Source organism: Homoserinimonas flava, assembly GCF_054969005.1.
Genome location: NZ_JBUEQS010000003.1, coordinates 112,725 through 341,664 on the forward strand (window position 1 = coordinate 112,725; position 228,940 = coordinate 341,664).

Here is a 228,940-nt window from a genome sequence, read left to right on the forward strand (position 1 = left end):
TCGGCACCCTCGTTGCGGAAGTTGCGGTTGATTTCGAACACCCGGTCGAGCCCGCCGACGACGGCGCGCTTGAGAAAGAGTTCCGGCGCGATGCGAAGGTAGAGCTCGGTGTCGAACGCGTTGGAGTGGGTCACGAAGGGGCGGGCCGAGGCACCGCCGTGCTGCACCTGCAGCATGGGCGTCTCGACTTCGAGGTAGTCGTGCCCGGCGAACGTGGTGCGGAGCGACGCGTTGACGGCGGCGCGGGCTTTGACAACGGTGCGGGCCTGCTCGCGGACGATGAGGTCGAGGTAGCGCTGGCGCACCCGCGTCTCCTCGTTGAGTTCGGCGTGGAGGTTCGGCAGCGGACGCACGGCCTTCGACGCGACCTTCCACGAGTCGACCATGACGCTGAGCTCGCCGCGGCGGCTCGAGATGACCTCGCCTGAGACGAAGAGGTGGTCACCGAGGTCGACAAGCTCTTTCCACAGCGCGAGCGATTCTTCGCCGACGGCAGCGAGCGACACCATGGCCTGCAGCCGCGCACCGTCGCCCGACTGCAGCGAGGCGAAACACAGCTTGCCTGTGTTGCGCAGGTGCACGATGCGGCCGGCGAGCGCGACCACCGTGCCCGTCGCCGTATCGACCTCAAGCTCAGGGAACTGGGCCCGCACCGCGGGGATCGTGGTCGTGATGGGCAGGGTAACCGGGTAGGCCTCCGCGCCCGAGTCGATCAGCCGCTCGCGCTTGGCGAGGCGCACCTGGGTCTGCTCGGATGCTTCGCGCTCGAGTTCCTCATGGGTGGCGGCTGGTGCTGTCGATTCGGTCACGCCACAAGCTTACGGGCTGGCCGCAGGCGGGCTTACGGGGCCAGCCAGCGCCGCTGACGGGCCAGCCAGCGGCGCGTGCAAACCGGCCAGGGGCGGGCGTACAGGCCCGCTACAGCGTGATGGCCCGGTTGTCGATGAGACGTGTCGCACCCAGTCGCGCCGCGACGATGACGAGCGCCTCGCCCTCGAAGCCGTCGCCGACCGGCCGATATGTGGCCGGATCGACGACCTCAAGGTAGTCGAGCTCGACAAGGGTCTCGGCCCCCACAACGGCGCGTCCGGCCGCGCGGGCGGCATCGGCACCCGCGCTCGCGGCATCGGCCGCCGCCGCGAGCGCCGCCGAGAGCGCGAGGGCCGCCGCAGCCTCGACCTCGCTGAGATAGCGGTTGCGGCTCGACAGGGCGAGGCCGTCTGCCCCGCGCACGGTGGGCGCGATCTCGAGCCGCACCGGCACGTCGAGGTCGGCGACCATCTGCTGCACCAAGAATGCCTGCTGCGCGTCTTTTTGACCGAAGACCGCAACATCCGGCTGCACGATGTTGAAGAGCTTTGCCACGACCGTGAGGGTGCCATCGAAATGGCCCGGCCGCGCAGCCCCCTCGAAGAGATCCCCGACCGGCCCAGCCGTGACGCGTGTGGCGCTCGGTCCGTGGGGGTAGATCTCCTCGACGGAGGGGGCGAAGACGACGGTGTCGGGGGCGAGGGTCGCGACATCCGCTTCAAGGGTGCGCGGGTACCGGTCGAGATCTTCTCCCGCCGCGAACTGCAGCGGGTTGACAAAAATCGAGACGATCACGAGGTCGCCGAGGGATGCTGCGCGGTCAACAAGCGACAGGTGCCCGGTGTGGAGCGCGCCCATGGTGGGCACGAGTGCGATCGAGCGACCAGCAGCGCGCGCAGCCGCGACCGTCGCCCTGACCTCGGCGATGGTGTGCAGAATCTCGGTCATCGGGCTCCCCCGCCGTGGTCGCCGTCGACGTCACTGAAGCCGAGATCCACTGGGTCGGCAGCACTCGACGCGACCGAGAGGGCGTTCTCGACCGCTGACCGCACGAGCGGCGCGAGCACTGCGCCGGCGCCGTCGACCCCGATGCCGTCGAGAAGCCCGATCGATTGCCCCACGATTGCGGTCGAAAAGGTCGAGGCCGTCGCGATGGCTTCGGCGTAGGTCGCGCGGTCAGCGTCGGCGATCACGACAGGTTCGGCGCCCATCTCCACGACGAGCGCCTGCCCGATCGGCAGCACGGGTGCCGGCGCGGTCACGGCGCAGAATGCTTCGCGCAGCCGCACCAGGTCGACGCTCGTGCCGGTGAACGCGAGCGCAGGATGCACCGCGAGCGGAATCGCGCCGGCGCGCGCTGCCGGCGCAAGCACCCCGAGCCCCATGCCGGGTGCCGTGTGGAGCACAAGCTGGCCGGGTTGCCACGCGCCGGTCGCCGCAAGCCCGGCGACGAGAGCCTCGAGCTGGGAGTCGGGCACGGCGAGAATGACAAGCTCGCTGCGTTCGATCACCGTCGGCACGTCGAGGATGGGCGCACCTGGCAGCATCGCCTCGGCGCGGTCACAGCTCTCGGGCGACACGGCCGAGATCCCCGTGATGGCGTGCCCGGCCGCGGCCAGTGCCGCCCCGAGGACGGGGCCGACCTTGCCAGCGCCGATGATGCCGACGCCGAGGCGGCCCGCCTTCTGAGCGGCCGTCACGCGCTGCCCTCGGTGGCGACACCAGGCGTCAGCGGCGTGCCAGCACCGCTCACCGCGTCGGCAGTCGCATCCGCGGTCGCAGGCGCCTCCGCGTCCGCATCCGCAGTCGCAGTCGCGCCCCAGCGGTGGGAGTGGTCGCGCGCGGCCGCCTCGATGAGTCGGTGCCCGCCATCGGCAAAGAATCCGGATGCCGCGGCCTGGTCGATCGCGCCGAGCCTCGCCGTGATCGGCCCGGCGACGGTGTGCAACTGCACGGTGGCGAGCCGTGCCGCGCGACCGAGCGGCCCCTGCTCGATGGAGATGCTCTGCACGCGTGGTGCCGGCACGATCACGAGCTCTCGCCACACGGCACCCCGGCGGAGGAGGAACGCGTCGTGCGTCGCGGCAAAACCATTGCGGCGCCACGAGAACCAGCGCAGCCATGCGGCGCGCCGCGGTGAGTTGACGAAGCCGTCGCCGTCGCGGCCACGCGGTGCCATGCCAGCCTCGATGAGCCGCACCGACTCGAGATCGGTGAGGTCCGGCAGCAGCAGCCGCAGCACATTCATGACATCGGCGGTGTCGCCAACCGGCATGACCGTCGTGTTCGCCTGCCCCGCCGCGCCCTCCGCGGAGGATTGGCTTGCCCGGTTGACCTTGATCTCCCACCACCCCGCCGGCCGCCACAGCAGGGGCTGGTCTACGACGACCGAGTGGATGCGACCCGGCGGGAGCGTTTCGTTGCTCGTCGACAGCAGGCCGAACCCGATGCGCACACCGTCAGGCGTTCCCGCAATCGAATAGCGCAGCGACCGCGTGAAACGCTGCACCCAGTAGCTGCCGAAGCCGATCATCGCGGGGATGACACCGAACAGGATGGTGAACTCACCGGTCGTCACCACCACCACGGTTGCCGCGATGATGCCGGCAACGAGGATGATGGTCGACACGCTGAGGAGCACCGAACCGAGCAGCCGCAGCGGGTTGATGCGCACGACCGACTCTGGTGGGGCCTCGTCGGGGTCGAGCTCCGGCGCAAGGAACTCTTGCACCCTCGCCTGCACGACACCGTTGGCCGCGGCATCCGCTTTCGCAGCCCGCTCCTCACGGCTGCCGGAGGCGAGGCGCAGGATTTCACGACGGAGATCGTCGGCGGCGCGGGAGGCGAGGTAGGCGAGCTCGACGTTGGCGTCTTGGCCAGCCTGGTTGATCTCAAGTTTTGCGGTGCCGAACAGCCGGGGGAGAAAGGGGCGCGCGATGTTGATGCCCTGAATGCGGTCAAGCCTGGCCCGCCGGTTTGTGCGGAACATGATGCCGGAGCGCACCTCGACGAGCTCGTCGGTGATGCGGAACGTGTGCATACGCCACGACACGTAGAACCCGAGGATGAAGACCACAAGCAGCAGCGCGAAGGCGAGCAGCGCCCACCCCACCAGGCCGCTGTCGAGCACGTAGTCGACGGGATCGCCGCCCTCCGTGTACTCGGGAAAGAACATCTGTATGAGGCGTTCGCGAAGGTTCGCAATCACGACGCCGAGCACGGCGAGGAGTGCGATGCCGCCCTTGAGCAGCGGCGACGCCGGATGAAGCCGGTGCCATTCGCCGTCAGAAAGCCCCGTGCGATTGATGGTCACAGACCCGCCCGGCGGCTTTCGGCAAGCTCGACCAGACGATCACGCATCGTCTCGGCCTCGAGCGCAGGCAGACCGGGGATGACCACTGCGGATGACGCCGCGGCGGTGACAAACTTCAGCTCGCTCAAGCCGAGCGCGCGCATCAGGGGACCGCGATTGATGTCGACCAGCTGCATGCGCCCGTACGGCACCGACACGATGCGGCGGAACATGATGCCGCGGCGCACGACGAGATCATCGTCGCGCAGCAGGTAGCCGTATGCCCGCACCTGACGCGCCGTGAACGCCGAACCGAGCACGAGCATCGCGATCGAACCCCACACGGCCCAGATGGCCCACCCGATGTCGAGCACAAACACCATGACGAGGGCGACCGCGATGACGGCGACCCAGAAGATGATGCCGCTCACAAGCTCCGCGAGGATCAGCCGCGACGACACACGTCGCCAGTCGATGCCCGGAGGGTCGAGGGGAGTGCTCATATCGTCGTCGATCCGTTCGGTGCGCCGCGAGGGGCGGGGGTTCGTCAGTGCAGGTCGCCGCTCAGGACCTGACCCCGGCGGGTTGTTCATCGTCCTCGTCGGTGGGCGGAGGGATGCGGCACATCCCCTCGGCAACAAGTCCGCCGATGAGGAGCACTGCAGCGCCGACCGCCATCCCGATCGAATACCCGACCGAGCCTAGCGCCGGCACGGTGCGCGTGAGCGAATAGACGATGAATCCAACCCCCACCCCGCCGAGGAGCGAACCGGCAAGGGCGCTCGCCTTCGCGAGCACCAACACGCGCAACGCGTAGAACGGGTCGACGCTGCGACGGTCACCCTTCACCGCGCGACGCACCGGCACCGCGAGCGCGACCACAATGATGCCGATCGCGATGAGCACCAGCGTGAGGCTCACGGGTGGTGTGATGCCCGGCATTCCACTCGAGGCGAGCGCCTGCTGCGAAAACATGCCGATGGCGAGACCGATCGCGATGACAGCGGCGACAATGGCGGGCAGGGTGCGGTTCATGGGGCAGGGACCTCCACCACGAACAGCGGTGCGGCAGCGTAGGGCAGCACCTCGGCGTCTGCCGCGGCGGGCAGGGCTGCGACGGGGCCAAAACCTGGGAGCGTCGCATCCGCGTCGGCATCGAGCCACGGCACGAGCACGAAGCCACGCTCGTGCGCCCGAGGGTGCGGCAGCGTGAGACGGTCACTCTCGAGCGTCACCCCGTCGATGCTGATGATGTCGAGATCGAGCGTGCGGTCACCCCAGCGGATGTCCCGCACCCGGTCGTGCTCGTGCTCGATGCGGCCAAGCGCATCGAGCAGGGCGAGCGGTGCGAGTGACGACTCTGCGATGATGACGGCGTTGAGATATGCGGGTGCCGTGTGGTCGACGCCATCGAGGCGCAGCGCGGGCGTCTCGACGATGCCGGATGCCGCGACGAGGCGCACCCCGTCGACCTCCGTCAGCGCGCGAACGGCCGAACGCAGGGTCTCCTCACGGTCGCCAAGGTTGCTCCCCAGCGCGATGACGGCTCTCCCGAGCGCTGACGGTGTGGGGCGCTGCTCGCTCACTGGCGAGTCCGAGTGATCGTGACCGACACATCGTCGAACGGCACGGCGATGGGGGCCGAAGGCTTGTGGAGGGTCACCCGCACGGCGCGGGCAGCCTCGTGCCCGAGCACTGTGTCGGCGATGCGCTGCGCGACCGTTTCGATGAGATCAACGGGGTCGCGTTCGACGGCGGCAACAACCTCGTCGGCGAGTTCGCCGTAGTGGATCGTGCGGCCGAGATCGTCGTCGGCGGCAGACACGCTGAGGTCGAGCCACACCGTGACATCGATCACGAAGACCTGCCCGTCGCGGCGCTCATGCTCGAACACGCCGTGGTGCGCGGTGGCTCGCAACCCGGTCAGCGTGATGTGGTCGCCGTCTGGCGTGGAATGCCCGGCAGTCATCGTGGCTCCCGATACGAGCTGCGCGAGCGGCTCGGTGTCGGCGGACGCTCGCTGTTGATCGACGCCCACGTCTCCAACATGAGCCTGGTCGAGGTGACGTCGTGCACGCGCACCGCCCAGGCGCCGGCCTCCGCCGCAAGGGCGCTCGTCACCGCGGTGGCACGATCACGCTGCCGCGGGCCGGCATCCGACTCGAGCAGCGACGAGAGAAAACGTTTGCGAGACGTGCCGACGAGGACGCGGCTGCCGAGCGTCTCAAACTCGCGCAACTGCACGAGCACCTGCCACGTGTGTTCCGCACGTTTGGCAAAGCCGAGACCAGGGTCCACGATGATCCGCTCAGGCGAAATGCCCGCCACGATCAGCTCGGCGAGACGCTGCTTGAGCTCACCGCGGACCTCAGCGACGACATCCGTGTAGTGTGCCTGCCCGTCCATGCCGGAGCTCGGGCCGCGCCAGTGCATCGCAACGAAGTCGACATCGAGGTCGGCGACCGTGCGCGCCATGAGCGGGTCGGCGAGACCGCCGGAGACATCGTTGACGATTTCGACGCCGAGCGCTGCGGTCGCGGCCGCCGTCGATGCGTTCATGGTGTCGACCGAAACCCGGATGCCGCGACCAACGAGTTCGCGAATGACGGGCATGATGCGCCGCTGTTCTTCTTCGACGGGCACGCGGCCGGCGCCCGGCTTGGTCGTCTCGCCGCCGACGTCGATAATCTCGGCACCCTCGGCAACCATCGCGATGGCGTGCGCGACCGCGCGCTCGCTGCGGGCGAAGTCGCCGCCGTCGCTGAACGAATCGGGGGTGACATTGAGCACCCCCATGATGAGCGGGGTCTCAGCCATTGCCATCTCCCACACCACGGCGGAGGCCGGCTCCGATGAGGGCGAGCACTCCGGCGTGTTGACTGCGGTCGGCGAGCTCACCCCGACTCGCCAGGGTGACCGTCGTGCTCTGCGCCTGGCGCGGGCCGCGGGTCGAGACACAGTCCTGTCGCGCATCGAGCACAACGAGCACACCACGAGCCTCAAGTCCGTCGGCGAGGGCGTCGGCGATCTGCTCCGTGAGGCGCTCCTGCAGCTGCGGCCGCGATGCGAGCGTGTCGACCACCTTGGGCAGGGCACCGAGACCGATGACGCGACGGCCGGGAAGGTACGCCACATGCGCCATCCCGACGAACGGCAGCAGGTGGTGCTCGCACATCGAACGGAACGCGATATCACGCATGACGACAAGCTCGCCGACCTGACCCGTTTCGAGGTCGATTGGGTCGGTGAGGTGCACGGCAGGGTCGGTTCCCATGCCGGAGAAGAACTCGGCATACGACTCCGCGACACGGCGCGGGGTCTCGGCGAGACCGGGGCGCGCGACATCCTCACCGATTGCCGCGAGCAGCTCGACAACGGCCGCCTGAATGCGGTCGACGTCGATTGGCGCTCCGGTGTTGTGGGTGTCGTTCACGGCACGCCCCTATGCGGTGGCGATGCCCGGCGACGTGCGGGGACCGCGCTTCTTGGGTTCCGGCGTCGAGTCGACGCCACCGTCGACCACACCGGCGTCGATTGGCGCCTTCTCTGGCAGCGGCACTGGTGGGCGGTCTGAGACGGGGCGCGCGTCACTCGAAAGCCATTGCGGCCGCGGCTCGAGCTTGACGATGTCCTTGAAGATCTCGGCAATCTGGCCCTGGTCGAGTGTCTCCTTCTCGAGCAGTTCGGTCGCGAGTCGGTCGAGGATGTCGCGATTGAGGGAGAGCACCTCGTAGGCCTCGTCGTGCGCCGCCTCGATGAGGGCCCGCACTTCGCGGTCGACCTGCTGCGACAGCTGCTCGGAGAAGTCACGGGTCGACCCCATGTCGCGACCGTAGAACTCGCCGCCGCTCGAGCTGAGCTTGACCGAACCGATCGCGGCACTCATGCCGTAGTCGGTCACCATCTTGCGGGCGGTCGAGGTCGCCTTCTCAATATCGTTCGAGGCACCGGTCGTCGGGTCGTGGAACACAATCTCTTCTGCGACACGGCCACCCATCGCGTAGGCGAGCTGGTCGAGCAGCTCGTTGCGGCTCACCGAGTAGCGATCCTCAAGCGGCATGACCATGGTGTACCCGAGGGCACGGCCGCGCGGCAGTATGGTGATCTTCGTGACGGGGTCGGTGTTGTTGAGGCCGGCCGCGACGAGCGCGTGACCGCCCTCGTGATACGCCGTGATGAGCTTCTCCTGGTCGCGCATGACGCGGGTGCGGCGCTGCGGGCCAGCCATGACACGGTCGACGGCCTCATCGAGCGCGCGGTTGTCGATCAGCTGCGCGTTCGAGCGGGCCGTCAGCAGCGCGGCCTCGTTGAGCACGTTCGCAAGGTCGGCACCCGTGAACCCTGGCGTGCGGCGCGCGAGCACCTCGAGGTCAACACCCTCAGCGAGCGGCTTGCCCTTCGAGTGCACCTCGAGAATCTTCTTGCGGCCGTTCATATCGGGGGCATCGACGCCGATCTGCCGGTCGAAGCGACCGGGGCGCAACAGGGCGGGGTCGAGGATGTCGGGGCGGTTGGTTGCGGCGATGAGGATGACGTTCGTCTTGACGTCGAAGCCGTCCATCTCCACGAGCAACTGGTTGAGGGTCTGCTCGCGTTCGTCGTGCCCGCCGCCCATGCCGGAGCCACGATGGCGCCCGACCGCGTCGATCTCGTCAACGAAGATGATGGCCGGGGAGTTCTCCTTGGCCTCTTTGAAGAGGTCGCGCACGCGGCTCGCGCCGACACCCACAAACATTTCGACGAAGTCGGAACCGGAGATCGAGTAGAAGGGCACATTCGCCTCACCGGCGACCGCGCGGGCGAGGAGCGTCTTGCCGGTGCCGGGAGGGCCGTAGAGCAGCACGCCCTTGGGGATGCGCGCACCGACCGCCTGGAACCTCGCGGGGTCGGTAAGGAACTCCTTGATTTCGTGCAGCTCCTCGATGGCTTCGTCAGCGCCAGCGACATCGTCGAACGAGACCTTCGGAGTCTCCTTCGTCATGAGCTTGGCCTTGTTTTTGCCGAACTGCATGACCTTTCCGCCGCCACCCTGCATGCGTGAGAGCAGGAACCAGAAGATGAGACCGATGATGAGGAAGGGAATGAGGAACCCGAGCGTCGATGACCAGAAGCTGCCGAGATCGACCTCGTCATCAAAGGACTCAACGTCTGATGCGGAGACGGCAGCGATGACCTCTTCACCACGCGGCCCCGCATAGTAGAACTGCACCTGCGTGCCACCGAGCTCGTCATCGGCCTCAGTGAGCACGAGGTCGACGCGCTGCTGTTGGTCGACGATCGTCGCGGTTTCGACCTTGTCGTCGGCGAGGAGTTCAAGCCCCTGCTGCGTGCTGATTTCGCGGAATCCCGGCCCGCCGAGCAGGCTAAACCCGACGCTGAGGATGATGAGGGCCGCCGCGATATAGATAAGCGGACCGCGCAGGAACTTCTTCAGATTCATAGTGCTGCAAGGCTACCGTGCAGCCCCTGATCGACAGCCCGGTGTTTGCTGGGGGCTTAACTAGCTGTAGACGTGCGGCGCGAGCACGGCAATGTCGCGCAAGTTGCGGTACTTCTCCGCGTAGTCGAGACCATAGCCGACGACGAATTCGTTCGGGATCTCAAAGCCGACGTAGCGCACGTCCACGTCGACCTTCGCGGCCTCCGGCTTGCGGAGGAGTGTGCAGATCTCAACAGACTCGGCACCACGGCTCTCAAGGTTTGCGCGCAGCCACGACAGGGTGAGACCCGAGTCGATGATGTCTTCGACGATGAGCACCTTGCGGCCGGAGAGGTCGGAGTCGAGGTCCTTGAGAATGCGGACCACCCCGGACGACTTGGTGCCGGAGCCATACGACGACACGGCCATCCAGTCCATCTCGATCGGCAGGGTGAGCTCGCGGGCAAGGTCGGCCATCACCATGACGGCACCCTTGAGCACGCCGACGATGAGCAGACGCTCGCCCGCATAGTCGACCTCGATGCGGCGACAGAGTTCTGCGATCTTGTCGTGAATCTCCTGCTGCGTGATCAGCACCGTGCTGAGGTCGCTGGCGATCGCGCTCGACTCCATGGGAACTCCTTAGGCGGATGCTGCGGTGAAGACGATGAGGGCACCGCTGCGTTCAACCCTAACGCCAGGAAGGTGCACCGGCCCCTGCCCCCGCCAGTCGTCGACGAGGCGCGCCACCTCGAGTGTGTGAGCACGGCTGAGCGCGACGCCGAACTCTGCCGAGACGGCGAGCCGGATGAGCCGGTGTCGCAGTGCGGGCGGGTTCGCCGCGAGTGCCGCGACCGGCAGCGAGAGCCCCGCCTCGGCCGGCTCGGCGAGCTCTTCGATCTGCTCTTCGGCGAAGCGGTCGAGGGCATCCGCGTCTTCGCGCAGTTGCGCGGCCGTGCGGGCGAGCGCCTCCGCGACGCCAGGGCCGAGCTCAGCCTCGAGCACAGGCAGCACAGCGCTGCGCACCCGCACGCGCGTGAACGCTGGGTCGTCGTTGTGCGGGTCGGCCCACGGCGTGAGGCCAGCGTCGGCGCACGCCTGCACGGTCGCCGCCCGCGAAATGCTCAGCAGGGGCCGCAGCAGCACGAGCTGCCCGTGAGCCGCGGCAAATGGCCCAGCAGCAGCAGCATCCGGAGGGGCCATTCGGCGCAACTCAGTGCGCGCCGCCATGCCCGCGAGACTGCGGGCGCCACTGCCGCGGGCGAGCCCCAGCAACACCGTCTCCGCCTGGTCGTCGAGCGTGTGGCCGAGCAGCACTGCGGATGCCCCGAGCTCCCCCGCCACGGCAGCAAATGCCTCATATCGTGCCGTGCGCGCCGCGCCCTCGGGTCCGCCGCCGGTGCCCACCGTGACACGGCGCACCACGACGGGGGCGAGCCCGAGCTCCTCAGCCTGCCGTGCCGCTTCGGCCGCGACATCCGCTGAACCTGCCTGGAGCGCGTGATCGATAATGACCGCACCGGCGCGGATGCCAGCCCGCGGCGCCTCAAAGGCGGTCGCCGCCGCGAGGGCGAGCGAATCAGGGCCGCCGCTCAACGCCACAAGCACCAGCGAGTCGGGCGCTGATCCAGCGAGCGTCTCGCGCACCGCCCGCCGCACGTCGGCGACCTCAGGCGTGAGTCGAGGACGGCGAGGTTGCATCCAGTAACGTTATTGCAGCATTCGCCGAACCGAGGAGCAGAAGCCGCATGGCCGACTACGACGTGACCATCGAGGTGCCGAAGGGCAGCCGCAACAAGTACGAGATCGACCACGAGACGGGCCGCATCGTGCTCGACCGTGTGCTCTACACACCAATGGCCTACCCGACCGACTATGGCTTCTTTGAGCACACGCTCGGTCTCGACGGCGACCCCGTCGATGTGCTCGTGCTCGGCGAGTACCCGCTCTTTCCGGGCATCGGCATGCGCGTGCGCCCCGTCGGCGTCTTCAACATGACGGATGACGGCGGCAGCGATGCCAAGGTCATCGCCGTCGCCGCGAAAGACCCGCGCTGGGACCACATCCAGGATGTCGACGACATCCCCGTCTACAAGCGCAAAGAGATCGAGCACTTCTTCGAGCACTACAAAGACCTCGAACCAGGCAAGTGGGTCAAGACTGAGGGCTGGGGTGACCGCGCCGAAGCCGAGCGCGTCGTGCAGGACGGGCTCGCGGCCTACGTGCCGTCGACCGGGCACTAGCCGGCCGCACAAGAATCGAGGGCGGGTCACGCGATGCGTGACCCGCCCTCTGTGTCTGCGCTACCTCCGGGCCCGAATTCCCGGGGACCGCGCAGTCGAAGCAGCCGCCTCTACGTCCGACCCTTCCCAGGGGTGTCGGCCGGCGGGCCTGCCTCACCGGGATTACCGGGAGTGTGTGAGGAACCGTTGCCGGGGTTGTCGTTGCCGGGGTTCTCCGGCTTGCCCTGGTTCTTGTTGCCTTGGTTCTTGTTGCCCTGGTTGCCATTGCCAGGGTTCTGGTTGCCGGGGTTCTCCGGCTTGCCGACACCGGGAGACGCTCCGTTCGCGCGCTGCTCCTGCGCGCTGTCGCGCTGCGATTCGTGCACGGATTCGAACTCCTGACGCACGGCGGCGCGTTCCTCCGCCCGCTCAGCAGCGCGATCCTGGGCCGCTCTGGCCTGCTCTGCGCCGTTGACTCGAGCCGCGGAAGAGACGACTCCCGGCTCGATCTCCCCGGCGGTCGCGAGGGACGAAACCCAGCTTCCAAATCCCTGCCCCGGAATCGCATCGCTCGACGCGCCGGAGCCCGACGACTCGGTGCCCGACGACTCCGCATCCGACGTACCCTCGTCATCACCCGCGACGACACCCTCAGCGAGACTCGCCATCGTCGACGGCACGACCACCGAGGCGACCTCGTCGAAGACATCCTGCACGGGTGGCGGCAGCACCGCCGCAGCACCGGCCCCGATGACCGCCGCCGCGGCGACACCACTGCCGATCGCGATCTTCGCGGCGATACCCAGCCCGACGATCCACCCCTGGATCGCCCAGCGCCTGCGGTGCGTCGATGCGGCCCCCCGCGTCGAGGTGCGCGCGATCACGCGCGAGACGGAGGCCGTGGGGACGCCCGATACGTCTGGGGCCTCGAACCACGCCGAGAGGGCGGCCGACGGAGTGATAACACTCGCCGATGCATCCGATTTCGCGGTTGCCATGACGCCGGCGAGGGACTCAAGGTCCGGTCGCGAGGGCGGCACGACGCCCCGGAGAAGCGCGTCGGCGTCTCTTGGCGAAATCGGCTGGTTCTTCATCTCACTCACTGTCATCGTGCAAGGCGCCAAGAAGGGTACGGTCCACGCCTAGTGTTTTTCGAAGTGATTCGAGTCCGCGTCGCTGCAGCGCCTTCACGGCACCGGCGCGGCGTCCGACGACCTCGGCGATCTGCTCGATCGTGAGGTCGCCGACGATGCGGAGCATGAGCACGTCCCGCTGTGCAGGCGGGAGCGACCCGATGAGCGCAAGAGCCTCGCCGTTGCCGAGAGCGCGGATGGCGTCATCCTCTGCACTCGCGACCACACGGTCGTCTCGGTCCGCACTCCACTCGATCGTGCCTGCCCGAACCGTGCGCCGGCGGAGCTCGTCGACGAGACGGCGGTGCGCGAGGGTGAAGAGGTAGGCGCGGAAGTCGTGCTCGCCCCCATCGAATGCGGCGAGCGACGAGAACACGGTGAGAAAGACCTCGCTCGTGAGGTCGTCAGGCTCGAGCGACCCTTTTGCCCTGGCGTAGCCAGCGACATGGCGCGAGTACCGGGACCAGAGTTCGCGCGCAGCCCACGCGTGGGGCACCTGCGCGGCGGCGAGCACAATGCCGAACTCGAGGGAGTGCGGGTTCGCGGGGCGCTCAGCCATCGCGGCGTCCGCGGCATCTGCTGCGTCCCCCGCATCCGCGGCGAATGGATCCCATGTTCACCCCCGCGACCATCATGGCCGACGGTGCCGTCAGAGCCTAGATCGCGACGCCGCGAGCGCGAAGGTATCCCACGGGGTCTACCGTGGAGCCGCCGACGCGGATTTCGAAATGCAGGTGGCACCCGGTCGAGATTCCGGTCGTGCCGACGTAGGCGATCACCTGGCCTGCGTTGACCCACTGGCCGACGCCGACGATGATGCCGCCCGACCGGATGTGCGCATACGCCGACTGTGAGCCGTCGCCATGGTTGATCTTGACGTAGTTGCCGTAGCCGCCCGTCATCGCGGCAAAGACGACGGTGCCTGATGAGGCGGCATAGATCGGTGCCCCACAGCCCGGTGCGAAATCCACCCCGGCGTGGAGGGAGCTTGCGCCGCTCGTCGGGGGCACGCGCCAGCCATACGCGCTAGAGATGTAGCCGCCACTCGGACGTGCCCACCCTGACTGGGCAGGTTGCCCGCCGGCGCCGGATTGCCCACCACCCGCGGCTGCCGCGGCAGCCGCCGCCGCTGCAGCCGCAGCGGCCGCTGCTGCTGCCTCCGCAGCGCGGACACGCTCCGCCTCTGCGAGACGAATCTGCTCACCCGTGTTGTAGTCGGCTTCGGTTGCCTCGCGGTTCTCGCGAAGCACACTGAGCTGGGCCTCGAGGCGCTCCTGGTTGCCGGCTTGCTCGTCGAGGGCAGCGTTCGCGGCATCCGCAGCGTCTTGGGCCGCGACCATCGCCGTCTCCGCCTCAGTCGCGAGCACGGCAAGTGCCTCTTCGGCGACGGCGGCCTGATCACTGAGCGACTGTGCCGCGTTTTCGTCTTGCTTCGCCTTGCTGAAGATGCCGCTCGACTGCTCGCTCACCTTTGAGGCGCGGCCAAGCTGGCCAAGGAGGTCTTCGGAATCGGTGAAGAGGAGCTGCGCGGTGAGGTCGTTCGATCCGACGCGCTGCAGGCGTGCCGCAAGCTGCCCGGCCTTGTTCATCGACTCTTCCGCGGTCGCACGGGCTTCGGCGACCTGCTCTTCGAGCGTCTGCAGCCGATAGGCGGCCTCGTCGTACTCCTGCTGCGCCTCGACGTAGGCGTCACCCTTCGCCATGGCTTCAGCTTCGGTCGATGCAACATTCGCTTCGAGTTGGGCGAGGAGGTTTTCGAGGCGTGTGATCTCGGCCTGTTTGCCCGCTTCGGTTGAGCGAGCATCGAGCACGTCTTGCCAGCTCGGGTAGTCGGCGGCGTAGGCTGGCTCAGCAGGCTGGGCGGCGATACCGCCCGTCAGGAGCACGCCGAGGATGGCAACAACGGCAATCAGGCGACGGGGGCGACGAATGACGCCCGAGCGGTGTGGCTGCATAGTTCCCCGTGTCCCTTTGGTCGCACAGTGGAGTTCCCCGTCACACTGTTAACACGAGTAACAATAGCAACTTCCGGCCCAATGGCAAGGATTTTGTGGGATGCGAGCGCACCGAGCATCCGCCTGGATCACTGTCGGCCACCGTGCGCACCCCGTTAGCGCATGACCGACCGGCGCTAGATGTTGACGCCCTGGCCGCGGAGGAAGGCGGCCGGATCGGTGGTGGCGCCGCCGATCCGGAGCTCAAAATGCAGGTGGCACCCGGTCGAGGTGCCGGTGGTGCCGACACGCGCGATGTTCTGCCCGGGCCCGACGGTTTGGCCGGCGCTCACAAGAATGCCGCCCGACATGATGTGGCCATAGGCACTCGACGTGCCGTCGCCATGGTTCACAAGAATGTAGTAGCCGTAGCCGCCGTTCCAGCCCGCATACTCGACGGTGCCGGCATGCGCGGCGAAGATCGGCGAACCGCACCCCGGCGCCAGATCGACGCCGCCGTGCAGACTGCTCGCACCACTGCGCGGCGGCACACGCCACCCGTAATTGCTCGAGATATGCCCGCCTGACGGCCGCGCCCAGCCGGTCGCCGACACTTCGCCCGCGGCACCATCGCCCCACTGCGCCTTGATGCCCGCCGTGTACTCAGCCTCCGTCGCGATGCGCCCCTCCACGAGCGTCGCGAGCTGCGCCTGGAGCCGCGCCTTGTGCTCCTGCTCCTCCTCAAGCGCGGCGGTCGCAGCATCCGCCGCCGCCTGCGCCTGCGCCATCTTCTCCTGGGCGACTGCAGCAAGCTCCTCGAGTGCGAGCTTCGCAAGGTTCGCCTGGTCGGTGAGCGACTGTGCGGTGTTTTGATCCTGCTTCGCCTTGGCGAACACACCGCTCGACTGCTCGCTCACCTTCGACGCCATACCAAGCTGCGAGAGGAGGTCTTCGGTGCCAGCGTCACCGAAAAACAGCGTGGCGGTGATATCCGCGCCCCCGGCACGCTGTGCGCGCGCGGCGAGCTGGCCGGCCTGCAGCATCGAGGCGTCGGCGGTCACCTGAGCAGCGTCGGCCTGTGACTGCAGCTGCTCCGCCTTGTAGGCGGCCTCGTCGTAGGCCTGCTGCGCGACGAAGTAGTCGTCGCCCTTCTCTTTCGCGACCGCCTCTTTGGCCTTCACGTCGGCCTCAAGCTGGGCGAGGATGCCCTCGAGACGAGTCACCTCAGCGGCCTTCGCCGCCTCGTTGTTCCGTGAGGCGAGCACGTCTTGCCAGCTTGGATAGTCGGCGGCGAAGGCCGGGGCGGGGCGGAGCTCGGCAACGATCGTGCCGGTAACGAGCACGACGAGGGCTGCCATCATCGCGATGATCATGCGGATGCGCGACGCCCGTGCGACGGTGCTCCTGGCCATGATTCCTCGACTTCTCCTGCACACCCCGAAGGGCCCCTGGCGTCGAACCTAACGTGGGCCACCGACCCTGCGCGGGAGCGGCACGCGGTGGGGTCGAAACCTCCCCTTCGCGCCGCATCACAGCACCGTCACAAGCAGCGCAAAGGCGAGGCCTCTCTCGGTTTGGTAATTCGCCGCGCCATCCGTATGCTTATCTGTCGGTAGCTAAGAAGAGAAGTTCGCTTCGAGGCCCCATCGTTTAGTGGCCTAGGACACCGCCCTTTCACGGCGGCAGCACGGGTTCGAATCCCGTTGGGGTCACCAGACACAGTGTGTTTGCAGCAACAGAATTTCATAGCTAGGCCCTGTAGCGCAGTTGGTTAGCGCGCCGCCCTGTCACGGCGGAGGTCGCCGGTTCAAGTCCGGTCAGGGTCGCAAGGCACGGTTCACTCTCGCCAGTGTTCCGTGCCTTCTTTGCACGGTTCGCCATGCACGGCTCTGTAGCTCAGTTGGTAGAGCGTTCGACTGAAAATCGAAAGGTCACCGGATCGACGCCGGTCGGAGCCACTGCCCTATCTCGAGGCTTCTACTCGGGGTGGGGCTTTTTTGTGCCCGGAGGCCAGCCCCAACGTAGCGTCGGAGATTCGGCGCCACGCCGCGCTGTGTCCGACGATTCGACGGAGTGTCGCCGCTCCTCCGACGTTGCGTGGTGCGCCGCGTAGGCTCGACGGATGCATGAGACACCGGATGCCGCATCCCCCGGCCTCACATGGGGCGTCAAGCAGAGCTTCGTGAACTACGTCGTGGCGATGAGCGGCGGCACCGCCACGGTCGCCGACGGCGCCGGGACGAGCGATTCTGGCACGTTCTTTCCGCTCGTTGACCAGTCCGGTTTCGATCTCGCGTCGGCTCGCGGCACGATCCGCTTCGGCGGCAGCGTGCACTTCGCCGGTCACTTCGGCGCGCTCGACCTCACGCTCCAGGAGCCGTGGCTCGAGTCGGACGAGCAGGGCGCCGTCGTGAGCTTCGAGACGGGCGCCGGCCGTATCCCGCTCGCCGCCCTCGGCCCTGCCGAGACCGGCATGGACGGCGACCTCATCGTGTGGCGCGGCATCGAAACCCGGATGCTCGGCGAAGCGGCGGCCGCCTTCAACGGCGTCTACGGCGCGGGTGAACCGTTCGACCCGATGACGATCCACATCCTCGACGCCTGAGAAGGCGCAGACGCCGGCTGAGTCGGCGGGCCCTGGCGGGCCTACTCAACCAGCGGCGACAGCACGCACCATCGGCACGTGCGGGATCCCGTCTTCGAGATACTCGGGCCCGTCGGTGACGAACCCGAACCGGGCGTACCAGCCCTCGAGATACCGCTGGGCGTCGAGACGGATGCTCACCCCCTCGCACTGCGCGATGGCATCCGTCATCAGCCTCGCTGAGAGCCCGCGGCCGCGCGCAGACTCGGCGGTCGCGACCCGCCCGATGCGCCGCCCGTCGGGATCGACGAGGATGCGAAGGGTCGAGAGCACGAGCCCGTCTTCTTCGGCCCAGCACTGCACGGTGCCGGGTTCGAGGTCGCGCCCATCGATGTCGTCGTAGGCGGCCTCTTGTTCGACGACGAAGACGGCGCTGCGCAGCCAGAGGATGCGGTACAGCGTCTCGACGGGAACATCGCGGGTCGGTGCAGAAACGAACGAGAGCGGCATCCCGAAATCCTCCCATGTCACACTTCGGCCGCGAGCGGTGTCTCTCCTTGTACACCGTCACCATCAGGAGGAGTCATGGCCCGCATCCCGCTCACACACCGCCGCACGCTCAAGGTCCGCATCTTGGAGGCGTACAGCCGCCACACGTACGGCAAGGTGCCCGAGCCCGGCCTTGTCGCGCTGCACAACCCGCGCGTGCTCACAACGATGCTGAAGACGGAGGCGAGCGCGGCCAAGTGGAACCGCCTCGACCCAACCCTCGGTGCTCTCGCCGTCATGGCGTCGGCCGCGGAGATCGGATGCTCATGGTGTCTCGACTTCGGCTACTGGGTGTCGCACAACGACGGCGTCGACCCCCGCAAGCTCGAGGATGTGCCGGTGCGACACTCGAGCGATGTCTACACCGGGCTGGAGCGCCGCATCATGGAATACTCGGTCGCGATGACCGCGACCCCGCCCACCGTGACTGACGAGCAGGTCGCGACCCTGCGCGCCGAACTCGGCGACGCCGCGCTCGTCGAGCTCACGGCGCTCGTCGCACTGGAGAATCAGCGTTCGCGCACCAACGCCGCCATGGGGCTCACGAGCCAGGGGTTCAAAGACCAGTGCGAGGTGCGCCCGGCGGCGAGGAGCGCGAGCGCGTGACATCCGACGCGGCTGCGATCTTTGCCGAGCATCGACCGGCCCTCGTCGGGGCCGCATACCGGGTGCTCGGCACGATGGCCGACGCCGAGGATGCGGTGCAGGAGACGTGGTTGCGCTGGGCCGAGGTCGATCATGCCTCGGTTGAGGCTCCGCGCGCCTACCTGCTCAGCGCCGTGACCCGACAGGCCCTCAACCTGTTGCGCACGCACGAGCGCCGCCGCGAAGCCTACACCGGCCCGTGGCTGCCAGAACCGGTTGTGGATGCCGACCTCGGTGCCGACGACAGCGCCGAGATTGCCGAGTCGGTGTCGATGGCGATGCTTGTCGTGCTCGAATCGTTGAGCCCTGCCGAGCGCGCCACCTTCGTACTCCACGAGGTGTTCGGGATGCCGCTCACCGAGGTCGCAACGACGCTCGGCAGGTCCCCGGCTGCCGTGCGCCAGCTCGCGCACCGCGCCCGCGAGCACGTGCATGCCCGCACGCCGAGGCAGCCCGTCGACCGCGACATCCACCGCGCCGTCACGGAGCGATTCCTCGCGGCGGCGGTCGGCGGGTCGATCGAGGACCTCATGGCGCTGCTCTCGCCCGACGTCGTGCTCTACAGCGACGGTGGCGGCAAGCGACGGGCGGCACTCCGCCCCATCGTGAGCGCCGAGAAGGTGCTGCGCTTCGGGCTCGGTGTCATGCACAACCCCGACACCCCCGTCGTGATGCACATCGGCGAGCTCAACGGCCGGGCTGCGCTCATCGCGGTCGGCGATGCCGGGGTCGACACTGTCGTGACGTTCGCGATCGACGGCGGCATCATCACCGAGGTGTATGTGATGCGGAACCCGGAGAAGCTCGGACGGGTCGTCGCAGGCTAGTTCGGCGCCATCCAGTCCCGCTCGAGCTCCGCTGCAGGCATCGGACGGGCGAGGAGATACCCCTGCGCCCGGTCGCAGCCGAGCTGCCGCAGCACCTCGTACTGTTCCGCATCTTCGACGCCTTCTGCCACGGTGCGCAGCTCAAGGCCGCGCGCGAGGCCGATGACGCCGGCCACGATAGGGCGCCCCGTCCCGATGACGCGAGCAATGAATGATCGGTCGATCTTGAGTTCGTCGACCGGCATGTTGCTCAGCTGGGTGAGTGACGAGAACCCGGTGCCGAAGTCGTCGACCGAGATCGCGAAGCCGAGATCGCTGAGCCGCTGAAGCTGCAGCTGGGCCACGCTGCGGTCGGAGACGAGTCGGGTTTCGGTGACCTCGATCGTGACCCTCTGCGGCACGAGTCCTGCTGTTTCGACGACGTGCCGTGCCATGTCGGCGAAGCTCGGATCTTCGAGTTGGTGCACTGCGACATTGACGGAGGCCTCGATCGGATGCCCGGCCTCTGCCCACCGCGCAGCATCGGCACACGCGGTCTCGAGCACGAAGCGCCCGATCTCTCGGATGACGCCATTGAACTCGGCGAGGGGAATGAAGCGCGCGGGGCTGACCTGACCGAGCGACGGATGGTTCCATCGCGCGAGCGCTTCGACCCCGACGAGCGCACCGTCGGTGAGTCGCACCTGCGGCTGGTAGTGCACCTCGATCTCGCCGTTGCGCACTGCGCGGCGGAGGTCGGTGTCGAGCCGAGCTTCGTCAGGATCGCTCGGCAGTTCACCTGCGACCCGGCTGCTCCTCCGTGCCTTCAGGTCTGCTGTCGCGAGGGAGACGAGTCGCTGGGCGGCCATTGCCCGGAACGGTTCCTTCCACGCTGCATCCGCGATTGCCGGGTCGGCGCTGCCGGCGCTGCCGAGCGAGATGTCAGCGTGCACCGTGTCATCACCGACGAGGAAGGGATCCTGGAACGCTCGGATCACCTCCGCAGCCGCAGCCTCGGCATCGTCGGGTGCACCCCGCACGACAATGGCGAAGCTGTCGCCCCCGAGCCTGCCGACGAAGCCCCCCGGCCGCACCGCCGCCATAATGCGTTCGGCGATCTCACGGAGCAGCGCGTCCACGACGTCGGTGGCATATGAGTCGCTGATGCGCGTGAAGCGGTCCACCTCACAGGCAAGCACGAACACCTCATCGCCGCCCCGCTTCTCGACGTCGTCAATCGCCTCTGTGATGTACTTTTCGAGCCTTCGCCGGTTCGCGAGCCCCGTCAACGGGTCAAACAGAGAACTCCAGTCGATCGCTTCCTGCAGCCGGGCCTGGTCGAGGGCGATGCCGGCAAGCCCGGCGAGCCCCGTCATGCGGTCGAGCATCGTGCCGTCGAGGACGCGGGGCGGCGGCGTGCGTGCCCAGTAGCCGACCAAGATGCCGAGAAACCGTCCGGAGATTTGAACGGGCGCGACGGCCATCGTGTCGAAGTCGTAGTGTTCGACGATCGAACGGGCCCAGTCCGACGACGCGCCTGTCACCAGCGACGGCAATCCCGAATCCATGATGGCGGTGAGGTCGGGGCTGTTGTCTCGTGTGCCCTCCCACTGGGAGACCTCTTCGGCGAGAGCGCTGCTCCACCCACTCGAGGCGGCGATGACGAACCGCTCGCGGACGTTATCCCACAGCACGAATGATGAGCGCTCAGCAGCCCACACTGCGGGCACGGCGTCCGCGATGATCTGCGTGACGTCGCGGCCCTCCGTTTGTCGGCTCAACTCCCTGGCGACGCTAAGCAGCAACGCCGTCGTCGCGAGTTCGTTTTCGCTCGCGGTGCGCTGTGCGACGAACATGGTGATGTCTCGCTGCATGCTCACGAAGTGGGTCGGAACACCGTCCCGGAGAATCGGAGCGATCGACATCCCATTCCAGTAGAGGGTGCCGTCCTTGCGATAGTTGATGAGCTCTCCCACAAAGAGCCCACCGGTCTGCACCGCGTGTCGAATCTCGGCGAGGAGTTCCGGCTGGGTGGCCGGGCCTTGCACCAGGCGAGAGGTCGATCCGACGAGTTCGTCGCGGGTATAGCCCGTCATGGTGCACACCGCGGTGTTGACGGCGACGATGCGCTGCTCGGTATCCGTCACCATCACGCCGTCTTTGAGTGAGTCCATCGCCTGCAGGAGCAGGTCGAGATCGAGTCCGGGGGCCGTGAACCCGCGGACGTCACTCGGTTCCATTGCCGCCGTCGTGTTCCGCTCGCCTGCGCGCCGCAGGGAAGACATGGTCGACCGTGAGCGGCGCAATGACCGCGTCGCCGGTGTCGCGAGGATCGAACCAGCGCGCCTCGGCAATTTCGGCCGCGGCCGCGACGGGAGCATCGGTCACGAGGGTGAACACCTCGCAGTCGACCGTCCAACCCGGCTCGTTCGCAGCATCCGCCGTGAACCGACCGAGGTGCCCGAGGTCGTCGGGGTCGACCGTGAGCGTGAGCTCTTCGGCGAGCTCCCGAACGATCGCCTCTCGGGCCGACTCACCCGGCTCGATTTTTCCGCCCGGCTGCATGAAGGCGTGGGTGCCGTGTTTGCGCACGAGGAGGGCGCGGCCGTCGCTGTCGAGCACGAGGGCTGCCGCGAGTGTGAACACCTGCCCGCCATCGACGCTCCGCATACCCGCCGCGGGGCGCACACCACTCACAGTGTGGCCATAGCGCTAAGGATCGCGGGGCCGAGCACGACGATGAAGAGCACTGGCATCAGGCACAACATCAGCGGGAAGGTGACTTTAATGGGGATCTTCATCGCCTGCTCCTCAAGCCGCTGCCGCCGCTTGAGCCTCACCTCGTGCGCCTGGGTCCGCAGCACCTTCGAGATCGGAACACCGTAGGAGTCGGCCTGCACGATGGCCCGCACGAACCGGCTGAGATCTGGCACGCCTGCCCGTTCACCCAGCGCACGATAGGCATCCCGCCGACTCTGGCCGAGCTGGATGTCCTGCAGGGTACGCACCAGCTCCTCCGCGAGCGGCCCCTCGCCGTTTCGTGTGATTCGGGTGAGGGCAGCTTCAAACCCGAGGCCGGCCTCTACCGCGATTGTGAGCTGGTCGAGCGTGTCGGCGAGCCCCGCATCGATCGCGCTGCGGCGTTCCTGCGCCCGTCCGTGGAGCACCGCATCCGTCCCGAACCAGCCGATGAGCGTGATGATGACGGCGAGCGCCCAGCCGACGAAACTCGCCATCGCGAAGCCGATGAGCAGACCGAGGATGAGTGCGCCGATCCCGAGGAGGGCTTTTGCGCGCAGCGCCGCATTGAGCCGGCCGGATGCCGCACCTGACGCACCGACGAGACCCGAGATGCGGTGCACGGCGGTCGGCGGCATAACCCGGCGAATGGCGGCGTCGAGTCGGCTGTCCCCGCCGCTGACAGCACCGCCCGCGTTGGCGGTCGATGGGAGCAGCACCGCATCCCGTGACAGGTTTTCGCGGGCGAGTGAGGATGTCCCTCCACCGAGCACCGCCCAGACCCCAAAGAACAGCGCGGCGGTGATCGCCACGACCCCTGCCCCGAGCACGCCGAGCATCACAAGTCCACCGTGATGAGCTTGCGCAACCATACGCCGCCGACGACGAAGAGCAGCACCGAGGCGGCAAGCATGGCCCAGCCGGTGGGCTGGGCGATCAGCGGCGCGAGGTACGTGGGATTGACCACGAGGAGCAGGAGAACGATCGCGACCGGGATGCCCATGAGCACGAGGGCCGAGAGTTTTCCGTCAGCACTGAGTCCTTCGATCTGGCGTCGCAGCTCGTTGCGCTCCCGGATGGTCTCGCCGACCTGATCGAGCACTTCGGCAAGGTTGCCACCGACCTCGCGATGGATGTCGACGGCCTGGCTCACCCAGGCGAAATCGGCACTCCGCATCCGGTGCCCGATATCGGTGAGCACATCGCCGAGGTCACGGCCGATCCGCACCTCGTTGACGGCGCGGGCGAACTCGCGCGCGGTCGGTTGCGGCGACTGCTCCGCGACGGTGTCGATGGCGCGGAGCAGGCTGCTGCCGGCACGGAGCGCGCTGGCGAGTAGCTGGAGGGTGTCGTCGAGCTGCTCGGCGAAGGCGCGCCGCCGGCGATTCGCTCGCGATCCGAGCACCACCCGCGCGATCGTCGGCCCGGCGATGACTGCGAGGATTCCGACGATGGGATGCACGATGGCGGCGACGATCACCCCGAGCACCAGGCTCACCGCCATCGTGTACATTCCGAACCTCGCCGGCGACATGCGCACCCCCGCGAGCTCAATGTCGATGGCCATGACTGTGCGCACCCGGCCGGGGATGGCGCTCTCGACGGCCCGCTCCACACCGGCAAGTGGGTCGCGGTGCCCGGCGATGGCGGGGTCGTCGCTGATGGCGGACCGCCGGATGCGAGGGGCGCCGATGACCGAAAATACGAGCACGAACAGCGCGGTGGCGCACAGCACGACGCCGATGACAAGCTCCATCAGTGCGACCCCGACTCCGTTGGGGGTGGCGTGAAGGCGTCTGCCGGCAGGGGGATGCCGAGCTCGCGACAGCGTTCGGCAAACGCCGGCCGCAACCCGGTCGGGCGTATCTGCCCGAGGAACCGGCCCTCGCCGTCGACCCCCGCCGCGTGGTCGAACTCGAAGATGTGCTGCAGCGCGATGTTGTCACCCTCGATGCCGGTGACCTCGCTCACCGAGGTGACACGTCGGGTGCCGTCGCGCAGGCGGGTGATTTGCACAATGAGGTCGATCGATGAGGCCACCTGGTCGCGGATGGCGCGCAATGGCAGGTCGAGCCCCGCCATGAGCACCATGGTTTCGAGCCGCGAGAGCGCGTCGCGTGCCGAGTTGGCGTGGAGCGTCGAGATCGAGCCGTCATGGCCGGTGTTCATGGCCTGCAACATGTCGAGGCTTTCGCCGCCGCGCACCTCGCCGACGATGATGCGGTCTGGGCGCATCCGAAGCGAGTTGCGCACGAGATCACGGATGCTGATCTCACCCCGGCCCTCGATGTTCTGTGGGCGACCCTCGAGACGCACAACGTGGGGTTGCTGCAGCTGGAGCTCGACCGCGTCTTCGATCGTAACGATGCGTTCGTTCTCGGGGATAAACGATGACAGCACGTTGAGGAGCGTCGTCTTGCCCGTGCCGGTGCCGCCGGAGACAAGGATGTTCAGGCGCGCCTTCACACAGGCGTCGAGCACGGTGGCGAGCTGGGGCGTGAGGGTGCCGAACCGCACGAGGTCGTCGGTGCGGTAAGGATCCGCCGAGAACTTGCGGATGGTGAGGCTCGAGCCGTCAACGGCGAGCGGCGGGATGATGGCGTTCACTCGTGAGCCATCGGCGAGGCGGGCGTCGACGAGTGGCGACGACTCGTCGATGCGGCGCCCGACGCGCAGCACGATCCGCTCGATGATGTTGCGGAGATGGTCTTCCGATGCGAATCGCACGCCGCTGCGTTCGAGCCGCCCTGCTCGTTCGAGGAAGATCTTGTTCGGACCATTGACCATGATCTCGGTCACGTCGGGGTCGTCGAGGAATCGCTGCAGCGGGCCGAACCCGAGCACATCGTCGAGCACCTCCTGGGTGAGCCGCTCGCGCTCGGTCGATGTGAGGGGCAGCTCGTCTGCGGCGACAATGGCGGTGAGCTGCGCACGAACGATGTCGTGGAGTTGCGCCTGGGTGAGGGTGGTGTCGGTCAGGCGACCACCCATGCTCTCGAAGAGCGCCTGGGTGGCTCGGCTCTTGAGCTTGCCGAGCGCCTCCCTCGGAGGTGGCATCGATCCTGTCGGCGCCGCCTGCAGTGGCGTTGCCGCCGCCGGGCGCAGGTCCCTGGCCGCGGCGAGCCGGTCGGCGAGACTCACCGCGATCGCCTCGATCCGCCGCTCGGCTGCGCCGCCGGCACCGCACCCCGCACCACGATGCGATCGATGAGTGCGCTGAACGCCTTCAGGAGGCGTCCCCGTCTCGCCGACTCGACGATCGGCACACCCTCGTTCGTGGCGATCCGCACCGCCCGTGCCGCCGGGATGACGATGTCGACCGGCCTACCAAGCGCCTCGGATACATCCTTGAGTGTGAGCCCGGCCCGCGAGTCCATGTTGTTCACCACGAGGTGCTCGCGCGGCGCTCGCAGTTGCAACTCGTCGAGCAACGCCAGCTCCTTGCGCATGCCCCGGATGCTCGGCACATCCATGCCGCAAACGTAAACAATGTCGGTCGCATGGTCGAGCGCCGCGAGCGTGTGCTCCGCGAGCCCCGGTGGCGTGTCGATGACGACGTAGCGATACTCGTGGGCGAGCTGCTGCACGAGGTGCTCGATGTGATCGGCGGTGATGCCGGCAGCGGCATCCGGGGTCTCTGGGGCACACACCGCGAACAGGCCGGACGGGTGCTCGGTGAGAAACGACTTCAGCACCATGGAGTCGTTGCGCGCCGGCCCGAAGACCACGTCTGGCAGCCAACGATCGGGGGTGAGCTTCAGCGCATTGGCGACATCGCCGAATTCGAGATCGAGGTCCACGATGACAGTGGAGTGCGGGTCGGCGCGCGCGAGGCCGACCGCGAGGTTCGTCGACACGGTCGTCTTGCCGCTGCCGCCCTTCGATGACACGACGACGATCACCCTCGACGCGTCGTCGTCAACGGGTTCATCGACGACCGCTGGCGCCTCTGGTGCGCGTGACTGCGCAGCAGCCCTCGCCCCCGCGATCGCGATGCCCCACTCCTCCGCCGTGTCGGCCGGGTCGAGCACGTCACGGATCCCCGCCCGCATCGCCGACCGCAGGGTGTCGGCCGATGCCGAGGCGATGAGCACGACAACGGATCCCGGCCAGTGCACTGCGATCTGCTCAGCGATCGCGAACCCACCGCCCGCGAGCGTGTCTTCGCCGAGGATGACGGTGTCAGGATGGTGCCCCCGGATCGGGGTCGAGATGATCGCCGCCTCATTGTCGGTCGCCTCAAGCACGGTCCAGGTGTCGAGATGGTCAGCATCAGAACCGAGGGCCTCGACGACGCGCGCCGACACCGATTCGTCGTCTGTGATGAGCAGGAAGGGTTTCATTCCGAGAGCCCTTCGCGTGTGAGCACGCCGGCGATCGTGTCGTCAAGGTCCCCCGGCTGCTTCGACAGGTACAGGCTGCCGAACTCGACCGAGAAGATGAGCTTGCGTGCCTGCTCCGCCGTCACGGCGAGCGTCACAGCCGTGGCATCCGTCGACGCGCCCTCCTCCGGCGGCTGCACGCTGGCGACAAAAATGCCGTCGTAGAGCAACTGGGTCGACGGCCCCGCCTCGAAGCCTTCGGCGAACGACGCCCAGACGCCAATGAGATCGCCCGCAACGAGCGCCCCGCCGAACACTCGGTCGTCCTCGACCCCCAGGGTGAGCAACTGCGTACCGTCTGGCATGCCACCATCCACGTCGTCCTCCGCGACGAAACGGCTCGCGAGCACCTGCTCGCCCGGCACGAGATCGACGGACGCGGTGGTGTCGCCGAGCTCCGCGACATCCGACACCGCGTCGTCGACGACGCTGAGGGCCGGCAGCTCGACGATCGCGACACTCTCACCAAGGTCGACCGCGGCGGTGCCCGCCGGCACGGCCTGCTGCACGACGAGCACCTCGACGGTCTCGACACCCTCGAGCGCGCGTCGGTCGGCATCAGCGACGTAGGCGTACACGAGCGTGCCGCCGGCGACGGCGAGCAGCACCGCGAGCACGGCTGCGAGCGCTCTGTTCTTCAGCATGTGGTCTCGCTATTCGATGAGGGTCACGGTGCCGGGCACGACTGTGCCCGTTCCCCTGACGATATCCGGGTGGTTGTCTGGGAGGGGAGAGAACTTGCCGCTCATCCCCGAGCTGGTGACTCGGTTGGGTGCCGGCTCGAACAGCATGAACGAGCTCACGCGATAGCGATCGCCTCCGAAAAAGGTGTAGCTGTAGTCGTCCCACAGCGCGACGACGATCGGTTGCGTCGGCAGGGTGCAGCCGCCCCAGAAGAGTGGGACGCCCTCGTCGCGGTATTCGGTGCCAGGCGTCACTGTGATCTTGTTGCAGTTGACGCCGACCCGCACGACCTGACGCGCGGGGCTGAGAAAGCCCTCGCACTCAGCGGTGCGCCCCGAGATTCTCAGCGTGACGCGTTTGTCGTCATCCGGCACCGAGCACGCCTCGACGAAGAACGGATACACCGACGCGCTGACGATCCCGCCACCGGAGGAGGTGCTCGGGGTCCACTTCGCTGTCGCCTCGGCCGAGACCGTCGAGGAGTCGATGCCGATGATGGGGGCGAACCAGTGCTCAACCACGGTGCTGGCGTCGACCGTCACCGTGCGGTTCGTGCTGTCGAGTGTCGCGGATGCCGAATCCGCACCGTTCAACGCGGCAAGCGTGATCCCCGGACCATCGGCACGGCACGAACTCGTGCGCCCCGCCGCGCAGTCCTGCGCGATCGCGAGTGCGACCGCATCCGCTGCAACCTGCGCTTTCGCCCGCTCGGACTCTGCGTGCCCGTAGTCGATGGCGAGTGCCGCGAAGCCCATGAGCAGCACCCCGAGCAGGGCGACGAGCACGGCCGCGGCACCCGATTCGTCGTCCCGGATCGAGCGCAGCACCCCGACACGGGCCTCGACCTGGCGACGGATGCCGCGGGGGCGGCGCGCACGGAGCATCCGCTGTCGAGGCATCATCCGCCGCACCGCATGACGGCTCGGCCCTCGAGCGTCACCCCGGTCGGGAATAGCCCGGTGATCGACCGCACGGGGTAGGTGATGGTGACGGTCGCATTCTGTGTCGGTGCGCACGTGGATGGTGAGACGGCGACCTGGGCAGTTGTCAGTGCTGGGCTCAATGCCGGAGCCGCGCCGATCGCGGTGCTTCGAGCTGTCGCGGGAGTTCCGCTGAGCGCCATCTCGCGCGCGCCCTCGCGCGCGGCGCTGGTGATCTGGAGCTGTGCGTTGTAAATGTTGCCGAACTCGACGATGCCGAAGATCAACAGAAATAGCACGGGCACGATGAGGGCGAACTCGACAGCGACTGCTCCGCGTTCAGATTCTTGGCGATCGCGAAAGCGTGACATCAGGCCTCCCCGATTGTGGGTCGCCTCAGAAGGCGGTGATGCGGGCCGGTCTCATCGACCGGCCCGCGATGACCCGACTCAGAGGTTCGGGATCATGTTCTGGAAGAGCTCATTCAGCTGCGGCCCGAAGAGGGCGACGGCGGCGATGACGGCGACGGCGATGAGGGCGACGAGGAGTCCATACTCGACGGCGGAGGCGCCACGCTCATTGTCGCGGAGTCGATCTGTCGCCGACTGCGCGAAGGTGTGAACGGTTGCGAGGAACTTGGTCATGGGTGACTCCATTGTCTGCCACTGTGCATTGAACCCGACGCTCTTGCGCCGTGGTCCTGATGCTACGTGGGGTACAACGGCCCATCAACCAAATTCGGGGTACAAGATGAGGCTTTAACCACCCGACTTCGGGGGCCGGCCGATCACAAGCCCTGCACGACGGGGTACATTCGGGGAGCGCGGGGTGCGGCGATTCTCAGGCCGACGCGTGAGGATGGAACGATGACGATGCTACAGATGGGCTCGATATCGTGACCTCCGGCCGAGACACCCTCCGGCAGACCGTGGTCGCCGCGAGCACCGTTGTTGCACTGCTCGGCGGCTTCTTCGGCTCTGGCGCGGCCGGGGGCATCCAAATTGCGGATGCTGCGGGCGGGGCGCTTCGAGACGACGCAACGCCGATCGCCCCCGGCGGGCCAGCGTTCGGCATTTGGTCGGTGATCTACCTCGGGCTCATCGCCTATGCCGTCTGGCAGCTGCTTCCGGGACAGCGCGCCGATGTGCGCCACCGCAGACTCGGATATCCGATCGCCGCCTCGATGGTGCTCAATGCGGCCTGGATTCTCAGTGCGCAGGCCGGGCTGCTGTGGCTCAGTGTCGGTGTCATCGTGCTCCTGCTCGCGGCCCTCGTCTGGGCGTTTCTCGTCGCGGTCGACTCGGCGCCGAGCGGCCCGGTGGAGGCGATCGTCGCTGATGGCACGGTGGGCCTCTACCTCGGCTGGGTGAGTGTCGCGACGCTCGCCAACACGGCGGCCGCCCTCAGCGCATCCGGGTTCTCCGGCGGCGGGCTGTCGCCGGATGTCTGGGGTGCAATCCTCGCCCTCGCCGCCGGCATCGTCGGTATCGGGCTTGCCGTTCGGGGGCGGGGCAGGCTCAGCCCGACGGCCGCGCTCTGCTGGGGTCTCGCCTGGGTGGTGGTCGCTCGCCTGATGGGCGACCTGCTGAGCATGCCGACCGCCATCGCGGCGGCCGTCTCGATCGTCGCGATTGTCATTGCTACCGCTGTTGCCCGCATCCGCTCTGCCGCCAGGTCGGCCAGAGTTGGGAGCGCGTAGGCTCGATCACCACCGGCAGCGCGCCGCCCTGCGACCTGAGACGAGGATTCCATGGCCACCATCTCCCTCACCGCCGATGATTTCGAGAAGACAGTCACCACGCCGGGCATCACCATGGTCGATTTTTGGGCGGAGTGGTGCGGCCCGTGCCGCCAGTTCGCCCCCGTCTTTGAGGCGGCAAGCGAGCAGCACGCCGACATCAGGTTCGCAAAGGTCGACACTGAGGCAGAGCAGCAGCTGGCCGGAGCGGCGAACATCACGTCGATCCCGACGCTCATGGCGTTCCGAGACGGCGTGCTCGTGTTCTCCCAGCCCGGCGCGCTCCGGCGCCCGCACTCGACGAGGTCATCACCGCGGTGAAGGCCCTCGATATGGAGCAAGTGTGGGCGCAGGTCCGGGCGCAGAGCGATACAGAGCCTGAGCGCTAGAGCACCGAGGCGCTGGCATACCCCGCGCGGCACGCATTCTCCGTCACCGTTCAATAGTGAACGGAGCATGACCGGAGTCTGAATTACCCCCGAATGGGGGGTGTCGAACATGACGCTTCGGCAATATTGTTGGCACACCTAGAACTCCCCTCATTCGGGGGGTCCCAGTTCGGGGCACGGATTCCCCGCTCCGTGTCGACCGAAGCCAGCGTCACCCCGAGATTCGCCCGCATTATCGCCCCCCGGCACCCCGTGTTACCCGCACTTCAGCAGCACCGCACCACCCCCGATTGCATTACCCGCCCCGAACGCACCCGAACCGTTCACGGCGCTCAGCCTCCCCAGCTGATCGATTCGTCAACGCCATGGCCGCGTGCTTTACCCCGTCAGCACTATGCACCCGAGATTCGGGCCGACGAAGCTCCGAATCATGGCGTCTCCCACCCCCGAGATGCTGCCCTTTTTGCACTACCTGTACCCCCGATCTACAGGACCCGTAATGACCCATACCCCGATGGGACTCGAGAGCACCGTTCGGTCACTCTCCCGCCACCCGACACCCGCCCAACGCAGACTCCACCTCGTCGCAGACCCGATCGCTGCACCCGTCGCAAGCTCGGGCCCGGCGTGGGCCCGCACCTACCGCCAGCGGCTCCAACTCACCGATGCCCTCGTTATCGGCGTTACGGTGTGGCTCGCCGTCTTCGGCTGGATCGCGAGCACAGCGCCGTTCGCCGACCCCTTCGCCTATTGGGTCGTCGCCGTCGCCATCATGGTGCTGTGGTTCACGATGCTGAGCGTGTCGCGCACGAGAGAGAGCCGCATCCTCAGCGTGGGTGCCGCCGAATACAAGCGCGTCATCAACGCGAGCAGCATGACGTTCGGGCTTCTCGCGATCGCCCTGCTCGTCGGGCAGTCCGGCCCCGTGAGCCTTGCCTTTGTTGCCGCCTTCCCCGGCGGGCTCGTCATCCTGCTTCTCAGCCGGTGGCTCTGGCGCAATTGGCTCGCCCGTCAGGGACTCGCTGGGCATTCGCTCTCCAGGGTCGTCGTCGTCGGCCAGCGCACCGACGTCGAGTACGTCGTGAACCAGATCAGCCACGCGTCGCGGGCGGCCTACACGGTCGCCGGCGTGGTACTCGATTCGCCCCCCGCCGAGACCGCCGCGCCTACGTTTGCAACGCTCCCCGTGAGCCACGACCTCGACAGCGTCGCCTCAACAGCGGCCTCACTTGGGGCCGATGCCGTGGTGGTCGCCGGCCCGCCGAGCAGTCGCACCGAATACGTCCGCGACCTCGCGTGGCAGCTTGAGGGCACCGCGACCGACCTCATCCTCGCGACAGGCCTCGCGAATGTGGCTGGCCCGCGCATCCATCTCCGCCCCATGGAGGGCCTGCCGCTCATCCACGTCGAGATTCCGCAGTTCGAGGGCGGCAAGCACATCCTCAAGCGCGCATTCGACATCGCGGTGTCTGGCACCGTGCTGCTCGTGTTGGCGCCCCTGATGGGGGCGATCGCGCTCATCGTGCGGCTCGACAGCCCCGGCCCGGCCCTGTTCAAGCAGGAGCGCGTCGGTCGTGACGGCACCTCGTTCACGATGTACAAGTTCCGCTCTATGGTCACGACGGCGACGAGCGACCTCGCGGGCCTCATCGACCGCAATGAGGGTGCGGGCGTGCTGTTCAAGATGAAGAACGATCCCCGCGTCACACGCTTCGGTCGCTTCATGCGCAAGCACTCACTCGACGAGCTGCCGCAGTTGTGGAACATCCTTATCGGCGATATGAGCGTCGTGGGGCCCCGCCCGCCGCTGCCAGCCGAAGTGCGCGACTACGAAGACCATGTGCATCGCCGCCTCTACATTCGCCCGGGCCTCACGGGTATGTGGCAGATCAGCGGTCGCTCCGATCTCAGCTGGGAGGAGAGCGTCAAGCTCGACCTGTACTACGTCGAGAACTGGTCACTCATCGGCGACCTCATGATCATGTGGCGCACCTTCAAGGTGCTCGTCAACCCGACCGGCGCCTACTAATACCGGCACACCACCGGCACACCCAACCACCCGAATCGCATTCACACCGACCCGAAAGGAACGAATGCACATGATCAGACTAGGAGTTGTCGGTCTCGGCAAGATGGGCCTGTCCCATCTTTCGATGATCAACGCCCACCCAGATGTGAGAGTGGAGGCGGTCGTCGACTCGGCGGGGTACATCCTCGGCGTGCTCTCCAAGTACACGGGCGTCGTCACCTTCACCGACTACGACCACATGCTTGAGAGTGTCGAACTCGATGCTGTGCTCATCGCCACCCCGACGAGGTTTCACGCTCCCATGGTGCGGGCAGCCCTCGAGCGCGGTCTTCACGTGTTCTGCGAGAAGCCGCTCACCCTCACCTCGGAGGAGTCTCGTGAGCTCGCCGAACTCGCCGCAGAACGCGGGCTCGTCACCCAGGTCGGCTACCACAACCGCTTCGTCGCTGCCTTCCGCGAAGTCAAGGCGCTTCTCGACGCCGGCGCGATCGGCCGAGTCACACACATGCATGCAGAGGCATACGGCCCAGTGGTGCTGAAGTCCAAGGGCACGACCTGGCGGAGCAAGCGCACCGAAGGTGGCGGTTGTCTCTACGACTATGCCGCGCATCCGGCAGACCTGCTGAGCTGGTTCGCCGGCGCTCCGAGCGGGGTCGGCGGCACCATCCTCGGCAGCATCTTCTCTGAAGACACCGACGACGAGGTGTTCAGCACGCTGTACTACCCGAATGGCACGAGTGCCCAGCTCTCGGTGAACTGGTCGGATGAATCGTTCCGCAAGATGACCACCCAGATCACGATCACGGGCACGGCTGGGCGCATTCACGCCGACCGTCAGGAAGTGCGGGTCTATCTGCGCGACACGGCCCCCGAGATTGACGGGTATGACACGGGCTGGACGGTGAAGAACACGACCGAACTCACCGACACCGTGTGGTTCTACCTCCGCGGCGAGGAGTACAGCGCCCAACTGCACCACTTCGTCGCACGCGTGCACGGCAACGAGCTTCTCGCTGTCAATGATTTTGCAAGCGCCGCGGTGACCGATCGTGTGCTTGAACTGCTCAAGCTCGACGCCGACGCCGGCCCCTCAACCCTCGACAGTGTCGAGGTGGCCGCAGCACAGATACCTGAACCCCGACGCCGGCTCCTGAGGAGGCGCGCATGACCACCCACGCACCCACCACTGAGCTCAGCAGGAGTGGCGCACCGAAACTCGACCGGCTCCTCTTCGGCGACAACCAGTTCTTCGGCGTCAACCACATGTCTGAGGAGAAGGCGCGATCCCAAGCGATGCGCTTTCAAGTGCTCGACGCCATCATGGACGTGCTCGACGCCGCCTACGACGAAGGCGTCACCACCTTCATGTGCACGACGCATGATCGCATCGGTGAAATTGCCGAACGCATCCGTCAAAATCAGTCGCGGTATCCGGCGTTCCAGTTCCACCCGTGCATGCCCTACGCCCACAAATATGCCGACGCGGTGACAGAGCACGGCATGCTCGGTGCGGTGCGCAAGTTCCTCCCAGAGGAGGGGCTCATGAACGCCATGCTTCGCGGCGGTACCTCGATCGCGAAACAGGATGTCGAGGGGCTCATCACACTGCTCGTCGACGCCGAGATGGCCATGTTCCGCGGGCTCTCGACACCGGTCGTGTGGCTTCAGAACGTCGTCGTTGACCTCCTGCTTGGGCTGGGCTTCGATGATGCGTTCGAGATCTTCGCGCGACACATCCGCACGCGGTACAACGCCGAACCAGGGTTCATCACGATGAACCTCCCCATGCTGCTGCCGGTGCTCGAACGGGTTGGCATCGAGAACCCCCTCGTGTGCTCGAACATCAACAAGGTCGGGTTCCGCATGTCGGGCGGCATCGAGGGGTACCTCGACGTGCTTGAACGTCACCGGTTCAGGGCAGTAGCAATGTCAGTCTTCGCGTCGGGAGCGATCCCCCCGCGCGAGGCCCTTGAGTGGATCAATCAACAACCGAATATCGAATCGGTCGTCTTCGGAGCGTCGAGCCGTGCGAACATCCGCAGCACGCGCCAGCTCATGGAAGCGACGGCCCTCTAGAGCCGGCGCGGGCTGCGGCGGCGACGTTCGGGCGTCGCCACAAGCGGGGCCGCTACGCGGTTACGCGATCGAGGCGCCGCAGCTCGCGCCACCACTTCACCAACACGGCAGCAAGCACGAGTGCCTGCGCGGCAAAGAGGAGCGCATAAACCGCAACAAAGAGAGTGTGGAGCCCGATCAGCGCGAACGCAAGGCACAGCACGGCGTAGTCGGTCGGTATCGCGACGAGCGTCTGCAGTCCTCCGCCGCCACCAGACGGCTTCGCGTACGTCTGCCCAGCCGCGGCGGCGGCGGAACGGCGAAGCTGGTCGGTGAGGATCATGCCGAAGAAGAACACGAACGAGACCACCATGAAGCCGAGGGGCAGCAGGAGCACCCATCCTCGCTCGTCGCTGTAGCGATAGAACGAGATGATGACGGCCGAATGCATGACGCCGATCTTGGTGGCATCGACAACATGGTCGAGCCATTCGCCTGCGCGGCTGCCGCCGCCGAGCAGACGCGCGAGCTGACCGTCGGCGGAATCGAGCGCGTATCCGAGCAGCAGCAAGAACGCGACGGCAACGCCGAGCAGCGTGGATGGGGCGACGAGCGCGACAAGGAGGAGCGCCGCGAGGGTCATGCAGGCGCTGAGAAGCGTGACCTGGTTTGGCGTGAGCCGCATCACGTATGCGACCGCAGCGAGCCAGCGGCCGAGTGGACGATTCACCCAGCGCGAGTATGGCGGTGCACCGCGCCCAGGCTTCTGTACACTCTCTAGCTTGCGCACCGCACTGCGGATGCTGCGGGGCTCTGCGTCAGTATTGGCGTCCACGCTGCAACTGTAGCGACGCAATGTTACGAGTCCGTTCTTGATTTTGAACCCTCCCTCACCTTTTCAGGGCGGGTCGCATACTGTTAACGCCACGCTGCTGGATGTATCCTTCAGCGGCTGCGCGAGAAGGGGGAAACCGTGCACGTCTTGTTTGACGGGTTCTGGTGGGTCGACGGCCCGGTCTCGAACGCGCAGGTGATGCGGGAGTTCGTGCTCGCGTGGGAGCGGGAGTTCCCCGACGATGAGATCACGCTTGCCGTGCCTCGGCGAGCACTCGACATTGTGCGGGGGAGCCTCCCGGAGCGCATCAAGCTTGCCGGCACGACGATTGGGCCACACGGCGTGAGCGCCATCGTCGAGCTCCCGTTCGTCGCGCGCCGGGTCGGTGCCGACATCACCCTTGTGCACAACTTCACCCCCCTCTTCGGCAAGGCTGCCGTGTTCGTGCACGACTTCATGTTCGTCACGAATCCTGAATGGTTCACCCCGACCGAGCGCGCCTACTACGCCCTCATGCCGATGACCCTCCGCCGGGCGCACCGGGTGCTCACCTCATCGCAGGCTGAGGCGGAGCGCATCAGTCGCGTCGCACGGGGCAATCCCAAGGTCACACCCGTCGGGCTTGGGCTCTCGCGCGAACTCAGCACGGCGGTGCCCACCAAACCGGTCGGGCTCGACGGCATCAACGACTTCATGCTCTCTGTCGGCCGACTGAATGCCCGCAAAAACCTCAACGTGGCGATCGAGGCGGCCGTCGCATCCGGTCACGCGACGTCGACGACACCCCTGCTCGTTGTCGGTGAGCCGGAGGGGCGCCGTGCGACCTTCTCGCCCGCCGTGACAGCGGCCGTGGCATCCGGCGCCGTGCGCTTTCTCGGCTTCGTCGACACCGACGAGCTCGCCTGGCTCTATGCCAAGGCCCGCGTCTTCTTGTTCCTTTCGCTCGATGAGGGCTTTGGCATGCCAACGCTCGAGGCGGCGCACTTCGGAGCCCCAGTCGTAGCGAGCGACACGCTCGTCTTCCGCGAGATCCTCGGCGACCACGCGCAGTACGCGCCGCCCCACGATCTCGACGCCATCGCCGCTGCCATCAGCGAGACCTGGCGGCGGGGGAGGCGCGAATCGCTCGACGCCGAAACGCTCGGCTACTCCTGGGAGCTCAGCGCGCGACGCATCCGTGACGCGTTGACTTCGGGCTGAGTCGCAGCGGGGAGGTGCTTCTCGAGCAGTCGCTCATACTGGCCCGCCACATGCTCCCACGTGAACTCCTCGGCATGCCGCGCTCGACTGGCTGCACCGAGCCGCTTGCGCAGATCGGCATCAGCAATGAGCGTGCTGATGCGATCGGCCGCCTCGGCAGCCGTGGTGAAGTAGAGCCCGCCGTCGGCGGCTACCCAGCGGTTATAGGGGTTGTCGTGCGCGATAACCGCATTGCCGACCGCCATCGCCTCGACGAGCGAAGGGTTGGTGCCGCCGACCGTGTGGCCGTGGAGGTATCCGGAGGAGTGGAATCGCAGCGCCGCCACCTCATCCGGGTCGTAGATGGCCCCGAGGAAGTCGACCTCATCGCTCGCGGCATCGACGACCGCGCGGTGGTACTCGTCGGTCTCCGGCGTGTAGTTGCCGAGAATCGCAAGACGATGGCCGCGACGCTCCGCCGAGAAGCCTTCCACGAGCTCGAGGATCGAGTTTTCGGGAATCGGGCGGCAGATGAGTGAGAGGTAGCCGCCCGGCTCAAGGCCGCGGGCAATCACCGACGCGGGGTCGGCGGCGGCGAGGGCATGCGCCCCATATGTGATGGTGGTGAGCTTCGACCGGCGCGCACGCGTGGCGAGATACTCCTCGATGACGGGATGATCGGCGATGAGATCGTTGCCTACCCAGCACGCGATGCGCTCGTTCGTCCACAGAATCGCCTGCTTCACTTTGCCCCACCGCGCACGAGACCACTCGATGCCGTCCATATTGATGACGTTGGGAATCCGCTTGACGCGCTGAAACGTGTTGAAGATGGCGGTGTTGTAGCCGAAGGTGAGACAGACGTCGCGGTGGCGTGACGCATGGAGGATCGAGCGAAGATCGAACTCCGAGGTGCCAAGCCAGCCCTCGCGATCGACCGGGATATTCACGCGCTCGAGGCCGTTCCAGGTGTCGTGGCTCGTCGGACCGGTGCCCGGCACCTGGCAGTAGACAATGACGCGCCAGCCCTGATCGCGCAAAAAGAGGCCGACGTTTTCGGCGGCGGTTTCGAAGCCGCCGTATGCCGCGGGCACGCCGTGGGTGCCGAGGATGCGCACGGTCTTCTGGCGCGCCTCACCAAGGTGTGGGAGGTCTGGGCCTGGGAGATCTGGGGCCGGGATGTCGCGGGGCATCGGGTTCCTCCGCGGGTGCTGGGGTTTTCGGGTGTGGGTGGGGAGTCTACTCGAACTCGCAGGTTCGGAGTAGCCCGTTTGGGAGTAGGTTCGAGCGTGCCGGCACACACCCGCACACCGGCCGAATCACCCGAACCACAGCACCCGAACCAGGAGCGCCCATGGCGACCACACCGGCTACCCCACCCGAGGCATCCGACGATTCTGAGGCAGCCATTGCGAGCAGTCGGCGCCGCGGCCAAATCGCGACGATCGCTGCCGCCGTGCTGCTGGTCGCGGCGATTGTGACGTCTGCGGTCATTGGCACGCTGTCTGGTGGGGCGAACATGCCCGACGCCGGTTCCCCGAGCTCGCCGGCGACTCCGTCGGAGCCGGAGGGTTCAGCAACTCCCGAGCCCGCCGAGCCTTCTGCGGCGCCGACCGACCCTGACGCTGCCCCCGTCGACCCGTCGGTGCCGGCCGATCCTGTGGAATTCACGGAGCCCGCCGACATCTCGCCCGGGCTCACCGCCGCCATCACCAACCTCGAGTCGGTCTCGGGCGAGGCGAATCGTCCCGGCGAAGTTGCCGGCCCGGCCCTGCGCGTGACGGTGCAGATCACCAACGGGACGGATGCCGCGGTGCAGCTGCTCACGACCGTCGTCACTGCCTACTACGGTGCTGAGCAGACCCCTGCCTCCGAGCTCGGTGCACCGGGAGCATCCGCAATGCCGACGGAGGTTGCTGCTGGCGAGACTGCGACCGGGGTGTACGTGTTCACTGTGCCAGCCGATCAACGTGACCTTGTGCGGGTCATGGTCGACTATTCCGTCGACGTACAGCCGCTCGTGTTCGAGGGTGCCGTCCCCGAGTAGTCGGTCGAGGCGAGCACCCTGCCAAAAATGAGAGTTTCGCCGATCGGCGGGCTTTGGGGTTTACACGCTGGAGCGTTGGAACTACGCTGACGCCAATTCCGGCGACCCCCACGCCGGACAAACCGATCGAGGCACCCCCGTGACCACGCCACGATTTTTTCGACTTCGCCCTGCCGCGTTCGCCGTCACCATTACGCTGGCCGCGACGCTCGGGCTTGCGAGCGGCAGCGCTCCCGTCGCTGCCGACACTGCCCCACCGAATGCCGCGACACCGCAGACGGTCTCGAGCGATTCGCTTGCGACCGCGCAGATCAACGGTGTGGCATGGGATCAGGAGATCGTCGGCAACACGGTCTTCGTCGGTGGCAACTTCACGACCGCGCGCCCCGCTGGGGCCGCGGCGGGTTCCGCGACCGTCACGCGCACCCATCTGCTGTCGTACAACCTCACGACCGGGGTTCTCACGTCATGGGCACCGACCCTCAATGGGCAGGTCAGGGCGCTTGATGCCTCCCCCGATGGCACTCGCCTCTATGCCGTCGGCGCGTTCACCAGTGTGAATGGCACCACCCGCAATCGCGTCGTCGCCTTCGACACCGCGACCGGGGCCGTCGTCAGCAGTTTCGCCTCCTCCGCCAACGGTGAAGTGTTTGCGGTGACAGCCACGAATTCGACCGTCTACTTCGCTGGCAACTTCAGCCAAGCGGCCGGGGTGTCGCGACCCGGTCGCGCGGCCGCGGCATCCGCTTCGACCGGGGCGACGACGGCCTGGGCTCCCGTGCTCGCCAATGGGCGCGCCTACGGGATCGAGGTCTCGCCCGCAGGGGACAAGGTCGTGATCGCCGGAAGCTTCACAACGCTGAACGGCGGCGGCAATCCCGGCTACGGCATGGGCGCCGTCACCGCGACGACGGGGACATCGCTGCCGTGGGCGGCGAACTCGATCGTACGCAATGCCGGCGACGAGTCTGCCGTGTTCGGGCTCTCCTCCGATGCCGACAGCGTCTACGGTTCTGGCTACATCTACGGCACGGGTGGAAACTCCGAGGGCACCTGGCGAATGAACTGGTCGGATGGCTCCCTCCGTTGGATCGCCGACTGCCGTGGCGACAACTACAGTGCCGCTTCGCAGGGTGGAGTTGTCTATATCGCTGGCCACTCCCACCAGTGCCAGTGGATCGGCGGGTTTCCGGAATACAACCCACGGCGCGAGTTCAGAGCGCTCGCCGTGACCAAAGAGCCGTCGGGAGTGGTGCGAGCCAACGTGCAGTCCGGTCGCCCAGCGACAGAGCAGTTGGCCTTCTTTCCCAACATGAATGCGGGGCAATTCACGGGGCAGTATCAGGGTGCCTGGTCGGTCCGTGCGAACTCGCAGTACGTCGTGTACGCGGGGGAATTCACGCAGATCAACGGCGTCGGGCAGCAGGGTCTCGCACGATTCGCGCTCTCGAGCATCGCGCCCGATCAGCGGGGCCCCCAGCTCAGCGGCAGCGGATGGCCGCTCAGCACGGCGTCGTACTCATCGACGACCGTGCGGGTGAGCTGGCCATCAAACTACGACAGCGACAATGAGCAGCTCACGTATCGGGTCGTGCGCAACGGCAACACTGCGGCACCCGTGCATGTGACGACTGGCCTCTCGCGATTCTGGGATCAACCGTCGCTGAGTTTTGTCGACAGCGGCTTGAGCCCCGGGACGAGTTACACCTACCGTGTGAGCGCGACTGACCCGCACGGCAACGTCGCGTGGACGAGCACCGTGACCCAGCAGACCGCGAGTTCCGGCACGTTCAGCCTCTACGCCCAGGCGGTGGTCAACAACAGTCCGACCTGGTACTTCCGACTCGGCGAGGCGAGTGGTACCGCGGTGAACAACCTCAGCGGACCCGTCGCGAACACGACGCAGACGAGCGGCACATTCAACACGGTCAACGGCACGGCCGGTTCAGGTGTCACGCGTGGGGTCAGCGGCCCGATTTCCGGCGACACGAACACTGCGTCGCGCTTCAACGGGACGAGCAACGGCCGCATTGTGACGTCGCGACAGGTGTATTCCGACGACAGCGTGACCGTTGAGACGTGGTTCAAGACCACCTCATCAAGCGGCGTGATGGTCAACTTCGGCAATAACGGCACCGTGACAGGTTCGTCGTCGACGACCGATCAGGTGCTCTATCTCTCCGGCGGTCGGGTGTCGTGGTCTGTCTATGACTCGGGCATGCGCACGATTCAGAGTGCGACGGGCTACAACAATGGCGCCTGGCATCATGCTGTCGGAACGCTCGGACCCGACGGCATGAAGCTCTATGTCGATGGCACCCTCGTGGCCTCCCGCGCCAGCACAACCTACGCCCGAGGCTTCTACGGCTACTGGAAGATCGGCGGCGACGCGGCCCCCTCTGGCAACTCGAACTTCTCGGGAGACCTCGATGAGGTCGCGATCTACAAGACAACCCTGAGCTCCGCCGATGTCGCCTATCACTACCAGTTGCGCACTGGTACGGGCACGCCGCCTCCCACGCCGACGCCCGACCCAACACCCGACCCGACACCGGACCCGACGCCCGAGCCGAGCACTGCACTCGCGCAAGATTCCTTCGCCCGCACCGTGAGCGGCGGTTGGGGCACGGCAACCGTCGGGGGAGCCTGGAGCCCTTCGAACGCGTCATCGTCAACCGTCGACGGCAGTCGCGGGGTGCTCACCCACACCGCCGGGTCGACGCGACGCGCGCTGCTCGGAGCGGTCTCTTCAACGTCGAACAGTGCGAGCGTCACGATTTCGCTGTCGAAACAGGCGACCGGCAGCAGCACCTATGCCGGCGTGGTTGTGCGCCAGGTCGGTTCGTCATATCTGCAGGCCAGGGCCAGATTCCAACCGGATGGCTCTGTTGCGTTGCAGCTCATGCGGGGTGACCAGGTCGTGCTCGCAAACATGACCGTCTCGGGGATTTCTTACACGGCGGGCGCCACGCTGAATCTTCGAGCGGAGGCGACGGGAGCATCGCCAACCACCGTGCGGGCCAAGCTTTGGCAGGCTGGCACGGCAGAACCGGCTGGCTGGATGCTCACCGCCACCGACTCGACGGCGGGCTTGCAGACCGCCGGCAGTGTCGGCGTCGAGAGCTATGTTTCGTCGTCCGCGACCAACGCTCCCGTCGATGTGCGTTACGACGACTTCGTCGCGACGAGCGTCGGCTGAGTCGACCATCAGCACCCCCCATACGGGGGTAATTCTGCTGTGCCACTTTCGGGGGGCACGATTTCGCATTATGCTCACGGCATCCGGCTACCCCCGTATATTGCCGGTCTACCCGAAGAAGGACATCATGGGTCGCCCCAACCCGATGTCGTCGCGACGCGTTACCCTTTTGGCGTCCAGCACGACACTTGCACTCATTGCCGCACTCCTCATCGCCGCGCCGTCCACAGCTGCCGCGGCTGACGAGGCCGAACCCTTGCCGGTCACAGCGTCGACCGACGCGCTGCCGACGCCGCAGATCAACGGTGTCGTGTGGGATCAGGAGATCGTGGGCAACACCGTCTATGTCGCTGGCGAATTCACGACGGCTCGGCCGGCAGGCGCCGCGGCAGGCACAAACACCGTGACGCGCACCCACCTGCTGTCCTACAACCTCACGACTGGAGAGCTCCTTCCGTGGGCCCCGCAGGTCAACGCCCAGGTGCGACAGCTCGCCGTCTCGCCCGACGGCAGTCGCGTGTACGCGGTCGGCGATTTCACGAGCGTCAACGGCGTCACCAAGAACCGCATCGCCGCCTTCTCCACCGCGACCGGCGCACTCGATGCGAACTTCACTACGGGCGCGAATAACCGCATTCACGCCATCGTGGTCACCGCGAGCACCGTGTACTTCGCCGGACACTTCTCTTCTGTCAGCGGACAAACGCGCACGTTCGCCGCTGCAGTCAACGCCACTACGGGCGCCGTCACGTCATGGGCGCCGACCCTCGCCGGCGGCCGCGCCTATGCCCTTGTCATTTCGCCCGATGAATCGAAGGTCGTCATTGGTGGCGACTTCACCTCGACGAACGGCTCATCAAACCCTGGCTATGGGCTCGGCGCCGTCGATGCCACCACGGGGGCGTCGCTGCCGTGGGCTGCGAACGGACTGATTCGCAACGGGGGCACCGAGGCGGCCATCTTCTCGCTCGACTCCGACGAGGACAGCGTGTACGGCACGGGGTATGTGTTCGGTTCCGGCGGCAACCTCGAGGGCACCTTCCGCGCGTCATGGGACGATGGCTCGCTCGCGTGGGTGCAGGACTGCCACGGCGATACGTACTCGGTCTCTGCTTCAGACGATGTCATCTACACGGCCGGCCACGCCCACTACTGCGGCAACATCGACGGATTCCCACAGACCGACCCCTGGACCTACTACCGCGGGATCGCTTTCTCCAAAGACGCCACCGGTGTTGCGACGCGCGACCCCTACGGCTACTACAACTTCCAAGGCACGGCGACGCCAACCCTGCTCAACTGGTTCCCGAACATGAACCTCGGCAGTTATACGGGCCAGTATCAAGGACCCTGGAGCGTCGATACGAACGACGAGTATGTGGTCTATGGCGGCGAGTTCACCACCGTCAACGGCCAAGCCCAACAGGGCCTCGTGCGCTTCGCAACACGCGACATCGCACCAAACGACGACGGCCCGCGCCTCACCGGCGACAACCTCGTGCCGACCCTCCAGTCCGCCGAAGCCGGCACCATGACGGTGAGCTGGCCCGCGAACCACGACCGTGACGACACGTCCCTGACCTACTACGTCTACCGCGATGGCCGCACGGGCACCCCCGCCTACACGACCGTCGTCGACTCCACCTTCTGGGATAGGCCGACCATCTCGTGGGTCGATACGGGACTCGTGCCCGGCCAGACCTATAGCTATCGAGTGCGCGCCGTTGATCCGTGGGGCAACAGCGCCTGGGGCACCACTGTGTCCGCGACCGTAGCCACAGACGGCACCCTGAGCGACTACGCGGCAGCGGTCATCGCCGACCAGCCTACGAATTATTGGAGGCTCGGCGACACGAGCGGCACCACCGCGAACGACTCGGTCGGTCGATACCAGGCCACCAAAGGCTCGCAAGTGACCCTCGGCGCGAGCGGCGCCATCATCGATGATCCCGACACTGCAGCCTCGTTCAGTGGCACCAACACGTCGAGCCTCGTCGCTTCCACCACCCAGGTGGCGAGCGACAACACCTTCACGATCGAGACCTGGGTCAAGACGACATCGACTGGCGGCGGCAAGATCGTCGGCTTCGGCTCGTCGAACTCAGGCAACTCCAGCAACTACGACCGGCATGTCTACATGAACTCGGCGGGCAATCTGCTCTTCGGCGTGCATCCGGGCACCTCAAAGGTGGTGCAGTCGTCCAAGCGATACAACGACGGCGAGTGGCACCACGTCGTCGCGACGCTGAGCGACGAGGGCATGCAGCTGTTCGTCGATGGCATCAGGGTCGGCTACGACCCCGCCACGACGAGCGGGCAAACATACTGGGGCTACTGGCGTATCGGTGGCGACAACACGTGGTCTGGCAACCGCTACCTCGCCGGCACGATCGACGAGACCGCGATCTACCCCGACGCGCTGACGCACGAGCAGATCCTCGAGCACTACACGCTCTCGGGCCGCACTGCGAACATCCCGGTCGCTCCCGCCGACGAATACGGCGCAGCCGTGTTCGACGAAGATCCGCTCCTCTATTACCGGCTGGGCGAGACGGCGGGCCCGGTGGCGCAAGATTCGGGTCCGCTAGACAACGACGGCACCTATTCGGGCGGCGTGAGCTACGGCACCGAAGGCGCGATTCGCGGCACGAGCAATACGGCGGCGACGTTCACCAACGGCGTCGTCTCGAGCAACACCGCGGTGACCAACCCCACGACGTACTCGACTGAGATCTGGTTCAACACGACCACGAATCGCGGTGGCAAGCTGACAGGCTTCGGCAACCGCGCCACCGGTCTCTCAACCAGCTATGACCGGCACGTCTACATGCAAGACGATGGTCGCCTTGTCTTCGGCACCTACACGGGCGTGACCAACACGATCACGTCAGCGGATGCCTACAACGACGGCGAGTGGCATCAGGTGATCGCGACCCAGTCATCCGCCGGGCTCAGGCTCTACGTTGACGGCGAGTTGGTTGGCACCCATAGTCAGACGTCGGCCCAGAACTACACGGGCTACTGGCGAGCGGGCGGAGACACCACCTGGGGCTCGAGCGACGCGTACTTCAATGGCAAGCTCGACGAGTTTGCCGTGTACCCGGCGGCGCTCAGCCAGGCACAAGTCACCGACCACTACGAGCTCGGTGCTCCAGAGGTAGCGAACCAGGAGCCGACGGCATCGTTCACGATTGACGTCGAAGGGCTCGCGATCGACCTCGATGCGAGTGCGTCGACCGATCCTGACGGCAGCATCGTCAGCTACGAGTGGGACTTCGGTGACGGCACGGCTAGCGAGAGCGCAACCGTGCCGACCGCGAGCCACCTCTACACAGCGGCGGGCACCTACACGGTGACCCTCACGGTGATTGATGACCGCGGGGCGACCCACAGCCGCAGCCACGACATCGAGGTAGTGCGTGTGAACGCGGCACCCGTCGCGAGCTTCGACCACACGGTCGATGATCTGACGGTGGCGCTGGATGCATCCGCATCATCTGACGATGTCGCAATCGCCACCTACGCCTGGGACTTCGGCGACGGCACCACCGGCACAGGTGCGACCGTCGAGCATCTCTACGCGACTGCCGGCAACTACACCGTGACCCTCACCGTGACCGATGGGGAGGGGCTCACCGGCTCCGCCACGACGGTCGTCACGGCGACCGCTCCCCCCGTCGTCAGTGTGCTTGCCGACGACGCCTTCGCGAGGACCACCGCGAGCGGGTGGGGTGCCGCTACGACCGGTGGCACCTGGACGGTCTCGCGAGCGGCCAGCTCCAGCGTCTCCGCCGGAACAGGGCTCTTCTCGCATACCGCGGGGACGACGCGAACCGGAACGCTCGGCGCCACGTCGGCGACGGATGTCGACATGACGGCGGATGTTTCGTTTGACAAGGTCATGACGGGTGGCGGCGCCTACGCCGGCATCATTGTGCGCCAGGTCGGCAGCGACTACTACCAGGCCCGCGTGCGGTTTATGGCCGACGGGACAATGGCGGTGCAGATCCTGCAGGGTGGCTCGACCGTGATTGCAAACGCCACGCTTGCCGGCACCTACACGCCCGGCACGGCCATGACGATCCGCGCTCAGATCTCGGGCACCTCACCGACGACCATCGTGGCGAAGGCGTGGCCGACAGGTACCGCGGAGCCCGCAGACTGGGCCGTGAGCACAACCTCGACTGCGGCGGCGCTGCAGACGGCCGGCTCGCTCGGCGTCGTGAGTTACGCGTCGGGATCGCTGAGCAATGCGCCGCTCGCGGCCGGATTCGACAACGTCCTGGCCTACGCGGGCACGGCTCCGACAGCGCCCGTTGACCCGCCAGTCGACCCGGAAGACCCGCCAGTTGATCCGGAGGACCCGCCAGTCGACCCAGAAGACCCGCCGGTCGATCCAGAAGACCCGCCAGTCGACCCGGAAGACCCGGCAGCGACCTTCGCGACCGATAATTTCGAGCGCACGTCCGCCACCGGCTGGGGCACCGCGACAACGGGCGGTGACTGGAGCTCCACTGTCAACAGCAACTACAGCGTGAGCAGCGGGTCAGGTGCCTTCCTTCATGCCGCCGGCTCGACGAGACGGGCACTCCTCAGCACCGTGAGCGCCCTCGATGTGGAGCAGCAGGTCACCATCACGGTCGACAAAGCGGCGGAATCCGGCCACATCGTGGCCGGGTTGGTATCCCGCCAGGTCGGCACCGACTTCCTCCAGGGTCGCGTGCGCATCCAGCCGGGCGGCACCGTCGCGGTGCAGATTCTGCGCGGCTCCTCGACGACCCTCGCGAACTCGACCGTCACCGGCCTCACGGCCACCCCTGGCTCGTCACTCGTGCTCAAGGTGCGCACCACCGGCGCCTCCCCCACGACGGTGCAGGTCAAGGTGTGGGCCCTCGGTGCCACCGAACCGGCAGAATGGCAACTGAGCGCCACCGATGCGACACCGGCGCTCCAGGGTGCTGGGCAGGTCGGCGTGGAGAGTTACGTCTCCGGATCGGCTCCCAACGCCCCAGTAACCGTCAGATACGACGACTACATCGCCAGGCTTCCGCAGTAGTCAGCGGGAGGGCCGCGCACCTGCGGCCCTCCCTCAGCTGCGGCACACCCGGCTGGTGGTGCCGATGGAGAGCGTGAGGGCCTGAGTGAAGCGCAGTGCGATCGGCGCCATCAGCGCCCAGGGCGCGCAGGCCCTCGCAAGTTTCACCCTCCAGGTGCTCGTCGCGCGCACCCTCGGGCTCGACGGGCTCGGCGTCTTTGCGATCATCTACGGCGTCATGGTGCTCGTCGCGGCCGTTGCCACGGGCTTCGTCGGCGACTCACTCGTTGTGCTGCCACGCCGAGAGTCGCCTGTTCGCTCCGCGCTGCAGCAGTTCTCGCTCGGGTTTGCGGTGCTCGGTGGAGCTATCGCCGGAGTTGCGTGTGCAGCATCCGGCCTTGTCTCCTGGGCCGACGCCTGGGTCGTCGCGCTCGCCGTCGCGCTCTTCTGCCTCGAGGAGCTCATGCGCCGACTGCTGATGGCGAATCTCGCGTTCTGGCGCGTCGCCGTGATCGATCTCATCGCCTTCGCGGGGTCGCTCGTCGTTCTCGGTGCCGTCGCCGCGCTTGGCACCCTCTCGCTCGCGAGCTTTCTCCTCGCCATCTGCGCCGGTCAGATTGCCGCGATCGGGCTCGGCATCGTGCTGCTGCCCCGCAGCGACCGCTTCGCTGTCGGCATGCTGCGGGGCGGTCACCGCGCCGTGTTGGGCTACGGCTCGTGGCGGGCAAGCCAGCAGCTGCTGCGCCCCGCGCTGCTCACTGCCGTGCGGACCCTCGTCACGCTCACGCTCGGGCTCACCGCCACGGGCCTGCTTGAGGCTGCGAGGGTCTTCGTCGCGCCGGCGATGCTCGTCGTCTCCGGGCTCACCTCGTTTCTCTTCGTGCGGTACGCCCAAGACCCCACGGCGAAGGTGAGCATCCAGCTGCCTCGCGCTGATCGCACGGTCGGCGCCCTCCTTCTCGTCACCGTGATTCTGGGCGTGATTCTCGTGGCCGCGCTCCCCCTCTTCGGTGAACTGCTCTTCGGCACAGCGCCGCCGCTCGCCGCGGTCCTCGGCTGGCTCGCCTACACGGCCTCGGTCTCGGCCGTCACGCCATACGGCGCACTCGCTGCCGTGCGAGGGCGGCAGGCACTCGTCTTCGCGATCCGGGCGGGCGACACGCTGCTCTCGGCCGCCGGCGTCGCAGTGCTGCTCCTGCTCGGGGGCGAACTCGAAATGGTTCCGCTCGTGCTCGCAGCAGGGTCAATCGCTGGTGGCATCGCCATCCGCACCATCATCCTCGCGCCCCAGGCGCGCCGCGATCGGCGCGCGGACTAGTCCGCCGCGCCCACCCACACCACGGAAGAATCCCAGCCGAGCAGCTCGAGCACCTCGCTCGGGATCGAACGCGCGGCCGCCGCGACCTGAGCGGATGCCGCAGTGCCCCGCCACGCGGCATCCGAAGCCTCACCGTGCCGCAGCTCGACGCCGGCACCCTCTTCGCTGGTGGCCGAGCGGAAGCTCGCGAGGTCGGAGTAGATGGCGGGATCTCCGGCGCCCTTCGACCAGACGATGAACCACGCGGGTGCGTCGTCGGCCTGCCGCTGGTACACGTTGCCGCTGAGCTTGACGCCCATCTGGCTTGCCGTGTACTCGCCCGAATAGTCTTCGACGCAGATGAGGCACTTGCCTGTCGCCCCCGAGAAGACGTTGTTGCTCACCGTGACATCGTCGATCACCCAGGTCATGACCGGGTCATCGAGGTCACGGTTGGAGTCTCGCCCTCGCTGGCTCGGGTCGGAGGAGCGACGGTCATCCTGTGCGATGAGCATGGCCCGCCCGTTGTTGGTGATGGTGTTGTTCCACACCTCGACGCGGTTCGTGTCATTGAGCTTGATGCCGTCGGTGAGGTTGTCGCTGATGGTGTTGCCGGCGACGATGAAGGTCGATGAGATTTCGAGAAACAGGCCGTGCCCGTCGTTGCGCGAGATCGTGTTCGAGATGACCTCAACGTCGAAGTTCGACTGGTCGAACCACAGCCCTGGGCCGAAGTTGTCGATGAAGCTGCTGTCGCGCACCACGACTTCGCGCGACACGGTGATCTTGGCGCCACCAGAGACGGGCGCATTGTTGAAGCGCTCGGTGTTGTTGCCTTCGGAGAGCATGCCGGTGACGGTGAGGCGGTCAGCTCGGCTCCCGCCGAAGCCCATCATGCCGTTGCGCCGCACGGTGACATTCGTGACGGTGGCATCGGTCGATGCGACGAACAGCCCAGTGCTCGCATTGTCTTCGATCACGACCTGTTCGATCACGACCCCTGGCGCCTCCACCGTGACGGCACCGAAACCAGGGACGGAGGTCGCGTACCCCCGGATTCCGACCCCGCGGAGCACGGTGCCCTCCGACTGGATGCCGAACGCTTTTGTCTTTGTGCTCGCGCGAACTTCGGCCGAAGCCGGGTCGGTGCCGATGATGAGCTGAGCGGTGAGATCGTCGACCGCAAACGTGCCAGGCACAACCTCGGCCGCCGTCGCGACCTGCGTCAGCGCGACACCGCCAACCCACACCTGGTCGGGGTGCGCCGCGAGCGGATACTCCGGATCGACAAACGACCAGTTGTCCTCCGTGTTGTCTGGGGCGCCGCGCGTATAGGTGGGGCTCGTGTCGAAGTTCATGGTCCATCCGTCACGCACCCAGACGGCACCCTCGGCGCGCCATTCCCCGGCAGGCAGCGCAATGCTGCCATCGAACCAGACGGCTTCGCCCGGATAGGGCTGGATCGTCACCGGCTTGTCGCTCGTGATCGTCGTCCGCTGGTTGTAGCTGCCGGCCCGCATCACGATGGTCTGGCCGGGGGTTGCCACCGTGATGGCGTGCTGCACCGACTTGAGGGGGGCGTCTTCTGTGCCCGGCGCAGCATCCGACCCGGTCGTGGCGACAAAGAGCGCACCCTCAGGCACGGGGTAGCTCGCCGAACCGACTTCGGATGCCCCGGCGGTCACGAGCGCAACCTCTGGCGCGTGTGCGACCGCAACAACAACGTCTTCGCCTCTGGGCAGGAGGGCGATTGCGAGGGCGACCACAATCGCGGCGATCGCAATGGCCGCGACGATGAGCACGAGGGGGCGACGTGAGCGGCGCGAACGGCCGAATGCGCGCGCGCCGAGGCCGAGTTCTGCGCCACTGGCATGCGCCACGGGTCACCGCCTATCAGCGCGCTCTATCGGGACGGTCGGGATCGGGTTCGGTGCTCGCCGGGGTCGGGAAGTCCGGTGGGTGTTCGACCGAGAACTGCGCTGGTACTATTCTGCGAATACCGCGGTACCGGGCACAAGCCCCGCCGACCAACCCGATGAGGTCGACGCCGACGGGGCAGCACCACGTCTCGATACCCGAACGAATGTGTGGCATATGGAGCAGCAGGGGTACTTCCAGATTTTCCGAGAGCGGTGGCGCTCGGTGCTCGTCGGCACGCTCGCCGGAGTCGCGGTCGCCGCGGCGGTCGCCTTTCTCATTCCGCCCACCTATACGGCCACCGCAACGCTGCTCCTCAGCGTCGATTCGCGCGAGGGCAGCCTGAGCGATCGTTCGACCTACGCACTCGAGCGGGTCAGCTCCTACCCTGAGCTCGCCTTCAGCCCCGACGTCCTCGGCGAGACGGTCGACGACCTCGACCTGGCGGTCACACCGGAGGAGCTCGGCGAGCAGATTAGCGCGTCGAACCCCACGACGACACTGCTGCTGCGCATCAGCGCAGAGGCAGACACCCCGCAGGGTGCGGCTGACCTCGCCAATGCGGTGGCGAGAAATCTCGCCGACCTCGTCAGCGATATCGAGAACTCGTCCCGCAATACCGCCGTCACCACGAGCCTCGACCTCACCAACCCCGCCGCCGTGCCGAGCGGGGCATCATCCCCCCAGCGCGCGCTCATTCTCGGCCTCGGGCTCCTCGCGGGCCTCGCCGCAGGGCTCATCGGCGCGATCCTCCGCGCCCGCTATGACACAAGCATCCGCACGGTCGAACAGCTGCGCCGCATTACGGGACTCCCGGTGCTCGGCCAGTGGAGCCCGCCCTCCAACGAGCGACGCGGCCTCAGCCTGCGCAAGACACCGGCAGCGGATGCCGCGGCGACGGATGCTGCAGTGACCGAGCCCGGCATCCACCGCACGCCAACCACACCCAATGCCCGGCTCGCCCACCAAATGCGCGAGACGCAGCTTGCCGTGCGTCAGGCAAACGACACCGTTATGCCGAGCATCCTGCTGCTCCTGCCGTCTGACTCGTCGGCGGCCGATGCGCGCGAACTCGTCGACCTCGCCCGCAGCGTGGCCGACACGGGACGGCGCGTGTGCCTCGTCGAGAGCGCTGCACCGTTCGGCCTCGCCACGCTGCTGCCGAAGGGCCGCAAGGGCAAGGGTCTCGTCGGGGTCATGGCGGGGGCTCAGGTGCTGAAAACCGCTGTGGTGCCTGTCGAGGGCGAGCAGTTCAGCCTCCTCCCCGCCGGCGAACCGGATGCTACGCCCAACGAGACCATCGTCGAAGACAAGATCGGCGCGGTTGCCGAGCAACTCACGACCGAATTCGACACCGTCATCATCGAGGCGACCTCGGTCACCCGCCCCGTGAGTCTCGAGATTGCCGCGCCACACGCCGACGGCATCCTCATCCTCACCCACTACGCCACCACGACAGAGGCGGATGTCGCCCACACTCTTGCGCGACTCCGGCTGCTTGGTGCTCGCCCCCTCGGCGTCATCATGACCGGGGTGCCGGCGTCGAAGACGACAGACCTGGTCGCGAGCTGGCTCCCAGGCGACTTCGTGCGGCCAACACCGGTCAGCGCCGAACGCGAGTCCGACGCTCCGACACCAGCGGGAGAATGACCATGGTGGGCGCACCGCTCACCGCACGACGACTCTGGGTCGCGCTCTTCGTTGTCTTCGCGCTGGTCGTGCTCAGTGTCGTGCCGTGGCGACGAGGCAACATCTTCGACGGCGAGGTCGACACGGTCGTCATCGCCAAGGCGATGATCTCCTTTCTCGCGTTCGGGCTCGCACTCATGGTGCGTGCGGCGAGCGCCCATCGCGGCATCGTCGGGGTACGCGGCCTCGCCCTGCTCGCCGGCATCGTCGCCATTTCGTCGCTCGGCGCGATCGGCGCTGGCGACCCAATGTCGTCCCTCGTGCTGACGGCGCGCATCGCCATTGTCGCCGCAACGGTCGTCGTGCTCGTTGCCGCCGCGCCCCCGCGCACCGTGCTCAGCACGCTGCTTGTGGCGATGGGCACCATCGCCGTGGTCTCCGGCATCACGGGGGCCATTCTTGGCGGCTCCGACGCTGGCCGCCTTGCCGGGGGGATCCCCGAGATGGCACCCAACGTGCTCGCCGGGCTCGCGGCGCCGCCGCTCATCGCCGTCGCCCTCGACCTCGCCCGCCGTGGCATCCGGCTGGCCAATGGGGCGGCCTTCGTCGTGCTCATCGCCATTGTGCTCGCCACCGGATCGCGCACAACGCTCGCGGTCGTGCTCGTCGGCATCCTGCTTGTGCTGCTGCATGTGCGCAGGATTCCGGTCTCCGTCATGATCGCGTCGATCGCGTCGGTGCCGGTGGTGTTCGCGCTGTTCGCCTTCAACGACACCGTGGCCGGGTCGCTGTCGCGAGGCCAAAGCGTCGAGGAGCTCGTGACGCTGAGCTCCCGCACCGTCGCGTGGGAGGCTGTGCTTGCCACCCCGTTCGACACCTGGGACAAGTGGATCGGCATCGGGCTCGCCGCAAAGCTTGTCCCGGTGCAAGAGCGATGGCGAGACGAGCAGGTGCTCGACAGCAGCTGGGTGTCGATCATCGCGCAGGCGGGCCTCATCGGCACCGCCCTCCTGCTCGCATGGGTCATCGCGACTCTCGCCGACAGCATCCGACGCCGCGACCTTGCGGCGCTCACGACACCGTTGCTCGCCGTCATCCTCCTTCGCAGTTTCACCGAGAACGGGTTGATCGAGTCGAGCTCGACGTTCGTGCTGTTTCTCGCCATCGCTCTCACGCTTGAGCGCGGATCGCAGAATCCCGCGCCTCCCAGAGCGGCGCCCTACCAGCTCGCAACGCCGCGCGACCACCACTGGCACAAACCTGCCGCGCAGTATCGACACTGACCCACAAATGGGGGTAAAGTTTCGAAAAACCCCGGCAGTTGACCCGCAACTGCAGCGTCGCTACCCCCGACGTGCCCTCCCCTTCTCCACCCGAGAGAATTGCGTATCCGATGACCCGAAGAATTGGTTATGCCGCTGGAGCATTCGATCTGTTCCACATCGGCCACCTCAACATCCTCAAGCACGCCCGCAGCCAGTGCGATCACCTCATCGCCGGCGTCGTCTCCGATGAGATGCTCGAACTCACGAAGGGTGCGCGCCCGGTGATCCCCCTCGCCGAGCGTCTCGAGATCGTGAGCTCCATCTCGTTCGTTGACGAGGCTCGCGCCGAAACCGTCCCCGACAAACTCGAAACGTGGCGGGATGTCGGCTTCACCGTCTTCTTCAAGGGTGACGACTGGCGCGGCACCGACAAGGGGCTCCGGCTTGAGCGTGAGTTCGCCGAGGTCGGGGTTGAGGTCGTGTACTTCCCCTACACGATGCACACCTCGAGCACGCAGCTTCGCCGCGCACTCGACGCCCTCGCCGCCCTCGCCGATCACCGCGCGATCAGCCAGTAGCCGGCCGTCAGTAGTCAGCCGCCATTAGTCAGGCGTCAGAGGCGTTCGGCGCCGAAGATTCTGCGCGCACGCTCTCGCACGCTCTCGGGCGGCGGCTCGTTATACGACCCCGCCTGCTTTTGGCCTGACATCGCCTGAATTGCCGACATGATGGCATCCGTTGCTTCACGCCGTGCACGACCCGAATCGGCGCGGCCGAACACCGAGACATCGATCGGTGCGCCAAACTCGACCGTCACCTTGGCGCGACGGATCATGCCGGAGCCGCCCGGCTGAAGCTGGTCGGTGCCACGAAGGGCAACGGGCACGATCGGCACGCCGGCCGTGAGCGCAAGCCACGCCACGCCAGTGCGGCCGCGGTAGAGACGACCGTCCCGCGAGCGGGTGCCCTCGGGGTAGATCGAGAACGCGTCACCGGATCGCAGCACTTCGAGGCCGGCATCGAGCGCCTCCTGCGCGGCCTTCGAGGAGGCCCTATCGACGGGCACAGCGCCGACCGCAGTGAAGAACGACCGCATCGCCCAGCCCTTGACGCCGGTGCCCGTGAAGTACTCGGACTTCGCCATGAACGCGACCGAACGGCGCGCGACCAGGGTGAGCACGACGCTGTCGATGAAGGCGAGGTGGTTGCTCGCGAGGAGCACCCCGCCCTTCGCCGGCACGTTGCGGCGACCGCGCACCGTCGGCCGAAACAGGAGTCGCGCCAGTGGCGCGAGCAGGAGACGGCTGAAAAAGCGCATCGTTCAAGACTGTCAGGCGTCACATACCGGTCCGGGCATGCACCCAGGCGCTAGGTCACCGCCGGATGCTGCGCCTCAGCCCTGCGCGGCAACTACGGCGAGCAATCCCTCGCCATAGGTGTCGAGCTTCTTCTGGCCGATACCGCTGAGCCCCTCGAGGTCGCGAAGGGTTGACGGCCGCGCCATCGCGACCGCCCGGAGTGTCGCGTCGCCGAACACCACATAGGCGGGCACGCCCTGCTCCTTCGCCTGCGCCGACCGCCACACCCTCAGCGCCTCAAAAAGCTCGAGCTGCACCGGCTCGAGATCGGCGAGGGCCGCGCTCGACTTCGAGGAGCGCCGAACGGGTCGCTCCACCTCGGTGCGGAGCGAGACCGCGCGGGCACCCGAGAGCACTTCGGCCGAAGCATCCGTGATCGCGAGGATGCCGTAATCACCCTGGGTCGCGAGGAGCCCCTGCGCGAGCAGCTGGCGCACAACCCCGCGCCACTGCTGGTCGCTGAGATCAGCCCCGATGCCCCAGGTGGCGAGCTGATCGTGCCCCTGCTGCTGCGCGCGCGGCGTCAACTTGCCCCGCAGAATGTCGACGATGTGACCAGCACCGAAGGTCTGATTGCGTTCACGCTTGAGCCGAACGATCGTCGACAGGAGCTTCTGCGCCGGAATCGTGCCATCCCACGATGCCGGCGGGTTGAGGCAGGTGTCACAGTTGCCGCAGGCCGTGCTCGGCTGGCCGAAATAGGCGAGCAGCTGCACGCGACGACACTCGACCGTCTCGCAGAGCGCCAGCATGGCGTCGAGGTGGGCGCTGAGCCGACGGCGGTGCGCGAGGTCACCCTCCGACTGCTCGATCATGCGCCGCTGCTGCACGACGTCTTGCAGTCCGTAGGCAAGCCAGGCCGTCGACGGCAGGCCATCCCGACCGGCGCGGCCCGTCTCCTGGTAGTAGCCCTCGACCGACTTCGGCAGATCGAGATGGGCGACAAAGCGCACATCCGGCTTGTCAATGCCCATGCCGAAGGCGATCGTCGCAACCATGACGAGGCCGTCTTCGCGGAGAAAGCGCGACTGGTTTGCCGCCCGTACCTCCGCCGGCAGGCCCGCGTGATACGGCAACGCAGGCACGCCGTTGGCGACGAGCAGATCCGCTGTCTTCTCGACCGAGGCGCGCGACAGGCAATAGACGATGCCCGCGGCATCCGGATGCTCCGTGCGGATGAGGTCGAGCAGCTGCTTCTGCGGCTGCTCCTTCGGTGCAATGCGGTACTGGATGTTCGGCCGGTCGAAGCTCGCCACGAAATGACGCGCATCGGCGAGCTGCAGTCGCTCGGCGATCTCGGCGTGCGTCTGGCGGGTCGCCGTGGCGGTGAGCGCAATGCGGGGCACGGCCGGCCACCGCTCGTGCAGCATCGACAACCGCAGGTAGTCGGGGCGGAAGTCGTGACCCCACTGCGCCACACAGTGCGCCTCATCGATCGCGAACAGGGCGATCGGGGCTCGGTCGAACAGTGAAACGGTCGACTCGAGCGCGAGCCGCTCCGGAGCGAGATAGAGCAGATCGATCTCGCCCGCGATGAACGCCGCCTCGACCCTGCGCCGCTCCGCAGCATCCTGTGTCGAGTTGAGGAACTCCGCGCGCACACCATTCGCGGCGAGCGCATCGACCTGGTCTTGCATGAGCGCGATGAGTGGCGAGATCACCACACCGGTGCCGTCGCGCACGAGCGCGGGCACCTGGTAGCACAGGGACTTGCCGCCACCCGTGGGCATGAGCACAAGCGCATCGCCACCACCGACAACGTGCTGGATGATCTCGGCCTGGTCGCCACGGAACGCGTCATACCCGAAGACGCGGCCGAGCACCGCAAGTGCCGCGTCGGGAGTGGTCACCTGGGTCATACGCTCAAGGCTAGCTGCGGCACGCGGTGCGGAAGTCCTGTGCACAGCCGCTCTGCTCAACCAGCAGGTTTCACCGAGTAGACGAGCCGTGCGAACTGGCCCACCTTGTCGGCACTCTCGAGCCGGAGCCGATCGGACTCGATGCGGCGGGGAAACACGGGCGCACCACCGGTGAGGGCGACGGGAGCGACCGACAGTGCAATCTCGTCGAGCACACCGGCATCGAGAAACTGGCCGGCGAGGTCACCGCCGCCAACGACCCAGATGTCACCGCCACCGGCAGCCGCGCGAAGCTCCGGCAAGAGCTCGGCGACCGAGCCCGAACGGAACTGCACGTTCGCACCCTCTGGCACCGGCAGCTCCCGGCTCGTCATCACGAACACAGGCTTCTCGCCGTAGAACTCGCCCCACTTCTCAGGGTGTGCCAGCAGGTCGGATTCGTCGAGCAACCACTGGTACGTCGTCGATCCCTCCACCATGACGGTGGCGCCGCTCGGGAATAGCCCCTCGTCGGGATGGTCGCCGCCATCGACCGCAAAGAGCCAGGCGAGCGAATTCTGCTCGTCGGCGATCAATCCGTTGATCGTCGTTGCCGTGTCGAACAGGATCCTGCCGTACGTCTCGCTCATGCGCGCGAAATTACCGCCAACCCCTGACATTCGTGAACGGCTAGCGGCGCTTCTTGGCCTTCTTGAGGTCTTTCTCGTGCACGGGAGCATCGCCAGATGCCCGCAGCGTTGTGAAGTAGTTGCGTGCCTCCTCCTGGCGCTCGAGCTCGGCACCGGAGGCAATCGCCGCCCGCAGGTGCGCAGGCGTGAAACCGAACGCATCGACGAGATCCTGCGCGTGAGGGCGCAGCCGCTTCAAGAGGCGATCGATGTAGGCCGACACCGCCTGTGCGCGCTGCGGCGAAAGACGACCACGCATGAGATACCACGCGAGGTTCTTCTCGATGAGCCCAAGCCCGAACACATCGTGCAGCCACACGAGCACCTGACGCGTGCCATCGTCTTCAATCGCCTCGACCGCCCTCGTGAAGGCCTCCCACTGGAGCAGCTCGCCGTGGGCACGGGCAGCCTCGATGAGCGCATTCTGGTGCGTATTGAACAGCGCCTGTGCTTCGGCCGCGGGCAGCTTCGAAGCGGGTCGCAGCTTCTGCGCCACCTCAGCAATCATCGATTCGACCCGGTCGGTGAGCAGCTCGCGTTGCACCTCGGTGTCGCGGACCTCGCTCACGGAGCGGGCGGTCGACCCGAAGTCCCGCACCGTCTGGGCGAGACGCCGCAGCCCGCTGTCATGGAACACGCGCCCAGCGGTCTGCCCGATCGCATAGCGAGCGAGAGTGCCAGCATCCGCCCCCTTGAACTGCTTGGCGTAGTCGGCAAGCAGGCGCTTCGCGACAAGCTGCAGGAGCACCGTGTTGTCGCCCTCGAACGTCGCATAGATGTCGAGGTCGCTGCGAAGGCCCGTGATGCGGTTCTCGGCGAGGAAGCCGGCGCCGCCGGTCGCCTCACGCGCCTCCTGGAGTGCGTCAAGCGCGTGCCACGTCGACAGCGGCTTGAGCCCGGCGGCGAGCGTCTCGAGATCTTCACGGGCCTCGGGGGTGTCACCCTTGCCGCTGAAGACGCTGTCGAACTGCAGCAAAAACTCGTCGTGCGCAAAATACTGCGCATACGTGGTCGCGAGCAGCGGCAGCAGGCGACGCTGGTGGCGACCGTAGTCGAGCAGCACCTGCTCCTCACCGTCGCCACCAGCAAACTGGCGACGCTGATTGCCGTAGGTAATCGCGATCGTGAGGCCCATGGCGGCGCCATGCGTCGCGGCACCATCGAGCGAGACACGGCCCTGCACGAGAGTGCCGAGCATCGTGAAGAACCGGCGGCCGGGGCTGTCGATGGGGGAGCTGTAGGTGCCATCGACCGCGACATCGCCGTACTTGTTCAACAGGTTGGTGCGAGGGATGCGCACCTCCGTGAAGTGCAGGCGGCCATTGTCGATGCCGTTGAGACCACCCTTATAGCCGTCGTCCTCGCCGCCGATGCCGGGCAAAAATTCGCCGTCTGCGCTGCGCACCGGAACGTAGAACGCGTGCACGCCGTGATTGACGCCCTTCGTAATGAGCTGGGCAAACACGACCGCCGCGATACCGTGCTTCGCGGCGTTGCCGAGGTAGTCCTTCCACGCACCCCGGAACGGTGTGTTGATCACGAATTCCTCGGCCGCCGCATCGTAGGTCGCCGTCGTGCCGACGGCATCGACATCCGAACCGTGGCCCGTCTCCGTCATGGCGTAGATGCCGGGGGTCTCCATCGAGAGCACGCCGGGCAAGAAGGTCTCGTGGTGGTGCTGCGTGCCGAGGTGCAGGATCGCAGAACCGAAGAGGCCCCACTGCACGCCCGCCTTGATCTGCATCGACGGGTCGCCGAGGATGAGCTCCTCGAATGAGGCGATGCTGCCGCCGTGGTCTTCAGAACCGCCAACAGATTTCGGGAACGCCCGGTGCACCCGCCCGCTGTCGGCGAGCGTCTTCAGCTGGCCGAGCGCACGCTCACGGTGATCCTCCATCGTGAGGTTGTCGACCCGGTGAAACTGCGGGTCTTCCATCGCGTTGCGCGACAGCAGCCGCACGTCAGCCCACGAGCCGAGCAACACGCGACCGAGCGACGCCACATCGACGGATGCCTCCCCCGAAGTCTCTTCGAGGTTCGCGTCGACCTGTGCCTCGAGCGCGCGTGCGGGCTCGTCGGTGGGGGCGGGCGGAACTATAGAAGTGCTGCTAGCGATGTCGACCATGGGGGCCCTCCGAACGGGACTGCGGGACTGCGTGCGTTGCCACCACGCTAGGCATGCGCGCCGGGCGTGCGAAGTTCGCCGTGAGCGGGCTATAAACGCAGGGCCGAGCATCCGGCCCGCCGCTGTCGACTATCTACAAACCGAGCGGCGCTTTACAGTTGCGCATCGACAAGGCGTTCGCGCACGACGCCGTGCCGGCGCTGCAGGGCAAGCACCCACCAACTGAACACACTCACGGTGATGAGCGTCACGGCGACACCGACCGGGCTGCCCTCGGTCGCCGTCGCATCGACCAGCCCGACGGCGCTGAGCACAAAAATCAGCACGTTGTTGATGACATGCGCCACAATCGCCGCCTCGAGCCCGCCGGTGCGCCAGGTGATCCACCCCGCGAACACCGCGAACACCCCGACATCGATGAGCCCCCACATGTCATAGAGATGGCCGGCCATAAACAGCGGCACCGGCAAAAGAATCGCCCACGCCGGATGCTTCAGCCACGAGCCGATCAGCTGCATCAAGTAGCCGCGGAACACGTACTCCTCCGCCGTCGCCTGCACCGGCACCAGCAGCAGCGTCACCGCGATGAGCGCCGCCGAATCCGGCCCCCACGACGGCATCGGCATCGGCTCGCCGAACACCAGCGGAAGCACGAACACGTACACCCCGAACAGCACGAGGAACACGGCGGCCGCGGGCGCGGCGAGGCGAAGCATCCATCCCCATCGCAGGCGGCCAGTGACCGACGAGAGCAAACCGAGCGGGCGCGGACCCATGATGAGCGTTGCCAGCAGCAGCGCTGGCAGCATGAGGGCGACCGACGCAAGCGAGAACGCGAGGATGAACGGCTGCGACATGTCGATGACACCGTCGGCCAGGAGTCGCTCGAACGCGGCCCAGGCGGTGGGCTCGACCGCCGCGACAAGGAACGCGACGATCACCAGCATGACCGTGAACACAATGTAGAAGGCGAGCGCGATGAGGCCGGTGATGAGCGGCTTCCACCACGTCGCCTGCGACCAGGAGCGGTTGAGGCGGTGGAACGGGAAGGCCTGCGCGGGTGCCGGCGCTTTCGCTGGTGCGAGTTCGGGCGCTGGTGCTGGTGCTGGTGCTGGTGCTGGTGCTGGGGGCGTGTCGCCGTCGGGTGGTGGCATGCTCATCATCTTACGAATGCCCGACTGCGAGGTGGGTGGGCGGTTGCCGCGTCAGATCGTGTAGTACCCAGGGCCCTCAAAGAACTGGGCGTCGAACTCGTGCTCGTCTTTGATGGGGCGGGCGACGGCGGGGCTGCCGACGAGGAGGGAACGCTCCGGAGCATCCGCCAAAACGACCGAGTGTGCCCCGACAACGCAGCCAGCACCAAGCGTGACTGGCCCGAGCACGGCCGCGCCGGCACCGATCGTGACATGGTCACCGAGCGTCGGATGCCGCTTCACCCTGTTCGACGAGCGCCCACCCAGCGTCACGCCGTGATAGAGCATGACGTCGTCGCCGAGCTCCGCGGTCTCACCAATGACGACACCCATGCCGTGGTCGATGAAGAATCGACGCCCGATCGTCGCGCCGGGATGGATCTCAACACCCGTGATGAAGCGGGCCAACTGCGAGACGGCGCGCGCGATGAAGCGCCACCGCCACCGCCACAGCCGGTTGGCGATGCGATACCACCAGATCGCGTGCACGCCGGAGTAGAGCCAGAAGACTTCGGCGTTGCTGCGGGCGGCGGGGTCGCGCAACCGCGCGGCGGCAAGGTCTTCGCGGATGCGGGCGACGATGCTCATACCGTCGCCCTGCCGCGGAGGGTTTCGACAAGCTCAACCGGCGAGGCAAGCTCAACCGGCGAAGCGCGCTCAACCGGCGAGGCGAGCTCGCCAGGCGTAAGGGCCACCTAGTCCTGCAGGTGCTCGAACAGAATGGTGGAGAGGTACCGCTCGCCGAAGTCGCAGATCACGGCGACGATGGTCTTGCCGGCGTTCTCTGGGCGCGCGGCCACCTGCAGCGCCGCGCTGACGATCGCGCCAGACGAGATGCCCGTGAGGATGCCCTCCTCGGTGGCGAGGCGGCGCGCGAGGTCGAGGGACTCATCGAGCGTGACGTCGATGATCTCGTCATAGACGTCGCGGTCGAGCACGTCGGGGATGAAGTTTGCGCCGATGCCCTGAATCTTGTGCGGGCCAGGGGTGCCCTGCGTGAGGATCGGCGAGTCGATCGGCTCAACGCCGATGACCTGGATGCCGGGCTTGCGCTCCTTGAGCAGGCCACCAGCACCCGTGATGGTGCCACCGGTGCCGATGCCGGCGACAAAGATGTCGATGTTGCCGTCGGTGTCGGCCCAAATCTCTTCACCCGTCGTGGCACGGTGAATCGCCGGGTTGGCCGGGTTGCCGAACTGGTCAGCCCAGATCGCATTCTCGGTTTCGGCGACAATCTCCTGCGCCTTCGACACGGCACCCTTCATGCCCTCGGAGCCGGGGGTGAGCACAATCTCGGCACCGAAGGCGCGGATGACGCTGCGACGCTCCTTGCTCATCGTCTCCGGCATCGTAATGATGACCTTGTAGCCGCGCGCCGCACCGACCATGGCGAGCGCGATGCCGGTGTTGCCACTGGTGCCCTCAACGATCGTGCCGCCGGGCTTCAATGCTCCGGATGCTTCGGCCGCATCGATGATCGCCGCGCCGATGCGGTCTTTCACACTGTTGGCCGGGCTGTAGAACTCGAGCTTCGCCAGCACGGTGGCGCCGACTCCCTCGGTGACGCGGTTGAGCCGCACAAGCGGGGTGTTGCCGATGAGATCGGTGACGTTGTCGTAGATACGGCCCATGATTCGCTGCTTCCTTCGAAGGGGTGGGTAGGTACTCACCCTAACTTCGTGTGCTGGATGTGACCAAAGAGGTTACGCGCTGTGCGCAAACGACAACTGCTGACGGTGGTGCTCGCACCAGGTGCGGGCGTGGTGTCAGAAACCTGGATCTGCGTGTTCGGCACGGAGGTGATCCGCCGCCCGAAGTGTGCGCGAACGCGCACTTTACAGAATGTGCGTGATCGCGCACAATTATGAATATGCGCGCACGCGCACACGACAGCAGGAGGCATCATGCGCATACACACAGTGCGAGAGCTCGGAGGTCTCGTGCGAGACCGTCGGGAGAGCCGCGGCCTCACCCAGCAGGATGTGGCGAACCGCGCCTCCGTCACGAGAGAGTGGCTTGTGCGGTTCGAGCAGGGCAAATCCACAGTGCCGCTCGGCAGGGTGCTCGACGTGCTCTCGGTCCTCGACCTCGCATTCGACGTCAACGACGACGATGCCTGACAAAGAGCTCCTGGCCTACATGGACGGCACGCTCGCCGGCGTCGTGCGGCAGTCTCCACAGGGCAGCACGACGTTCAGCTACGACGCCGAGTATCGACAGAGTGAGACCGCAACGCCCCTGTCGCTGTCGATGCCGCTCACGCGTGAGCGCCACCCCTCCCGTGCGGTGATGCCGTTTCTCATGGGCCTGCTTCCCGACAACGAGGCACGCCTCGCGCGACTCGCAGCCGAGTACCGCACTTCGACCAATGCGTTCGCGCTTCTCACACATATCGGGCGCGACGCCGCAGGCGCCATCCAGCTCCTGCCAGCCGGGGCGAGCTCCTCCGACGCTGCCGTACGCCGCGGCGACGTCGAGCATCTCAGCGAGACGCGGTTCTCGGCGATGATCCGCGACATCGTTGAGCACTCCGAGACGTGGGGCACCCGCACCGGCATGGAGGCGCTGTGGAGCCTCCCCGGCGCACAGCCGAAAACGGCGCTGTTCAGGTTCGATGACGGGACGTGGGGGTTGCCGCACGATTCGACACCGACCACTCACATCCTCAAACCGGCGATCGCGCCATACGCCGATCATGACGTCAACGAACACGTCACCATGGGGGCCGCCGAACGACTCGGACTCGTCGTCGCCGACCACCATCTGCTGGTGACCGGTGCCGGCGATCACGTCTTCGTCGCTCGTCGCTACGACCGGGACCTCGTCAACGGGCGCTGGGCGAGACTGCACCAGGAGGATGTCTGCCAAGCCCTCTCGGTGCCGCCGACCAAGAAGTACCAGAGTGACGGTGGCCCGGGCGTGGCGCACATCGCCGATCTCTTCAGGGATTCCATTCCTGAGCTCGAGGCCAGACGGTTCGCACGGGAACAGTTTTTCGGTGCACTCGTCTTCGCCGTGACATCCGCCTGCACCGACGCTCATGCGAAGAACTACTCCCTGCTGCTGCACCAGCGACAGGTCACGTTGGCACCCCTATACGACCTCGGGACGCATGCGCCCTATTCGGCGACCTCCCCGCTGAAGAGCGCGATGAAGATCGGTGACGAGTATCGCTTCGAGGCGATCTCGAAGCGCGCGCTCGTGGAGGCGGCCCGCAGGCTGTCGCTCGACAAGGACTGGGCCGAGCATCGGGTCGACGAGATCCGGGATGGTGTCGCCCAGGCGTTCGCGGACGCTGCACGTGAGGTCGATGCGCCGTTCGCTCGGGAGGTTGCAGACTCCGTCGCCGCGTTCTCAGAGCGCCCGCGGTAACGCCCACACGCGCGGCAGCGGCCGGCCTCCTGTGGGGGAAGCCGGCCGCCGCCGGGGTTTCGATGTGTGGTTTGCGCTGTGCCTAGCCGAACAGCCACGCCAGCAGGTCGAGCAACTCGGCGAGCGCATCCTCGATGGCTGCCGCAATCGCACCGAAGAAGCCACGCGGGGTCGACTTCACCTCGCGCTCCCCAGAGGTGGCGACACCATCGGTGAAGCCATCCTTCGAGGCGGTGACCGTGACGCTGAGGTCACTGCCGGCATCCGCCTGCACGATGCGGTAGTTGCGGGAGGTGGCGCCGTCGATGGGCTCGCCGTCGCGGTTCCACTGGTAGGCGAACTCGAGGCCCGACTCGCTCCACTGACCCACATTGACGTTCACCGTCTTGCCGACTCGCACGGCACCCGTGATGCGCGGTGCCTTCGTCGACTCGATGGCCTCGGCCTCGGCCGACCCTTCGACGACGATCGGCACTGTCACCGTCGTGCCCGTCTCAGGCACCGTCACAGTGAGCAGCTGCTCACCGTCGAGCCCTTGAGGAATCACGATGGACACCGTTGCGCGCCCCTGCTCGTCGGTGGTGTCGACGATGGTCGGGTCGATTGCCGCCGAGCCGAGCACCGTGCCATCGAGCGAAACCTCGACCGTGGCATCCGCTGGACCGCCGCGGCTGAACAGCAGCGAGCTCAGCGAAAGGTCGACCTGGTCGCCGGCCGTGTACGGGCCGGGGGCCGAGAAGGTGACGCCAACGGAGCGCTGTTCGTAGTCAACCCCGACCACCGGGGTCTCTTCGAAGTACGCGACCATGGCGGCGAGGTCGATCTGACCCGAGTCTGCCTTGTCGGTGCCCTCCGCGAGGGTGGCGAAGTTGTCGCCACCGCCCGCGAGGAACGAGTTGGCCACCACCCGGTACGTCGCGTTCGGGTCGATCGGCTCGCCCGCCACCGTGATGGAGGTGACGCGGCTGCCGACCGGCGCCGTCGGGTCGTAGGTGTACTCGAGCGTCGCCGAGACACCGAGCTTGAGGAACGGTCGGCTCGCGCCCTCCGGCTGCCACTGCTCCTCGAGCACCTGCCGCACCTGGTCACCCGTGAGATCCATCGTCACGAGCGTGTTCGCGAACGGCTGCACGGCGGCCGCCTCCGCGTAGGTGACATTGCCGTCTGGGTCGCCATCACCGCTCGACTCATAGACCAGGTCGGCGCGCAGGCCGCCCGGGTTCATGAAGGCGATCTCCGCGCCGGAATCACTCGTCGCCCACAGCTGCACGTCGGCGACGAAGTTGCCGAGCGTCGACTCGCCACCACGGTTCTCAGAGCCGCCCGACTGCACCGCGCGATACATCGAGTCCTCGATCTCGCCGACACTCACGGAACCAAGCTCATCGGCGACCTCCTCGGCCGCCGCGACGATCGCCGCGACCTCCGGGTCTGGGGTGTACCCACTCAGCGGCAGCACCTCAGCGCTTTGCGTGATGATCTCGCCCGTCGTCGCGTCGACCGTGAGGTCGACGTGCCCGAAGTTCGCGCCGTACTCGCCAGCGGCAACCACGAGTCGTGGCTGGTCCATGCCATCGATCGGCACCTCGTGGGCGTAGATCATGTGCGTGTGACCAGAGAGGATCACCGACACCTCGGGGCTCACATCGGTGACGATCTGACCGAAGGCCGAATCATCCGTCGATGATGCGATATCGGATGTCGCGGCCCCTTCATGCACGAGCAGCACAAGCACATCGGCCTCGCCATTGCTCTCGTCACCGTCGGTGAGGAGCTCGGCAACCCGGTTCACCTCGTCAACGACGGGACGCACCTCGAGCGTTTCGATGCCGGTGGGGCTCACGAGCTCTGGCAGGTCCTCCGTCATGGCGCCGATGTAGCCGACACTCACGCCGTCGAAGTCCTGCACGAAGAACTCCTCGTACGCGGGCTCACCGGTTGCGGTGTCGTAGATGTTCGCGGCGAGGTACGGCCAGTCGGCTTCAACGAGCACGCGGTCATCGACATCTGCCCGACCCTGATCGAACTCGTGGTTGCCGAGGGCGCTCGCATCGAGACCGATCTCATTCATCACATCGATGGTCGGCTGGTCGTTCTGGATGAACGAGTCGAACGTGGAGGCGCCGATGAGGTCACCCGCGCTCACAAACGCGGTGTTCGCGTTCTCGGCTCGGTACGAGTCGACCATGCCGCCGAGCTGGGCGGCCTGCCCGAGACGACCGTGGAAGTCGTTGATCGTGAGAATGTCGATCTCGACGGGAGCAATCTCGCTGCTGACACCGACGACAAGTGGGTCGTGGTCGCTCGAGCGATACACCGTGCCGGCCTCGGTCGCACCGTAGGCGTAGCCGCGATCCGACCACTCGGAGGAGTTGATCGCCCAGGCACCCGCACCCGTTACATACTCCGCGAGTGACGGTGTTGCGACGATGTGGTCGAGCGAGCCCTGCTCACCGTCGAACGTGTAGGTGTACTGCCCGTCCGTGAGGGAGTCGAGCAGGTCGACATAGCCGGCATCCGCGAAGACCTGCATGGGATCTTCTTGCGAGTACGCGTTGAAGTCACCGATGAGGAAGACATCCTCGGACTTCTCCGGGTCGGCGGCGATCGCATCGACCATGGTTGTCAGGCGCTCCGCCGTTGCGGTGCGCTCCGCGTTGAAGTGCCCCTGACCGTCGGCCGGCTCGTCGCCGTCACCACTCTTTGACTTGAAGTGGTTCGCGATGACCGTGAAGACCTTGCCCGTGTCGAGCGACTCGAAGGTCTGCGCGATCGGCTTGCGGGAGATGTCCCACACGGCGTCAACATCGGTGAAGCTCTCGCCCACCGTCGACACGACGGCCGGCTTGTAGATGATGGCGTTCGAGATGTAATCCCCGAGGGCGGGGTCGGCGAGTTCGCTCGGGGTCGCCACGTAATCCCACGTGCCGGCACCTGCCTCGGCGTTGAGTCCCGCGACGAGGTCGGCAAGCGCCTCATCGAGTTCTTCGCCGAGTTTGACCGAGTTCTCAATCTCCTGCAGGGCGACGACATCGGCACCGAGGCCGTTGATCGCCGTGACGATCTTCGATTTCTGGATGTCGAAGGCCGCCTGGGTGCTCGCACCGCGGGCGTTCGAATTCACCGAGGTGAAGGTCGTGAAGTAGTTGAAGACGTTAAAGCTGCCGACCTGGAAGTCGCCGCCGACGGCCGGAGCCTCGGTGGGGCGAGGGTTCGTGGTCGTGAACGTCGGCTTCGCAGACGCCGGGCTCGCATCGGTGAGCGGCGTCGTGGGCTGCAGGCGCCAGTCATCGAAACCGTAGCTCAGAATGTAGGGGGTTTCGAAGGTCACAGCGTCGCCATTGCGCACCACCTGGTCGGCGGTGAAATACGGCTGGTCACCCTGGTGCGCGGAGTTGCTCACCTGGATGCTGTAGCCGTCGTCGAGCAGGATTCGGTTGGCCCGATTCTCTGCCGCGATCGCGTCGGCCGCAGCCCCGGCATCCGTCGTCTCGGTGCTCTTCACCGCAAGGTCACCCGCATTGAGCCAGAGCGTGCCGTAGTTGTAGAGTTGGTGGCTCGAGCTCAGCACGTAACTACCAGTGGGAGTTACAAGCTGGCTCTCGTATGCCTCCCGAGCGTCTCCAACGACCGTGTCGGGCAGTGGCGTCGCCTCTGGAACACCGACCGCGGCCTCAACGAGTTCGGTCGCGGCGACCGTCGTGGCGCTGATCTGCGTCTGGTTGAAATACTCGCTCGCCGGCCCGGTCACCCGCACGAGGTCACCGATGGCGACGGCGGGGTTGGCGTTGGCGAGGTACACGAAGATTCCGTCAGAGGCACCGGGCGTGGCATCCGTCGCCCCGCCGGAGCCCTGCGTCTGAATGACCATGCCGCGGTAGCCGGACGTGCCGCGATAGTCAGCGGTCACAACACCCTCGACCGTGACCGTCTGGCCCGCGAGCGGGGTCGTCGCGCCCGTGCCCTGCACGTCGGCGATCGTGTGGGTGACCTCAGCGGCGCTCGCACCCGTCGCCCCGAGGCCGGAGAACAGAAGCGTGAGGGCGCTGAGTGAGGCGACTGCTGCGAGCCTGCCCCGTCTCATTCGTCGTGCTGCGGATGCTGGGGCCGAGTCGGCAGGCTGCTGCATTTGCGTCTCCAGGTCGCGCGCGTCACACAATCGGAACGCGCAGGCTCATTCCCCCATTTGGGGGACACGGGAGACGATAGCGGGGGACATCGTTCATGCCAAGTGCTCATTTGTTGCTGTCATCGAGCGTTCATCCCGCCGACACGTGCGCACTACCGTTGACCCATGCTTACCGCCATCGTCGGACTTGCCGGCGCCCTCCTCTACGGCGCCGCCGACTTTCTCGGCGGGATCGCCTCCAGAAGGATGAGCAGCATCAGGGTCACGGCCATCGCGGCCCTCAGCGGGCTCGTCGTGTTGCTGCTCGCGCTCCCCATCATCGGTGGGGTGTGGTCGGCGAACGCAGTGCTCCTCGGCGGGCTCTCCGGCATCACCGGCGCCGGGGCCATCGTGCTGCTCTATGCGTGCCTCGCGATCGGGCCCATGAGCATCCTTTCGCCCCTCACCGCGCTCGTCTCGGCGATCGTGCCGATGACGGTGGGGCTGGCGAGCGGTGAACGGCTCGCGCCGATCGGCTATGTCGCGCTCGGGCTCGCCCTCGTCGCGGTCGTGCTCGTGGGGGTCGTCCCCGAAAAGAATGCCGTGCGGCCAAGCGGCCGGGCCCTCCTCATGGCGGTCGGCTCCGGCGCGCTCATCGGCGTCTTTCTCATCCTCATCGACCTGACCCCGGATGACTCGGGGCTCGTGCCCCTCCTCGCCAACCGTGCCGTCAACGCGACCATCATGTTCACGGTCGTCGCCGTGCTTGCCATCGTTGCCGCGCGGCGCCGCAGTGTGCTCGCCGCGCCAGCACCGGCATCCGCGGCCACACCCGCACCTGCACCCGCGCCCATTACTGAGCCATCGGACGTCATTGCCGAAACCCATTCGATGCATCCGTGGCGCTCTGGGCTCACGTTCGCGCTCGCCTGCGGCGTGCTCGATGCGGCCGCCAATGCGCTGCTGCTGCTCGGACTGCGCCTCGGCGACCTCAGCGTCATGGCGGTGCTCACCGCCATGTATCCGGCCGGCACCATCATCCTTGCCGCCATCGTGCTCGGCGAACGGCTCACCCGCGTGCAGTGGCTCGGTCTCGCACTTGCGGTCGCAGCGGCAGGGATGCTCGCGCTCGCGTAGCTCTGACTCGCGCGCCCCGCGAGAGGTCAAATTGTGCGCCATAGCTCCACTCATGGGGCAGAACGTGACCTCTCGCGGGCGGAGTGACCGGCCTCATCGGCTGGCGCGGCGCGGGTGGATCTGCAGTCGGTGGAACAGCAAAGGTGGGGCCGACCCATCGACCCCACCCTGGTTATGCCAGACGTACATCCGGCCTATCGCTGAAACTACTCACGCATCGCACGAATGCTCTTATACAGCTCGAGCTCTTCACCGGTGTAGTGGTCAAGGAAGAACTCTTCGGCCTTTTCGATGAAGGCTTCCTTGTCCACCTCGTCCTCTTCTACGACGGTGAACTCATCGCTCGCACGGTATTCGTCGAGGATCTCGTTAGTCTCGGCTTCGACGCACTCGCGGTTCTCTGGGCGAATCTCGTGGATGGTCTCAAACAAGAGATCCTTTTGCTCATCATTCATCTTGTCTAGCGTCTTGTTGGACACGACGACGTAGTGAGTTCCGATCTGATGATTGTTGAGGCTGACGTACTTCAGGATCTCGTCATAGCTTTGCGCGTGGGTCGCGGGGATGGGGTTTTCCTGCCCCTGCGCGATTCCCTGCTGCAGTGCCACGTAAACCTCTTCGGATGCCACTGTGACCGGGTTTGCGCCGAGAGCCTCGGCATTCGCAAGGAACTGCGGCGAGTCTGGGAAGCGGATCTGGAGGTTCGCCAGGTCGTCAGGGTGGCTGATCGGGGCCGTCGCCGTGAACGTCCGGGTACCGAAGAGCCACGCATCGACGATGGTCGTGTCGGTCGCTTCGCCGAACTTCTCGAAGAATGCCGGGCCCGCTTCATCGAGCCACTCAAACGCATGGTCTACATCGTCGAAGATGTAGGCGGCATCCATGACTCCGATGGGGGAATAGGAGGTGCTCAACCCTGAGCCGCCCTGGAGGTCGATGTCAATGTCGCCGGCCTGCACCGCGGCGAAGCGTTCAGTATCGGGGCCGAGCTGGCTTGAAGGGAAGAGCTGTACCTCGATACCAACATCGGCGTCCTCGAGTCGCTCTTTGAGGAGTTCGACGCCGCAGAAGTAATTCGGAGTCGTTTCTGGTTGGGAGGTCGCAATCCTTAGGGTCACGGTGGAGTCCTCCCCGCCCCCGGCGTCTGTGGAGCACCCTGCGAGGAGGACGAATGCGGCCGGTAGGGCTATGACTGCAGCGAGGCGGCCTCGCCTGTGGTGTGCGCTGTGCATCTGCTGTCTCATTTCTTCTGGTACTACGAGTCCCGAAGAATGACATGAAGACCTGGCGAGGGCGAGCTTGCCGCCACCGTAGACCTCATTGTCAATCCGGTAGAGCATGCCCTGCGGGTGCCGAGCACACTTGCATACTCCTGACCAGTGAACCGATAATGCAACCATGCGAACCGCTGAGTGGAACACGTCCGTGTCAGTGCTGGGCCGAATCACGGCAATCCTGGAGGCGTTCAAGATCGAAGACAGCTCCCTCACGATTTCCGAGCTCGCTCGCCGGGCCAACCTTCCTAAGTCGACGGCCTCGCGTCTTGTCTCCGATCTCGTCGGCCAGCGCTATCTCGAACGAGAAGGGAATGCCATCCGTCTGGGCCTTCGATTGTTCGAGCTGGGCCAGATGGCAGGAAAGCCAAAGGAGCTGCGCAGTGTCGCCTTGCCCATCATGTCCGACCTTCGGGATGCGACCGGCGAGACCGTCCACCTGGGTGTCTTCGAGGGGGGAGAGATCGTCTATCTGGCGATCCTGCGCGGTCGCAACTCCGTGAAACTCCCCTCTCGCGTAGGCGGTCGACTTCCCGCGCATGCCACAGGCCTGGGAAAGGCGATGCTGGCATATTCCGCGCCCGACACAGTGAAGAAGTTCGAGAACGCAGGGCTCGCTCCCCTCACAGCACGCACCATCACGGATCCCACGAGACTGCACGAGCAACTCCAGGCAGTCCGCCTGACCGGACTTGCCTACGAAAGCGAGGAGTCGGCGCCAGGGCTCGCCTGCGTCGCCAGCCCCATACTTTCGTCCTCCCAAGAGCCGATCGCAGCCATTTCGGTCTCCGGCCGGGTCGACTCGCTCGATGTTCGCCGGCTCGGTCCAGCTGTTCACACCGCCGCGCTTGTACTTTCGCGACGGCTGTCAGGACGCGGCTACCACTAGGGGGTCCCATCCAGCGGAACCCCATATTGCCCCAGCTGGTGAGCGGCGAAACAATTGGCACCACCCGCGCTGCACTGCACTGTGTTGCACGGACGCAACCGCCAACACACGCAGAGACGCTGAGGTCACCGTGAACGTCACCCCTGAACGCAACGCAAATCCCATAGACCCCGATCGGCCTCTTCGGATCGGCATCGTTGGATGCGGGAAGATCGCCATCAACCATGTGAAAGCACTGCAGGGGATTCCCGGTGTGATCGTCTCGGCTGTTGTCGACATCGATGCCGCACACGCGAAGCACTTCGCCGACACCTACGGCATTCCCAACCGCTTCACCGACATCGACGAAATGATGTCGTCCGGGATCGATGCCGTCACCATTTGCACTCCGCATCCGGTTCATGAAGCTGGTGTGCTCGCGGCCGCCAGCCATGGTCTGCACGTGCTCTGCGAGAAGCCCATCGCCGTAGAACTCGATGAAGCGCGCCGCATGATTGCCGCAACAGACGAGGCTGGAGTGATCTTTGGGGTGCTTTTCCAGCGCCGCTTCTGGCCTGCATCGCTGCGAATCCGCGAGGCCCTCGACGACGATCGGCTGGGCCGCCCCATTTCGGGGAACCTGACGGTACGTTTCAACCGCGATGCGGAGTACTACTCGGAGCCCTGGCGCGGAAGATGGGATACCGAAGGCGGTGGGGCACTCATCAATCAGTGCATCCACCTCATTGACCTCCTCCAGTGGTACATGGGAGAGGCGGTACGAGTGAGCGGCCGAATTGGCACCCTTGCGCACGGAGATTTCATTGAGGTCGAAGACACCGCGAGTGCAATTGTCGAGTTCGAATCTGGCGCTCTTGCCACCATCCAAGCCAGCACGACGTCGAATCCAGGGCTCGGTGCGCAACTCTGGGTGAGTGACGGCAAGGGGCGCACTGCCGGGCTCGCCGAGTTTCCCGAGGGTGTGGGCTTCACTGACGTCTGGAGCATTCCCGGCGAGGAAGAATACACCGCGCTCTACGAGAAGGGCGGCACCTTCGATATTCCCCTTGCCGACACCCACCAACGGCTCGTCCCGTTCCACAAGCTCCAGATCGAGGACTTCGTGCAGGCCATCCGTGACGGTCGGGACCCGATCGTCACGGGGCGCGAAGCGGTCAAGTCGCTCGAGATCATCCTGGCAATTTATGAGTCGTCGCGGTCTGGCGAGACCATCGACTTGAGGCTGCAGCGCAGGGAGTGAACGAGCGCCGCGCAAACGGGTGGTGCCGCCTTCGCCTGGCGGGCCATTCGCCACGAGGAAAGGCCCGAGGCGCCCGGTCGATGCCCCGAGGTTTCTGCCGCTGACAGAATTGGAGCGAACCCACCGTTCGGAACTCTTCACGAACAGTCGCCGACAGGGCGCCCAGAGCGCCTCAGGCTTTGAGATGCTTCGCGAGGATTTCGACCGCGAACCCGTAGCCCGCGATACCTGCCCCTGCGATTACGGCAACTGCCGCCTTTGATACGAATGAGTGGTGCCGGAACTCCTCACGCTTGTGAATGTTTGTCACGTGAACCTCGACGGCCGGCAGTTCTACAGCGAGCAGCGTATCGAGCAACGCAATAGAGACCGTCGTGAGTCCTGCGGGATTAATGATGACGCCTGACGCGACGCCACGAGCCTCGTGAAGGCGGTCGAGGATCGCCCCCTCCCAATTGCTCTGAAAGAAGTCGACTGCGAAGCCCGAGGCGGCCGCCTTTTCGCGCACGAGGTCTTCAACATCCTGAAGCGTGTCACTGCCGTAAAGCCCAGGTTCGCGCCGACCGAGCAGATTGAGATTGGGGCCGTTAACCACGAGAAGGGTTGGCATTTCGGTCATGGCGGTGCTCCTTGAAAAGGCATATGCGGCCGATCGCCACGACGACGAGCAACCACGGGTGGATGAGATTGGACTGTCGCCGAGGAACGACCCACGGCGCGTGGCTCACGATGCCGATCACCCTCCGGGGGTGTCAAGGCGGTGTGCCACCAAGCGGAACCGAGGCCGGTCTCACTCAGTGGAACGTGCCTTGGCCCCTCGCGCGCTTCCACCCAGAATCAGAAGTGCCGACGGGGTCACCTCGTCGATGCACCACCGCGACGACAGAGAAGATGGCAGGAGCCCAATGAACTCGACCACCCACACCGCTGTGGCCCAGTCGCTCAGAGAGGCCTACCGCACCCTCGAACCCGTCGCACCCCCGACAGAGTCCTTCCCAAGTCTTACTGTCGCCGATGCCTACGCGATGCAGCAGCACCAGGTCGATGCGTGGAAGGCTGAAGGCCGCCGAGTGCGCGGACACAAGATCGGCCTCACGTCGCGCGCGATGCAACGGCAGTTGGGAGTGGACCAGCCGGACTACGGTCACCTCTTCGCTGACATGTTCCACACTCACGGGACCAGCATTCCCACCGGGACGTTCATCAGTCCGCGCGTCGAGGCGGAGATCGCTTTTGTCCTCAGACGCCCGCTGCGGGGGCCTGGTGTCACCATCGCCGACGCGCTCTCCGCCGTCGACTACGCGCTCGCATCGCTCGAGATCATCGACTCCCGAATCGTTGACTGGCGCATCACCCTCGCCGACACGATCGCCGACAACGCGTCTTCAGGTGGAGTCGTGCTTGGCACCACATTCCGCCGTCTCGATCAACTCGAGCTGCGCACTACGGGCGTCGTGATGCACCGTAATGGCAGCATCGTGGCGACAGGTGCTGGCGCAGCCGTGCTCGGCTCTCCCATCAACGCTCTCGCTTGGCTCGCCAACGCGCTCGGAGAGTTCGGCACCGGACTCGAGGCTGGCGACGTGATCTTGCCAGGAGCACTTACCGCCGCGGTGACCGCTCAGCCTGGCGACACCATCAGCGCCACCTTCGCGTCCCTCGGGACTGTGTCTACGACCTTCGCGGCCTGATCACCGATGCGACCCACCACCACAAGGAGATGTGCAGAATGACATCAACAGGCACGACGAGAAAGACCGCGGCGATCGTGGGTTCCGGCAATATCGGGACAGACCTCCTCATCAAACTCCTGCGAAGTAATTCGATCGAGATCACTACGATGATCGGCGTCGACCCGGCGTCCGACGGGCTCGCACGAGCACGTTCACTCGGGGTCGAAGCGAGCTCCGATGGAGTTGACTGGCTGCTCTCTCAGGCAACGCTGCCCGACTTCGTGTTCGAAGCGACATCGGCGAAAGCCCATGCAGCCAACGCGCCCCGCTATCGGGACGCGGGAATTACCGCTATCGACCTGACACCCGCGGCACTCGGCCCGTTCGTGTGCCCCGCCGTAAACCTGAGTGAGAACCGGGGCGAACACAACGTCAACATGATCACGTGCGGCGGTCAGGCAACCATCCCCATTGTCTCCGCCATCAGCAGGGTGACATCCGTCAGCTATGCAGAGATCATCGCATCCATCGCATCCCGCTCGGCTGGCCCGGGAACACGCGCAAACATCGATGAGTTCACCGAAACAACAGCACACGCTATCCAGTCGGTGGGCGGCGCCGAACGCGGCAAGGCGATCATCGTGCTCAACCCCATGAAGCCCGACATGATTATGCGCGACACCGTGTTCGCAGCCGTGCCGGCGGACCACGACGAAGATGCGATCACGGAATCAATTCATCGGATGGTCGCCGACGTTCAGCAGTATGTTCCCGGCTACCGGCTGAAGAGCGACCCACAGTTCGAAGCCCCCGACGAGCGCTGGGGCGGTCACGCTCGCGTTGCTGTGTTTCTCGAAGTCACTGGCAACGGCGACTACCTCCCGCCCTGGGCTGGAAATCTCGACATCATGACTGCGGCCGCAGTGCGCGTGGGCGAACTCATGGCAGAAGCGACGGTGAACGCATGACTCCGACACTCGATGCAGTTCGCATCACCGACACGACCCTCAGGGACGGCAGCCACGCCGTCCAGCACCAGTTCACTACCGACGACGTCAGAAAGGTCACCCGCGCGCTCGACGCCGCCGGTGTCGGTGTCATCGAGGTCACTCATGGAGACGGTCTTGCCGGATCTTCGTTCAACTACGGATTCAGCCGGGTCCGTGACATCGAACTTGTCAAAGTGGCCGTCGCAGAGAGCACGAACGCGAAGATCGGCGTGCTCCTTCTCCCAGGGCTCGGCACGATTGATGACATGCGCGAAGCTCACGACGCTGGCGCAAGCCTCGTGAGGGTCGCGACCCACTGCACCGAAGCCGACGTCAGCGTCCAGCACTTCCAGGCAGCCCGCGAACTAGGAATGGAGACGGTCGGGTTCCTGATGCTTTCGCATCGTAGCGAGCCGGAAGAGCTTGCAGTGCAGGCCAGGATCATGGCAGATGCTGGCTGCGAATGCGTCTATGTGGTCGACTCGGCAGGCGCGTTGCTTCCCGATGGGGCGCACGCCCGCGTCGCCGCGCTCGCTGCAAAACTCGGCGACGATGCAGCGGTTGGATTCCACGGCCACCAGAACTTGTCACTTGGTGTCGCGAATTCCCTCGCCGCGTACCATGCGGGAGCTCGTCAGATCGACGGGAGTCTCCGTGCGCTCGGCGCCGGTGCCGGCAACACTCCGACAGAAGTCCTCGTGACCGCCTTCGACGCCGCCGGCATTCCCACAGGCGTAGATGTTCCCGCCATTCTCGCTGCCGCCGACGAAGTACTCGTTCCCCTGGTCAGAGATCATCTTCCGGTCATTGACCGCTCGGCGATCGTCCAGGGTCGCTACGGTGTGTACAACTCATTCCTGTTGCATGCGGCACGCGCCGCCGAACGCTACAACGTCCCGTCGTATGAAGTGCTCAAACGGGTGGGTGAAGCTGGCTACGTCGGCGGACAGGAAGACATGATCATCGACGTCGCAATCGGCCTTCGCGATGAGCTCGCCGGGAGAACGACATGAGCGACTGGACCATCGATCGGGCAGCCGAGGCACTCCTCGCTGCCGAGGCGACACAAAGTGAACGCGGTCGGATCACCGACGAATGGCCCGGACTTGATGTCGAAACCGCCTACCGCATTCAGGACGCCATTATCGAGCGGAAGGTGGCATCCGGCGAGCAGGTGGTTGGCGTGAAACTGGGCCTCACTTCGCGAGCCAAGCAGCAGCGCATGGGAATTTCCTCCCCGCTGCTCGCAGTGCTGACCGATGCGATGGTGCTCCCCGCTGACGCCCCGATCCCCCTCGACCTCCTAGTCCATCCGCGCGTCGAGCCTGAACTCGTGTTTGTCATGGGCCGCGAACTCCGGGGGCCGGGCGTCACCGCCGCGACTGCCCTTGCCGCCGTCGCAACGGTGCACGCCGGCTTCGAAATCATCGACAGCCGATACATCGACTACTCATTCGCGTTGCCCGATGTGGTCGCAGATAACGCGTCGTCAGCGCTCTTTGTCGTGGGTGCTCGTGGCGTCGATCCTGCTGAGCTCGACCTCTCTCTTGAGGCTGTGGCGCTTTCAGTCGGCGGACTCGTCGTCGACACTGCGACTGGGGCAGCTGTTCAAGGCCACCCTGCCGAAGCGCTGGCCCTTGCCGCGAACCAACTCGCAGCGCGCGGACGGTCGATCCCGGCCGGATCGCTCGTGCTCTCCGGAGGAATGACCGATGCCGTCGAAGTCCACGCCGGCGTGTCCATCTCAGCCGAGTTCACGTCACTCGGCACCCTGACCGTCACCGCGAAATAATCAGGAGTGAATATGCCGACCCCCGAACAACAATCAGAGATCGACCGCTACCGTGAAACGTATCGTGAGCTGATGGGCTTCGTGCCACCACGAGTCGCTGCCCGCTTCGAGCACCTCAGCGAGACGAACCCGGAGCTCCTCATTGCGCAGGAGCACGTGCGCAACCTCGTGAGCTACAACGACGTCATCGAGCCCAAGACTGCACAACTCATCCTGTTCGCCGTGCTTGCGGTACAGCTGAAAGATGCCACCAAACTGCACGGCCTGGCCGCGCGCCGGGCCGGGGCAAGTTGGGAAGAGCTCCAGGCAACTCTCGACCTTGCCTATCTGTTCGGTGGAGTGAGCGTTGCGAACCACGCTCCCAAATTTCTTGCCGAGATCGCAGAACTCGAAGAGTCAGGCGGAACGGAGTGAACGAGAACTCCTTCGACTACCCCGAGCCGGTCTACGACGTTGCCCAGCTCGGGCACGTCGAACTCCTCACCCCAGATCTTGAGAAGAGCGCCGAGTTCTTCGTTGACGTCTACGGCCTCTACGCCGTCGCCGAGACAATCGACTCCGTCTACCTTCGCGCGTGGAACGATGACGTGCTCACCTCACTCAAACTCACGACATCCGAGCAACCCGGACTCGGCCATATGGCATGGCGCACAACGAGTCCTCAAGCGCTCGACCGCCGCGTGCGCGCCCTTGAGGAGCGCGGCATCAGCGGAACCTGGCACGAAGGGGACCTCGGGCATGGACTCGCCTACAGCTATGTGGGCGTTGGTGGGCAGCAGCAGGAGGTCTACTTCGAGACAGACAAGTATCACGCACCCGCGAGTGAACTCCCGTACCTGCCCAACCAGCCCCAAAAGTTCATCCCTCACGGGGCTGCCGCTGCCCACATTGACCACATCAACGTGCTGGTGCCAGACGTGGCGGCCGCATCGGCCTTCCAGCAAGAGACCCTCGGGTTCAAGCTCCGAGAGCGGCTCGTGCCTGCTGGGGATGAAGAAGTCGGAGCCTGGCTCAGTGTAATGACCAAGGCACATGACCTCGCGCTCACAAAAGAGCCTGCACCCACCGACGGTCGCCTGCACCATCTCGCGTACGCAGTCGAGAGTCACCTCGACGTGATTCGAGCCGCAGATACTTTCATGGAACTCGGCACCGCGATTGAGTTCGGACCAGCCAAGCATTCCCGCACGCAGGGCTTCTTTCTTTACGTCATCGAGCCAGGCGGCAACCGCGTCGAGATCTTCACGGGTGGGATTCACATCTTCACTCCCGACTTCGAAACCGTGACTTGGACGACGGAGGCGGGGGGTCGCGGCACGGCATGGGGAACCCCGGTTCCGCCAACCTTCCACAGCCACGCGACACCGCCGTTCACCGCCGGATGACGGCCTCACGGGTCGCCCTGGGAGCGAGCTTTGTCACTCTTTCCGGATCGGGATTCGTCGCGCCCCCCCGCTTTGATTTTGAGCGTCGCGTCGCCGCAGCGCGAGCTGCCGGCTTCGACTCTGTCGGGGTGCGCCTCGCCGAGCTGGAGGGGTCTCCCGAACTCATCGACGAGGCCATTGACGTCATCCGACGTCACCAGATGACAGTCACCGAGGTAGAGTTCCTCTCCGGTTGGGCCACGACGGCAGACCCTACTAACGCGCTCGCGCGGCTTCCGCTCGTGCGGCGACTCGCGGCAGAATGGGGTGGATTCCACCTAACGAGTGGCGAGTTCGCCGGCGGCGACGTCGACATCGACATCGCTGCTGACAACCTTCGACGCATTGCCCACGGTCTCGACGGCACAGGCGTGACTATCGCGGTCGAAGCATTTGCATGGTCCGCCATCAGCAGCTACGAAATCGCGCTCGAGCTGGTGCGGCGCTCGGCCTCGATGGGGGTCGGCATCATGGTCGACATTTGGCATCTCATCAATACCGGCGGCGGCGTCGAGTGGATCGAGACGCTCAACCCTCGTCACGTCGCAGGGGTGCAACTCAACGACGGCCCCAGAGTGCACTCAGACTTTCTCGCACAGGCACGAACCACGCGAAGACTTCCAGGCGATGGGGAACTCGGCGCTGCCGCCATCGTGGAAGCCCTCCACAGAATCGGGTTCAACCGCAACCACATGGTCGAAGTGAGTTACCCCGAGTTCCTTGCGCTGCCTATTGAAGAAGCAGCAAAGAGAGCCGCTGCCGCTGGACGTAGCATTCTCGACGCCGTCTCCGTATAGAAACCTGAATGGGCTGGCAGCAATTGGAACCTGACAATGCAATGCGACTAGCAATCCGCCTCGGTATCCCGTCCGCGCGGTTGGAGGTCCTGCAGTTTTTGAGGGATGTGGAGTACATCTCCGCGTCGAGGCTCTCCGCCGAGATCGGATACTCACCGAATGGTCTGAGAAGCCACTTGCGAACACTCGAGGGGCTCGGCCTCGTTGACAGCGCTGTAATGAAAGTGGCCTGGTCGTTTCGGCCGGTTCGTTGCTACCGTCTGAATCGCGATCGAGGGGAGGCCGCTGCTTGGCTGCTATACGACCTCTTCACGCCGGCTCCGATTGAAGCCTCGGGGTGAGAGACCGCTCGATCGAAATTGGCAACAATTGCAATCTCGTGGGAGACCGGCCTCTGGAGAACCTCTCTGCCGACGCTGAGCGCCCGCACCGGTGGAATATGGTTTGGAAGATGGCGCACCAGCTCCATCCCCGCGACTCGTTGTGACCCGTCGAAGTCGGTGACAAAGCAGTATCTGCTGCGAGCCTGCGACTAGCCGCCTTCAGATTCCTCAGCTGGGTGAATCAAAGCCCGCGAGCCACGAGATCTACGAAATGGGCACGCATACGCTCCGCACTCGGTGTGACACCCGTAATGCACTCAAAGGTATCCACCGCCTGGCCGACTGCCATGTACCCGCCATCAAGCACGGAGCATCCGCGCTCCTTGGCTAGTCGAACCAGTTGCGTCTCTATAGGACGATAGACGACATCAGCCACCCACAGGTCGCCACGGATGAACGACGGATCAAGAGCAATGCCAGGGTGGTGATGCATCCCGATCGGAGTGGCATTGACCAAACCCCGCGACTCGGGCAACACCCGGTGAAGGTCGTGAGGCCCGATCGCCTCGATCTCGCGATCGGGAAAGAGCCTGCGGAGGATGCCGACCAACGAGGTCACACGTGACGAATCGATATCGCTCACCCACAGCTGTTGCGCTCCGGCTCCGAGCAGTGCATAGGCGACCGCAGAACCCGCACCCCCCGAGCCGAGCTGGGTGACGCGCGAGAGGTCCGCGTGGGGAAGGCCTGTTTTCAATCCCCAGGCGAACCCCGAATGATCTGTGTTGTGGCCGACAAACCGGCCATCCCGCACCACCACCGTGTTGACGGCAGCCAGCCGCTCCGCGTCATCAGACAATTCGTCAAGCGCCGAGATCACGGTCTGCTTGCAGGGGAACGTGATGTTGAAGGCCGTGAATCCCAGATCTCGACCCCACCGCAAAAGGTCCCCAGCGTCATCCCCCGTCCTGCCGATGGCGTCAAGATCGATGGGTCGGTACAGGTAACGGATTCCAAGGCGGTCTGCCTCCTGCTCGTGCAGGGGCGGAGTCAGGGACTGCGTTACACCACTACCAATCAAACCCACGAGATGGCTTTCAGTGGTCAAGCTCACAATTACTCCCTCATCGATACGGTGCCAAGACCACACGTTCCGCACGCTTGCAACCCAATTTGGGCTTATCCGCTCAGCCCGAGTGCCCTCGGCAGGATCATCGTGATATCCGGGAAGAACGTGAGGATCAGAAGAACCGATACCAGCGGCACGAGGAACGGCAGAATACCTTTGAAGACCTCTTCGACGGGTTTTGCGGTGACAGAACTCATCACATACAGCACGCTGCCCACCGGAGGCGTCAAAAGCCCGATCATCAGGTTGATGATCATGATCACGCCGAAGTGAATCGGATCGATTCCGAACGTCACGGCGACTGGCAACAGCACTGGCACGGTCACCAAGATGACCGCAGTTGCATCGACGACCATGCCGAGAATGATGAGCAGCACGTTGACGAGGAGCAAGAAGATGATCGGGTTGTCGGTCAGGCTGGTCATCCACTCCGCTACGAAGGTGGCGACGCGCTCGCGCGCGAGCACCTGGCCCAACATTCCGGCGGCGCCAATAATGATCATGATGCCCGCGCAAAGGAACACAGTTTCCTTCGTGGCTTCCCAAAGGATCCGAAACGTGATGGTGCGCATAATCAGACCGAGAATCACCATATAGAGCCCGGCGATTCCAGCCGCTTCGGTCGGCGTGAAGAGCCCGCCGATGATTCCACCGAGAATGATGACCGGAGCGCCCAGCGGGCCGATGACTCTCAGTGAGGCTCGCCCCAGTCGAGCGGCGCTGAAAGGCTGACTCACAAACTCGGGGCGCTTACGCACCCAGAAGAAGATGTAGACGCACAAGCCGAGCGCCATCAACACGGCAGGAAAGACCGAAGCGGCGAAGAGTGCGCCGGTCGACACCGTTGCCGTCGCGGCGAAGATGACCGCCGGGATGCTCGGCGGCATGACCGGACTGATGAGCGCCGACGATGCTGTGAGCCCGGCGGAGAATCGGAACGGATAGCCTGCCCTCGTCATAGCCGGAACCTGCACCTTGCCCAGACCGGCGGCATCGGCAAGCGCGGAACCGCTCATCCACGCGAAGCCAACACTTGTCGCGACATTCACGTATGCAAGATTTCCTCGAACACGAGACAGTGCGGCGAGTGCGAACTCGAACAGCCGCGCGGCGATGCCGAGCCTGTTTGCGATCACTCCGACGAAGATGAACAGCGGGACCGCAAGAAGGGGGAAACTGTTCACAGAATCAAAGACGGCCTTGAGCGCCATCCCCGTGGAGTAGCCACTGATCATGAAGTATGCGAGGCACGGTCCCATGATCGCAAAGGCCACGGGGACGCGCAGGAACAGAAGGAGAAGGATCGCCAGTGCAATGAGGCCAATGGCCATGATCAGGCCTCCACTTCGTCGAACGTAACTGCATCCTGCTCAGGACGATGCGCAGTCAGAATCTTGATGATGGCCCGCAGAAAACCCGAGGCGAAGCCAATCAGCGGGAACAGGAACATGTAGCCGAGCGGGATCCTCAGCACGGTCGTCGTTCGACTGAAACCGTCCTTGAAGAGGTCCCATGCTTCCCACACCAGGCCGAGGCAGATCAGGGCCAATAGCAGTGCGGCGACGAAGCGCACGACGGTCAATCCGCGCCCTTTGACGAGATTGTCGATCACCGCGACAGTGATGTGGGCGTTCTTGGCAATGAGATAGCCAACCGTAATGAAGGTCAGGCCGACGAGTGCGTAACGTGCAATCTCGCCAGACCCCGCCCAGTTGAGCTCGTTGACATAGCGCCCGAGCACTTGATGCAGCACTCCCACAAAGATTGCAAGCATGAAGATCCCCGCAAGCGTCATCTCCACTCGGGAGAGTCCGTCGTCGACGCGGGACGCCAAGACAAGAATGCGGGACTCATTCTTGCGCTTCACCGGCTCCGGATCGACGTGATCTGGATTGTCTCTCAAGGCAATTCGCTCCTTTGCGTATTGTCGCGTGGATGGCGCTCTGGTCGGTGCGATACCCGGATCTCCGGGTGTTTCTGCCACCGCCGCCAAAGTGCGGAACATCGATGCCGCGCGCGGTCATCGCTGACCACGGCGCGATCTGAACATCGAATCAGAAATGACGCCGTGCAAGTAATAGCGGCCCACCCAGCGGGACTAATGCCAGAATCGCCCGTGTTTGTTCCCTCCAGTGCGCTTTGAGGAGACGACGAAGGCGCCCACCCCGTGAGGGATGAGCGCCTTCGTGGGGTTCGCTAGAGGGCGGCCAGGCTGTCGAGATACTCGTCACCCGGGTTGACCGTGTGCGTGCTCGCGTCGATCTCGGCGCGACCCAACAGCTCGTCCATACGACGACGTCGGGTGCGCGTGATGAGCGTCACTACCGTGCCGCGCTTGCCGGCGCGACCCGTGCGCCCCGAACGGTGGAGGTACGTCTTGTACTCCTCCGGCGGGTCGGCCTGGATCACGAGCGAGATGTCATCGACGTGGATGCCGCGTGCCGCAACATCCGTCGCCACCAACACGTTGACCCGACCGCTCGTGAGCATCTGAAGGTTGCGCGTGCGGCGCGACTGGTTGAGGTCACCGTGGAGCGACGTGGCCGGGATGCCGGCATCGTCGAGCATGTCGGCGAGCTCTTCCGCAAACGCGCGGGTGCGGGCGAAGACCAGGGTCTTGCCGTCGCCGCCGGCGAGCTGCTCGATGATGGCGCGCTTGTCGCGCTGCTCGATGAGGAGCACCTTGTGGTCGATCGTGCTGGAGGCCTGGTCTTCACCGGCGACCTCATGCACTGACGGGTTCACGAGAAACTGGTTGACGAGGGTGGCGACACCCTTATCGAGGGTGGCGGAGAACAGCAGCTTCTGGCCGCCCTTCTTCGTCTCCTTGAGGATGCGCTGGACTGGCTCGAGGAACCCGAGGTCGCACATGTGGTCGGCCTCATCAAGCACCGTAATGACAACTTCACTGAGGTCGAGACGGCCCTGCTCGACGAGGTCCTCGACTCGGCCGGGGGTCGCGATGACAATATCAACACCGCGACGGAGCGTCATGACCTGCTTCTGCTGCGGCACACCACCGACGATCGTCGTGGTGTGCATGCCGACGCTGCGGGCGATGGGCTGCACGGTGCGGTCGATCTGCATCGCCAGCTCACGGGTCGGGGCGAGGATGAGCGCGCGGGGCTTGCGCCCCTCGGTGCGTCCGACCTTCTTGCCACCGTTGTTCTCCATGAGGCGCTCCACGAGGGGGGCGCCAAAAGCGATGGTCTTGCCAGAGCCGGTCTTGCCGCGGCCGAGCACATCCCTGCCCGCGAGGACATCGGGGATGGTCGCGGCCTGGATCGGGAACGGCGCTGCGGCACCCATCGCGGCGAGCTGTCGCGTGATGTTGTCGCCGAGGCCGAGGTCGCCGAAGGTCTTGCCCTCAACATCGCCGGCCGTCAAAACCTTTGCTTCGAGACGCTCGAGAACGACATCCTCGTGCGCGCCGAACTTGCCGTCGCGGCTCGGGTACAGGTCGCTCTCGCGACGCGGGGGCCGCTCGTCGAACGAGCGCTGCGGACGCTCGCTGCGGTGCTCGCCACGGTTGTAGGCGGGACGCTCGGTGCGCTCCGTGCGGGGACGGTCGTTGTAGGCCGGACGCTCGGTGCGGGCCGGGCGGGGACGGTCATTGTAGGCCGGACGCTCCGTGCGGGCCGGGCGGTCACCGTAGGCGGGACGCTCCGTGCGGGCTGGGCGGTCACCGTAGGCGGGACGCTCGGTGCGCGCCGGACGGTCACCAAAGGCGGGACGCTCCGTGCGCGGGGCTCGGTCGTCGAATGAGCGCTTGGGCCGATCATCGAATGATCGCTGCGGGCGGTCGCCGTAGGAGGGACGCTCGGTGCGGGCCGGGCGGTCACCGTAGGCGGGACGCTCCGTGCGGGCCGGGCGGTCACCGTAGGCGGGACGCTCCGTGCGCGCCGGACGGTCACCAAAGGCGGGACGCTCCGTGCGCGGGGCTCGGTCGTCGAATGAGCGCTTGGGCCGATCATCGAATGATCGCTGCGGGCGGTCGCCGTAGGAGGGACGCTCGGTGCGGGCCGGTCGGTCGTTGTAGGTGGGGCGCTCCGTGCGCGCCGCGCGGTCGCCATAGGAGGGGCGCTCGGTGCGGTTGGTGCGCTCGCCGTAGGGGGCACGGCCGGTGGCCGGGCGCTCCTCGCGGGGCGTCCAGTCGGGGCGGCGGTCGTCGGAGGTGGGGCGGCGGTCACCAGTGCGCACGGCACGATCATCCGCAGTCCACCGCTTCTTGGGCGCCGGGCTGTCGGCCTTGTAGCCGCGGTGGTTGGGGCTACGGCTGCCGGACTTAGGGCCGCCGGTGCCGCGCGGGGTGTCGAATTTCTTCGCAGGGTTGCTCTTAGGCATAGTTCTTTCCGGGTTGTAACAAGTGCATGGCAGGGCACAGCAAGAATTGGCTGCACTACTGAGGAAACCCGGGCAATCTTTGGCCAGGACCGTTCACATACGTGATTTCTCCGCCGGCCATCAGGGAGTAGCTGATGATGCGGAGACCGGCCCGAAAGACTTACAAACCCATTCGCGAGAACTCGCGATGTCTAGAGCCGACCTTGCTACGTTACACGATCGCCCGCAGAAACGCGACGATAGTGAGGATCCGCGCGGCGAGATTCTGAGCTTCCTGCGAACGTCGCTGCGCTAGGTGGATACATTGTTGGCATGCGTACCTCTATTGCGACTGTCTGCCTCTCCGGAAGCCTCGTCGAAAAACTGCACGCCTGCGCCGCCGCAGGCTTCGACGGCGTCGAGATCATGGATGCCGACCTCGTCGCGTCCTACGAGTCACCGGAAGAAATCCGTGCCCTGTGCGATCGCCTTGGGCTGCGCATCGATCTCTACCAGCCGTTCCGCGACGTCGAAGGGGTCGATGGCGCCATCTTCGCCGACACCCTCCGCCGCGCCGAGGCAAAGTTTGATGTGATGGAACGGCTCGGCGTCGACCTCATGCTCGTCTGCAGCAACGCGGCAACCGCGACGATCGACGATGACGCTCTCGCCGCGCGGCAGCTCGGGCAGCTCGCCGACCTGGCCGCGAGCCGGGGCATCCGCCTCGCCTTTGAAGCGCTCGCCTGGGGCCGCTACATCTCTGACTACCGTCACGCGTGGCGCATTGTGCAGCTCGCCGATCGACCCAACCTCGGCACCTGCCTCGACAGCTTCCACATTCTCTCTCGTGGCCACGACCCCGCCGGCATCGAACAGATCGACGGCGAGAAGATCTTCTTTCTCCAACTCGCCGATGCGCCGGCGCTCGACATGGATGTGCTCTCGTGGAGCCGCCACCACCGGCTCTTTCCTGGTGAAGGTGACTTCGCACTGACGGCGTTTCTCGGTCATGTACTGCGGGCCGGATATACGGGCCCCCTCTCGCTCGAGGTCTTTAACGACACGTTCCGCCAGACGGATGTTGTGCGCACCGCTGCCCACGCGCGCCGATCGCTCACCTGGCTTGCCGACCGCACCGCCGCTGAAAACGGCTGGGCCGACGGCCGCCTCGGTGAAGCACAGGAGGCGCACGGCATCGACTTCGTCGAGATCGCCGGTGCCGACCTCACCGACTTCGACGAAATGCTCGCGCAACTCGGCTTCACGTTCCGCGGTCGCCACCGCAGCAAGCCCGTGCGGCTCTGGACGGCGGGCGACGCCCGCATCATCCTCAACGAGCAGGCTCGCCACGAGCAGCCGAGGCTCGCAAGCATCGGGCTCGAAGTTGCGGATGCCACCGCCGCCGCCGACCGCGCGCTCGCGCTCGGCTCACCGAGCGTGTTCCGTCGCACCTATGCGGGCGAGCAGGAGCTTCGCGCCGTCGCGGCACCCGACGGCACCGAGGTGTACTGGAACGACCGGCCCGCCGAGAACTCGTGGATCATCGAGTTCGACGGCGGCAGCCCCGATGAGGCCACCATCGACGGCACAATCGACCACGTCAACCTCGGCTACCGCTGGCAAGAGTTCGACGAAGCCGTACTGTTCGCAAGCAGCGTGCTCTCGCTCTCGACCGAATCGGCGGCCGACGTGCCCAGCCCCACCGGCCTTGTGCGAAGCCAGGTCATGCGCACGCACGATGGCGTCGTCCGCGTGCCCATCAACATGGCGCCGCCAACAGCGCCACTACCGACCCGGCATATTGCGGTGCGCTGCGACGACGTCATCGCTGTCGCGCGGCGGGCTCGTGCTGCCGGGATGCCCTTTCTGCGCATCCCCAGCAACTACTACGACGACCTCGCAGCCCGCTTCGGTCTCGACGAGACACTGCTCGTTGAGCTTCGGGAGCTCGGGCTTTTCTACGACCGAGACAGCGACGGCGAGTTCATCCACGTCTATTCGCCAACCATCGGTGGCGTGTTCCTCGAGATTGTCGAACGTCGGGGCGGCTACGACGGCTACGGAGCCGACAGTGCGCCGATCCGTCTGGCCGCCCAACATTTCGCCGAGGAGCGCCCAGCGTAGCGAGCTGATCAATACCCCCGGCTCCGCACTGCAAGTTTTGCGGTAATGTTGCAGCGAGACTGATTCGCGGGGAAAAACGCCATGCCTGACACGCCACGAGTGCGACTGCACGACATCGCTGCCGCCACCGGTGTCGCAGTTTCGACCGTCTCACGGGTCTTCACCGACCCCGACCGCGTGAGCCCCGGAACGGTCACCGTCGTGCTTGAGGCGGCGCAGCGTCTCGGCTATCGGCGATCGGCCACCCGAGACCATAGCAAGAACGTCGTCGTGGTGATGCAGAACATCACCAACCCCTACCTCGCCGGAGTCACGACCGGCATCGAACGCCAGCTCCGCAACTCCGGAAGCGCCATGACGCTCTGCATCACAGAAGAATCAGCAGACCTCGAGCATGCTCAGTTGCGCAGCAATGTCGCCCGCGGAGACGGGTTCATCGTCGCGGCACGCCACCTCAGCGATGACGACATCCGCGCATTCGGCTCCTCTATGCCTCTCGTGCTCTTCAACCGCGAAGTCGACAGTGTGAGCAGCGTCGTCATCGATACGGATGCCGGCACGCACCAGGTCATCGAGCACCTCGTCGCCCTCGGCCACAAGAGCATCGTCTACGCGGCAGGCCCCCATCACTCCTGGGCAGAGCACCAGCGCTGGGCTGGACTCACGCGCGCGGCCAGGGCATCCGACATCACCCTCGCGCGGATCGGCCCCTACCTGCCAAGCCTCGCACAGGGTGCGGTGGCGGCAGAGGCCGCCCTCGCCCACTCCCCAACCGCCGTGGTGGCATTCAACGACGAGATCGCGATCGGCCTCATGAATAGGTTCAGGATGCGCGGCATCGACGTGCCCGGCGAGATCAGCGTCATCGGATTTGATGACTCCTTCGCCGCGAACTACTGCCACCCCGCCCTGACGACGGTCGGTGGCGCGGCAGATCATGCCGGTCGCCTCGCCGCCGACACCCTGCTCGCGCTCATCGCCGGAGGCGAGTCCGGCACCAAGCACAGAGTCGAGGCAGGTCTCGTGCTGCGGCAATCGACGGCGCCCGCCTGATGGTCGCCCTCGATGTCGCCCTCGCGGCGCTCCCCATCGTGCTCGTCGCGACCCTGCTGGCGCTGCGGATGAAGCCGATCCCCGCCATCCTCATCGTCATTGCCGTCACCCTCGCCCTAGCCTTTCGATTCCCCCTCACTCCCGATGCTGTGGTCGACGGCGTCCACTCACTGCTGCCGGTCACGATCACTGTCATTCTCATCATCTTTGGCGGCATCACACTCGCCGAGTTCCTCGCGGTCTCTGGCGCACAGGAGAAGATCGGCGCCTGGCTTGCCACCGCCACCCACGGGCGCGACCGCGCTGTGCTCCTGCTCGGTCTCGGCATCACCCCGCTTGCCGAGAGCGTCATCGGCTGGGGTGTCGGCGTAATTATCGGCGTGCCCCTCTTCATGCGCATCGGCCTTGATGCCACCAGAGCGGCAACACTCGGCCTTCTCGCGCTGGTCCTAGCACCGTGGGGATCGCTCTCCCCCGGCATCATCGTCATGGCGGAGATCGGGGGCGTCGACGTGCGAGAGCTCGGGGTCTGGAGCGCCATCCTCAACCTTCCCGCACTCCTCGTATTAGGAATCGCCATCTCCATCGTGGGGATGGGTGCTCGCGGCGCCTGGCGCATGGCCTGCGAGACCCTCACCACGGTGCTTGTCATGTGGGGTGCACTCGTCGCGGCCAACGCATGGCTCGGCATCCCTCTCGCCGGCGTGCTCGCCTCACTCGCGGCGATCATCTTCGTGCTGCTTCTGGCGAGACTGCGAGCGCCGATACCCAGCATGGGACGCGACACCATTGCGTCGCTGGTGCCCTACATGCTTCTCGTCGGCGGGCTGCTCATCACGACCGCACTCCACGCCGTCTTCGATCTCGGATCAACGGGCGAAGTGTTGAGCAGCCCCGCACTGTGGCTCCTCCTCTGTGCCGCATCCGCCCCACTCCTGCTCGGCATGGACCGACGGGATGCCGCGATCAGTGCCCGGCGTGCCCTGAAGCTGTTCTGGCCCGTCACCACCATCACCGTGCTCTTCATCACCTTCGGTGGAGTGCTCTCGGCCAACGGCATGACGACGACCCTCGCGCAGGCCGCCGCCATGCTCGGCACGGGTTTTCTCCTTGTCGTGCCGCTTGTCGGGTTCGTTGGCGGCTACGTCACCTCCTCGAACACCGCAACCGCTGCCATGTTCGCGGGCGGGGTCGCTGAAGCGGCCAAAGCACTCGGGGTCAACCCTGCTATCGCGCTGGGAGCGCAGAATGTCGCCACGGGCGCCTCCGTGATGACCGCTCCGTCAAGAATCGCGCTCGCGATCAGCGTCGCCGATGGCCTTCGCCGGCCTACAGACTCAGCGGCGAATGCTGCCAGGGTCATCGTGACGGTGTTGATAGCCAGCGCCTCGGTGATGGTGCTGCTGGCACCGCTGACCCTGCTGCTGGCAACCGCCTCGTTCTGAGTGGGCGATGAGCCCACGGAGCAGGAGTCGGCCTGTCCCGGCCGCTTAGACAGCGTCGGCGAGGAACCCGCTGGCGTGGTCGTGCAGGAGCTTGAGGTATGACGCTGTGCTGTGCACCCGCTGCAGCTCCAGATTCGGTACCTCCACCGCAATAGGCACATCGGGGCCGACCGCGCTCAGCAGTGCGCGCAAGGGCGAGTCGCCCGTGCCCGGCAGAAGCCGGTTCAGCCGGGACTCGATCACCATGTCGTCGTCGTGCGGCCGCGCCTCCGCCGGGCGGTCATCGCCCCAGTGCCAGATCGAGCCCTGTCCTTAGCGCGTGGAGTCCGTCGACCTCCACGGCGCACCCCGCCGCGAGGGCGATGTTGATTGCCGCGTCATAGGAGTCGAGCGGGAGGTAGGCGATGGGCTCGATGACGGGATCGGTCGCCGACGGCCTCATCGAGGTAGCGCTCGGCGACCGCTCGGTCGTCACGCGGGCCACCCGCATCCAAAGCGATGCTCGTTCCTGGAACCCACAGTGTTCCCGCAGTGTACGACGTCGTGCCCCCCACGAGCGCCGTCTTTTCGACGAGCGAGACGCGCACGCCTCGCAGGTGAGCAAAGAGCGCGGCTGCAAGTCCGCCGACCCCTGCTCCGACAACGACGACATCGTATTCAGCGTCTGGCTCGACGTCTGCGAGCACATGCGGGGGATGGTTCTTTTTCGACATCCTGGGCGACCTACAACTCGAAGTCGACGACGCTGAGCGACGTCTTCACCGATGCAGAGATATCGAGCACCTTCTGGTGAGCAGGGTGGGTGCTGTAGGTCTGGAGGTCTTCAAGGGTGTCAAAATCAACGACGACAGCGAGTTCTCGTGAATTTGGCCCGTGCACCACATCTTTTCCGCCGCTCATCGAGCGGATCTCTGGAATGTGATTGGGGAGGTCATGGATGAGTGCAATCCACTCGTCACGCTGCTCTTCAGTGAACTCTGGAACAAATGTGAATATGGCGACGTGCCTGATCATGCCGGATCCTTTCGAGGCGAGACGAGTCAGGAGATACCGACGACGCCGGGAATGTAGTTGCCCCGAACTCCACCGTCGACTGCGATGTTCTCGCCGGTGATATAGCGAGCATCGTCGCTCAGGAGAAAGGAGACGACGTCGGCGATATCTTCGGGCGTTCCCATTCTCCTGAGAGGAATGCGGCCCTCCCTGCTTGCGCGAAGCTCTGGGTTGTGCGCTGCCGGCGACATGGGGGTCATGATCATTCCTGGCGACACCGCGTTGACGCGAACCCCGTCTGGGCCCCACTCACGTGCGAAGAGCTGGAGCAGCATGAGAAGAGCAGCCTTCGTCGCACTGTAGGGGCCGAATGGCGCGGGGCTACTGCCGGCCATCGACGCGGTTGCCACGAGCGAGCCGCGTGAGGCAACGAGATGCGGATATGCCGCTTTGCCGAGGATGAAGGTTGCGCGAGTGTTGACGGCAAAGGCACGGTCGTAGTCTTCGACACTCACGTCGGTGAGTCGCGATCCGCCCATGATCCCCGCATTGCTGACGACACCGTCAAGCCTGCCAAAGTAGGTCACGGCCTCCTCGACCGCGCGAGCGGGGCCGTCAACCGACTCGAGATCGGCTGCAATCTGGAGCACTTCAGCACCCTGCGCACGCAGGTCGTCAGCGAGTGGCTGCAGGCTCTGCGTCGTGCGGCCGACGAGAGCAAGTTTCGCGGTGTGCCCAGGTCGGTCACCTGCGATTCTCCGAGCTACCGCTTGACCGATACCGCCGGCAGCTCCCGTAATCAGTGTCACCGTGCTCATGCGTTGCCTCCCGAGGGGGATGCACCGTTGACTGACCCGGTCTCGAATGCGACCTGCGATGTGGAGCCGCCGAGGAGCGCCAACTGCGCGGCCGTCTCCAGCAAGTCGGGCACCAATGACATCGCGTGGTCGTAGGTGAGACGCACGCTCGGACCTCCGACGCTCAACACTCCTACCGCGCTCCGCCCTGATGGGTGAATCGGCACGGCGATCGTGGACGTGCCCAATTCGAAGGTCGAGTCGGTGTAGCTGTACCCCAGCTCGCGCACGCGCGCCAGCTCCTCCAATGCAGATTCAAGATCGTTGGGGCCGTTGGGGCCGTACTGGTCGAGGTCGTTAAAGCCCTGCGCCTCGATGCGCGCAGCCGCCTCGGATTCTGCCATGGTCGAGAGCCATGCCATGCCACTCGAGGTCCGGGCGAGCTTGATTGCACGCCCCGCATCGGGGTCGTATCGAAGGCCGGACCGAGCCCCCTGCGCCTTCGCCACCCAGATCAGGTCGCCGCGATCGGGAATGCTGAGACGCGCCAGTTCCCCTGACCGCGCGGCCAGTCCGTCGAGGAGTGGCTTCGCCAGATCGACCAATGGGATGTGCGCAAGGTGGCGCAGCGCCTGCGAAACGATCAGGAGACCAAGGGCGTAGTCGCCCTGGAGCCCCTCCTGGGTGACATAGCCCACCTCGACGAGCTCAGAGAGCACGCGGTGGGTTGCGCTCTTCGGCAACTCGAGTGTCTCTGCGATATCGCCGAGCGCCATTCCTTCGGGCTTGCCGATGAGCAATTCCATGACAGCAAGGGCGCGGGGCAGTGCCGAGCTCATCGTTGCCCCACAAGGAGGCGGACGGTGGATGCCTCGACCGCAAACTTGAGGCGGAATGCCTCCACAAGACTGGGAGCGGCAGGCTTCTCGAGCAAGGCCGCAAGTCCTGCATTCACGCAGTCGATTGTGGCAGTGGTCGACATCGATGTCACCTTTCCATGTGGCTTGGGACCGGTGCCAGCAGGCTAGCATCGTTTTGGAACGCCGTTCCAGAAATGCCACCAGGGAGGACCTGATGTCGAGCAAACACGCTCCCCGCCCCGGCCAACGTGGCGTTCCACTGCTCGTAGCCCTCACCCTGTTCATGGAGCACCTCGACGGCACCATCCTCGTCACGGCGGCCCCTGCGATCGCCGCAGATCTCGGCGTCAACTCTGCCGACATCAACATCACGATGTCCGGGTATCTCGTCGCCGTCGCATGCGCCATTCCCTTCGGGGGCTGGCTTGCCGCACGCCTCGGAGCGAGGGTCGTCTTCTGCAGCTCCATCGCGCTTTTCGTGCTCGCCTCGGTGCTCTGCGCCACCAGCGATACCCTGACCTGGTTGCTGCTCGGGCGCTTGCTGCAAGGATTCGCCGGTGGTCTCATGGTGCCCGTGGGCAGACTTGTCGTGCTCCGCGCCACAGACCACACCGGAATGGTGAGAGCTATCGCCCTCATCACGTGGCCTGCCCTGATAGCACCGGTGCTGGCTCCTGTGTTGGGCGGGATCATCACCGACATTGCCAGCTGGCACTGGATCTTCATCATCAACGTACCCATCGGCATCGCGGCCCTCATCGCCGGCCTCATCATGGTTCGCGACACCGACCGTGAGCCCCGCTCCCTCGATGGCATCGGCCTCGCCCTCACCACGGTCGCCCTGCTCAGTATCATGGCGGCCATTGAGCTCGTCGCCATCGGCGAGTCGCTCCTGTCTGCCGTGGCTCTGGTCGTTGCGATCGCGGCGGGAGGCGCCGGCATCGCGTGGATGCTGCGCGCGCGGCATCCACTGCTCAACTTGCGTGTCTTTGCGCTTCCCACCTTCAGGGTCACCAATTCGGGCGGCTTCGTCTTTCGCATGGTCGCGAGCTCCGTGCCGTTCTTGCTCCCTCTGCTCTTCCAGGACTCGTTTGGCTGGAGCGCCGTCGACTCCGGCCTCGTCATCACGGCGCTCTTTCTCGGCAACATCGGAGCGAAGCCCTTCACCACCTGGCTGCTGCGCCGACTGGGGTTCCGCACGCTCATTCTCGGCTCCGTCTCCGGGCTCTTCGCAACGGTCACGCTCTTCGCCACCTTCACGCCGGAGTGGACGATCGGCCTGATCTGGGGAGTCTCTGTCGTGAGCGGAGCCATGCGATCGGTGGGCTTCACTGCATACAACTCAATACAGTTCGCGGATGTCGCACGCAGCGATATCGGCTCGGCCAACAGTCTCTCAGCCATGCTCGCACAGGTCTCGAGTGCACTCGGAATCGCGGTCGGAGCCGCAACCCTCCGCCTCACGGGTGCCGTCGTCGCTGACGAACGCACGGCATACATCGTGACCTTCGCCGCAATGGCCGCGCTGCTGCTGTTGCCGTTGATCGGTGCGCTGCGACTGCCCGGCGATGCCGCGCGACATGTCAGCAACACGACCCGGTGATCCTGGACGCCAACGGCCGTGTCAGCAGCCCTCGGCGATGAGTTTGAGAAGGTGAGCGCGCGCACCGGCGGAGAGCAGGGCATGAGCGACTGCGGTTCCTGGATCCCCAGCGCCGAGCTGCACGACCCTGTCGAGTGGAGCACCAGCAGGTCGTGACGCAGCCCCCGGCCAAACTCTGAGTGGTCGAGGTCGCGAGCCTCGCGCAAAAGCGCCCCAACATCGCTGGCCGGTCTGCCGATGACCTCGAGGTCAATGACGACCGCCAGCACCGCAACGGTGTGCTCCTGCGGCATCAGCGATCGAAGCCGAGCACGATCGAGGCCTGGCCGTCGACTCCCGAGGCCGTCGGAATGATCACCGCATGCCACTCGCCCGGCAGCCCTAGGAAATCGGCTGCGAGTGCCCTCGCATAGACGCCGCGATCGAGGAGCACTCCGCCGCCCAGCTCGCACTGTCGACCCGATGCTCAGGGTGTCGTCGGCACCTCACGCGTATCGGCGTGCGCGATCGCCTCGGCGGCCCGCTTCTCTTCGCGCCGCTCCTTCGCACCCTCGACGAGGTAGTAGAGCGACGGCAGCACGATGAGCGTGAGCACGGTCGACGAGACGAGGCCGCCGATGACCACAATCGCGAGCGGCTGCGAGATGAACCCGCCGTGACCCGTGAGCCCGATACCGAGCGGCAGGAGCGCAAATATCGTCGCGAGCGCCGTCATAAGAATCGGCCGGAGCCTGCGGCTCGCACCCTGCACGACCGCGTCGTAGGCTCGCATCCCGCGCACCCGGTACTGGTTCACCAGGTCGACGAGCACGATGGCATTCGTCACAACAATGCCGATGAGCATGAGCACGCCGATGAGCGAGGGAACCCCGAGCGGGATGCCAGTGGCGACCTGCAGGGCGATGGCACCGGTCGCGGCAAACGGCACCGAGATGAGCAGCAGCAGTGGCTGTCGCAGGCTCTTGAACGTCGCCACCATCACGACATACACGATGAGGATCGCCACGAGGAGGGCGAGCCCGAGCTGTTCGAACGCGTCGCCCTGCTGGGCGGTGACGCCACCGAGTTCTGCGCTCGCACCGGCCGGGAGGTCAAGGGCATCGACCGCCGACTGCACTTCAGATGATGCGGTGCCGACATCATCGCCATTGGGCGTGATGCTGATGCTCGCCGAGCGCACACCCTGAATCGTCGTGATGCTCGCGGGGCCATCGACCTCCTCGACGGTCGCCACCTGGGAGAGCGCGACAGTGCCGGTCGCGGTGGGGATGCGGAAGTCGCGCAGCTCCTCGAGCGTTGTCGGCGCAGCATTGTTCGCGATATAGATCGACATGGTCGTCTCGTTGATGACGACCGAGCCGACAGCGCTCGGGAGCATCGCCTGCGACACAATGCCGCCGACCGCGATCTCGCTGAGCCCACGCTCGGCCGCCGCCTCACGATCGACGATGATGCCGATGTAGGGCTGGGCGACCGAGAGGTTGCTCGAGGCCTCTGCCGTGACATCCAACTCGCGCACCTCGGCGAGCACCGCGTCGGCCGCCTCCGCGAGGGTGGTCTGGTCTGGCGCCTGGATGTCGACCGTGATGTCGCTCGATGCGAAGCCGGAATCAGCTGCCGCGAGCGAGACCTCCCCGACATCGTCGAGCTCGGCGAGGGCGGCCCGCACGTCGGCCTGCAACGTCTCCTGGTCTGCGTCGGCGTCGGTCGTGATAGAGAACGACGCCCCATCGCTGCCGCTGAAGGCCGAGAGGATCGAGCCTCCAGACGACCCGAGCGAAAGCTGCACCGTCTCGATGCCCTCGATGTCACGGAGCACCTCCTCGACCTGGGCGGCAGCAGCATCCTGCGCTTCAAGGCTCGACCCGAGCGGGAGCTGCTGCGAGACGGTGAGCGTGTTCTGCCCGCTATCGCCGATGAAGTTCGTCTTCATGAACGGCAGCATCGCGCCCGTCAACAGCAGCACGAGCAGGGCGGCACCGATCGTGACCGCCGGGCGCTTGAGGGTGAACTGAAGGATCGGGAGGTAGCCGCGCTGCAGCGCGTTCGGCGCGTCCCGGCGCTGGGCCTCGGCCGCCGCGGCAGCCTCCGCCGCCTCACGCCTGGCTCGACGTGTCGGCACCGGCACGCCAGGGTTCTGCAACTGCAGGATCGCGGTGCTCGTGTCGACGTATTCGGCTGACGGCGCAGCATCCGCTTCGGCGACCGTCCCCTTCTTCGTACGCTTCGCCGTGGCAGGCTTCGCGTCGCCGAGGAACCAGTAGGCAAGCACCGGCACGATCGTGAGCGACACGAAGAGCGATGCGGCGAGGGCGATCGTCACGGTGAGCGCGAACGGGCGGAACAGTTCGCCCGTGATGTCACCAACGAGCGCGAGGGGCAAGAACACCGCGACCGTCGTGACCGTCGCCGAGGTCACGGCAACGGCGACCTCCTTGACACCGGACTGGATGGCCTCGAGCTTGTTCTCGCCGAGACTCAGGTGTCGTTTGATGTTCTCGATGACGACAATCGAGTCGTCGACCACCCGACCCACCGAGATCGTGAGCGCACCGAGCGTGATGATGTTGAGGGTGTAGCCGGCGGCCTGCATGCCGATGAAGGTGATGAGCACGGAGGCGGGGATCGAGATGGCCGTGACAAGTGTCGAGCGAATCGACAGCAGGAACACCAGGATGACGATGACGGCGAAGATGAGGCCGAGTGTGCCTTCGGTCGCAAGACTCTCGATCGACTGCTCGATGTAGGGCGCCTGGTCGTACACGACCGTGAACTCGGTGTTCTCGCCGAGGGCACGCTCGAGTTCGGGAATGAGGTCTTGCACCGCGTTCGACACCGCGACGGTGTTGCCTGCGGGGGTCTTCGTCACCGCGATCGTGAGTGATGGTTCGCCGTTGACCCGCGAGATGCCCTCCACCGGGTCATCCGTGACCTCCACCTCGGCGACATCGGCGATCGTGACGACAGTGCCGGCATCCGTCAGCACGCCCGACAACGGCAGGGCCGCGATCGCGTCGACCGATTCGAGGCGAGACCCCGCCTGCACCGAGAGCGTCGATGCGTCTTCAGTGATTTCACCGGCGGGGAGGAGGGCGCCGTTGGCCTCAAGCGCATCGGTGATGTCGGCGTTCGTTGCGCCGGCCGCCGCAAGCGCCGCGCGGTCTGGGGTGATGACAAGGCGCTGACCGACCGTGCCGAGCAGGCTCGCCTCGCGCACACCGTCGAGCCCCTGGATGTCGGTGAGCGTTGAGACCTCAAGCGCCGCGCTGAGGTCACGAATGTCACGGTCACTCGTCACCGCGATCTGAATGACGGGCAGATCGTCGATCGATCCGGTGATGACCTGCGGGTCAATATCCTCCGGAAGGGTAGACGAGATGCGGTTGATCGCCTGCGTGACCTTCTGTTCGGCGGTCGCCAGGTCAGTGCCGTACTCAAACGAGGCCGAAACGGTCGAGATATTGGTGCGGGATGTCGCGGTGGTGCCTTCGAGGCCGGCGACGCCCTGAATCGCGGTCTCGATGGGGGTGCTGACGTCTTCGTTGACCACCTCCGGTGCGGCGCCGGGGTACGCCGTCACGACGACGAGCTGGGGGAACGACACCGAGGGGATGAGCTCCTGCTTGAGGCTCGTGAGGGCGATCGAGCCGAAGAGCGCGACAACGATCGTGACCAACGCAATCAACGCCCGGTTGCGCAGGCTGAAAACGGAAAGCAGGTGCACTGGCACTCCAAAGATGGCGGGGGGATCAACCCTATTTCAGGTCGACGGCGGTGCGGGTCTGCCTCCGCTGTTTCATGCCGAACCCAGTCGCGTCAGCGGCTCCCCCCGCCGCACTTCGAGGGTGACACTCACGCCGAGCCGCTCGAGAAACGTCGCGTCGTGGCTCACCACGACGAGTGCGCCCTCATAGCCTGCGAGCGCGGCGACCAGGCCGTCGATGCTGTCGAGGTCGAGGCTGTTCGTCGGCTCGTCAAGCAGCAGCAACTGCGGCGCTGGTTCGGCCAGCAGGATGCTCGCGAGGCACACCCTGAACCGTTCGCCGCCCGAAAGGCCACCGGCGGGCCGGTCGAGCGCATCGCCCCGCAGCAAGAACCGCGCGAGCTGCGCCCGCAGCTCCTGCGGTTTGGCGTTCGGGGCGGCCCGACGCACATTCTCGAGCACGCTCGCGCTGTTGTCGAGGATGTCGAGCCGCTGCGGGAGCACACCGACGGCGGCAAGTCGATATCGCACGGCGCCATCCGGCGACGATCGCGGCATGCCGGGCTCGCGAGCGATCTCGTCGAGGAGCGTCGTCTTGCCAGCACCGTTGCTGCCGACGAGCGCGAGGCGCTCAGGCCCGCGCACCACGAACGGGCGTGGGGCTGCATCGAGTTCGAGCACCGTGCGGCCGGCGGGCACGCGTGTCTGCGGCAGCGCAACCCGGATGCGGTCATCACTGCGCACGCGCGACTCCGCCGCATCGACGGCGTGCTCTGCGTCGTGCACCCGCTGTGACTGTATGCCACGATGCTTCGCCGCCGACACTTCGGCACTCGCCTTGCGAGCATTCACCAGAATTTTGGGGAGGCCGCCGCGCTCCTGCGTTGCCCTCGCGAACTTCGCACGCCGATCGAGCTTTTCCTCCGCTTCGATGCGCTGCCGACGCTCGGCCCGGAGTCGCGACTCAGCGGAACGCAGCATCCGTTCTGCCGCCTCCTGCTCACCGCGAAGGTACTGCTCGTACTCGCTGAAGGGGCCGCCGAACATCGTGAGGCTCCCGGCACGGAGTTCGGCCGTGGCATCCATGAGGTCGAGCAGTTCGCGGTCGTGGCTCACGACGACGAGGGTGCCGCGCCACGAGCGCACCGCCTCGAAGAGCGCCTCGCGTGCCCGGCGATCGAGGTTGTTCGTCGGCTCATCGAGCAGCGAGACCCTCGCCCCCTCGAGTCGGAGTCGGGCAAGCCCCGCAGTCATCGTCTCCCCGCCAGAGAACGACGACAGGGGGCGATCGAATAGGCCCACCGCGTCGATTTCGCCCGAGAACCCCAGCTCGGCGAGTGCGGCGCGGGCGCGCTCCTCGATCTTCCAGTCGTCGCCGATCGTGTCGAAGACGGACTGCGCAGCGTTGCCTGCCTCAAGCAGCGTCAGTGCGTCGAGCACGGGCGCGATGCCGAGCAACTCGCCAAGCGTGCGGGTTGGGGTGAGCGCAGCATCCTGCCGCAGGTATCCGACGGGGCCGTCGCTCGACACCGTGCCGGCGCTCGGTGTGAGCTCCCCCGCGATGAGGCGGAGGAGGGTCGACTTGCCGGCGCCATTGCGGCCGACAATGCCGGTGCGGCCGCGGGAGAACGATGCCGAGAGCGACGCGATGGCGGGGGTGCCGTCAGGCCAAGCGAATGAAACGTCGTGAAGGTCGATCGAAGAGTGAGCCACAGAGGCCTCCAGGGGTCAGCGTGTGCGCCGACCGGAGTGCCCCTCGCTACGCGGGTGGGGATCCGTCGGCGCTAGGGCCGGGGAGAACCACTGCGGAGCTTCACCGATTCGTTCCTTTCGTGGACAACAGGAGCATCGATCTTCGCATGCCGTGCCGCGCGGTTCAAGCCGCGTACGTACATCGTCGGGGGTTTCGATACGGCCCTGACGGGCCTACTCAACCAGCGAACTACCGCCGGTTGAGTAGCGAGGCACGAGCGTATCGAAACCCCCTCACGCCAGAACAGCGCTAGTGCGCGGCCACACGCTCCGACGGCTGCGGCTTGGAGAAGATCACGACGATGATCACGGCGACACCGACAACGATGTGCGGCACCCAGGCGTTCGGGGCCGCATCCGAGAAGCCGAAAAGGAACGGCGATGCGATGAGAAAGAGCGAAGCGACGACATCGAAGACAAGGTGCACCGGCATGCCGATGACCTTGAATGCGCCGAGTTCATAGCGCGTGAAAAGGCTGTAAACGATGAGCCCGACACCGAGCACGATGGGGATGATGACGGCCGGGCCGCCGAGCCCCGAGAAACCGAAGATGAAGGGGGCGAGGATGAGGGCGATGGCGACGAGGTAGTCGAGCACACCGTGGACCTTGGTTGGGATGAAACGCATCAGGAGCTCCTAACGATCGGGAGCGGCCGGATGCCGCTCAGTCGAGAAGTCGTTCGGCGCGGCGACGGGAACGGATTGGTTCGAGCGCGAGCAACGCGAGCCCGGCAGCAAGCACGATGAGGCCCGCGACGGCCGAAACCCCGAGCGTCTCGCGCAGCACGAGCAGCCCGAGCAGGGTCGCCGTGAGCGGCTCGGCGAGGGTCAGCGTCGACACCGTCGCGGCCGACAGGTGTCGCAGGCCCTGCGCAAACAGCACATACGCGAGCGTTGTCGTCACGAGCCCCAACCAGAGCGCCATGGCGAGGCCGTCTGGGGAGCCCAACCACGTGACATCCGTCGCCAACAGCAGGGGCACGGATGCCCCAGCCGCGACCCCGAACACCCAGCCCATGGTTGTCGTGGGCGGCACGCCGCGGGTAATGAGCGCCTTGCTTGCGAGCGTGTAGAGCGCGTAGGAGGCACCGGCCCCGAGCGAGGCGAGAAGGCCGGGCACGCTCACGGTGGCCGTCGAGCCCACCCCGGAGAGGAGGGTCACGCCGAGCGTCGCGACGACCGTCGCCGCAAGCCAGATTGCTCCGGGAAAGCGCCTGGTGAGCGCCCACTCGAGCGCCCCCGTGATGACGGGGGCCGAGCCGAGCGCGACGATCGTGCCGACCGCGACCCCGTTCGCGGCCGTGCCGGCAAAAAAGGCGGGCTGGTAGGCGAGCACGCCGAGCGCGCCCACCGCGATCAGGAGCGCGCGCTGCCACCGGGTCGACGCCATCGACGCGCGGGGGGCGCTGGCGACCCGTCGTGTGAGCACGAACGCCACGAGTGCGAGCGCCCCACCACCGATCAGGATGCGCGCCGCACCGATCGACGTCGCCGAGACACCCTCAGGGCCGAGCGCCTGCGCCGTGCCCGTCGTGCCAAAGCACACCGCCGCGAGCAGCACGAAGACGACAAAACGCATGGGCACCATCGTGGCAGACGGCACTGCTATCAGACGACGCCGTGATCAGACGACGACCGAGAGCTCCTCCGGCTGCGCCATCGGGGTGCGCGAGAGCGACCCCCACGCCCGCGAAAGGGCCGCGACCGCCCGATCCATCTCCTCCGGCGAATACCCGAACGGCACGCGCAGGTGCCGCTCGAACGCCCCGTCGATGCCGAAGCGCGGCCCCGCCGTAATGAGGAGCCCCTCCGCTCGGGCCGCCAGCGTGAGCTGCGAACTCACGGGAGCGCCAAGGTTGATCCACGCGGTGAGGCCGCCAGCGACATCCGGGATCGTCCACTCGGGAAAGTTTGCCCGCAGCGCCGACAGCATCTGGTCGCGGCCGGCGCGCAGCTGGCGGCGCCTCGTCTCGAGGATGCGGTCGAAGTCGGCGAGCAGGTGCGTCACGATGAGCTGCTCAATGATGGGTGTGCCCAGGTCGCCCGAGTGGCGGTTGCGGAAGAGGCGTTGGATGAGCTGCGGCTCCGCGCGGATCCAGCCGACCCGGATGCCTCCCCACACGGTTTTGCCGACAGACCCGACCGTCACGGCGTCGCCAAAGGCGGCGAAGGGTGGCAGCGACTCTGTGTCGTCGATCGCGAGCTCAGCCATGGTCTCGTCGGCGATGATGCGCGTGCCGTGCCGCTCGGCAAGGCTCGCCGTGCGTTCACGGAGGTCGACCGGCATGCTGCGGCCGGTCGGATTGTGAAAGTCGGGCATGAGGTAGCCCATCGCCGGGTTGCTGCGCCGGATCGCCTGTTCGAGCGCCGACTCGTCCCAGCCGTCCTCGACCGTGACGCTCACCGGCAGCAGGCGGGCCCCCGCCGAGCGCATCGCCTCGAATGCGTGCGGGTAGGTGGGCACCTCGATGACGGCACTGTCGCCGCGGCCGATGAGGGTGCGCGAGAGCAGCGCGATGGCGTGCTGCGCGCCGATCGTGACCATGATCTGGTCGGCGCTCGTTGGCAGCCCGCGGCGCCGGTAGTGCTGGGCGATCATCTCGCGGAGCGGCGGAATGCCGATGAGGTCAAAGCCTGCGTCACCGAGATACGCGGGGAGGTCTTCAATCGCCCGGGTTGCCGCCTCGGCGATGCCCGGGATGGCCGGCAGCGCGGCCTTCGTAAAGTCGAGCAGGTCGCTGCCGAGCGGATCGATCGACACGGGGGCTCGGCCGGGCAGCCGCGCGACACTGCCTGAGCCGCGCACGCTCTCGAGGTAACCAGATTCTCGGAGCTCGGCATACGCGGCCGTGACGGTCGTGCGGCTCACGGCGAGGTGGGTGGCAAGGTCGCGCTCGGCGGGCAACCGTGTGCCCGAGACGATGCGCCCGTCGAGCACGAGCAGTCGGATGCGGTCGGCGAGTGCCGTGTACGCGGGCAGGCTCGAACCACGCCAATCACCGAGCAGTGAGTCCAATATGCGGGCCGATACGGATGCCATGAGGCCACCATACCCGGATTGGCCTCTTGAATTAAGTCCAATCAGGCAATTGGATATCCATTATGACCCGTCGTATCAGCCAGCTCCTCATAGGCCTCTTCTTCTATGGCATCGCCATCGCCATGATGCTGCGCGCCGGTCTCGGAGCAACCCCGTGGGATGTGCTGTCGCAGGGCGTCGCCGGCCAGACGGGGCTCGGCTTCGGCCTCATCACGGTGCTCATCTCCGGCGTCGTGCTGCTGCTCTGGATCCCCATCCGCCAACGCCCGGGCCTCGGCACCGTGCTCAACGCACTCCTCGTCGGCCCCTCCGCCGACATCGGCCTGCTCTTCATCGAGACGCCCGAGCAGCTGTGGGCGCAGATCCTCCTCTTCGCCGGCGGCCTCAGCCTGCTCGCCGTCGCGACCGGATGCTACATCGGTGCGCGCTTCGGACCGGGCCCGCGCGACGGTCTCATGACGGGCATCCACCGGCGCACCGGGTGGCCCATCTGGGCGGTCCGCACCGGCATCGAGGGCAGCGTGCTCGCCCTCGGCTGGGTGCTCGGCGGCGTCGTCGGGTTCGGCACGCTCGCGTTTGCCCTCTTCATCGGGCCCATGGTGGGCGTGACGATCCCGCTGCTGCGCGTGCCGGAGCGCGCCTCGGATGGAGCGGTGCCGGATGCCGCGGCATCCGCACTCGAGGGCACCGCGTCACCCGACTCCGCCGACGCCATCGACCCCACCCCGACCAACCCGACCCCGACGGGAGCCCCCGCATGATCGCAACACTGCTCGCCCTCGCCGCCATCGCGCTCTGGGCGTCGATCGCCACCATCGAGGTGGTGGCGCGCGACGGGTACCGCCGCGAGCCCGACCTCGCGCTCATCTACTTCGCCCTCCCGTAGGGGCTCGTCGCGCGCGTTCGCCCGTTCGCGCCCGGTCGCGCCCGATCCTCCGCCAGGCCCGTGAAAGGTCACTTTTCGCGCCATAACCCACTCGGAAGCGCGTTGTTTGACCTCTCACGGGTGCTCGACTTGAGCCCCGAGCCCCGCGTGCGGATGCGACGTCCCTCCCCACCGGGTCAGGCACGACGGTCTCCACACACGGGCTGGCGCGCGCCCGAGGCATCCGTGTGTTCGTCCACCCTTGTCCCATGCCGCGACTCGTCCCACTCCCGGCTCGACTGCGCGGGCGCGCGTTCCTTGCCAACGATGAGATCGCCGCCGGGCTCACACCGTCGCGGCTGCGTGGTCGAGATGTCGATCAACCGTTCCACGGTGTGCGCTCCGTGGGCCTTGACACATCGACCATGCTCGGGCGATGTCGGGCGTTCGAGCCGCGCCTTCGCCCTGGCCAGTTCTTCAGCCACACCTCGGCCGCGATGCTCCATCACATTCCACTGCCGCTCGTGCTGCAGCGCGCCGCCGAGGTTCACGTCGCCGTCCACTCGCCCTCGCCGCGCATCCGCATGGTGGGGGTAGCAGGCCATCGCGTCTCACCCTCAGTCGCGGTGGTGGATGTCGCGGGGCTCCCCGTCGCCGACCCTGTCTCAACCTGGTGCGATCTCGCGTCCGTGCTCACGGTTGACGAACTCATCGCTGCCGGCGACTCTCTCGTCTCGGGGCGCGTGACTGATTTCGGGCGTGAGCCGGCACTCGCGACGGTCGATGAACTCCGTGGAGCGACGCTCGCCCGCACTGGAGGTCGCGGCGCCAAGACGATGGCGTTGGCGCTCGGGTTCATCCGGCGCGGCGTCGATTCGCCGCGCGAGAGCAAGCTCCGGATGCTCCTGGTGCGGTCCAGGCTGCCAGAACCGATCATCAACCAACCCGCAAACGGCGCGAGTGGCGCCTCGGTCGGCACCCCGGATTTGACCTACCGCGAGGCGCACGTCGTGCTCGAATATGAGGGCGAGGAGCATCGCACCGACCGTCGGAGGTTTCGTCGAGACATCGCACGACGCGAGCGATTCGAGGATGCCGGGTGGCGAGTCAAACGCGTGACCGCCGATGACCTCGACCGTCGGCCCGCGGAGTTCGTCGTCGAGGTCCACGCCCTGCTGATCCGTCGGGGGATGAGGCTCCCCGCGCTCGGGCGCGCCGCGGTCCGCGCGGCAGAGGCGGCGCGCACTGCTCGACTCTGAGAGCGTCTCCCGAGCCCTCGCGCATCCGAGTGGAGTCTTCCTCGAGCCATCCGAGTGGGGTCCGTCTCGAGGCATCCGGGCCCTCGCGATGCATCCGGGCCCTCGAGAGGTCACTTTCTCGCCCACCCGCGCGGGGGTGACGCAGAAAGTGACCTCTCACGGGGGTTGTAAACCTACGTGGGGCAAAGGGAGGCGCGCGACGTCGGGTTCGATACGGCCCTAGCGGGCCTCCTCAACCGGTGCGCGCCTTCAGGCGAGCCGCGTAGCTCGCCATTGCGTCGCGCACGTAGGCCGCGCCATCCGGCCCGCCGTAGTTCGCGCCGAAGCGCGGGTCGTCCACATACATCTGGCCGAGCCCCCGGATGGCGTCCGCCGTCACGGGGCGGCCCTGCCATCCGATGCCGATCCACGCGACCTGCCGCGCCGTGATCTCCTGCGCGACCTCGCCGTCGGCTGGTTCGCCGGCCGCGAATGCTGCGGCGTAGTCGGCCTGGATCTGCTGCTGCTGGCGCATGAACTCGGCCTTGTCGGCATCCGTCAGCGCCTTCCACCAGCGGTCGCCCGACGCGTAAGCGTCGTTGCCCCAGCGCTCTTCAACCTCAGCTTTGTACTGCGTGTGGTCGAATCCGTCGAACATTTCTTGTGCCATGAGTTGTTCACCTCCTTCGAGTTTCTTGATGGTGGTCTCGACGGCGGTGATTTGCCGTGCGAGTCGGTCTTGTTCTGCCCGCAGATAGTGCAGGTGGGTGGCGAGAGCGTCGCCTTCGGCGCGCTGGCGTTCGAGGATGTCCGCAATGGCGGTGAGCCCCAGGCCAAGGTCGCGCAGCAGCAGGATGCGCTGCAGGCGGGTGAGCGCGTGCTCGTCGTAGTAGCGGTACCCGTTGCTGCCAATCTCGGTCGGGGGTAGCAGCCCGAGGTCGCCGTAGTGCCGGAGCGTGCGGCTGGTGGTGCCTGCCAGGCGGGCGATTTCGTGAATGGGCCAGTGCATCCGGGGCTCCTTTCGTCGTCGCATCCGGTGTGCATACGACGCTAGAGGTTGACGCAGCGTCAAGGTCAAGCGCGTTCGAAGAATTCAACTTGCGGATGCTCAACTCTCGCGATATAACGTGAGCGCAGCAGATCGCGATATAGCGTGAGTAGGAGACAGCGCATGGCGCACGAAAAATGGCTGCTCGACGGCCCCAAAACCATCGACTTCGACCGGGTGCACACCCTCAAGGTCGGGCTCGTCGGCGGTCGCATCGACATTGTCGGCCACGATGAAATCGGCGCGCGCGTCGAGGTGCATACGGTCGGCGGCACAAAGCCGCTCAAAGTGACGATCGAGGAGGGTGTGCTCGAGATCGACCATCCGCAGGTCGGCTGGGAAAACATGCTCGAGGTGTTCAGCAACCTCAGCGGCGATGTCACGGCCGAGATCAGCATCATGGTGCCGCGCGACGTGAGCCTCAAGTTCGGCACTGTTTCGGCGAGCGCCCTCATCAGCGGCCTCGACCTCACCACCAAGCCGAAACCCGCCAAGATCAGCACCGGCTCCGGCGAAATCGTTGTCGACCAGGTGCGCGGCGACATCGAGCTCAACTCGGTCTCGGGCGAATTCTCGGTGAGTGAACACCACGGCCGGGTTGGCGTGCGCAGTGTCGGGGGCGACGTCACCGCGAGTGGCGACATCCCCAAGTTCACGTGCGACACCATCTCTGGCGACCTCTTTCTCGACCTCGCGGGCACACCCGATGAGGTTCGCGTCAACACCGTCTCGGGCAATGTCGCCGTGCGCCTCGCCCACGGGATTGCGGCCTCGTACCGCATCACGACGGCCGCTGGCCGGCTGACGCTCGATGACTCCGAGATTCTCGGGGTGCGTGGCACCTACCAGGGCAAGTACGGCGAGCTTGCCGGTGACTGGCTTGAGTTCCGGGCAAACACCGTCAACGGCAACGTTTCGGTCATGCACGCCAGCGCAACCGAAGCTGCGGCGGCAAGCGCATGACCCCCGTCTTCGCCCACGGGCACCTGAGGCTCTACCTGCTGAGCTTGCTCGCCGAGCGTTCGATGCACGGCTACGAGCTCATTCAAGCGCTCAGCGACCGCTTCGGCGGCACCTACATTCCGAGCGCTGGCACAATTTATCCGCGGCTCGCCAAGCTCGGTGAAGAGGGCCTCGTGAGCCGCGAGGCCGACGGCCGCAAGACGGTCTACTCCATCACCGACGCCGGTCGCGCCGAGCTTGCGCGCCGGCAGGGTGAGCTCGACGAGATCGAGGATGGCGTCACCGCGAGCGTGCGCAGCCTCGCCGACGAGGTGCGCAGCAGTGTTGCGGATGCGATGCGCACGCTTCGCGCCGACCTCGCCGCGGTCGCGCGCGAGACGGGTGGCACTCCGGCGAGCGCCGCGGAGGCACCGCCCACCGAGCCGACGTCGCCCGAGGCATCCGATGTGCCTCTGACTGACCCAGAGCACACACCGGATGCCGCGGTGCTCGCCCGCCGCGAACTGCACGAAGCCGAGCTCGCGCTGTGGGAGTTCCGCAACGGGCTGCGCAAAGACCTCCGCGCTCGGGCCGCCGCAGGCACCCTCACGGCGGGCGCCGCCATGCGCCTGCGTGCCGAGCTCGAGGCGATGCGCGCGGAGTTCGCGCTGAAATAAGCGCGGCCGCTCACCAAGAAAGCGCTCAGTCGGCGAACCCGACCGGAATGCTCACATCCTGCACGCGGTCATTGAGGGCGGTGTGGTCGTTGCGGGTGGTGATGGCGCACGCGTCGATGCGGCAGTCGACCCCTTCACCGACCGCGGACGCCACCTCAAGGTAGGCGGTGAACGTGCCGGTGGCGGCGTCGTCGTAGCCGCGGGCACCGAACAGCTTCCACGCCCAGTCGTCGTTGATCCAGTTGCTGGGGGCGAACTGCACTGACCCCGGCTGCTGCTGCTCGCCTTCGGTCGATGGGACGCCCCCGAGGCACGGCCCCGGCTTGACCCCCGCATCAGCGCCAAGCTTGCAGATCGCCACATAGATGCCGCGGCTCGCATCGAACCCGGTGCCACTCACAACGAGGCGGTCACCGACGGCGAGAGCGCTCGGGTCGACGGTGCCGCCGGGCTCAGCGGAGTGCAGGTCGATGGTGCGCGTGCGACCGTCATCGCCGATGGCGGTCGCCGTGAGCGGCCACGCCTCCTCGCTCTCGACGAGCTGCGATTCGCCGCGATTCTCGTGCGTGAGGATGGGCACGACGAGCACGGCAACAAAGGCGAGCACGCAGAGCACCACACCCCCTGCGATCCACCACCAGACCTTGCGACGCTTGCCCACGCCCGCAGTCTATTGCGGGGCCTGCGGGCCCTGCCCGCGATAGTCTCGCCGGGTGACTTCACGAGTGAGCTGGCGAGACTTCGCGGCTGTCGGCGTCGGCGGCCTGCTCGGCACCGGCCTCCGCCTCGCGGTCGACACGGCACTGCCGCACGCTGACGCCGAGTTTCCGCTCGCGACCCTCATCGTCAACGTCGTCGGGTCATTCGCGTTGGCGGTACTGGTTGCCCGCGTGTGGGTTCGGCCCGGTGTGCCCACCTGGCTCCGGGTCGGTCTTGGCGCTGGCCTGCTCGGCTCGTTCACGACCTTCTCCGCCCTGGCGCTCTCGCTTCTCGCGATGGCCGACACGGGCGAATGGATGCGCGCTGGCGCCTACCTCGCATCATCCTTGGCCCTCGGCGTTGGCGCCGCCGTGCTGGGCCTGCGCACCGGCGGTCACGCATCCCGCACCCCGATCGGGGCCGACGAGTGACCCCCGCGCTCGTCGCTGCGGTGCTCGTCGCGGGAGCCGCTGGGGCCGTGCTGCGCTACGGCGTGACGTTGCTCTTCACGCCCTCCGCGGCGTCAGCGCTGCCTCGTCTCCCCTGGGCGGTGCTCATCGTGAATGTCGTCGGCTCGGCGATGGCCGGGATGGTGCTTGGCCTCGGACAGAGTCTCGGCAGTGACATCCAGCTCATTCTGGTGACGGGGTTCGCCGGTGGCCTCACAACGTTCAGCACGTTTGCGGTCGAGACGGTGCAGCTCGCGATCGATGGCAGAGCGCGCCTCGCCCTCGCGAGTGTCGCTGCGAACCTCGTGCTTGGGGTTGGCGCGGCCGCCCTGGGGTTCCTGCTCACGTCGTGATACGTGGTGGTGCCGTGGATGAGCGCCTGATGTCACCCAGCGTCACCCGGCGTCACGGAGCGTCAGATTCGGCCTCACCCCGAGGAGGCCGGGCTAGTGTCGGCGCCCATGACCCTCATTTGCCTCATTCTCTCCGGCGCGGCACTTCTCATCAATGGGCTCGCGTTGCTCGGGCACATCCCCGCGCGTGACAGCGGCTACTTCAACATCCTGATCGGCGTTACTCAGCTCGCTCTCGCGACGCTGGTTGCGGTCACGGCGGGCGGCGACGTGGCCACGCTGCTCGGTGTGAGCGGGGTGTTCCTCTTCGGACTCACCTACCTTTACGTCGGCCTGAACTCGCTTCGCGACCTCGGCTCGGTGGGCATCGGCTGGTTCTGCGGCCTTGTCGCAGCGATGGGTCTCGTCTACGCTGCGGCCAATCTCGCGAGCGACCCGGTACTCAGCGTGCTGTGGCTCGCCTGGGCCGCACTCTGGACCCTCTTCTTCCTCCTTCTCGCCTTCGGCTGGTCGAAACTCACAACCTTCACTGGCTGGGCGCTCATCCTCACGAGCCTGCCAACGACCACCATTCCTGCGCTCCTCGGCCTCACCGGCAACTGGCCGAGCGGAACCACTGCCGCAGCCATCGCGCTCATCGGGGTAGTCGCGCTCTTCGCTGCGGCCGCGGCGATTACGACGTTGAGCGCTCGACGACAGCCGGCTCGACTCGAGAGTGTCCCCACCCCAGCCTGAAGCCCGGCGACCCATTCCACCACAACAACACACCATCACGAAAGGCATCCCATGACCATCACGGACCACCACACCCTCACCACGACTGCCACCGCCACCGAGGTCGACTACGAGACCCTCGCCGCCCGCTTTCGCCCCATCTTCGACCGAATCGCCGAGGGCGCCTCCGCGCGTGAGCACGACCACCGGCTGCCGTACGACGAGATCAAAGAGCTGACGCAGGCCGGCTTCGGCGCCCTCCGCGTCCCCGTTGCCGACGGCGGATTCGGGGCGTCCCTGCCCCAACTGTTCCGGCTGCTCACCGAGCTTGCGGCGGCAGACTCGAACATTCCGCAGGCGCTGCGCGGACACTTCGCGTTCGTTGAAGATCGGCTGGTGGCATCCGGCGCTCAGCGCGATGTGTGGCTCAGGCGCTTTGTCGATGGGGAGATTGCCGGCAACTCGTGGACCGAGGTTGGCACCGTGAAGATCGGTGATGTCATCACCAAGGTCACCCCGATCGAGGGCGGCGACGGCAGCGAATTGCACGTCAACGGCACCAAGTATTACTCCACCGGCAGCATCTTTGCCGACTGGATTGACACCTTTGCGCAGCTGCCAGACGGCACGAATGTCATCGCGGTCGTGAATGCGCATCAGCCCGGCGTGACTCACCGCGATGACTGGGACGGGTTCGGCCAACAGACCACCGGCTCGGGCACCAGCACGTTTGTCGACGCCGTCGTGAAGGCAGAGGACGTGATCGTCTTCGATACGCGCTTCAAGTATCAGACCGCGTTCTATCAGGCGGTGCTGCTCGCGGTGCTCGCCGGCAGCATCAAAGCGGCCGAGCGGGAGATCGCGGCCGAGGTGCGAAACCGCACCCGCGTCTTCTCGCACGGCAATGCCGACACGTTCGCCCAGGATGCGCAGATCTTGCAGGTCGTCGGTGAGGTCAGCGCCCAGGGTTACGCGGCCGAAGCGACGGTTGAGCGTGCGGCGCGAGCGCTGCAGGGCGCCTATGAGGGCGCGTTCCTCGGCGACATTGTGGAGGAAGAACGGCTCAACGATCTCGCCGAGCTCGAGACCGCGCAGGCGCAGGTCGTGCTCACGTCACTCGCCACGCGGGCAACCTCCGACATCTTCAACGCCCTCGCGGCGTCGGGAGTGAGCACCAAGCGCAACCTCGATCGCCACTGGCGCAACGCGCGCACCGCCGCGAGCCACAACCCGTGGGTGTTCAAGGCGCGCATCATCGGCGACTACCTCGTCAACGGCACGCAGCCACCCCGCGTGTGGGCGATCGGCGCAACGCGCGAGGGTGCCACCGCACGCTAGTCAGAGACTCATCCAGAGTCATCCTGAGCCGTCTAGGCGACGTGGGTGGTCAAAAGATGCGCCAACGCCACGGCGGAAGCGCGGAATCTGACCACTCACGGGGCGCACCCGTGCGCGTAGTGCGCGCACCCGCGCGCGTCGTGGGCGCGAAGCGCGGTGCGGCTCAGTGCCCCCCGAGCTGACTCATGACCTGGCGTGCGATCGTGCGGCCAGCGCGATTCGCCCCGATCGTCGACGCCTGGGGGCCGTAGCCCGCGAAGAAGATGCGTGGGTCCTTCCACGACGAGGCGTTGCCGACCGTGACGCCACCCTCCTTTTCGCGCAGCTTCAACGGCGCAAGGTGGCGAAGCTCTGGCCTGAACCCGGTGGCCCACAGGATGACGTCGGCCTCGACCACGGTGCCGTCGTCCCAGCGCACGGCAGTGGCGTCGATCGAGGTGAACATGGGTTTCGGCACCAGCAGCCCGCGGTCGACGGCCGACTGGATGCGACGAGTGCGCGGCACACCCGTGCCACTCACGATGCTCGGCAGCGCGCGCCCCTCGCGGGCCGCGGCATCCTGCACCGACACGGCGCGACGCCCGTCTTCAAGGTTGAGTTCACCCTCATCGCGGAACTCGATCGGCCGACGGCTCACCCAGGTGAGCTCGGATGCCACGTGCTCGAGCTCGATGAGAAACCCGATCGCCGACGTGCCACCGCCGACCACAACGACCCGCTTGTCGGCGAAATCTTCTGCCGAACGATAGGTGGTCGTGTCGACCTGCTCGCCCTCGAAGCGGTCGCGCCCCGGATACCAGGGGATGAACGGTGAACCCCAGGTCCCTGTCGCATTGACGACAACCTCGGTCGTGATCTCGCGCACACCATCCTCGCCATCGAACTCGACGACGAGATCGATGCCGCGATTGAAGACGCGACGCACGGTCGCCGGGCGCACGACCGGAAGCTCATAGTGCTGCTCATAGGCGGCGTAGTACTCGCCGACGACTTCGCGCGCGGGACGCGAGCGATCGGCTGTCTCGAAACTCAGCCCGAGCTCGTCGAGCCCCGGAAGATCGTTGATGCGGTGCGCGGTGCCGATGCGGAGCGCCTCCCAGCGCGACTGCCAGGCGCCGCCGGCACCGGGGCCGCGGTCGAGCACGATGAACCCTTGACCCGGCTCAAGGCCCAGCCGCTGCAGGTAGTACGACACTGACAGGCCCGCTTGGCCCGCACCGATCACGACGACGGAGGTGTGGTCTGGCGTGAAGGTCACGCGGCAAGGCTAATGGGTATGCCTGTGCGCTCGCTCATCGACAGGGCGAAGACGAGGGCCACGCCGACCCACCGAGCGCATCACCGCAGCGTGCTAAAGTGGGCAGTTAGATTTTGTAGGTCCTTGTTGGTCAACCCCGGACGCCTTGTGCGAGATTCGGGCAGGAATCGTAAGGGGGTCAATCCCATGGGGCGCGGCCGTCAAAAAGCAAAGCACACCAAGGTGGCTCGTGAGCTGAAGTACTTCAGCCCGGACACCAACTACGACGCCCTCGCGCGCGAGCTGACCTCCGCGGAGCAGCAGGCGGTCGATGCGGAGCGCCTCGAAGAGGACCTGCAGAAGTGGCCAGAGTTCGCCGGCGACAGCGACCCGGAGTCGCGCACCGCATAAGCACTCTCGTCGGTTGAGTAGGCCCGCCAGGGCCGTATCGAAACCGCCGACGAAAATCGTGGCGGGTTTCGATACACTCGCTGGCGCTCGCTACTCAACCGGCGAATCGCGCTCAACCAGAGAAGCTGCCGACCAGTCGCACGGCCCCGCCGTCGACACCCTTCGCGCCCTGCTCGAAGCCGCTGAAGTCGCGCGGCGCCGTCGAGACGACACCCGCCACCCACGACGGGATGCCCTCGGCCTGCATGAACGCGATGACGGATGCCGCGGCATCCGCCTTGACGACGGCGAACATGCCCACACCGAGGTTCCAGGTGCCTTCGGTTTCGGCGAGGCTGAGCCCGCCGAGTGCGGCGAGCGCATGGAACACGGGCTGCGGAGCCCAGCTTGAGCGTTCGACCTCGACCCATGATCCCTGCGGGAGCACGCGCGCGAGGTTTGCGGCGATGCCGCCGCCGGTGACATGGCTGAGGGCGTGCACGGCGCCGGGCTGCGCCTCGAGCAGTCGCACGAGCGGCCCCGTGTAGAGGCGGGTCGGCTCGAGGAGCACCTCGCCGATCGGGCCGCCAAGTTCAGCGGAGTGGTCGGTGAAGCCGAGGTCGGCACCGGCGAGGATGTGGCGCACGAGCGAGTAGCCGTTGCTGTGCAGGCCGGATGATTGCATGCCGATGACGATGTCGCCGTCGGTCACGCGCTGCGGGCCGAGCAGGTCATCGGCTTCGACCGCGCCGACCGCGGCACCGGCGACATCGTAGTCGTCGAGCCCGAGAAGGCCGGGATGCTCCGCCGTCTCGCCGCCGACGAGCGCGGTGCCCGTCTCGGCGCAGGCCTTCGCGATGCCCTCCACAATGGCCGCGATGCGGTGGGGAAAGACTTTGCCGCAGGCGATGTAGTCGGTCATGAACATGGGTTTCGCACCGACGACGATGATGTCGTCGACCACCATGCCGACGAGGTCTTGGCCGATTGTGTCGTGCTTGTCGATCGCCTGTGCGATCGCGACTTTGGTGCCGACTCCGTCGGTTGACGTCGCGAGCAGCGGGCGACGGAACGAGGTGAGAAACGACACATCGAAGAGACCGGCGAAGCCACCGACGCCGCCGATGACCTGCGGCCCGTGCGTGCGCGCCACCGCCGTTTTCATGAGTTCGACCGCGAGGTCTCCGGCAGCGGTATCGACGCCTGCAGCGGCGTAGCTGTCTGACATTGGGGTCCTTTTCAGCGGCCTCGATTGTGGCCGAAGCGCGACGTGTGACGTGGGAGAATGGTGCTCACCATCAACTCTACGGTCTGGAGTCTGCACCGAATGTGCGGCATTGTCGGCATCGTCTCGTCTGAGCCAGCGAACCAACTCATCTACGACGCCCTCCTTCTGCTGCAGCATCGGGGGCAGGATTCGACGGGTATCGCCACGGCCGATGGCGCGCAGTTCCACAGCCACAAGGCCAAGGGCCAGGTGCGCGAGGCCTTCCGCACCCGTGACATGCGTGCCCTCCCCGGCACGATGGGCCTCGGCCATGTGCGCTATGCCACCAAGGGTGAGGCGAACAACGAGCAGGAGTCCCAGCCGTTCTACGTCAACGCGCCCTACGGCATCATGCTCGTGCACAACGGCAACCTCACGAACACGCGTGAGCTCACCGACGAACTCTTTCGCATCGACCGGCGCCACCTCAACACCACCTCCGACACCGAACTGCTCGTGAATGTGCTCGCCAACGAGCTGCAGGAGCAGGTCAGCGGCACCGACCTCGACCCAGACCAGGTGTTCAATGCGGTCGCGCGTGTGCACGAGCGCGTCGAGGGCTCCTACGCCGCCATCGCCCTCATCGCCGGGCACGGCCTGCTCGCCTTCCGCGACCCGTTCGGCATCCGCCCGCTCGTGCTCGGCCGCCGACCGGCCGGCCTCGTCGGCACAGAGTGGGTTGTCGCATCCGAATCACTCGTCCTCGAGAGTGGTGGCTACGAGATCGTGCGCGAGGTGGCCCCAGGCGAGGCCGTGTTTATTGGGCTCGACGGGTCGATGACCTCGCGCCAGTGCGCCGCCCAACCACGTCTCGTGCCGTGCTCGTTCGAGTACGTCTACCTTGCGCGGCCCGACTCGATTATGAACGGCATCTCGGTCTATGAGGCTCGCCTGCGACTCGGCAATCGGCTCGCGGACACGATCGCGAAGCACACGCCCATGGGCGACATTGACGTCGTCATGCCCATCCCCGACTCGTCCCGCCCCGCGGCGATGCAGGTCGCCCAGAAGCTCGGCGTCGAATACCGCGAGGGCTTCTACAAGAACCGCTACGTCGGCCGCACCTTTATCATGCCGGGCCAGGCGCAGCGCAGAAAGAGCGTCAAACAGAAGCTCAACGCGATGGGCTCCGAGTTCAAAGGCAAAAACATCCTGATCGTCGACGACTCCATCGTGCGCGGCACGACATCGAAGGAGATCATCGAGATGGCACGGCAGGCTGGTGCCAACAAGGTCACCTTCACCTCGGCCGCGCCGCCCGTGCGCTATCCCCACGTCTACGGCATCAACATGCCCTCGCGCCACGAACTCGTCGCGCACGGCCGCAAGATCCCCGAGATCAACATGGAACTCGGCGCCGACAAGCTCATCTACCAGGAGGTCGCCGACATGCAGGCCGCCATCCTGGAAGGTTCGGATGTCACGGCGCTCGAGATGAGCTGCTTCACGGGTGAGTACGTCACCGGCTCAGTGTCAGAAGAGTACCTGCGCTGGGTGGAGCACAACCAGCTCAGCTGAGGCGGTCCGGCTCCCCCGTCGCATTCTCGTCGGGAGATTCGTGCACGATGTCGCGCTCCATCGTCACATCGTGCGCGCGACGCCGTGATGTGCGATCGAGGATGAGCGCGACAAGCGCACCCAAGACAAGCCCCGCCGGAACGAAGTAGATGCAGAGGTAGCCGAACGTCGCCGCGAACCCGACGAGAGGGTCGACCTCAAACGCCGAGGTCAGCACGAGGGCGGTGATGATGCCGAGCATTGCACCGAAGAGCATGAAGACGGGCACCTTCGGGGCACGCCGGATGCTCACGCGCTGTTCGGTCGCGCCGGCGGGGGTCTCAATAGGCTCGCTCATGCTCCCATTGTCTCGCATCGTGCTGTGCTGACTCCCCGCGAACAGTGCTCAGTGCTCTGGGCTCAGTGCTCTGGCACGACGGGGGTGTCTGCGAGTTCCTCCCGCTGCCAGACGATCGGCAGGAGCCCGACGAGGGTGGCACGGGAGCCCGACGCCGAAACCTGCCCAGCCTCAACCGCGTCAGCCCACGCGAGACTGCCGGTGGCGAGGGAGATCCAGGTCGTTGCATCGGATTCGATGACGTTGGGGGGCGTGCCGCGCGTATGGCTCGGGCCTTCGACGCATTGCACGGCGCCGTGCGGCGGGACTCGCACCTCGAGCGTGTTGCCCGGCGCGGCCTCAGCGAGCAACTGCAGCAGGTAGCGCACCGCCATGGCTTCGACCTGGCGATCGTCGGCGCCGGCGACCGCCTGCCGCACTGCTGCTTCGCCAACGAGGGGCACGATTCGTGATTTGGCCATGCTCCACGGTAGCAAGGCGACCCTGCGCGCTGCCGGGGGACCATCCACAGCGCACAGCGTGCAGCTCGGCGCCGAACCCCGACCGCTACGCTGACAGGGTGAAGATTCTCGTCCTCGGTTCCGGTGCCCGCGAGCACGCCATCATCACCGCGCTTCTCGCTGAGCGGGCAGATCACGAGATCATCGCCGCCCCCGGCAATGCCGGCATCGCGGCGGAGGTTCCCGTCATCCACCTCGACCCGACGAACCCCGGCGTCGTGACAGACTTCGCGGTCGACAACGACATCGAGCTCGTCGTGATCGGGCCGGAGGCGCCCCTCGTCGAGGGTGTCGCCGACCGCATCCGTCGCGCCGGCATCGCGGTGTTCGGCCCCGGCAAGGCGGCCGCGCAGCTCGAAGGCAGCAAGACCTTCGCCAAGCGCATCATGCAGGAGGCGGGTGTGCCGACCGGGCGTGCCACGCGCGCCGGCTCGCTCGATGAGGCGATCGCGGCGATGGATGAGTATGGCGCCCCGCACGTGATCAAGGCCGATGGCCTCGCGGCAGGCAAGGGGGTGCTCGTGACAAGCGATCGCGCCGCCGCCGAAGCCCACGCCGAGTTCTACCTCCGCCAGGGCAGCGTGCTCGTCGAGGAGTTTCTCGACGGCCAGGAGGTCTCGCTCTTCTTGCTCTCCGACGGCCACAATGTGCTCCCGCTCTCCCCCGCACAGGACTACAAGCGCCTCGGCGATGGCGACGCGGGGCCCAACACCGGCGGCATGGGGGCATACTCTCCGCTGCCGTGGCTCCCGCCGAGCTTCATCGACGAAGTCATCGACACGATCGCCATCCCCACCGTGCGCCAGCTCGCCCAAGAGCAGACGCCCTTCATCGGTCTGCTCTACTGCGGTCTCATTATCACCGATAAGGGCATCAGGGTGATCGAGTTCAACGCCCGCTTCGGCGACCCCGAGACACAGGTGGTGCTTCCGCGCCTCGTCACCCCGCTGAGCGGCCTCCTCTTTGCTGCCGCGACCGGCGGGCTCGGCGCACTGCCCCGACCCGAATTTTCGACGGATGTCGCGGTGACGGTGGTCATCGCAAGCGAGGGTTACCCCGCGACCTCCCTCACCGGCAGGGCCATCACGGGCATCGCCGACGCGCTCGCGATCGACGGTGTCACGGTGGCGCACGCTGCGACCGCCGCATCCGACGATGGTTTCGTTTCGACGGGCGGCCGCGTGCTCAGCGTGGTCGCACGCGGTGCCGACTTTGCCCAGGCTCGCGAACGCGCCTACCGAGCGATCGACGCGATCACGCTCGAGGGCGGTCAGTACCGCACCGATATCGCCCTGCGCGTGGTGAGCGAGTGAGCCTCAGCGACGAACTCCAGACGCACGGCTGGGAACACGTCTACTCGGGCAAAGTGCGTGACCTCTACCGCTCGGCGGCGCTACCGGGGCGCATGCTGGTGGTCGCTTCTGACCGGGTGAGCGCGTTCGATCACGTGCTCGAGCCGGGCATCCCCGGCAAAGGGGCCCTGCTCACAGAGTTGAGCCTGTGGTGGTTTGCACAACTCGACGATGTGCCGAACCATCTCGGAGCCGAAGCGATCCCTGCGCCCGCCGTCGGCCGGTCGATGCTGGTGCGCGAGCTCGACATGTTCCCGGTCGAGTGCGTGGTGCGCGGCTACCTCAGCGGCAGTGGCTGGAAGGAGTATCAGGCGACGCAGAGCGTGTGCGGTGTTCCCCTCCCGGCGGGGCTCGCCGATGGCGACCGTCTGCCGGAGCCCATCTACACGCCGGCCTGGAAGGCTCCGCTCGGTGAACACGATGAGAACATTACGTTCGAGCGAACCGTCGAGCTCGTCGGTGCCGATGCCGCCGCCGCATTGCGCGACCTCTCCCTGCGGGTGTTCACTCGGGCATCCGCGATTGCCGAAGCCCGTGGCATCCTGCTCGCCGACACGAAGTTCGAGTTCGGCACCGACAGTGACGGCGTGATCACGCTCGGCGACGAGGTGCTCACCTCCGACAGCAGCAGATATTGGGATGCCACCCTGTACGAATCGGGCGATCGTACGGCAAGCTTCGATAAGCAGATCGTGCGCGACTGGCTCGCCGCGAACTGGGGCGGCGAAGGAGCCCCCCCGACGCTGCCGCAGGAGATTGTCGACCGAACCGCCGCCCGCTACCGCGAGCTCATCGAAAGGCTGACCGCATGAATGCATCGACCGACTTCGAAGACATCGAGGTGCGTGAGCTGCCGTTCGCCCACGCCGACTCGACGATGCTCCACTCGGCCCAGCGGGCCGAGATCGCGTCGGTCTATGGCACTGACGACTCTGACCCGAGCGAGCCGACGACGGCCGAGAATGTTGCCGCGTTCGTCGTGGCGTACACGGATGGTGTGCCGGCCGGGTGCGGCGGGCTCCGCGCCATCACTGAGGGTGCGCTTGAGGTGAAGCGGATGTATGTGACGCCGGCGCACCGCGGTTCTGGTGTGTCGACGGCTGTGCTCGCCGCGCTCGAGGCGCTCGCGCGTGATCGCGGAGTCGAGCGACTCGTCCTTGAGACGGGCGATCGGCTGCCAGCGGCCATGCGCTTTTATGAGCGGGAGGGCTTCACTCGCGTCGAGAACTTCGGCCCGTATGTCGGTGTCGCGACGAGCGTCTGCTACTCCAAAGACCTGTAGCGGGAATACCTGCCGCGATAGGTTGTTGCTACAACTATGAGCATCGACCTTCTTGCCCCGGCGACCGCAATGGGCGCCGTCACCCTCAAGGTGGCTGACCTCGACACAATGATCGCGTACTACCGCGACGGTGTCGGACTCGACCTCATCGCACACGAAGGGCAGACCGCCGTGCTCGGCCGTGGCACCACGGCCGCCCTCATCCTTGAGGTGGCACCAGAACTCCGGCATGCACCGGCAAACGCGGCCGGCCTTTTCCACACGGCATTCCTGTTCGCCAAAAAACTTGACCTTGCGGCATCCGTCTATTCACTCGCGCGCCAGCACCCAGGGAGCTTCACCGGCAGCAGCGACCACTTCGTCAGCAACGCGTTCTACTTCGACGACCCAGAAGGTAACGGGGTGGAACTGTATTGGGACACCGCTCGCAGCCTCTGGGAGTGGAACAGCGGTGAAGTGAAGATGGGCACCGTGTATCTCGACCCCAACCGCTTTCTGCAGGAGAACCTCACCGAGGAGGGCCTTCGCGCGCCCACACCGGGCGAGACGAGCGTTGGGCACGTGCACCTCAAGGTGGGCGACATCCAGACCGCCAGGCAGTTCTACGTCGACACCGTCGGCTTCGAGGTGACGATCGAGTACGGAACGCAGGCGCTCTTTGTCAGCGCCGGCGGCTACCACCACCACCTCGGCATGAACACGTGGCACAGTGCCGGCGCCGGCACCCGCACTCCGGCCCTCGGCCTCGGTCAGGTCTCCATCGAGGTGCCGAGCCGCGACGATGTGCTGGCGCTCTCGGAGCGCCTCGCCGCGCGCGGCGTGCAGCGGGACGACGACGGGCGCACGCTCTCGTTCGACGACCCGTGGTCAAACCGCGTGATCGTGAACGCCACAAGCGCCTAGTGCGGCACGCGGCACCCGATGCAGGCGAGCGGCCTCAGGCCCGAGCGCGACGACGGACGGATGCATCGAGCTGACGCTTCGTCGCATCCGGATCGTCCCACGCCTTGATGACCGCCCACGCCACCGCCGTGAGCGGCACCGCGAGGAACGTGCCGATGATGCCGCCGAGGATCGTGCCGACCGTCAGCGCAAGCAGCACGACAAGGGCATGGAGCTTGAGGGCGTTGCCGAGCACGATGGGGGCGAGCAGATCACCCTCAAGCTGGTTGACGAGAATCACCACCGCCGTGACGATGAGCGCCGTCGTGAGATCGTTCGTGACGAGCGCGACGAGCGCCGCTGCGGTTCCTGCAACCGTGGCACCGACAATCGGAATGAACGCACCGATGAACACGAGCAGCGCCAGCGGGAGCGCGAGTGGCACCTGAAGAATCCAGAGCGCAATGCCGATGAGTGTCGCATCGACGAGCGCAACGACGGCGGTGCCAGCGAGATACCCGCCGAGCACCTCGGTGGCTCGCTTGCCGGCGCGGCGGGCGCGCGCCTCGGGCGCCGGCCGAAGCGGCTGAAGCACGAAGTTCCAGATGCGCTCGCCGTCCTGCAAAAAGAAGAACAGCAGCACAACCGTGAGCACGATACCCGTGATGAGCTCGATAACCGTGACTGCGCCGGCAAGCGCGCTCGAACCGAACTCCGCGCTCGTGAGAAAGTCGACGACAGCGTCACGCGCTTCAGCGATCTGCTCCGCATCGATTGGGAGAACGCCCGACTCGAAAAACTCCTGGATCGTGTCGATGCCCTCGGTGACCGACTCGGAGAGGTTGCGCCACTCGCTCCGCACTCCGCTGACCACGAGGGCGATAACACCGCCGAATAGCGCCACACCCAGGACGAGTGTGCCGAACGTTGCCAGCGGTCTCGGCACGTGACGCGCGGCCAACCACTGCACGACCGGATACAGCGCGGAGGCGACGATGAGCGCGATAAAGACAGGGATGACGACGATCCTGAGCTGGATCGATGCAGCAACGACCAGCCCGGCGAGCAGTAGCACCAGGAGGATCTGCACGCTGCGGATCGACCAGCGCGCGAGCGTGTCGGAGGTCACGCTCGATATCGTCGGCGTGCGGCCGCGTCGAGCTCGGGCTTGGTGGCATCCGTCGAATTCCACGCCTTGATGATCGCCCACGCGACCGCCGCGAGCGGCACCGAAAGGAACGTGCCGAGGATGCCGCCGAGGATCGTGCCGACCGTCAGCGCGAGCAGCACGACCAGGGCGTGGAGCTTGAGGGCATTGCCGAGCACGACGGGGGCAAGGAAGTTGCCCTCGAGCTGATTGACGAGGATGACGACGGCGGCGACGATGAGCGCCGTGGTGAGGTCGTTGGTGACGAGCGCGACCAGCGCCGCGACCGTGCCGGCGACCGTCGCACCAACGATCGGTATGAACGCGCCGATGAACACGAGGAGGGCGAGCGGGAGCGCAAGCGGCACCTGGAGGATCCAGAGCGCGGCGCCGATGAAGACGGCATCGACGAGGGCGACGAGGGCGGTGCCGGAGAGATACCCACCGAGCACCTTGGTCGCGCGTGCGCCAACACGACGCGCGCGGGCCTCGCGCTCCGGACGCAACGGCGTGAGAAGGAAGTTCCAGATGCGCTGGCCGTCTTGCAAGAAGAAGAAGAGGAGCACAATGGTGAGGACGACGCCCGTGATGAGCTCGACGACCGTGGTAGCGCCGGCGAGGGCACTCGAACCGAACTCGGCGCTTGTAATGAAGTCGACGATCGAGTCGCGCAATTCGGAGATCTGATCGGCATCGACCGGGAGCGCCCCCGATTCGAGAAACTCCTGGATCGTATCGATGCCCTCTGTAATGGCGCTGGAGAGGCTGTCCCACTCGCGCTGCACGCCGGTGACGACGAGGGTCACGATGCCGCCGAGCACAGCCACACCGACGACAAGGGTGCCAATCGTCGCGACCGGCCGCGGCACATGATGCGCCACAAGCCAGCGCACAACCGGATAGAGGGCCGAGGCGAGGATGAGCGCGATGAAGACCGGGATCACCGCGATCTTGATCTGAATCGACGCATACACGACGAGCCCCGCGAGCAGGAGCACGAGGAGGATCTGCGCACTGCGGATAGACCAGCGACCAAGCGGGTCAGTCCAGAGCGGCTTCGGCGATTGCGTCAGCCGCACCCGGTCACTGGCGGGCAGCGTCGGGTCGACGGGGGCGGGCGGAGGCGTGCGCGAGAACAGTCCCATGCGCACCACGCTAGTCCTGTCGTCCGTGAAACGACACGAGGCCGATTCCCAGTCGGGAATCGGCCTCGTTTCTAGGCTGCTGGTTACGCGACGCCCACCGGGTCGGCGGATGCGACGTGACCGACGGACTCGACGATCTTCGCGCCGAGCTCGGCATCGACCGAGATCCAATACCAGATGAAGCGATCCTTGATCACGGGGATGGTGAGGCCCTCGTACTGGCCGACGAGCGTCTTCACGAGGCGCTGCTTGCTCTCCTCAGTAAAGACCTCGCGGTAGAGGATGCCGGCCTGCACGAAGTCGCCATCCTCCGAGTGCAGCGTCTGGGCGGCGCGGATGAGCTCGCCGTCGGTCTCCCAGCCACCCTCGCCGGCCTGCTCGGGAGCCGCGACGGCACCCCCGAAGGAGTTCGGCGTGTAGACGGGCACCTCTGGGCCGTTGGCGATGTAGCGCATCGGACCCTCGTGCTGGTAGTTGCGCGTCACTGCCGCATGTGGCTGGTTGACGGGCAGCTGGTTGTAGTTCGCACCGATGCGGTGGCGCTGCTGGTCTGGGTAGGCGAACACTCGGGCCATGAGCATCTTGTCGGGGCTGATGTCGATGCCGGGCACGAGGTTCGACGGCGAGAACGCCGCCTGCTCGATGTCCGCAAAGAAGTTCTGCGGGTTGCGGTTGAGCGTGAAGTGCCCAACCTTGATGCGCGGGTAGTCCTTCTTCGAAATCGTCTTCGTCATGTCGAAGGGGTTGTAGCGGTAGGTCTTCGCGTCTTCGTATGGCATGACCTGCACGTACACGTCCCACGTGGGGTACTCGCCGCGTGCGATCGACTCGTAGAGGTCGCGACGGTAGTAGTCGGCGTCTTCACCGGCGATGCGCTGGGCATCCTCGGCCTCCATGAGCTCGACGCCCTGGCGGGACTCGAAGTGGTACTTGACCCAGAAGCGCTCACCGGCGGCGTTGATCCACTGGAAGGTGTGCGAACCGTAGCCGTTGAGGTGGCGCCACGACTTGGACAAGCCGCGGTCACCCATGAGGTAGGTAACCTGGTGGGCCGACTCGGGCGAGAGGGTCCAGAAGTCCCACTGCGCGTCGCCGTTGCGGAGACCCGTCGCGCCCATGCGCTTCTGCGAGTGGATGAAGTCCGGAAACTTGATGCCGTCGCGAATGAAGAAGATGGGGGTGTTGTTGCCGACGACGTCGTAGTTGCCTTCGGTCGTGTAGAAGCGGAGCGCGAAACCGCGGACGTCGCGCCAGGTGTCGGGCGAGCCCTGCTCACCGGCGACGGACGAAAAGCGGAGGAGGACCTCGCTCGAGGCGCCGGGCTGGAAGACGGCAGCCTTCGTGTACTTCGAGACGTCTTCAGTGACGACGAACTCGCCGAAGGCGCCGCCGCCCTTCGCGTGCGGGTTGCGCTCCGGCACACGCTCGCGGTTGAACGACGCGAGCTTCTCGACGAGGAAGCGGTCGTGCAGCGCGGTGATGCCGTCCGGTCCCGTCGTGAGCGAATGATCGTGGCTGGCGATCGGCGCGCCGGCCTGAGTGGTGGTGACGTCGGTCACTGGTTCTCCTTCTTGATGGGGTGGTCAGGGATGGTCTGGATCGAGTCGGATGCTGCCTGGCAGGCAGGGCAGAGTCCCCAGAAAGTGACCTCTGCCGTATGAATCGCGAAGCCGCTGCCTGCCGAAGGGGTGAGACAGGGCGCGTGCCCGACAGCGCAGTCGATGTCCTCGAGCGCGCCGCAGCCGCTGCACACGATGTGGTGGTGATTGTCGCCCGTGCGGAGCTCGTAGCGCGCGGGCGAGCCGGCAGGCTCGATGCGGCGCAGCAGGCCGGCGGTCGCGAGTGCGCTGAGCACGCCATAGACGGCCTGAAGTGACGTGCCGGGCAGCTCGGTTCGCACCGCGCCGAACACCGTGTCGGCGTCGGCGTGGGGCCGCCCTTCGAGCGCCCGCATGACGGCGAGGCGCGGCTCGGTGACCTTGAGGCCGACGTCGCGGATGCGCTCGCTGAGCGCTGCGGCAGACGTCGGGTTCATGACATCCAGCCTACCCGTTGTTTTGAGTGATTCAAAACAACTTGCCCAGCTTGGCGGCGATAGACTGGGGGGAATCATCCGCACGATCCTTGGAGTTTCCGTGCCCACAATCGTCGTCGAGGTCATGCCAAAGGCCGAACTGCTCGACCCCCAGGGCAAGGCCGTCTCTGGGGCCCTCCAGCGCCTCGGCAAGACCCACTTCAGTGATGTGCGCATCGGCAAGCGCTTCGAAGTGACCGTCGACACCGTGACCGATGAGGTCATCGCCGAGGTTCGCGAGCTCGCCGAGAGCATGTTCTCGAACTCGGTGATCGAAGACGTCGTGAGCATCGAGGTGCCCGAGGGGCACGCCGCAGGCGAGACACACTGATGGCGAGCACCTTGCGCGTCGGCGTTATCACCTTCCCTGGTTCACTCGACGACCGCGACGCCCAGCGCGCCGTACGCCTCGCGGGTGCCGAGCCGATCGCGCTCTGGCACGGTGAGCACGACCTCAAGGGTGTTGATGCCCTCGTGCTGCCAGGCGGCTTCAGCTACGGCGACTATCTGCGCTGCGGCGCCATCGCGAGCCTCTCGCCCATCATGGCCGAGGTCATCGACGCGGCGAACAAGGGGGTGCCGGTGCTCGGCATCTGCAACGGATTCCAGATGCTCGCCGAAGCACACCTGCTCGAGGGTGGGCTCATCCGCAACAACCACGGTCAGTTCATCTGCCGTGACCAGGTGCTGCGGGTCGAAAACGCCGACACCGACTGGACCAACGGCTTCGAGCAGGGGCAAGAGATCACCATCCCGCTGAAGAACGGTGAGGGCGGCTTCATGGCCGACGCCGACACGATCGAACGTCTCGAGGGCGAGGGCCGTATCGCGTTCCGCTACGTCGGCGTCGACCCCAACGGCTCCATCAACGCGATCGCCGGCATCTCGAACGCCCGCGGCAATGTCGTCGGCCTCATGCCGCACCCTGAGCACGCCATCGAGGAGGGCTTCGGCCCCGACACCAACGAGGCGATGCGCAACGGCACCGACGGCCTCACCTTCTTCACGAGCGTCATCGAGCGTTCACTCCTCTCGGTATGAGCGAACGCACTGCCGCGAGCGTCGCCGCGCCGGCCAGGCTGAGCCCGCAGCGGTTCTACCGCATCGTCGCGATCGCCGAGGCGATCACCTGGACGCTGCTCATCATCGGCATGCTCCTGAAATACGTCATCATCCCCGGCGAGCTCGGCGATCGCGCGGTGAGCGTGAGCGGTGCCCTCCACGGCTTCGTGTTCATCACCTACGCCGCGACCGCCGTCATTGTGGGGCTCAACCAGCGCTGGCCGCTCGGCCGCATCGGCTTCGCCATGCTCACCGCCGTCGTGCCCTACGCCACCATTCCGTTCGATCGCTGGCTCGATCGCCGAGGCCACCTCGATGGCGACTGGCGCACCGAAGCCACCGACGACCCCCGCGATGGCCGCTGGATCGACCGGCTGCTGCGCTGGTTTGTTGCACGACCCATTGTGCTCGCGATCGTCTTCGTCTCAGTGATCGTGGCGCTCTACGCGTCCGCGCTGACGTTCGGCCCGCCCGGCGCCGAGCACTAGACACCACCGACCGCGAGGTGACGATCAGGTCGCGTTCGCCTCCGGGAGCACGACACGCGTCACCGGGAGCGCGTCAGGATGCTCCTGCTGCAACCACGTCACCATGGCCTCCCGCAGTTGGCAGCGGAGCGTCCAGCTGCGATCAGAATCCTCGGCCGACATGAGGAACCGGATGTTGACGTAGCCGCCAGTCGCGTCGGTCACGAGCACACTGCCGACACGACCATCCCACAGGTCTGATGCCTTGAGAAACTCTTGGTATTTCTCTCGCACCGCCGCGACAGGGATTCGCCAGTCGACATCCATGTACACGGTGCCCATGATCTTCGCGCTGTTGCGCGTCCAGCTCTCGAACGGCTCGCTCGTGAAGTAGGTGCACGGCAGGATGAGGCGGCGCTCGTCCCACACGTTCACGACCACATACGAGAGCGTGATCTCGCCGATCGTGCCCCACTCTTTTTCGACCACAACGACGTCGCCGACGCGAATCGCATCACTGAAGACGAGCTGGATGCCGGCGATGATGTTGCCGAGAGTCGACTGCGCGGCGAGGCCCGCGATGATGCTTACAATGCCGGCCGAAGCGAGCACACTCGTGCCCACCGCCCGCACCTCTGGAAACGAGAAGAGCACGATGCCGAGCGCGAGCACCGCGATCAGCACATTGACCAGGCGGCGGATGACCTGCAATTGCGTGCGCATCCTTCGGATCTGCGGCACGCTGGTGCCATCGATCGAATACCGCCCCATGAGCTGTTCGATGCCGAACGACGCGAGGCCCGCCACGAGCCAGGCCCCCGAGAGCACCGTCGCGATGAGGAACACGCGCGACACCGCCTGCCACCAGTCGTACTGGGCGGGTGCCGTCAGCCCCGCCGCAGTCCAGATCGCGACAATGAAGACGAGCAGTTGGATGCGCACGTGCAGCTGCTTCAGCAGTGCCCGCAGCCAGGGTGCTCGCGTGTTCGCGCTCGACTTGATCGCCCCCACCACGACGGCGACGACGACATTTGCAACGAGTGCGATGGCGATCGCGGCGAGCGTGCCGAGCCAGGTGGTCCATTCGAACATGTGGGGGTCCCTTCGGTCGACGACCCCACCAGCCTAAGGACGAAGTGCAGGATGGCGCTGCTTCCCCTCAGTGCTCGTCGGCGTCCGGCCTGACCACCGGGATCGCCTGCGTGACTTCGTAGCCGCGCTCCTCCGCCTCGGCGCTCCCGCTGAACAGCCCAGGTCGGTCGCCGTGCGGCTCGTCATCATCGTCGATCACGGCGATCTCGGCCGTTTTCGGACGCGAGTCGGGAGGCTCGACAGGGTCAAGCAGCACAACCCGCTGCCGCGGCATCCCTGGTGCGCCCTGTCGCCGAAGCCACCGCACCAACTCCTCACGCACATGGCAGCGAAGATCCCACAGTCGCCCCGAGTCGCTCGCCGATACGAGGATGCGCACGCGCATCGTGCCGCCCGTCGCCTCGGTCACCTGCAGGAGCGCCTCCCGCTCATCCCACAGGCTCGTCGCGGCGAGAATGCGGTCGAGCTGCGTGCGCATGTCATCCATGTCGAGGTTCCAGTCAAGGTCGAGCTCGACCGCCCCAAGGAGATCGCTCGAATATCTGGTCCAGTTTTCGAACGGCGTCGTCGTGAAGTAGGTGGACGGCAAGACGAGTCGGCGGTCATCCCACAGCTTGAGCACAACGTAGGTGAGGGTCATCTCCTCGATGCGCCCCCACTGGCCCTCCGCGATCACCACATCGTCGACCCGGAGCGCCTCGCTGAAGGCAAGTTGGATGCCCGCAAACAGGTTGCCGAGGGTCGATTGGGCGGCGAGACCGGCAATGACCGAGATGATGCCGGCCGAGGCGAGCAGGCTCGTCCCGACCGCGCGAACCGCCGGGAATGTCAGCAGCACGCCGGCGATGGCGAGCACGATGACGACGGCGATGACGAGTCGCCGCACAATCTCGAGCTGGGTGCGCGCGGTGCGGGCGGCCCGACTCTCAGGATCGTTGCGGAACCGGGTGATCGCGTGATCGATCGCAAGAATTATCAGTGCGCCGAAGAACCACGCGGCCACAATGATGACGGCGATGGCAAAGCCGTGCGACGCGGTCGGCCACAACTCCCGGTCTGGCAGGGTCGCCGCGGTCGCACACCAGAGTGCGAGCACCACGAGCAGCGCTCTAAACGGCGCCCTGCTCCACCGTGTGAGATTCCGGATGAAGACAAAGCGTCGGCCGAGCACCCCCGCGACAAGGCTGACCACAATCATGAGCACGACGGCGACAACGAGCGCAATCGCCACTGCCACCAAAACGCCCGGCCACGATCTCCACTCGAACATGCATCTCCCTGCTTCGCCCACGCCAAACCCTCAAGCCTACGCGGGGGGCACCTGAACGCCCGATGCGCGGCAGAGATGCCGCACGGAGGGGATGCCGGTGATCGGTAGACTCGTCGGGTGCGGCATGGCCTCGCCGCGACATCCGCCCGCCATAGGGAGCAGCCCCACGTGACCGACGTCTCCACCCCCGCCCGCCGCCACGTCGCCGACACCGTCGAGAACGCGAAGGTCACCCCCGAGAAGGAGCAACCTTACGGCGCGCTCGGGCTCAAGCCAGACGAATACCAGGCCATCCGCGACATCCTCGGCCGCCGCCCCACTTCGGGCGAGCTCGCCATGTACTCCGTCATGTGGAGCGAGCACTGCTCGTACAAGTCGTCGAAGAAGTACCTGCGCCAGTTCGGCCAGAAGGTCTCCGACGAGATGAAGAAGAACCTCATGGTCGGCATGGGCGAAAACGCCGGCGTCGTGGATGTCGGCGAAGGCTGGGCGGTGACGTTCAAGATCGAGTCGCACAACCACCCGAGCTACATCGAGCCGTTCCAGGGTGCCGCGACGGGCGTCGGCGGCATCGTGCGCGACATCATCTCGATGGGTGCCCGCCCCGTCGCCGTTATGGATGCGCTCCGCTTCGGCAAGATCGACGATCCCGACACGGCGCGTGTCGTGCACGGCGTCGTCAGCGGCATCAGCTTTTACGGCAACTGCCTCGGCCTGCCCAATATCGGCGGCGAGACCTGGTTCGACCCGGTGTATCAGGCCAACCCGCTCGTCAACGCGCTCGCGGTCGGCGTGCTGCGGCACGAAGACCTGCACCTCGCCAACGCCCGCGGCGTCGGCAACAAGGTTGTGCTCTTCGGCGCCCGCACGGGTGGCGACGGCATCGGCGGCGCGTCGATCCTCGCATCCGACTCGTTCGACGAGGGCGGCCCCACCAAGCGGCCCGCCGTGCAGGTCGGCGACCCCTTCGCCGAGAAGGTGCTCATCGAGTGCTGCCTCGAACTCTTCAAGGGCGAACTCGTCGAAGGCATCCAAGACCTCGGCGCCGCCGGCATCTCGTGTGCCACCTCTGAGCTCGCGGCCAACGGCGACGGCGGCATGCGCATCCAGCTCGAAAACGTGCTGCTGCGCGACCCCACGCTCACGGCCGAGGAGATCCTCATGTCCGAGAGCCAGGAGCGCATGATGGCGATCGTACGCCCGGAGAAGCTCGAGGCGTTCATGGCCGTCGTCGACAAGTGGGACGTCGAGACGTCAGTGCTGGGCGAGGTCACCGAGGGCGACCGCCTCATCATCACCCACTTTGGCGAAGAGATCGTCAACGTCGACCCCAACACGGTTGCGGTCGACGGCCCCGTCTATGACCGCCCGCTCGCCTACCCCACCTGGCTCGACGCACTCCAGGCGGATGCCGCATCCCGACTGCCCCGCGCCACCACCGGCACCGAACTCCGCGAGCAGGCACTGCGGCTGCTTGGCAGCCCCAACCTCGCCTCAAAAGAGTGGGTCACCAACCAGTACGACCGCTACGTCGGCGGCAACACCGCCCTGTCGTTTCCAGACGACGGCGGCATGGTTCGCATCGATGAGGAGAGCGGGCTCGGCTTCGCCGTCGCGACCGACGCCAACGGGCGCTGGTGCCAGCTCGACCCCAAGCAGGGCGCGAAGCTCGCCCTCGCCGAGGCATACCGCAACGTCGCCTCGACCGGTGCGACACCCGTCGCCGTCTCCGACTGCCTCAACTTCGGCTCACCAGAGAACCCCGAGGTCATGTGGCAGTTCGCCCAAGCCGTCGAGGGCCTCTCCGACGCCTGCCTTGAGCTCGGCATCCCCGTCACCGGCGGCAACGTGTCGTTCTACAACCAGACCGGCGATGTGCCCATCCACCCGACCCCCGTCGTCGCCGTGCTCGGCGTGATCGATGACGTCGCCCGCCGCGTGCCGAGCGGCTGGCAAGACGAGGGCAACAACATCTACCTGCTCGGTGTCACCCGTGACGAGCTCGACGGCTCAGCCTGGTCGGGGGTCATCCACGACCACCTCGGCGGCCACCCGCCCCTCGTCGACCTCGCAGGCGAAAAGCACCTCGCCGGCCTCCTGCACTCGGCGGCGAAGGGCAGTCTGCTCTCCTCCGCACACGACCTCTCCGACGGCGGCCTCTGGCAGGCCCTCGCCGAGTCGGTGCTGCGATTCGGCGTCGGCGCCCGCGTGTGGACGACCGGCATTGAGCAGCGCGATGGGGTGGATGCAACATCCGCCCTCTTCTCGGAATCGACCGGTCGCGTGCTCGTGAGCGTTCCCCGCGAAGACGATGTGCGCTTCGTGGGCCTGTGCGAAGGTCGCGGCTACCCCGTGCTGCGGGTCGGCGTAACCGTCGACTCGGGCGAGATTGAGGTGCAGGGCCACTTCACGGTGTCAGCCGATGAACTCCGCGGCGTGCACCGCGCCACGCTGCCCGAGCACTTCGGGGCGGTCGTCGGGGGGTAGTTGCTCGCCGGTTGGGGTTTCGATACGGCCCTAGCGGGCCTACTCAACCGGCGAATACGCTCAGGACTCGTCGCGGATGCGCTCGTGATGGTGAATGACCTCGGCGACGATGAAGTTGAGAAACTTCTCCGCAAACTCCGGGTCGAGGTTGGCGTCGGCGGCGAGCAGCCGGAGCCGCTCGATCTGCACGCGCTCCCGATCGGGATCCGACGCAGGCAACCCGTGTTCCGCCTTGAGCCGGCCCACCTGCTGCGTGAACTTGAACCGCTCCGCAAGGATATGGATGAGCGCGGCATCGACGTTGTCGATGCTCTGTCGCAGCGAAAGCAGATCGGGGTGCACGTCGTTCACGCGACAACCCTATTGCACGAACGACGTGCGACCCGAGGCATCCGACCGCTCGGATCGGCCTCGCGGGGACCTCACCGTGGCGCCGTCACGCTGACGTGACGCTCCGAAACAACACCGGTCGCCCGTCACGCTCCGCGAGCCGCTGCTCGAGCCCCGCGCGCACCGTCGGCCACTCATCGCCGAGAATCGAGTAGACGGCGGTGTCACGCCACGACCCGTCAGGCCTGCGCCGTTCGCGACGCAGCACCCCCTCGAAGCGTGCGCCGAGGCGGAGGATCGCGGCGCGGGAACGCTCGTTCGCCGCATCCGCCTGCAGTCGGACCCGGCCGAAACCGTGGTCGAAGGCCTGCGACAGCAGCAGCAGTTTCGCCTCGGCGTTCACGGCAGTGCCCCAGACTCGTGGGTCATAGGCGGTCCAGCCGATGTGGGCGCTCTCGTTCGGCAGGTCGAGGTCAGCAAACGAGGAGGTGCCGACGAGTTCGCCGGTGTGGGGGCCGCCGCGCAGACGGATCGCATATGGCGTGCCGGAGTCGAACGGCAGATACCCGCCGAGCCACTCGGCGAATGCCGCCCGATCACCAGGGAGCGCCGAGACGCCGCCACCATAGCCGCCCGCGAAGACACGCGGGGTGCCGATAGCGTCAAAGAGCTCGGCCAGATCACTCGATTGCACCGGGCTCAGAGACACAAATCGACCAACGAGGGTGGAGGCTGAAGGCATTCGGGCAGTCACGAAATGCAGTCTCCCACGCGAAGTGGCACCATAGGCACGTGAGCAACACAACGCTTTTTTTGCAGACGGCCGGATCGTTCGTCGCACTGCTCGGCCAGGTCAAGCCCGAGCAGTGGGACGCGCCCGGACTCGGGTCGTGGAATGTCCGCAGTCTCGCCGGGCACACCGCCCGCGCCATCCTCACAGTCGAGAGCTATCTCGGCCAAGACGAGCCTGGCGACGTGACCATCCCCAGCGCCGAGGCCTACTACAACACGGTGCTCGAGCAGTTCACCGATCACGCCTCGATCGAGGCCCGCGGGGTCGAGGCCGGCGTGTGGCTCGGTGACGACCCGGCCGGTCAGGTGACGGAGGCCATCGCCAGAACCCGATCGCTCATCGCCGCGCAGCCGAGCGACCGCATCGTCTCGATCGGGGGCATGGGCATCCGGCTCGACGAGTACCTGCGCACCCGCGTCGTCGAACTTGTGGTGCACTCGATCGATCTTGCCCGCGCCATCGGCGTGCCCGCCGACGTGCCCGCCGCCGGGATCGCGACGGCCGTCGCCCTGCTCAGCGGCACCGCCGCGCACAAGGGGCTCGGCGAGGTGCTGCTCATGGCGCTGACCGGCCGGGATCGCCTGCCGGAGGGGTTCACGACCGTGTGAGCGATCTCGCCGGTTGAGTAGCGAGCTCTAGCGAGCGTATCGAAACCGTCAAGATATACGGCCCTGGCAGGCCTACTCAACCGGCGTACGGCGGTCAGCCGACGAGGTCGTGCCGCACGACGATGGCGTCTCGACCTGGGCCAACACCGATCGCCGAGATGCGCGACCCGCTGATCTTTTCGAGCGCGAGCACGTAGTCCTGCGCCGCCTGCGGCAGGTCGTCGAAGCTGCGCGCACCCGTGATGTCTTCGGACCAGCCTGGGAAGTCCTCGTAGATGGGCTTCGCGTGGTGGAAGTCCGACTGTGAGACCGGCACTTCGTCAACCCGCACGCCGTCGACCTCATAGGCGACACAGACGGGAATCGTCTCAAGACCCGTGAGCACGTCGAGCTTCGTCAGCACGAAGTCGGTGACCCCGTTGATGCGCGCCGAGTAGCGGGCGATGGGGGCGTCATACCAACCGCAGCGACGCGGGCGACCGGTGGTCGTGCCGAACTCGCCACCCTGCTCGCGCAAGAAGTCGCCGGATGCGTCGAACAGTTCGGTCGGGAACGGCCCGGCCCCGACCCGCGTCGTGTATGCCTTGACGACGCCGATAACCCGATCGAAGCGGTTCGGGGCGACGCCAGAGCCGGTCGCGGCGCCACCGGAGGTCGCATTGGACGAGGTGACGAAGGGGTAGGTGCCGTGGTCGACATCGAGCATCGTCGCCTGGCCAGCCTCAAACAGCACCGTCTTGCCCTCGTCGAGCGCGCGGTGCAGCACGAGCGCCGTGTCGTCGACCATGGGCCGCAGCCGCTCGGCGAACTGCAACAGCTCCTGCATGATCTCGTCGACCTCGATCGCGCGACGGTTGTAGATCTTCACCAGCAGGTGGTTCTTCTGGTGGAGGGAACCCTCGATCTTCTGGCGCAGGATGTTCTCGTCAAAGAGATCTTGAATGCGGATGCCGACGCGGTTGATCTTGTCGGCATACGTCGGCCCGATGCCGCGACCGGTCGTGCCGATCTGGCGCTTGCCGAGGAACCGCTCCGTGACCTTGTCGAGCGTGCGGTGGTAGTGCGTGATGACGTGGGCGTTGGCGCTCACGCGCAGGCGGGAGACATCGACGCCGCGTGCCGCGAGAGCATCGAGTTCTTCGAAGAGTACCTCGATGTCGACGACGACACCGTTGGCGATGATCGGCACGACGCCGGGCGAAAGGATTCCCGATGGGAGCAGGTGCAGCGCATACTTCTCGTCACCGATGACGACAGTGTGGCCGGCGTTGTTGCCGCCGTTGAACTTGACGACGTAGTCGACCCGGTCGCCGAGGAGGTCGGTCGCCTTGCCTTTTCCTTCGTCGCCCCACTGGGCGCCGATGAGCACGATTGCGGGCATGCGAGATCCTTACAGAAATTGAGGGATGAACCCCGATTCTATCGGGTATGCATGTCAACGCATCTAGGGAGCCGACCGGGTTCCGCCGAAGAGCACCCCGGCACCGCTCAACTCTCGAACAGACCCAGCCGTCGCGCCCGCGCGAGCGCTTCGTCACGCGACGTAACCCCGAGCTTGCGGTAGAGGCTGCGCAGCTGCGACTTGACCGTGTTGACCGAGACGAAGAGTGACTCGGCGATCGCCGCGGTGCCGTCACGATCGTGCAGTCGGTCGAGCACGATCCGCTCTCGATGCGTGAGTTCGACGCGACCCCGCGTTTCTGGCAGGGTCGAATGCACCGCGAGCATTGACGCGAACAGCTCGCGCACGTGCCCCATGCGACCACTCGCCGCCGCGAGGCCGACGAGCGCGTGGCGATCCGAATCGGGAAGCAGCACGAATGGATGCTGCATCTGACGTTCTTCGAGCAGCACAACGGCTCGCTCGAAGGTGGCGAGCGCGGCATCGTGCTCTTCAAGCCGCAGCAGGGCGGCAGCGCCGAGCAGCAATTGCTCTGCGCGCAGTCGCGGGGTTGCCGCTTCGGCCGACTGGACGACGGCCCGCGCCGCAGCAGCATCCCCGCGCGAGAGATGGAGTCGTGCCGTCGCTGCGCGCACAGCCGCGCGCTTGAGGTTCGCTTCAGCGAGCACCGACGCGGCACGAACCCGGTGCCCTGCCGCGACGAGCAGTGTGGCGTGCGTGGCGTTGAGCCACTCTCGCGTTCGCTCGGGCACTGGTGCCCGCGCGCCCGGCTCGAGCACCAGTGCCACGTGCTCGGCACCCTGCAGTGACCGACCCAATCCGAGCAGGGCCATGGCGTTGAGGTGGGCGAACTGGGCCCAGTGTTCACCGTTGAGCAGGTAGTCGCCCATGGATTCCACGCGCTCGATGACCGCGTCATAGCGGCCCTCTTCGAGGTCGCGTGTGGCGCGGGCGACCTCGATAAACGCTCCCGTGAAGTCCCGAGAACTGTTCGGAGGCCAGGTCTCGCGATCCGCGATATCGACGAGGCGCGACGCCTCGACCATGTCCCCCTCGACCGCTGCGGTGCCGGCGCAGAGCGCGAGCGCGTGGAGGTGCCCGATCTCGGAATGATGCCGGGGCAGGGCGAGCGCAGAAGAATACAGTGCGCGCGCGGCATCGCGACGACCGCCGGCTGCGAGCGCAAGACCGGACTGGGTCAGGATGGTCGGGAGGTGGGGGGCGAGTTGATCTCGCTCATCGATGGTGAGGTTCTCAAGCGTGTCGAGCACGCGCTCCGTCGCGACGAGCGCGGCCTCGAACTGACCCGTGACCCGGAGGGCGATCGATTCGGCCGCACGGAGCATGACGCGATAGGCGGGTTCGACGCTCGCCTGCGCCTGACGCACTGCGACCTGCGCGATCGCAAACACCTCCGCAGACCTGGGCCGAAGCAGTGGGTCAGCGTCGAGGCAGAGCGCAAGCAGTAGGGCGAGCACGGGCTGGCCAGCGAGGTCACGTCGGCTCAGGCGATCGAGCGCCACCGTGATGGCAGCGCGGTCGTGCGCGAGCAACCACTCGTAGTGCCCGAGCACGATGCGATTCGCGTCGGCAAGGTCGCCGAGCTCGATGGCGAGCCGCAGTGCCTCGGCGGGCCGATGTGACGCTTCGGCCGAGCGGAGTGCGATGCGCTTGAGCCGATTTACCTCGTCCCGCGGTGCGCGGCCGAGGGTGTCCCGCATCGCCCGCAGGAATCGGGGCCGAAAGGTGAACGTCACATCGCCGTGAGCACCAACGCTCCACTGGCCAACGCCGACTGACTCCGCAAGGGTGAGCAGTTCGCGCGCGTCATCCCGCTCAGTCAATGCGGTCGCAAGCTCCTCAGTGAGCACGTCGGCTGCGGAGAGGCGAAGCACGGCAGCGACATCATCGTCCGCCGTTGCACTCTCATCAGCGAGCATCGCCCTGAAGGAGCGAACTCCGACCTCGTCGGCGCGCTCAAGCTGTCCCGCCAGCGGCAGCGTGCCATGTTCCGCGAGATACTCGGCAACGAGCGTGAGCGTGCGGTGCACCAGCCTCGGAATTCCGCCGGAGACGGCCGCGACGTAATCGACGAACCCCTGTTCGAGCGGCACTCCGCCCGCCGCGATCGCCAACTCGAGCTCGCCGCGCGTGTAGAAGAGGTGCTGCTCAGACACGACGGTGGCGTCGGCGAGCTCTGGCGCGGCACCGAACGTCGAGCGGCTTCGCGTGAGTGCCACAACCCGGAGCGGCGTCGAGGTGCGCACAAGCGCCAACAGGTCATCGAGAATTGCGCTGTCGCTCACCCGATGCAGGTTGTCGAGCACCAGCACAACCTCGCGGTCGAGCACAGCGAACGCGCGCACGAGCTGCTGCCGAAGGCTCCCCGGCGCTGCCCCGCGCGCAACCTCGATCGCGTCGAGCTCGGCACCGAGCCGGTGGAGTTCGGCGAACGCAGCGTCATCGAACGAGGTCGCCTCGACCGCGGCGTTATCAAATGCGGCGGCGTCGAGCACGGTGCGGATGACGCGTGCCCAGAATTCGACGCGACTGCCGCGTTCGACGGTGTGCCAGGCGAGGGTGTCGCCGGCCTTCACCCGGGTGCGCGCCCAGTCGGCCACGAGCACTGTCTTGCCGGTTCCGGCGAATCCGCGCACTACAACGAGCGGGGTCGCAGAATTGAGCGGCTCGTGCAGACGCTTCCGTTGAACTATCCCCCGTGGAAGGCGCGGCACCGCGGTGAAGGCCAGCATTGGGCTCATTGTAACCCCGGCACAGCCGTGTCGGGCGGCCCCTTCCGGGGGTCGGATGAGACGAGCGCACCGACAGTGGCTCGACGGCTTCCCGGCCCCCGGTCGGTTGCAACCGATGTGCGGCGTCCGGTTCGGGTCCGGCGCCGACCACGGGCTGCGATGCGGGTAACAGACGCGCCCGGCGGTCATTAACATGGTGCCCCCGACCCGCACCGCCCTGGGGTGGATGCCGGGGCTTTCACCCTGGGCTTCACCCATCCGACCCCCGAACAGGGGTAAACCCAAGGTTCTACCGCTGACGCTTCGTTACGAACTGCGACAGCCGCACTTCACTCTGCTGAAAGCGCACCGTACCGTGGTTGGCATGTGCCGGCTGCTGGGAATCGTGTCTCGTGAGACGACGACGCTGCCCGCCGCCCTCGGCACCGACCTCGACGAGTTTGTCGCCCTCTCGGCAGGGCTCCACGCTGATGGCTGGGGCATCGCGGCCGAGTCGCGCGGTGCGCGCACCATCTCCCTCGCCCCCGAGGCCGCCCACACGAGTGACGCATTCGACGCGGTCGCCGCCACCCCGCTCGACGCGGGCATCGTGCACCTGCGGGCCGCCACCCTCGGCCTCGCGATCGGCGCCCAGAACACACACCCGTTCGTGCACGGCGACCTCTCGTTTGCCCACAACGGCTCGATTCGTCCGATCAGCGACATCGAGACGCTCATCGACGACGACCTGCTGCCGAGCATCCTGGGCGACACCGACAGTGAGCGCTACCTGCTCGCCCTCGTGAGCGAGCTCCGCAGGCAGCCGCGCGTCGATGCCGTGCGCACGGTCGCCCGTCGCCTTGATGAGGTCGCGGTCGAGGCATCCATCAACGCCCTCCTGCTTGCTCCAGACGAACTCATCGTGATCGCCGACGACGCCGCCAAAGCCCCAGCCGAGCTCGGCACCGACTACTACGAGCTCTCGTACCGCATCGAGGACGACTTCGTCGCCATCGCGTCGAGCGGGTGGGAGCGCGACGGCTGGCAGCGCGTGCCGGAGCGCACCGTGCTCAGCGTCGACCGCACCACCCTCGCCGTCACCATCAGTGACCTGGCGAGCGAGCGTCAGTCGACGCTCATCGCCGCGTAGCTCACGCCAACTCCGGCCACGCCACCTCCGGCTGCTCCACGCGGCAGCGCACCGCACGCTACGCTCACGCTGCGCGGCGACGCAGCACCGCGGTGCCGACGAACACTCCACCCAGGCCAAGCAGCACGATGGCAAGCAGCGCCGCCCCGATCGACCCGGCACCGAGGAACGGCAGGCCCGCGAGTCCTGGTGCCGAGACCTCGACATTCGTGCACGCCCAGTCGGGGTCATCCGCACAGGGCCGCACGGTTTCGAGCGGCGTCCACGGCCCAGGAGGCGTCGAGACCGTTGCGCGGTTGAACTGCGCGCCCGCCTCATCGAACGTCACAACGACGGTGTAGACAATGGATGCCCCTGGCGCAAGCTCATCGACGGCCCAGGTGATCGCACCATTGGCGAGCGTGCCGACCGGGTCGACCGAGACGAGCGTCGCGGCATCCGGCAGGTCATCGACGACCTCGAGGTTGTAGGCGGTGCGCGCCCCCGTGTTCTCGAGCAGCACCGTGTAGGAGACCTCTTCGCCGATCGCCGCTGCCTGGCGATCCTCTGTCTTGGTGATGCGGAGCGAACCGAAGGCATAGTCGTTGCCGAGCACCACCGTCTGCGCGGTCGGCACGGCGTCGGCGACACCCCCCGAGGTGAGGATCTCGACCGTCGTGCCGCTGCCGGTGCGCGCCGTCTCGTCATAGTCACCGAGCGCACCCTGTTCGACGACGGTGCACTCGGAGCCGAGCGGCACCCCGTCGATGCGGGCGCGATAGCCGTTCGCATCATCGAGCGTCACCGTCGTGGTGCTTTCGACGCCAGCGGTGAGACACGTCACGTTGGCATCAAACGCTGTCGGAGCGTAGGCGGCCGCATCGCCCGTGACCTCTTTGATGACCTCGAGCGAACCGGAGGCGAGGGTGACACCGGCTTTTGTCGGCGCCCAGGTGCGCACATCGCCGTTGGTGAACGACGCTTGCGCACCGAAGTGGTTCCAGGCGAACTCGTTCTCGACCGATGCTTCGACCGGCGCCCCGAGCGGGGCATCAGCCGAGACCGGCACGTTGATCGTGCGGTACAGCACCGAGGCGATCTCGCCCGGCTGAAGCCCGGATGCCGCCGTGCCGCTGAAGTCGACGATCGCGCGGACCGCAGTCACGTCGGCCCAGTCGCCCGTGTAGTCGCCGGAGGCGGTCCACGAGTTCGCGGCACACGTCGGGTCTGCCTGCCAGGCCGAACCGGTGCCCGTGCCGACGCACGCGGCGGGATCGGTTGTGACCTGCCACGTCAGCACGCTGCCGGCTGGCGCGTCGAGTTCGAGCCCGAAGTCGGTGTCGAACTGCGGCTGCCAGGTGGTGCCACGCTGTGCGCCACCAGTGAGCATCCGGTCGCCGGGCATCGGCAGTGGGTCGACAATCGTGAGACTCGTCACCGGCACGGTGCCCGAGTTGACGGTGCGCAGCAGCCACTCATCGGTCGCACCGACGACTGTTTCGGCGGCACAGGGAAAGAACGAGAACCCGGCAGCGTCGGCGACACACTCCCTGGCGGGGTTGCTCGTGTTGACGGCGCCATCGACGAGGGTGCCGTCGATCTCACCGGCAACACCCTTGTCGGTGCGGATGTTTGAACCCGTGCGCGGCTGCACGTAGTTGCTCGTGCCACACTCCGTTGCCGCGAGCCCCGCGAGGGTGCCCTGCCCGTTGCCGGACGCGTTGGTGCAGGCCGCGAGCGTCTGCTCCACCTCGACGATGAACCTGTTCGTCGTCGGGGCGGGAGCACCAAGCTGCAGGCTCGCAGAGAACGTGATCGTGAAGGTCTCGCCCGGCGCCATGCGGTTGCCATCGCTCGGCCAGGTGAAGACGAGGTCGTCACCAGACTCGGTGAGCGTGACATCCGTCGAGAGGATGCCGCCGGCGCTCGTCGCATAGCTCGGCTCGATGCCGTCATAGGCGAGGTGGCTCGGGAGTTCATCGACCAGCTGCTCGACCGTCACGAAACCGGTGCCCGTGTTGGTGAACTGCAGGCTCCAGTCTCCAGACGATGCCGGGTCGACCGTGTGCTGATTGTTTGGCGTCGACTTCACGACATCGAGTGAGAACGTGCCGAGCGACAGCTGCAGGCTCGCCCCATCGTCATCGGCAACCGCCGCGTAGACGCCATCGCTGCGGCTCGACTCGACAACGAGCTCATTGTCGAGCGCTGCCGGAAACTCGACTGCGCCGCCGGAGCGGTAATCCTCGCGCACCGTGACCGTGAACTCGGCCGTCGCAGTCCAGTCTGCTGGCACCGCGGTCGTCGACAGCAGGCCGCCATCGGCCCGGTCGAAGACGAGACGGAGCCCCGTGACATCCTCAAGCGCGACGGCAGGGAGGGTCGCGGTTGCGGCCGGCGTGCCGAGCACCCAGTCGCCGTCGACCAGCGCGTCGACCCTGACCCGATCGGCACCCGCTGGCAGCACGACGGTGTCGAGCGACTCAAGCGTCACCGCATCCCAGAACTCGGGAGTGTCGTCGGTGAGCGTCACGGTGTCGGCCGAGGCCGACGCGGCACCATCGGTGCCCACGAGGCGCACCGTGACCTCGGAGTCGCGGTCGCGCTCCAGCAGTGTCGAGGGGGTAATCGTCTTCGTCGCGGTGGCATCGAGTGCGCCAGAGAGCAGCTGCACCGGGGTCGTGTCTGCCGCGTATGGCGTCGCGCTGGGGCGAAGGATGGGGTCGTAGGTTTGCGCCACCGTGACCGCTTCGATGTCGGTGCCCGTCGTGACATACGTGCTCGGGTCGCTGCGGAGTGTTTCGCGGAGCACCGTGCTCAGCGTCATCCGATAGTCACTGCCGTTCACGATCGAACCGCCATCGGTCTCGGGCGACGCCGCCTGGTAGGTGACCGATACGCCGACGACATCGGCGAGAGCGGCAGCATCGAGGGCCTCTGCCTGCGTGATGGTGAGCTGTGTGCTGCTCAGCGTGCCATCGCTGGCGCGCAGCCAGAGCGTCACGATCGAGTGATCCTTCGACGCCTCACCGACCGGGATTTCGAAGCTGAGCGAGGTGAGGGTCACCCGCTCGAACGCGTTTGAGCTTGAGTACTCGTGGCCAGCAAAGACGTCGGCGTCGAAGCCGTCGGCCGGGGTGACGCAATCGGTGACGCCGTCACACGGGCCCATCGCCGTGACCCGGAGGTATGAGGCGCGTGAAACGGCCGTGTTCTCTGCGGTCACCGTGAAGTCGACCGTCGGATAGCCGTCGACCGGCACATCGCCGGGATTCGGCACCACGATGCTCGAGGTCGAGCGTTCGATTGAGACATCGACGAGCGGCGGCACGTCGAGGAGGGTGACATGGGCATCCGCCGTCGCGGTCGAAGGGGTGCCAACCTGGGGCGTCACCGTGACGCCCATGACGTTGCGCACGACACCCTCGTCGGCCGTGTTGAAGGTGGTCGAGCCGGCGACCCAGCGCTCGTCGTTTTCGACCACGCGCACAACGTTGCGCAGTGTCCAGTCGAGCTCGAAACGCCGGTCGGCTGAAGCGGTGCCAGAGGCAACGCCGCTGCCGGGCTCAGCCCGCGACGGGTCGGTGCTCGCGTCCCGCGCCGCCGTGTTTTCGACCACGGTGATGCGCACGCCGGTCACGGCGGCACGCTCGTCGGCAGTGAGGGTGTAGCCCTTGAAGCCACTCCCGCTCATCCACGACCCTGCCGGGGCGGGCACGGCGCTCCAGGCGCCGTCCTGGTAGAGCTCAACCGCGCTCACCGTGTCCCAGCGCAACAGCGGGTCCTGCGCAAACGTCACCGGGCGGATGCGCGTGAGGTCGAGCGCCTGGAAGATCGTGTCCTCGGGGTTCGCCTCCGAGCCCGGGGCTGCATCGGAGATCACCACTGAAGCGGCACCCGGGGTAGCAACACCCCACGCCAGCCGCGAGGTGGCGGTGTCGCCAGACTGCGAGACAAGCGAAATCACATCCCCCGACCCAAGCCACGTCTTGTCGGCGAAGACCGTGCCATCGCCGGCAACGCCGACGACTTGAGCTGGGGCTTCTGCGGTGTCGATGGGGCTCTCGACGGGCACGGTGCCCGCTACGCCCGTTGCACCCGCGAACGACGCGTTCGTGTAGGTGACCGGCGTGCCGACACCCGACGTCGGGGTCGGGGCGACCGGCCCGGAGCCGTCACGAAGCTCCGCGCGGGCGGCAAAGCCGATGGCGGGGACGACCTCGGTGCCCTGGCCGAAGAGATCGGGGTTCTCGAAGGTGAAGCGCAGCCCCGTGATCGTTGGGGCGAGCCCCGACGGGATCGTGTAGCTGAACATGCGCGCGGTCGAGGAGTCCAGGTCGCTCACGAGCGTGGTCCAGGTGCCCGACTCAGGGTCGGCATCCGTCGAGTACTCGACGACGAGCGTCGCCCCGAGCGGGATCTGCGTCGGCAGGATCGAAACGGCGTCGAAGGCGTTCCAGAAGTCATCTGACGCGGAGGTGAGCGCATCCGTCACCACGATGGTGTCTGGGCGCACAAACTGCGACGCCCCGCTCGTCGTGGTGGGCAGCTCGACCGTGACGCGGCCACCGTCGAGGGCCACCGGCCCGGAGGGGCTCACGGACTTCGAGGTCGTGATGTCGATGCGCGGAAAGTACACCGCCATATTCGCGGAGTCGCTCGACTCGGCCTCACCGGCATCGTTCACGGCCTCGACATCGAGCGTGTTCGTGAGCGGGATGCTCGCCGTGCCCTCCGGCACAAAGTCGCCCGTCGTCGAAATGCCGAAGCGGGCGCTCGCTGAGGCGGACTCCGCGATGACGCCCGTGAAGCTGAGTTCGAACCCGGTGATCTGCTCCCCGACCGGCGCCTCAGGGGTCGCACCGTTCGTGAACGGCTCCGACACAGAACCGCCGTCCCAGAGCCACAGCACCTCGGCGGCACTCGCGCCGGCCGGCCACTGAATGGCCTCGGTGAATCCGGTGAAGAGCACACCATCGACGAAGAAGTCCCGGTCGGAGAGGGTGAGGCTCGACACCGGACCGTTCGACTCGTTGTGCCCGATGATCGTCGCGGTCGCCTGCCCACCGGCCGGGATGCTCGTCGGCGAGATCGCCTTGTCGGCACTCACCTCGACCGTGAGCGGGCCGATCGAGTACGGCGCGGACGCGGTCGCCGACACGGGGTCAGCGTCTGGCACGACAACGGTGGCCTCAGCCGGGAACGACGTCGAAGCCCCAGTGAGGTGCAGGATGCTCGGGTCGACCCGGTCGGTCGCACGCTGCTCCACGCGGAGCTCGACCGCACCGGCAGCACCGCCAGCGGCGATCACGGTGGCGCCGTCAGCGCCGCGGAAATCGAAGCGAAGCCCGCCGACCTCGACAGGAGTGACCCCCGCCGGCAGGCTGGCGCTCGCGTCGAAGACACCCTCCTGCCACGACCACACACTCCCGTCGAACACATACGCGGAGACGCGAACCTCGGTGGCACCCTGGGGCATCGTCACCGCGCCGAAGTCGACGAAGTCCACCGTGCGGAACGGGTTGCCCTCCTCGAGAGAAGCACTGCCGTCCGCAGCATCCGGCCCACCCACACTGAGCAGCGAGGCCGGCACATTCGAAGTATTCTGCGTCGTCAGGGTCACGAGCGACTCGGTGCCGGCGGCATACTGCTGTGCCGCTGGCGCCCATGTGACTCCAACCGCAACATCGACTGACGAAGCGACGTTGATCGTCACCGCTGCCGTGTCAGTCGCATCGACCGAGTTCGAGGCCGTCGCCGTTGCCGTATTGACGAGCGCTGCACCGTTGTGCTCCCACGCCGGCGTGAGGTTTTGGGGTGCCCGGAGCGTGTACCGCACCGTGAAGCTCGAACCCGCCGCAAGACCGACCGTGTCGGCGTCTGGCAGATCCGTGGTCGCGGTGGCGACGATCGTGGCGGATGACGAGACCGTCGCGCCGAAGCCCGAGGTGGAGAGAGTCGCGAGCGATGACGGTGAGACCGCCGGGGCATCGACGACCTCGAAGCCTGCGAAGGCGGCGGGCAACACATCGGTGAGCACAACGTCGGTGCAGTCGAAGTCGAAGCAGCCAGTCACCACCTCGTAGGTGAACTCGTCGCCGGGCGCGAGCGCCCCCGCAGCGTCGACCGACTTCGACACCGTGAGCGTCGGCTCGTCGGCCGCATAGGCGGCGGGCGCGCCAACTGCGGCACCAACCGATGCGGTGAGGAGCAGGGCGAGACCCGCAGCGAGGCCGCGGAACGCGCGGGCAGAACGAACGACAGGGGTGGTGCTTCGAGGCATGGTGTTGCTCCTGGGCGCAGCAGACGCTGCGGCGCTCCGGTCGAGAACGATGGGCACCCCGAGGCCGGGGCGATCAGAGTCTCTCGGCCCAGGGAGAGGCGCGAAGGGGCCGGTGGCGGAACTTCACCCCGCACTTCACCCCGGCCTCGGCCTCAGCTTCGGCTTCAAACGCTCAGCGCAGCGGGTCGAACGCGTCGAGCAGCGGATGCCGCGGCCCACCCGTCATCGCATCCGCAACAATGCGCCCGCTGAGCGGCCCGAGGGTCACACCCCACATGCCATGCCCACCCGCAACCTGCACGCGCGGCGACCGCGTCGCGCCGACCAGCGGCAGGCCGTCGGGGGTGCACGGCCTGGAGCCCACCCATTCGTCTTCGCGCGCATCCCAGTCGACACCGTCGAAGAGGGGCTTCGCCGCCTCGACGAGGGTGGTGATGCGCCGGGGGTCTGGCGGAGCATCCGCCGGACGGAACTCCATCATGCCGCCGACCCGCAGTCGATCGCCGAGGGGCGTGCACGCCACCCGCTGCGCGGGAAAATAGATCGGATGCTGCGGCACCGACTCCGGCCGCACACTGAAGCTGTAGCCACGCCCCGCCTGCACCACCTGTCGCACGCCGAAACGGCGGGCGAGCCCCCCGATCCAGGTGCCCGTCGCGAGCACGACGGCGTCGGCCCGGAGCTGCCCAGCACCCGGCTCGTCGCCGCGCACCGTGAGGGTGACGCCGGTGTCGTCGTCGGCGACATCCGTCACCGTTGTGCCGGTGATGATGGTGCCGCCACGCTCGATCACAGCGTCGGAGAGCGACTGCACGAAGAGGGGCGGGTTGATGTAGCGCTGGCCTGCAATGCGGATGCCGTGGGTCACCGCCGCGCTCACGGCCGGTTCGATCGCGCGGAGTTCGTCGCCCGAGATGAGGGTGTAGTCGACTGAGCCGCCGCGGGCCTCGATTTCGGCGAACTCGTGGCGCAGCCCGTCGCGGTCGCGGTCGCTCGTGAACCCGGTGAGGAACGGCTCGGCGGTGATGGTTCGGTCGGCGACCCCGCCATCGGCGAGCCGATCGAAGGAGTCGAGGCTCCACGTGTTGATCTCGGCGAAGGTGTGCATGTTGCGTCGCCAGCGCGATGGCATCGAGTACCAGGCGAAGCCAGCGAGAAAGCGGAGAAGATTTGCGTCAGCCGCGAGCGGCACGTAGACGGGCGAGCTGGGGCTCACCATCGCTTTCAGACCGTAGCGAAAGATGGCCGGCTCTGGCAGCGGGAGGGTGAGCGCTGGGGCGATCCAGCCCGCGTTGCCCCACGATGCCCCACGCCCAATCTCGCCACGATCGACCACCGTGACCTCGACACCGCGCTCCTGCAAGAACCACGCCGTGCTCAGCCCGACGATGCCGGCCCCCACCACGATCACCCTCTGCATGTCGCCACCCTAACCCGCCACGCACAAACGGCGGGACAGGATGCTCCTGCCCCGCCGTTCGATCGCTTCGACTATGCCGAGTGGCGCCCTGCACCTGAGGTGCGACGTCGCCGGGAGACCATCAGCAGGAGCGCGCCGAGGAGGAGCGCGCCGGCCCCACCGAGCAGCGCCGGCGTCGACTCTGCACCGGTGACGGCCATGGCCGGCACCGTGTAGGTCACCTCAGCGAGCGCCTGGGTCGTTTCACCGTAGATGTCGGTCACCTCGTAGCTGACCGGTGTCGGGTTGCCGGTGAACCCTGGCTCCGGCGTAAAGGTGATTTCGCCAGTCGTGGTGTTCACCGTCCAGGTGCCCTCGCCGGGCACGCGGAGCGTCGTCACGCGGTTGCCGTCGGGGTCGATCAACACGACCGAGCCGGGGATGAGGTCACCGTCGTCGTTGCCGACGACGTCGAGCGTCACCGGCGTTCCCGGCGTGTTGCCCGTGCTCGAGTCGTTGCTCGCGGTCGGCAGGTAGGTCACCGTGATGGTGGCCTCGACAACACCGCGCAGGGTGTCGGTCACCTGGTAGTCGACCGGTGTCGGGTTTCCGAAGTAGCCCGACTGGGGCGTGAAGGTCACGGCTCCCGTCGTCGTGTTGACCGTCCAGGTGCCCTGCCCTGGCACACGGAGCGAGCGCACCGGGTTGCCGCTCCCGTCGAGGAGCATGACCGAGGTCGGGTCGAAGACGCCCGAGTCGTTGCCGATCACGTCGACCGTCACGGGGGTTCCCGGTGTGTTCCGCAGGCTTGAGTCGTTCTCGGCCTCGGGCACGTAGGTAACCGTGATGCCGGCGTCGACGACGTCGCCCGTGACATCCGTCACCTGGTAGCGCACCGGTGTCGGGTTGCCGGCGAAGCCGCTCTCCGGCGTGAAGGTGATGATGCCGGTGACCGCGTCGACCGTCCATTCACCCTCGCCGATCACGACGAGCGAGGTGACGGGCGTCACCCCATCGAGAAGGCGCACGCTCGTCTCGTCGAAATCACCGGTGTCGTTCGCCAGCACATCGAGCGCCACCGACGATCCCACTGGGTTCGAGAGGTCCGAGTCGTCGGCCGCTACCGGCACGTACGTGACCGTGACGGTTGCCGACACCGTGTCGCCCGCGACGTCCGTCACCTCATAGTCGACCGGGGTGGGGTCGCCCATGAACCCGGATTCGGGCACGAAACGGATGATGCCGCCCGTCTCCACCGTCCAGGTGCCCTCACCGGGCACGACGAGGCTGGAGACGGGGTCACCGGCGCTGTCGAGCAGACTCAGCGTTGTCGAGTCGAAGTCGCCCGTGTCGTTCGGGAGCACCGACACGTCGACCGTGTCGCCGATCGTGTTGCCGAGATCGCTGTCATCCGCCGCAGCCTGCAGGTAATCAACCACCACGTCAGCCGTGACGAGCTCGCCCTTCGCGTCTGCGACACGGTAGGTGATGGGCGTCGGGTCGCTCTCAAAGCCGGCCTCGGGAACAAAGCGGATGACACCGCCAGCCTCGACCGTCCACTCACCCTCACCCGGCACCGTGTAGGTGGTGAGCGGTGTGCTGCCATCCATGATGACGAGCGTGGAATCGTCGAGGTCGCCCTCGTCGTTGCTCAGCACCGAGACGTCGACCGTGCTGCCGATCGCGTTGTCGAGTGATTCGTCGTCACTCGCGGTGGGCTGGTAGGTAACCGTGACGGTTGCGTCGTCGCTCAGCGAGTTCACGTCGCTGATGCGGTAGGAGATGACCGTCGGATCGCCCTCGAACCCTGCCTCGGGCGTGAAGGTGATAGCGCCCGTCGTCGTGTTGACCGACCAGGTTCCCTCGCCCGTGACCACGAGCTCGGTCACCGGGGTGGTGCCGTCGAGAATGCGCACCGAACCGGGAACAAGAGCACCCGTGCCGGCAGCATCGTTGTCGACCACGTCAATCGTGACCGGGTCGCCGATCGTGTTGAGGAGGTCGGCGTCATCGTCGGCGACTGGCGGCTCGGCGCTGACGGTCGAGGTCGCGCTGTCAGAGTTGTTGCCGGGAACGGCGCGGTCGGTGACCGTCGCCGTGTTCGTCAGGACGGCGCCGTAGGCTTCCGTGATTTCTTGCTCGTAGGTCACGGTGAGCGTCTCGCCCACGTCAAGACCGCGCACGCCACCAGTGGAGCCGCCGAGCGGCTGATAGGGGCGCGAGCACTCGAGCGTTGCCGGCATGGCGTCGCCCTCGTCGGCATTGCAGGTCACCGCGCCGCGTTCGAGCACGGCGTTCGAGCCACCCGAGGTGGAGATCCCCGTGATCGTCTTCGCGCCAGCACCGGGCAGCGAGTCTGTGAGCGTGACGGTGTCGCCGCGCGTCATGAAATCGCCGCCGTTGTTGACGACCGTGATGGTCCATTCGACGGTGTCGCCGATGAGCGGCGTCGCATCATCGACGGTCTTCGTCACCTCGAGGTCGTAGTCACACGCAACCCAGTCGAGGGAGACCGAGCCACCCTGGCCTGCGCCCGTGCCGGTTGTTCGTCCGACGGCGCTCGCGCTGAGGTCTTGCGCGTCGGATGCAACGAAGCTCGACCCGCCACCGCCACCACCACCGGCGACAATGTTCACGCCGTTGTCACCATTCTGGAACGACGTGGAAGCACCGCCACCGCCACCGAAGTGTCCGCCACCACCACCACCACCGGCGTCATAGTTGGGGTCGGGTGCACCGGCACCGCCGGTGTTGCCGGAACCAGAGAGTCCATTGAGGCTGCTGTCGACGCTGTGAACACCACCGGTTCCTGGCACCGTGGTGCCGCCCGTGCCGCCACCGACGATGTAGGTGCCTCCGACATCGCCGTCGGTGCCCGTGGTCCCACTGTCACCCGCAGTGACGCCGACTGCCGTGGGCACACCCGCGTTGCCGCCGAAGCCGTTGGTCGACACAGAGTGACCACCGCCGCTGCCGCCGCCGCCACCGGCGAGGACCCGGAGCGCACCGTCGAGGGTGAACGCACTCCGGCCACCGCCACCAGCGCCGCCGTGGTCAGTGACCGCCGTGCCGCCAGCGCCGCCACCGTGCGTGCCGCCGTTGCCGCCTGTGCGCCCAGAGTTGGTTGCGCCGCCGCCACCGACGACACCGCTAAACGACTGACCAGGCAACACCTCGAAGGTCGCCGTGATGCTGGCTCCAGCTCCGTTCGATCCCACGCCGTTCGCACCCGCGGCCGCACGGCCGCCGGCGCCACCAACGACCGTCGCCACGACGGCGCACGCGCCGCTCGGCACCACACTCGAGAAGGTGGCACCCGCCGCGTAGGTGTAGGTCGCCGGGTCAGCTGCCGGGTCGGCCATCGCGGTCTGCGGCACAACGACCGAACCGAGGACCGCTATCGCGAGGGCGGTCGCGCCAGCGAGGGCACGGGTGACGCCGCGTGCATTCGGGGTGTCGCGCGAGGCATGAGGGCGGGCAGGACTGATGGGCATAGCTGACCTGGTCTTTCAGCGCGGACGGGTCGCGCAGCATCGTGCTCGGGTGGGTAAAGCGCGCCGCACCTTCACCATGCATTCGGGCGCGTGAGAGATGGGGCCGAGTGTCATTCAAAGGGCCACCGCGCGGGCGCTCAGTCGGATATACCGCTTTTCACCCCGGGCTTCACCCTCTCGTGCCCTGAACGGGTGGCGGCATTTAGCGTCCCTCGGAGAACTCCACGTGTTGCAGCACCCACGCGTGCATCGCGACCGCCGCCGCCGCCGACGCATTGATCGACCTCGTCGAGCCGAACTGCGAGATCTCGACCACGGCATCCGCCGCCTCGATCGCCTCGCTGCTGAGCCCAGGGCCCTCTTGCCCAAAGAGCAGCACACACGCGGCCGGGAACTCGAACGTCTCGATGATCACACTGCCCTCGACGTTGTCGATCGCGATGATCGGCAGGCCCTCGCCATGCGCCCAGGAGACGAACCCCGCAACATCCGCATGGTGCATGACGTGCTGATATCGGTCGGTGACCATGGCCCCGCGCTTGTTCCAGCGGCGGCGCCCGATGATGTGGACGGTGTCGGCCGCGAACGCGTTCGCACTCCGCACGATCGACCCGATATTCATGTCGTGCTGCCAGTTCTCGATCGCGACATGGAACGGATGCCGGTGCTCATCGAGATCGGCGACGATCGCCTCCATGCGCCAATAGCGGTAGCGGTCGATCACATTGCGGGTGTCGCCCCGCTCCAAGAGCTCGGGGTCGAAGTGGTCCCCTACCGGCCGCTCGCCCAGCCACGGGCCGACGCCGTGCGTCGAGAGCTCGTGGGTGGGGTTGCCTGTCGTCACCCCTTGACCCTAAGCGAGCAAGCGGCTCCCGCGAATCTCACCGCACGCCGCTGAGTCGGGAGAACAGGAACGCCGCCAGCGCAACCGCGACAATCGCCATCGCAAAAAGGGCACCGTAGCCGATGAGCGAAATCACGAGCCCCGCCAGAATGGGGCTCAACGTCTGCGGCACATTCGTCGCGACGTTGAGGATGCCAAGGTCTTTGCCTGCCGCAGCCTCCGAAGCCGGCAATACCTCGATGAAGAGCGCACTCCCACTCGAGAGGAAGATGCCGAACGCGAGCCCCTTGATCGCCGCGAACACCACCATCGCCTCGGCGCTCGGTGCAAGCAGGGGAGCCGCGAGCGCGACGATAAGCAGACCGCAGGCCGCGAGCACGAACACTCTGCGCCGGCCCACCCGGTCACTCCACCAGCCGACGAGCGTCACAGCGATCAGCATTGTCACAAACGTGATCGCGCTGAGCACGCCGACGAGCGCGTTCGCATCGTCGAGCGGCAGACCGATGTGATCGGTGAGCACATACAACTGAAACGTGTAGACGAGGTTGTACCCGAGGGTGAAGACGAATCGGGCCGCGAACACGAGCGCGTAATTCGGATGCTTGCGCGGGTCGACCCAAAACCCAGAGAAGAAGGTGCGCCACCGGAAGGGGTGCTGCGCCTGCGCATCGGCACCGCCAAGAGTCTCAGCACCGCCGGAAGCCTCGCCCCCGCGCAGTGTTGGCGGCCGATTCAGGAGCGCAAACAGCACTGCGACGATCACAACAGCAGCCCCGAGCGAGGCCGAGACGAGCGCGCTGTCGCCCACCAGACGTGACGCAAACACCGTGCCGGTCGCCCCGCCCGTCATGGTGCCGATCCCGATCACAGCGGATGCCACACCCCAGCGCCGACGGGGAAACCGGTCGGGCACGGTCGCACCAAGGGGTGCATCGATCGCGTTGAGCGCGAACTGGATGACCACCCAGAACACCCCGATCCACAGCAGGGAGCCCAGCCCGCCGAGGCCCACCAAGAACGCACCGGCGACGACTGCACCGGCGAGAATCCACGGCACCCTGCGACCGAGACTTCCGCGTGTGCGGTCGCTCAGCGCCCCGACCAGCGGCTGCGCAAAAATCGTGAACGCGAACGACACCGACGTGACCGCGGCGAGGTTCTCGACCTTCCGCTCCGGGTCGAGCGCGGCAATCTGGTTGGGCAGGAGCACAGACAGCAGCGCCGCGAGGGCCGCGTAGACCACGAGCGAGAGCAACGACAGCGACGGGAGGAGCCGCCTCGGCGGGTCGAGGGCAGTGCCTTCGCCGATCGACGACCCACCGTCGGCAGAGGACCCCCTGGAGAACGACACCCGACGAGACTACGACGAACGCTCGAGCAACCTCAGCTCGCTCGCCGCAATGAGCGCCTGCTCCCGCGAACTCACCCCGAGCTTGCGATAAATACTCCGCAGCTGCGACTTCACCGTGTTCGACGACACGAACAAGGCATCAGCGATCTCCGACACATTGCTGGTCGTCTCGAGATGACTGAGCACAACCTGCTCCCGACCCGTCAGCACCACCGACTCAAGGGCCTGCGGCAACACATCGGGGACATCGGCGAGATCAGCGAAGAGCTCACCCGCAAACGTCACCTCTGCAGCATCCGACAGTCGCATGAGCGCATCGAGATCGTGCCGCGGGATCAGCATGAGCGGCAGGCGCAGGTGGCGATCACGCAGCAGCACCCCCGCAACATCGAGTGACTCGAGGGCGAACTCGGTGCGCCCCAGCCGTGCTGCCGCCGCCGCCTGCACCAGCAGCGCCTCGCTGCGCAGCCGCGACGGCACACCACCCCGCGCAGACAGCACGGGGGCGAGCAGTCGAAGCGCGTCATCGTCGCGACCAAGCACCAGCGCGATGCGCGCGCGCCCGACCGCCGCAAGAGGAGAGGAACGCGGATGCTTCGCCAGCGCCGACTCCGCGTCATTTGCCCGCCCAGCGGCGAGCAGCAGGAGTGCGCGCGTCGCGTCAAGCCCCCGTCGCGTCGCAGGAACGAGCGACCGCCCGTGCCGCTGCGGTTCAACCTCAAGCGCGACCAGCGCCTCCGCCCTGCGCCCCTCCCCAAGCAGCGCCATCGCTCGGGTGTGCAGCAGGATCGGCCAATGCTCGATCGTGTCGGCGTGCGGCGCCAACACGTCGAGCTGTCGGTGCGCCCCCGCAAAATCGAAGGCCTCCAGTGCACGGTAGGTTTCTGCAACCCGGTATAGCGAACCGATGTAGCCGTCGCGCCACCCCTCAGGCCACGATTCGCCCCGAGCGATGTCGATGAACCGAACCGCCTCATCCATTTCGCCCTCGATCGCCGAAACCCCCGCCGTGAGCGACAAACCGTGGAACCACGCGCGCTGCGTTGCCTCGCGCGGGGCCGCAAACGACTCCCGAAACAGAGCGAGCGCACGCTGACCCTCACCCGCAAGCAGGTAGGTCAGCCCGATCTGGTTGAGCAGGGTCGGCAACAGCTCGGCCAAGGCGTCGCGGTCATCGACCGTGAGCTGCTCCCGCAGCGCCATCGCCCGATCGGCCGCACCCACAGCCGCATCGACCCGGCCGAGGAGACGCAACGCAGAAGCTTCAACCAGGGCAAGGACGAGCCGCTGCGGCACCGGATCCCGCTTCGCCCGCATCCGCGCCGACGCCGCCGCGATGCCAAACAGTTCAATCGCACGAAGCTTGTGCGTGCCAGTCGCGTTGTACTTCAACGCGAGCAGCATTGCGAGCAACGGCACCCTGTGCAGGGTGCGCAGCGAGACGGTGCCGATCTGCTGCGTGAACTCGGCTGGCGACCCCGGCATCCTGGTCCACCCCTGCAGCACGATCTCCGAAGCCAGCGCATGGTCGTCTGCCGCGAGCGCGTGGCGGAGGGCGACCACGAAGTCTCCCCGAGCGCGGGACCACTCCGCGGCGACCCGATGCAGGCGAGCGAGCTCTGTCGGCAGCCGAGACTCAAGCTCCGCGCGAAGCGCCGAGCGGTAGACGGGCGAGAGCGTGAACACCGACTCGGCGTGATCGTGCGACCACATGCCGAGACCAGCCCGCTCGATCGCCCCCAACAGGGTTTCGGCGTCATCACGCCCCGACAGCGCATGGGCAAGGTCGGCCGTGAGCACCTCAGGCACCGAACATCGAAGCGCGAAATTCACCTCGAACTCCGCCGCCGTGTGGGCGATCACCGCCTCGCGAAGGAACCTGGCCCGCGAACCGGCGAGCGCCTCCGTCACCGCGGGCGCATCGGGCGGGACCTCGCCCCGCTGCAGCGCAAGGATCACCCCGCGGGTGAGCAACGGGTTGCCGCCGACCGCCTCGCAAAGCAGCTCCGCGACACCGTCATCAGTGGGCGGCGCTGCCGCCGCGGCGAGCCCCTCCCGTGTCTCCGCCACCGTAAAGGCAAGATCGCGAGCATCCACAGTGCCCGGCGAAATGGCGAGCCGCACGGGGTCCGATTCGAGGTGACCGACCGTGCGCGTCAGCGCCACGACGCGCACGAGCGAACCGGATGCAATCACCTCAACGAGGTCGTGAAGGATCTGCTCATCCGAAATCAAGTGCACGTCATCGAGCACCAGCGCGAACGGCGCACGGATCTGCGTGAACCCGCGCCGCAACAGCCCAGGCAGGTCATCGAGCTCCTCGAGGGAGTGCATCGACCGGGCGAGCACGCCGGCGGTCGGCAGCAACTCCGCGTCGGCAAGCAGTTCGATCACCGAACGCCAGAACCCGACGCGCGACCCAGACTCGCCACGCACCGTCAGCCACACGCCGGTCTGAGCCTGCTGAGAGTTCGCCGCCCAATCCGCGACAGCGACAGTCTTGCCGCAACCGGCGGGGGCTCGCACGACCACGAGCGCGGCCGGCGAATCGAAGCGGGAGCGCAGGTGCAGGCGCGGCACAAAGTCGTGCGGAACCCTCGGTGCGCCGAACATCCCCAGCAAGCCCCCTCTCCGTGGGACAGCCTAGCGAGACAGGCTCACCCTTTCGAGTGTTGCGCGGGCGGGCTCACGCTCGACGGGCGACGACCTCCCCGGCGATGCGCTCAAGCAGCTCCAGTGGCAGCGTGCAGGATCGCGAGATCACGGAGGCACTTCCAGTCCGGGCCATCTCTTCCGCACCCAAGCGCTGGCCGCAACAAGTTCGTTGCGGTATGCTACTTGAATGGCAATCAACGGGAAGCGAACCGTCAGCGGCACGGTTGGAGCCCGGACACCCAGGGCAGGAACGCCGAGGACGGAATACGTTGTCGCCACCCTCGAATCACTCGACCATGTGCGCGCTGCCGACAAGGGACGCATTCGGCCTGCCGGGTATATAGCGCGACCCGGTGCGTATGCCTCGAGAATCGGCAACATCGTCGACATCCTCGGCACCCAAGCTGCCCTTGCCGAGATCCTCTCCGTCGACCGGTCCAGAATCACCCGGTGGCTCAAGGGTGTAGAGAACCCCGGAGACGAAGCGGCGCGCGATATCGTCGACCTTGACCATCTGATCGCACGCGCCAGGCTGGTCCTGCATGAGTCAGTGATCCGTACGTGGCTGGTCAGCCCGAACCAGTTCATCGCCGGCACAGCTCGCCCGATCGATGCGGTCCGCACCGGTCACGCTGAAGACGCCGTCCATGCAATCCGCGCTGAGGCAGAAGGCGCGTTTTCGTAGTGCGCGCGTATCGGTGCTACCCGAAAGACCCGAACGCAAAACCCGGCAAACGAGGACACTGGTCCTTTCTGCAGCGCCCGCAGACAGGTGGACGCTGGGACAACGCGGCCGTTTACGACTCGTGGTACTTGGCGAACACCGCAGTCGGCGCGATCGCGGAGAGCTTCTACTCGCAGACGATCTGGCAGACGGGGACATTCCTCACGCCTGCCGGCAGCGCGCGGTCCCTCGCGGTGTTCGAGGTGGAGGACAACCTCCCACTGGTGAATTTGGACGACCCCGCATCTCTTACCAGGTTCTCGATGGTTCCCAGCCAAGTTGTCCGTCAGAACCTTGCGGTGACCCAGCCTGCTGCACTGCACATCTTCGAGATGACTCGCTCTGATCCGGCACCATCAGTCGGTGTGAAGTGGTGGTCATCCCAGCTACCGTCCGAGGATGTGCTCATGCTGTGGGCGGAGCCCGGGGGAGCACCACCGATGAAGTTTGTCGAGGAGTTCGACCTCCGAGTTGATCTCGCAGAGGTAGAAGACGCGGCGGAGCAGCTGCGGCGTCAGCTCGTGAGGTGATCGAGCGGCCGGCGGGCCGCTGCATCCGCAAGGCCTACGATTGAGGGCATGTCGAAAGTTCTCACAAGCCTGCCCGTCGGCGAGCGCGTCGGTATCGCCTTCTCTGGTGGTCTCGACACCTCGGTAGCTGTCGCCTGGATGCGCGACAAAGGCGCCGTGCCGTGCACCTACACCGCCGACATCGGCCAGCCGGATGAGCCCGACATTGACGGGATTCCAGGCCGTGCCAAAGAGTACGGCGCTGAGGTTGCCCGCCTCGTTGACTGCCGCACCGCCCTCGTCGAGGAAGGGCTCGTCGCACTGCAGTGTGGCGCGTTCCACATCCGCAGCGCCGGAAAAACCTACTTCAACACGACCCCGCTCGGCCGCGCCGTCACCGGCACCATGCTCGTGCGTGCCATGAAAGACGACGGCGTCGAGATCTGGGGCGACGGCTCCACCTACAAGGGCAACGACATCGAGCGGTTCTACCGCTACGGCCTGCTCGCCAACCCTCGCCTGCGCATCTACAAGCCGTGGCTCGACCAGCAGTTCGTCGCCGAACTCGGCGGGCGCACAGAGATGAGCGAATGGCTGCAGGCGCACGACCTGCCGTACCGCGCCTCCACCGAGAAGGCCTACAGCACCGACGCGAACATCTGGGGCGCCACCCACGAGGCAAAAAGCCTTGAGCACCTCGACACCGGCTTTGAGATCGTCGAACCCATCATGGGCGTCGCTTCCTGGCGTGAGGATGTCGCGATCGCGACCGAAGACGTCGCCATCACCTTCGAGGCGGGCCGGCCCGTCGCCATCAACGGCACCGAATTCGCGAACGCCGTCGAGCTCGTCCTCGAGGCGAACCGCATCGGCGGCCGACACGGTCTCGGCGCATCCGACCAGATTGAGAACCGCGTCATCGAGGCGAAGAGCCGTGGCCTCTACGAAGCCCCCGGCATGGCGCTGCTCCACATCGCATACGAGCGCCTGCTCAACGCCGTGCACAACGAAGACACGGTCGCGAACTACCACAACGAGGGCCGCAAGCTCGGGCGCCTCATGTACGAGGGCCGCTGGCTCGACCCGCAGTCGCTCATGCTGCGCGAATCGATCGTGCGCTGGGTCGGCTCCGCCGTCACCGGCACCGTCACGGTGCGCCTGCGCCGCGGCGACGACTACACACTCCTCAACACCGAAGGCCCGGCGCTGAGCTACCACCCCGACAAGCTGTCGATGGAGCGGGTGGCAGATGCTGCCTTCGGCCCAGAAGACCGCATCGGCCAGCTCACCATGCGCAACCTCGACATCGCCGACTCGCGCACGCGCCTCGAACAGTATGCGGCGCAGGGCATCGTCTCGGGCGAAACCGCCAAGCTCATGGGGTCACTCGAGCCGGGCGAAGGTGCGGAGATTGCGGGTGGTGGCGGCACCGACACGGCAGGCGAGGTTGCCCTCGACCGGGCCGCGTTCGATGCCGGCACCGACTAGCGCGGGTGCGGCGCGAGCGCGGCGCGCGCGGCGCAAGCGGCGAGCGTTTGACGGGTTTTCGGCAGGATGACGCTGCCGCGGCGGGCAGATCCTGCCGAAAACCCGTCATTCGCTGGATGCTCGGGTGACGTCTAGCGCTTGGCCTTTGTCTCCGTGAGGTCAGCGTCAGCGTCAGTCGTGTCCGCGTTCTTTGTGTCGCCGTCGAGCTCCGTCTCACTCACCACAACGGGCTCGCGGGCATCCTTCTCGTCAAGAATCTCATCATCGAGGTAGTCCTCGTCATCGTCATCCTCGTCGATCTCGTCCACGATCGGATCGGCGGATGCTGCAGTACCGGCCGCAACCACCTGGGCACGGCCCAGCGCTGCTGAGCGGGCGGCCGCATGCAGGCCGAGGGCGAGCAGCACCCCGAGCGCACCGACCGCGATGAGCAGCCCGCCGACGGTCGTCTCGGATTGTGCCGCGAACAGCACCGCGTAGTCGCCTGAACCGTTGGTGTAGAGGTCGGTCTGCTGCTCGTTGCCCGACTGCATGAGCAGGTACCCACCGGCGATGCTGCCGGCGGAGGCCGCCCAGATCAGGAGAAGCGCAGGGTTGAAGCGGGCGAAACGGGAGGGGGAGGTCATGAGATTCCTAACGTGCGGTCTTGGGAACCCCCGACGCTAGGGACGGACCCTTGGCGCTTGCTATGGAATGGCAGTGCGAAACCCGAGGGTCGCCAGGTGCGGGCCGTCACGCGCGCTCTCGAGGGGCTTCCCGCGCACGCCGGATGGCGAAGGCAATGAGCGCTCCCGCAGCGACGAGCACTACGGCGTACACCGCGAGCCCGGCCGCAGTCGTGAAGTCGGATCGCACCTCGGCTAACACGATGACGAGGGCCCATGGCCCCGCTAGCACGAGGGCAAAGAGTGCCTGGTGGGGGCGGCGCGCAATGCCGAGTGCGACGGCCGCCGCGAGCATCCAGAGCACAATCCAGCCGACCGGTGAGAGGTGAGTCATCCAGAATTCGCGCTCCCACGCCGGGTACTCAGCGATGCTGCCCGTTGCGGCGACGATGACGGATGCGACCCCTGCCGCATACGCCGCGGCCACAAGCATCCGCACACCCCGATGAGGGTCACCGAGCATCGCGCCGAGCGCTAGCAGCATGAGCATGCCGAGCGTCGTCGACATGGGGCCGTTCCAGATGTCGCCCTGCAACCAGTTCGCAGCGCGAAGGAGCGGTGCGGCGACGAGGGCCAAGCCGAGCACCCATCGGAGAGCGGTGCGGCGACGCAGCAGAAACAGGGTGAATGCGATCGGCCAGAGGCCGTACACCAGCGGCCCTGGATTGATGAACGGGCCAAACATCGGGAACGAGTCGGTGAGCCATGAGTTTGTCTCCGTCCACGGTGCCCATGAGTACACGACGCAGAACACGATCGCCAGCACAGTGCCTGTCGCGAGCGAAACCGTCGCGATGAGGTCGCGGAGCCCCACCGGCAGCAGCACGGATGCTCGGGTCGCCGCCCCCGTCGCCGCGAGGTTCCACAGCTCGCCCCGACCAGGGGTCGTTCGGCCCTCGGCGTCGGCGACGTCGAGCAGCGTCGAGAGGATGACCTCCTCGTGCCGCTCCCGCCAACGCGCGGGGTACCAGCGGAGGGCGCGACGGTAGCGGGTCTCGAGCGCGGCGGTCATGCGCTGGCCCCCGCGATCGCGGTGCCCGCGGAACGACGCCGCAGCCGCGCTCGGGCCTGTTGCGCGTTGCCTTCGAGCCTGGCGGCCTCGATGGCGAGGGCGGCGGCCCCGGCATCCGCGAGCGCGTAGTACCGCCGGAGTCGCCCATCGACGACCTCTTCGCCCGCCGCCTCGACGAGGCCCTGTTCTTGCAGGCGGTCGAGGGCGGCGTAGAGGGTGCCGACCTTGAGGGCCACACGGCCGCCTGAGAGCGTCGTCGCCTCGGCGATGAGGGAGTATCCGTGCTTTCGCCCGTCGGCGAGCGCCGTGAGAATGAGGAAGGTGGGTTCGCGCATTTCGCTGTCAGCCATGCCCTGAGCATACTCTATTCATCGCTATATAGCGATGAATGTATATCACAGTGGGTTTCGATACGGCCGCGAGCGGCCTACTCAACCGGCAGGCGTTTGTAGGATTGCCGCATGACTGAGCGCCCGAACATCGAGTACTGGCTGACCGACATGGACGGCGTGCTGGTGCACGAGAATCAGGCCATCGCCGGCGCCCCAGAGCTTCTTGCCCAGTGGACCGAGAGCGGCACACCGTTCCTCGTGCTCACGAATAACTCGATCTTCACGGCACGGGACCTGTGTGCGCGGCTTCGCGCCTCCGGGCTCGTCGTGCCCGAAGCATCCATTTATACCTCGGCGATGGCGACCGCCGACTTTCTCAAGTCGCAGGGTTCTGGCGGCACCGCCTATGTGATCGGCGAGGCGGGTCTCACGACCGCGATGCACGAGGCCGGGTTCATCATGACGGAGCGTGACCCTGACTTCGTCGTGCTCGGCGAGACCCGCACCTATTCGTTCGACGCCATCACGAAGGCCATCAGGCTCATCGTGAACGGCTCGCGATTCATCAGCACGAATCCGGATGCCACCGGGCCGAGCACTGAGGGCCCGCTCCCCGCGACGGGGGCGGTCGCCGCGCTCATCACGAAGGCCACCGGCATGGAACCCTATGTGGTTGGCAAGCCGAACCCCATGATGTTCCGTTCGGCCATGAACCGTATTGGCGCGCACAGCGAAAATACGGCGATGATCGGCGACCGCATGGATACGGATGTGGTGGCGGGCATCGAGGCGGGGCTCCACACCATCCTCGTCATGACGGGCATCAGCGATGAGGCCGAGATTGCGCGGTACCCGTTCCGGCCGTCAGAGGTGCTGCCGAGCGTCGCCGACCTGCTGAACTAGCCCTCGGGGGCGGCGAGCAACGAGCCGGTGATCGGCTCGCCTGAGGCTCGCGCGACGATGCAGGTGTAGCCGCGGTCGCCGTTGGCCCATTCGGTGGCGTCGCCCGCATACGTCAGGTGCCACTGCAGGTCGTTGTAGTCGCCCGCGACGGTGAGGTCGAGCAGCGCCCCCGCATCGCAGAGGGTCGGGGTGAGCCCTTGCCATCCTGCTGCGTCGAGATACACCGTCACCTCGGGGCCAACCTCCCCGCGGTACATGAACTGCGCGGCGTGCCCGTCCGCACAGTCGACCACGGTGAACTCGTCGGCCCAGGCCGTGTCGAACGGGTCGATGCACTCCCCGCCCTGCAGCGCAGACCAGGGGTGCACGCCGGGCTCGAGCTGGCTTGCGGATGCTGCGGCGCCAGTGTCGCCGTCGGTTGCCGTGTCTGCGGCATCCGTGCCCGCCCCGAGGCCGGCACCGAGCTGGTACAGCCCGGCGAGGAGGAGCACAAGGATGACCCCGGCGGCGGTGCCGAGCACAGCGCGGCGCTGCACCGTCGTGAGCTTCGACCACAGGCTCGGGCGCGGCCCAGCGGTGGGCTGGGCTTCAGGCGCGGGTTCGGGGTCGGCCTGCGCGGGCGGGGCGAGTTCGGGTTCGTGTTCGGGTTTGATGACGATGCGCTCGGTAGCGGATGCTGCTGGCTGCTGCACCGGCATGGCAACGGTCGGGGAGAGTCGGTCGTGGATGGGGCCGCGGGGTTGCTCCGGCAGGAACGCGGCGGGATTGGGCGCGGCGGGATTGGGCGCGGCGGGCGCTTGCGTGGCGGGTTCGGCGGGCGCTGTCGGTGTGGCCGTTGCGGGTGCTACTGGTGCCTTCGGTGCGACGAACGGGTTGACACTGTCGTCGTAGTCGCGGAACTGCCCGGAACCGAAGAGGTCGTCGAGGCCCCCATCCGCCGACTCGTCAGAGTGCCCGTCGCGACGGCCCATGGTGGCTACTTCGCGAGCCCGAGGTCGTCGAGCGAGATGGCGGCGAAGTACTGGTAGCCGGCCGCTTCGATCACTTCGCGGGCGCCCGTGTCGCGGTCGACGACGACCGCGACGGCGGCGATCTCGGCCCCGACCTTCTTGAGCGCTTCGATTGCGGCGAGCGGCGACCCGCCGGTGGTGGAGGTGTCTTCGAGGACGACAATGCGTTTGCCCGTGACATCCGGCCCTTCGACTTGACGGCCTCGTCCGTGGTCTTTGGGCTCTTTGCGCACCACGAACGCGTCATAGCTCTGGCCGCGCGCGGCGCCCTGGTGCAGCACGGCGGAGGCGATGGGGTCGGCCCCCATCGTCATGCCGCCGACGGCGACGACGTCGGGGATTTCGGCGATGAGGTCGAGCATCACCTGGCCGATGAGGGGGGCCACCCTGTGGTCGAGGCTCACCTTGCGAAGGTCGACGTAGTAGCTCGCCTTCTTGCCGCTCGTGAGGGTGAAGTCTCCGTGAAAGACCGCGTCGGCCTTGATGTATTCGATGAGTTGCTGCCTGGCGTCGGTCACCCGGCGATTCTATCGGTGCGGCCACCTGCCACGAAGGCGGACGTGGGGGCGGGGCCTGGCTGGTCATTGTCATCATGGCTATCGCGATGGCATCCACCTCCGAGGTAGGGCGCTTTTCGTATGTCACTTGCGCCTTATGTAAGGCGCAAGTGACATACGAAAAAGCAGAGACCCGGGCGGCCCGCCGCTCAGTCGTGCTGCGGGAACCCCAGGTTGATGCCGCCGTGTGACGGGTCGAGCCAGCGCGACGTGACCGCCTTTTCGCGCGTGAAGAACGCGAAGCCCGAGGGTCCGTATGCCTTGGCGTCGCCGAAGAGCGAGTCCTTCCACCCGCCGAAGGAGTGGTATGCCACGGGCACTGGGATGGGCACATTGATGCCGATCATGCCGACCTGCACCTCACGCTGGAACCGCCGCGCGGCCCCACCGTCGTTCGTGAAAATCGCGGTGCCGTTGCCGTACTGCGAGGCGTTGATGATGCCGACCCCCTCCGTGTATGACGACACCCTCACGACCGACAGCACCGGCCCAAAAATCTCGTCGAGATACACGGCCGAAGTCGTCGGCACGTGATCGAACAGGGTTGGTCCGAGCCAGAATCCGGATGCCTCGCCATCGACCTCGATCCCCCGGCCGTCAACAACAACCGTCGCCCCGTCCGCCGCCGCGACGTCGATGTACGACGCCACCTTGTCGCGGTGCGCCTCCGTGATGAGCGGGCCCATGTCGCAGCCGCGCATGCCGTCGCCGACGCGCAATCCCGACATCCTCGACCGAATCTTCTCGACCAACTCGTCGGCGATCGTGTCGACCGCGAGCACAACACTGATCGCCATGCAACGCTCCCCGGCCGAACCGAAGCCCGCATTCACGGCCGCATCGGCCGCGAGATCAAGATCGGCATCCGGCAGCACCAGCATGTGATTCTTCGCCCCGCCAAGTGCCTGCACCCGCTTGCCGTGCGACGCCGCCGTCTCATAGATGTACTTCGCGATCGGCGTCGACCCGACGAACGAGACCGAGGCGATATCGGGATGCGTGAGGATCGCGTCCACCGCCTCCTTGTCGCCGTGGACGACATTGAACACGCCATCGGGCAGCCCCGCCTCGGTGAACAACTCCGCGAGCCAGTTCGCCGCGCTCGGATCCTTCTCCGAGGGCTTCAAAATCACCGTGTTGCCGGCCGCGATCGCGATCGGAAAAAACCACAGCGGCACCATCGCCGGAAAATTGAACGGGCTGATGATGCCAACGACGCCAAGCGGCTGCCGCAAGGTATACACATCGACACCGGTCGAGACGTTCTCGGAGTACTCACCCTTCGACAGCTGCGGCATCCCGAGCGCAAAATCGACAACCTCAAGGCCGCGCGCGATCTCGCCGAGCGCATCCGACGTCACCTTGCCGTGCTCCGCCGTGAGGATGTCAGCGAGCTCGCCCTTGCGCGCGTTGAGCAGCTCGCGGAAGGCGAACATCACGCTCGAACGCTTCGCCTGCGATGCATCACGCCACTCTGCGGATGCCTCCACCGCGACTGCGACCGCCGCGGAAAGATCTGCCGCCGAAGCAAGCCGCACCTGTTTCGCGACCGCGCCAAGCGCCGGATTGAAGACGGTCGAAGTGCGCGTGGATTCGCCCGCGACGGCGGCGCCGCCGATGTAGTGGTCGAGGATTTCAGTCATTGGGTGGTTCCTTTCGTGTGAAGCACTAGGTTTCGATACGGCCCTGGCGGGCCTCCTCAACCGGCGATAGCGCTCAGTACCTCGTCGTAGATTGCGAGCGCCTCACGCACCTCGTCGTCGGTGACGACGCACGGGGGCACCACGTGAATTCGGTTGTCCTGCACAAACGGCAGCAGGTTGCGGTGCAGCAGTTCCGTCTTGATGCGGGCCATGGTCGCGGGCGCGAGCGGCTCCCGCGTCGCACGGTTGGCGACAAGCTCGACCGCCCAGAACACGCCCTCACCCCGCACCTCGCCGATGAGCGGATGCTTCGAGGCCAGTTCTGCGAGGCCGGGGGCGATGACATCCGAACCGATGCGTGCCGCGTTGTCGACGATGCCCTCCCGCTCCATCGCATCGAGCGTCGCGGTGATCGACGCCATCGCCAGCGGATGCCCGCTGTAGGTCAGGCCGCCAGGAAAGGCAACATCGTCGAACGCGGCCGCAATAGGGGCCGAGATCATGACGCCGCCGACCGGCACATAGCCCGAGTTGACGCCCTTCGCGAAGGTCACGAGGTCTGGCACAACGTCGTAGCCATCGAGCGCGAGCCAGCGGCCAGTGCGGCCGAAGCCGGCCATGACCTCGTCAAGAATGAGCATGATGCCGTAGCGGTCGCACAGCTCCCGCACCCCGGCGAGGTAGCCGGGCGGCGGCACCAGGATGCCCGCCGTGCCCGGCACCGTCTCGAGCAGCACCGCCGCGATCGTCGCAGCGCCCTCGCCCTGGATGGTGCGCTCGAGGTGCCGCAGGGCGCGCTCGCATTCCTCCTCGGGCGTCGACGCCCAAAACTCGCTCCGATAAAGGTATGGACCCCAGAAGTGCACGTGGCCGGTCGCGTATTCGTTTGGCATCCGTCGCCAGTCGCCCGTCGCGACGATCGTCGCGCCCGTGTTGCCGTGGGACGAGCGGTAGGTGCGGAGCACCTTGTTGCGACCGGTCGCGACACGGTGCTCAGCACCTACCGCTCGGACCACGGCAACACGGGCGCGACGATCGTCGCGCCCGTGTTGCCGTGGGACGAGCGGTAGGTGCGGAGCACCTTGTTGCGACCGGTCGCGAGCCGTGCCATCCGGATCGCGTTCTCGTTGGCGTCGGCCCCGCCGTTCGTGAAGAAGATTTTGGTGAATCCGTCGGGGGCGTGGTCGAGGATGCGCCGTGCCGCTTCGCCGCGCGCGAGATTCGCAGTCGATGGCGCGATCGTCACGAGGGTGGCCGCCTGCTCCGCGATGGCGGCGACGACCGCCGGATGCCCGTGGCCGATGTTGAGGTTCACGAGCTGACTTGAGAAATCGAGGTAGGTGCGCCCCTCGTCATCCCACGCGCGGCACCCGGAGCCGCCAGTGATGACGACAGGCTTGAGCGCGCCCTGCGCCGACCACGAATGGAACACTGCACGATCGAGCGCCACGATCTGCTCGTTGGGGGTGGTGGGGCGGCTGTTCACGGGAACTCCCTGTCGTCACTGGCAAGCGATGCGGTGCTGTGGGTGGCCGGGCGACCCCGAAGGATCGCCCGGCCGGTAGTGCGAGATACCGCCGTTGAACTAGTTTCCGCCCTCAAGCAGTTCGACGTCGATGGGGGTGAAGTTCTCACCGGTGACGTCGACGCCCTCTTCTTCGAGTTCAGCGAGCGCCTGCTCGATGTACTCGTTGGTCCAGGCGGATGCCGGCGGCTCCTCCGTGATGAGGCTCGCGCCGGTCTCGTTCACGGCACTGAGCGCCGCCTCCACGGTGGCATCGAACGCTGCCTCATCGATGTAGCCGATGCCGTTCTCTGCCGGCCAGATGAGCTTGTTGGTCTCGTTGACCATCCACAGCTCGTGGCTCGGGCCCCAGCCGGAGCCGGCGTCGATCGTGATCTGCGACGCCTCCTCCGGGTTTTCGGCCGCGTAGACCCAGCCCTTGATGACCGCCTTGAGGAACGCGACGGTTGTCTCCTGGTATTCCTCGTCACTTTCGAGGCGCTCCGTGTCGGCCCAGATTGCATCCTGGAGCATCGCCCCAACCGTGTCTTCGTAGCTGATCACGTTGAAGTCATCCTCCGTGTACAGCTCGCCCGTCTCGGGGTCGACCGTCTCGAGCAGCTGCGCGTACTCGTTGTAGGTCATCGCCTGGGCCGCATCGATGTCGCCGGAGAGGAAGGCGTTCATGTTGAAGTCCTGCGTGATGATCTCCACGGTCGACGAGTCGAGACCCTCCTCCGCCATGGCGGCGAAGATCTCCCACTCGTTGCCGAAGCCCCACGAGCCGATCTTCTTGCCCTCGAAGTCGGCGACCGATTCGATGCCGGAGTCGGCCCACGAGACCTGCAGCGTGCCCGACTTCTGGAAGATCTGGGCAATGTTGGTGACGTTGGCACCCGCCTCGATCGACCCGAGCACCTTCGGCACCCAGGCGATCGCGTAGTCGACGTCACCGTTGGCGAGGGCATCCTGCGGCACAATGTCGCCACCGCTTGGGATGATCTCAACCTCGAGCCCGGCCTCCTCGAAGTAGCCCTGCTCCTGCGCGGCGAAGTAGCCGGCGAACTGGCCCTGCGGAAGCCACTGGAGCTGAAGCGAAATCTGGGTGAGCTCTTCGCCGTCGCCATCGCCCCCATCGTCGGTCGTGCCAGAGCATGCCGAAAGCACGAGTGCGGCCGCGAGTGACGCGGATGCTGCTGCCGCGATGCGGCGTTTGCTGTGAATCATGTCGGTCCTTTCAGATCACTATCGGTGTTCAGGGTTGGTGCGGTGTTCGACCGTCGGGCCCGGCGGGCGCGAGGACGCTCAGGTCAGCTGCGCCTCCTTGAGGCGAGCCGCTCGACGGTGAGCGTGACAAGGTAGAAGACGAGGCCCAGCGCGATCGACACGAGCACATAGGCCCAGGCTCGCGGGTAGGCGCTCGACGCGGCGGAGGTGGAGATGAGTCCGCCGAGACCGCCGCGCGGCCCGCCGAAATATTCGGCGACGAGGGCGGAGATGACCGCGAGCGACGCTCCAATGCGGATGCCCGTGAAGACAAACGGTGTCGCCGTCGGCAGGGTGACGGTGCGCATGATCTGCCACGGGCTCGCCGCATAGGCCGACATGAGGTCGAGGTGCACCGGGAGCGCCTGGCGGAGCCCGCGGAGCGTGTTGATGAAGACGGGCACGAACACGGCGAGCGCCGCGATGATCTGACGGCCGAGCTGCGAGTCGGCGCCGAACATGGTGTTGAGCACGGGGGCGAGCGCGACGATGGGGATGACGGCGAGCGCAGCGACGATCGGGGCGGCCATGTGGTCGGCGATGCGGCTTGCCGCCGCGATGAGGGCAACGAGGATGCCGACGACTGCGCCCGCCACAAGGCCGACGAGCGCGTTACCCCCCGTGATGACGCCGGCACTGAGCATTGAGGACCCGAACTCGGCCACCTGTCCGATGATCGCGGCGGGGCTCGGCAGGAGGTAGTCGCTGATGCCGCCGACCGTGACCAAAAGCTGCCAGCCGCCGAGCACGACGAGCCCCACGACGACGGGGGCGAGCACCCGCGTGGTGGCATCGGTTCGCGCGTTCATCAGCGGGTCTCCACCCCGCGAATGGATGCGATGGGGCCGGATGCGCTGGGCGAGCCGGCGTGGAGCGCTTCGCGCACCGCGGTGATCATCTCGAAGAAGGAGCTCTCCTCGCGCAGGCCCTCGCCGCGGTCTGCCGTTGCGGCGAGCCGCATCGGCACGATCTGCTGGATGCGTCCGGGCCGCGGCGACATGACGACGACGCGGTCGGAGAGGAACACGGCTTCGGGGATCGAGTGGGTCACGAACACCACGGCGGCACCCGTTTCGGCGCAAATGCGCACCAGCTCGGACTGCATGCGCTCGCGCGTCATCTCGTCGAGCGCGCCAAACGGCTCGTCCATGAGCAGCAGTCGCGGCTTCTCGGCGAGCGCCCTCGCGATCGCGACGCGCTGCTGCATGCCGCCAGATAGCTGATCGGGGTAGCGGTCGGCAAACTCGTGGAGCCCCACCATCGCGATGAGCTCGGCGACGCGGGCACGGCGAGCCGTGGCATCCGAGCCATGGAGACGGAGGGGCAACTCGATGTTTTCGGCGACCGTGCGCCACGGCAACAGCCCGGCCTGCTGAAAGGCGATGCCGTAATCCTGCGCGAGGCGGGCATCCTTTGCCGCCTTGCCGAACACCGTGACGGTGCCGGCGGTCGGCTGGTCGAGATCGGCGATGAGCCGCATGAGCGTCGACTTGCCGCAGCCCGACGGCCCGATGAGAGACACGAACTCGCCCGCCGCAACCGTGAGGTCGATCGCTTCGAGGGCCTGCACGAGGCCGCCGCGCGTCGCAAAGGTCTTGTCGACGCCGCTGATAGTGACGGCATCCGTCTCGGGCGCGCCCGGTTGGTCTGGCTGCTGTGCTGGCGCATTCGTCATGCGGTGACCTCCACTCGTCGGTACTTGCCAAGCATCGCCCCGAGGAGCGCGATCGATCCGGCCGCGATGAGCCCGAGGGCGATCGCCCCGAAGATGGGCCCCCACGCTTTGGCCGGGTCGCCGCTCGCCTGCCCCGCATATTGGATGAGGATGCGGCCGATGCCACCCTGCAGGCCGGTCGAAACTTCGGCGACAACAGCGCCGACGACCGCGTTGGCGGCCGCAAGGCGGAGGGCGGGCAGCAGGTAGGGCACCGCGGCTGGCAGCCGCAGGTGCACGAGGGTCGCCCACCAGCCCACCGCGTAGGTGTGCATGAGCTCAACGTGGATCGCGTCGGGCGACTGGAGGCCTTTGAGCGCACCGACGGCGATAGGAAAAAACGCGAGGTAGGAGGCGATGACGGCCACCGACATCCAGTCCTGCCATTCGAAGGCACCGATCTCGATGCGCGAACCCCAGCTCCGCACGACGGGCGCGAAGGCGATGAGGGGGATGGTCTGGCTGAGGATGATCCACGGCAGCAGGCCGTACTCGGCGAGACGCCAGCGCTGCATAGCGAGCGCAAGCCCGAACCCGACAACGAGGGCGATAAGCCACCCCGCCGCCGCGATGCCAAGGGTGAGGAGGGCAGCTGATGCGATGTCGACGATGAGCAGATTCGCCGACTCCGCGCGCGTGGTCGGCTCGACAAGTCGCGAGGCCATGTCCCACAGGTGCGGCATGGCGAGATCGCTCGTGCGCGGCAGCACCCTTGTGCCCGCAATGACGAGACCGTCGGCCGGGCCGAACGCCTTGTAGAGCTCCCACACGGCAGCGACGATGAAAATTCCGGCGGCACCAGCGATCCAGCGCGCGATCTCACGGCTCGGCGCACCCTTCCGCCGCCGCAGCGACGGGGTCGTGATGACGCCCGCGGTCATGCTTTCGCCACGATGTGCTCCGACAGCGCGGGGATGACGGTCTCGCCGTAGACGCGCATCGTCTCCTCCTTGTTGTCGTGCTGGAGGTAGCCGGCGAACTGGTCGACCCCCAACTCGGCGAGCGCCTTCAGCTTCTCGATGTGATCGGATGCCGTGCCAAGCACACAGAAGCGGTCCACGATTTCGTCGGGCACGAAATCGGCGTGCGTGTTGCCCGCACGGCCGTGCTCGTTGTAGTCGTAGCCCTCACGACCCTTGATGTAGTCGGTGAGCGCCTTCGGCACCGCCGACCCCTCGCCGTACTTCTTCACGATGTCGGCGACATGATTGCCGACCATGCCGCCAAACCAGCGGCACTGGTCGCGCATGTGGGCGCGCGCCTCCTCAGTGTTGTCGCCGATATACATGGGGGCGGCGACACAGAATTTGATCGACATGGGGTCGCGGCCGACGTTTGCCGCGGCATCCCGCACCGTCGTGATCATCCACTCGGCCACGTCGAGGTCGGCCATCTGCAGAATGAAGCCGTCGCCGACCTCGCCCGTGAGTTTGAGGGCGAGCGGGCCGTAGGCGGCAACCCACACGTCGAGTTGCGAGCCGCGGCTCCACGGAAACTGCAGGGTCGCCCCGTTGTATTCGACCGCGCGGGAGTTGGCGAGTTCACGGATGACGTGGATCGAGTCGCGGAGCGTCCTCAGCGTCGTCGGTGCCCCGTTCGTGACGCGCACCGCCGAGTCGCCACGGCCGATGCCGCAGATCGTGCGGTTGCCGTACATCTCGTTGAGGGTTGCATAGGTGGATGCTGTGACCGTCCAGTCACGCGTCGCCGGGTTGGTGACCATGGGGCCGACGATGACCTTGTCGGTCTCGGCGAGGATGCGCGAATAGATCACATAGGGCTCCTGCCAGAGCAGGTGCGAGTCGAAGGTCCACACATGGCTGAAGCCGTGCGCTTCGGCGAGCTTCGCGAGCTGCACGGTGCGCGCCGACGGCGGGTTGGTCTGGAGTACTGCTCCGAAATCCATGTGCTTCCTTCGTTCGGGCGGTGTGTCAGATGAGGTACTGGCTGAGGCCGCGCTTCACGAAGCGACCATCACCCCTGCTGCCGAGATATTCGTCGCCATCGATCACGACCTTGCCGCGCGACAGCACGGTGTCGACGTGACCGTCGATCTCGAAGCCCTCCCACGCCGAGTGGTCCATGTTCATGTGGTGCGTTTTGTCGACACCGATCGAGGTGTGGCCCTCGGGGTCGTAGATGACGATGTCGGCGTCGGCTCCCGGCTGGATGACCCCCTTCTGGCCGTAGAGGCCGAACATGCGCGCCGGTGTCGTCGAGGTGATCTCGACCCAGCGCTCAAGACTGATCTGCCCGTCGACAACGCCCTGGTAGAGCAGGTCCATTCGGTGCTCGACCGAGCCGATGCCGTTCGGGATCTTGGAGAAGTCGCCCAGCCCGAGCTCCTTCTGCCCCTTCATGCAGAACGGGCAGTGGTCGGTCGAGACCATCTGGATGTCGTTCGTGCGGAGGCTCTGCCACATGTGGTCTTGGTGCCCCTCATGCTTCGAGCGCAGCGGGGTGGAGCACACCCACTTCGCACCCTCGAATGCACCGAACTCGTCGCTCTTCGCACCGAGCTGGTCTTCGAGCGAGAGGTAGAGGTACTGCGGGCACGTCTCGCCGAACACGTTCTGCCCAATATCGCGCGCCGCCGCCAACTGCTCGACCGCCTGCTTCGCGCTCACGTGCACCACATAGAGCGGGGCACCCGTGAGGTTGGCAAGCATGATCGCGCGGTGCGTCGCCTCCTCCTCCATCTGCCAGGCGCGGGCGACCCCGTGATAGTACGGGTCGGTCTTGCCCTGCGCGAGCAACTGCTTCACCATGACGTCGATGACGGGGCCGTTCTCGGCGTGCATCATTGTCATCATGCCGGTGTCGGCCGAGACCTGCATCGCCTTGAAGACCTGCGCATCATCCGACATGAAGACGCCCGGGTAGGCCATGAAGAGCTTGAAGCTCGAGATGCCCTCCTCTGGCAGCGCACGCATCGCCTGCAGCGAGTCGTCGGTGACATCGCCGATGATCTGGTGGAACGCGTAGTCGATCGCGCAGTTGCCGGCGGCCTTCTCGTGCCACGCCGCGAGGCCGTCCATGACCCGCTGGCCGTAGGTTTGCACGGCGAAATCGATGATCGTCGTCGTGCCACCCCACGCTGCGGCGCGGGTCCCCGTCTCGAAGGTGTCGGATGCCGCGGTGCCACCAAACGGCAACTCCATGTGGGTGTGGGCATCCACACCGCCGGGGATCACGTACTTGCCGGCGGCATTGATCACGGTGTCGACGCCGAGACTCAGGTCGGTGCCGAGCAGAACGGAGCCGGGCGCGAGCACGGCGGCGATCGTCTCGCCGTCGATCAGCACATCGGCCTGCACGCGGCCGGTCGCCGAGACGACCGTGCCGTTCTTGATGAGAGTCTTCATGGTGTTCTCCCTACGGCTTCGGGATGCTGGTGTACGAGTCGGGGCGGCGGTCGCGATAGAACTGCCAGTCGTCGCGCATCTGCTGCACCATGTCGAGCTCGAGATCGCGGATCATGATCTCTTCGTGCTCACCCGAGCCCTTCTCTCCGACGAAGTTGCCGCGCGGGTCAATGACCTGGCTCGTGCCGTAGAAGTCGACGGCAAGCTCGCCGTACTCGTTGTCTTCGCGGCCGACCCGGTTGGGCTGCAGCACGAAGTAGCCATTGGCGACGGCGGCGCACGGCCCTTCGACCTCCCAGAGGCGGTTCGAGAGACCCGGCTTGGTCGCGTTGGGGTTGAACACCATGTGTGCGCCGTTCAACCCGAGCTCGCGCCATCCCTCTGGAAAGTGGCGGTCATAACAGATGTAGACGCCGACTTTGCCGACGGCCGTGTCGAACACGGGGTAGCCGAGGTTGCCCGGGCGGAAGTAGAACTTCTCCCAGAAGCGGTCGAGGTGCGGGATGTGATGCTTGCGGTACTTGCCGAGAATGGTGCCGTCGGCATCGACCACGACCGCGGTGTTGTAGTAGACGCCCGTGATGTCCTCCTCATAGATGGGGAGAATCATCACGAGGTTCAGCTCCTTTGCGAGGGCCACGAAACGCTGCACGATGGGGCCGTCTGCTGGCTCGGCGTAGCGGTAGTACTTCTTGTCTTCGGTGATGCCGAAGTACGGGCCGTAGAACAGCTCTTGAAAGCAGATGATCTGCGCACCGTCGGCGGCCGCATCCCGCGCGAACTGCTCGTGCTTCTGGATCATCGACTCTGTGTCGCCCGTCCAGGTGGTCTGCGTAATTGCTGCGCGAACTACGGTCATCGTGGACCTCCGGTGCGTTGGAAACGGTGTTGAGCCAGCATGACCCTCTTCTGTGATTCTTTGCAATGAACATTTCTGATTGGTTTCCCGTTGTGTCCGGGCGGTAAATGATCGGGCCCCTGGCCGATGCGCGACGGATGTTCGTGGGACTCTTCTCTCATGCAGCAACTTCTCGATGCGATCGAGACGCCGACCCCGACGGGAATCGCCGCGGCGATCGGTCGACTCATCACCGTTGGTCGTCTGGCACCTGGTGACCGCCTCCCCACCGTTCGCGAACTCGCCAGCAGACTCGGTGTGAGCCCCGCGACCGTCAGCTCCGCCTGGCAGGCGCTCGCCGCAGCCGGGCTCATCGTCTCTCGTGGGCGAAGCGGCACGTTCGTGCTCGACACCCCGCGGCGTTGGCTCCCCGCCCGCAGCCAGGTCATGGCGGGTCGATCGATCGACGCCAGGGTCGACCTCTCCCGCGGCACCCCCGACCCTCTCCTCCTGCCAGCGCTCGGACCCGCCCTCGCCAGGGTGTCGCAGCGCGCCACGACCGACAGCTACCACGACCTGCCGGTCATCCCCGAACTGCACGCCGTGCTCGAGGCATCGTGGCCATACGCGGTCGAATCGATCACGGTCGTTGACGGCGCTCTCGACGCCCTCTCGCGAAGCCTCGAACAGGTCACGAGGTTCGGCGACCGCGTCATCGTCGAATCGCCCGGCTTTCCGCCCTTTTTCGACCTGCTCGACCAGCTCGGTCTCGAACGCATTCCGGTGCCCGTCGATGCGGACGGTTTCGACCCCGCCGCGTTCGCCGCTGCGCTGCGGCAGGGCCCGTCAGCGGTCATCCTGCAGCCTCGCGCCCACAACCCGACCGGCGCATCGATGACCTGCGACCGTGCCGCCGAACTCGCGAGGCTGCTCGCTGCCGGCCGACGCAGCGCCGACACGATCGTGATCGAAGATGACCACTCCGGCGAGATCAGCACGGCACTCGACGTGAGTCTCGGGCGCTGGTTGCCCGAGCGCGTGCTCCACATCCGCAGCTACTCAAAGTCGCACGGACCAGACCTGCGCATCGCCGCGCTCGGCGGCCCGACCGCCATCATCGACACCATCGTGGCGCGGAGGATGCTCGGGCCCGGCTGGACGAGTCGCATGCTGCAGACGATCCTGCACGAACTGCTCGTCAGCGCCGACTCGATCGATCATGTCGCACACGCGAGGCGGCTGTACGCCAGGCGGCAGTCAGCGCTTGTCACCGCCCTCGGCAATCACGGTCTCCACGTCGAGCAGCCGGACGGCATCAACCTGTGGCTCGCGGTCGACGACGAACGCGACGCCATTTTGCAGCTCGCAGCCCACGGCATCCGGGTCGCCGCCGGGAGCCCATTCATGCCGTCGCCAGACGACCAGCACCACCACGTGAGGGTCACGGCAGGCGCGCTCGTGGATGATGTCGAGACGGTCGCCGAAGCGCTCGCCTCCGCCGCGCGACCTCACGCGCTGGCGAGTCACACGCTCGAAACACGGTGGGCGTAGGCTTTCACCAGACCACCGGTCGGCTGTGACCGGGTGAGCTGTCCGGGATTTGGGCAGTGGGTTCACCGGCATCATGCCGCGTCCCCCTCGCCGGGGTCTCCCGGCGTGCCCGCCCGCACCCCACCAGTGGAGCTCACCATGATCACCCCCCAACGGCCTTCTTCGCAGCGGCGTCCATCGCAGCAGCGTTATTCACAACGCCGCGCTGCGACCATTGCCGCGGCATCCGTCGCCCTGCTTGCCCTCACCGGCTGCGGCGCCGAAGCGAACGCTGACCCGGATGCCGCACCCTCCGCCTCGGCCGGCTACCCCATCACGGTCGACAACTGCGGCACCGAGGTCACGCTCGACGCGGCACCGGAACGCATCGTCACGATCAAATCGTCGACGACAGAACTGCTGCTGGCCCTTGGGCTCGGCGACAGCATCGTCGGGGCAGCGGCACTCGACGGCCCGGTTCCAGACGAGTTCGAGGCCGACCTCGAGATTATCAGCGAGGGTGTGCCGGGGCAGGAGGCGGTGCTCGCGCTCGAACCAGACCTCGTCTATGCCGGCTGGGAGTCGAACTTCAGCGACGACGGCGCGGGCGAACGCGAACAGCTCGCCGACTTCGGCGTCGCCACCTACGTCTCGCCGGCCGCTTGCCGGGGCGAAGGCTACCGGCCAGACCCGCTCACCTTCGATGTGCTCTTCGACGAAATCGCCGAGGCCGGCGAACTCTTCGACGCCCGCGACGCCGCAACCGAACTCATCGCCTCGCAGCAGACAGCACTCGAGGCGCTCGAACCGGTCGACGGGCAGCCGAGCGCCCTCTGGTATTCGAGCGGACGCGACACCCCCTATGTCGGCGCCGGCATCGGTGCGCCGCAAATGATCATGGATGCCGCGGGGCTCGACAACATCTTCGGCGACGTCGACGACTCGTGGACCTCGGTGAGTTGGGAGACCGTCGTCGAAGCCGACCCCGACGTTATCGTGCTCGTCGACTCGAGCTGGAACACGGCCGAGTCGAAGATCGAGACCCTCGAAGCCCACCCCGCGACCGCGGGACTCACGGCCGTGCGCGACGGCAACTACGTCATCCTGCCGTTCGCGGCAACCGAAGCCGGCATCCGCAACGTCGAGGCGGCAGGCACCGCCATCACGCAGCTGGAGGCGCTCGGCTGGTGAGCGCGGGGGCGAGCGAACAGGCGACGGGGCAACGACGTTCGGGGCGCACCCGCTACCTCGTCGGGCTTCTTGTTGCCGTCATCGCGCTCGTCGTGGTGTCGGCCATCGCGGTGACGATCGGGCCGGCCGACATCCGCATCGCCGATGTTGTTGCGAGTGCCGCCGGCCACCTCGGGCTGCCCGCCGCGAGCATTTCCCCCCTCACCGACTCGATCGTGTGGGAGCTGCGCCTGCCGCGCGTGCTCACGGCGGCTGCCGTCGGGGCGGGGCTCGCGCTCAGCGGTGCCGTCATGCAGAGCGTCACGCGCAACCCGCTCGCCGACCCCTACCTGCTTGGCCTCTCCTCCGGCGCATCGTTCGGGGCCGTGCTTGTGCTCGTGGTCGGCATCTCGGTCGCGTTGCCGGTGGCGGCATTCGTGGGGGCGCTCGCGGCGCTTGTCGCGTCGCTCGCCATCGCCAGGGCAGGTGGCGCGATCACCCCTGGCCGCGCCGTGCTCGCCGGGCTTGCGATCGCGCAGCTCGCGGGTGCCGCGACATCCTTCGTGATCTTCTGGTCGGCGCAGGGCGACTCGTACCGCGAGATTCTCAACTGGCTGCTCGGTTCACTCGCCGGCAGCGACTGGTCGACCCTCACCATCTCGGTTGTCGCGCTCGTGATCGTCGGCACGGGCATCGTGCTCTCCGCCCCGCGGCTCGACGCCTTCACGTTCGGCGACACGGCGGCCGCGTCGCTCGGCATCAACGTCGGCGCAACCCGCTGGATGCTGCTCACCGGAGTCGCGTTGCTCACCGGCGCGATGGTCGCCGTGAGTGGTGCGATCGGCTTCGTCGGCCTCATCCTGCCCCACCTCGTGCGGAGTCTCAGCGGCCCCTCCCACCGCCGACTCCTCCCGCTTGTCGCGGTTGTCGGCGCCCTCTTTCTTGTCATCGCCGACACGCTCGCCCGCACGGTCTTCGACCCGCGCGAACTCCCCGTCGGCATCATCACGGCCGTCATCGGCGTGCCCGTCTTCGTGGCCCTGTTCACGCGGCGCAGGGGGGCGACATGGGCGTGAATCGCAGCGTCGGCAGCCCCGGCGGTGCCGCGGACGGCGTGGTCGGGCCCGCGGCAGGCGTCGGCATCCACGACGTGTCATTCAGCATCGAGGGCACGCGCATCCTCAGCGACATCACCGCGACCGCGCCGGGCGGGCTCGTCACGGGCCTCCTCGGGCCAAACGGCGCAGGCAAATCGAGCCTGCTCCGCATCATCGGCGGCATCACGGCCGCAGATGCCGGCACCATCACCCTCGACGGCGACGACCTGTCGACCGTGCCACGGCGTGAGCGTGCCAAGCGCATCGCACTCCTCGAACAGAATGCCGCACCATCCGTCGACCTCACGGTGCGCGACGTCGTGCTGCTCGGCCGCATCCCGCACCGCAGCGGACTGCTCGGTGGCTTCGGCGGGCCCAGCGACCTCGCGGCGGCCGACACGGCGCTCAAGGCTGCGGGGGTTGCGGAGATCGCCGATCGGCACTGGCACACCCTCAGCGGAGGGCAGCAGCAGCGGGTGCAGGTCGCGCGGGCGCTCGCGCAGCAGCCCGGCGTGCTGCTGCTCGACGAACCCACCAACCACCTCGACGTGCACGCCCAGCTCGCCCTGCTGCGGCAGGTTCGCGGGCTCGGGGTTACCGCCATCATGGCGCTGCACGACCTCACGCTCGCCGCCGCCCACTGCGACCGCATCCTGCTGCTCGACGGCGGGCGACTCGTCGCCTCCGGGACGCCTCGCGAGGTGCTGCAACCTGCCACCATCAGCGCCGTGTACCGCGTCGACTGCGACGTGGTCGAACACCCGCGCACGGGGCATCCGGTGATCGTGTTCTCCTAGCGCGATCGCACGACCCGCCCCCACCCGCTCCGCTCACCCAGACCTCAGGGCGCAAGTGGGTGAATTCTCGGGCGGCAGGGGCAGGATTCGACGCATGAGTGCACACGAAACAGGACCGGATGCCGCCCACCAGCGCCCTGAGGGGCTCGACGACGCGACAGTCGAGGCGCTCGGCAAGCTCTCGGAGGCGCTCGAAGTGGTCGAGCACGCGCGGGGGCTGCTCTACGGGTTTCATCGGCTCACCGGCACCGCCGACCTGCACCTCGGCGAGGCGGTCGAGGCGCTCCGCAAGGCCGGCCATGACGCCATCGCGGACGACATCGAGCGGGACCTCGTTGGCCGGAACGTGCTCGCCGGCCGCTGGACGTTCCAAATCGTCGAAGACTACGACGACACGTACTACGCCGCGTTCAAGGCTGCCGAACAGGATGCTCGCGAGCGCTTGGCCGGAGGGCGTCGCCACCTCTTCGAGGCCGAGATGAAAGAGGATCGGCGCACGCACGGGCGTCGCCACCACGAGGCCACGCCCGAGGAGCTCGGCGAAGACGGGTGACGCGACATCCGCCGACTCAGGAGCGAGCGCCAGCGTAGATCGTGAGAGCGCCACGCCCGGCTAGCGCGACTCGATCAGGCCCTCCATCTCGGCGATCTCTTCTCGCTGCGTCTCGACAATGCGGTCACACAGGTCGATGATGCGTTGGTCGTCGAGGCTTGCCCCCTCGCAGACAAGGATGGCGCGAGAGTGGTGCGGAATCATCGAATACAAGAACGCGTCGTCCCCGATAAACGTCTGGGCGCGACCCATCAGCAGGCTGCCCACGAAGAGCACGCTGAAGAAACCGATCAGGAACAGGTTCGCGGTGCGGTTCTTGAACATCGACCACATCACGAGGAGCATCAGGAGCCCCATAAACGAGACCATCATGACGGCCATGTAGGTGTTGCTGAGGTTAAGGAAAATGTGACCGGGTTCGGCCACCATCGAGAACGTCAACAAGTACATCGCCACGAAACTGATGGCGAGGGTGAGCCCAAACTTCGAATACATCGACTTCATCACGTCTCCTCCTTCGACAGTGCGGTGCACGCTACCCCCGTTTCCGCATCCTCGCACGTGCATGCCGCTCGGAGGCCACCGTGGTAGGCCGGTGGTATGCGGTTCGACAACTGGGCAGACATCATCCACACGACTCTGGTGGGGTCAGGCGCAGACGCCCACCTCGACCGGGTGAAGCAATGACCCGACCGGGGGCGACGGAGCTCGCACCCGAGGAGCAACTCTCGCGCGCGGAGTCGTTCGCGGCGCGTCTCGATCGCCCGATGGGTGTGCTCGGCATCATCTTTCTCTTCGTCGTGCTCGGGCAGCTGCTCGCGGAGGACCCCCGCCTCCTCACGGCCCTGAGCATTCTCGGCTGGCTGTTCTGGGCAGTTTTCGTCACCGAGTTTCTGCTTCGGGCCTACATCGCCGGCTTCCAGCCGAGATTCTGGAGGAGGAACTGGTGGCAGGTCGTCTTCCTGCTGGTTCCGTTCCTGCGGTTCTTCCGCGCTCTCCAATCGCTCAGGCTGCTGCGCCTGACGCGCGTCGCACGGTTCGGTGGCGTCATCTCCGCGGGAGTCCGTGGCACCCGCTCCGCCGCGCGGCTGCTCACCAGCCGAATCGCCTGGCTGGCGGCGGTGACGCTCGTCGTCGTCCTCGTCTCCAGCCAACTCCTCTACCTGTTCGGCACCTACGAACGCTACGGTGATGCGCTCTACGAAGCCGCAATGGCGACCATCACCGGGGGCGGCATCTCCGACGACTCAGTCTCGAGTCGATTCGTGAAGGTGCCACTCGCGGTGTATTCGGTCGTCGTGTTCGCGGCCCTTGCCGGATCCCTCGGCGCCTTCTTCCTCCGCGGCGAGAACGAACGCGCGGCACGGGATGCCGCGGTCGGCCGAGATGCGGAGGCGTACCAGCCAGCACCGCGATCGTGAGCACACTCCAGCGCGTCGCGACGCGCTCAGTCGGTGATGCGGCGCGCCACGAAGAGGGGGATCTCGCGGTCGGTGGTGGCCTGATACTCGGCATACGGGGGGAAGGCCGCGACGGAACGCTCCCACCACGCCGCCTTCTCGTCACCCTCGACGATGCGCACCTCATAGTCGGCGCGGTCGGCGCCATCCTTCAGTTCGATGTGCGGGTCTGCCACGAGATTGAAATACCAGACCGGATGCTTCGGCGCCCCGCCCATCGATGCGACGAGCGCATACTCGCCCTCGTGCTCGACGCGCATGAGTGCGGTCTTGCGCAGCTTGCCGCTCTTCGCCCCCACCGAGGTGACGATGACGACGGGAAGGCCGGTGTTTTCGAGGGTTCCACCCTCGGTGCCGCCCGACCGCTCGTAGAGTTCGACCTGCTCGCGCGTGCGGGCGGAGGTGCTCGGTTCGTATTCTCCCGTGAGTGGCATGGTGACGATAACAGCACGCCAGGCCGGGAATTCCCTCAGCGCTCAACCACCGAATTGCGTCCTGCCGCAAACGCTTCCGCCGTGCCGAGGCTGAACATGTCGGCGTCGCCGTGCCGCTGCAGCGTGCGGGCCCCCGGCAGGTCGAGCTCCCCGACGTGACGCCCGAGCCCGCGCACGACCGCGACCGGCATGCCACTCGTTTTGCCTTTCACGAGGTCGGCGGCACCCGCCACTTCGTCCGCGAGGGCGGCGACCGTGACGGTGAGCGGCCGACCCGCAGCATCCGTCGTGCCGCGCAGGTCGTCAAGCACGGCGACGCCGGCAGCGCCGATCGCAATGTCGGTCTGCCCTTGACGCCACGGCCGGCCGGCCGTGTCGGTGATGATGATGCCGACCCGCACGCCGGTCGCCTCACGCAGTTCGCGGCAGAGCGTGAGGGCTGAGGCATCCGGGTCGACGGGCAGCAGCAGCACCGTGCCCTCCTCGGTGTTGCTCGAGTCGACCCCCGCCGCCGCCATCACGAGACCCTGCCGGTTCTCGACGATGCGAGTCACCCCGCCCGGATGCTCGCGACTCGCCACCACGCGCACCGTCTCGTCGGTGATCGCCTGCTCGCGGTCGGCGGCGGCGACGATGCGGCCCGCCGCCTTCGACACGATTTTGCTTGTCACGGCGAGGATGTCGCCATCGCGCAGCTGCCCGCCCGCCGCCGCAAGGATGAGCGCCGCAAGGTCGTCGCCCTGCCGCACCTCCCCGATGCCGGTGAGCCCGAAAACCGAAAGCCCGAATACCGGCCCATGCGCCTCCATCAGCGCACCAGCTTCGGCAGCACGTCGCGGCCGAAGGCCTCGATCCACTCCCGCTGGTTGCGGCCGACATTGTGCAGGTAGATGCGGTCGAACCCGAGGTCGACGTGGCGTTGAATGTGCGCTCGGTGGGCGTCGAGGTCGGCGCTCACAAGCATCCGTCCCTCGAAGTCCTCCGGGCGCACCATGCGCGCGAGCTGCTCGAACTCGAAGGGCGAGCGAATGTCGGCGTGCGAGAACCGCATACCACCGTTCGGCCATTCGCGCAGGGCGTTCGCGGTGGCCTCCTCGTCGGTGGGGGCCCAGCTGAGGTGCAGTCGCAGCACGCGGGGGGCGGATGCCGCGTCCCGCCCGGCCGCGCGCGCACCCTCGTCGAAGCGCGCGAGCAGGGTGGCGAGTTTCTCGATGGGGGCGCCGACCGTGATGAGGCCGTCGGCGACGCGGCCCGCCCGTTTTGCGGTCACGGGGCCCGAGGTGGCGACAAGGATTTGGGGGGCGACGGCCGGCATGGTCCAGAGGCGTGACGACTCGAGTTTGAAGAACTGCCCCGCGTGTTTGGCGTCGCGGCCGGCGAGTGACGCCGTGAAGAGTTTGCTGATGATTTCGACCGCCTCGAACATGCGGTTGATGCGTTCGGGTGCTTCGGGCCAGTACTCGCCGACGACGTGCTCGTTGAGGGCGTCTCCCGAGCCGACGCCGATCCAGTGCCGGCCCGGGTACATGGCCGCGAGGGTTGCGGAGGCTTGCGCGACGACGGCCGGATGCATGCGGAACGTCGGCGCCGTCACCGGCCCAAAATCACCCGCAGTGCGCTCCCCGATCGCCGCGAGCACGCTCCACACGAACGACGACTCCCCCTGCGCGGGCACCCACGGCTGAAAGTGGTCGGCGGCCATGACCCCGGTGAAACCGTGCTGTTCGGCGAGCGCCGCGAGCGCAACCGCCTCGCTCGGCGCGAACTGCTCGAGCATCGCGGCATACCCGACTTGCAGGGCTGGGGTCATAGGAGAATCCTCGCACTCGCTGGTTGAGTAGGCCGCCCGCGGCCGTATCGAAACCAGGACTGCTTAGCGTAGGCGGTTTCGATACACTCGCTGGCGCTCGCTACTCAACCGGCGGGGTCACCCCAACCCCTACCGCGGCGCCATGCGGATGGCGCCGTCAAGCCGGATGGTCTCGCCGTTGAGCATGGGGTTGTCGATGATGTGCGCGACGAGGCTCGCATATTCTTCTGGCTTGCCGAGCCGGGCGGGGTGCGGCGTCTGCTTGCCCAGCGAGGCGATCGCGTCGGGCGGCAGCGACTCAAACATGGGGGTGTGGAAGAGTCCGGGTGCGATCGACACGACCCGGATGCGGTGCTGGGCGAGGTCACGCGCGATGGGCAGCGTCATGCCGGCGACGCCCGCTTTTGATGCCGAGTAGGCGGCTTGGCCGATCTGCCCGTCGAATGCGGCGACCGAGGCGGTGGTCACGATGACACCGCGTTCCTCGGCGTCCGGGTCGCCTGGCGTCTCGATCATCCGTGCCGCCGCGAGGCGGATCACGTTGAACGTGCCGACGAGGTTGATGTCGATAACCCGCTGAAAGTCGGCGAGCGGCAACGCCCCCTCCTTGCCCACGACCCGCTTGGCGTTCGCAACGCCAGCACAGTTCACGACCACGTCGAGGCCGCCGAGTTCGCTTGCGGTGTCGACCGCTGCGGCGACGGATGCCTCGTCCCGCACGTCACACGCGACGAATCGCACACGCGCCCCGAGCTCGCGTGCCACGTCGGCGCCCGCCGACCCCGCCAGGTCGGCGATGACGACGGAGGCGCCGCCGCTGTGGAGGCGCCGCACGGTCGCGAGCCCGAGCCCGGAGGCCCCGCCGGTGACGAGGGCGACCGTCGACGTGACATCCATTATTTCGAGACCTTGCCGGTGAGGGAGGCGATGGGCCGCAAGAAGAGCGGCCGTGCGAGCAGCCACAGCACTGCCATGACCACGATCGAGCCCATGAAGAACCAGAATCCGACCCAGCTGTCGTCGTCGCGCGCCCCGTACATGTGGTTGAGGTTGCGCAGTGCCCCCGTCGTGAGCACGAGGGTGACGTGCACGATGATGAACGCGACGAAGTAGAGCATGACGGGAAAGTGGATGGCCCGCGCGACCTCGACGGGGTAGAGCCTGTTGATCGCGGCATCCTTGGGCCACGCCTCCGACATGCGAAGGCCGGTGGCGATTGCGAGCGGTGTCGCGACGAAGATGGTGACGAAGTAGGCGATCAGCTGGAGGCTGTTGTAGTTGACCCAGCCGTTCTCGTGCGGCCAGCTCAGGGAGGCGTACTGCAGGCCCGCCGAGATCGCGTTGGGCACGTGCTCCCACGTGGTCGGCACGACCCGCAGCCACTGCCCGGTGGCGAACAGCAGGATGAAAAACACGATGCCGTTGAGCACCCAGAGGGCGTCGAGTGTGAGGTGCAGCCACAGGTCGAGGCTGATCTTGGTGGGCTTGCCCTTCGTGCGGATGAGCCCGGTGTTGTTGCGGGTCCAGTGGGCGGCGGGTCGCTGGGTCGTGCGCACCTGCCAGCCGGTGCGAATAATGAGCAAAATGAGCAAGCTGTTGAGAAAGTGCGACCAGTTCAGCCAGGCCGGAAACCCCACCGGGGTGCCCTCCGGCGGCGCCACCTCACCGGGATAATCGGCGAGGAACGACTGCACCTCCGGCAGCGTGCGCAGCCACTGCGCGAGCAGCACCACCGCGGCAAGCGCGACCAGCGCCGCCGGCACAATCCAGACGAGCGGGAACCATCTGCTGCGCGAACCCGGCTTCGTGGTTTTCTGTGTGCTCACTTCGCGCGCGCCTCCAGGGCCGCGACAACCTTGGGCACGATCTCGAAGATGTCGCCGACGATGCCGAAATCGGCGATATCGAAGATGGGCGAATCCTCGTCCTTATTGATCGCGACGATTGTTTTCGCCGTCTGCATGCCCGCGCGGTGCTGGATGGCACCCGAAATGCCGAGCGCCACATAGAGCTGCGGCGCGACCGTGATGCCCGTCTGCCCCACCTGATACGAGTGCGGCACATACCCGGCGTCGACCGCGGCCCGCGAGGCGCCGACCGCCGCACCGAGCGCATCAGCGAGCTGCTCGACAAGCACGAAGTTCTCTTTCGACCCCAAGCCGCGCCCACCCGAGACAACCTTCTGCGCCCCGCGGAGCTCGGGTCGCGTCGAAGTGACCGGGGCATCATTCACCGCATCAATGACGGCGGATGTCGCGGTCTCAACCTCAATCGTCTCGCTCGTCACCTCGGCGCTCGCGGAGGGTGCCGAGCCCTCGACCGCGCCGAGGCGCACCGTCACGATGGGCAGCCCGCCCTCGACGACCGCCTCGACCGTGTAGGAACCGCCAAACACGGAGTGCGTCGCAACGATGCGGTCGCCATCGGCGCGCACCCCAATCGCGTCGACAAGCAGGGCGCCGCCCATGCGCACCGCCAGGCGACCGGCAACTTCGCGACCATCGGGCGAGTTCGCCACGAGCACGGCGGCGGGCGCGAGGGATGCCACCCCCGACGCGAGTGCGGCAACCTGGGCGGTCGCGACCGTCGTGGCCGCGGCATCCGTCTCGACGATGTGCACCTGCTGGGCACCGAGACGGCCGAGCCGCTCGACGAGGCCGGCACCGACGCCGGGGGCCGTCGCGACGACCGCGACTGGGGTGCCGAGGCTGGCTGCCGCGGTGAGCAGCATGCCGGCAGACGAGCTGATCTCACCGGCGGGCGAGACCTCGATGAATGTGAGGATGTTCGACATCGTGGGGCTCCTTAGATCAGTCGCTGGGCGGCGAGAAACTCGACGAGTTCGTCGGCGGCATTGCCCTCGTCGACGACCTTGTGGCCGGCGGCGCGGGCAGGGCGCTCGGTCGTGCTCACGACGAGCGACTTCGCGAGACCGGGGAACGCGGGGTCGAGCCCGAGGTCGGCGAGCGAGAGCGCAGTGAGCGGTTTGCGCTTCGCCGTCATGATGCCCTTGAAGTTGGGAAAGCGTGCCTCATCGGCGCTCTCCGTGATCGAGACGATCGCGGGCAGCGCGGCGTGCACCGTGCGGGTGCCAGTCTCGGTCGCCTGGCTGCCGCTCACGGTCGCACCGATCGCGAGATCATCAACCGCCGAAAGGCACGAAAATCCGAGGTGCTCGGCGACCATCGCCGGGATGACCCCGCCACGGCCATCCGTCGAGGCGTCGCCCGCAATCACCAGATCGGCGTCACCGATGCTGCGCACGGCGGCGGCGATCGTCGCGGCGGTCCACCCGGCATCCGACCCGGCGAGCGCGTCATCGACCACGTGGACGGCAGCGTCTGCGCCCATCGACAGGGCCTTGCGCAGTGCCGCGGTGACCGAGTCTGGCCCCATCGACAGCACGACGATCTCGGTGCCCTTGTCGGCATCCTTCTGCTGGAGTGCCACCTCGAGCGCGCGCTCGCTGATCTCATCGATGACGGCGTCGCTCGCCTCCCGGTCAACAATGCCTTTCGGGGTGAGTGTGCGGTCCCCATAGGTGTCTGGGACCTGCTTGATGAGCACGACAATCTTCATCGGCCACTCCTTCTGTTCGTCATCGTTGACCGCAGTGCGAGCGAATGGCTCACGCTCGCCTCAATCTATCGACCCCGACTGCGCGCCCCACATTGTTTGGCACGACCGTGAACGGATGCCGCGCACACGCGCCCATCTTTGGGCGATGCAGTGCGTGCCGCTCCCGACGCGTGCGTGGTCCGGCCCGCCGCGATCCGCGACGGAGCTCAGCCGAGCTCGCGCAGGCGCGGCGCCAGGTCCCGCTCGAACAGTTCGACGAAGCGCTGCTGGTCGTGCCCCGGCCCGTGAAAGACGAGGTGGTTGAGCCCGGCTTCGACGTACGGGCGCACCTGCTCGACAACCTCCTCGGGGTCGTTCGAGACGATCCACCGTTTGGCGACCTGCTCGATGGGGAGGGCATCCGCCGCCGCCTCCATCTCGATGGGGTCCTCGATCGAGTGCTTCTGCTCCGGTGTGAGGGAGAGGGGCGCCCAGAACCGGGTGTTCTCGAGGGCGGTCTCGGCGTCGGTGTCGTAGGAGAGCTTGATTTCGATCATCCGGTCGATGTCGTCGACACTGCGGCCGGCCTTTTCGGCGCCCTCCGCAACTGTGGGCATGAGTTTGTCGGTATAGAGCTCCATGCCTTTGCCGGAGGTGCAGATGAAGCCGTCGCCGGCCCGCCCCGCATAGCGCGCGACAACAGGGCCGCCAGCGGCCACATAGACGGGGATGCCGCCGTCAGGCACGTCATAGATGGAGGCGCCGGCAGTGCGGTAGTACTCGCCCTTGAAGTCGACCCGATCGCCGCTCCAGAGTTGGCGCATGAGATCGACGGCTTCGCGCAGCCGCGCAAACCGCTCCTTGAATTCGGGCCATTCGCCCGCGAACCCGGTCGCGATCTCGTTGAGGGCTTCGCCGGTGCCGACGCCGAGCATGATGCGCCCGGGGTAGAGGCAGCCCATGGTCGCGAATGCTTGCGCGACGACCGCCGGGTTGTAGCGGAACGTCGGCGTCATCACCGAGGTGCCGATCGTGATGCGCTCGGTGCGCTCGCCGACCGCCGTCATCCACGCGAGGGAGAAGGGGGCGTGCCCGCCGTTGTGCCGCCACGGCTGAAAGTGGTCGCTCACCGTGACACTGTCGAAGCCGTGGTGCTCGGCGAGCACCCCGAGTTCGACGAGTTCGCGTGGGGCGAACTGTTCGGCAGACGCTTTGAGACCCAGTTTCAGCATGGGCACACGCTACCCCGCCAATGTTGCGGCCGCGTGTACGGTCTCCCCCGCCCGGACTCCGTCGGCTGGCGGATGCCTCGGGCCAAGGCGCCTCGATAGCGTGAGATGACCGTCCCCCACCGAAAGGCACCACCCGTGATCGATGCGCTCCAGGCGTTCACCGAGTCCGTCTCCCCGTTTTGGCAGTGGGCGGCGGTGATCCTCATCAGCGCGATCCCGTTCGTGGAGTCGTACGGTGGCGCGCTCGTCGGTGTGCTCGCCGGCGTGCCCCCGGTCGTCGCGATCGTTGCAGCGATCGTCGGCAACTGGATCTCGATGGTGCTTGTCGTGCTGCTCTTCAAGAAGATCCGCGAGCGTCGCGGTTCCGATGAGAAGCCGCTGAGCCCCCGCAAGCAGAAGTTCAAAGACCGCTTCGACCGGTTCGGCGTCGCCGGCGTGAGCCTGCTCGGCCAGACCGTGCTGCCGAGCCAGATCACCTCGGGTGCCATGGTGGGCTGGGGTGCCTCGCGGAGCGCCGTCATCTTCTGGCAGACGATCTCGATCATCCTGTGGGGCATCGTGTTCGGTGTTCTCGGCATGCTCGGTGTGAACCTGCTCGCAGGCCGCTGATCCCGTCGGTTGAGTAGGCCGCTCGCGGCCGTATCGAAACCCAGGGCCCGATAGCGTGGTGGCATGCGTGTCGCCACCTGGAATGTGAACTCCATCCGCACCCGTCACGGGCGGGTCGTCGACTGGCTCGTCCGCGAAGACATCGACGTGCTCGGCATGCAGGAGATCAAGTGCAAGCCGGAGCAGTTCCCCCTCGAGGCATTCGAGGAGGCCGGGTACGAGGTCGTCGCGCACGGCCTCAACCAGTGGAACGGCGTCGCCTTTGCGAGCCGTCTCCCGCTGGAGGATGTCGAGCTGTCATTCGACCAGCAGCCCGGCTTTCTCAAGGGCGCCGAGGGGCCGGACCAGCCGCTCGAGGCCCGCGCGATCGGCGCCACGGTCGATGGTGTGCGGCTGTGGTCGCTCTACGTGCCGAACGGGCGCTCGCTTGACGACCCCCACTACGTCTACAAGCTGGACTGGCTCACGCGGTTGCGTGAAGCATCCGCGGCCTGGATGGCGGCGAATCCGGGGAGCCCGCTCGCCCTCATGGGCGACTTTAACGTGGCACCGCTCGATTCGGATGTCGGCGACCCCACGCTCGTGCCAGGCGTCTCAACGCACATTTCGCCGGCCGAGCGCGACGCGTTCTTCGCCTTCGAGTCGATCGATGTCACCGATGTGGTGCGGCCGGTCGTGCCAGAGGGTTACACGTACTGGGACTACAAGCAGCTGCGGTTTCCGCGCAACGAGGGGCTGCGCATCGACTTCATCCTCGGTTCGCCCGAGTTTGCAGACCTGGTGACGGATGCTTCCATCCACCGCAATGAGCGCAAGGGCGACGCCCCGAGCGACCACGTACCCGTCGTCGTCGACCTTGCGCTCGATGGCGACGACGACGACCGGCCCATGATTTTCTAGACGACCGCTCCGAGCACCTCCCGCTCAAGCCGCTCGTAGCTGGTCTCCATGCCGTCAACCATGCCGGTGGCGAGGATCATGTCCCTGGTCTCGACGTCGGGATAGATGATGACGAGCGACAGGAGCGTGCCGCCCTCGACGGCCCGAAAGCTCAGCTCATTGCGCGTGCCGGGGCCGGGCATTCCCTCCATCAGCTCGGTCGCGACCTCACGGTGGGGCGGCTCGGATTCCAGGGTCACGCCGACGAAGGCGAAGGCACCCTCGCTGCCGTCGGTCGGTTCCCACGCGTAGCGATACGGTTCGCCGACGCCGCTCGAGATGGTGCACTCGCTCATGCGCCACCCGTCCGGACCGAGAAGCCACCGCTGCATGAGCTCAGGGTCGTGGTGTGCGCCCCAAACCTGCTCGACCGATCCCCGGATGACGCGGCTCACGCGCACGTGGGTGTCACTGAGGAGCTGCAGTTCGGTGCCCTCGCCCGCCGCGAAGGAGGCCAGGTCTTCGACGACCCTGTCGATCTGCGACATCGCCGAACGCAGCCCCTCTTCCATGCCCATCTCGAGAAGCTGCTCGAGTTCCTCGAGGGAACCGAAGCGTGTCGTCGTGACAACCTTGGAGCCCGCACCGGACCCGGAGAACTCGAACAGCATCGTCATGGACGGCATGTCGGCGTTGGGCGTGCCATCGTCGGAGGCGAAGCCGTCGCGAACTTCGAACGAGCGCCCCTCGTCGACCGCGGTGAACTCCCAGTAGCCTGCCGACCGCTCGCCGTCCGGGCCGTTCATGGCGTAGTCGGAGCGGCCGCCGACCGTCATGTCGTGACGGGTGAAGGTCGCGGGCCATTCCTCCGGCCCCCAGAACTTCTCCAACTGCCGGGGATCGGCATAGGCATCCCACAGGCGGCGCACCGGCACCGGGAACTCGGCGACGATCGTGAGCGTGAGGGCGTCGACGTCTTTTTCGACTGACGTGATGGGCATGATGACTCCTAGCGGTCGGTGGTGCGGTCGGGCTCGAGACGTCCGTCGTCGGCGAGCAGTGCATCCAGGCGGTCGATCCGGCGGCGCCAGATCTGTTCGAACCGCCCTAGCAGGGCCTGGGCCCGCTGGATGGCGTCGGGGTTTCCGCGCACGATGCGTTCGCGGCCCTGCGGTCGTTTGGTCACGAGACCTGCTCCCTCCAGGACGGCGATGTGTTTCTGCACGGCGGCGAATGACATGTCGTACGGTGCGGCGAGCTGGGACACCGTCGCGTCCTCCACGAGGATGCGGCGCAGGATGTCCCGGCGCGTCGCGTCGGCGAGGGCTCGGAAGAGCCGGTCGACCTCGTCGTCGCTGAGGTCGAACCGGGACTCGTCATCTGCTCGCTGAATATATGCAACCATTTGGTTGTAGATTACGCCCTGGGTGCGCATCCGTCAACGCATGCTTGTCGGGATGAGCTCGTTGTTGCGCTGCGCACCACACCACCTCCCAGCCAAGCGCAGGGGTGGTGTGTTAGTTTGTTCTCAACACGGCTAGCCGCTATCTCTTCACCGAGAGGCGGCTAGTTTTCTTTTATGACGCACGACAGCAGCTACGCCAAGCCGTTCAAGACGGTACGTGAGCAAGTTGCGTTACTCGCGACGCGCGGCATGGATGTTGGGGACCGGGACACCGCAGAAGCACTGTTGAGTCGGATCGGCTACTACCGGCTCTCGGGGTACTGGTACCCATATCGTGAGCGGGATGCTGACGACGGTGGCAACATCGTCGTGAAGTCGACAGTTCGGCCCGGGACGACACTCGCGCGCGTCTCCGCGCTGTACGACTTCGATCGCGAACTGAGGGCCTCCCTGTTTGAGGCCCTGGAAGCAGTTGAGGTCGCCATCCGATTCCAAGTCGGCCACACCCTCGGACGCCGAGACATATTCGCCCACCGCAAACCGACTGCTTTGGCCCCGGGATTCAACTCGGTGACTTCTCCGACTCACGCCGATCCTGAAGAATCAACCTCGTCGGGTCCGCCTGTGCACCCCGAAACGAAGACTAAGCTCGACCAGAAGGCGCCCTTGAAGACGCGCCATCAGGAGTGGCTGGAGCGCTTCGACGAACAGGAACGCCGGTCCCAAGAGGCGTTCGCTACGCACTTTCGCTCTAAGTACGGTCCGCACCTCCCGGTATGGGTGGCGACCGAGGTGATGTCCTTCGGGACTCTTGCGCAACTGTACGACGGTTCCACTCAAGATGACCGTGAGCGGATCGCGGCCAGCTTGGACCTGATCAATAAAGACGGCAAAGGTGATTCAGCACTGCTATCAAACTGGCTGAACCACATTCGCTACATTCGGAACCTCTGCGCCCACCACTCACGCCTGTGGAACCGCAGTTTTTCTGTTGAGCTGGCCTCGGCCGCTCACGTACCCGATCTAGCCCATCTTACGGACAAGTCGCAGCGGCGCCTGTACGGCACGATTTCGGTGCTCACGTTTCTTCTCGCCAGGGTCGCGCCATCGGCAGATTGGAGGATCCGCATCCAAACTCTCATCCAGTTGCGGATCAGCGAGTTGGAGCTGGATCCGGACGCACTCGGGTATCCACCCGCCTGGGAGACCGCTGGCATGTGGCGGGATGACTATCAGCGGGATCCGAAAATTGCCAAGCAGGTCAGTCTGTTGGCGGATCTTGATCTGGCGAGCAGTTCGTCGATGCGTGAACGCCTTCGCAGCCGGGAACCGAAAGACCGTCGTAGCTGGCTGAACTACCTACGAAGTCGGCATGCCCTGGTGTGGGTCACTATGGGCCAAACGAAACTGTTCCCGTCGTTCCAACTGAATACTGACTCTGGGGACATTCACTCCGTTGTCGGCGACATCAACGCTGAATTGTATGCGCGCCTGACGGACGACGGCACTGCCGACGAGGATGCTCGGTGGCGAATCTTGGAATGGTGGATCACCCCGGTGCGCGCCCGCGCTGCCACTCCGCTCGAACAACTCCAGGAGGGCACTCTGACTGTCGGAGGAGCACGGCCCACCTTTCCCTAGCTGCCCGATGGCGTGCAGACTCTTGGCCAAAGCCAAAGCCAAAGCCAGAGCAAGTGCGCCTGGTGAGCGTCAGAACAAGGAGACACCGACTACACGCCAGATGCCCGACCTGGGCCAGCTCATCGGGACTAGCGCAGGGTTTCAGCTCAAGAGGGCGGCGATCAGCAGCAGCACGGGAAGCGACCCCAACGTCGTGACAAAGATCGTGTCCCTTGCGACAATGACGCCGCGGTTGTGCAGTTGCGCGTAGTTGAAAATGTTCTGCGCGGTCGGCAGGGCGGCGAGCCCAACGGCGACGAAAAGCTCCTGGCCGTCGAGGCCGAACCCGAAGCGCGCGATCGCCCAGGCGGCGAGCGGCATGAGGGCGAGCTTGATGGCGGAGGCGAGCAGCACATCTTTGCGCCCCGACTTCGGCTGCAGAATGCGCTGGCCGTGCAGCGAGATGCCGTAGTTCAGCAGCATGAGTGGCACGGAGGCGGCGCCGACAATGAGGAACGGTTCCATCACCGGTTCTGGCAGCGTCACACCCGAGATCGAGACGATCACGCCGAGCGCCGAACCGATGAGGATGGGGTTGCGCAGCGGCTGCGCGATCGTCGAGAGCAGCGAGCCCCGACCCTTCGTCGCCATGTCGAGCAGCGCGAGCCCGATCGGCGCGAGCACGAGCAGCTGCAACAGGATGATGGGGGCGGATGCCGCGGCATCCCCCAGCACGTAGACCGCAACGGGGATGCCGATGTTGTTGGCGTTGACGTATCCGGATGAAAGCGAACCGATGATCGCCTCGGGCATCGCGCGCCGCCACAGCAGTCTGGCGATGAGCGCGAAGGCGGTGATCGCGATCGCCGCGGCAAGGGCGGCGATGGCGAGGGCGGGGGAGAAGAGCTGATCGACCGGGGTGGTCGAGAGGATCGTGAACAGCAGGCACGGCGCGAGCACGAAGTACACGAGCCGCGCGAGCACGAGCGGCGCGTGGGGGCCGAGGAGACGGATGCGCCCGAGCACGTAGCCCGCGGCGATGATCGACGCGATGATCGCGAAACCGACGAGGACGCCACCCATGGGTCCATCCTGCCAGCGGCGGCGCCCTCAGGATGACGAGCACATCACGTCGACCGATGACGAGCCTCGGGTTGCCGACTGAGATCCCGCTGGTTGAGTAGGCCGCTCGCGGCCGTATCGAAACCCGCCGATCGGCACGGGGTTTCGATACAGCCCTAGCGGGCTTACTCAACCAGCGGGCTTACTCAACCAGCGGGCTACTCAGCCGACGAGCGCGCGCTGCGAAACCTTGTAGCCGGCACCCTTGTGCTCGGGGGGCAGGTGGTCGCCCGCGCCGAACAGCTTGTTGCGGAGCGTGCCCTCGGTGTACTCCGTGGGGTAGACGCCGCGCGCCTGCAGCACGGGGATCACATACTCCACGATGTCTTCGAAGGTGCCGGGCGTGATCGCGTAGGCAAGGTTGAAGCCATCGACATCCGTCTCGTCGACCCACTCCTGCAGCTGGTCGGCGATCTCTTCGCCCGAGCCGATGATGGTGGGGCCGAGGCCGCCGATGGCGCTGTGCCGGGCGATGTCGCCGACGGTCCATTCGCCGCCCGTGGCGTTTGCCTTCTGAAAGTTCGACACGGTCGACTGAATCGCGTTGCTCTTGACGTTGCCGACCGGCTCGTTGAGGTCGTACTGCGACAGGTCGATGCCCATCCAGCCCGACATGAAGACGAGCGCGCCTTCTTCGCTCGCATACGTCAGGTATTCGGCGTGCTTGGCGCGCGCCTTCTCCGGCGTCGCGTCGGTGATGACGGTGAGCAGCGTGTAGATGCGGGCAGAGTAGCGGTCGCGGCCGGTTGCCTCGATCGCGTCACGGATGCTCTTGACGGTCTCTTTGAGCACCTCTTTTGTCGGCGCCGCGACGAAGATCGCTTCAGCGTTGCCTGCCGCGAACTCGATGCCGCGCGGTGACGCGCCCGCCTGGTAGATCACGGGAGTGCGCTGCGGAGACGGCTCCGAGATGTGGATGCCGGGCACCGTGAAGTACTTGCCCTCGTGGCCGATCGAGTGCACCTTCGACGGGTCGGTGAAGAGACCGGACTCCCGATCGACGACAACCGCGTCATCCTCCCACGAGCCTTCCCACAGCTTGTAGAGCACCTCGAGGTATTCGTCGGCGTGGTTGTAGCGCTCGTCGTGCTCCATCTGGTCGTCGTGACCCATGTTGCGGGCGGCGCTCGGCAGGTAGCCGGTGACGACGTTCCAGCCGACACGGCCGTTCGTGAGGTGGTCGAGCGTCGACATGCGACGAGCGAACGGGTACGGATGCTCATACGCCGTGCCAGCGGTGACGCCGAAGCCGAGGTGCTCGGTGACGGTCGCCATGGCCGAGACGAGCATGAGCGGGTCGTTGACGGGAACCTGCGCGCCATGCTTGATGGGCGCCTCGTTGCCGTCGCCGTACACGTCATAGGTGCCGAGCACGTCGGCGATGAAGATGCCGTCGAAGCGTCCGCGTTCGAGCAGCTTGGCGAGCTCGGTCCAGTAGCTGAGGGTGTTGTAGTTGCGTGAGCGGTCTTGCGGGTGGCGCCACAGCCCAGACGACTGGTGCGCGACACAGTTCATGTCAAATGCGTTGAATCGGATCTGCCGGGTCATGGGGCTGCCTTTCGCTGAGAAGACAATGGTCGCCCCGCGCCCCCGCGCGCGCGAATGGACGTGACACATTTCGTCACGCATCGCTAGAGTGGAGCCAGCGTCGCGTGCCGGTGGCAGTCAGTGTCAGGCATGGAGGCGCCGAACCGAAGGGACACGACATGACTCTGTCGTCAACTTCGCTCTCGCGTGACTGAGCGTCACCAGCCTGAGGGCGAGCGTGCGAGGATCGTCGCCTGGAGTGCTGAACTGCGCGCCGTGCACGAGCGCCTCCGCGGTGCCCTGCGCGTCACGATGGAGGCGCTCGAAGACGGTCGCGAAGCCGATTCGGCGTCGCGGGACCTGCTGCTGTTCTGCCACGGGTTCTGCGCGGCGCTCGACGCACACCATCGCGGCGAGGACCGCACGCTGTTTCCGGCGATCGCGGCGCAGCATCCGCAGCTCGCAGACACGCTCAGGGCGCTCGAACAGGATCACTCGATGATCGCTCACCTGCTCGGCGGGCTACAGTCCGCTGTCGACCGTGCGGCGACGCCGGCCGAGCTGCTGCTGCACGTCGAGGGGGTGTCGGCCATCATGGAGAGCCACTTCCGCTACGAGGAGCGGCAGCTGCTGGTTGTGCTCGAAACCCTGCACCTCGACGCGGATCCCGCTGTGGTGCTCGGCCCTCTGTGAGTCGAAACGCAGTTCACTTGCGCCAAATCGCCCCCTGCGGGCGCCTGGAAGGGCCATTCGGCGCGAGTCACAGCGGCGGGGAGTCGCGTCACGGCGCCCACGTGGCGCTGTGTGACGGGCGGATGCGGGGCCGGCCCGTGTGGGGGCATACCGTTGTCTGGTGAGCAGCACCGACATCCCGAGCACCGACATCCGCGAACTCCTCGTCGAAACCCGCAGCTTTGCCGCCCCAGAGCACATCGCGGCGGGCGCGAACGTCGGGCGCGAAGCATGGGCGGATGCCGCGGCAGACCCCACCGCGTTTTGGGAGCGGGCCGCGCACCGCCTCGACTGGCACGAGCCGTGGCACACCGCCCACACGTGGCAGCCGGCGCTGCAGGCGGACGGGACGCTGCAGCCTCCGCAGGCGGAGTGGTTTGTGGGCGGCCGCCTCAACGTCGCCGTCAACTGTGTCGACCGGCACGTGGCATCCGGCAACGGTGGGAAGGTCGCGTACCACTTTGAGGGTGAGCGTGGCGACACCCGCACGATCACCTACGCCGACCTGCAGCGCGAGGTGGCGAAGGCGGCGCACGCCCTCACGGAGCTCGGCATCGGGCCCGGCGACCGGGTCGTCGTGTACCTGCCGGTCATCCCCGAGACGGCGATCATTACGCTCGCGATCGCGCGGGTCGGTGCCGTGCACTCCCTCGTGTTCGGGGGTTTCAGTGCGGAGGCGCTGCGGTTCCGCATCGAAGACACGGGGGCGAAGCTGCTCGTGACGAGCGACGGGCAGTTCCGGCGCGGCAAGGCCGTGCCCGTGAAGGCGCAGTCCGATGCGGCTGCGGCCGGGCAAGACACGCTTGAGCACGTGCTCGTCGTGCGCCGGACCGGAGAAACGGATGTCCCGTGGACGGAGGGCCGCGACGTGTGGTGGCACGACGTGGTCGACCGGCAGCCAGAGACCCACGAGGCCGAATACTTCGACTCCGAGCATCCGCTCTTCATCATCTACACCTCGGGAACGACGGGCAAGCCGAAGGGGCTCGTGCACACGAGCGGCGGCTACCTTGCGCAGAGCTCGTGGAGCCACTGGGCGATCTTCGACATCAAGCCGGGCGACGTGTACTGGTGCACGGCCGACCTCGCCTGGGTCACCGCCCACACCTACGCCCTCTACGGGCCGCTCTCGAACGGCGTGACGCAGGTCATGTACGAGGGCACGCCAGACACCCCGAAGCCCGGCCGCCACTTCGAGATCATCGCGAAATACGGCGTGACGATCTATTACACGGCGCCGACGCTCGTGCGCACCACCATGACGTGGTTTCCGGATGGGGTGCCCGCCGAATACGACCTGTCGAGCATCCGCCTGCTCGGTTCGGTGGGTGAGGCGATTAACCCGGAGGCGTGGATGTGGTTCCGCGCCAACGTCGGCGCAGGCACCGCACCCATCATCGACACGTGGTGGCAGTCGGAGACTGGCGCGGCCATCATGGCCCCACTCCCCGGCGTCACAACCCTCAAGCCGGGTTCGGTGAGCCGAGCGCTGCCGGCCCTCACGACGCGCATCGTCGACGACAACGGTGCGGATGTCGCACCGGGCGCCGGCGGCTACCTCGTCATCGAGGGCACCTGGCCGGCGATGGCGCGCACCGTGTGGGGCAACCCGCAGCGCTACCTCGACTCGTACTGGGCACGCTTCGCCGAGCAAGGGTTCTTCTTCTCCGGCGACGGCGGCAAAGCCGACGCCGACGGCGACATGTGGGTGCTCGGCCGCGTCGATGATGTCATCAACGTGTCGGGTCACCGCCTCTCGACGATCGAGATCGAGTCGGCGCTGGTGTCGCATCCGCTCGTCGGCGAAGCCGGGGTGACACGGGGCACGGATGCGACGACAGGCGAGGCGATCATCGCCTTCGTCGTGCCCTCCCGCGAGGTCGACGCAGACGCACTCACGGCGGCCCTCCGCACCCACATTGCGCACGAGATCGGGCCCGTTGCGAAGCCGCGCGACATCATCGTTGTGCCCGACCTGCCGAAGACCCGCTCCGGCAAGATCATGCGGCGGCTGCTCGGCGACATCATCGACGGCAGACCACTCGGCGACGTGACCTCGCTGCAGGATTCGACCGTGCCGCAGACCATCGCGACCATCGTCGCGGCCCGGGAGGGCTCTAAGCTGGCTCGGTGAACGACGACGCAGAAGTAACTTCGAGCCCCGTCGTCGCAACAGTGCACGACCACCTGCTCGAGGCGATCTACGACGGAACCCTCCTGCCAGGCGACCGGCTGAGCGACGCTGAACTCGCCGAACGGTTTGGCGTGTCGAGAACCCCCGTGCGGGAAGCCATTCAGCGGCTTCGCAACCTCGGCGTGATCGAAGCATCAGCCAACCGCTTCACCCGCGTCGCCCAGGTGACCCCGCAACAAACCGCCAACGCCATGGCGGTGTGGATTGCGCTCTACCGGGCGCTCGTCGAAGAGGTGGTACCAACACTGCCCGACGAGACCATCGCCGCCATGACCGCCGACCACGACGAGTTCGTCGCCCTCATCGCGACGGCAGACTTTTCCGCCCTCGCCAGAGCGAACTTCGACTTCTACGCCCGACTCAGCGCCCAGTCACACAACGATGTGCTCCTGCGCTCCATCACCGGGGTCGTGTACATGATTCGGCTCGGCAGCCTCCACCTTCCGGAGGCGATCGATCTTGCGCAGCTCTCACAGCGCCAAGACGAGCTGCTCGTCGCCCTCCGCGCGCGGGACGTCGCGGCAGCGATCACCGCGATCGAGGGGCTGCGTCGCATCCGCATTCCTGAAGCGTAGGCAGGGGCTGGTGTTCGCCCAGCCCCAGGCATAGCCTCTCGGTATGGCTCGACTCGATGTCAACGGCGCATCCATCTACTACGAGACCGACGGCGACCCGTCGGCCCCCAGCCTGCTGCTCATCCACGCGGGCATCGCCACCCTGCGAATGTGGGATGCGATCGTGCCGAGCCTCGCCAAACAGCACCACGTGATCCGCTTCGACTGCCGAGGCTTCGGCGAGACCACCACGAGCGATGTCGAGTTCTCAAACCGGGCCGACGTAGTCGCCGTGCTCGACCACGTCGCGGTCGAAAAGGCCACGATCATCGGATGCTCGCGGGGCGGGCAGATCGCCCTCGACGTCGCGGTCGAGTTTCCCGAGCGGGTCGCCGGGGTGGTGACGGTCGGCGGCGGAGTCAGCGGGTTTCCGCCGATCGAGCTCACACCAGAGGAAGACGAGCTCATCGACCGCATGGATCTGGCCTTCGAGCAGGCCGAATGGGAGACCCTCAACCGGCTCGAAGTCGAACTGTGGGCATTCGGCGTGCGCCGCGACCGTGGCGGGCTCGACCCCGACTTCGTGCGCACCGCCTACCAACTCAACGAACCAAACCTCGCCCACCTCAACGAAAAACCCACGCCAGTGCCGCTCGAGCCGCCCACCTACGATCGGCTCGTCGACATCACGGTGCCGACGCTCATCATGATCGGCGACCACGACCTCAGCGAAGTGCTCGTCGCGCACGAATACCAGCTCTCCGCACTGCCGAAAGCCGACGGGGCGCGGTTTCCCGACGCCGCCCACCTACCGAGCGTCGAACAGCCAGAAGAGTTCGAGCGGGTGCTGTGCCGGTGGTTGGCTGAGCACGACCTGTAGCGCTCAGCCGGCGGGGGTAGCCCGCGCGACGGATGCCGCGGCATCCGTTGCTCGCTAGCCTTGACGGATGGACCACTGGGTGAGGCCGCTGCCCGACCGCGCGGCAGTGCGGCGCGACACCCTCGGCGCGGTCGCGATGCTCGTCGGCGCGACGCTGAGCCTCATGCTGTATGTGCGACTTGGCTGGTTCGAGAACCCGGCACCCCTGTGGCTCAGCGCCATCGTCATCCCCGCCGTCACCCTGCCGCTCGCGCTGCGCCGACGCTACCCGGAGGTCGTCGCGGTCGTCATCTCGATCGCCTTCTTCGTCGGTCAGCAGTTTGCCGTGCCCGAGCTCCTTGTGAGCAACATCACCCTCTTCATCGCCGTCTACAGCGTCGGTGCGTGGGGTCGGAGTCGTCGCGTCGCGACCGTCGTCCGCTTCGTCATCGTCGTTGGCATGTTCGTGTGGATCATCATCAATCTCATCATTTCGATGAGCGACCCCGACATGCTCCCCGACGTATCGCGGAGCGGTCTGTTCTCGCAGTTCGCCTCCTACGCGCTCATCAGCTTTCTCACCAACGTGCTCTATTTCGGTGGCGCCTGGTATTTCGGCGACCACATGTGGGCGGCCGCGCGGGAACGCGCCGAACTCGTCCGCCGCACCGCGGAACTCGCCGAGGAACGCGAACACGGCATGCAGCAGGCCGTCGCGCTCGACCGCGTGCGCATCGCCCGCGAGCTCCACGACGTCGTCGCCCACCACGTGTCAGTCATGGGGGTGCAGGCGGGCGCGGCGCGACGTGTCATGGCGCACGACCCGGCAAAAGCATCCGAAGCGCTCGAAGTGATCGAGTCGAATGCCCGTTCTGCCGTCGATGAACTGCACCGACTCCTCACCACCCTGCGCGACCCCGGCACCGGCGACGAGCCGGTGGATGCCGCCGCCGAGTCGGCCTCGACCCGCGGCCTCGAACAGCTGCCGCAGCTTGTCGACGCGACCTGTGGCGCCGGCACCAACGTCACTCTCGTGGTCGTCGGAGAACCGCACCCCGTAGCGACCCTCGTCGGCTTCACCCTGTACCGGGTGGCGCAGGAGGCCCTCACCAACGTGCGCAAACACGCTGGCGATCGCGCGGAAGCCGAAGTGCGCCTCCGCTATCTCGGCGACCGCGTCGAGCTTGAGATCACCGACACGGGGCTCGGGCGCGGGCTGAGCTCGCGCCGCAGCCCAGGGCTGGGGCACATCGGCATGCGCGAACGACTCACGGCGGTCGGCGGCACGCTCGAGGTCGGTCCGCGCTCACGCGGCGGCTACCTTGTGCGCGCGGTCGTGCCGCTCACGAGCGCCGCACCGCCGAAACCCTTCGACACCGCAGAGGCTTCCGCATGACGCGCGTGCTGCTGGTCGACGACCAAGAACTGGTGCGTGCCGGATTCCGCACCATCCTGCAGAGCGAAGCCGGCATCGAGGTGGTCGGCGAAGCCTCCAACGGCGCCGACGCGATCACCCTCGCCCGCGAGCTCGCACCAGACGTCATCTGCATGGACGTGCAGATGCCGGGAATGGACGGGCTCGAAGCGACGCGGATGCTCGTGGCCGACGACTCCGTCACCGCCGGGGTGCTCATCCTCACCACCTTCGACCGCGACGACTACCTGTTTGAGGCGCTGCAGGCCGGGGCATCCGGGTTCCTGCTAAAAAACGCGAGCCCAGAAGACCTCATCGACGCCGTCGCCGTCGTGGCTCGGGGCGATGCGCTGCTGTCGCCGACCGTGACCCGGCGGGTGATCGCACGCTTCACCGGCGCCGACCCGCTCCCTCGCGAGGCCGCGACCGCGCCCAACCGCGACACCGAATCGCTGCGGGACCTCACCGATCGCGAGTGTGAGGTGCTCGAACTGCTCGCCGCTGGCCTCTCGAACTCAGAGATCGCCGGCCGCCTCTATGTCGGCGAGGCCACCGTCAAGACGCACGTCTCAAAAGTGCTCATGAAGCTCGGGCTGCGCGACCGCATCCAGGCCGTCATCTTCGCCTACGAGCACGGCATCGCTGCTCCCACCGCTGGCTAACTCCACCTGCAGGGGGAGCGCGAAGACCACCCGCGCGGCGGATGCTCGGCCCCCGCCGCATCCGTACCGTGGAGCCATGCTCGAACTCGACTCCATCACCCGCTCCTTCGGCGAGCGCAAGGTGCTCGACGACGTCAACTTCAGCGTCGCCCGTGGACGCATGACCGGATTCGTCGGCGGCAACGGCGCCGGCAAAACCACCACCATGCGCGTCATGATGGGCGTGCTGACGCCGGATTCCGGCACCGTCACACTAGACGGCGAAGCGATCTCCGACGCCCGGCGCACCCGCTTCGGGTACATGCCAGAAGAGCGTGGCTTGTACCCGAAAATGAAGGTCGCCGAGCAGATCACCTACCTCGCGCGGCTGCACGGCCTCGACCGCGAGCGGGCCAAAACGAATGCCGTCACCCTGCTCGATCGGCTCGGCCTCGGCGAACGCATCGATGACACGGTCGAGAGTCTGTCGCTCGGCAACCAGCAGCGCGCCCAGATCGCCGCCGCGCTCGTGCACGAGCCAGACGTGCTCATCCTCGACGAACCCTTCTCGGGCCTCGACCCGATCGCCGTCGAGGTGGTGCTCGGGGTGCTCAAAGATTATGCCGACCGGGGCGCGCCCGTGCTCTTCTCCTCACACCAGCTCGACATCGTCGAACGCCTCTGTGACGACCTCGTCGTGATCGCCGACGGCAGCATCCGTGCCAGCGGGTCCCGCGAGGGCCTCCGCGCCGCCCACTCCGGCAACCGCTACGAACTCACCGTCTCGGGCGACCTTGGCTGGCTCCGCGACGAGCCCGGCGTCGAGGTCGCAGAGTTCGACGGCGGGTACGCCGTGTTCGACGCCGACAGCGCAGAGACCGCGCAGCGTGTGCTCCGCACGGCGATCGCCGGCGGCTCCGTGCTCGCCTTCACCCCGCAGCATCCATCGCTCGCCCAGATCTTTAAGGAGGTCATCCAGTGACCAGCCCGACTTCGACCGGCGGTGACATCCGCCCCCTCCGCATGGGCAGCGCGGTGTGGCTTGTCGCCGAACGCGAGATTCGCATGCGGCTCCGCAGCAAAGCATTCCTCATCAGCACCGCCATCCTTGTGCTCGCGGTCGTCGCCTCCGTCGTCTTCGGCGGCATCATGAGCCGCACCGTCGAACTGCCAAAGGTGGCGGCGGTCGGGTCGACCGTCGCCCTCGCCGAAGAAACCGGTGCATTGGATGTCACGGAGGCGAGCTCGGTCGACGAAGCCGAAGCCCTCGTGCGCGACGGTGAAGTCGAGGCCGCCATCGTGCCGAGCAACTCCGCCGATGCCGCCACTGGTGTCGAAGTCATCGCGCTTGAGGAGGCATCAGGCACCGTGCTGCAGGCTCTCAGCGTGACCCCGGAGGTCACCCTGCTCGCGCCGTTGGAGGATGGCCCGGCCGGCTATCTCATTTATCTCGTTTCCCTCGCCTTCGGACTCATCTTCCTCATGTCGGCCCTCACCTTCGGGCTTGCCATCTCGCAGAGTGTCGTCGAGGAGAAGCAGACGCGCATCGTCGAGATCATCATGGCCACCATCCCCGTGCGTGCAATGCTCGCCGGCAAGGTGATCGGCAACAGCATCCTCGCGTTCGGGCAGATCATCATCATCATGGTGGCCGCGAGCGTCGGGATGCTCGCGTCGGGTCAAGATCTGCTGCTCGCCGAGGTGGGGCCGTCACTCGTGTGGTTCGTTGTGTTTTTCATGCTCGGCTTCGTGTTGCTCGCCTCGCTGTTCGCGGCCGCGGCGGCCCTCGTCTCGCGGCAGGAGGATCTTGGGGTGACGACAGGACCCATCACCTACCTCGTGATGATCCCCTACTTCTTGGTGATCTTCTTCAACGACAACCCGGTCGTGCTCGCGATCATGTCGTACGTGCCATTCTCGGCCCCCGTCGGTATGCCTATGCGGGTGTTCCTCGGCACGGCCGAATGGTGGGAGGTGCCGCTTTCGCTCGCGGTGCTGCTCGCCTCCACCCTTCTGGTCATCGCGCTCGGCGCACGCATCTACGAGAACGGTCTGCTCCGCATGGGCGCCCGCGTGAAGCTGAAGGAGGCGCTCGCAAAGTAGTGCCCCTGCCGGTTGAGTAGGCGCGCCAGCGCCGTATCGAAACCAATGTTGCGCGGGTGGGTTTCGATACGGCCGCGGGCGGCCTACTCAACCGGCAGGGATGGGGGACACTTGACGGATGCGAATCCACGATCCTGCACGGCGCCACTTCGCGAGCGATAACTATGCGGGCGTGCACGCCGAGGTGCTCGCCGCCATCGCCGAGGCGAACGGCGGACACCAGGTGGCCTACGGCGCCGACGTGTACACGGCCCGACTGCAGGAGGTCGTGAAGGGGCACTTCGGCGACGCGGCAGAAGCCTTCCCCGTCTTCAATGGCACCGGCGCGAACGTCATCGCCCTCACCAGCATGCTGCCGCGCTGGGGTGCCGTCATCACGGCGAGCACCGCGCACATCAACACGGACGAAAACGGTGCCCCCGAGCGGATTGCCGGCATCAAGCTTCTCGCGGTCGACACCCCAGACGGCAAGCTCACCCCAGCACTCATCGACCGTCACGCTGGCGGGCGCGGCGACGAGCACCGCGCCCAGCCGCTCGTCGTGAGCGTCACCCAGTCGACCGAGCTCGGCACCGTGTACACGCCCGGCGAGCTGCGGGCCGTCTGCGATCACGCCCACGCCCTCGGCATGCGCGTGCACGTCGACGGGGCTCGCCTTGCGAACGCCGCCGCCGCACTCGGGGTCGACCTCCGCGCCATCACGAGCGATGTCGGGGTCGACCTCGTGAGTCTCGGCGGCACCAAGAATGGCCTGCTCTATGGCGAGGCCGTCGTGGTGCTCTCGCCCGAAGCATCCGTCGGCCTGCCGTTTTTGCGCAAGTACACGGCCCAGCTGTCGTCGAAGATGCGATTCGCGTCGGCACAGCTCATCGCGCTGCTCGAGGGCGACCTGTGGCTGCGTTCGGCCCAGCATGCGAACGCGATGGCGACGCGGCTGCGGACGGGGCTCGAGCGAGCGATCGCCGACGGTCACGCCGACGGCCTGCGGTTCACCCAGCCGAGCGACGCGAACGCGCTCTTCGCTGCCCTGCCACGCGCGGCTACCGCGGCACTCCGCGAGCGTCACCACTTCTATGACTGGGATGCCGCGACCGGCGAGGTGCGCTGGATGACCTCATTCGACACCACCGAGGCGGATATTGACGAGTTCATCGCCGACATCGTCGCCGCGCTCGACGGGGCCGGTTGAGCGGGTGTTTTTTGCTGCGGCGGGTGAAGTTTCGCCCGCCGTCGCACAAAACACCCGCCCAATCGCGGGGAGCGGCCGGGTAGGCCGCGCGGGCGGAGTCGCTAGGCCCCGCGCGGCTGCCCCGAGAGCACGCCATCGATCGCGTCGCCGATGAGGTCTTTCATGCTCAGCGTCCACGTCACGGTGAGGTGATCCTGGTCGCGGTACACGTTGGCGCCGCTCACGACGGGGTGGCACTCTTCGGCATCGCAGTACAGGTCCGTGAGGTCGAGCAGGGCATATGCCTCGGCCCCCGCAATCGCGATCGGATCCTCCTCCGGCAGCACATCGTCGCGCAGCTCGGTGCATGCCGCCGGGTCGTTCTGCCGCAGACACTTGTTGGGGTCTTCAGCGAGGTCGGGGTTGTCGACGATGGTCACGACGGGGGTGTCGCCCGCCCAAGCCCACGCCTCGGTGAACCCGGATGCCGCGGCATCCGTGTCGGCGTCGGGGTAGGGGGTCGCGGCGAGCGCGGCGGTGAAGATTGCGTCGAACGGTTCGCCGCCCTCAAGTTCGGCCTGCAGGTTCTGCTGCCAGGCCGCGCAGGAATCGGTGAACGCCGTGCTCGGGCCGCCGACCTCGGTCGCGGTCCACGGGCAGGCGCCCTTGAGGTAGGTCGTGAGAGCCCAGCCGCGTTCGTCGGCGAGCACGATCATCGCCTCAATGAACTGGTAGGCGTGGCTGTCACCGATGAGGGCGACGCGGGGGGCATCCGCATCGTCTGAGCCGAAGGTGCAGCCGACGAGCTCGGAGTTGTTGAGCTGCACGAAGCATTCTTCGCGGTCGGGCGAGTCGGCGTTGCCGAAGCCCGGGCTCGGGATGATGCTGCCGGCGAGGTCGGGGTTCTCGCAGCCATCGGCAGAGAGGGCGCCGAAGCATTCGGGAAAGTCTTCGCGGATCTCGGCGAGCTCGGCCGCCGCCGCCTCATACTTGGGCTGATTGACGACATAGGCGAGCCCAGCGAAGGCGGCAGAAATCGCCATGAGGATGACGGCAAACGCGGCGGTGACGCGCGGGCGCCGAGTCGTGAGGAACCGCCACTGGCGTCCCGGATCTTCGACAAACTTCTTGGTGAGCCATGCGAGCACGAAGCAGAGCACAAAAAGCGTGAGCCGGTGGGCGGTGCTGAGCCCCCAGCCCGGCACATACGGCGCGATGATGATGAGCGGCCAGTGCCACAGGTACAGCGAGTACGAGATGTCGCCGATGAAGCGGGCGGGGCGGAGGCTCAACATGCTGCCGGCATCCCACCAGCGTTCGGTGCGACCGGCGACGATGACGGCCGCAGCACCGAGCACCGGGACGAGCGCCATGGAGCCGGGAAACGGCGTTGTCGCATCGTAGAAATAGCCGGCGAGGAGGATGGCGACGAGCCCGCCATAGCCGAGCAAGTTCGACATCCAGGCCCCGCGCGGGCGCAGACGCGGCAGCAGGGCAAGGAGGCCGCCGATGCCAAACTCCCACATGCGCGTGAAGGTCACGAAGTAGGCCGAGGCCGGCTCGAGTGCCGTGTAGACGACAGAGACGATGAGCGAGAGCACCGTGACGGCGACGACCGTGACGATGAGGGCGGCGGTGCGGCCCTGCGTGAAGAACTTCGCTCCGAGCCCCACCCCGGCGAGCAGCAGCAGCGGCCAGAGCACATAGAACTGCTCTTCGAGCGAGAGGGTCCAATAGTGCTGCGCCATGGTGGCGTCACTGCCGGCGGCGAGGTAGTCGACCGAATCGGCCGCGAGCAGCCAGTTCTCAAAATAGAAGGTGCTCGCGAGGATCTCGCGCACCGTATCGCCGAGCCCGCTCAGCGGCAACACCAGCAGTGTCGCAACCGAACAGAAGACGAGCACCGCGATGGATGCCGGCAGCAGGCGCCGCGCCCGCCGCGCCCAGAACTGTGGCAGGCTGATGCGCCCCGTGTTCGTGAGCTCGCGCACCAGGTGCGCCGTGATGAGGAACCCGGAGATGACAAAGAAAATGTCGACACCGATGTAGCCGCCGGAGAGGCGCCCAGGCCAGAAGTGGAACAGTACAACCAGGAGTACCGCGATGGCGCGGAGCCCCTGAATGTGGGATTCGAAGTGCTTCGGCCGTTCGGTGCGTGTACGCCGACGGGCGCGAAGTGTCTCAGACATCGAGGGCCAGAGTACCAGCGGCCAAGTGCCGCTCCCAGTCAAACCACGGCCACCCAGCACAAGAATGGACCTGATGTCTGATCTCTCTACGAAACCCTGGCTGTCGTCATACGCGAAGGGTGTGCCCTACGAGGTCGAGCGGCCACGCGAAACCCTCGTGGAGATGCTTGCGTCAAGCGTGAAGCGACACGGCCGTCGCCCCGCCCTCGACTTCTTCGGCGAGAGCATGACCTACCGCGAACTCGGCGAACAGGTCGAGCGTGTCGCCAACGGCCTGAAGGACCTCGGTGTCTCCGCCGGCGACCGCGTCGCCATCGTGCTCCCGAACTGCCCACAGCACGTCGTCGCCTTCTACGCGATCCTCCGGCTCGGGGCGATCGTCGTCGAACACAATCCGCTCTACACGGAGCGCGAACTCCGCCACCAGTTCGAAGACCACGGGGCCCGCGTCGCCATCGTGTGGGACAAGGTGGCGGCATCCGTCGTCGCGTTCCCCAGCGATCTCGGCGTCGAGCATGTGGTGTCGGTCGATGTGACGCGGGCGATGCCCCTCAAGACTCGCTTCGCGCTGCGCCTGCCGGTGTCGGCGGCGAAGAAGTCGCGCGCCGCCCTCACGACGGGCAACACCGTGCGCGGCACCGTGGACTGGAAAGACCTGACGGATGCCCACCCGCTGCGCCACTCGCATCCGTCGCCATCGATCGGCGACATCGCCGTGCTGCAGTACACGAGCGGCACGACCGGAATCCCGAAGGGTGCCGTGCTCACGCACGCCAACCTGCGCGTCAACGCGATGCAGGGGACCGCGTGGGTGCAGGGCATTCGGGCCGGGCGCGAAACCGTCTACGGCGTGCTGCCGATGTTCCATGCGTACGGGCTCACCCTGTGTCTCACCTTCGCGATCAGCATCGGCGCGCGCCTCGTGCTGTTCCCCAAGTTTGACGAAAAACTCGTGCTCGACGCCATGCGCACAACGCCCGCGACGTTCATGCCCGCAGTGCCGCCCATCTATTCTCGCCTCGCCGCAGCTGCGAAGAAGCGCCGGGTGAGCCTCCGCGGCATCCGCTTCGCCATTTCCGGCGCCATGAGCCTGCCCATCGAAACGGTGGAGGCGTGGGAAGAAGCGACCGGCGGGTTGCTCATCGAGGGCTACGGCATGACCGAAACCGCCCCCGTCGTCGCCGGCAATCCAATGGGGCCGACGCGGCGACCCGGCACGGTCGGGGTGCCATTCCCGAGCACCGAGATCAGGGTCGTCGACCCCGACAACCCTGAGATCGACTGCGCCGCTGGCGACGAGGGTGAGCTGCTCATCCGGGGGCCCCAGGTGTTCCAGGGGTATTGGCGACGCCCCGACGAAACCCGCGAAATACTGCTCCCTGGCGGATGGCTTCGCACCGGCGACATCGTGTCCGTGGCCCCCGACGGCTTCATCACGATCGTCGACCGCATGAAAGAGCTCATCATCACCGGCGGGTTCAACGTCGCACCGTCCGAGGTCGAAGAAACGCTCGTCGCGCATCCGTCGATCGCCGAAGCCGCCGTCGTCGGGCTGCCCAATGCGGGCGGGGGCGAGGATGTCGCGGCCGTCGTCGTGCTCGCCGACGGCGCGTCACTCGACAGCGACGCGGTGCGCAAGTTCTGTCGCGAGCACCTCACCGCCTACAAGGTGCCTCGCACGGTGATCGCGGTTGACGAGTTGCCCCGCTCGATGATCGGCAAAGTGCTGCGCCGGGTCGTGCGCGAAGAGTTGCTCGACCGCTGACGCACGCGCGTCCCGTCTCGCGCACTCGACTCGGGCCGTGAAAGGTCATTCTTCGCGCCAACGCCGCGCCGTTGGCGCAAACATTGACCTTTCACGGGGGTGGAGGCCTTAGACCCCGGACACGTCCGAGCGGCTCACCTGCAGGCCTTCGGCATCCGGCTGCAGGTTCACGAGCACCGTGTCGCCGTCGGTGATACGTCCGGCGAGGATCGCCATCGCGAGTCGGTCATCGATCTCCTTCTGCATGAGACGGCGCAGCGGGCGCGCACCATACATGGAGTCGAAGCCGCGCTCGGCGAGCCAGGCCCGGGCATCCGGGGTGACGGCGAGGGTGAGCCGACGGTCGGAGAGGCGACGGGCAAGCCGGTCGATGTAGAGCTCGACGATCTGTGCGAGATCTTCTTCACTCAGGATGGAGAAGATGACGATGTCGTCGAGCCGGTTCACGAACTCGGGCTTAAACGTCTGGCGCACCGCCAGGTTCACGGCCTCTTCACGCATCTCGGGCGTCATGGTCGGGTCGACCAAGAACTGGCTGCCGAGATTCGACGTGAGAATGAGGATGGTGTTGCGGAAGTCGACCGTGCGGCCCTGTCCATCGGTGAGCCGGCCGTCGTCGAGCACCTGCAGCAGCACGTCGAAGACCTCCGGGTGCGCCTTCTCGACCTCGTCGAGCAGGATGACCGAGTACGGCCGCCGCCGCACCGCCTCGGTGAGCTGACCACCCTGCTCGTAGCCGATGTAGCCGGGAGGGGCACCGACGAGCCGCGACACGGAGAACTTCTCCCCGTATTCGCTCATATCGATGCGCACCATGGCCTTCTCGTCGTCGAAGAGGAACTCGGCGAGGGCGCGCGCGAGCTCCGTCTTGCCGACTCCGGTGGGGCCGAGGAACATGAACGACCCGGTCGGCCGACTTTCATCGGCGATGCCGGCACGCGATCGGCGCACCGCATCCGATACCGCTCGCACCGCCTTTGTCTGCCCGACGAGGCGTCTGCCAAGCTCGGTCTCAAGATGCAGCAGCTTCTCGGTCTCGCCCTGCATGAGGCGGCCGACCGGGATGCCCGTCCACGCGGCCACGACGGAGGCGATGTCGCCGTCGGTGACCTGGTCGTTGACCATGCGGTCGCCCTGCACTTCGCCGTGCTCGGCATCGGAGATGCTCTTCTCGATGCGCGGGATGATCTCGTAGTTCAGTTTCGATGCCGACTGATAGTCACCCTCACGCATGGCGAGGTCGAGCTTGATGCGCGCATCGCTGAGCTGATTCTTGAGCTCGCCGACATCCTGCAACGCCGACTTTTCGTTCTTCCAGCGTGCCTCGAGGTCGAGCAGCACCTGCTGCTTTTCGGCCATGTCTTCGCGCAGCTTCTGGAGTCGTGCCTTCGACGCGGGGTCTTTCTCCTTCTTGAGGGCGAGCTCCTCGATCTTCATGCGGTCGACGGCACGCTTGAGCTCATCGATCTCGACTGGCGACGAGTCGATCTCCATCTTGAGTCGGCTCGCCGCCTCATCGATGAGGTCGATCGCCTTGTCTGGCAGTTGGCGGCCCGTGATGTAGCGGTTGCTGAGGGATGCCGCGGCGACGAGCGCATTGTCGGCGATCGCGACACGGTGGTGGGCCTCATAGCGATCTTTGAGTCCGCGGAGGATGGCGACGGTGTCTTCGACGGAGGGCTCGCCGACATAGACCTGCTGGAAGCGGCGTTCGAGCGCGGCATCCTTCTCGATGTATTCGCGGTACTCGTTGAGCGTCGTCGCGCCGATGAGGCGGAGTTCGCCGCGCGCGAGCATGGGCTTGAGCATGTTGGCGGCCGCGACAGAACCGTCGCCGCCGCCGGCACCCATGAGCGTGTGGAGTTCGTCGATGAAGGTGATGACCTGGCCGTCGGAGTCGTTGATCTCTTTGAGCACGGCCTTGAGCCGCTCCTCGAACTCGCCGCGATATTTCGCACCAGCGACGAGCGCCGCGAGGTCGATCGAGACGAGGCGCTTGCCCTTGAGTGAATCGGCGACGTCTCCGGCGACGATGCGCTGCGCGAGGCCTTCGACGACGGCCGTCTTGCCGACGCCGGGCTCGCCGATGAGTACGGGGTTGTTCTTGGTGCGGCGGGTGAGCACCTGGCTGACGCGGCGAATTTCGGCGTCGCGGCCGATCACGGGGTCGAGTTTGCCGGCGCGTGCGATTTCGGTGAGGTCGACGCCGTAGCGCTCAAGTGCGGTCTTCTGCTCTTCATCGGTGCCGGGGGCGCCCTGCATGTTCGCCATTTGCTATCCAATCTCGGGGGTCGAGTCCGGGTGACTCGCGTGTGCTTCGTTTCCGATTGCGTTGTTTCGGGGGGTTGTGCCGCCGCCGGCTACCGAAACGGTGACCGTGAACTTCGGGTTCTGTGCGACGACACGGGTGGGGCCGACCGAGCGGGTGAGCGCCGCGCGGTAGGCGAGGTGGGAGTTGTAGACGGTCCAGAGTTCGCCGCCGGGTTTCAGCACCCGGGCGGCGTCGTCGAAGAGGGTGAGGGCGACTCCGGCGTGCACGGCCGACCCCGAATGGAATGGCGGGTTCAGCAGCACCAGGTCGGCGCAGGCGTCGGGCTGCGAGGCGAGCCCCACATCCCGGGTCACGGTCACGGCAAGGTCGTTCGCCAGGGCCGTCGCGCGGGCGGATGCCACGGCCGCCGCCGACTGGTCGGTGGCAAGCACGGCGACCCCCGTGCGGCTGCGGGCGATCGCTGAGGCGAGGATTCCGGTGCCGCACCCCAGGTCGATGGCGGTGCGTGCATCCGGCTTCATTTCGCGCAGGTGGCGCAGGAGGGTGCGCGTGCCGATATCGAGTTTGGTGCCGGCGAAGACGCCGCCGTGGGCGACGACCCAGAGCCCGAGCTCGTCGTTGTATTCGCGCTGCGGCCACTCGGAGGGTGCCGCGTCGCTGCGGATGCCGCGGGCGACGAGCACGCGCGACTTCTGTCGGGCGAGCGAGGGGGTGACGACCTCGAAGTAGCGGGCGAGCACGTCATTCATGGCGGGGGTGAGGTGTTTGATGCGGCCGCCGGCGTAGACGACGACGGAGGGGTCGGCGTGCGCGGCGATGAGCGCGGCGATTTCGTCGAGTTCGCCGAGGCTCTTGGGCAGCTGGAGCAGCACGGTGCGGGCGCCGGCGAGGAGCGGGGCGCTGAGTTCGAGCTGCTCGAAGTTGTCGCCGAGGTCGAACGCGGCGGCGTTGTGGCCAAGCGCGAGTTGGCCGACGAGGGCGTCCTGGTGCACGCGCACGTTCCACGCCCCATGGAGGGCGATAGCGCCGAGGGTGAGCGCTCCGTGCCGGTCGCCGATTACTGTGACGGCGTCTGGCGCACCCTGGATCGCGCCGCGAGCCTCATCAAGGATGAGCCGGTCGCTCGCGTCGACCGCAAACAGGTTTGGCGCCTCAACGTCGGGGTAGCGGCGGAGGGTGTCGAAATCGAATTCGGCCATCACGAGCTCCCGCGCTCGAGGGGCCGCCACACGACGACCTGGTTGGCGCGACGCACCCGCTCGCCCGCCCGAAGCGACACAACCGCCCCCGTCTCGTCGGCCGCGAACACCCGCCGGCCCGACTGCTTCAACAGTTCGTCGGCGAGTGCCGCCTCAAGCTCCCGCACCCGCCCACTGAGGTGGCTCACCTGGTTTTCGAGCGTGAGAATGCGACGGATGCCCTCAAGGCTCACCCCCTCAGCGCCGAGTGCCGCGATCTCCCGCAGCTGCACGACATCGCGCATCGAGTACCGCCGCGATTTACCGCTCGTGCGTTTTGGGCTCACCAGCCCAAGCCGGTCGTACTGCCGGAGCGTCTGCGGGTGCATACCAGCAAGCTCGGCGGCGACGGCGATCGCAAAGAGCGGGGCGGCGGGGTCCACGGTCAGGCCTTCCGCGCCCTGGCGAGCAGGTCGTCACGCGGGTTCTCATCTGGTAGTGCCTTCGCCAGCGCCTTGACGGCCTTCGCGGCATCCGGGGTCAGGCGGTCTGGCACGACGATCTGCACGGTCGCGAGCAGGTCACCGGATGCCCCACCCGAGGTCACCCCGCGGCCTTTGACCCGCAGCACACGCCCACTCGGGGTGCCGGGCGCGACCTTGAGCTTGACGGGCTCGCCGCCGAGTGTGGGCACCTCAATCGTGGCACCCTGCACTGCCTCAATAAATGTCACCGGAACCTCCACGCGAAGATTGTTGCCCTCGCGGGTGAACACCGGGTGCTTCTTCACCGTCACCGTGAGCGTCAGGTCTCCGGGAGGGCCACCATCGATGCTCGCCTCGCCCTTGCCTTTGAGCCGGATCTTCTGGCCGTCGCTCACCCCGGCGGGGATGCGCACATTCATGGGCTTGCCGTCGACACCCTGCAGCCGCACCGTGTCGCCGTTGATGGCCGAATCGAAATCGAGGGTCGTCGTCGCCGTGACATCCCGGCCCTTCGCCTGGCCACGGAACCCGGCACCGCCCCCGGCACCACCGCCGAACATGCCGCCAAAAATGTCACCGAAATCGCTCGACTGGTAGCCGCCGCGGGCACCACCAGGGGCACCGCCGCCCTGGCCGAACATGCCGCCGAAGATGTCGTCGAAGCCGCCCTGCTGCCCGCGGCCGCCAGCCGTGAACCGGGGGGCACCCATACCCATCGCCCGCACCTGATCGTATTCACGACGGGTTTCGGGGTCGGCGAGCACCGCGTGCGCCTCGCTAATGTCTTTAAAGCGAGCCTCAGCGCGCGCATCACCCGGATTGGAGTCGGGGTGAAACTGGCGCGCGAGCTTGCGGTAGGTCTTCTTCAGGTCGGCATCAGAAACATCTTTCGAGACGCCGAGCACCTTGTAGAAGTCCTTCTCCAACCAGTCCTGACTGGCCATCAGACCCCTTTCAAAATTCGTTGATTGAGTAGGCCCGCCAGGGCCGTATCGAAATCCGGCACGATCACCGTGGGGGTTTCGATACGGCCGCGAGCGGCCTACTCAACCAGCGGGAATCAGTCCTGCGGCACCGCCACGGCCACCTGGGCCGCGCGGAGAAGGCGTTGCCCGAGGCGGTAGCCGACCTTGTGCACGTCGAGCACCGTCATGACCGTGACATCCGGGGTCGGCACCTGGGCGATGGCTTCGTGCGTGTTGGGGTCGAACTCGTCGTCTTTGGCCCCGACCCGCTCAAGCCCGGTGCGGTCGAGCGTCGCGCGGAGTTTCTGCGCGATAAGCACGAGCGGCCCCTCCTCGAGGTCTCCGTGCTTTTCGGCACGGTCGAGGTCGTCGAGCACTGGCAGGAGCGAGGTGACGATGTCCTGCACGGCGAGGAGGCGGTTGGCCTCCCGGTCACGCTCGACCCGCTTGCGGTAGTTGGCGTATTCGGCCTGCAGTCGCTGCAGGTCGGCGAGCCGCTCCGCCGCGAGATCGTTGGCCGACTCCTCAAGGAAGGAGAGGTCGGTGTCGTCGAGTGAGGTCTCGACGTCGGGACCTTCGGCCTCGAGGAGGCCGTCAGCAGCCTCCTCGAGGTCGTCGCGACCGACGTCGGGCTCGGGCACGTCGGCGCCCTGGTCCTTGTCGTTCTTCGGGTCTGTCATTGCTACTTCTTCTCATCCTCGTCTACGACCTCGGCGTCGACGATGTCTTCGTCGCTGCTGGTCGCGTCGGCGGCGGGCTCGGCGGCGCTCTCGGCCTGCGCGGCGGCGTAGATCTCTTCGCCGATCTTCTGCTGGCTGATGTTGAGCTTGTCGAGGGCCGTCTTCACAGCGTCCTCGTCGTCTCCGGCAAGCGCGGACTTGACCGCATCGAGGTCACTTCGGACCTCGGTCTTCACCTCGTCGGAGAGCTTGTCCTCGTTCTCGGTGATGAGCTTCTCGGTCGAGTAGACGAACTGCTCGGCCGCGTTGCGGACCTCGGCCTCTTCGCGACGCTTCTTGTCTTCGGCCGCGTGCTCTTCGCCCTCACGCACCATGCGCTCGATGTCGTCCTTCGACAACGCCGAGCCACCCGTGATGGTGATGGACTGCTCCTTGCCGGTGCCTTTGTCTTTGGCGTGGACCTGCACGATGCCGTTCGCGTCGATGTCGAACGTGACCTCGACCTGCGGAACGCCGCGCGGTGCCGGCGCAATGCCGGTGAGCTCGAACGTGCCGAGGTTCTTGTTGTCCCGCGTGAACTCGCGCTCACCCTGGAAGACCTGGATGGCGACCGAGGGCTGGCTGTCATCCGCCGTCGTGAAGGTTTCGCTCCGCTTGGTGGGGATGGCGGTGTTGCGCTCGATGAGCTTCGTCATGATGCCGCCCTTGGTCTCGATGCCGAGGCTGAGTGGGGTCACGTCGATGAGCAACACATCCTTGCGCTCACCCTTGAGCACGCCGGCCTGGAGGGCGGCGCCAACGGCGACCACCTCATCCGGGTTGACGCCCTTGTTGGGCTCCTGCCCGCCGAGCAGGTTCTTGACGAGCTCGGTCACGGCGGGCATGCGGGTCGATCCGCCGACGAGCACAACGTGCGCGATGTCCTTGACGCTGACACCCGCCTCCTTGATGACGTCGTTGAATGGGCGCTTGGTGCGCTCGAGCAGGTCGGCCGTGAGTTCTTCAAACTTGGCGCGGGTGAGCGTCTCGTCGAGGTTGGCTGGGCCGTTCTCGGTGAGCGAGAGGTAGGGCAGCTGGATGCTCGCGCTCATCGACGACGAGAGCTCCTTCTTGGCCTGCTCCGCCGCCTCCTTGAGACGCTGCTTTGCAATCTTGTCGTTCGAGACATCGACGCCCGTCGTCTCCTTGAAGCGCTTGATGAGGTAGTCGACGACGCGGGCATCCCAGTCGTCACCGCCGAGGCGGTTGTCACCGGCGGTCGAGCGCACCTGGATGGTCGAGAAGTCGTCGTCCTTGCCCACCTCGAGCAGGGAGACATCGAACGTGCCACCACCGAGGTCGAAGACGAGGATGAGCTCGTCCTCCTTGCCGCGGTCAAGGCCATAGGCGAGGGCGGCCGCGGTGGGCTCGTTGATGATGCGCAGCACGTTGAGGCCGGCGATCTCGCCAGCATCCTTCGTGGCCTGGCGCTCCGAGTCATTGAAGTATGCGGGAACCGTGATGACGGCATCCGTCACCGGCTCGCCGAGGTACTGCTCGGCGTCGCGCTTGAGCTTGGCGAGGATGCGCGCAGAGATCTCCTGCGGCGTGTACTTCTTGCCGTCGACATCCTGGGTCCAGTCGGTGCCCATGTGGCGCTTGACGGACGCGATCGTGCGGTCGACGTTGGTGACCGCCTGGCGCTTCGCCGTCTCGCCGACGAGGGTTTCGCCGTCTTTCGTGAATGCAACCACCGATGGGGTGGTGCGGAAGCCTTCGGCGTTGGCGATGACGGTTGGCTCGCCACCCTCCAGGACTGAAACCACCGAGTTGGTGGTTCCGAGGTCGATACCTACTGCACGAGCCATGCGTGTTCTCCTTAGATGTTGCGGTGTAAGACAGGAAGTCTGTGGGCCCTCGGCCGTTCATCGCAGAATGCGAGAGTTGAGTCGGACATGCTCAAGTTTATTCATGAGTCGAGCGATGTCAAGTTTGCTCCCGAAAACCTGAGTCGAAGCTACTCAACTTCGCCACGCCACGCTGCCCCCACTTGTGGAGCACCGAATGTTTACCCATCGCCGCTAGCCTGAGCGCATGAGCTCCGACACGCAGGTCGATGTGAAAACCCAACGGCAGCGCATCGTCGCCTGGGCCCTGTGGGACTGGGGATCGGCATCGTTCAACGCCGTCGTCACCACCTTCGTCTTCAGCACCTACCTCAGCAGCCAACTCTTCGTCGATCGGGCCATCGTCGAGGCCGCCGGCGGTGACGACCGCGACCCCGCCCTCGTGCGGGCCCTCGCCGAGAATGCCAGCCTCGTCGGGGTGGCGCTCGCGATCGCCGGCGTGCTCATCGCCCTGCTCGCCCCCGTGCTAGGACAGCGCTCCGACGGCTCAGGCCGGCGCAAATACTGGCTCGCCATCAACACGCTCGTGGTGGTCCTGGCGATGACCGCCATGGTCTTCGTCGAGGGCACCCCCGAGTTCCTCGTGCTCGGGGCCGTGCTCCTCGCCGCCGGCAACGTCTTCTTCGAATTCGCGAGCGTCAACTACAACGCCATGCTCGTGCAGGTTTCCACGCGTGACAACGTCGGCAAGATCTCTGGCTTCGGCTGGGGTCTCGGCTACGTCGGCGGCATCGTGCTCCTGCTCGTACTCCTCGTGCTCTTCATCGGCTTCGACGACACCGGCATTCTCGGCATCACGAGTGACGGCGGGCTCAACATCCGTCTCGCCGTGCTCGCCTCCGCCATCTGGTTCGCGGTCTTCGCCCTCCCGCTCCTGTTCCGCGTGCCCGAGATCGAAAGCACCGAACGGGCCAATCGCGTCAGCTTCTTCGCCTCCTACGGCGTGCTGTTCAACACCATTCGCAAGCTCGCCAAACAGAGCCCCCAGGTGCTGCTCTTCTTGCTCGCGAGTGCCATCTTCCGCGACGGGCTCGCGGGCGTCTTCACCTTCGGGGCCATCATCGCGGCGCAAGTCTTCGGCTTCTCCAGCACCGAAGTCATCCTCTTCGCCATCGCCGCGAACCTCGTCGCCGGCATTGGCACCTTCGTCGGCGGCTGGCTCGACGACAAGCTCGGCGCCAAAACGATCATCATCTTCTCGCTCGTCGGGCTCGTCGCCGCCGGCACCACCGTGCTCTTCGTCGGCGACGGGCAGACCGGCTTCTGGGTCTGCGGTCTCATCCTCTGCCTCTTCGTCGGCCCGGTGCAGTCGGCGAGCCGCAGCTTCCTCTCCCGCATCACGCCGGTCGGGCGCGAAGGCGAAATCTTCGGGCTCTACGCCACCACCGGCCGCGCCGTGAGCTTTCTCACCCCGGCCCTCTTCGCCATGTTCGTGGGCTGGTCGGGCGACACCCGCCTCGGCATCCTCGGCATCGTGATCGTCTTGCTCGCCGGCCTCGGAGTCATGGTGTTCGTCAAGGCAAAGCAGTCCGAAATAAGCTGACCCTCTGCAACAGGAGGGCCCCACCTTCGGAAACTCAGGAGATCGTGCACCGGCTCGCGCCGCGGCCCCGGAATCTCGCGACCCGGGGCGAGCCGCGGCATCAAATCTCCTGAATTTGCGCGGCGGGCAGATTGGGAGGTGGCGGATGTCACCGCTCGGGTGCACTCTTAGGTCATGACCAACCCCACCTTCGTTAAGGCCGAACTCCTGCGCTCGCTGCACGTGCCCGGCAGCCCCCTCATCGTCGCCAACGTCTGGGATGCCGTCACGGCACGCATCGTCGCCGACGTGCCAGGAGTGAAGGCCCTCGCCACCGCAAGCCACTCGATCTCGTTTGCGCACGGGGTGCCAGACGGTGAAGGCCTCACCGTCGATCAGGCCCTCGCCGCCGTCAAACTCATCATCGACGCCACTGAGCTCCCCGTCTCAGTCGACTTCGAAAAGGGCTATGCCGAAGACGCGAGAGGTGTCGAAGCGAATGTCGAACGGCTCATCGAGCTCGGCGCGGCCGGCATCAACATCGAAGACAGCGTCGGGCCCGCCAAAGCACCGCAGTTCGACATTGACACCGCCGCCGCCAGGGTCGCTGCCGCCCGCAAAGCGGCCTCGGTCTCCGGGGTGCCGATCGTCATCAACGCCCGCGTCGACACCCTCGCCGGGCCGAACGGCGAATGGGACGAAGCTGTCAAGCGCGCGAACGCCTACCTCGAGGCCGGCGCCGACTGCATCTTCTTTCTCGGGCTCAACACGGAAGAGAAGGTCAAAAACGCCCTCGCCGAAGTTGACGGACTCATCTCCGTCATCGGCGGGCCAGGCGCCGTGCCACTCAAGCGTCTCGCCGAACTCGGCGTCGCCCGCGTGAGCTTCGGTCCGGGCACGCTCGGACTCACCCTCGCCCACCTGCAGGCGGCGACCGCGAAACTTGTCAGCCTCGACGAATACCCCGAGGAGCTCGGCTTCAAGTATTGAGGCAGGGCGCAGCATCCGCCCCCTGAATCGTTGTGGGGGCGGGGCAGGATGCGTATCGTGAGGGCATGGCTGAGAGACCGATCGGATATTGGCTGAAGCTCGTCGACCGCCTCATCGAGGAGCGGTTCGCCGCCATCATCGAAGAGCACGGCGTGACCAGGCGGCAGTGGCAGCTACTCAGCGTCATTGCGGCGAGCCGGGCGACAATCGAACAGCTTGATGCGGTCATCGCGCCGTTTCTTGAGCCGGGCGGCACCGAGTCGGCAAGCGACCACCTGGGCGAGCTGAGGGAGAGCGGCTGGGTCACCGTCGAGGCGGGCGAATATGCCATCACCGAGCGCGGCACGATCGCCTTCACGCGCCTCAGCGAGGTCGTCGATGGGCTGCGCAACTCGGTCGCGCAGGGGCTCAGCGAAGACGAGTACGCGACAACGCTGCGGTCACTCGAGACGATGGCGCGCAACCTGGGGTACGCGGAGTAGCTGGCGGCAGGGGCGGGCGGCTACGCCGAGAGGTTCCACCAGAGGATGAGCAGCATCGTCACGAGGAACCCGCACGCGAAGTTGAGCGCGAGGAACTTGCGCCAGCCGCGGTGTGCTGTCTCGGCAGTGGCATCCGTGATGCTCCAGAAGGGTGCGCACGCCCAGACGTATGGCAGCGCGAGCACGGCGGCGAGCGCCGCAGGCCACCCGGCAAAGAGCAGCAGCGCGCCCGCGAGCAGGTAGAGGCCGATCGCGATGCGCACGGTCGTGCGGGCACCGAAGACGGTCGCGATGGAGGCGATCCCTCCCTCCCGATCGGCGAGCACGTCTTGTACTGCACCGAAAGCGTGACTCGCCATCCCCCATGAGAAGAATGCGGCGAGGATCATCCAGAGCGCGGGTGTCAGGTCGGCACCCGCGAGCACGAGCCCGAAGAGGGCCGGCGACACAAAGTGGGTGGCGGAGGTGACGGAGTCGAGCACGGGGCGCTCTTTGAAACGGAGCCCCTTGGCCGAATATGCGATGACCGCGAACACGCTGACCGCGAGCACAAGCCACGAGAGGGACCCGCCGACCACGACGAGATAGAGAAGGAACGGGATGTTGCTGAGCGCCGCCGCCCAGAGCGTCGGGCCGTGCAGCGACGGGTCGAGGAGTGCGCCCTCCACGCCGCCCTTGCGCGGATTCGCGAGGTCAGACTCGTAGTCGAACACGTCGTTGATGCCGTACATCGCCAGGTTGTAGGGGATGAGGAAGTAGATGGTGCCGACGATGAGCACCGCGTCGACCTCGCGCACCGTGAGCAGGTAGGCGGCGGCGAAGGGGAACGCCGTGTTGATCCAGCTCAGTGGCCGTGACGAGAGCAGCAGGGTTCTAATCGTGTGCACGCCGGCGCCCCTCCAGCAGGTGCCACAGGGACGGCAGCAGCACGACGGCCGCGATCGCGTAGGCGAAGTCTTCGAGCGGGGCGAGCCCCAAGAACGCGCCCGAAATGCGGTCGGGGTTGTAGGTGAAGAGGTCGGCGGCGATCATCAGGTTGTCGAACACCGCCGTCATGAGCAGCACGGCGATGCCAGTGATGACGACGGCCCGCCACTTCGGTGCGCGGCGGGTGAGCAGGGCGCCGGATGCGACGACCGCCGTCACCGCGAGGAACACCGCGTTGAGCGCCCAGTAGGTCATGGGTGCTCCGTTTCGGGATTCGATACGGCGCTGGAGCGAGGCGCGCTCAGCCAGCCATACGCATTCATCGTGACCCAGCAGAGGAGGGCGAGGAAGAAGACCTCCTCGAGCGGGAGCTCGGGCGCGAGCTCGATGCCCGTCATCCAGGGGCTGCCGCCACGGTAGAAAATGTCGAGGCCGATGCCGCCGAGATCCCAGAGGAGAAAGAACGCGACACCGAGGGGGAGCACCATCGCGGCCCGGCGTGCGTCACGCCAGAAGAAGAGGGTGAAGCGCCGGTCGAGCAGGCCCATGCAGAAGAGCGAGACGAGCAGTGCCCCGAGATACGCGAACGCCATCAGGGGCGCTCGGGAGGCAGCGCGGTTTCGACAGGCTCAACCGGCGGGGTCTGTGCTTCGGGGCGGGGTTCGACGGGCTGAACCCGCGAGGGGGCCGGCTCCGGCAGCGCCTCCGTCGAGGTGTCACCGCGGAGCCGCTTGAGCACGAGCTCGGCGCTGATGAGGCACATGGGCAGGCCGATGCCGGGGATGCTCGAACTGCCCGCGTAGAGCAGCCCCTCGACGTGTTTACTCGCGTTCGCTCCGCGGAAGAACGCGCTCTGCTTCAGGGTGTGCGCCGGGCCAAGGGCGGAGCCCTTCCAGGCGTTGAGGTCGGCCGCGAAGTCGGCCGGGCCGACCGTGCGGCGCACGATGATGCGCTCGGCGAGGTCGGGGGTGCCCGTCCATTCCGCGATCTGCGCGATGACCCTGTCGCCGAGGGCGTCGAGCTCGGTGAGACTCGGGTCGGCGGGGATCGGCACGAGCACAAATACGTTCGAGGTGCCGGCTGGCGCGACATCCGGGTCGACGCCGGAGGGCTTGCAGACGTAGAGACTCGGCACCTCGGGGATGCTCGTGGTTTCGCCGAAGATGGCGTCGAAGTTGCGGCGCCAGTCGCGCGCGAACAGCAGGGTGTGGTGTTCGAGCGCCGGCAGCTCGCCCTCGACGCCGAGGTAGAGGAGCATGGCGCCGGGGCCTGCGACCCGCTTCTTCCAATACTCGGCCGGGTAGGTCTGATGCTGTCGCGCGAGCAGCGTGGTTTCGCTGTGGTGCAGGTCGGCGGTCGAGACGACAAGTTCGGCGTCGATGACGTCGCCGCTCTCGAGTTCCACACCGATGGCGATACCGCCCGAGACGAGGATGCGCGAGACGGGCGCCGAGGTGCGGATCTCCACCCCCGCGTCTGCCGCGAGTGCGGCGATGCGGTCGATGACCCGCGTGAACCCGCCCATCGGATAGTAGACGCCGTCGGTCATATCGAGGTGGCTCATGAGGTGGTACATGCTCGGCGTCTGGAACGGCGACGAGCCGAGGAACACGGCCGGGTAGCCGAGGATCTGCCGCAGGCGTGGGTCGCGCACCGTGCGCGCGGCGAAGCTGTCGAGGCTCTGCAGGAGGAGTCGGGCGAGCCGTGGCATCCGCCCGAGCACATCGCCCCGAAGGAGCGGCGCAAACGACGCGAAGGTCGAGTAGAGGAACCGGCGCTTCGCCATCGTGTACGTGTCGGCGGCGGAGTCGAGATAGCGGGCGAGCCGGGCGCCCGCCCCCGGCTCGATCGACTCGAACAGGGCGATGTTCTCGTCGCGATCGGAGGTCACCTCGATGGGCTGCTCGTAGCCTTCGAAGTAGACGCGGTACCCGGGGTCGAGCGTGACGAGGTCAAGCTGTTCGGCCGCGCTCGTGCCCATGAGCCTAAAAAAGTGGTCGAACACTTCGGGCATGAGGTACCACGACGGACCCGTGTCGAAGCGGAAGCCATCAAGCTCGAGCAGCCCGGCGCGGCCCCCAACGGTCGGCTGCTTTTCGAGGAGCGTGACGACGTGCCCTTCGCGCGCGAGGAGCCCCGCCGTCGCAAGGCCCGTGATGCCACCCCCGATCACGACGATCGTCTTGGGGTCTGCGGTGCTCACTGCTGCGGCATCCTTCCTGCGGCGGCGGCGGCCGCGAGGCGCACCTTGACGGGGGTCGGCACGCTGAGCCGCGCTTGCAGGATTTCGGATGCCGGGGTCGCCCGCAGCCGTTTGGCGAGTTCTGCGAACAGCGACTGGGCGAGGCACACGGCGCGACGACTGCCGGCGGGGAGCAGGGGCAGCGCGGCGCTCGAGACCCGAAGGTCGGAGTCGATGTCGTCGAGGATGCGCACTTTGTCGGCCTCGGTGAAGCCGGCGAGGTCGACGTGGGGAAAGTAGCTGCGGCCGAGCGCCTCATAGTCGTCGGCGAGGTCGCGGAGGAAGTTGATCTTTTGGAACGCGGCGCCGAGCGCCCTCGCTCCGGCGTGCAGCTCGAGCAGCTGCGCGTCGCTGCGCTCGTGCCCGACGAGAAACGCGCGGAGGCACATGAGCCCGATGACTTCGGCCGAGCCGTAGACGTAGCGGGCGAACGATTCTGGGTCGTGCTCCGTCTCGTGCACATCGGCCCGCATTGACGCGAAGAACGGTGCCGTGAGCTCGTGGCCGAAGCCAACCTCACGGGCCGTCACGGCGAAGGCGTGCACGATCGGGTTGGTGCAGTAGCCGTGCTCAAGCGCCCGGTTGGTCTGCGCTTCGAGCTCATCGAGCGCCGCGGCGGCCTGATCACGCGCGAGCCCAGCGTCATCGGATGCACCGTCGACGACCTCATCGGCGATGCGCACGAGAGCGTAAATGTTCGCGACGTGACGGCGCACCGGGGCCTCAAGCAGCCGGGATGCCGCGCCGAAGGAGGTCGAATACTCCCGGATGACGAGGGCCGCCGCCCGCTCGCACACGCGGGTGTAGAGGTCGAGGCGACGCAGTGACTTCTGCTGGGTCAACGACCCCTCCTCAGGACGATGTCGATCACGGGCTCAAGCTGGTGCCGCAACGCTGCCGGGATGTGCGGTCGGGTCAGGACGGCGTTGGCCCGCTCGACATGCTCGGCGAGCAGCGCTTCGGCGTAGGCCTTCGCACCGCTCGACTCAAGCTTCGCACGGAGGGCGTCGGCATCGGCATCCGACAGGGTTGGCGAGCCGAAGAGGGGTGCCATGTCGGCCCACACTTCGGTGGCGGCGGCGTGCGCGACGAGCACGGTGCGCTTGCCCTCGCGCAGGTCGCTCGTATTGGATTTGCCCGTGACGACGGCGTCGCCGAACGCCCCGAGCAGGTCATCGACGATCTGGTAGGCGGTGCCAATCTCCTGGCCGAAATCGCCCATCGACTCGATCACGGTCTCGTCGGCACCGGCGAGCACGGCACCCGCCTTGAGCGGCACCTCGAACGAGTAGACGGCGGTCTTGAGGCGAGCCATCGACAGGATGTTGTCGACGGTGGGGATTGAGATCGAGCCCGAATAGTCGAGGTCGAGCAGCTCGCCGGCGGCACTCGCGAAGAGGGCCTCATCCATGAGCTCGACGAGGCGCTCGCGGGTCGCCTCGCTCACCCCGCTGCGGTCGATGAGGCGATACGAGTAGAAGAGGGCGAGGTCGCCCGCGACGACCGCCGCGCTGAGACCGTGATGCTCGGCTTCGCCATCCGGCACCCCGGCCGCCCTGGCCCGGTCACGGTAGGTGCCCGAAATGTTGGGCCGCCCGCGCCGCACGAAGTCACGGTCGATGACGTCATCGTGCACGATGAGCGCGGTGTGCAGGAGTTCGAAGGCCGCGCCGACCCAGGCGACCGACTCGCTCTCGCGGCCGCCGAGCCCGTCAAACGCGGCGACGACCATGCGGGGCCGAAACATTTTGCCGCCCGTCGTGTTCTCGCGCAGCTCGCGCCACAGCTCCACGTATTGCGGGCCGTGGGCGACCGCTCGGCTTCCGGATGCATCGAAAAACTCGTCGAGCACGCGAACAACATCGTCGTAGCGCTGTCGCCCATCCGGGTGCGGCAGACTACGCATCATGGATTCACTCTCCGAACTTGTCGTCCTGCTTGCCGAGGATGGGTCACGCATCGGCACCGCCGATAAGGCGACCGTGCACACCGCGGAGACCCCGCTGCACCTGGCCTTCTCGTGCCACCTGTTCAACGACCGTGGCGAGATTCTCGTGACCCGCCGCGCGCTCGGCAAGGCGACCTGGCCCGGCGTGTGGAGCAACAGCTTTTGCGGCCACCCCGGCCCTGAGGAGGACCCGGTAGCGGCGATCGTGCGGCGCGGGGAGCGTGAGCTCGGTGCCACGGTGGCCGACGTTGAGGTGGTGCTGCCGGGGTTCCGCTATCGGGCGGTCGATGCATCCGGTGTCGTCGAGAACGAGGTGTGCCCCGTGTACCGCGCGCGGCTCGTCGGCGAGCTCGCCCCGGCGGCGGACGAGATCGCCGAATACGCGTGGGTGAGCCCCGCGGACCTCGCGGCGGCCGTGACAGCGACGCCATTCGCCTTCAGCCCGTGGCTTGCGATGCAGCTCGAGCAGTGGCCCGCGAACTGACATCACGACGCCCCCGTCGCCGGCTCAGGGATGCTTGAGCGGTAGACCTCGACGATGCGCCGCAGGTAGTCGGTCACAACCTGCTGCTCCTGCTCATCGAACTCATGAATCACCCGGTCGATGCCCATGATCATGGGCATGAGCACCGCCATCGCGTTGTCGATCGACGTCGGCTCGGGCACCACCACGACGCCGCGACGGTCGGTTGGATGCGGCGCGCGCGAAACATGCCCCACCCTGGTGAGCCGGTCGATGACGACGGTCGTTGAGGCCGTGCTGATGTCGAGGGCACGCGCAAGCTCGGTTGGGCTCATGGGGCCGCGCATGATGAGGTGCTGCATCGCCTGAAGATCGGTGGGGTTGACGGTGAGCTGGCGACCAAGATGCAGGGAGAACGCGTCGCTGAGTTGCGTGAATTCCCGGAGGAGCCGGGTCGTCTCGTGGACCCCCTTGACTCTCGGCTCGGGCAGGCTTTCGTCGCGCATTTGTCTATTCTAGGTGATTGCTAGATACTCTAGCTACTCGAGTTTTTAGCGACTTTCTCTTGCCCGCGTCATTCCTCCGTTCCCAAGGACACCCCATGCGTCACCTCCGCCACTTCGTCACCGCCGCCAAAACCTCGTGGATCGTGCTCGTGCTCGCCGCGCTCGCGAGCGCGGCGCTCCTCACCTTCGGCGGCGAAGGCAGCGAAGGGGCCCCAGCGACCGGGCTGCCAGAGAGTGCCGAGTCGGCGCAGGTTGCCGCCCTCCAAGACGAGCTGCCAGGGGCCGACACCACCTCGGCGCTGCTCGTCTACTCCCGCGACGGGAGCGACGCCGGTGCCGAACTCACCGACGACGACCTCGCGGCGATCACCGAGCGCGGTGACGCGCTGCTCGACTACTCGAGCAGCGACGCCCTCCCGCCCGCCACCGTCTCGGACGATGGAACCGCCGCACTCCTCGTCCTCCCACTCGACCTCATCGACGATGTCGACGAACGCGCCGACCGGGCCGCCGACATCCGCGCGCTCGCGAATGAAGATCTCCCGGCCGGGCTCACGGGGCTCATGACCGGTGCCGAAGGATTCGCGGTCGACCTCGCCGGCGTTTTCGCGGGAGCCAACTTCACCCTCCTGCTCACCACCGTGATCGTGGTCGCGCTGCTGCTCATCGTCACCTATCGCAGTCCGTGGCTCTGGCTCGTGCCGCTCGTCGTCGTCGGGCTCGCCGACGCCGTCGCCGGAGTTGTTGCACGCCAGGTCGCTGCCGGCGTCGGCGTCGAGCTCGACGCCTCCATCACCGGCATTCTTTCCGTGCTCGTCTTTGGCGCCGGCACCAACTACGCCCTGCTGCTCATCGCCAGATACCGCGACGAACTCCGCACGCACGAAGATCGGCGCGACGCCATGCGCGCGGCCATGCGCGGTGCCGGCCCGGCCATCGTCGCCTCCGGCGGCACCGTGGCCCTCAGCCTCGTCACCCTGCTCTTCGCCGAACTCAGTGGCAACCGCGCGCTCGGCCTCGCCTGCGCCGCCGGCATCGTCGTCGCCATGCTCTTCGCCCTCATCGTGCTGCCCGCCGCCCTTGTGCTCTTCAACCGCACCCTCTTTTGGCCCTACGTGCCCCACTTCAGCTCAGACGACCGTCTCGCCCGCGGCTTCTGGTTCGGCCTTGGAACGCGCGTCGCCAAGCGCCCAGCAATCGTCGCCATCATCGGCATCGTGATCCTTGCCGGCCTCGCGAGCGCGGCACCCCAAGTGCAGGTCGGGCTCACGCAAACCGAACGCTTCACCGCCACGCCAGAAGCCGTCACCGGTCAGGAGGTCATCGCCGACGCGTTCTCGGCGGGGAGCGGGTCACCCGCCGTCGTGATCGCCAATGCGGATGCCGCCGACGAGGTTGCGGATGCGGCATCCGACATCGACGGGGTCGAGAGCGCCACCGTCGGCGAAAGCAACGGCGAGATCACCCAGGTGAGCGTGCAGCTCGACGCGGCCGCCGAAACCCCCGAAGCGTTCGCGATTGTCACAGAACTGCGCGCCGAACTCGATGCGGTCGACGGCGCCGACGCCCTCGTCGGCGGCACGGATGCCGAAAGCCTCGACGAGCGAGAGGCCCAGGAGCGCGACCAGGCGCTCGTCATCCCGCTCATTCTCGTGGTCGTGTTCATCGTGCTCGTGCTGCTGTTGCGCTCGCTGCTTGCGCCCGCCATCCTACTGCTCACGGTGGTCGCGTCGTACTTTGCGAGCGTGGGGGCGTCGTGGATGCTGTTCCAGACAGTCTTCGACTTTCCGGCGCTCGACACCTCGGTGCTGCTGTTCAGCTTCCTCTTCCTCGTCGCGCTCGGGGTCGACTACAACATCTTCTTGGTCACCCGCGCTCGCGAAGAGGCCGACACCCTCGGCACTCGCCGCGGCATGGTGCGCGCCCTCGCGGCGACCGGTGGGGTCATCACGAGCGCCGGCATCCTGCTCGCCGCCGTCTTCGCGGTGCTCGGCGTGCTGCCGCTCATCACGCTCACGCAGATCGGCATCATCGTCTGCGTCGGCGTGCTCATCGACACGCTCCTCGTGCGCACCGTCATCGTGCCGGCGTTCGCGTTCATGCTCGGCGACTGGTTCTGGTGGCCGCGGCGCGGGGCGCCGCGGGCCGGGGCGCCGCGGCCCGACGCCACGAATGAGGCGATTCCGGCGGGATGACGCTGCCGCGGCGAGCTCATCGTGCCGAAAACCCGTCATCTGCGAGAACGGAGGGGTGGCGTGGCGAGAACGTAGAGGGGAGGCGAGTAGCAGGCGGATGCTACTGGCCGGGGCTCCCGGCGTCGGTGGCCGAGACATCCGTGCGGTGAAAGTTGAGGTGCGAGCGGCTCGCGGTGGGCCCACGCTGGCCGAGGTACCGCGAGAACGTCGCGCCAGAGCCGTATGGCCGCTCGGCGGGCGAGGTGAGCCTGAAGAAGCAGAGCTGCCCGATCTTCATGCCCGGCCACAGCTTGATGGGCAGGGTCGCGACGTTTGACAGCTCCAGCGTGACATGGCCGGAAAAGCCGGGGTCTACGAAGCCGGCGGTGGAGTGGGTGAGGAGGCCGAGGCGGCCGAGTGAACTCTTGCCCTCGAGCCGAGCCGCGATGTCGTCGGGCAGCGTCACCTGCTCATAGGTGGAACCGAGTACAAACTCGCCGGGGTGGAGGATGAACGGCTTGTCAGCGTCGACCTCGAGCAGGTGGGTGAGCTCCGGCTGGTCTTCGGCCGGGTCAATGTAGGGGTACTTGTGGTTGTCGAAAAGACGAAAGTACCGGTCGAGGCGCACATCGACGCTCGACGGTTGCACCATCTCCGGGTCACTCGGGCTGAGGCCGATGCGGCCCGAATCGAGTTCAGCGTTGATGTCGCGGTCGGAGAGCAGCATGCTCACATCGTAGTTGCGCTGCGCCTCCAGGCGAGCACGCCGGCACCCGCACACATGAGGGCGAGCGCGACGATGACCCCCGTGAGGTCTTGCCCTGCGAGTGGGTCGGTCGCGACGACCGTGCCACGCTCAGCCGGTGCCGGCACGGTGGAGTCGGCGCTGATGCTGACCACCACCGGCGCAGCGGATGCCGCAGCCATCGGCATGAGCGCAATGGCCCCGCCGAGCATGGTGGCGGTGATGACCACCCTGACCGATCGTTCCCCGAACTTCGACATCTGGTTCTCCCCCGAGATCGGCACGAAAATCGCGCCCCGCGCGAAAAGTACCAAGAAATGGGGGCTAAGGCAAGCATTTACAGGGGCTTGGCGAGCACCAGCATCCTCAGGTCGTCGCGCAGGGGTCGGCCGAACCGCTCGTCGCCGTAGGGAAACGCGCGGTGCTCGCCCGTGCGCCGGTAACCACGACGCTCATAGAACGCGATGAGCTCGGCACGCTGCTCGATCACCGTCATCTCGACCGTTGCGACACCCCATTCGACGGATGCTCGGCGCTCCGCCTCGGCCAAGATCGCCGAACCGAGCCCGCCGCCCTGCGTGCCAGGTCGCACCGCGAACATGCCGAAGTAGGCGGTGGCGGGGCTCGCACGGCTGAGGTGCGCGCAGCCGACGAGGGCGGATGCCGCGGCATCCGGCCCCTCGACACTGCGGGTTTCAGCGAGCAGCACGATGCTGCCTGGCCGTCGCAGGTCGTCGGCGAGCACGTCGGGGTGGATGCGCTGGCCTTCGAGCAGGTCGGCTTCGGTCGTCCAGCCCGCACGACTCGAATCGCCGCGGTAGGCGGCGGTAACGAGCTCGATGATCGCCGGAATGTCGACGCTGCTCGCATCGCGGAAGTCGAGCTGGGCCATATCTCGAGCGTAGCGACAGCACACAACCGGCTCGACATCGTTCATAGCAAGTTCTTAGCCAAAGGTGGGGAAGGGCATAAGCACTGCCAATACCTTCGGCGTGTCCCGCGAACAGCGGGTTGCGCCCCGACCCTGGGCGGTCCTTGCAGACAGGAGCACCATGTTCTTTACCTATCTCCGGCGGGAGTTGGCAGGTCGCCGAAAGCAGACCACCATCGTCGCCCTCGGCATGGCACTTGCCATTGCCCTCGTCATGATTGTCAACTCTGTGTCCACAGGCGTGCGCGATGCGCAATCGTCTGTGCTCGAATCTGTGTATGGCGTCGGCACCGACATCACTGTTGCGGCAACCGTCGAAGAACCCGAAGAAGGCGCGGGCGGCGGCCCGATGTTCGAATTCGGAGCAGAAGACGGCGCCACCGAAGACGGCACCACCTCGCTGAACCAGTCGCGACTCGCTGCCGGATTCAGCACCCCCGTGTTCGATGCCTCCGCCCTGGATACGGTTGAGTCGATCGACAACGTCAGCGGCGCATCCGCGACGCTGTCGCTCACCAACACGACGTTCAGCGGCGAGATCCCCGACATGAGCGAAGGGTTCCAGCCGGGCTCCGGCGGCGAGCCGCCGACGGGCGCGGATGGTGAAGGTGGCAGCTCATTCGGCGTCGAAACCTTCACGGTGATGGGGCTCGACCCCGCGACATCCGCTGTCGGCCCACTTGCATCGGTGGAGCTCGAAGACGGGCGCGGACTCGAGTCTGACGACACCGGCGCGTATGTCGCGGTGCTCGACTCAGGGTATGCGACGGGCGCCGACCTCGCCGTCGGTGACACCATCACCATCGCCGACACCGAGTTCGAGGTGGTCGGCACGGTCACCTCCGGTTCGGCAGAAGCGACGACAGCGTCGAACGTGTACATCCCCCTCGATGTCGCGCAGACCCTGTCGGGCGAAGAAGACATGATCTCCGGCATCTCGGTGCAGGCGGCCTCGTCGACCGACATCGAGCAGGTGCAGGCTGACATCGAAGAGGCACTGCCCGAAACGACCGTGAGCACGCAAGACGACCTAGCGTCGAGCGTCTCAGGTTCGCTCTCGACCGCATCCTCGCTCGTGGCCAACCTCGGCACGTGGCTCTCGATCGCGGTGCTCGCGGCGGCGTTCCTCATCGCCATCCTCTTCACCGTCTCCGGTGTTGCCCGACGCACCCGTGAGTTCGGCACGCTGAAGGCCATCGGCTGGACCAACAAGCGCATCATCGGACAGGTCGCCGGCGAGTCGGTTGTGCAGGGGCTCATCGGTGGCGCAGTCGGCATCGTCGTCGGTGTGATCGGCGTCGCCATCGTCAACGCCTTCGCTGTGACCCTCACCGCGGGGTCGGCCTCCACCACACCCGCCGGACCTGGCGGTGGAGGGGAAGGCGGCTTCGGAGGCGGCGGCGGGTTTGGCGGTGCAGTCGCTGAGACGGCAGAAGCCACAACCGAAGTCGTGCTCAACGCCACACTCACCCCCGAAGTCATCGGCATCGCGGTCGCGCTCGCCGTGCTCGGAGGGCTCCTCGCCGGTGCGATCGGCGGATGGCGCGCAGCCCGCCTGCGCCCGGCCGAAGCATTGAGGAGCGTCGCCTGATGTCCACACTCGACACCACAACGGCCGCGACGCCCCCAGCTCCCCCGACGAAAGGCACTGTCATGTACGAACTGAAGAACGTCAGCAAGAGCTACAAACAGGGCGCCCGATCGGTTGACGCGCTCAAAGGGGTGACGCTGAGCATCCAGAAGGGACAGCTCATCGCCATCCAAGGCCCGACCGGCGGTGGCAAGTCCACGCTGCTGCAGATGCTGGGGGCACTCGACCGCCCCTCCGGCGGTAGCGTCACCCTCGGAGATCGCGACCTTGCCGCGCTCCGCGACACCGCCCTGGCGGAGGTGCGGGCAAAGCAGGTGGGGTTCGTGTTCCAGAGCTTCAACCTCATCCCAACCCTCACGGCGCAAGAAAACGTGGAGATGGCACTTGTGCCACTCGGCGTGAGCCGTGACGAGCGACAGCGACGGGCGGCCGAAGTGCTGGCATCCGTTGGTCTCGCCGACCGCGGCGGCCACCTGCCCACCGAACTCTCTGGCGGGCAGCAGCAGCGTGTGGCGATCGCCCGAGCCATCGTGAAAGAACCCGAAGTGTTGCTGGCCGACGAACCGACCGGCGCACTCGACGAAGAAACCCGCGACGAGATCCTCGCCCTGCTCGAAGAGCTGTGGCGCAGCAAAGGCCTCACCGTGATCATCGTCACCCACGACACGGCGGTCGCCCGCCGCGCCGAACGCCGTCTCATCATCAAGAAAGGCACAGTGCGCGAAGCGGCATAGCTCCGAGCCCGCGGCACTCCTCCTGTCGCGGGCTCGGCACCGGCTTTGGCGGGCCTGGTCTACTATGGTTCGAGTCCGGTTCGCCGGATGCGCGGATGTAGTTCAATGGCAGAACTTCAGCTTCCCAAGCTGATAGCGCGGGTTCGATTCCCGTCATCCGCTCCAATTGCAACGAAGGCTCGGGCCTCGCCTTTGGTTCAGTCGGCTTAGACCGGTCCTCCCCACCCTCCGGGAGCGGTCCGGGAGGGGAATACCTCTTGCGGGGGTCGATCACGAGTGGATTTCTGGGCGTTGCTCGGCCCAGCTGGCGTCTGGCTGCCGATCGTGTCGAGAAGATTCCTGGCGAGCCGTTTCACGGTCTCCGGAAGCCCCTGTCCGGCGGCAACATGGGGCTCCTCAGCCTCTGCAATTCCAATGATCTGTTCGAGGGTCTCGGTGATGGTCACCTTCGCTTTCCGAGACTTCCACGACTCAGCTTCGGCAACGAGGTCTGCTCCGGTGATATCGAACAGGTGGCGTTTTCCGTTGATGAACAGAGCGACGTCTTCGTCGAGGCCCATGTGCAGCTGCGGCACGACGTCGTACATGGGGGCGAGGCTCACCTCCCCGCTCGGGGAGTGGAGCATTGAGACGTTCTTCGCGTGCATGTCCAGGTTGCCGAGGGCAACAGACAAGGTCATCATTTGGATGAGCTTGTGAAGTTGGGTGGCCGAGGAATGTTCCCTCAGAATGCCGGCGACGGCTTTGAGCCTGCCATCACCCGCCCCCGTCTCGTATTTGCTGTCACCGAGGAATCCCAGGGCTTGATTGAAGTCCTCTTGGTGGAGGCGTGCACCACTACGGTTCCGGTCGTACCGCTCAATCACGAGCGCCGTCTCATCGCCGAACTTTTCGATAGTGGTGCTGAATTTCGCGAGCCCCACGCCCCTAGCGAAGCGAGATCCGTACTCCTCGTCAAAGATCAGCGATGGGTATCTGCTCGACTTTGGCTTCAAGATGTGTGTGGACGGGAATCCGTCGAGTGGTTCCGCCCATTGATCGTCCACTCTGGCCAGCAAGACCTTGTCCTGCACCCCGGCGAGGGATGACAGCCGGCGACGTCCCTTGTTGCCGAGCGGATTCTGGCCGACCTCGACGAACATGGCTGCAATCTCCGTCGCGGTGACCGGTCTAGCCTCCGGCGTTCTGGGCTCATCAGGGCTAGTTGGTTCCCAGATCTGGAGGGCACCTGCGACGTCGCGGCCATACCGAGCGAGCAGTCCGATCGTGTTTGATGAGTCGAGCCGAGCGTTCGCAGCCAGCTGTTCCCTAACTCGTCCCTCGGACAGCAACTCTTCGAAGAAGGCCCGCGCCCTTTCCGGGCTACTCGGTGCGGTCAGCAGCGGCACCGCAACGGAAAGCACGGTGCTGCCGGTGCCGAAGCGGTCGATCCCGTCACGGGAGGCGGTGAAGGAGAATTGATTTCGATCGCCGGCGAGAGTGCCGATGCGTGTTCCGTAAAGGTCGACGGCGAGTTCAGCCATCGAGGGCCTCAAATCCGGCGAGAACATCTCGCCCTTCCGGCTCCGTGATCTCGCCATGCAGGCGCACACCGGTCTCGGCCATGTACTCAAACAGTCGTTCGAGCGCCTTGGT

At 66.6% G+C, this 228,940-nt stretch carries 208 protein-coding genes, 4 tRNA genes and 2 pseudogenes (2 of these 214 only partly in view); 89 read left to right on the forward strand and 125 right to left on the reverse strand.

Translation table 11 applies throughout. The features are described 5' to 3' along the window. From lysS to tilS, 13 genes are all read right to left on the reverse strand, one after another. Nucleotides 1–809, reverse strand: partial view of a lysine--tRNA ligase gene (lysS, locus tag ACY48M_RS09325; protein ID WP_462820011.1) — the 5' portion only. 700 nt of this gene lie to the left of the window's left edge; the window shows 809 of its 1,509 coding nt (coding positions 1–809); the start codon lies at nt 807–809; its stop codon lies off the left edge, out of view. Between the two features lie 109 nt (nt 810–918). Next, the gene (panC, locus tag ACY48M_RS09330) at nt 919–1,758 is read right to left on the reverse strand and encodes a pantoate--beta-alanine ligase (protein WP_462820012.1); all 840 of its coding nucleotides are present in this window, start codon (nt 1,756–1,758) and stop codon (nt 919–921) included. After that, entirely contained in the window at nt 1,755–2,510 is a 756-nt protein-coding gene (locus tag ACY48M_RS09335; protein WP_462820013.1) for a Rossmann-like and DUF2520 domain-containing protein, read from the reverse strand. The genes panC and ACY48M_RS09335 overlap by 4 nt, the downstream gene beginning before the upstream one ends. Continuing rightward, nucleotides 2,507–4,123 (reverse strand): PH domain-containing protein, encoded by a 1,617-nt coding sequence (locus ACY48M_RS09340; RefSeq protein ID WP_462820014.1) that lies wholly within the window; start codon nt 4,121–4,123, stop codon nt 2,507–2,509. Before ACY48M_RS09340 ends, ACY48M_RS09335 begins: the two co-directional genes overlap by 4 nt. Then, nucleotides 4,120–4,605 (reverse strand): PH domain-containing protein, encoded by a 486-nt coding sequence (locus tag ACY48M_RS09345; protein ID WP_462820015.1) that lies wholly within the window; start codon nt 4,603–4,605, stop codon nt 4,120–4,122. The genes ACY48M_RS09340 and ACY48M_RS09345 overlap by 4 nt, the downstream gene beginning before the upstream one ends. A 61-nt stretch (nt 4,606–4,666) precedes the next feature. Continuing rightward, nucleotides 4,667–5,137, reverse strand: a complete 471-nt coding sequence (locus ACY48M_RS09350) for a DUF3180 domain-containing protein (protein WP_462820016.1) — start codon at nt 5,135–5,137, stop codon at nt 4,667–4,669. Further along, the gene (folK, locus tag ACY48M_RS09355; RefSeq protein ID WP_462820017.1) at nt 5,134–5,688 is read right to left on the reverse strand and encodes a 2-amino-4-hydroxy-6-hydroxymethyldihydropteridine diphosphokinase; all 555 of its coding nucleotides are present in this window, start codon (nt 5,686–5,688) and stop codon (nt 5,134–5,136) included. The genes ACY48M_RS09350 and folK overlap by 4 nt, the downstream gene beginning before the upstream one ends. Then, complete coding sequence (gene folB / locus ACY48M_RS09360) at nt 5,685–6,071, reverse strand: dihydroneopterin aldolase (protein ID WP_462820018.1); 387 nt, start codon at nt 6,069–6,071, stop codon at nt 5,685–5,687. The genes folK and folB overlap by 4 nt, the downstream gene beginning before the upstream one ends. After that, nucleotides 6,068–6,919, reverse strand: coding sequence for a dihydropteroate synthase (folP, locus tag ACY48M_RS09365; protein WP_462820019.1), 852 nt, complete (start codon nt 6,917–6,919; stop codon nt 6,068–6,070). The genes folB and folP overlap by 4 nt, the downstream gene beginning before the upstream one ends. Further along, nucleotides 6,912–7,535: a GTP cyclohydrolase I gene (gene folE, locus ACY48M_RS09370; RefSeq protein ID WP_462820020.1), complete on the reverse strand. Its 624-nt coding sequence runs from the start codon at nt 7,533–7,535 to the stop codon at nt 6,912–6,914. The genes folP and folE overlap by 8 nt, the downstream gene beginning before the upstream one ends. Before the next feature lie 9 nt (nt 7,536–7,544). Next, nucleotides 7,545–9,542, reverse strand: coding sequence for an ATP-dependent zinc metalloprotease FtsH (gene ftsH, locus ACY48M_RS09375; protein ID WP_462820021.1), 1,998 nt, complete (start codon nt 9,540–9,542; stop codon nt 7,545–7,547). A gap of 60 nt (nt 9,543–9,602) precedes the next feature. Further along, complete coding sequence (gene hpt / locus ACY48M_RS09380; RefSeq protein ID WP_462820022.1) at nt 9,603–10,154, reverse strand: hypoxanthine phosphoribosyltransferase; 552 nt, start codon at nt 10,152–10,154, stop codon at nt 9,603–9,605. A gap of 9 nt (nt 10,155–10,163) precedes the next feature. After that, a complete protein-coding gene (tilS, locus tag ACY48M_RS09385) occupies nt 10,164–11,222 on the reverse strand; it encodes a tRNA lysidine(34) synthetase TilS (RefSeq protein ID WP_462820023.1) in 1,059 nt (352 codons plus the stop codon). A gap of 47 nt (nt 11,223–11,269) precedes the next feature. Between tilS and ppa the strand changes: the two genes are divergently transcribed. Next, nucleotides 11,270–11,764, forward strand: a complete 495-nt coding sequence (gene ppa / locus ACY48M_RS09390) for an inorganic diphosphatase (protein WP_462820024.1) — start codon at nt 11,270–11,272, stop codon at nt 11,762–11,764. A gap of 110 nt (nt 11,765–11,874) precedes the next feature. On the opposite strand, the gene ACY48M_RS09395 is transcribed toward ppa, so the two are convergent. From ACY48M_RS09395 to ACY48M_RS09410, 4 genes are all read right to left on the reverse strand, one after another. Beyond that, nucleotides 11,875–12,837 carry a hypothetical protein gene (locus ACY48M_RS09395; protein WP_462820025.1) on the reverse strand — a complete coding sequence of 321 codons (963 nt, stop codon included), beginning with the start codon at nt 12,835–12,837 and terminating at the stop codon, nt 11,875–11,877. Between the two features lies 1 nt (nt 12,838). Next, nucleotides 12,839–13,435, reverse strand: a complete 597-nt coding sequence (locus ACY48M_RS09400) for an RNA polymerase sigma factor (protein ID WP_462820026.1) — start codon at nt 13,433–13,435, stop codon at nt 12,839–12,841. Nucleotides 13,436–13,532: 97 nt separating this feature from the next. Next, nucleotides 13,533–14,831 carry a peptidoglycan DD-metalloendopeptidase family protein gene (locus ACY48M_RS09405; RefSeq protein WP_462820027.1) on the reverse strand — a complete coding sequence of 433 codons (1,299 nt, stop codon included), beginning with the start codon at nt 14,829–14,831 and terminating at the stop codon, nt 13,533–13,535. A 176-nt stretch (nt 14,832–15,007) separates the two neighbouring features. Beyond that, the gene (locus ACY48M_RS09410; protein ID WP_462820028.1) at nt 15,008–16,222 is read right to left on the reverse strand and encodes a M23 family metallopeptidase; all 1,215 of its coding nucleotides are present in this window, start codon (nt 16,220–16,222) and stop codon (nt 15,008–15,010) included. A gap of 227 nt (nt 16,223–16,449) precedes the next feature. Between ACY48M_RS09410 and ACY48M_RS09415 the strand changes: the two genes are divergently transcribed. The 4 genes from ACY48M_RS09415 (at nt 16,450) to ACY48M_RS09430 (ending at nt 17,415) form a co-directional block, all read left to right on the forward strand. Next, nucleotides 16,450–16,525 (forward strand) — tRNA-Glu (locus ACY48M_RS09415). 37 nt (nt 16,526–16,562) lie between these two features. Then, a tRNA-Asp gene (locus tag ACY48M_RS09420) sits at nt 16,563–16,636 on the forward strand. A gap of 59 nt (nt 16,637–16,695) precedes the next feature. Continuing rightward, nucleotides 16,696–16,768 (forward strand) — tRNA-Phe (locus ACY48M_RS09425). A 164-nt stretch (nt 16,769–16,932) separates the two neighbouring features. Next, nucleotides 16,933–17,415 (forward strand): HtaA domain-containing protein, encoded by a 483-nt coding sequence (locus ACY48M_RS09430; RefSeq protein WP_462820029.1) that lies wholly within the window; start codon nt 16,933–16,935, stop codon nt 17,413–17,415. A 45-nt stretch (nt 17,416–17,460) separates the two neighbouring features. On the opposite strand, the gene ACY48M_RS09435 is transcribed toward ACY48M_RS09430, so the two are convergent. Continuing rightward, entirely contained in the window at nt 17,461–17,904 is a 444-nt protein-coding gene (locus ACY48M_RS09435) for a GNAT family N-acetyltransferase (RefSeq protein ID WP_462820030.1), read from the reverse strand. A gap of 75 nt (nt 17,905–17,979) precedes the next feature. On the opposite strand from ACY48M_RS09435, the gene ACY48M_RS09440 reads away from it, so the two are divergent. Then, entirely contained in the window at nt 17,980–18,549 is a 570-nt protein-coding gene (locus ACY48M_RS09440; RefSeq protein WP_462820031.1) for a carboxymuconolactone decarboxylase family protein, read from the forward strand. Next, nucleotides 18,546–19,415: an RNA polymerase sigma-70 factor gene (locus tag ACY48M_RS09445; RefSeq protein ID WP_462820032.1), complete on the forward strand. Its 870-nt coding sequence runs from the start codon at nt 18,546–18,548 to the stop codon at nt 19,413–19,415. Before ACY48M_RS09440 ends, ACY48M_RS09445 begins: the two co-directional genes overlap by 4 nt. Here the strand turns inward: ACY48M_RS09445 and ACY48M_RS09450 are convergent. From ACY48M_RS09450 to ACY48M_RS09495, 10 genes are all read right to left on the reverse strand, one after another. Beyond that, nucleotides 19,412–21,634, reverse strand: coding sequence for a sensor domain-containing protein (locus ACY48M_RS09450; protein ID WP_462820033.1), 2,223 nt, complete (start codon nt 21,632–21,634; stop codon nt 19,412–19,414). The genes ACY48M_RS09445 and ACY48M_RS09450 overlap by 4 nt on opposite strands. Beyond that, nucleotides 21,621–22,091: an NUDIX hydrolase gene (locus ACY48M_RS09455; protein ID WP_462820034.1), complete on the reverse strand. Its 471-nt coding sequence runs from the start codon at nt 22,089–22,091 to the stop codon at nt 21,621–21,623. Before ACY48M_RS09455 ends, ACY48M_RS09450 begins: the two co-directional genes overlap by 14 nt. After that, nucleotides 22,088–22,972 (reverse strand): type II secretion system F family protein, encoded by an 885-nt coding sequence (locus ACY48M_RS09460; RefSeq protein WP_462820539.1) that lies wholly within the window; start codon nt 22,970–22,972, stop codon nt 22,088–22,090. Before ACY48M_RS09460 ends, ACY48M_RS09455 begins: the two co-directional genes overlap by 4 nt. Further along, nucleotides 22,972–23,889 (reverse strand): type II secretion system F family protein, encoded by a 918-nt coding sequence (locus tag ACY48M_RS09465; RefSeq protein WP_462820035.1) that lies wholly within the window; start codon nt 23,887–23,889, stop codon nt 22,972–22,974. The genes ACY48M_RS09460 and ACY48M_RS09465 overlap by 1 nt, the downstream gene beginning before the upstream one ends. Continuing rightward, complete coding sequence (locus tag ACY48M_RS09470; protein ID WP_462820036.1) at nt 23,889–25,274, reverse strand: CpaF family protein; 1,386 nt, start codon at nt 25,272–25,274, stop codon at nt 23,889–23,891. Before ACY48M_RS09470 ends, ACY48M_RS09465 begins: the two co-directional genes overlap by 1 nt. Then, a complete protein-coding gene (locus ACY48M_RS09475; protein WP_462820037.1) occupies nt 25,271–26,476 on the reverse strand; it encodes an AAA family ATPase in 1,206 nt (401 codons plus the stop codon). Before ACY48M_RS09475 ends, ACY48M_RS09470 begins: the two co-directional genes overlap by 4 nt. Further along, nucleotides 26,473–27,159: a Flp pilus assembly protein CpaB gene (gene cpaB, locus ACY48M_RS09480; RefSeq protein WP_462820038.1), complete on the reverse strand. Its 687-nt coding sequence runs from the start codon at nt 27,157–27,159 to the stop codon at nt 26,473–26,475. Before cpaB ends, ACY48M_RS09475 begins: the two co-directional genes overlap by 4 nt. Nucleotides 27,160–27,168: 9 nt before the next feature. Beyond that, nucleotides 27,169–28,101, reverse strand: a complete 933-nt coding sequence (locus tag ACY48M_RS09485) for a pilus assembly protein TadG-related protein (RefSeq protein ID WP_462820039.1) — start codon at nt 28,099–28,101, stop codon at nt 27,169–27,171. Further along, nucleotides 28,098–28,490 carry a TadE/TadG family type IV pilus assembly protein gene (locus ACY48M_RS09490; RefSeq protein ID WP_462820040.1) on the reverse strand — a complete coding sequence of 131 codons (393 nt, stop codon included), beginning with the start codon at nt 28,488–28,490 and terminating at the stop codon, nt 28,098–28,100. Before ACY48M_RS09490 ends, ACY48M_RS09485 begins: the two co-directional genes overlap by 4 nt. Before the next feature lie 78 nt (nt 28,491–28,568). Continuing rightward, the gene (locus tag ACY48M_RS09495) at nt 28,569–28,763 is read right to left on the reverse strand and encodes a Flp family type IVb pilin (RefSeq protein ID WP_462820041.1); all 195 of its coding nucleotides are present in this window, start codon (nt 28,761–28,763) and stop codon (nt 28,569–28,571) included. A gap of 251 nt (nt 28,764–29,014) precedes the next feature. Here ACY48M_RS09495 and ACY48M_RS09500 point away from each other — a divergent pair, with 251 nt between their 5' ends. The 5 genes and pseudogenes from ACY48M_RS09500 to ACY48M_RS09520 all read left to right on the forward strand — a co-directional run bounded on the left by ACY48M_RS09500 (nt 29,015) and on the right by ACY48M_RS09520 (nt 34,351). Continuing rightward, nucleotides 29,015–29,818 carry a tryptophan-rich sensory protein gene (locus tag ACY48M_RS09500; protein WP_462820042.1) on the forward strand — a complete coding sequence of 268 codons (804 nt, stop codon included), beginning with the start codon at nt 29,015–29,017 and terminating at the stop codon, nt 29,816–29,818. Nucleotides 29,819–29,869: 51 nt separating this feature from the next. Continuing rightward, nucleotides 29,870–30,246, forward strand: a pseudogene (gene trxA, locus ACY48M_RS09505) (thioredoxin). A gap of 499 nt (nt 30,247–30,745) precedes the next feature. After that, nucleotides 30,746–32,275: a sugar transferase gene (locus ACY48M_RS09510; RefSeq protein ID WP_462820043.1), complete on the forward strand. Its 1,530-nt coding sequence runs from the start codon at nt 30,746–30,748 to the stop codon at nt 32,273–32,275. A 70-nt stretch (nt 32,276–32,345) separates the two neighbouring features. After that, entirely contained in the window at nt 32,346–33,443 is a 1,098-nt protein-coding gene (locus ACY48M_RS09515; protein WP_462820044.1) for a Gfo/Idh/MocA family protein, read from the forward strand. Further along, the gene (locus tag ACY48M_RS09520) at nt 33,440–34,351 is read left to right on the forward strand and encodes a hypothetical protein (protein ID WP_462820045.1); all 912 of its coding nucleotides are present in this window, start codon (nt 33,440–33,442) and stop codon (nt 34,349–34,351) included. The genes ACY48M_RS09515 and ACY48M_RS09520 overlap by 4 nt, the downstream gene beginning before the upstream one ends. A gap of 52 nt (nt 34,352–34,403) precedes the next feature. On the opposite strand, the gene ACY48M_RS09525 is transcribed toward ACY48M_RS09520, so the two are convergent. Next, nucleotides 34,404–35,165 carry a CDP-alcohol phosphatidyltransferase family protein gene (locus ACY48M_RS09525; RefSeq protein WP_462820046.1) on the reverse strand — a complete coding sequence of 254 codons (762 nt, stop codon included), beginning with the start codon at nt 35,163–35,165 and terminating at the stop codon, nt 34,404–34,406. Nucleotides 35,166–35,303: 138 nt separating this feature from the next. Between ACY48M_RS09525 and ACY48M_RS09530 the strand changes: the two genes are divergently transcribed. After that, complete coding sequence (locus ACY48M_RS09530; protein WP_462820047.1) at nt 35,304–36,365, forward strand: glycosyltransferase family 4 protein; 1,062 nt, start codon at nt 35,304–35,306, stop codon at nt 36,363–36,365. Here the strand turns inward: ACY48M_RS09530 and ACY48M_RS09535 are convergent. Then, complete coding sequence (locus tag ACY48M_RS09535) at nt 36,311–37,537, reverse strand: DUF1972 domain-containing protein (RefSeq protein WP_462820048.1); 1,227 nt, start codon at nt 37,535–37,537, stop codon at nt 36,311–36,313. The two genes, ACY48M_RS09530 and ACY48M_RS09535, sit on opposite strands and share 55 nt — an antisense overlap. 161 nt (nt 37,538–37,698) lie before the next feature. Between ACY48M_RS09535 and ACY48M_RS09540 the strand changes: the two genes are divergently transcribed. The 4 genes from ACY48M_RS09540 to ACY48M_RS09555 all read left to right on the forward strand — a co-directional run bounded on the left by ACY48M_RS09540 (nt 37,699) and on the right by ACY48M_RS09555 (nt 47,943). After that, entirely contained in the window at nt 37,699–38,391 is a 693-nt protein-coding gene (locus ACY48M_RS09540) for a hypothetical protein (protein WP_462820049.1), read from the forward strand. 139 nt (nt 38,392–38,530) lie between these two features. Next, complete coding sequence (locus ACY48M_RS09545; protein ID WP_462820050.1) at nt 38,531–41,590, forward strand: LamG-like jellyroll fold domain-containing protein; 3,060 nt, start codon at nt 38,531–38,533, stop codon at nt 41,588–41,590. 70 nt (nt 41,591–41,660) lie between these two features. Continuing rightward, entirely contained in the window at nt 41,661–46,646 is a 4,986-nt protein-coding gene (locus tag ACY48M_RS09550) for a LamG-like jellyroll fold domain-containing protein (protein WP_462820051.1), read from the forward strand. Between the two features lie 85 nt (nt 46,647–46,731). Further along, on the forward strand, nt 46,732–47,943 hold the full coding sequence (locus ACY48M_RS09555; RefSeq protein ID WP_462820052.1) for a polysaccharide biosynthesis protein: 1,212 nt from the start codon (nt 46,732–46,734) through the stop codon (nt 47,941–47,943). Here ACY48M_RS09555 and ACY48M_RS09560 read toward each other — a convergent pair. After that, nucleotides 47,940–49,802, reverse strand: a complete 1,863-nt coding sequence (locus tag ACY48M_RS09560; protein WP_462820053.1) for a right-handed parallel beta-helix repeat-containing protein — start codon at nt 49,800–49,802, stop codon at nt 47,940–47,942. The genes ACY48M_RS09555 and ACY48M_RS09560 overlap by 4 nt on opposite strands. Nucleotides 49,803–49,881: 79 nt before the next feature. Here ACY48M_RS09560 and ACY48M_RS09565 point away from each other — a divergent pair, with 79 nt between their 5' ends. From ACY48M_RS09565 to ACY48M_RS09575, 3 genes are all read left to right on the forward strand, one after another. Beyond that, nucleotides 49,882–51,489, forward strand: coding sequence for a Wzz/FepE/Etk N-terminal domain-containing protein (locus tag ACY48M_RS09565; RefSeq protein ID WP_462820054.1), 1,608 nt, complete (start codon nt 49,882–49,884; stop codon nt 51,487–51,489). A gap of 2 nt (nt 51,490–51,491) precedes the next feature. Continuing rightward, nucleotides 51,492–52,751, forward strand: coding sequence for an O-antigen ligase family protein (locus ACY48M_RS09570; protein WP_462820055.1), 1,260 nt, complete (start codon nt 51,492–51,494; stop codon nt 52,749–52,751). Between the two features lie 110 nt (nt 52,752–52,861). Beyond that, nucleotides 52,862–53,311, forward strand: coding sequence for an adenylyltransferase/cytidyltransferase family protein (locus ACY48M_RS09575; RefSeq protein WP_462820056.1), 450 nt, complete (start codon nt 52,862–52,864; stop codon nt 53,309–53,311). 35 nt (nt 53,312–53,346) lie between these two features. Here ACY48M_RS09575 and ACY48M_RS09580 read toward each other — a convergent pair whose 3' ends face one another. The 7 genes from ACY48M_RS09580 to cysK all read right to left on the reverse strand — a co-directional run bounded on the left by ACY48M_RS09580 (nt 53,347) and on the right by cysK (nt 61,567). After that, entirely contained in the window at nt 53,347–54,051 is a 705-nt protein-coding gene (locus ACY48M_RS09580) for a lysophospholipid acyltransferase family protein (RefSeq protein ID WP_462820057.1), read from the reverse strand. Between the two features lie 75 nt (nt 54,052–54,126). Continuing rightward, nucleotides 54,127–55,950, reverse strand: a complete 1,824-nt coding sequence (gene recQ / locus ACY48M_RS09585; protein WP_462820058.1) for a DNA helicase RecQ — start codon at nt 55,948–55,950, stop codon at nt 54,127–54,129. Between the two features lie 56 nt (nt 55,951–56,006). Next, nucleotides 56,007–56,579 (reverse strand): dihydrofolate reductase family protein, encoded by a 573-nt coding sequence (locus ACY48M_RS09590; RefSeq protein WP_462820059.1) that lies wholly within the window; start codon nt 56,577–56,579, stop codon nt 56,007–56,009. Nucleotides 56,580–56,619: 40 nt separating this feature from the next. Continuing rightward, the gene (locus ACY48M_RS09595; protein ID WP_462820060.1) at nt 56,620–58,743 is read right to left on the reverse strand and encodes an acyl-CoA dehydrogenase family protein; all 2,124 of its coding nucleotides are present in this window, start codon (nt 58,741–58,743) and stop codon (nt 56,620–56,622) included. Nucleotides 58,744–58,895: 152 nt separating this feature from the next. Beyond that, a complete protein-coding gene (locus ACY48M_RS09600; protein WP_462820061.1) occupies nt 58,896–59,897 on the reverse strand; it encodes a lysostaphin resistance A-like protein in 1,002 nt (333 codons plus the stop codon). A gap of 51 nt (nt 59,898–59,948) precedes the next feature. Beyond that, nucleotides 59,949–60,524: a serine O-acetyltransferase EpsC gene (gene epsC, locus ACY48M_RS09605; RefSeq protein WP_462820062.1), complete on the reverse strand. Its 576-nt coding sequence runs from the start codon at nt 60,522–60,524 to the stop codon at nt 59,949–59,951. 107 nt (nt 60,525–60,631) lie between these two features. Further along, nucleotides 60,632–61,567, reverse strand: a complete 936-nt coding sequence (cysK, locus tag ACY48M_RS09610) for a cysteine synthase A (protein ID WP_462820063.1) — start codon at nt 61,565–61,567, stop codon at nt 60,632–60,634. 273 nt (nt 61,568–61,840) lie between these two features. Here cysK and ACY48M_RS09615 point away from each other — a divergent pair, with 273 nt between their 5' ends. Next, entirely contained in the window at nt 61,841–62,056 is a 216-nt protein-coding gene (locus tag ACY48M_RS09615) for a helix-turn-helix domain-containing protein (protein WP_462820064.1), read from the forward strand. Continuing rightward, on the forward strand, nt 62,049–63,308 hold the full coding sequence (locus tag ACY48M_RS09620; protein ID WP_462820065.1) for a HipA domain-containing protein: 1,260 nt from the start codon (nt 62,049–62,051) through the stop codon (nt 63,306–63,308). Before ACY48M_RS09615 ends, ACY48M_RS09620 begins: the two co-directional genes overlap by 8 nt. An 82-nt stretch (nt 63,309–63,390) precedes the next feature. On the opposite strand, the gene ACY48M_RS09625 is transcribed toward ACY48M_RS09620, so the two are convergent. After that, nucleotides 63,391–67,392 (reverse strand): ExeM/NucH family extracellular endonuclease, encoded by a 4,002-nt coding sequence (locus tag ACY48M_RS09625; protein ID WP_462820066.1) that lies wholly within the window; start codon nt 67,390–67,392, stop codon nt 63,391–63,393. Nucleotides 67,393–67,602: 210 nt separating this feature from the next. On the opposite strand from ACY48M_RS09625, the gene ACY48M_RS09630 reads away from it, so the two are divergent. Continuing rightward, on the forward strand, nt 67,603–68,553 hold the full coding sequence (locus tag ACY48M_RS09630) for an EamA family transporter (RefSeq protein WP_462820067.1): 951 nt from the start codon (nt 67,603–67,605) through the stop codon (nt 68,551–68,553). A 206-nt stretch (nt 68,554–68,759) separates the two neighbouring features. Here ACY48M_RS09630 and dctP read toward each other — a convergent pair whose 3' ends face one another. Beyond that, entirely contained in the window at nt 68,760–69,893 is a 1,134-nt protein-coding gene (dctP, locus tag ACY48M_RS09635; protein ID WP_462820068.1) for a TRAP transporter substrate-binding protein DctP, read from the reverse strand. 58 nt (nt 69,894–69,951) lie between these two features. Between dctP and ACY48M_RS09640 the strand changes: the two genes are divergently transcribed. Then, nucleotides 69,952–70,716 (forward strand): IclR family transcriptional regulator, encoded by a 765-nt coding sequence (locus ACY48M_RS09640; RefSeq protein ID WP_462820069.1) that lies wholly within the window; start codon nt 69,952–69,954, stop codon nt 70,714–70,716. Between the two features lie 130 nt (nt 70,717–70,846). Next, a complete protein-coding gene (locus ACY48M_RS09645; RefSeq protein WP_462820070.1) occupies nt 70,847–71,956 on the forward strand; it encodes a Gfo/Idh/MocA family protein in 1,110 nt (369 codons plus the stop codon). A 172-nt stretch (nt 71,957–72,128) separates the two neighbouring features. Here ACY48M_RS09645 and aroQ read toward each other — a convergent pair whose 3' ends face one another. After that, nucleotides 72,129–72,575: a type II 3-dehydroquinate dehydratase gene (gene aroQ, locus ACY48M_RS09650; RefSeq protein WP_462820071.1), complete on the reverse strand. Its 447-nt coding sequence runs from the start codon at nt 72,573–72,575 to the stop codon at nt 72,129–72,131. Nucleotides 72,576–72,861: 286 nt separating this feature from the next. Here aroQ and ACY48M_RS09655 point away from each other — a divergent pair, with 286 nt between their 5' ends. Genes ACY48M_RS09655 through ACY48M_RS09690 form a run of 8 tightly spaced genes read left to right on the forward strand, consistent with a single transcriptional unit; the run spans nt 72,862 to nt 78,972 of the window. Continuing rightward, on the forward strand, nt 72,862–73,647 hold the full coding sequence (locus ACY48M_RS09655) for a 2-keto-4-pentenoate hydratase (protein WP_462820072.1): 786 nt from the start codon (nt 72,862–72,864) through the stop codon (nt 73,645–73,647). A gap of 38 nt (nt 73,648–73,685) precedes the next feature. Next, a complete protein-coding gene (locus ACY48M_RS09660) occupies nt 73,686–74,597 on the forward strand; it encodes an acetaldehyde dehydrogenase (acetylating) (protein WP_462820073.1) in 912 nt (303 codons plus the stop codon). Next, nucleotides 74,594–75,631 (forward strand): 4-hydroxy-2-oxovalerate aldolase, encoded by a 1,038-nt coding sequence (gene dmpG, locus ACY48M_RS09665; protein ID WP_462820074.1) that lies wholly within the window; start codon nt 74,594–74,596, stop codon nt 75,629–75,631. The genes ACY48M_RS09660 and dmpG overlap by 4 nt, the downstream gene beginning before the upstream one ends. Beyond that, nucleotides 75,628–76,410, forward strand: coding sequence for a 2-keto-4-pentenoate hydratase (locus tag ACY48M_RS09670; RefSeq protein ID WP_462820075.1), 783 nt, complete (start codon nt 75,628–75,630; stop codon nt 76,408–76,410). The genes dmpG and ACY48M_RS09670 overlap by 4 nt, the downstream gene beginning before the upstream one ends. Before the next feature lie 12 nt (nt 76,411–76,422). Continuing rightward, a complete protein-coding gene (locus ACY48M_RS09675) occupies nt 76,423–76,824 on the forward strand; it encodes a carboxymuconolactone decarboxylase family protein (RefSeq protein WP_462820076.1) in 402 nt (133 codons plus the stop codon). Further along, the gene (locus ACY48M_RS09680; protein ID WP_462820077.1) at nt 76,821–77,795 is read left to right on the forward strand and encodes a VOC family protein; all 975 of its coding nucleotides are present in this window, start codon (nt 76,821–76,823) and stop codon (nt 77,793–77,795) included. Before ACY48M_RS09675 ends, ACY48M_RS09680 begins: the two co-directional genes overlap by 4 nt. Continuing rightward, on the forward strand, nt 77,792–78,631 hold the full coding sequence (locus ACY48M_RS09685) for a sugar phosphate isomerase/epimerase family protein (RefSeq protein WP_462820078.1): 840 nt from the start codon (nt 77,792–77,794) through the stop codon (nt 78,629–78,631). Before ACY48M_RS09680 ends, ACY48M_RS09685 begins: the two co-directional genes overlap by 4 nt. A 41-nt stretch (nt 78,632–78,672) precedes the next feature. Next, nucleotides 78,673–78,972 carry a helix-turn-helix domain-containing protein gene (locus ACY48M_RS09690; protein WP_462820540.1) on the forward strand — a complete coding sequence of 100 codons (300 nt, stop codon included), beginning with the start codon at nt 78,673–78,675 and terminating at the stop codon, nt 78,970–78,972. A gap of 223 nt (nt 78,973–79,195) precedes the next feature. Here ACY48M_RS09690 and ACY48M_RS09695 read toward each other — a convergent pair whose 3' ends face one another. From ACY48M_RS09695 to ACY48M_RS09710, 4 genes are all read right to left on the reverse strand, one after another. Further along, the gene (locus ACY48M_RS09695) at nt 79,196–80,068 is read right to left on the reverse strand and encodes a shikimate dehydrogenase (protein WP_462820079.1); all 873 of its coding nucleotides are present in this window, start codon (nt 80,066–80,068) and stop codon (nt 79,196–79,198) included. 65 nt (nt 80,069–80,133) lie between these two features. Continuing rightward, a complete protein-coding gene (locus ACY48M_RS09700; protein ID WP_462820080.1) occupies nt 80,134–81,414 on the reverse strand; it encodes a TRAP transporter large permease in 1,281 nt (426 codons plus the stop codon). A gap of 2 nt (nt 81,415–81,416) precedes the next feature. Next, nucleotides 81,417–81,986 (reverse strand): TRAP transporter small permease, encoded by a 570-nt coding sequence (locus ACY48M_RS09705; RefSeq protein WP_462820081.1) that lies wholly within the window; start codon nt 81,984–81,986, stop codon nt 81,417–81,419. A 293-nt stretch (nt 81,987–82,279) separates the two neighbouring features. Beyond that, nucleotides 82,280–84,427, reverse strand: coding sequence for a DEAD/DEAH box helicase (locus tag ACY48M_RS09710; protein ID WP_462820082.1), 2,148 nt, complete (start codon nt 84,425–84,427; stop codon nt 82,280–82,282). Nucleotides 84,428–84,739: 312 nt separating this feature from the next. On the opposite strand from ACY48M_RS09710, the gene ACY48M_RS09715 reads away from it, so the two are divergent. The 3 genes from ACY48M_RS09715 (at nt 84,740) to ACY48M_RS09725 (ending at nt 89,028) form a co-directional block, all read left to right on the forward strand. Continuing rightward, nucleotides 84,740–86,530, forward strand: a complete 1,791-nt coding sequence (locus tag ACY48M_RS09715) for a TIM barrel protein (protein WP_462820083.1) — start codon at nt 84,740–84,742, stop codon at nt 86,528–86,530. Between the two features lie 81 nt (nt 86,531–86,611). Next, nucleotides 86,612–87,583 carry a LacI family DNA-binding transcriptional regulator gene (locus tag ACY48M_RS09720; RefSeq protein ID WP_462820084.1) on the forward strand — a complete coding sequence of 324 codons (972 nt, stop codon included), beginning with the start codon at nt 86,612–86,614 and terminating at the stop codon, nt 87,581–87,583. Continuing rightward, nucleotides 87,583–89,028, forward strand: a complete 1,446-nt coding sequence (locus ACY48M_RS09725) for an L-lactate permease (RefSeq protein ID WP_462820085.1) — start codon at nt 87,583–87,585, stop codon at nt 89,026–89,028. The genes ACY48M_RS09720 and ACY48M_RS09725 overlap by 1 nt, the downstream gene beginning before the upstream one ends. 45 nt (nt 89,029–89,073) lie before the next feature. Here ACY48M_RS09725 and ACY48M_RS09730 read toward each other — a convergent pair whose 3' ends face one another. The 6 genes from ACY48M_RS09730 to ACY48M_RS09755 form a co-directional block, all read right to left on the reverse strand. Continuing rightward, nucleotides 89,074–89,274 carry a hypothetical protein gene (locus ACY48M_RS09730; RefSeq protein ID WP_462820086.1) on the reverse strand — a complete coding sequence of 67 codons (201 nt, stop codon included), beginning with the start codon at nt 89,272–89,274 and terminating at the stop codon, nt 89,074–89,076. A 131-nt stretch (nt 89,275–89,405) separates the two neighbouring features. Beyond that, nucleotides 89,406–89,741: an FAD-dependent oxidoreductase gene (locus ACY48M_RS09735; RefSeq protein ID WP_462820087.1), complete on the reverse strand. Its 336-nt coding sequence runs from the start codon at nt 89,739–89,741 to the stop codon at nt 89,406–89,408. A 10-nt stretch (nt 89,742–89,751) separates the two neighbouring features. Beyond that, nucleotides 89,752–90,042, reverse strand: a complete 291-nt coding sequence (locus ACY48M_RS09740; RefSeq protein WP_462820088.1) for a Dabb family protein — start codon at nt 90,040–90,042, stop codon at nt 89,752–89,754. 26 nt (nt 90,043–90,068) lie between these two features. After that, the gene (locus ACY48M_RS09745) at nt 90,069–90,839 is read right to left on the reverse strand and encodes an SDR family NAD(P)-dependent oxidoreductase (protein ID WP_462820089.1); all 771 of its coding nucleotides are present in this window, start codon (nt 90,837–90,839) and stop codon (nt 90,069–90,071) included. Continuing rightward, the gene (locus tag ACY48M_RS09750) at nt 90,836–91,657 is read right to left on the reverse strand and encodes an IclR family transcriptional regulator (RefSeq protein WP_462820090.1); all 822 of its coding nucleotides are present in this window, start codon (nt 91,655–91,657) and stop codon (nt 90,836–90,838) included. Before ACY48M_RS09750 ends, ACY48M_RS09745 begins: the two co-directional genes overlap by 4 nt. Then, nucleotides 91,654–91,800, reverse strand: coding sequence for a hypothetical protein (locus ACY48M_RS09755; RefSeq protein ID WP_462820091.1), 147 nt, complete (start codon nt 91,798–91,800; stop codon nt 91,654–91,656). The genes ACY48M_RS09750 and ACY48M_RS09755 overlap by 4 nt, the downstream gene beginning before the upstream one ends. Before the next feature lie 92 nt (nt 91,801–91,892). On the opposite strand from ACY48M_RS09755, the gene ACY48M_RS09760 reads away from it, so the two are divergent. Beyond that, nucleotides 91,893–93,281 (forward strand): MFS transporter, encoded by a 1,389-nt coding sequence (locus ACY48M_RS09760; RefSeq protein WP_462820092.1) that lies wholly within the window; start codon nt 91,893–91,895, stop codon nt 93,279–93,281. A gap of 292 nt (nt 93,282–93,573) precedes the next feature. On the opposite strand, the gene ACY48M_RS09765 is transcribed toward ACY48M_RS09760, so the two are convergent. The 6 genes from ACY48M_RS09765 to yczR form a co-directional block, all read right to left on the reverse strand. Continuing rightward, a complete protein-coding gene (locus ACY48M_RS09765; RefSeq protein WP_462820093.1) occupies nt 93,574–93,714 on the reverse strand; it encodes a hypothetical protein in 141 nt (46 codons plus the stop codon). 33 nt (nt 93,715–93,747) lie between these two features. Further along, nucleotides 93,748–97,005 (reverse strand): efflux RND transporter permease subunit, encoded by a 3,258-nt coding sequence (locus ACY48M_RS09770; protein WP_462820094.1) that lies wholly within the window; start codon nt 97,003–97,005, stop codon nt 93,748–93,750. Nucleotides 97,006–97,077: 72 nt separating this feature from the next. Then, nucleotides 97,078–98,697, reverse strand: coding sequence for an ABC-F family ATP-binding cassette domain-containing protein (locus ACY48M_RS09775; protein WP_462820095.1), 1,620 nt, complete (start codon nt 98,695–98,697; stop codon nt 97,078–97,080). A gap of 289 nt (nt 98,698–98,986) precedes the next feature. After that, on the reverse strand, nt 98,987–99,364 hold the full coding sequence (locus tag ACY48M_RS09780) for an SPW repeat domain-containing protein (protein ID WP_462820096.1): 378 nt from the start codon (nt 99,362–99,364) through the stop codon (nt 98,987–98,989). A 37-nt stretch (nt 99,365–99,401) separates the two neighbouring features. Next, the gene (locus ACY48M_RS09785) at nt 99,402–100,316 is read right to left on the reverse strand and encodes a DMT family transporter (RefSeq protein WP_462820097.1); all 915 of its coding nucleotides are present in this window, start codon (nt 100,314–100,316) and stop codon (nt 99,402–99,404) included. A gap of 45 nt (nt 100,317–100,361) precedes the next feature. Then, the gene (gene yczR / locus ACY48M_RS09790) at nt 100,362–101,777 is read right to left on the reverse strand and encodes a MocR-like transcription factor YczR (RefSeq protein ID WP_462820098.1); all 1,416 of its coding nucleotides are present in this window, start codon (nt 101,775–101,777) and stop codon (nt 100,362–100,364) included. A gap of 62 nt (nt 101,778–101,839) precedes the next feature. Here yczR and yczE point away from each other — a divergent pair, with 62 nt between their 5' ends. From yczE to ACY48M_RS09805, 3 genes are all read left to right on the forward strand, one after another. Beyond that, nucleotides 101,840–102,538 (forward strand): membrane protein YczE, encoded by a 699-nt coding sequence (gene yczE, locus ACY48M_RS09795; protein ID WP_462820099.1) that lies wholly within the window; start codon nt 101,840–101,842, stop codon nt 102,536–102,538. After that, nucleotides 102,535–102,663: a hypothetical protein gene (locus ACY48M_RS09800; protein ID WP_462820100.1), complete on the forward strand. Its 129-nt coding sequence runs from the start codon at nt 102,535–102,537 to the stop codon at nt 102,661–102,663. Before yczE ends, ACY48M_RS09800 begins: the two co-directional genes overlap by 4 nt. Before the next feature lie 248 nt (nt 102,664–102,911). Beyond that, nucleotides 102,912–103,901 carry a hypothetical protein gene (locus ACY48M_RS09805; protein ID WP_462820101.1) on the forward strand — a complete coding sequence of 330 codons (990 nt, stop codon included), beginning with the start codon at nt 102,912–102,914 and terminating at the stop codon, nt 103,899–103,901. A gap of 232 nt (nt 103,902–104,133) precedes the next feature. On the opposite strand, the gene ACY48M_RS09810 is transcribed toward ACY48M_RS09805, so the two are convergent. Further along, a complete protein-coding gene (locus ACY48M_RS09810; protein WP_462820102.1) occupies nt 104,134–104,889 on the reverse strand; it encodes a MerR family transcriptional regulator in 756 nt (251 codons plus the stop codon). A gap of 162 nt (nt 104,890–105,051) precedes the next feature. Between ACY48M_RS09810 and ACY48M_RS09815 the strand changes: the two genes are divergently transcribed. After that, the gene (locus ACY48M_RS09815; RefSeq protein WP_462820103.1) at nt 105,052–105,891 is read left to right on the forward strand and encodes a DUF4097 family beta strand repeat-containing protein; all 840 of its coding nucleotides are present in this window, start codon (nt 105,052–105,054) and stop codon (nt 105,889–105,891) included. Then, nucleotides 105,888–106,547, forward strand: coding sequence for a PadR family transcriptional regulator (locus tag ACY48M_RS09820; protein WP_462820104.1), 660 nt, complete (start codon nt 105,888–105,890; stop codon nt 106,545–106,547). The genes ACY48M_RS09815 and ACY48M_RS09820 overlap by 4 nt, the downstream gene beginning before the upstream one ends. Nucleotides 106,548–106,572: 25 nt before the next feature. Here the strand turns inward: ACY48M_RS09820 and ACY48M_RS09825 are convergent, their stop codons facing one another. Next, nucleotides 106,573–107,208, reverse strand: a complete 636-nt coding sequence (locus ACY48M_RS09825; RefSeq protein WP_462820105.1) for a hypothetical protein — start codon at nt 107,206–107,208, stop codon at nt 106,573–106,575. Nucleotides 107,209–107,260: 52 nt separating this feature from the next. On the opposite strand from ACY48M_RS09825, the gene ACY48M_RS09830 reads away from it, so the two are divergent. From ACY48M_RS09830 to ACY48M_RS09845, 4 genes are all read left to right on the forward strand, one after another. Continuing rightward, nucleotides 107,261–107,677, forward strand: coding sequence for a fluoride efflux transporter FluC (locus tag ACY48M_RS09830; protein WP_462820106.1), 417 nt, complete (start codon nt 107,261–107,263; stop codon nt 107,675–107,677). After that, on the forward strand, nt 107,674–108,048 hold the full coding sequence (locus tag ACY48M_RS09835) for a fluoride efflux transporter FluC (protein WP_462820107.1): 375 nt from the start codon (nt 107,674–107,676) through the stop codon (nt 108,046–108,048). Before ACY48M_RS09830 ends, ACY48M_RS09835 begins: the two co-directional genes overlap by 4 nt. A 108-nt stretch (nt 108,049–108,156) precedes the next feature. Next, nucleotides 108,157–108,783 carry an AmiS/UreI family transporter gene (locus ACY48M_RS09840; RefSeq protein ID WP_462820108.1) on the forward strand — a complete coding sequence of 209 codons (627 nt, stop codon included), beginning with the start codon at nt 108,157–108,159 and terminating at the stop codon, nt 108,781–108,783. 51 nt (nt 108,784–108,834) lie between these two features. Next, the gene (locus ACY48M_RS09845; RefSeq protein WP_462820109.1) at nt 108,835–110,100 is read left to right on the forward strand and encodes an acyl-CoA dehydrogenase family protein; all 1,266 of its coding nucleotides are present in this window, start codon (nt 108,835–108,837) and stop codon (nt 110,098–110,100) included. 163 nt (nt 110,101–110,263) lie between these two features. Here ACY48M_RS09845 and ACY48M_RS09850 read toward each other — a convergent pair whose 3' ends face one another. Continuing rightward, nucleotides 110,264–111,358, reverse strand: coding sequence for an NAD(P)-binding domain-containing protein (locus ACY48M_RS09850; protein ID WP_462820110.1), 1,095 nt, complete (start codon nt 111,356–111,358; stop codon nt 110,264–110,266). A 186-nt stretch (nt 111,359–111,544) separates the two neighbouring features. On the opposite strand from ACY48M_RS09850, the gene ACY48M_RS09855 reads away from it, so the two are divergent. Continuing rightward, entirely contained in the window at nt 111,545–111,748 is a 204-nt protein-coding gene (locus ACY48M_RS09855) for a DUF3073 domain-containing protein (protein WP_462820111.1), read from the forward strand. A gap of 112 nt (nt 111,749–111,860) precedes the next feature. Here the strand turns inward: ACY48M_RS09855 and purM are convergent, their stop codons facing one another. Beyond that, nucleotides 111,861–112,955: a phosphoribosylformylglycinamidine cyclo-ligase gene (gene purM / locus ACY48M_RS09860; RefSeq protein ID WP_462820112.1), complete on the reverse strand. Its 1,095-nt coding sequence runs from the start codon at nt 112,953–112,955 to the stop codon at nt 111,861–111,863. A 99-nt stretch (nt 112,956–113,054) separates the two neighbouring features. On the opposite strand from purM, the gene purF reads away from it, so the two are divergent. Further along, nucleotides 113,055–114,512, forward strand: coding sequence for an amidophosphoribosyltransferase (gene purF, locus ACY48M_RS09865; RefSeq protein WP_462820541.1), 1,458 nt, complete (start codon nt 113,055–113,057; stop codon nt 114,510–114,512). Here purF and ACY48M_RS09870 read toward each other — a convergent pair. Together ACY48M_RS09870 and ACY48M_RS09875 are read right to left on the reverse strand one after the other, a co-directional pair. Then, entirely contained in the window at nt 114,505–114,849 is a 345-nt protein-coding gene (locus ACY48M_RS09870) for a potassium transporter Trk (protein WP_462820113.1), read from the reverse strand. The genes purF and ACY48M_RS09870 overlap by 8 nt on opposite strands. 62 nt (nt 114,850–114,911) lie before the next feature. Next, entirely contained in the window at nt 114,912–115,310 is a 399-nt protein-coding gene (locus tag ACY48M_RS09875) for a sterol carrier family protein (protein WP_462820114.1), read from the reverse strand. Nucleotides 115,311–115,408: 98 nt separating this feature from the next. On the opposite strand from ACY48M_RS09875, the gene purD reads away from it, so the two are divergent. The 4 genes from purD to ACY48M_RS09895 are packed head-to-tail and all read left to right on the forward strand — an operon-like array spanning nt 115,409 to nt 118,886. Then, on the forward strand, nt 115,409–116,662 hold the full coding sequence (gene purD / locus ACY48M_RS09880) for a phosphoribosylamine--glycine ligase (protein ID WP_462820115.1): 1,254 nt from the start codon (nt 115,409–115,411) through the stop codon (nt 116,660–116,662). Further along, complete coding sequence (locus ACY48M_RS09885; RefSeq protein WP_462820116.1) at nt 116,659–117,513, forward strand: phosphoribosylaminoimidazolesuccinocarboxamide synthase; 855 nt, start codon at nt 116,659–116,661, stop codon at nt 117,511–117,513. Before purD ends, ACY48M_RS09885 begins: the two co-directional genes overlap by 4 nt. Further along, entirely contained in the window at nt 117,510–117,983 is a 474-nt protein-coding gene (locus ACY48M_RS09890; protein WP_462820117.1) for a GNAT family N-acetyltransferase, read from the forward strand. The genes ACY48M_RS09885 and ACY48M_RS09890 overlap by 4 nt, the downstream gene beginning before the upstream one ends. Before the next feature lie 36 nt (nt 117,984–118,019). Beyond that, entirely contained in the window at nt 118,020–118,886 is an 867-nt protein-coding gene (locus tag ACY48M_RS09895; protein ID WP_462820118.1) for a VOC family protein, read from the forward strand. Between the two features lie 34 nt (nt 118,887–118,920). Here ACY48M_RS09895 and ACY48M_RS09900 read toward each other — a convergent pair whose 3' ends face one another. The 4 genes from ACY48M_RS09900 to ACY48M_RS09915 form a co-directional block, all read right to left on the reverse strand. Further along, nucleotides 118,921–119,994, reverse strand: a complete 1,074-nt coding sequence (locus ACY48M_RS09900; protein WP_462820119.1) for an AI-2E family transporter — start codon at nt 119,992–119,994, stop codon at nt 118,921–118,923. Then, nucleotides 119,991–121,157 (reverse strand): AI-2E family transporter, encoded by a 1,167-nt coding sequence (locus ACY48M_RS09905; RefSeq protein WP_462820120.1) that lies wholly within the window; start codon nt 121,155–121,157, stop codon nt 119,991–119,993. The genes ACY48M_RS09900 and ACY48M_RS09905 overlap by 4 nt, the downstream gene beginning before the upstream one ends. An 83-nt stretch (nt 121,158–121,240) precedes the next feature. Next, entirely contained in the window at nt 121,241–122,716 is a 1,476-nt protein-coding gene (locus tag ACY48M_RS09910) for a catalase (protein WP_462820121.1), read from the reverse strand. Continuing rightward, a complete protein-coding gene (locus ACY48M_RS09915; protein WP_462820122.1) occupies nt 122,713–123,192 on the reverse strand; it encodes a Fur family transcriptional regulator in 480 nt (159 codons plus the stop codon). The genes ACY48M_RS09910 and ACY48M_RS09915 overlap by 4 nt, the downstream gene beginning before the upstream one ends. A 100-nt stretch (nt 123,193–123,292) precedes the next feature. Here ACY48M_RS09915 and purS point away from each other — a divergent pair, with 100 nt between their 5' ends. The 3 genes from purS to ACY48M_RS09930 are packed head-to-tail and all read left to right on the forward strand — an operon-like array spanning nt 123,293 to nt 124,781. After that, nucleotides 123,293–123,562 (forward strand): phosphoribosylformylglycinamidine synthase subunit PurS, encoded by a 270-nt coding sequence (purS, locus tag ACY48M_RS09920; protein ID WP_462820123.1) that lies wholly within the window; start codon nt 123,293–123,295, stop codon nt 123,560–123,562. Nucleotides 123,563–123,573: 11 nt separating this feature from the next. Then, entirely contained in the window at nt 123,574–124,272 is a 699-nt protein-coding gene (gene purQ / locus ACY48M_RS09925) for a phosphoribosylformylglycinamidine synthase subunit PurQ (protein ID WP_462820542.1), read from the forward strand. Continuing rightward, the gene (locus ACY48M_RS09930) at nt 124,269–124,781 is read left to right on the forward strand and encodes a DUF3817 domain-containing protein (RefSeq protein ID WP_462820124.1); all 513 of its coding nucleotides are present in this window, start codon (nt 124,269–124,271) and stop codon (nt 124,779–124,781) included. The genes purQ and ACY48M_RS09930 overlap by 4 nt, the downstream gene beginning before the upstream one ends. Nucleotides 124,782–124,805: 24 nt before the next feature. Here ACY48M_RS09930 and ACY48M_RS09935 read toward each other — a convergent pair whose 3' ends face one another. Together ACY48M_RS09935 and ACY48M_RS09940 are read right to left on the reverse strand one after the other, a co-directional pair. Continuing rightward, nucleotides 124,806–125,852: a mechanosensitive ion channel family protein gene (locus ACY48M_RS09935; protein WP_462820125.1), complete on the reverse strand. Its 1,047-nt coding sequence runs from the start codon at nt 125,850–125,852 to the stop codon at nt 124,806–124,808. Nucleotides 125,853–125,919: 67 nt separating this feature from the next. Beyond that, entirely contained in the window at nt 125,920–127,122 is a 1,203-nt protein-coding gene (locus ACY48M_RS09940) for a mechanosensitive ion channel family protein (protein ID WP_462820126.1), read from the reverse strand. Nucleotides 127,123–127,290: 168 nt separating this feature from the next. Between ACY48M_RS09940 and purL the strand changes: the two genes are divergently transcribed. Continuing rightward, nucleotides 127,291–129,609 (forward strand): phosphoribosylformylglycinamidine synthase subunit PurL, encoded by a 2,319-nt coding sequence (gene purL / locus ACY48M_RS09945; protein WP_462820127.1) that lies wholly within the window; start codon nt 127,291–127,293, stop codon nt 129,607–129,609. Nucleotides 129,610–129,669: 60 nt separating this feature from the next. On the opposite strand, the gene ACY48M_RS09950 is transcribed toward purL, so the two are convergent. Both ACY48M_RS09950 and ACY48M_RS09955 read right to left on the reverse strand, forming a co-directional pair. Then, nucleotides 129,670–129,960 carry a chorismate mutase gene (locus ACY48M_RS09950; protein ID WP_462820128.1) on the reverse strand — a complete coding sequence of 97 codons (291 nt, stop codon included), beginning with the start codon at nt 129,958–129,960 and terminating at the stop codon, nt 129,670–129,672. An 85-nt stretch (nt 129,961–130,045) separates the two neighbouring features. Next, nucleotides 130,046–130,681, reverse strand: a complete 636-nt coding sequence (locus tag ACY48M_RS09955) for a GNAT family N-acetyltransferase (RefSeq protein ID WP_462820129.1) — start codon at nt 130,679–130,681, stop codon at nt 130,046–130,048. 50 nt (nt 130,682–130,731) lie between these two features. Between ACY48M_RS09955 and ACY48M_RS09960 the strand changes: the two genes are divergently transcribed. Next, nucleotides 130,732–131,340 carry a maleylpyruvate isomerase family mycothiol-dependent enzyme gene (locus ACY48M_RS09960; RefSeq protein ID WP_462820130.1) on the forward strand — a complete coding sequence of 203 codons (609 nt, stop codon included), beginning with the start codon at nt 130,732–130,734 and terminating at the stop codon, nt 131,338–131,340. Nucleotides 131,341–131,434: 94 nt separating this feature from the next. Here the strand turns inward: ACY48M_RS09960 and ACY48M_RS09965 are convergent, their stop codons facing one another. Continuing rightward, entirely contained in the window at nt 131,435–132,721 is a 1,287-nt protein-coding gene (locus tag ACY48M_RS09965; protein ID WP_462820131.1) for an adenylosuccinate synthase, read from the reverse strand. A 107-nt stretch (nt 132,722–132,828) separates the two neighbouring features. Then, complete coding sequence (locus tag ACY48M_RS09970; RefSeq protein ID WP_462820132.1) at nt 132,829–135,495, reverse strand: AAA family ATPase; 2,667 nt, start codon at nt 135,493–135,495, stop codon at nt 132,829–132,831. 364 nt (nt 135,496–135,859) lie between these two features. Between ACY48M_RS09970 and ACY48M_RS09975 the strand changes: the two genes are divergently transcribed. Next, on the forward strand, nt 135,860–136,624 hold the full coding sequence (locus tag ACY48M_RS09975) for a class II glutamine amidotransferase (protein WP_462820133.1): 765 nt from the start codon (nt 135,860–135,862) through the stop codon (nt 136,622–136,624). A gap of 64 nt (nt 136,625–136,688) precedes the next feature. Here ACY48M_RS09975 and ACY48M_RS09980 read toward each other — a convergent pair whose 3' ends face one another. From ACY48M_RS09980 to ACY48M_RS10005, 6 genes are all read right to left on the reverse strand, one after another. Continuing rightward, a complete protein-coding gene (locus ACY48M_RS09980) occupies nt 136,689–142,886 on the reverse strand; it encodes a DUF5979 domain-containing protein (RefSeq protein WP_462820134.1) in 6,198 nt (2,065 codons plus the stop codon). A gap of 172 nt (nt 142,887–143,058) precedes the next feature. Further along, entirely contained in the window at nt 143,059–144,306 is a 1,248-nt protein-coding gene (locus ACY48M_RS09985) for an NAD(P)/FAD-dependent oxidoreductase (RefSeq protein WP_462820135.1), read from the reverse strand. 71 nt (nt 144,307–144,377) lie between these two features. Then, nucleotides 144,378–147,779: an Ig-like domain-containing protein gene (locus ACY48M_RS09990; RefSeq protein ID WP_462820136.1), complete on the reverse strand. Its 3,402-nt coding sequence runs from the start codon at nt 147,777–147,779 to the stop codon at nt 144,378–144,380. 202 nt (nt 147,780–147,981) lie between these two features. After that, a complete protein-coding gene (locus ACY48M_RS09995) occupies nt 147,982–148,623 on the reverse strand; it encodes a TrmH family RNA methyltransferase (protein WP_462820137.1) in 642 nt (213 codons plus the stop codon). 37 nt (nt 148,624–148,660) lie between these two features. Further along, nucleotides 148,661–149,977: an MFS transporter gene (locus ACY48M_RS10000; protein WP_462820138.1), complete on the reverse strand. Its 1,317-nt coding sequence runs from the start codon at nt 149,975–149,977 to the stop codon at nt 148,661–148,663. A 9-nt stretch (nt 149,978–149,986) separates the two neighbouring features. Further along, a complete protein-coding gene (locus tag ACY48M_RS10005; RefSeq protein ID WP_462820139.1) occupies nt 149,987–152,590 on the reverse strand; it encodes a winged helix-turn-helix domain-containing protein in 2,604 nt (867 codons plus the stop codon). Nucleotides 152,591–152,819: 229 nt separating this feature from the next. On the opposite strand from ACY48M_RS10005, the gene ACY48M_RS10010 reads away from it, so the two are divergent. The 3 genes from ACY48M_RS10010 to argG are packed head-to-tail and all read left to right on the forward strand — an operon-like array spanning nt 152,820 to nt 155,353. Further along, nucleotides 152,820–153,317 (forward strand): hypothetical protein, encoded by a 498-nt coding sequence (locus tag ACY48M_RS10010; RefSeq protein WP_462820140.1) that lies wholly within the window; start codon nt 152,820–152,822, stop codon nt 153,315–153,317. Next, nucleotides 153,317–153,886, forward strand: a complete 570-nt coding sequence (locus tag ACY48M_RS10015; RefSeq protein ID WP_462820141.1) for an RES family NAD+ phosphorylase — start codon at nt 153,317–153,319, stop codon at nt 153,884–153,886. Before ACY48M_RS10010 ends, ACY48M_RS10015 begins: the two co-directional genes overlap by 1 nt. 48 nt (nt 153,887–153,934) lie before the next feature. Then, the gene (gene argG, locus ACY48M_RS10020; protein ID WP_462820142.1) at nt 153,935–155,353 is read left to right on the forward strand and encodes an argininosuccinate synthase; all 1,419 of its coding nucleotides are present in this window, start codon (nt 153,935–153,937) and stop codon (nt 155,351–155,353) included. Nucleotides 155,354–155,484: 131 nt separating this feature from the next. Here argG and ACY48M_RS10025 read toward each other — a convergent pair whose 3' ends face one another. The 3 genes from ACY48M_RS10025 to ACY48M_RS10035 all read right to left on the reverse strand — a co-directional run bounded on the left by ACY48M_RS10025 (nt 155,485) and on the right by ACY48M_RS10035 (nt 157,380). Further along, the gene (locus ACY48M_RS10025) at nt 155,485–155,979 is read right to left on the reverse strand and encodes a hypothetical protein (RefSeq protein ID WP_462820143.1); all 495 of its coding nucleotides are present in this window, start codon (nt 155,977–155,979) and stop codon (nt 155,485–155,487) included. A 106-nt stretch (nt 155,980–156,085) separates the two neighbouring features. After that, entirely contained in the window at nt 156,086–157,030 is a 945-nt protein-coding gene (locus ACY48M_RS10030) for a hypothetical protein (protein ID WP_462820144.1), read from the reverse strand. Then, the gene (locus tag ACY48M_RS10035) at nt 157,027–157,380 is read right to left on the reverse strand and encodes a PadR family transcriptional regulator (protein WP_462820145.1); all 354 of its coding nucleotides are present in this window, start codon (nt 157,378–157,380) and stop codon (nt 157,027–157,029) included. The genes ACY48M_RS10030 and ACY48M_RS10035 overlap by 4 nt, the downstream gene beginning before the upstream one ends. A gap of 111 nt (nt 157,381–157,491) precedes the next feature. On the opposite strand from ACY48M_RS10035, the gene ACY48M_RS10040 reads away from it, so the two are divergent. Continuing rightward, nucleotides 157,492–158,265, forward strand: a complete 774-nt coding sequence (locus tag ACY48M_RS10040) for an HAD-IIA family hydrolase (protein WP_462820146.1) — start codon at nt 157,492–157,494, stop codon at nt 158,263–158,265. Here the strand turns inward: ACY48M_RS10040 and ACY48M_RS10045 are convergent. From ACY48M_RS10045 to ACY48M_RS10095, 11 genes and pseudogenes are all read right to left on the reverse strand, one after another. Further along, nucleotides 158,262–159,236 carry a hypothetical protein gene (locus tag ACY48M_RS10045; protein ID WP_462820147.1) on the reverse strand — a complete coding sequence of 325 codons (975 nt, stop codon included), beginning with the start codon at nt 159,234–159,236 and terminating at the stop codon, nt 158,262–158,264. The genes ACY48M_RS10040 and ACY48M_RS10045 overlap by 4 nt on opposite strands. Nucleotides 159,237–159,241: 5 nt before the next feature. Next, nucleotides 159,242–159,793 carry an orotate phosphoribosyltransferase gene (gene pyrE, locus ACY48M_RS10050; protein ID WP_462820148.1) on the reverse strand — a complete coding sequence of 184 codons (552 nt, stop codon included), beginning with the start codon at nt 159,791–159,793 and terminating at the stop codon, nt 159,242–159,244. A gap of 188 nt (nt 159,794–159,981) precedes the next feature. Beyond that, a complete protein-coding gene (locus ACY48M_RS10055) occupies nt 159,982–161,475 on the reverse strand; it encodes a CoA-acylating methylmalonate-semialdehyde dehydrogenase (RefSeq protein ID WP_462820149.1) in 1,494 nt (497 codons plus the stop codon). 56 nt (nt 161,476–161,531) lie between these two features. After that, nucleotides 161,532–162,961, reverse strand: a pseudogene (locus ACY48M_RS10060) (aminotransferase class III-fold pyridoxal phosphate-dependent enzyme). Between the two features lie 99 nt (nt 162,962–163,060). Then, nucleotides 163,061–164,206: an ABC transporter substrate-binding protein gene (locus tag ACY48M_RS10065; protein ID WP_462820150.1), complete on the reverse strand. Its 1,146-nt coding sequence runs from the start codon at nt 164,204–164,206 to the stop codon at nt 163,061–163,063. A gap of 83 nt (nt 164,207–164,289) precedes the next feature. After that, nucleotides 164,290–165,054, reverse strand: coding sequence for an ABC transporter permease (locus ACY48M_RS10070; RefSeq protein ID WP_462820151.1), 765 nt, complete (start codon nt 165,052–165,054; stop codon nt 164,290–164,292). Further along, complete coding sequence (locus tag ACY48M_RS10075) at nt 165,054–165,920, reverse strand: ABC transporter ATP-binding protein (RefSeq protein ID WP_462820152.1); 867 nt, start codon at nt 165,918–165,920, stop codon at nt 165,054–165,056. The genes ACY48M_RS10070 and ACY48M_RS10075 overlap by 1 nt, the downstream gene beginning before the upstream one ends. Next, nucleotides 165,917–166,840, reverse strand: a complete 924-nt coding sequence (locus ACY48M_RS10080; protein WP_462820153.1) for an ABC transporter permease — start codon at nt 166,838–166,840, stop codon at nt 165,917–165,919. Before ACY48M_RS10080 ends, ACY48M_RS10075 begins: the two co-directional genes overlap by 4 nt. Continuing rightward, complete coding sequence (locus ACY48M_RS10085; RefSeq protein WP_462820154.1) at nt 166,837–167,865, reverse strand: TIGR03842 family LLM class F420-dependent oxidoreductase; 1,029 nt, start codon at nt 167,863–167,865, stop codon at nt 166,837–166,839. Before ACY48M_RS10085 ends, ACY48M_RS10080 begins: the two co-directional genes overlap by 4 nt. 25 nt (nt 167,866–167,890) lie before the next feature. Continuing rightward, complete coding sequence (gene hydA / locus ACY48M_RS10090) at nt 167,891–169,324, reverse strand: dihydropyrimidinase (protein WP_462820155.1); 1,434 nt, start codon at nt 169,322–169,324, stop codon at nt 167,891–167,893. Between the two features lie 10 nt (nt 169,325–169,334). Beyond that, entirely contained in the window at nt 169,335–170,183 is an 849-nt protein-coding gene (locus tag ACY48M_RS10095; protein ID WP_462820156.1) for a nitrilase-related carbon-nitrogen hydrolase, read from the reverse strand. A gap of 159 nt (nt 170,184–170,342) precedes the next feature. Between ACY48M_RS10095 and ACY48M_RS10100 the strand changes: the two genes are divergently transcribed. The 5 genes from ACY48M_RS10100 (at nt 170,343) to ACY48M_RS10120 (ending at nt 175,309) form a co-directional block, all read left to right on the forward strand. Beyond that, the gene (locus tag ACY48M_RS10100; RefSeq protein WP_462820157.1) at nt 170,343–171,713 is read left to right on the forward strand and encodes an aminotransferase-like domain-containing protein; all 1,371 of its coding nucleotides are present in this window, start codon (nt 170,343–170,345) and stop codon (nt 171,711–171,713) included. Nucleotides 171,714–171,851: 138 nt separating this feature from the next. Next, nucleotides 171,852–172,883, forward strand: a complete 1,032-nt coding sequence (locus tag ACY48M_RS10105) for a putative F420-0 ABC transporter substrate-binding protein (RefSeq protein WP_462820158.1) — start codon at nt 171,852–171,854, stop codon at nt 172,881–172,883. Continuing rightward, nucleotides 172,880–173,938, forward strand: coding sequence for a putative F420-0 ABC transporter permease subunit (locus ACY48M_RS10110; RefSeq protein ID WP_462820159.1), 1,059 nt, complete (start codon nt 172,880–172,882; stop codon nt 173,936–173,938). Before ACY48M_RS10105 ends, ACY48M_RS10110 begins: the two co-directional genes overlap by 4 nt. After that, nucleotides 173,929–174,756 carry an ABC transporter ATP-binding protein gene (locus tag ACY48M_RS10115; protein ID WP_462820160.1) on the forward strand — a complete coding sequence of 276 codons (828 nt, stop codon included), beginning with the start codon at nt 173,929–173,931 and terminating at the stop codon, nt 174,754–174,756. The genes ACY48M_RS10110 and ACY48M_RS10115 overlap by 10 nt, the downstream gene beginning before the upstream one ends. A gap of 94 nt (nt 174,757–174,850) precedes the next feature. Continuing rightward, a complete protein-coding gene (locus ACY48M_RS10120) occupies nt 174,851–175,309 on the forward strand; it encodes a hypothetical protein (RefSeq protein ID WP_462820161.1) in 459 nt (152 codons plus the stop codon). A 60-nt stretch (nt 175,310–175,369) separates the two neighbouring features. Here the strand turns inward: ACY48M_RS10120 and ACY48M_RS10125 are convergent, their stop codons facing one another. Next, entirely contained in the window at nt 175,370–175,813 is a 444-nt protein-coding gene (locus ACY48M_RS10125) for a DUF305 domain-containing protein (RefSeq protein WP_462820162.1), read from the reverse strand. Nucleotides 175,814–175,992: 179 nt separating this feature from the next. On the opposite strand from ACY48M_RS10125, the gene ACY48M_RS10130 reads away from it, so the two are divergent. After that, a complete protein-coding gene (locus ACY48M_RS10130) occupies nt 175,993–176,730 on the forward strand; it encodes an ion transporter (RefSeq protein ID WP_462820163.1) in 738 nt (245 codons plus the stop codon). A gap of 26 nt (nt 176,731–176,756) precedes the next feature. Here the strand turns inward: ACY48M_RS10130 and ACY48M_RS10135 are convergent, their stop codons facing one another. The 8 genes from ACY48M_RS10135 to fgd all read right to left on the reverse strand — a co-directional run bounded on the left by ACY48M_RS10135 (nt 176,757) and on the right by fgd (nt 183,803). Beyond that, nucleotides 176,757–177,203 (reverse strand): nitroreductase family deazaflavin-dependent oxidoreductase, encoded by a 447-nt coding sequence (locus ACY48M_RS10135; protein ID WP_462820164.1) that lies wholly within the window; start codon nt 177,201–177,203, stop codon nt 176,757–176,759. Nucleotides 177,204–177,238: 35 nt separating this feature from the next. Continuing rightward, complete coding sequence (locus ACY48M_RS10140; protein ID WP_462820165.1) at nt 177,239–178,012, reverse strand: coenzyme F420-0:L-glutamate ligase; 774 nt, start codon at nt 178,010–178,012, stop codon at nt 177,239–177,241. Further along, nucleotides 178,012–179,013: a TIGR03557 family F420-dependent LLM class oxidoreductase gene (locus tag ACY48M_RS10145; protein ID WP_462820166.1), complete on the reverse strand. Its 1,002-nt coding sequence runs from the start codon at nt 179,011–179,013 to the stop codon at nt 178,012–178,014. The genes ACY48M_RS10140 and ACY48M_RS10145 overlap by 1 nt, the downstream gene beginning before the upstream one ends. Nucleotides 179,014–179,142: 129 nt before the next feature. Further along, nucleotides 179,143–179,910, reverse strand: a complete 768-nt coding sequence (locus tag ACY48M_RS10150; protein ID WP_462820167.1) for a 3-hydroxyacyl-CoA dehydrogenase — start codon at nt 179,908–179,910, stop codon at nt 179,143–179,145. After that, nucleotides 179,910–180,839: a cytochrome b/b6 domain-containing protein gene (locus tag ACY48M_RS10155; RefSeq protein ID WP_462820168.1), complete on the reverse strand. Its 930-nt coding sequence runs from the start codon at nt 180,837–180,839 to the stop codon at nt 179,910–179,912. The genes ACY48M_RS10150 and ACY48M_RS10155 overlap by 1 nt, the downstream gene beginning before the upstream one ends. Continuing rightward, the gene (locus ACY48M_RS10160; protein WP_462820169.1) at nt 180,836–181,807 is read right to left on the reverse strand and encodes an electron transfer flavoprotein subunit alpha/FixB family protein; all 972 of its coding nucleotides are present in this window, start codon (nt 181,805–181,807) and stop codon (nt 180,836–180,838) included. The genes ACY48M_RS10155 and ACY48M_RS10160 overlap by 4 nt, the downstream gene beginning before the upstream one ends. Nucleotides 181,808–181,818: 11 nt before the next feature. After that, the gene (locus tag ACY48M_RS10165; RefSeq protein ID WP_462820170.1) at nt 181,819–182,592 is read right to left on the reverse strand and encodes an electron transfer flavoprotein subunit beta/FixA family protein; all 774 of its coding nucleotides are present in this window, start codon (nt 182,590–182,592) and stop codon (nt 181,819–181,821) included. A 206-nt stretch (nt 182,593–182,798) separates the two neighbouring features. Continuing rightward, nucleotides 182,799–183,803 (reverse strand): glucose-6-phosphate dehydrogenase (coenzyme-F420), encoded by a 1,005-nt coding sequence (gene fgd, locus ACY48M_RS10170; protein ID WP_462820171.1) that lies wholly within the window; start codon nt 183,801–183,803, stop codon nt 182,799–182,801. 135 nt (nt 183,804–183,938) lie between these two features. Here fgd and ACY48M_RS10175 point away from each other — a divergent pair, with 135 nt between their 5' ends. Further along, on the forward strand, nt 183,939–184,412 hold the full coding sequence (locus ACY48M_RS10175; protein WP_462820172.1) for a hypothetical protein: 474 nt from the start codon (nt 183,939–183,941) through the stop codon (nt 184,410–184,412). 63 nt (nt 184,413–184,475) lie between these two features. Beyond that, nucleotides 184,476–185,312, forward strand: coding sequence for an exodeoxyribonuclease III (locus tag ACY48M_RS10180; protein WP_462820173.1), 837 nt, complete (start codon nt 184,476–184,478; stop codon nt 185,310–185,312). Here the strand turns inward: ACY48M_RS10180 and ACY48M_RS10185 are convergent. Continuing rightward, a complete protein-coding gene (locus ACY48M_RS10185; protein ID WP_462820174.1) occupies nt 185,309–186,292 on the reverse strand; it encodes an SRPBCC family protein in 984 nt (327 codons plus the stop codon). The two genes, ACY48M_RS10180 and ACY48M_RS10185, sit on opposite strands and share 4 nt — an antisense overlap. 8 nt (nt 186,293–186,300) lie before the next feature. After that, the gene (locus tag ACY48M_RS10190; protein ID WP_462820175.1) at nt 186,301–186,696 is read right to left on the reverse strand and encodes an ArsR/SmtB family transcription factor; all 396 of its coding nucleotides are present in this window, start codon (nt 186,694–186,696) and stop codon (nt 186,301–186,303) included. Between the two features lie 174 nt (nt 186,697–186,870). Here ACY48M_RS10190 and ACY48M_RS10195 point away from each other — a divergent pair, with 174 nt between their 5' ends. Further along, nucleotides 186,871–188,337: an Abi family protein gene (locus ACY48M_RS10195; RefSeq protein ID WP_462820176.1), complete on the forward strand. Its 1,467-nt coding sequence runs from the start codon at nt 186,871–186,873 to the stop codon at nt 188,335–188,337. 141 nt (nt 188,338–188,478) lie between these two features. Here the strand turns inward: ACY48M_RS10195 and ACY48M_RS10200 are convergent, their stop codons facing one another. Further along, nucleotides 188,479–189,399, reverse strand: a complete 921-nt coding sequence (locus tag ACY48M_RS10200; RefSeq protein ID WP_462820177.1) for an AEC family transporter — start codon at nt 189,397–189,399, stop codon at nt 188,479–188,481. A gap of 201 nt (nt 189,400–189,600) precedes the next feature. After that, nucleotides 189,601–190,986: an LLM class flavin-dependent oxidoreductase gene (locus ACY48M_RS10205; RefSeq protein ID WP_462820178.1), complete on the reverse strand. Its 1,386-nt coding sequence runs from the start codon at nt 190,984–190,986 to the stop codon at nt 189,601–189,603. A 186-nt stretch (nt 190,987–191,172) separates the two neighbouring features. Here ACY48M_RS10205 and ACY48M_RS10210 point away from each other — a divergent pair, with 186 nt between their 5' ends. The 9 genes from ACY48M_RS10210 to ACY48M_RS10250 all read left to right on the forward strand — a co-directional run bounded on the left by ACY48M_RS10210 (nt 191,173) and on the right by ACY48M_RS10250 (nt 200,651). Further along, the gene (locus ACY48M_RS10210; protein WP_462820179.1) at nt 191,173–191,658 is read left to right on the forward strand and encodes a hemerythrin domain-containing protein; all 486 of its coding nucleotides are present in this window, start codon (nt 191,173–191,175) and stop codon (nt 191,656–191,658) included. Between the two features lie 160 nt (nt 191,659–191,818). After that, nucleotides 191,819–193,831 (forward strand): acetate--CoA ligase, encoded by a 2,013-nt coding sequence (gene acs / locus ACY48M_RS10215; protein WP_462820180.1) that lies wholly within the window; start codon nt 191,819–191,821, stop codon nt 193,829–193,831. Next, entirely contained in the window at nt 193,828–194,466 is a 639-nt protein-coding gene (locus tag ACY48M_RS10220; RefSeq protein ID WP_462820181.1) for a GntR family transcriptional regulator, read from the forward strand. Before acs ends, ACY48M_RS10220 begins: the two co-directional genes overlap by 4 nt. Nucleotides 194,467–194,509: 43 nt before the next feature. Further along, complete coding sequence (locus tag ACY48M_RS10225; RefSeq protein WP_462820182.1) at nt 194,510–195,325, forward strand: alpha/beta fold hydrolase; 816 nt, start codon at nt 194,510–194,512, stop codon at nt 195,323–195,325. 67 nt (nt 195,326–195,392) lie between these two features. Further along, entirely contained in the window at nt 195,393–196,700 is a 1,308-nt protein-coding gene (locus ACY48M_RS10230; RefSeq protein WP_462820183.1) for a sensor histidine kinase, read from the forward strand. Continuing rightward, entirely contained in the window at nt 196,697–197,380 is a 684-nt protein-coding gene (locus tag ACY48M_RS10235) for a response regulator (RefSeq protein ID WP_462820184.1), read from the forward strand. The genes ACY48M_RS10230 and ACY48M_RS10235 overlap by 4 nt, the downstream gene beginning before the upstream one ends. Nucleotides 197,381–197,456: 76 nt before the next feature. Next, nucleotides 197,457–198,341 carry an ABC transporter ATP-binding protein gene (locus tag ACY48M_RS10240; protein ID WP_462820185.1) on the forward strand — a complete coding sequence of 295 codons (885 nt, stop codon included), beginning with the start codon at nt 197,457–197,459 and terminating at the stop codon, nt 198,339–198,341. Then, on the forward strand, nt 198,338–199,462 hold the full coding sequence (locus ACY48M_RS10245; protein ID WP_462820186.1) for an ABC transporter permease: 1,125 nt from the start codon (nt 198,338–198,340) through the stop codon (nt 199,460–199,462). Before ACY48M_RS10240 ends, ACY48M_RS10245 begins: the two co-directional genes overlap by 4 nt. Before the next feature lie 118 nt (nt 199,463–199,580). Continuing rightward, entirely contained in the window at nt 199,581–200,651 is a 1,071-nt protein-coding gene (locus ACY48M_RS10250; protein WP_462820187.1) for a threonine aldolase family protein, read from the forward strand. A 101-nt stretch (nt 200,652–200,752) separates the two neighbouring features. Here the strand turns inward: ACY48M_RS10250 and ACY48M_RS10255 are convergent, their stop codons facing one another. Beyond that, a complete protein-coding gene (locus ACY48M_RS10255) occupies nt 200,753–202,819 on the reverse strand; it encodes an acyltransferase family protein (RefSeq protein WP_462820188.1) in 2,067 nt (688 codons plus the stop codon). A gap of 73 nt (nt 202,820–202,892) precedes the next feature. Here ACY48M_RS10255 and ACY48M_RS10260 point away from each other — a divergent pair, with 73 nt between their 5' ends. Further along, the gene (locus ACY48M_RS10260) at nt 202,893–204,584 is read left to right on the forward strand and encodes a long-chain-fatty-acid--CoA ligase (protein WP_462820189.1); all 1,692 of its coding nucleotides are present in this window, start codon (nt 202,893–202,895) and stop codon (nt 204,582–204,584) included. 108 nt (nt 204,585–204,692) lie between these two features. Here the strand turns inward: ACY48M_RS10260 and ACY48M_RS10265 are convergent, their stop codons facing one another. From ACY48M_RS10265 to dnaK, 6 genes are all read right to left on the reverse strand, one after another. Continuing rightward, nucleotides 204,693–206,855 carry an ATP-dependent Clp protease ATP-binding subunit gene (locus ACY48M_RS10265; RefSeq protein WP_462820190.1) on the reverse strand — a complete coding sequence of 721 codons (2,163 nt, stop codon included), beginning with the start codon at nt 206,853–206,855 and terminating at the stop codon, nt 204,693–204,695. Nucleotides 206,856–206,858: 3 nt separating this feature from the next. Next, nucleotides 206,859–208,055, reverse strand: coding sequence for a class I SAM-dependent methyltransferase (locus ACY48M_RS10270; RefSeq protein WP_462820191.1), 1,197 nt, complete (start codon nt 208,053–208,055; stop codon nt 206,859–206,861). Beyond that, complete coding sequence (locus ACY48M_RS10275; protein ID WP_462820192.1) at nt 208,055–208,477, reverse strand: heat shock protein transcriptional repressor HspR; 423 nt, start codon at nt 208,475–208,477, stop codon at nt 208,055–208,057. The genes ACY48M_RS10270 and ACY48M_RS10275 overlap by 1 nt, the downstream gene beginning before the upstream one ends. Nucleotides 208,478–208,479: 2 nt before the next feature. Continuing rightward, the gene (locus ACY48M_RS10280; RefSeq protein WP_462820193.1) at nt 208,480–209,463 is read right to left on the reverse strand and encodes a DnaJ C-terminal domain-containing protein; all 984 of its coding nucleotides are present in this window, start codon (nt 209,461–209,463) and stop codon (nt 208,480–208,482) included. A gap of 116 nt (nt 209,464–209,579) precedes the next feature. After that, nucleotides 209,580–210,164: a nucleotide exchange factor GrpE gene (locus tag ACY48M_RS10285; RefSeq protein WP_462820194.1), complete on the reverse strand. Its 585-nt coding sequence runs from the start codon at nt 210,162–210,164 to the stop codon at nt 209,580–209,582. A 2-nt stretch (nt 210,165–210,166) separates the two neighbouring features. Beyond that, nucleotides 210,167–212,011, reverse strand: coding sequence for a molecular chaperone DnaK (gene dnaK, locus ACY48M_RS10290; protein WP_462820195.1), 1,845 nt, complete (start codon nt 212,009–212,011; stop codon nt 210,167–210,169). Nucleotides 212,012–212,237: 226 nt separating this feature from the next. Between dnaK and ACY48M_RS10295 the strand changes: the two genes are divergently transcribed. The 3 genes from ACY48M_RS10295 (at nt 212,238) to ACY48M_RS10305 (ending at nt 215,044) form a co-directional block, all read left to right on the forward strand. Further along, a complete protein-coding gene (locus tag ACY48M_RS10295; protein ID WP_462820196.1) occupies nt 212,238–213,593 on the forward strand; it encodes an MFS transporter in 1,356 nt (451 codons plus the stop codon). 174 nt (nt 213,594–213,767) lie between these two features. Then, on the forward strand, nt 213,768–214,562 hold the full coding sequence (locus ACY48M_RS10300) for an isocitrate lyase/PEP mutase family protein (protein WP_462820197.1): 795 nt from the start codon (nt 213,768–213,770) through the stop codon (nt 214,560–214,562). Between the two features lie 65 nt (nt 214,563–214,627). Beyond that, a complete protein-coding gene (locus ACY48M_RS10305) occupies nt 214,628–215,044 on the forward strand; it encodes a MarR family winged helix-turn-helix transcriptional regulator (protein ID WP_462820198.1) in 417 nt (138 codons plus the stop codon). A gap of 20 nt (nt 215,045–215,064) precedes the next feature. On the opposite strand, the gene ACY48M_RS10310 is transcribed toward ACY48M_RS10305, so the two are convergent. The 6 genes from ACY48M_RS10310 to ACY48M_RS10335 are packed head-to-tail and all read right to left on the reverse strand — an operon-like array spanning nt 215,065 to nt 220,122. After that, the gene (locus ACY48M_RS10310) at nt 215,065–215,931 is read right to left on the reverse strand and encodes a prenyltransferase (protein WP_462820199.1); all 867 of its coding nucleotides are present in this window, start codon (nt 215,929–215,931) and stop codon (nt 215,065–215,067) included. Beyond that, a complete protein-coding gene (locus ACY48M_RS10315) occupies nt 215,918–216,226 on the reverse strand; it encodes a lycopene cyclase domain-containing protein (RefSeq protein ID WP_462820200.1) in 309 nt (102 codons plus the stop codon). Before ACY48M_RS10315 ends, ACY48M_RS10310 begins: the two co-directional genes overlap by 14 nt. Continuing rightward, nucleotides 216,223–216,564, reverse strand: coding sequence for a lycopene cyclase domain-containing protein (locus ACY48M_RS10320; protein ID WP_462820201.1), 342 nt, complete (start codon nt 216,562–216,564; stop codon nt 216,223–216,225). Before ACY48M_RS10320 ends, ACY48M_RS10315 begins: the two co-directional genes overlap by 4 nt. Further along, nucleotides 216,564–218,174 carry a phytoene desaturase family protein gene (gene crtI / locus ACY48M_RS10325; protein WP_462820202.1) on the reverse strand — a complete coding sequence of 537 codons (1,611 nt, stop codon included), beginning with the start codon at nt 218,172–218,174 and terminating at the stop codon, nt 216,564–216,566. Before crtI ends, ACY48M_RS10320 begins: the two co-directional genes overlap by 1 nt. Then, nucleotides 218,171–219,055, reverse strand: coding sequence for a phytoene/squalene synthase family protein (locus tag ACY48M_RS10330; RefSeq protein WP_462820203.1), 885 nt, complete (start codon nt 219,053–219,055; stop codon nt 218,171–218,173). The genes crtI and ACY48M_RS10330 overlap by 4 nt, the downstream gene beginning before the upstream one ends. Further along, complete coding sequence (locus ACY48M_RS10335) at nt 219,052–220,122, reverse strand: polyprenyl synthetase family protein (protein ID WP_462820204.1); 1,071 nt, start codon at nt 220,120–220,122, stop codon at nt 219,052–219,054. Before ACY48M_RS10335 ends, ACY48M_RS10330 begins: the two co-directional genes overlap by 4 nt. Here ACY48M_RS10335 and idi point away from each other — a divergent pair. Continuing rightward, on the forward strand, nt 220,121–220,645 hold the full coding sequence (idi, locus tag ACY48M_RS10340; RefSeq protein WP_462820205.1) for an isopentenyl-diphosphate Delta-isomerase: 525 nt from the start codon (nt 220,121–220,123) through the stop codon (nt 220,643–220,645). The two genes, ACY48M_RS10335 and idi, sit on opposite strands and share 2 nt — an antisense overlap. Nucleotides 220,646–220,647: 2 nt before the next feature. Here idi and ACY48M_RS10345 read toward each other — a convergent pair whose 3' ends face one another. Then, nucleotides 220,648–221,130, reverse strand: a complete 483-nt coding sequence (locus ACY48M_RS10345) for a MarR family winged helix-turn-helix transcriptional regulator (RefSeq protein ID WP_462820206.1) — start codon at nt 221,128–221,130, stop codon at nt 220,648–220,650. 95 nt (nt 221,131–221,225) lie between these two features. Between ACY48M_RS10345 and ACY48M_RS10350 the strand changes: the two genes are divergently transcribed. Next, on the forward strand, nt 221,226–223,325 hold the full coding sequence (locus ACY48M_RS10350; RefSeq protein WP_462820207.1) for an MMPL family transporter: 2,100 nt from the start codon (nt 221,226–221,228) through the stop codon (nt 223,323–223,325). 100 nt (nt 223,326–223,425) lie between these two features. On the opposite strand, the gene dcd is transcribed toward ACY48M_RS10350, so the two are convergent. The 3 genes from dcd to ACY48M_RS10365 form a co-directional block, all read right to left on the reverse strand. Continuing rightward, nucleotides 223,426–224,031, reverse strand: coding sequence for a dCTP deaminase (gene dcd / locus ACY48M_RS10355; protein WP_462820208.1), 606 nt, complete (start codon nt 224,029–224,031; stop codon nt 223,426–223,428). Between the two features lie 2 nt (nt 224,032–224,033). After that, nucleotides 224,034–224,309, reverse strand: coding sequence for a hypothetical protein (locus tag ACY48M_RS10360; RefSeq protein ID WP_462820209.1), 276 nt, complete (start codon nt 224,307–224,309; stop codon nt 224,034–224,036). A gap of 77 nt (nt 224,310–224,386) precedes the next feature. Next, nucleotides 224,387–224,941: a GNAT family N-acetyltransferase gene (locus tag ACY48M_RS10365; RefSeq protein WP_462820210.1), complete on the reverse strand. Its 555-nt coding sequence runs from the start codon at nt 224,939–224,941 to the stop codon at nt 224,387–224,389. Between the two features lie 160 nt (nt 224,942–225,101). On the opposite strand from ACY48M_RS10365, the gene ACY48M_RS10370 reads away from it, so the two are divergent. The 3 genes from ACY48M_RS10370 to ACY48M_RS10380 all read left to right on the forward strand — a co-directional run bounded on the left by ACY48M_RS10370 (nt 225,102) and on the right by ACY48M_RS10380 (nt 227,470). Continuing rightward, nucleotides 225,102–226,571, forward strand: a complete 1,470-nt coding sequence (locus ACY48M_RS10370) for an ABC transporter permease (RefSeq protein WP_462820211.1) — start codon at nt 225,102–225,104, stop codon at nt 226,569–226,571. A gap of 62 nt (nt 226,572–226,633) precedes the next feature. Further along, on the forward strand, nt 226,634–227,305 hold the full coding sequence (locus ACY48M_RS10375) for an ABC transporter ATP-binding protein (protein ID WP_462820543.1): 672 nt from the start codon (nt 226,634–226,636) through the stop codon (nt 227,303–227,305). A gap of 91 nt (nt 227,306–227,396) precedes the next feature. Further along, nucleotides 227,397–227,470: transfer RNA gene (locus ACY48M_RS10380), tRNA-Gly, on the forward strand. Between the two features lie 41 nt (nt 227,471–227,511). Here ACY48M_RS10380 and ACY48M_RS10385 read toward each other — a convergent pair. Then, complete coding sequence (locus tag ACY48M_RS10385) at nt 227,512–228,828, reverse strand: HipA domain-containing protein (RefSeq protein WP_462820212.1); 1,317 nt, start codon at nt 228,826–228,828, stop codon at nt 227,512–227,514. Further along, nucleotides 228,821–228,940, reverse strand: partial view of a helix-turn-helix transcriptional regulator gene (locus ACY48M_RS10390; protein WP_462820213.1) — the 3' end only. 147 nt of this gene lie beyond the right edge of the window; the window shows 120 of its 267 coding nt (coding positions 148–267); its start codon lies beyond the right edge, outside the window; the stop codon is at nt 228,821–228,823. The genes ACY48M_RS10385 and ACY48M_RS10390 overlap by 8 nt, the downstream gene beginning before the upstream one ends.

Excerpts from the sequence above, each read along its gene's own strand:
- panC (WP_462820012.1), bottom strand. The coding sequence starts at position 1,758 with ATGACCGAGATTCTGCACACCATCGCCGAGGTCAGGGCGACGGTCGCG.
- ACY48M_RS09345 (WP_462820015.1), bottom strand. The coding sequence starts at position 4,605 with ATGAGCACTCCCCTCGACCCTCCGGGCATCGACTGGCGACGTGTGTCG.
- ACY48M_RS09350 (WP_462820016.1), bottom strand. The coding sequence starts at position 5,137 with ATGAACCGCACCCTGCCCGCCATTGTCGCCGCTGTCATCGCGATCGGT.
- folB (WP_462820018.1), bottom strand. The coding sequence starts at position 6,071 with ATGACTGCCGGGCATTCCACGCCAGACGGCGACCACATCACGCTGACC.
- folP (WP_462820019.1), bottom strand. The coding sequence starts at position 6,919 with ATGGCTGAGACCCCGCTCATCATGGGGGTGCTCAATGTCACCCCCGAT.
- ftsH (WP_462820021.1), bottom strand. The coding sequence starts at position 9,542 with ATGAATCTGAAGAAGTTCCTGCGCGGTCCGCTTATCTATATCGCGGCG.
- hpt (WP_462820022.1), bottom strand. The coding sequence starts at position 10,154 with ATGGAGTCGAGCGCGATCGCCAGCGACCTCAGCACGGTGCTGATCACG.
- tilS (WP_462820023.1), bottom strand. The coding sequence starts at position 11,222 with ATGCAACCTCGCCGTCCTCGACTCACGCCTGAGGTCGCCGACGTGCGG.
- ppa (WP_462820024.1), top strand. The coding sequence starts at position 11,270 with ATGGCCGACTACGACGTGACCATCGAGGTGCCGAAGGGCAGCCGCAAC.
- ACY48M_RS09395 (WP_462820025.1), bottom strand. The coding sequence starts at position 12,837 with ATGAAGAACCAGCCGATTTCGCCAAGAGACGCCGACGCGCTTCTCCGG.
- ACY48M_RS09400 (WP_462820026.1), bottom strand. The coding sequence starts at position 13,435 with ATGGCTGAGCGCCCCGCGAACCCGCACTCCCTCGAGTTCGGCATTGTG.
- ACY48M_RS09405 (WP_462820027.1), bottom strand. The coding sequence starts at position 14,831 with ATGCAGCCACACCGCTCGGGCGTCATTCGTCGCCCCCGTCGCCTGATT.
- ACY48M_RS09410 (WP_462820028.1), bottom strand. The coding sequence starts at position 16,222 with ATGGCCAGGAGCACCGTCGCACGGGCGTCGCGCATCCGCATGATCATC.
- ACY48M_RS09430 (WP_462820029.1), top strand. The coding sequence starts at position 16,933 with ATGCATGAGACACCGGATGCCGCATCCCCCGGCCTCACATGGGGCGTC.
- ACY48M_RS09435 (WP_462820030.1), bottom strand. The coding sequence starts at position 17,904 with ATGCCGCTCTCGTTCGTTTCTGCACCGACCCGCGATGTTCCCGTCGAG.
- ACY48M_RS09440 (WP_462820031.1), top strand. The coding sequence starts at position 17,980 with ATGGCCCGCATCCCGCTCACACACCGCCGCACGCTCAAGGTCCGCATC.
- ACY48M_RS09450 (WP_462820033.1), bottom strand. The coding sequence starts at position 21,634 with ATGGAACCGAGTGACGTCCGCGGGTTCACGGCCCCCGGACTCGATCTC.
- ACY48M_RS09460 (WP_462820539.1), bottom strand. The coding sequence starts at position 22,972 with ATGCTCGGCGTGCTCGGGGCAGGGGTCGTGGCGATCACCGCCGCGCTG.
- ACY48M_RS09465 (WP_462820035.1), bottom strand. The coding sequence starts at position 23,889 with ATGGAGCTTGTCATCGGCGTCGTGCTGTGCGCCACCGCGCTGTTCGTG.
- ACY48M_RS09475 (WP_462820037.1), bottom strand. The coding sequence starts at position 26,476 with ATGAAACCCTTCCTGCTCATCACAGACGACGAATCGGTGTCGGCGCGC.
- cpaB (WP_462820038.1), bottom strand. The coding sequence starts at position 27,159 with ATGCTGAAGAACAGAGCGCTCGCAGCCGTGCTCGCGGTGCTGCTCGCC.
- ACY48M_RS09485 (WP_462820039.1), bottom strand. The coding sequence starts at position 28,101 with ATGATGCCTCGACAGCGGATGCTCCGTGCGCGCCGCCCCCGCGGCATC.
- ACY48M_RS09490 (WP_462820040.1), bottom strand. The coding sequence starts at position 28,490 with ATGTCACGCTTTCGCGATCGCCAAGAATCTGAACGCGGAGCAGTCGCT.
- ACY48M_RS09495 (WP_462820041.1), bottom strand. The coding sequence starts at position 28,763 with ATGACCAAGTTCCTCGCAACCGTTCACACCTTCGCGCAGTCGGCGACA.
- ACY48M_RS09510 (WP_462820043.1), top strand. The coding sequence starts at position 30,746 with ATGACCCATACCCCGATGGGACTCGAGAGCACCGTTCGGTCACTCTCC.
- ACY48M_RS09515 (WP_462820044.1), top strand. The coding sequence starts at position 32,346 with ATGATCAGACTAGGAGTTGTCGGTCTCGGCAAGATGGGCCTGTCCCAT.
- ACY48M_RS09520 (WP_462820045.1), top strand. The coding sequence starts at position 33,440 with ATGACCACCCACGCACCCACCACTGAGCTCAGCAGGAGTGGCGCACCG.
- ACY48M_RS09535 (WP_462820048.1), bottom strand. The coding sequence starts at position 37,537 with ATGCCCCGCGACATCCCGGCCCCAGATCTCCCAGGCCCAGACCTCCCA.
- ACY48M_RS09540 (WP_462820049.1), top strand. The coding sequence starts at position 37,699 with ATGGCGACCACACCGGCTACCCCACCCGAGGCATCCGACGATTCTGAG.
- ACY48M_RS09550 (WP_462820051.1), top strand. The coding sequence starts at position 41,661 with ATGCTCACGGCATCCGGCTACCCCCGTATATTGCCGGTCTACCCGAAG.
- ACY48M_RS09570 (WP_462820055.1), top strand. The coding sequence starts at position 51,492 with ATGGTGGGCGCACCGCTCACCGCACGACGACTCTGGGTCGCGCTCTTC.
- ACY48M_RS09575 (WP_462820056.1), top strand. The coding sequence starts at position 52,862 with ATGACCCGAAGAATTGGTTATGCCGCTGGAGCATTCGATCTGTTCCAC.
- ACY48M_RS09580 (WP_462820057.1), bottom strand. The coding sequence starts at position 54,051 with ATGCGCTTTTTCAGCCGTCTCCTGCTCGCGCCACTGGCGCGACTCCTG.
- recQ (WP_462820058.1), bottom strand. The coding sequence starts at position 55,950 with ATGACCCAGGTGACCACTCCCGACGCGGCACTTGCGGTGCTCGGCCGC.
- ACY48M_RS09590 (WP_462820059.1), bottom strand. The coding sequence starts at position 56,579 with ATGAGCGAGACGTACGGCAGGATCCTGTTCGACACGGCAACGACGATC.
- ACY48M_RS09595 (WP_462820060.1), bottom strand. The coding sequence starts at position 58,743 with ATGGTCGACATCGCTAGCAGCACTTCTATAGTTCCGCCCGCCCCCACC.
- ACY48M_RS09600 (WP_462820061.1), bottom strand. The coding sequence starts at position 59,897 with ATGCCACCACCCGACGGCGACACGCCCCCAGCACCAGCACCAGCACCA.
- epsC (WP_462820062.1), bottom strand. The coding sequence starts at position 60,524 with ATGAGCATCGTCGCCCGCATCCGCGAAGACCTTGCCGCCGCGCGGTTG.
- cysK (WP_462820063.1), bottom strand. The coding sequence starts at position 61,567 with ATGGGCCGTATCTACGACAACGTCACCGATCTCATCGGCAACACCCCG.
- ACY48M_RS09615 (WP_462820064.1), top strand. The coding sequence starts at position 61,841 with ATGCGCATACACACAGTGCGAGAGCTCGGAGGTCTCGTGCGAGACCGT.
- ACY48M_RS09620 (WP_462820065.1), top strand. The coding sequence starts at position 62,049 with ATGCCTGACAAAGAGCTCCTGGCCTACATGGACGGCACGCTCGCCGGC.
- ACY48M_RS09625 (WP_462820066.1), bottom strand. The coding sequence starts at position 67,392 with ATGAGACGGGGCAGGCTCGCAGCAGTCGCCTCACTCAGCGCCCTCACG.
- ACY48M_RS09630 (WP_462820067.1), top strand. The coding sequence starts at position 67,603 with ATGCTTACCGCCATCGTCGGACTTGCCGGCGCCCTCCTCTACGGCGCC.
- dctP (WP_462820068.1), bottom strand. The coding sequence starts at position 69,893 with ATGCTCTACCGGATTGACAATGAGGTCTACGGTGGCGGCAAGCTCGCC.
- ACY48M_RS09640 (WP_462820069.1), top strand. The coding sequence starts at position 69,952 with ATGCGAACCGCTGAGTGGAACACGTCCGTGTCAGTGCTGGGCCGAATC.
- aroQ (WP_462820071.1), bottom strand. The coding sequence starts at position 72,575 with ATGACCGAAATGCCAACCCTTCTCGTGGTTAACGGCCCCAATCTCAAT.
- ACY48M_RS09655 (WP_462820072.1), top strand. The coding sequence starts at position 72,862 with ATGAACTCGACCACCCACACCGCTGTGGCCCAGTCGCTCAGAGAGGCC.
- ACY48M_RS09660 (WP_462820073.1), top strand. The coding sequence starts at position 73,686 with ATGACATCAACAGGCACGACGAGAAAGACCGCGGCGATCGTGGGTTCC.
- dmpG (WP_462820074.1), top strand. The coding sequence starts at position 74,594 with ATGACTCCGACACTCGATGCAGTTCGCATCACCGACACGACCCTCAGG.
- ACY48M_RS09670 (WP_462820075.1), top strand. The coding sequence starts at position 75,628 with ATGAGCGACTGGACCATCGATCGGGCAGCCGAGGCACTCCTCGCTGCC.
- ACY48M_RS09675 (WP_462820076.1), top strand. The coding sequence starts at position 76,423 with ATGCCGACCCCCGAACAACAATCAGAGATCGACCGCTACCGTGAAACG.
- ACY48M_RS09685 (WP_462820078.1), top strand. The coding sequence starts at position 77,792 with ATGACGGCCTCACGGGTCGCCCTGGGAGCGAGCTTTGTCACTCTTTCC.
- ACY48M_RS09690 (WP_462820540.1), top strand. The coding sequence starts at position 78,673 with ATGCGACTAGCAATCCGCCTCGGTATCCCGTCCGCGCGGTTGGAGGTC.
- ACY48M_RS09700 (WP_462820080.1), bottom strand. The coding sequence starts at position 81,414 with ATGGCCATTGGCCTCATTGCACTGGCGATCCTTCTCCTTCTGTTCCTG.
- ACY48M_RS09710 (WP_462820082.1), bottom strand. The coding sequence starts at position 84,427 with ATGCCTAAGAGCAACCCTGCGAAGAAATTCGACACCCCGCGCGGCACC.
- ACY48M_RS09715 (WP_462820083.1), top strand. The coding sequence starts at position 84,740 with ATGCGTACCTCTATTGCGACTGTCTGCCTCTCCGGAAGCCTCGTCGAA.
- ACY48M_RS09720 (WP_462820084.1), top strand. The coding sequence starts at position 86,612 with ATGCCTGACACGCCACGAGTGCGACTGCACGACATCGCTGCCGCCACC.
- ACY48M_RS09725 (WP_462820085.1), top strand. The coding sequence starts at position 87,583 with ATGGTCGCCCTCGATGTCGCCCTCGCGGCGCTCCCCATCGTGCTCGTC.
- ACY48M_RS09730 (WP_462820086.1), bottom strand. The coding sequence starts at position 89,274 with ATGGTGATCGAGTCCCGGCTGAACCGGCTTCTGCCGGGCACGGGCGAC.
- ACY48M_RS09735 (WP_462820087.1), bottom strand. The coding sequence starts at position 89,741 with ATGTCGAAAAAGAACCATCCCCCGCATGTGCTCGCAGACGTCGAGCCA.
- ACY48M_RS09740 (WP_462820088.1), bottom strand. The coding sequence starts at position 90,042 with ATGATCAGGCACGTCGCCATATTCACATTTGTTCCAGAGTTCACTGAA.
- ACY48M_RS09745 (WP_462820089.1), bottom strand. The coding sequence starts at position 90,839 with ATGAGCACGGTGACACTGATTACGGGAGCTGCCGGCGGTATCGGTCAA.
- ACY48M_RS09750 (WP_462820090.1), bottom strand. The coding sequence starts at position 91,657 with ATGAGCTCGGCACTGCCCCGCGCCCTTGCTGTCATGGAATTGCTCATC.
- ACY48M_RS09755 (WP_462820091.1), bottom strand. The coding sequence starts at position 91,800 with ATGTCGACCACTGCCACAATCGACTGCGTGAATGCAGGACTTGCGGCC.
- ACY48M_RS09760 (WP_462820092.1), top strand. The coding sequence starts at position 91,893 with ATGTCGAGCAAACACGCTCCCCGCCCCGGCCAACGTGGCGTTCCACTG.
- ACY48M_RS09780 (WP_462820096.1), bottom strand. The coding sequence starts at position 99,364 with ATGCGTTTCATCCCAACCAAGGTCCACGGTGTGCTCGACTACCTCGTC.
- ACY48M_RS09785 (WP_462820097.1), bottom strand. The coding sequence starts at position 100,316 with ATGCGTTTTGTCGTCTTCGTGCTGCTCGCGGCGGTGTGCTTTGGCACG.
- yczR (WP_462820098.1), bottom strand. The coding sequence starts at position 101,777 with ATGGCATCCGTATCGGCCCGCATATTGGACTCACTGCTCGGTGATTGG.
- yczE (WP_462820099.1), top strand. The coding sequence starts at position 101,840 with ATGACCCGTCGTATCAGCCAGCTCCTCATAGGCCTCTTCTTCTATGGC.
- ACY48M_RS09800 (WP_462820100.1), top strand. The coding sequence starts at position 102,535 with ATGATCGCAACACTGCTCGCCCTCGCCGCCATCGCGCTCTGGGCGTCG.
- ACY48M_RS09805 (WP_462820101.1), top strand. The coding sequence starts at position 102,912 with ATGCCGCGACTCGTCCCACTCCCGGCTCGACTGCGCGGGCGCGCGTTC.
- ACY48M_RS09810 (WP_462820102.1), bottom strand. The coding sequence starts at position 104,889 with ATGCACTGGCCCATTCACGAAATCGCCCGCCTGGCAGGCACCACCAGC.
- ACY48M_RS09815 (WP_462820103.1), top strand. The coding sequence starts at position 105,052 with ATGGCGCACGAAAAATGGCTGCTCGACGGCCCCAAAACCATCGACTTC.
- ACY48M_RS09820 (WP_462820104.1), top strand. The coding sequence starts at position 105,888 with ATGACCCCCGTCTTCGCCCACGGGCACCTGAGGCTCTACCTGCTGAGC.
- ACY48M_RS09840 (WP_462820108.1), top strand. The coding sequence starts at position 108,157 with ATGACCCTCATTTGCCTCATTCTCTCCGGCGCGGCACTTCTCATCAAT.
- ACY48M_RS09845 (WP_462820109.1), top strand. The coding sequence starts at position 108,835 with ATGACCATCACGGACCACCACACCCTCACCACGACTGCCACCGCCACC.
- ACY48M_RS09855 (WP_462820111.1), top strand. The coding sequence starts at position 111,545 with ATGGGGCGCGGCCGTCAAAAAGCAAAGCACACCAAGGTGGCTCGTGAG.
- purM (WP_462820112.1), bottom strand. The coding sequence starts at position 112,955 with ATGTCAGACAGCTACGCCGCTGCAGGCGTCGATACCGCTGCCGGAGAC.
- purF (WP_462820541.1), top strand. The coding sequence starts at position 113,055 with ATGTGCGGCATTGTCGGCATCGTCTCGTCTGAGCCAGCGAACCAACTC.
- ACY48M_RS09870 (WP_462820113.1), bottom strand. The coding sequence starts at position 114,849 with ATGAGCGAGCCTATTGAGACCCCCGCCGGCGCGACCGAACAGCGCGTG.
- ACY48M_RS09875 (WP_462820114.1), bottom strand. The coding sequence starts at position 115,310 with ATGGCCAAATCACGAATCGTGCCCCTCGTTGGCGAAGCAGCAGTGCGG.
- ACY48M_RS09890 (WP_462820117.1), top strand. The coding sequence starts at position 117,510 with ATGAATGCATCGACCGACTTCGAAGACATCGAGGTGCGTGAGCTGCCG.
- ACY48M_RS09895 (WP_462820118.1), top strand. The coding sequence starts at position 118,020 with ATGAGCATCGACCTTCTTGCCCCGGCGACCGCAATGGGCGCCGTCACC.
- ACY48M_RS09905 (WP_462820120.1), bottom strand. The coding sequence starts at position 121,157 with ATGGGACTGTTCTCGCGCACGCCTCCGCCCGCCCCCGTCGACCCGACG.
- ACY48M_RS09915 (WP_462820122.1), bottom strand. The coding sequence starts at position 123,192 with ATGAACCCGACGTCTGCCGCAGCGCTCAGCGAGCGCATCCGCGACGTC.
- ACY48M_RS09930 (WP_462820124.1), top strand. The coding sequence starts at position 124,269 with ATGAGCGAACGCACTGCCGCGAGCGTCGCCGCGCCGGCCAGGCTGAGC.
- ACY48M_RS09935 (WP_462820125.1), bottom strand. The coding sequence starts at position 125,852 with ATGTTCGAATGGACCACCTGGCTCGGCACGCTCGCCGCGATCGCCATC.
- ACY48M_RS09940 (WP_462820126.1), bottom strand. The coding sequence starts at position 127,122 with ATGTTCGAGTGGAGATCGTGGCCGGGCGTTTTGGTGGCAGTGGCGATT.
- ACY48M_RS09955 (WP_462820129.1), bottom strand. The coding sequence starts at position 130,681 with ATGCCTTCAGCCTCCACCCTCGTTGGTCGATTTGTGTCTCTGAGCCCG.
- ACY48M_RS09965 (WP_462820131.1), bottom strand. The coding sequence starts at position 132,721 with ATGCCCGCAATCGTGCTCATCGGCGCCCAGTGGGGCGACGAAGGAAAA.
- ACY48M_RS09970 (WP_462820132.1), bottom strand. The coding sequence starts at position 135,495 with ATGCTGGCCTTCACCGCGGTGCCGCGCCTTCCACGGGGGATAGTTCAA.
- ACY48M_RS09975 (WP_462820133.1), top strand. The coding sequence starts at position 135,860 with ATGTGCCGGCTGCTGGGAATCGTGTCTCGTGAGACGACGACGCTGCCC.
- ACY48M_RS09980 (WP_462820134.1), bottom strand. The coding sequence starts at position 142,886 with ATGCCTCGAAGCACCACCCCTGTCGTTCGTTCTGCCCGCGCGTTCCGC.
- ACY48M_RS09985 (WP_462820135.1), bottom strand. The coding sequence starts at position 144,306 with ATGCAGAGGGTGATCGTGGTGGGGGCCGGCATCGTCGGGCTGAGCACG.
- ACY48M_RS09990 (WP_462820136.1), bottom strand. The coding sequence starts at position 147,779 with ATGCCCATCAGTCCTGCCCGCCCTCATGCCTCGCGCGACACCCCGAAT.
- ACY48M_RS10005 (WP_462820139.1), bottom strand. The coding sequence starts at position 152,590 with ATGTTCGGCGCACCGAGGGTTCCGCACGACTTTGTGCCGCGCCTGCAC.
- ACY48M_RS10010 (WP_462820140.1), top strand. The coding sequence starts at position 152,820 with ATGGCAATCAACGGGAAGCGAACCGTCAGCGGCACGGTTGGAGCCCGG.
- argG (WP_462820142.1), top strand. The coding sequence starts at position 153,935 with ATGTCGAAAGTTCTCACAAGCCTGCCCGTCGGCGAGCGCGTCGGTATC.
- ACY48M_RS10025 (WP_462820143.1), bottom strand. The coding sequence starts at position 155,979 with ATGACCTCCCCCTCCCGTTTCGCCCGCTTCAACCCTGCGCTTCTCCTG.
- ACY48M_RS10030 (WP_462820144.1), bottom strand. The coding sequence starts at position 157,030 with ATGACCGCCGCGCTCGAGACCCGCTACCGTCGCGCCCTCCGCTGGTAC.
- ACY48M_RS10035 (WP_462820145.1), bottom strand. The coding sequence starts at position 157,380 with ATGGCTGACAGCGAAATGCGCGAACCCACCTTCCTCATTCTCACGGCG.
- ACY48M_RS10040 (WP_462820146.1), top strand. The coding sequence starts at position 157,492 with ATGACTGAGCGCCCGAACATCGAGTACTGGCTGACCGACATGGACGGC.
- ACY48M_RS10045 (WP_462820147.1), bottom strand. The coding sequence starts at position 159,236 with ATGGGCCGTCGCGACGGGCACTCTGACGAGTCGGCGGATGGGGGCCTC.
- ACY48M_RS10055 (WP_462820149.1), bottom strand. The coding sequence starts at position 161,475 with ATGACTGAAATCCTCGACCACTACATCGGCGGCGCCGCCGTCGCGGGC.
- ACY48M_RS10065 (WP_462820150.1), bottom strand. The coding sequence starts at position 164,206 with ATGATTCACAGCAAACGCCGCATCGCGGCAGCAGCATCCGCGTCACTC.
- ACY48M_RS10070 (WP_462820151.1), bottom strand. The coding sequence starts at position 165,054 with ATGAACGCGCGAACCGATGCCACCACGCGGGTGCTCGCCCCCGTCGTC.
- ACY48M_RS10075 (WP_462820152.1), bottom strand. The coding sequence starts at position 165,920 with ATGACGAATGCGCCAGCACAGCAGCCAGACCAACCGGGCGCGCCCGAG.
- ACY48M_RS10080 (WP_462820153.1), bottom strand. The coding sequence starts at position 166,840 with ATGACCGCGGGCGTCATCACGACCCCGTCGCTGCGGCGGCGGAAGGGT.
- ACY48M_RS10085 (WP_462820154.1), bottom strand. The coding sequence starts at position 167,865 with ATGGATTTCGGAGCAGTACTCCAGACCAACCCGCCGTCGGCGCGCACC.
- hydA (WP_462820155.1), bottom strand. The coding sequence starts at position 169,324 with ATGAAGACTCTCATCAAGAACGGCACGGTCGTCTCGGCGACCGGCCGC.
- ACY48M_RS10095 (WP_462820156.1), bottom strand. The coding sequence starts at position 170,183 with ATGACCGTAGTTCGCGCAGCAATTACGCAGACCACCTGGACGGGCGAC.
- ACY48M_RS10100 (WP_462820157.1), top strand. The coding sequence starts at position 170,343 with ATGCAGCAACTTCTCGATGCGATCGAGACGCCGACCCCGACGGGAATC.
- ACY48M_RS10105 (WP_462820158.1), top strand. The coding sequence starts at position 171,852 with ATGATCACCCCCCAACGGCCTTCTTCGCAGCGGCGTCCATCGCAGCAG.
- ACY48M_RS10115 (WP_462820160.1), top strand. The coding sequence starts at position 173,929 with ATGGGCGTGAATCGCAGCGTCGGCAGCCCCGGCGGTGCCGCGGACGGC.
- ACY48M_RS10120 (WP_462820161.1), top strand. The coding sequence starts at position 174,851 with ATGAGTGCACACGAAACAGGACCGGATGCCGCCCACCAGCGCCCTGAG.
- ACY48M_RS10125 (WP_462820162.1), bottom strand. The coding sequence starts at position 175,813 with ATGAAGTCGATGTATTCGAAGTTTGGGCTCACCCTCGCCATCAGTTTC.
- ACY48M_RS10130 (WP_462820163.1), top strand. The coding sequence starts at position 175,993 with ATGACCCGACCGGGGGCGACGGAGCTCGCACCCGAGGAGCAACTCTCG.
- ACY48M_RS10135 (WP_462820164.1), bottom strand. The coding sequence starts at position 177,203 with ATGCCACTCACGGGAGAATACGAACCGAGCACCTCCGCCCGCACGCGC.
- ACY48M_RS10140 (WP_462820165.1), bottom strand. The coding sequence starts at position 178,012 with ATGGAGGCGCATGGGCCGGTATTCGGGCTTTCGGTTTTCGGGCTCACC.
- ACY48M_RS10145 (WP_462820166.1), bottom strand. The coding sequence starts at position 179,013 with ATGACCCCAGCCCTGCAAGTCGGGTATGCCGCGATGCTCGAGCAGTTC.
- ACY48M_RS10150 (WP_462820167.1), bottom strand. The coding sequence starts at position 179,910 with ATGGATGTCACGTCGACGGTCGCCCTCGTCACCGGCGGGGCCTCCGGG.
- ACY48M_RS10160 (WP_462820169.1), bottom strand. The coding sequence starts at position 181,807 with ATGTCGAACATCCTCACATTCATCGAGGTCTCGCCCGCCGGTGAGATC.
- ACY48M_RS10165 (WP_462820170.1), bottom strand. The coding sequence starts at position 182,592 with ATGAAGATTGTCGTGCTCATCAAGCAGGTCCCAGACACCTATGGGGAC.
- fgd (WP_462820171.1), bottom strand. The coding sequence starts at position 183,803 with ATGCTGAAACTGGGTCTCAAAGCGTCTGCCGAACAGTTCGCCCCACGC.
- ACY48M_RS10180 (WP_462820173.1), top strand. The coding sequence starts at position 184,476 with ATGCGTGTCGCCACCTGGAATGTGAACTCCATCCGCACCCGTCACGGG.
- ACY48M_RS10185 (WP_462820174.1), bottom strand. The coding sequence starts at position 186,292 with ATGCCCATCACGTCAGTCGAAAAAGACGTCGACGCCCTCACGCTCACG.
- ACY48M_RS10190 (WP_462820175.1), bottom strand. The coding sequence starts at position 186,696 with ATGGTTGCATATATTCAGCGAGCAGATGACGAGTCCCGGTTCGACCTC.
- ACY48M_RS10195 (WP_462820176.1), top strand. The coding sequence starts at position 186,871 with ATGACGCACGACAGCAGCTACGCCAAGCCGTTCAAGACGGTACGTGAG.
- ACY48M_RS10200 (WP_462820177.1), bottom strand. The coding sequence starts at position 189,399 with ATGGGTGGCGTCCTCGTCGGTTTCGCGATCATCGCGTCGATCATCGCC.
- ACY48M_RS10205 (WP_462820178.1), bottom strand. The coding sequence starts at position 190,986 with ATGACCCGGCAGATCCGATTCAACGCATTTGACATGAACTGTGTCGCG.
- ACY48M_RS10225 (WP_462820182.1), top strand. The coding sequence starts at position 194,510 with ATGGCTCGACTCGATGTCAACGGCGCATCCATCTACTACGAGACCGAC.
- ACY48M_RS10230 (WP_462820183.1), top strand. The coding sequence starts at position 195,393 with ATGGACCACTGGGTGAGGCCGCTGCCCGACCGCGCGGCAGTGCGGCGC.
- ACY48M_RS10235 (WP_462820184.1), top strand. The coding sequence starts at position 196,697 with ATGACGCGCGTGCTGCTGGTCGACGACCAAGAACTGGTGCGTGCCGGA.
- ACY48M_RS10240 (WP_462820185.1), top strand. The coding sequence starts at position 197,457 with ATGCTCGAACTCGACTCCATCACCCGCTCCTTCGGCGAGCGCAAGGTG.
- ACY48M_RS10250 (WP_462820187.1), top strand. The coding sequence starts at position 199,581 with ATGCGAATCCACGATCCTGCACGGCGCCACTTCGCGAGCGATAACTAT.
- ACY48M_RS10255 (WP_462820188.1), bottom strand. The coding sequence starts at position 202,819 with ATGTCTGAGACACTTCGCGCCCGTCGGCGTACACGCACCGAACGGCCG.
- ACY48M_RS10260 (WP_462820189.1), top strand. The coding sequence starts at position 202,893 with ATGTCTGATCTCTCTACGAAACCCTGGCTGTCGTCATACGCGAAGGGT.
- ACY48M_RS10265 (WP_462820190.1), bottom strand. The coding sequence starts at position 206,855 with ATGGCGAACATGCAGGGCGCCCCCGGCACCGATGAAGAGCAGAAGACC.
- ACY48M_RS10270 (WP_462820191.1), bottom strand. The coding sequence starts at position 208,055 with ATGGCCGAATTCGATTTCGACACCCTCCGCCGCTACCCCGACGTTGAG.
- ACY48M_RS10280 (WP_462820193.1), bottom strand. The coding sequence starts at position 209,463 with ATGGCCAGTCAGGACTGGTTGGAGAAGGACTTCTACAAGGTGCTCGGC.
- ACY48M_RS10285 (WP_462820194.1), bottom strand. The coding sequence starts at position 210,164 with ATGACAGACCCGAAGAACGACAAGGACCAGGGCGCCGACGTGCCCGAG.
- dnaK (WP_462820195.1), bottom strand. The coding sequence starts at position 212,011 with ATGGCTCGTGCAGTAGGTATCGACCTCGGAACCACCAACTCGGTGGTT.
- ACY48M_RS10295 (WP_462820196.1), top strand. The coding sequence starts at position 212,238 with ATGAGCTCCGACACGCAGGTCGATGTGAAAACCCAACGGCAGCGCATC.
- ACY48M_RS10300 (WP_462820197.1), top strand. The coding sequence starts at position 213,768 with ATGACCAACCCCACCTTCGTTAAGGCCGAACTCCTGCGCTCGCTGCAC.
- ACY48M_RS10305 (WP_462820198.1), top strand. The coding sequence starts at position 214,628 with ATGGCTGAGAGACCGATCGGATATTGGCTGAAGCTCGTCGACCGCCTC.
- ACY48M_RS10315 (WP_462820200.1), bottom strand. The coding sequence starts at position 216,226 with ATGACCTACTGGGCGCTCAACGCGGTGTTCCTCGCGGTGACGGCGGTC.
- ACY48M_RS10320 (WP_462820201.1), bottom strand. The coding sequence starts at position 216,564 with ATGGCGTTCGCGTATCTCGGGGCACTGCTCGTCTCGCTCTTCTGCATG.
- idi (WP_462820205.1), top strand. The coding sequence starts at position 220,121 with ATGGATTCACTCTCCGAACTTGTCGTCCTGCTTGCCGAGGATGGGTCA.
- ACY48M_RS10335 (WP_462820204.1), bottom strand. The coding sequence starts at position 220,122 with ATGATGCGTAGTCTGCCGCACCCGGATGGGCGACAGCGCTACGACGAT.
- ACY48M_RS10345 (WP_462820206.1), bottom strand. The coding sequence starts at position 221,130 with ATGCGCGACGAAAGCCTGCCCGAGCCGAGAGTCAAGGGGGTCCACGAG.
- ACY48M_RS10350 (WP_462820207.1), top strand. The coding sequence starts at position 221,226 with ATGCGTCACCTCCGCCACTTCGTCACCGCCGCCAAAACCTCGTGGATC.
- dcd (WP_462820208.1), bottom strand. The coding sequence starts at position 224,031 with ATGCTGCTCTCCGACCGCGACATCAACGCTGAACTCGATTCGGGCCGC.
- ACY48M_RS10360 (WP_462820209.1), bottom strand. The coding sequence starts at position 224,309 with ATGTCGAAGTTCGGGGAACGATCGGTCAGGGTGGTCATCACCGCCACC.
- ACY48M_RS10365 (WP_462820210.1), bottom strand. The coding sequence starts at position 224,941 with ATGGCCCAGCTCGACTTCCGCGATGCGAGCAGCGTCGACATTCCGGCG.
- ACY48M_RS10370 (WP_462820211.1), top strand. The coding sequence starts at position 225,102 with ATGTTCTTTACCTATCTCCGGCGGGAGTTGGCAGGTCGCCGAAAGCAG.
- ACY48M_RS10375 (WP_462820543.1), top strand. The coding sequence starts at position 226,634 with ATGTACGAACTGAAGAACGTCAGCAAGAGCTACAAACAGGGCGCCCGA.
- ACY48M_RS10385 (WP_462820212.1), bottom strand. The coding sequence starts at position 228,828 with ATGGCTGAACTCGCCGTCGACCTTTACGGAACACGCATCGGCACTCTC.